197 protein-coding genes, 7 tRNA genes, 1 other RNA gene and 3 pseudogenes (2 of these 208 only partly in view) are annotated in these 230,686 nt (G+C 54.1%); 114 read left to right on the top strand and 94 right to left on the bottom strand.

All coding sequences use genetic code 11. The annotated features are described in order from the left end of the window. The 6 genes in view from ACT3RT_RS04180 to sctW are tightly spaced (at most 48 nt apart) and all read right to left on the bottom strand, a layout consistent with a single transcriptional unit that may run on beyond the window. Positions 1 to 139, bottom strand: the start of a protein-coding gene (locus ACT3RT_RS04180) for a type III secretion system HrpP C-terminal domain-containing protein (RefSeq protein ID WP_496202540.1). 554 nt of this gene lie to the left of the window's left edge; 139 of the gene's 693 nt are visible here — the first part of the coding sequence; it begins with the start codon at positions 137 to 139; the stop codon falls past the left edge of the window. Continuing rightward, the gene (locus ACT3RT_RS04175) at positions 136 to 603 is read right to left on the bottom strand and encodes a type III secretion protein (RefSeq protein WP_485903694.1); all 468 of its coding nucleotides are present in this window, start codon (positions 601 to 603) and stop codon (positions 136 to 138) included. The genes ACT3RT_RS04180 and ACT3RT_RS04175 overlap by 4 nt, the downstream gene beginning before the upstream one ends. Continuing rightward, on the bottom strand, positions 587 to 1,951 hold the full coding sequence (locus ACT3RT_RS04170) for a FliI/YscN family ATPase (RefSeq protein ID WP_396131225.1): 1,365 nt from the start codon (positions 1,949 to 1,951) through the stop codon (positions 587 to 589). The genes ACT3RT_RS04175 and ACT3RT_RS04170 overlap by 17 nt, the downstream gene beginning before the upstream one ends. Beyond that, the gene (locus ACT3RT_RS04165) at positions 1,945 to 2,916 is read right to left on the bottom strand and encodes an FHA domain-containing protein (RefSeq protein ID WP_496200645.1); all 972 of its coding nucleotides are present in this window, start codon (positions 2,914 to 2,916) and stop codon (positions 1,945 to 1,947) included. The genes ACT3RT_RS04170 and ACT3RT_RS04165 overlap by 7 nt, the downstream gene beginning before the upstream one ends. A gap of 10 nt (positions 2,917 to 2,926) precedes the next feature. Further along, positions 2,927 to 5,035, bottom strand: coding sequence for a type III secretion system export apparatus subunit SctV (gene sctV, locus ACT3RT_RS04160; RefSeq protein ID WP_496202539.1), 2,109 nt, complete (start codon positions 5,033 to 5,035; stop codon positions 2,927 to 2,929). A 48-nt stretch (positions 5,036 to 5,083) separates the two neighbouring features. Continuing rightward, a complete protein-coding gene (gene sctW / locus ACT3RT_RS04155; protein WP_496202538.1) occupies positions 5,084 to 6,253 on the bottom strand; it encodes a type III secretion system gatekeeper subunit SctW in 1,170 nt (389 codons plus the stop codon). A gap of 252 nt (positions 6,254 to 6,505) precedes the next feature. Between sctW and ACT3RT_RS04150 the strand changes: the two genes are divergently transcribed. Together ACT3RT_RS04150 and ACT3RT_RS04145 are read left to right on the top strand one after the other, a co-directional pair. Next, on the top strand, positions 6,506 to 7,075 hold the full coding sequence (locus ACT3RT_RS04150) for an RNA polymerase sigma factor (protein ID WP_485903699.1): 570 nt from the start codon (positions 6,506 to 6,508) through the stop codon (positions 7,073 to 7,075). 93 nt (positions 7,076 to 7,168) lie between these two features. Continuing rightward, complete coding sequence (locus ACT3RT_RS04145) at positions 7,169 to 8,605, top strand: PAS domain-containing sensor histidine kinase (RefSeq protein WP_485903701.1); 1,437 nt, start codon at positions 7,169 to 7,171, stop codon at positions 8,603 to 8,605. Here ACT3RT_RS04145 and ACT3RT_RS04140 read toward each other — a convergent pair. The 9 genes from ACT3RT_RS04140 to trhP form a co-directional block, all read right to left on the bottom strand. Further along, positions 8,602 to 9,240 carry a response regulator gene (locus ACT3RT_RS04140; RefSeq protein WP_496202537.1) on the bottom strand — a complete coding sequence of 213 codons (639 nt, stop codon included), beginning with the start codon at positions 9,238 to 9,240 and terminating at the stop codon, positions 8,602 to 8,604. The two genes, ACT3RT_RS04145 and ACT3RT_RS04140, sit on opposite strands and share 4 nt — an antisense overlap. A 157-nt stretch (positions 9,241 to 9,397) precedes the next feature. After that, the gene (locus tag ACT3RT_RS04135) at positions 9,398 to 9,931 is read right to left on the bottom strand and encodes a DUF3455 domain-containing protein (protein ID WP_496202536.1); all 534 of its coding nucleotides are present in this window, start codon (positions 9,929 to 9,931) and stop codon (positions 9,398 to 9,400) included. Beyond that, positions 9,925 to 10,449: a superoxide dismutase [Cu-Zn] SodC gene (gene sodC, locus ACT3RT_RS04130; RefSeq protein WP_437342037.1), complete on the bottom strand. Its 525-nt coding sequence runs from the start codon at positions 10,447 to 10,449 to the stop codon at positions 9,925 to 9,927. The genes ACT3RT_RS04135 and sodC overlap by 7 nt, the downstream gene beginning before the upstream one ends. 262 nt (positions 10,450 to 10,711) lie before the next feature. Further along, positions 10,712 to 12,061, bottom strand: a complete 1,350-nt coding sequence (locus ACT3RT_RS04125; protein ID WP_496200649.1) for an MFS transporter — start codon at positions 12,059 to 12,061, stop codon at positions 10,712 to 10,714. A 76-nt stretch (positions 12,062 to 12,137) separates the two neighbouring features. Beyond that, a complete protein-coding gene (locus ACT3RT_RS04120; protein WP_485903706.1) occupies positions 12,138 to 13,427 on the bottom strand; it encodes an MFS transporter in 1,290 nt (429 codons plus the stop codon). A 112-nt stretch (positions 13,428 to 13,539) separates the two neighbouring features. Continuing rightward, positions 13,540 to 14,574: a Zn-dependent oxidoreductase gene (locus ACT3RT_RS04115; RefSeq protein WP_496200651.1), complete on the bottom strand. Its 1,035-nt coding sequence runs from the start codon at positions 14,572 to 14,574 to the stop codon at positions 13,540 to 13,542. Positions 14,575 to 14,584: 10 nt separating this feature from the next. Next, on the bottom strand, positions 14,585 to 15,799 hold the full coding sequence (gene manD, locus ACT3RT_RS04110) for a D-mannonate dehydratase ManD (RefSeq protein WP_353502927.1): 1,215 nt from the start codon (positions 15,797 to 15,799) through the stop codon (positions 14,585 to 14,587). 200 nt (positions 15,800 to 15,999) lie between these two features. Further along, positions 16,000 to 16,911: a lipid kinase YegS gene (gene yegS, locus ACT3RT_RS04105; RefSeq protein ID WP_485903708.1), complete on the bottom strand. Its 912-nt coding sequence runs from the start codon at positions 16,909 to 16,911 to the stop codon at positions 16,000 to 16,002. A 487-nt stretch (positions 16,912 to 17,398) separates the two neighbouring features. Continuing rightward, positions 17,399 to 18,781: a prephenate-dependent tRNA uridine(34) hydroxylase TrhP gene (trhP, locus tag ACT3RT_RS04100; RefSeq protein ID WP_485903709.1), complete on the bottom strand. Its 1,383-nt coding sequence runs from the start codon at positions 18,779 to 18,781 to the stop codon at positions 17,399 to 17,401. Positions 18,782 to 19,085: 304 nt separating this feature from the next. Between trhP and ACT3RT_RS04095 the strand changes: the two genes are divergently transcribed. From ACT3RT_RS04095 to ACT3RT_RS04080, 4 genes are all read left to right on the top strand, one after another. Then, entirely contained in the window at positions 19,086 to 20,147 is a 1,062-nt protein-coding gene (locus tag ACT3RT_RS04095) for a glycosyltransferase family 2 protein (protein ID WP_496202535.1), read from the top strand. A 75-nt stretch (positions 20,148 to 20,222) separates the two neighbouring features. Then, entirely contained in the window at positions 20,223 to 21,389 is a 1,167-nt protein-coding gene (locus tag ACT3RT_RS04090; RefSeq protein WP_353502923.1) for an ATP-grasp domain-containing protein, read from the top strand. A gap of 10 nt (positions 21,390 to 21,399) precedes the next feature. After that, on the top strand, positions 21,400 to 22,509 hold the full coding sequence (locus ACT3RT_RS04085) for a Gfo/Idh/MocA family protein (RefSeq protein WP_353502922.1): 1,110 nt from the start codon (positions 21,400 to 21,402) through the stop codon (positions 22,507 to 22,509). Positions 22,510 to 22,543: 34 nt separating this feature from the next. Beyond that, positions 22,544 to 23,668, top strand: a complete 1,125-nt coding sequence (locus tag ACT3RT_RS04080) for an FkbM family methyltransferase (RefSeq protein WP_496202534.1) — start codon at positions 22,544 to 22,546, stop codon at positions 23,666 to 23,668. A gap of 4 nt (positions 23,669 to 23,672) precedes the next feature. Here the strand turns inward: ACT3RT_RS04080 and ACT3RT_RS04075 are convergent, their stop codons facing one another. The 8 genes from ACT3RT_RS04075 to ACT3RT_RS04040 all read right to left on the bottom strand — a co-directional run bounded on the left by ACT3RT_RS04075 (position 23,673) and on the right by ACT3RT_RS04040 (position 36,908). Continuing rightward, positions 23,673 to 24,818 carry a DegT/DnrJ/EryC1/StrS family aminotransferase gene (locus ACT3RT_RS04075; protein ID WP_485903771.1) on the bottom strand — a complete coding sequence of 382 codons (1,146 nt, stop codon included), beginning with the start codon at positions 24,816 to 24,818 and terminating at the stop codon, positions 23,673 to 23,675. 525 nt (positions 24,819 to 25,343) lie between these two features. Further along, the gene (locus tag ACT3RT_RS04070) at positions 25,344 to 25,682 is read right to left on the bottom strand and encodes a YegP family protein (RefSeq protein WP_353502920.1); all 339 of its coding nucleotides are present in this window, start codon (positions 25,680 to 25,682) and stop codon (positions 25,344 to 25,346) included. A 160-nt stretch (positions 25,683 to 25,842) separates the two neighbouring features. Continuing rightward, the gene (baeR, locus tag ACT3RT_RS04065) at positions 25,843 to 26,562 is read right to left on the bottom strand and encodes an envelope stress response regulator BaeR (protein ID WP_034792146.1); all 720 of its coding nucleotides are present in this window, start codon (positions 26,560 to 26,562) and stop codon (positions 25,843 to 25,845) included. After that, entirely contained in the window at positions 26,563 to 27,948 is a 1,386-nt protein-coding gene (gene baeS, locus ACT3RT_RS04060; protein WP_353502919.1) for an envelope stress sensor histidine kinase BaeS, read from the bottom strand. Further along, entirely contained in the window at positions 27,945 to 29,420 is a 1,476-nt protein-coding gene (gene mdtD / locus ACT3RT_RS04055) for a multidrug transporter subunit MdtD (RefSeq protein WP_496202533.1), read from the bottom strand. The genes baeS and mdtD overlap by 4 nt, the downstream gene beginning before the upstream one ends. Then, positions 29,417 to 32,530: a multidrug efflux RND transporter permease subunit MdtC gene (mdtC, locus tag ACT3RT_RS04050; RefSeq protein WP_496202532.1), complete on the bottom strand. Its 3,114-nt coding sequence runs from the start codon at positions 32,528 to 32,530 to the stop codon at positions 29,417 to 29,419. Before mdtC ends, mdtD begins: the two co-directional genes overlap by 4 nt. Further along, positions 32,527 to 35,649: an MdtB/MuxB family multidrug efflux RND transporter permease subunit gene (locus ACT3RT_RS04045; RefSeq protein ID WP_496202531.1), complete on the bottom strand. Its 3,123-nt coding sequence runs from the start codon at positions 35,647 to 35,649 to the stop codon at positions 32,527 to 32,529. The genes mdtC and ACT3RT_RS04045 overlap by 4 nt, the downstream gene beginning before the upstream one ends. After that, the gene (locus ACT3RT_RS04040) at positions 35,649 to 36,908 is read right to left on the bottom strand and encodes an MdtA/MuxA family multidrug efflux RND transporter periplasmic adaptor subunit (RefSeq protein ID WP_485903722.1); all 1,260 of its coding nucleotides are present in this window, start codon (positions 36,906 to 36,908) and stop codon (positions 35,649 to 35,651) included. Before ACT3RT_RS04040 ends, ACT3RT_RS04045 begins: the two co-directional genes overlap by 1 nt. A gap of 270 nt (positions 36,909 to 37,178) precedes the next feature. Here ACT3RT_RS04040 and ACT3RT_RS04035 point away from each other — a divergent pair, with 270 nt between their 5' ends. Next, entirely contained in the window at positions 37,179 to 38,135 is a 957-nt protein-coding gene (locus tag ACT3RT_RS04035) for an aldo/keto reductase (protein WP_396131000.1), read from the top strand. Between the two features lie 58 nt (positions 38,136 to 38,193). Here the strand turns inward: ACT3RT_RS04035 and yegD are convergent, their stop codons facing one another. Continuing rightward, the gene (yegD, locus tag ACT3RT_RS04030) at positions 38,194 to 39,546 is read right to left on the bottom strand and encodes a molecular chaperone (RefSeq protein ID WP_485903724.1); all 1,353 of its coding nucleotides are present in this window, start codon (positions 39,544 to 39,546) and stop codon (positions 38,194 to 38,196) included. 221 nt (positions 39,547 to 39,767) lie between these two features. Between yegD and alkA the strand changes: the two genes are divergently transcribed. Then, on the top strand, positions 39,768 to 40,652 hold the full coding sequence (gene alkA, locus ACT3RT_RS04025; protein WP_485903726.1) for a DNA-3-methyladenine glycosylase 2: 885 nt from the start codon (positions 39,768 to 39,770) through the stop codon (positions 40,650 to 40,652). 9 nt (positions 40,653 to 40,661) lie between these two features. Here the strand turns inward: alkA and ACT3RT_RS04020 are convergent, their stop codons facing one another. Beyond that, positions 40,662 to 43,658, bottom strand: a complete 2,997-nt coding sequence (locus tag ACT3RT_RS04020) for a PAS domain S-box protein (protein ID WP_485903727.1) — start codon at positions 43,656 to 43,658, stop codon at positions 40,662 to 40,664. Between the two features lie 209 nt (positions 43,659 to 43,867). Further along, positions 43,868 to 45,307: a magnesium transporter gene (mgtE, locus tag ACT3RT_RS04015; protein WP_353502910.1), complete on the bottom strand. Its 1,440-nt coding sequence runs from the start codon at positions 45,305 to 45,307 to the stop codon at positions 43,868 to 43,870. A 706-nt stretch (positions 45,308 to 46,013) separates the two neighbouring features. On the opposite strand from mgtE, the gene ACT3RT_RS04010 reads away from it, so the two are divergent. Next, a complete protein-coding gene (locus tag ACT3RT_RS04010; protein WP_353502908.1) occupies positions 46,014 to 48,254 on the top strand; it encodes a sensor domain-containing phosphodiesterase in 2,241 nt (746 codons plus the stop codon). Positions 48,255 to 48,317: 63 nt separating this feature from the next. Here the strand turns inward: ACT3RT_RS04010 and ppx are convergent, their stop codons facing one another. From ppx to purM, 5 genes are all read right to left on the bottom strand, one after another. Further along, positions 48,318 to 49,868 (bottom strand): exopolyphosphatase, encoded by a 1,551-nt coding sequence (ppx, locus tag ACT3RT_RS04005; protein WP_353502907.1) that lies wholly within the window; start codon positions 49,866 to 49,868, stop codon positions 48,318 to 48,320. A gap of 27 nt (positions 49,869 to 49,895) precedes the next feature. Further along, positions 49,896 to 51,974, bottom strand: coding sequence for a polyphosphate kinase 1 (gene ppk1 / locus ACT3RT_RS04000; RefSeq protein WP_353502906.1), 2,079 nt, complete (start codon positions 51,972 to 51,974; stop codon positions 49,896 to 49,898). A gap of 316 nt (positions 51,975 to 52,290) precedes the next feature. Beyond that, positions 52,291 to 52,866 (bottom strand): spermidine N1-acetyltransferase, encoded by a 576-nt coding sequence (gene speG, locus ACT3RT_RS03995; RefSeq protein ID WP_353502905.1) that lies wholly within the window; start codon positions 52,864 to 52,866, stop codon positions 52,291 to 52,293. A gap of 211 nt (positions 52,867 to 53,077) precedes the next feature. Beyond that, the gene (gene purN, locus ACT3RT_RS03990; RefSeq protein WP_496202530.1) at positions 53,078 to 53,716 is read right to left on the bottom strand and encodes a phosphoribosylglycinamide formyltransferase; all 639 of its coding nucleotides are present in this window, start codon (positions 53,714 to 53,716) and stop codon (positions 53,078 to 53,080) included. Between the two features lie 24 nt (positions 53,717 to 53,740). Then, complete coding sequence (gene purM / locus ACT3RT_RS03985) at positions 53,741 to 54,778, bottom strand: phosphoribosylformylglycinamidine cyclo-ligase (protein ID WP_185689523.1); 1,038 nt, start codon at positions 54,776 to 54,778, stop codon at positions 53,741 to 53,743. A gap of 222 nt (positions 54,779 to 55,000) precedes the next feature. On the opposite strand from purM, the gene upp reads away from it, so the two are divergent. The 3 genes from upp (at position 55,001) to hda (ending at position 57,978) form a co-directional block, all read left to right on the top strand. Next, positions 55,001 to 55,627, top strand: a complete 627-nt coding sequence (gene upp, locus ACT3RT_RS03980) for a uracil phosphoribosyltransferase (RefSeq protein ID WP_353502903.1) — start codon at positions 55,001 to 55,003, stop codon at positions 55,625 to 55,627. A gap of 132 nt (positions 55,628 to 55,759) precedes the next feature. Further along, entirely contained in the window at positions 55,760 to 57,052 is a 1,293-nt protein-coding gene (gene uraA, locus ACT3RT_RS03975; protein WP_496202529.1) for a uracil permease, read from the top strand. Between the two features lie 218 nt (positions 57,053 to 57,270). Beyond that, positions 57,271 to 57,978 carry a DnaA inactivator Hda gene (gene hda, locus ACT3RT_RS03970; RefSeq protein ID WP_185689525.1) on the top strand — a complete coding sequence of 236 codons (708 nt, stop codon included), beginning with the start codon at positions 57,271 to 57,273 and terminating at the stop codon, positions 57,976 to 57,978. Positions 57,979 to 57,992: 14 nt separating this feature from the next. Here the strand turns inward: hda and arsC are convergent, their stop codons facing one another. Next, positions 57,993 to 58,349: an arsenate reductase (glutaredoxin) gene (gene arsC, locus ACT3RT_RS03965; protein WP_485903735.1), complete on the bottom strand. Its 357-nt coding sequence runs from the start codon at positions 58,347 to 58,349 to the stop codon at positions 57,993 to 57,995. 36 nt (positions 58,350 to 58,385) lie between these two features. After that, positions 58,386 to 59,906: a beta-barrel assembly-enhancing protease gene (locus ACT3RT_RS03960; protein ID WP_496202528.1), complete on the bottom strand. Its 1,521-nt coding sequence runs from the start codon at positions 59,904 to 59,906 to the stop codon at positions 58,386 to 58,388. Positions 59,907 to 60,174: 268 nt separating this feature from the next. Here ACT3RT_RS03960 and ACT3RT_RS03955 point away from each other — a divergent pair, with 268 nt between their 5' ends. Further along, complete coding sequence (locus ACT3RT_RS03955; protein ID WP_353502900.1) at positions 60,175 to 61,239, top strand: AI-2E family transporter; 1,065 nt, start codon at positions 60,175 to 60,177, stop codon at positions 61,237 to 61,239. Between the two features lie 76 nt (positions 61,240 to 61,315). Here the strand turns inward: ACT3RT_RS03955 and bcp are convergent, their stop codons facing one another. Both bcp and ACT3RT_RS03945 read right to left on the bottom strand, forming a co-directional pair. Next, positions 61,316 to 61,783, bottom strand: coding sequence for a thioredoxin-dependent thiol peroxidase (bcp, locus tag ACT3RT_RS03950; RefSeq protein WP_034792107.1), 468 nt, complete (start codon positions 61,781 to 61,783; stop codon positions 61,316 to 61,318). A gap of 12 nt (positions 61,784 to 61,795) precedes the next feature. Continuing rightward, positions 61,796 to 62,374: a glycine cleavage system transcriptional repressor gene (locus ACT3RT_RS03945; protein ID WP_353502899.1), complete on the bottom strand. Its 579-nt coding sequence runs from the start codon at positions 62,372 to 62,374 to the stop codon at positions 61,796 to 61,798. Positions 62,375 to 62,501: 127 nt separating this feature from the next. Here ACT3RT_RS03945 and dapA point away from each other — a divergent pair, with 127 nt between their 5' ends. The 7 genes from dapA to ypfH all read left to right on the top strand — a co-directional run bounded on the left by dapA (position 62,502) and on the right by ypfH (position 69,803). Beyond that, positions 62,502 to 63,383: a 4-hydroxy-tetrahydrodipicolinate synthase gene (dapA, locus tag ACT3RT_RS03940; protein WP_034792103.1), complete on the top strand. Its 882-nt coding sequence runs from the start codon at positions 62,502 to 62,504 to the stop codon at positions 63,381 to 63,383. Between the two features lie 16 nt (positions 63,384 to 63,399). After that, the gene (bamC, locus tag ACT3RT_RS03935) at positions 63,400 to 64,470 is read left to right on the top strand and encodes an outer membrane protein assembly factor BamC (RefSeq protein WP_353502898.1); all 1,071 of its coding nucleotides are present in this window, start codon (positions 63,400 to 63,402) and stop codon (positions 64,468 to 64,470) included. Positions 64,471 to 64,570: 100 nt separating this feature from the next. Beyond that, positions 64,571 to 65,284 carry a phosphoribosylaminoimidazolesuccinocarboxamide synthase gene (gene purC, locus ACT3RT_RS03930; RefSeq protein WP_100937345.1) on the top strand — a complete coding sequence of 238 codons (714 nt, stop codon included), beginning with the start codon at positions 64,571 to 64,573 and terminating at the stop codon, positions 65,282 to 65,284. A gap of 258 nt (positions 65,285 to 65,542) precedes the next feature. Then, positions 65,543 to 66,412: a KPN_02809 family neutral zinc metallopeptidase gene (ypfJ, locus tag ACT3RT_RS03925; protein WP_034792098.1), complete on the top strand. Its 870-nt coding sequence runs from the start codon at positions 65,543 to 65,545 to the stop codon at positions 66,410 to 66,412. A 118-nt stretch (positions 66,413 to 66,530) separates the two neighbouring features. Beyond that, complete coding sequence (locus ACT3RT_RS03920) at positions 66,531 to 66,983, top strand: DUF441 domain-containing protein (protein WP_034792096.1); 453 nt, start codon at positions 66,531 to 66,533, stop codon at positions 66,981 to 66,983. A 1-nt stretch (position 66,984) separates the two neighbouring features. After that, positions 66,985 to 69,048 carry a tRNA(Met) cytidine acetyltransferase TmcA gene (locus ACT3RT_RS03915; RefSeq protein WP_496202527.1) on the top strand — a complete coding sequence of 688 codons (2,064 nt, stop codon included), beginning with the start codon at positions 66,985 to 66,987 and terminating at the stop codon, positions 69,046 to 69,048. Between the two features lie 128 nt (positions 69,049 to 69,176). Then, complete coding sequence (ypfH, locus tag ACT3RT_RS03910) at positions 69,177 to 69,803, top strand: esterase (protein ID WP_496202526.1); 627 nt, start codon at positions 69,177 to 69,179, stop codon at positions 69,801 to 69,803. A 63-nt stretch (positions 69,804 to 69,866) separates the two neighbouring features. Here ypfH and ACT3RT_RS03905 read toward each other — a convergent pair whose 3' ends face one another. From ACT3RT_RS03905 to ACT3RT_RS03885, 5 genes are all read right to left on the bottom strand, one after another. Continuing rightward, complete coding sequence (locus ACT3RT_RS03905; RefSeq protein WP_396130985.1) at positions 69,867 to 70,052, bottom strand: hypothetical protein; 186 nt, start codon at positions 70,050 to 70,052, stop codon at positions 69,867 to 69,869. 10 nt (positions 70,053 to 70,062) lie between these two features. Continuing rightward, a complete protein-coding gene (locus tag ACT3RT_RS03900; protein ID WP_496202525.1) occupies positions 70,063 to 70,737 on the bottom strand; it encodes a M15 family metallopeptidase in 675 nt (224 codons plus the stop codon). Then, entirely contained in the window at positions 70,734 to 71,861 is a 1,128-nt protein-coding gene (gene dapE, locus ACT3RT_RS03895) for a succinyl-diaminopimelate desuccinylase (RefSeq protein WP_496202524.1), read from the bottom strand. The genes ACT3RT_RS03900 and dapE overlap by 4 nt, the downstream gene beginning before the upstream one ends. Position 71,862: 1 nt before the next feature. After that, positions 71,863 to 72,246, bottom strand: a complete 384-nt coding sequence (locus ACT3RT_RS03890) for an ArsC family reductase (RefSeq protein ID WP_496202523.1) — start codon at positions 72,244 to 72,246, stop codon at positions 71,863 to 71,865. Positions 72,247 to 72,426: 180 nt separating this feature from the next. Continuing rightward, a complete protein-coding gene (locus ACT3RT_RS03885) occupies positions 72,427 to 72,900 on the bottom strand; it encodes a tetratricopeptide repeat protein (protein WP_496202522.1) in 474 nt (157 codons plus the stop codon). 132 nt (positions 72,901 to 73,032) lie between these two features. Between ACT3RT_RS03885 and ypfM the strand changes: the two genes are divergently transcribed. Further along, complete coding sequence (gene ypfM, locus ACT3RT_RS03880; RefSeq protein WP_496202521.1) at positions 73,033 to 73,215, top strand: protein YpfM; 183 nt, start codon at positions 73,033 to 73,035, stop codon at positions 73,213 to 73,215. A 192-nt stretch (positions 73,216 to 73,407) separates the two neighbouring features. On the opposite strand, the gene acrD is transcribed toward ypfM, so the two are convergent. Further along, positions 73,408 to 76,590 (bottom strand): multidrug efflux RND transporter permease AcrD, encoded by a 3,183-nt coding sequence (gene acrD / locus ACT3RT_RS03875; RefSeq protein WP_496202520.1) that lies wholly within the window; start codon positions 76,588 to 76,590, stop codon positions 73,408 to 73,410. A 418-nt stretch (positions 76,591 to 77,008) separates the two neighbouring features. Between acrD and ACT3RT_RS03870 the strand changes: the two genes are divergently transcribed. Both ACT3RT_RS03870 and nudK read left to right on the top strand, forming a co-directional pair. Next, positions 77,009 to 77,293 (top strand): winged helix-turn-helix domain-containing protein, encoded by a 285-nt coding sequence (locus ACT3RT_RS03870; RefSeq protein WP_353502888.1) that lies wholly within the window; start codon positions 77,009 to 77,011, stop codon positions 77,291 to 77,293. Positions 77,294 to 77,391: 98 nt separating this feature from the next. After that, entirely contained in the window at positions 77,392 to 77,967 is a 576-nt protein-coding gene (gene nudK, locus ACT3RT_RS03865) for a GDP-mannose pyrophosphatase NudK (protein WP_353502887.1), read from the top strand. 78 nt (positions 77,968 to 78,045) lie between these two features. Here the strand turns inward: nudK and ACT3RT_RS03860 are convergent, their stop codons facing one another. After that, on the bottom strand, positions 78,046 to 79,218 hold the full coding sequence (locus tag ACT3RT_RS03860; RefSeq protein WP_353502886.1) for a hypothetical protein: 1,173 nt from the start codon (positions 79,216 to 79,218) through the stop codon (positions 78,046 to 78,048). A 187-nt stretch (positions 79,219 to 79,405) separates the two neighbouring features. Here ACT3RT_RS03860 and ACT3RT_RS03855 point away from each other — a divergent pair, with 187 nt between their 5' ends. Beyond that, the gene (locus ACT3RT_RS03855) at positions 79,406 to 80,479 is read left to right on the top strand and encodes a DUF1176 domain-containing protein (protein ID WP_496202600.1); all 1,074 of its coding nucleotides are present in this window, start codon (positions 79,406 to 79,408) and stop codon (positions 80,477 to 80,479) included. Between the two features lie 78 nt (positions 80,480 to 80,557). Here the strand turns inward: ACT3RT_RS03855 and tkt are convergent, their stop codons facing one another. Further along, positions 80,558 to 82,552, bottom strand: a complete 1,995-nt coding sequence (tkt, locus tag ACT3RT_RS03850) for a transketolase (RefSeq protein ID WP_496202519.1) — start codon at positions 82,550 to 82,552, stop codon at positions 80,558 to 80,560. 17 nt (positions 82,553 to 82,569) lie between these two features. Next, a complete protein-coding gene (tal, locus tag ACT3RT_RS03845) occupies positions 82,570 to 83,520 on the bottom strand; it encodes a transaldolase (RefSeq protein ID WP_353502884.1) in 951 nt (316 codons plus the stop codon). Positions 83,521 to 83,959: 439 nt separating this feature from the next. Between tal and maeB the strand changes: the two genes are divergently transcribed. Next, complete coding sequence (gene maeB / locus ACT3RT_RS03840) at positions 83,960 to 86,239, top strand: NADP-dependent oxaloacetate-decarboxylating malate dehydrogenase (protein WP_485903751.1); 2,280 nt, start codon at positions 83,960 to 83,962, stop codon at positions 86,237 to 86,239. 91 nt (positions 86,240 to 86,330) lie between these two features. Here the strand turns inward: maeB and uriH are convergent, their stop codons facing one another. From uriH to amiA, 4 genes are all read right to left on the bottom strand, one after another. Next, positions 86,331 to 87,278: a uridine-preferring nucleoside hydrolase UriH gene (uriH, locus tag ACT3RT_RS03835; RefSeq protein WP_353502882.1), complete on the bottom strand. Its 948-nt coding sequence runs from the start codon at positions 87,276 to 87,278 to the stop codon at positions 86,331 to 86,333. A 78-nt stretch (positions 87,279 to 87,356) separates the two neighbouring features. Further along, entirely contained in the window at positions 87,357 to 87,806 is a 450-nt protein-coding gene (locus ACT3RT_RS03830) for a YaiI/YqxD family protein (RefSeq protein WP_034792058.1), read from the bottom strand. After that, a complete protein-coding gene (gene hemF / locus ACT3RT_RS03825; protein WP_496202518.1) occupies positions 87,806 to 88,738 on the bottom strand; it encodes an oxygen-dependent coproporphyrinogen oxidase in 933 nt (310 codons plus the stop codon). Before hemF ends, ACT3RT_RS03830 begins: the two co-directional genes overlap by 1 nt. A 141-nt stretch (positions 88,739 to 88,879) precedes the next feature. Next, positions 88,880 to 89,767, bottom strand: coding sequence for an N-acetylmuramoyl-L-alanine amidase AmiA (gene amiA, locus ACT3RT_RS03820; protein WP_496202517.1), 888 nt, complete (start codon positions 89,765 to 89,767; stop codon positions 88,880 to 88,882). 217 nt (positions 89,768 to 89,984) lie between these two features. On the opposite strand from amiA, the gene ACT3RT_RS03815 reads away from it, so the two are divergent. After that, positions 89,985 to 90,410, top strand: coding sequence for a GNAT family acetyltransferase (locus ACT3RT_RS03815; RefSeq protein ID WP_034792052.1), 426 nt, complete (start codon positions 89,985 to 89,987; stop codon positions 90,408 to 90,410). A gap of 92 nt (positions 90,411 to 90,502) precedes the next feature. Here ACT3RT_RS03815 and ACT3RT_RS03810 read toward each other — a convergent pair whose 3' ends face one another. Beyond that, a complete protein-coding gene (locus ACT3RT_RS03810; RefSeq protein WP_353504006.1) occupies positions 90,503 to 90,904 on the bottom strand; it encodes a YgiW/YdeI family stress tolerance OB fold protein in 402 nt (133 codons plus the stop codon). Positions 90,905 to 91,073: 169 nt separating this feature from the next. Here ACT3RT_RS03810 and ACT3RT_RS03805 point away from each other — a divergent pair, with 169 nt between their 5' ends. The 10 genes from ACT3RT_RS03805 to ACT3RT_RS03760 all read left to right on the top strand — a co-directional run bounded on the left by ACT3RT_RS03805 (position 91,074) and on the right by ACT3RT_RS03760 (position 100,483). After that, entirely contained in the window at positions 91,074 to 91,517 is a 444-nt protein-coding gene (locus tag ACT3RT_RS03805; RefSeq protein ID WP_353502878.1) for a DUF2919 domain-containing protein, read from the top strand. Positions 91,518 to 91,661: 144 nt separating this feature from the next. Further along, the gene (locus ACT3RT_RS03800) at positions 91,662 to 92,285 is read left to right on the top strand and encodes an RpoE-regulated lipoprotein (protein ID WP_353504005.1); all 624 of its coding nucleotides are present in this window, start codon (positions 91,662 to 91,664) and stop codon (positions 92,283 to 92,285) included. 139 nt (positions 92,286 to 92,424) lie between these two features. Next, a complete protein-coding gene (locus tag ACT3RT_RS03795) occupies positions 92,425 to 93,324 on the top strand; it encodes a Dyp-type peroxidase (protein WP_353502877.1) in 900 nt (299 codons plus the stop codon). A gap of 226 nt (positions 93,325 to 93,550) precedes the next feature. Continuing rightward, entirely contained in the window at positions 93,551 to 94,567 is a 1,017-nt protein-coding gene (locus tag ACT3RT_RS03790; protein WP_353502876.1) for a sulfate ABC transporter substrate-binding protein, read from the top strand. Beyond that, entirely contained in the window at positions 94,567 to 95,397 is an 831-nt protein-coding gene (gene cysT, locus ACT3RT_RS03785; protein ID WP_034792042.1) for a sulfate/thiosulfate ABC transporter permease CysT, read from the top strand. Before ACT3RT_RS03790 ends, cysT begins: the two co-directional genes overlap by 1 nt. After that, entirely contained in the window at positions 95,397 to 96,272 is an 876-nt protein-coding gene (gene cysW, locus ACT3RT_RS03780; protein ID WP_486031168.1) for a sulfate/thiosulfate ABC transporter permease CysW, read from the top strand. Before cysT ends, cysW begins: the two co-directional genes overlap by 1 nt. Beyond that, entirely contained in the window at positions 96,262 to 97,356 is a 1,095-nt protein-coding gene (gene cysA, locus ACT3RT_RS03775) for a sulfate/thiosulfate ABC transporter ATP-binding protein CysA (protein ID WP_496202516.1), read from the top strand. Before cysW ends, cysA begins: the two co-directional genes overlap by 11 nt. Before the next feature lie 128 nt (positions 97,357 to 97,484). Further along, positions 97,485 to 98,369 carry a cysteine synthase CysM gene (cysM, locus tag ACT3RT_RS03770; RefSeq protein ID WP_441655940.1) on the top strand — a complete coding sequence of 295 codons (885 nt, stop codon included), beginning with the start codon at positions 97,485 to 97,487 and terminating at the stop codon, positions 98,367 to 98,369. A 100-nt stretch (positions 98,370 to 98,469) separates the two neighbouring features. Continuing rightward, positions 98,470 to 99,153: a response regulator transcription factor gene (locus ACT3RT_RS03765; RefSeq protein ID WP_353504004.1), complete on the top strand. Its 684-nt coding sequence runs from the start codon at positions 98,470 to 98,472 to the stop codon at positions 99,151 to 99,153. Further along, complete coding sequence (locus ACT3RT_RS03760) at positions 99,134 to 100,483, top strand: HAMP domain-containing sensor histidine kinase (protein WP_353502873.1); 1,350 nt, start codon at positions 99,134 to 99,136, stop codon at positions 100,481 to 100,483. Before ACT3RT_RS03765 ends, ACT3RT_RS03760 begins: the two co-directional genes overlap by 20 nt. 95 nt (positions 100,484 to 100,578) lie before the next feature. Here ACT3RT_RS03760 and crr read toward each other — a convergent pair whose 3' ends face one another. The 5 genes from crr to cysZ all read right to left on the bottom strand — a co-directional run bounded on the left by crr (position 100,579) and on the right by cysZ (position 105,532). Further along, positions 100,579 to 101,088 carry a PTS glucose transporter subunit IIA gene (gene crr, locus ACT3RT_RS03755; RefSeq protein WP_353502872.1) on the bottom strand — a complete coding sequence of 170 codons (510 nt, stop codon included), beginning with the start codon at positions 101,086 to 101,088 and terminating at the stop codon, positions 100,579 to 100,581. Between the two features lie 47 nt (positions 101,089 to 101,135). Further along, positions 101,136 to 102,863, bottom strand: a complete 1,728-nt coding sequence (ptsI, locus tag ACT3RT_RS03750; RefSeq protein ID WP_353502871.1) for a phosphoenolpyruvate-protein phosphotransferase PtsI — start codon at positions 102,861 to 102,863, stop codon at positions 101,136 to 101,138. 47 nt (positions 102,864 to 102,910) lie between these two features. Continuing rightward, positions 102,911 to 103,168 (bottom strand): phosphocarrier protein Hpr, encoded by a 258-nt coding sequence (gene ptsH / locus ACT3RT_RS03745; RefSeq protein ID WP_353502870.1) that lies wholly within the window; start codon positions 103,166 to 103,168, stop codon positions 102,911 to 102,913. 402 nt (positions 103,169 to 103,570) lie between these two features. Beyond that, positions 103,571 to 104,536 carry a cysteine synthase A gene (cysK, locus tag ACT3RT_RS03740; protein ID WP_353502869.1) on the bottom strand — a complete coding sequence of 322 codons (966 nt, stop codon included), beginning with the start codon at positions 104,534 to 104,536 and terminating at the stop codon, positions 103,571 to 103,573. Positions 104,537 to 104,743: 207 nt separating this feature from the next. Further along, positions 104,744 to 105,532, bottom strand: a complete 789-nt coding sequence (cysZ, locus tag ACT3RT_RS03735) for a sulfate transporter CysZ (protein WP_396130963.1) — start codon at positions 105,530 to 105,532, stop codon at positions 104,744 to 104,746. Between the two features lie 225 nt (positions 105,533 to 105,757). Here cysZ and zipA point away from each other — a divergent pair, with 225 nt between their 5' ends. From zipA to ACT3RT_RS03720, 3 genes are all read left to right on the top strand, one after another. Then, positions 105,758 to 106,786, top strand: coding sequence for a cell division protein ZipA (gene zipA / locus ACT3RT_RS03730; RefSeq protein ID WP_353502867.1), 1,029 nt, complete (start codon positions 105,758 to 105,760; stop codon positions 106,784 to 106,786). Positions 106,787 to 106,863: 77 nt separating this feature from the next. Continuing rightward, complete coding sequence (gene ligA, locus ACT3RT_RS03725) at positions 106,864 to 108,885, top strand: NAD-dependent DNA ligase LigA (protein ID WP_496199846.1); 2,022 nt, start codon at positions 106,864 to 106,866, stop codon at positions 108,883 to 108,885. Between the two features lie 5 nt (positions 108,886 to 108,890). Then, a complete protein-coding gene (locus tag ACT3RT_RS03720) occupies positions 108,891 to 109,133 on the top strand; it encodes a DUF3820 family protein (protein WP_034792015.1) in 243 nt (80 codons plus the stop codon). 57 nt (positions 109,134 to 109,190) lie between these two features. Here ACT3RT_RS03720 and ACT3RT_RS03715 read toward each other — a convergent pair whose 3' ends face one another. Beyond that, the gene (locus tag ACT3RT_RS03715) at positions 109,191 to 110,195 is read right to left on the bottom strand and encodes a bile acid:sodium symporter family protein (protein WP_353502865.1); all 1,005 of its coding nucleotides are present in this window, start codon (positions 110,193 to 110,195) and stop codon (positions 109,191 to 109,193) included. Positions 110,196 to 110,296: 101 nt separating this feature from the next. On the opposite strand from ACT3RT_RS03715, the gene ACT3RT_RS03710 reads away from it, so the two are divergent. Then, the gene (locus ACT3RT_RS03710) at positions 110,297 to 111,217 is read left to right on the top strand and encodes a LysR family transcriptional regulator (RefSeq protein ID WP_441655939.1); all 921 of its coding nucleotides are present in this window, start codon (positions 110,297 to 110,299) and stop codon (positions 111,215 to 111,217) included. Between the two features lie 10 nt (positions 111,218 to 111,227). Here ACT3RT_RS03710 and ACT3RT_RS03705 read toward each other — a convergent pair whose 3' ends face one another. The 7 genes from ACT3RT_RS03705 to ACT3RT_RS03675 all read right to left on the bottom strand — a co-directional run bounded on the left by ACT3RT_RS03705 (position 111,228) and on the right by ACT3RT_RS03675 (position 112,916). Then, positions 111,228 to 111,566, bottom strand: a complete 339-nt coding sequence (locus ACT3RT_RS03705) for a FlxA-like family protein (protein WP_353502861.1) — start codon at positions 111,564 to 111,566, stop codon at positions 111,228 to 111,230. A 75-nt stretch (positions 111,567 to 111,641) separates the two neighbouring features. After that, positions 111,642 to 112,205 (bottom strand): nucleotidyltransferase family protein, encoded by a 564-nt coding sequence (locus ACT3RT_RS03700; protein ID WP_496202515.1) that lies wholly within the window; start codon positions 112,203 to 112,205, stop codon positions 111,642 to 111,644. 142 nt (positions 112,206 to 112,347) lie between these two features. Continuing rightward, positions 112,348 to 112,472, bottom strand: a non-coding RNA gene (locus ACT3RT_RS03695) — RtT sRNA. Between the two features lie 44 nt (positions 112,473 to 112,516). Then, positions 112,517 to 112,592, bottom strand: a tRNA-Lys gene (locus ACT3RT_RS03690). A 7-nt stretch (positions 112,593 to 112,599) separates the two neighbouring features. Next, positions 112,600 to 112,675: transfer RNA gene (locus tag ACT3RT_RS03685), tRNA-Val, on the bottom strand. A gap of 43 nt (positions 112,676 to 112,718) precedes the next feature. Beyond that, a tRNA-Val gene (locus tag ACT3RT_RS03680) sits at positions 112,719 to 112,794 on the bottom strand. Between the two features lie 46 nt (positions 112,795 to 112,840). Then, positions 112,841 to 112,916: transfer RNA gene (locus ACT3RT_RS03675), tRNA-Val, on the bottom strand. A 264-nt stretch (positions 112,917 to 113,180) separates the two neighbouring features. On the opposite strand from ACT3RT_RS03675, the gene gltX reads away from it, so the two are divergent. After that, positions 113,181 to 114,596: a glutamate--tRNA ligase gene (gltX, locus tag ACT3RT_RS03670; RefSeq protein WP_496202514.1), complete on the top strand. Its 1,416-nt coding sequence runs from the start codon at positions 113,181 to 113,183 to the stop codon at positions 114,594 to 114,596. Between the two features lie 79 nt (positions 114,597 to 114,675). Here gltX and ACT3RT_RS03665 read toward each other — a convergent pair whose 3' ends face one another. After that, positions 114,676 to 115,464, bottom strand: coding sequence for a formate/nitrite transporter family protein (locus ACT3RT_RS03665; RefSeq protein ID WP_353502858.1), 789 nt, complete (start codon positions 115,462 to 115,464; stop codon positions 114,676 to 114,678). A gap of 353 nt (positions 115,465 to 115,817) precedes the next feature. Here ACT3RT_RS03665 and ACT3RT_RS03660 point away from each other — a divergent pair. Both ACT3RT_RS03660 and ACT3RT_RS03655 read left to right on the top strand, forming a co-directional pair. After that, positions 115,818 to 115,893, top strand: a tRNA-Ala gene (locus ACT3RT_RS03660). 81 nt (positions 115,894 to 115,974) lie between these two features. Then, positions 115,975 to 116,050, top strand: a tRNA-Ala gene (locus ACT3RT_RS03655). Between the two features lie 160 nt (positions 116,051 to 116,210). Here ACT3RT_RS03655 and ACT3RT_RS03650 read toward each other — a convergent pair. Continuing rightward, positions 116,211 to 117,398 (bottom strand): NupC/NupG family nucleoside CNT transporter, encoded by a 1,188-nt coding sequence (locus ACT3RT_RS03650; RefSeq protein WP_353502857.1) that lies wholly within the window; start codon positions 117,396 to 117,398, stop codon positions 116,211 to 116,213. A gap of 343 nt (positions 117,399 to 117,741) precedes the next feature. Here ACT3RT_RS03650 and ACT3RT_RS03645 point away from each other — a divergent pair. Beyond that, positions 117,742 to 118,980 (top strand): annotated as a pseudogene (locus ACT3RT_RS03645) (Nramp family divalent metal transporter); the annotation flags it as partial. 70 nt (positions 118,981 to 119,050) lie between these two features. Here the strand turns inward: ACT3RT_RS03645 and ACT3RT_RS03640 are convergent. Both ACT3RT_RS03640 and mgrA read right to left on the bottom strand, forming a co-directional pair. After that, positions 119,051 to 119,431 (bottom strand): DUF2502 domain-containing protein, encoded by a 381-nt coding sequence (locus ACT3RT_RS03640; RefSeq protein WP_485904149.1) that lies wholly within the window; start codon positions 119,429 to 119,431, stop codon positions 119,051 to 119,053. 146 nt (positions 119,432 to 119,577) lie between these two features. Then, positions 119,578 to 120,567, bottom strand: coding sequence for an L-glyceraldehyde 3-phosphate reductase (gene mgrA / locus ACT3RT_RS03635; protein ID WP_496202513.1), 990 nt, complete (start codon positions 120,565 to 120,567; stop codon positions 119,578 to 119,580). Positions 120,568 to 120,846: 279 nt separating this feature from the next. Between mgrA and ACT3RT_RS03630 the strand changes: the two genes are divergently transcribed. Then, positions 120,847 to 122,505 carry an alpha-keto acid decarboxylase family protein gene (locus tag ACT3RT_RS03630; RefSeq protein WP_496202599.1) on the top strand — a complete coding sequence of 553 codons (1,659 nt, stop codon included), beginning with the start codon at positions 120,847 to 120,849 and terminating at the stop codon, positions 122,503 to 122,505. A gap of 13 nt (positions 122,506 to 122,518) precedes the next feature. Here the strand turns inward: ACT3RT_RS03630 and ACT3RT_RS03625 are convergent, their stop codons facing one another. Next, entirely contained in the window at positions 122,519 to 123,394 is an 876-nt protein-coding gene (locus tag ACT3RT_RS03625) for a LysR family transcriptional regulator (protein ID WP_485904176.1), read from the bottom strand. A 141-nt stretch (positions 123,395 to 123,535) separates the two neighbouring features. Here ACT3RT_RS03625 and ACT3RT_RS03620 point away from each other — a divergent pair, with 141 nt between their 5' ends. Together ACT3RT_RS03620 and ACT3RT_RS03615 are read left to right on the top strand one after the other, a co-directional pair. Further along, positions 123,536 to 124,039 carry a multidrug/biocide efflux PACE transporter gene (locus ACT3RT_RS03620; protein ID WP_485904153.1) on the top strand — a complete coding sequence of 168 codons (504 nt, stop codon included), beginning with the start codon at positions 123,536 to 123,538 and terminating at the stop codon, positions 124,037 to 124,039. 95 nt (positions 124,040 to 124,134) lie between these two features. After that, positions 124,135 to 124,833: an aspartate/glutamate racemase family protein gene (locus ACT3RT_RS03615; RefSeq protein WP_485904155.1), complete on the top strand. Its 699-nt coding sequence runs from the start codon at positions 124,135 to 124,137 to the stop codon at positions 124,831 to 124,833. Between the two features lie 4 nt (positions 124,834 to 124,837). On the opposite strand, the gene ACT3RT_RS03610 is transcribed toward ACT3RT_RS03615, so the two are convergent. Continuing rightward, positions 124,838 to 126,103 (bottom strand): ion channel protein, encoded by a 1,266-nt coding sequence (locus ACT3RT_RS03610; RefSeq protein ID WP_496202512.1) that lies wholly within the window; start codon positions 126,101 to 126,103, stop codon positions 124,838 to 124,840. 62 nt (positions 126,104 to 126,165) lie between these two features. Between ACT3RT_RS03610 and ACT3RT_RS03605 the strand changes: the two genes are divergently transcribed. Continuing rightward, positions 126,166 to 126,321 (top strand): hypothetical protein, encoded by a 156-nt coding sequence (locus ACT3RT_RS03605; protein WP_353502852.1) that lies wholly within the window; start codon positions 126,166 to 126,168, stop codon positions 126,319 to 126,321. 92 nt (positions 126,322 to 126,413) lie between these two features. Continuing rightward, the gene (gene glk / locus ACT3RT_RS03600) at positions 126,414 to 127,379 is read left to right on the top strand and encodes a glucokinase (protein ID WP_034791967.1); all 966 of its coding nucleotides are present in this window, start codon (positions 126,414 to 126,416) and stop codon (positions 127,377 to 127,379) included. 45 nt (positions 127,380 to 127,424) lie between these two features. Here the strand turns inward: glk and ACT3RT_RS03595 are convergent, their stop codons facing one another. Together ACT3RT_RS03595 and ACT3RT_RS03590 are read right to left on the bottom strand one after the other, a co-directional pair. After that, positions 127,425 to 128,162, bottom strand: a complete 738-nt coding sequence (locus ACT3RT_RS03595) for a LytR/AlgR family response regulator transcription factor (protein WP_396130952.1) — start codon at positions 128,160 to 128,162, stop codon at positions 127,425 to 127,427. Beyond that, positions 128,143 to 129,846, bottom strand: a complete 1,704-nt coding sequence (locus tag ACT3RT_RS03590) for a LytS/YhcK type 5TM receptor domain-containing protein (RefSeq protein WP_496202511.1) — start codon at positions 129,844 to 129,846, stop codon at positions 128,143 to 128,145. Before ACT3RT_RS03590 ends, ACT3RT_RS03595 begins: the two co-directional genes overlap by 20 nt. Before the next feature lie 138 nt (positions 129,847 to 129,984). On the opposite strand from ACT3RT_RS03590, the gene ACT3RT_RS03585 reads away from it, so the two are divergent. Next, positions 129,985 to 130,539, top strand: coding sequence for a GNAT family N-acetyltransferase (locus tag ACT3RT_RS03585; RefSeq protein ID WP_353502848.1), 555 nt, complete (start codon positions 129,985 to 129,987; stop codon positions 130,537 to 130,539). A gap of 131 nt (positions 130,540 to 130,670) precedes the next feature. After that, positions 130,671 to 131,885, top strand: coding sequence for an alanine transaminase (gene alaC, locus ACT3RT_RS03580; protein WP_353502847.1), 1,215 nt, complete (start codon positions 130,671 to 130,673; stop codon positions 131,883 to 131,885). 115 nt (positions 131,886 to 132,000) lie between these two features. On the opposite strand, the gene ACT3RT_RS03575 is transcribed toward alaC, so the two are convergent. Further along, the gene (locus ACT3RT_RS03575; protein ID WP_353502844.1) at positions 132,001 to 132,249 is read right to left on the bottom strand and encodes a CsbD family protein; all 249 of its coding nucleotides are present in this window, start codon (positions 132,247 to 132,249) and stop codon (positions 132,001 to 132,003) included. Positions 132,250 to 132,473: 224 nt separating this feature from the next. Here ACT3RT_RS03575 and ACT3RT_RS03570 point away from each other — a divergent pair, with 224 nt between their 5' ends. Then, positions 132,474 to 132,911: a nuclear transport factor 2 family protein gene (locus ACT3RT_RS03570; RefSeq protein ID WP_353502843.1), complete on the top strand. Its 438-nt coding sequence runs from the start codon at positions 132,474 to 132,476 to the stop codon at positions 132,909 to 132,911. A 145-nt stretch (positions 132,912 to 133,056) separates the two neighbouring features. Here the strand turns inward: ACT3RT_RS03570 and csgG are convergent, their stop codons facing one another. From csgG to csgD, 4 genes are read right to left on the bottom strand one after another with little or no spacing between them, the layout of a single operon-like run. Then, on the bottom strand, positions 133,057 to 133,890 hold the full coding sequence (gene csgG, locus ACT3RT_RS03565) for a curli production assembly/transport protein CsgG (RefSeq protein WP_496202510.1): 834 nt from the start codon (positions 133,888 to 133,890) through the stop codon (positions 133,057 to 133,059). Positions 133,891 to 133,941: 51 nt separating this feature from the next. After that, a complete protein-coding gene (gene csgF, locus ACT3RT_RS03560) occupies positions 133,942 to 134,346 on the bottom strand; it encodes a curli production assembly/transport protein CsgF (RefSeq protein WP_396130946.1) in 405 nt (134 codons plus the stop codon). A gap of 9 nt (positions 134,347 to 134,355) precedes the next feature. After that, positions 134,356 to 134,742, bottom strand: a complete 387-nt coding sequence (csgE, locus tag ACT3RT_RS03555; protein ID WP_353504002.1) for a curli production assembly/transport protein CsgE — start codon at positions 134,740 to 134,742, stop codon at positions 134,356 to 134,358. 4 nt (positions 134,743 to 134,746) lie between these two features. Next, positions 134,747 to 135,397 carry a biofilm master transcriptional regulator CsgD gene (gene csgD, locus ACT3RT_RS03550; RefSeq protein ID WP_034791950.1) on the bottom strand — a complete coding sequence of 217 codons (651 nt, stop codon included), beginning with the start codon at positions 135,395 to 135,397 and terminating at the stop codon, positions 134,747 to 134,749. A gap of 899 nt (positions 135,398 to 136,296) precedes the next feature. Between csgD and ACT3RT_RS03545 the strand changes: the two genes are divergently transcribed. The 8 genes and pseudogenes from ACT3RT_RS03545 (at position 136,297) to ACT3RT_RS03510 (ending at position 149,796) form a co-directional block, all read left to right on the top strand. Beyond that, positions 136,297 to 136,824 carry a curlin gene (locus ACT3RT_RS03545; RefSeq protein WP_485904168.1) on the top strand — a complete coding sequence of 176 codons (528 nt, stop codon included), beginning with the start codon at positions 136,297 to 136,299 and terminating at the stop codon, positions 136,822 to 136,824. 51 nt (positions 136,825 to 136,875) lie between these two features. Next, positions 136,876 to 137,313, top strand: coding sequence for a curlin (locus ACT3RT_RS03540; protein WP_353502838.1), 438 nt, complete (start codon positions 136,876 to 136,878; stop codon positions 137,311 to 137,313). Positions 137,314 to 137,394: 81 nt separating this feature from the next. Further along, on the top strand, positions 137,395 to 137,724 hold the full coding sequence (gene csgC, locus ACT3RT_RS03535; protein WP_496202509.1) for a curli assembly chaperone CsgC: 330 nt from the start codon (positions 137,395 to 137,397) through the stop codon (positions 137,722 to 137,724). A gap of 530 nt (positions 137,725 to 138,254) precedes the next feature. After that, a pseudogene (locus tag ACT3RT_RS03530) lies at positions 138,255 to 139,882 on the top strand (ShlB/FhaC/HecB family hemolysin secretion/activation protein). A 17-nt stretch (positions 139,883 to 139,899) separates the two neighbouring features. Next, positions 139,900 to 148,434, top strand: a complete 8,535-nt coding sequence (locus tag ACT3RT_RS03525; protein ID WP_496202508.1) for a two-partner secretion domain-containing protein — start codon at positions 139,900 to 139,902, stop codon at positions 148,432 to 148,434. A 19-nt stretch (positions 148,435 to 148,453) separates the two neighbouring features. After that, positions 148,454 to 148,645 (top strand): DUF4926 domain-containing protein, encoded by a 192-nt coding sequence (locus tag ACT3RT_RS03520; protein WP_496202507.1) that lies wholly within the window; start codon positions 148,454 to 148,456, stop codon positions 148,643 to 148,645. A gap of 48 nt (positions 148,646 to 148,693) precedes the next feature. Then, positions 148,694 to 149,446 (top strand): hypothetical protein, encoded by a 753-nt coding sequence (locus ACT3RT_RS03515; RefSeq protein ID WP_496202506.1) that lies wholly within the window; start codon positions 148,694 to 148,696, stop codon positions 149,444 to 149,446. Then, positions 149,446 to 149,796, top strand: coding sequence for a hypothetical protein (locus ACT3RT_RS03510; protein ID WP_496202505.1), 351 nt, complete (start codon positions 149,446 to 149,448; stop codon positions 149,794 to 149,796). Before ACT3RT_RS03515 ends, ACT3RT_RS03510 begins: the two co-directional genes overlap by 1 nt. A 121-nt stretch (positions 149,797 to 149,917) precedes the next feature. Here ACT3RT_RS03510 and ACT3RT_RS03505 read toward each other — a convergent pair whose 3' ends face one another. After that, positions 149,918 to 150,121, bottom strand: coding sequence for a SymE family type I addiction module toxin (locus ACT3RT_RS03505; protein ID WP_496202504.1), 204 nt, complete (start codon positions 150,119 to 150,121; stop codon positions 149,918 to 149,920). A gap of 30 nt (positions 150,122 to 150,151) precedes the next feature. Between ACT3RT_RS03505 and ACT3RT_RS03500 the strand changes: the two are divergent. From ACT3RT_RS03500 to ACT3RT_RS03485, 4 genes and pseudogenes are all read left to right on the top strand, one after another. Then, positions 150,152 to 150,400, top strand: a pseudogene (locus tag ACT3RT_RS03500) (VENN motif pre-toxin domain-containing protein); the annotation flags it as partial. Positions 150,401 to 150,669: 269 nt separating this feature from the next. Then, positions 150,670 to 151,257 (top strand): Ail/Lom family outer membrane beta-barrel protein, encoded by a 588-nt coding sequence (locus tag ACT3RT_RS03495; RefSeq protein ID WP_496199862.1) that lies wholly within the window; start codon positions 150,670 to 150,672, stop codon positions 151,255 to 151,257. Between the two features lie 233 nt (positions 151,258 to 151,490). After that, the gene (locus ACT3RT_RS03490) at positions 151,491 to 152,054 is read left to right on the top strand and encodes a hypothetical protein (protein ID WP_496199863.1); all 564 of its coding nucleotides are present in this window, start codon (positions 151,491 to 151,493) and stop codon (positions 152,052 to 152,054) included. A gap of 139 nt (positions 152,055 to 152,193) precedes the next feature. After that, entirely contained in the window at positions 152,194 to 152,982 is a 789-nt protein-coding gene (locus tag ACT3RT_RS03485) for a hypothetical protein (RefSeq protein ID WP_496202503.1), read from the top strand. 96 nt (positions 152,983 to 153,078) lie between these two features. Here ACT3RT_RS03485 and pbpC read toward each other — a convergent pair whose 3' ends face one another. Then, complete coding sequence (gene pbpC / locus ACT3RT_RS03480; RefSeq protein ID WP_496202502.1) at positions 153,079 to 155,436, bottom strand: penicillin-binding protein 1C; 2,358 nt, start codon at positions 155,434 to 155,436, stop codon at positions 153,079 to 153,081. Positions 155,437 to 155,439: 3 nt separating this feature from the next. Beyond that, on the bottom strand, positions 155,440 to 161,421 hold the full coding sequence (locus ACT3RT_RS03475; protein ID WP_496202501.1) for an alpha-2-macroglobulin family protein: 5,982 nt from the start codon (positions 161,419 to 161,421) through the stop codon (positions 155,440 to 155,442). Between the two features lie 434 nt (positions 161,422 to 161,855). Here ACT3RT_RS03475 and ACT3RT_RS03470 point away from each other — a divergent pair, with 434 nt between their 5' ends. The 3 genes from ACT3RT_RS03470 to ACT3RT_RS03460 all read left to right on the top strand — a co-directional run bounded on the left by ACT3RT_RS03470 (position 161,856) and on the right by ACT3RT_RS03460 (position 169,547). Then, a complete protein-coding gene (locus ACT3RT_RS03470; protein WP_496202500.1) occupies positions 161,856 to 162,584 on the top strand; it encodes a hypothetical protein in 729 nt (242 codons plus the stop codon). Between the two features lie 138 nt (positions 162,585 to 162,722). Next, complete coding sequence (locus tag ACT3RT_RS03465) at positions 162,723 to 168,143, top strand: autotransporter outer membrane beta-barrel domain-containing protein (RefSeq protein WP_496202499.1); 5,421 nt, start codon at positions 162,723 to 162,725, stop codon at positions 168,141 to 168,143. Positions 168,144 to 168,293: 150 nt separating this feature from the next. Then, a complete protein-coding gene (locus ACT3RT_RS03460; RefSeq protein ID WP_496202498.1) occupies positions 168,294 to 169,547 on the top strand; it encodes a glycoside hydrolase family 18 protein in 1,254 nt (417 codons plus the stop codon). A 75-nt stretch (positions 169,548 to 169,622) separates the two neighbouring features. On the opposite strand, the gene ACT3RT_RS03455 is transcribed toward ACT3RT_RS03460, so the two are convergent. The 5 genes from ACT3RT_RS03455 to ACT3RT_RS03435 all read right to left on the bottom strand — a co-directional run bounded on the left by ACT3RT_RS03455 (position 169,623) and on the right by ACT3RT_RS03435 (position 172,024). Beyond that, on the bottom strand, positions 169,623 to 169,751 hold the full coding sequence (locus ACT3RT_RS03455) for a hypothetical protein (RefSeq protein WP_396132376.1): 129 nt from the start codon (positions 169,749 to 169,751) through the stop codon (positions 169,623 to 169,625). 28 nt (positions 169,752 to 169,779) lie between these two features. Next, positions 169,780 to 170,148 carry a VOC family protein gene (locus ACT3RT_RS03450; protein WP_496202497.1) on the bottom strand — a complete coding sequence of 123 codons (369 nt, stop codon included), beginning with the start codon at positions 170,146 to 170,148 and terminating at the stop codon, positions 169,780 to 169,782. A gap of 92 nt (positions 170,149 to 170,240) precedes the next feature. Continuing rightward, entirely contained in the window at positions 170,241 to 170,849 is a 609-nt protein-coding gene (locus ACT3RT_RS03445; RefSeq protein ID WP_496202496.1) for a hypothetical protein, read from the bottom strand. Between the two features lie 89 nt (positions 170,850 to 170,938). Further along, positions 170,939 to 171,013 (bottom strand) — tRNA-Arg (locus ACT3RT_RS03440). A 90-nt stretch (positions 171,014 to 171,103) separates the two neighbouring features. Next, on the bottom strand, positions 171,104 to 172,024 hold the full coding sequence (locus ACT3RT_RS03435) for a formate/nitrite transporter family protein (RefSeq protein WP_496202495.1): 921 nt from the start codon (positions 172,022 to 172,024) through the stop codon (positions 171,104 to 171,106). A 182-nt stretch (positions 172,025 to 172,206) separates the two neighbouring features. On the opposite strand from ACT3RT_RS03435, the gene ccmA reads away from it, so the two are divergent. The 10 genes from ccmA (at position 172,207) to mlaA (ending at position 180,347) form a co-directional block, all read left to right on the top strand. Then, a complete protein-coding gene (ccmA, locus tag ACT3RT_RS03430) occupies positions 172,207 to 172,833 on the top strand; it encodes a cytochrome c biogenesis heme-transporting ATPase CcmA (RefSeq protein ID WP_496202494.1) in 627 nt (208 codons plus the stop codon). Positions 172,834 to 172,855: 22 nt separating this feature from the next. Next, the gene (ccmB, locus tag ACT3RT_RS03425; RefSeq protein WP_353502819.1) at positions 172,856 to 173,515 is read left to right on the top strand and encodes a heme exporter protein CcmB; all 660 of its coding nucleotides are present in this window, start codon (positions 172,856 to 172,858) and stop codon (positions 173,513 to 173,515) included. 284 nt (positions 173,516 to 173,799) lie between these two features. After that, positions 173,800 to 174,534: a heme ABC transporter permease gene (locus ACT3RT_RS03420; RefSeq protein WP_353502818.1), complete on the top strand. Its 735-nt coding sequence runs from the start codon at positions 173,800 to 173,802 to the stop codon at positions 174,532 to 174,534. After that, on the top strand, positions 174,534 to 174,812 hold the full coding sequence (ccmD, locus tag ACT3RT_RS03415; protein ID WP_034791911.1) for a heme exporter protein CcmD: 279 nt from the start codon (positions 174,534 to 174,536) through the stop codon (positions 174,810 to 174,812). The genes ACT3RT_RS03420 and ccmD overlap by 1 nt, the downstream gene beginning before the upstream one ends. After that, on the top strand, positions 174,809 to 175,303 hold the full coding sequence (gene ccmE / locus ACT3RT_RS03410; protein WP_396132383.1) for a cytochrome c maturation protein CcmE: 495 nt from the start codon (positions 174,809 to 174,811) through the stop codon (positions 175,301 to 175,303). The genes ccmD and ccmE overlap by 4 nt, the downstream gene beginning before the upstream one ends. After that, the gene (locus tag ACT3RT_RS03405; RefSeq protein ID WP_396132384.1) at positions 175,300 to 177,273 is read left to right on the top strand and encodes a heme lyase CcmF/NrfE family subunit; all 1,974 of its coding nucleotides are present in this window, start codon (positions 175,300 to 175,302) and stop codon (positions 177,271 to 177,273) included. Before ccmE ends, ACT3RT_RS03405 begins: the two co-directional genes overlap by 4 nt. After that, positions 177,270 to 177,821 (top strand): DsbE family thiol:disulfide interchange protein, encoded by a 552-nt coding sequence (locus tag ACT3RT_RS03400; RefSeq protein WP_034791904.1) that lies wholly within the window; start codon positions 177,270 to 177,272, stop codon positions 177,819 to 177,821. Before ACT3RT_RS03405 ends, ACT3RT_RS03400 begins: the two co-directional genes overlap by 4 nt. Next, positions 177,818 to 178,342, top strand: a complete 525-nt coding sequence (locus tag ACT3RT_RS03395) for a cytochrome c-type biogenesis protein (RefSeq protein WP_496202493.1) — start codon at positions 177,818 to 177,820, stop codon at positions 178,340 to 178,342. The genes ACT3RT_RS03400 and ACT3RT_RS03395 overlap by 4 nt, the downstream gene beginning before the upstream one ends. After that, positions 178,339 to 179,550, top strand: coding sequence for a c-type cytochrome biogenesis protein CcmI (gene ccmI / locus ACT3RT_RS03390; RefSeq protein WP_353502814.1), 1,212 nt, complete (start codon positions 178,339 to 178,341; stop codon positions 179,548 to 179,550). The genes ACT3RT_RS03395 and ccmI overlap by 4 nt, the downstream gene beginning before the upstream one ends. Positions 179,551 to 179,582: 32 nt before the next feature. Further along, a complete protein-coding gene (mlaA, locus tag ACT3RT_RS03385; protein ID WP_353502813.1) occupies positions 179,583 to 180,347 on the top strand; it encodes a phospholipid-binding lipoprotein MlaA in 765 nt (254 codons plus the stop codon). A gap of 90 nt (positions 180,348 to 180,437) precedes the next feature. Here mlaA and fadL read toward each other — a convergent pair whose 3' ends face one another. Beyond that, entirely contained in the window at positions 180,438 to 181,715 is a 1,278-nt protein-coding gene (gene fadL / locus ACT3RT_RS03380; protein ID WP_496202492.1) for a long-chain fatty acid transporter FadL, read from the bottom strand. A gap of 415 nt (positions 181,716 to 182,130) precedes the next feature. Between fadL and ACT3RT_RS03375 the strand changes: the two genes are divergently transcribed. From ACT3RT_RS03375 to sixA, 4 genes are all read left to right on the top strand, one after another. Next, complete coding sequence (locus ACT3RT_RS03375; protein WP_496202491.1) at positions 182,131 to 182,463, top strand: YfcZ/YiiS family protein; 333 nt, start codon at positions 182,131 to 182,133, stop codon at positions 182,461 to 182,463. Between the two features lie 157 nt (positions 182,464 to 182,620). Further along, complete coding sequence (fadI, locus tag ACT3RT_RS03370; protein ID WP_353502810.1) at positions 182,621 to 183,934, top strand: acetyl-CoA C-acyltransferase FadI; 1,314 nt, start codon at positions 182,621 to 182,623, stop codon at positions 183,932 to 183,934. Beyond that, positions 183,931 to 186,081, top strand: a complete 2,151-nt coding sequence (fadJ, locus tag ACT3RT_RS03365) for a fatty acid oxidation complex subunit alpha FadJ (RefSeq protein WP_496202490.1) — start codon at positions 183,931 to 183,933, stop codon at positions 186,079 to 186,081. The genes fadI and fadJ overlap by 4 nt, the downstream gene beginning before the upstream one ends. A gap of 485 nt (positions 186,082 to 186,566) precedes the next feature. Then, positions 186,567 to 187,049 carry a phosphohistidine phosphatase SixA gene (sixA, locus tag ACT3RT_RS03360; RefSeq protein ID WP_034791867.1) on the top strand — a complete coding sequence of 161 codons (483 nt, stop codon included), beginning with the start codon at positions 186,567 to 186,569 and terminating at the stop codon, positions 187,047 to 187,049. Between the two features lie 78 nt (positions 187,050 to 187,127). Here sixA and smrB read toward each other — a convergent pair whose 3' ends face one another. Then, positions 187,128 to 187,673 carry an endonuclease SmrB gene (gene smrB, locus ACT3RT_RS03355; protein ID WP_485901451.1) on the bottom strand — a complete coding sequence of 182 codons (546 nt, stop codon included), beginning with the start codon at positions 187,671 to 187,673 and terminating at the stop codon, positions 187,128 to 187,130. Positions 187,674 to 187,888: 215 nt separating this feature from the next. Between smrB and prmB the strand changes: the two genes are divergently transcribed. From prmB to ACT3RT_RS03325, 6 genes are all read left to right on the top strand, one after another. Beyond that, the gene (gene prmB, locus ACT3RT_RS03350) at positions 187,889 to 188,821 is read left to right on the top strand and encodes a 50S ribosomal protein L3 N(5)-glutamine methyltransferase (protein ID WP_353502806.1); all 933 of its coding nucleotides are present in this window, start codon (positions 187,889 to 187,891) and stop codon (positions 188,819 to 188,821) included. A gap of 71 nt (positions 188,822 to 188,892) precedes the next feature. Beyond that, a complete protein-coding gene (gene aroC, locus ACT3RT_RS03345; RefSeq protein ID WP_353502805.1) occupies positions 188,893 to 189,978 on the top strand; it encodes a chorismate synthase in 1,086 nt (361 codons plus the stop codon). Positions 189,979 to 190,003: 25 nt separating this feature from the next. Then, positions 190,004 to 190,858 carry a penicillin-insensitive murein endopeptidase gene (gene mepA / locus ACT3RT_RS03340; protein WP_496202489.1) on the top strand — a complete coding sequence of 285 codons (855 nt, stop codon included), beginning with the start codon at positions 190,004 to 190,006 and terminating at the stop codon, positions 190,856 to 190,858. 46 nt (positions 190,859 to 190,904) lie between these two features. After that, the gene (locus ACT3RT_RS03335; protein ID WP_154145402.1) at positions 190,905 to 191,705 is read left to right on the top strand and encodes a sulfite exporter TauE/SafE family protein; all 801 of its coding nucleotides are present in this window, start codon (positions 190,905 to 190,907) and stop codon (positions 191,703 to 191,705) included. 107 nt (positions 191,706 to 191,812) lie between these two features. Next, on the top strand, positions 191,813 to 192,370 hold the full coding sequence (locus ACT3RT_RS03330; protein ID WP_353502802.1) for an elongation factor P hydroxylase: 558 nt from the start codon (positions 191,813 to 191,815) through the stop codon (positions 192,368 to 192,370). A 32-nt stretch (positions 192,371 to 192,402) separates the two neighbouring features. Then, positions 192,403 to 192,687: a YfcL family protein gene (locus ACT3RT_RS03325; RefSeq protein WP_353502801.1), complete on the top strand. Its 285-nt coding sequence runs from the start codon at positions 192,403 to 192,405 to the stop codon at positions 192,685 to 192,687. Between the two features lie 51 nt (positions 192,688 to 192,738). Here the strand turns inward: ACT3RT_RS03325 and mnmC are convergent, their stop codons facing one another. Further along, complete coding sequence (mnmC, locus tag ACT3RT_RS03320) at positions 192,739 to 194,775, bottom strand: bifunctional tRNA (5-methylaminomethyl-2-thiouridine)(34)-methyltransferase MnmD/FAD-dependent 5-carboxymethylaminomethyl-2-thiouridine(34) oxidoreductase MnmC (RefSeq protein ID WP_496202488.1); 2,037 nt, start codon at positions 194,773 to 194,775, stop codon at positions 192,739 to 192,741. Positions 194,776 to 194,944: 169 nt separating this feature from the next. Between mnmC and fabB the strand changes: the two genes are divergently transcribed. From fabB to ACT3RT_RS03300, 4 genes are all read left to right on the top strand, one after another. Beyond that, positions 194,945 to 196,165, top strand: coding sequence for a beta-ketoacyl-ACP synthase I (gene fabB / locus ACT3RT_RS03315; protein ID WP_034791854.1), 1,221 nt, complete (start codon positions 194,945 to 194,947; stop codon positions 196,163 to 196,165). A 229-nt stretch (positions 196,166 to 196,394) separates the two neighbouring features. After that, positions 196,395 to 196,820: a DUF2946 domain-containing protein gene (locus tag ACT3RT_RS03310; protein WP_496202487.1), complete on the top strand. Its 426-nt coding sequence runs from the start codon at positions 196,395 to 196,397 to the stop codon at positions 196,818 to 196,820. Positions 196,821 to 196,913: 93 nt separating this feature from the next. Beyond that, positions 196,914 to 198,374, top strand: coding sequence for a PepSY-associated TM helix domain-containing protein (locus tag ACT3RT_RS03305; protein WP_485901441.1), 1,461 nt, complete (start codon positions 196,914 to 196,916; stop codon positions 198,372 to 198,374). Positions 198,375 to 198,576: 202 nt separating this feature from the next. Continuing rightward, positions 198,577 to 199,698 carry an SLC13 family permease gene (locus ACT3RT_RS03300; protein ID WP_485901439.1) on the top strand — a complete coding sequence of 374 codons (1,122 nt, stop codon included), beginning with the start codon at positions 198,577 to 198,579 and terminating at the stop codon, positions 199,696 to 199,698. Here ACT3RT_RS03300 and pdxR read toward each other — a convergent pair. Then, a complete protein-coding gene (gene pdxR / locus ACT3RT_RS03295) occupies positions 199,681 to 201,162 on the bottom strand; it encodes a MocR-like pyridoxine biosynthesis transcription factor PdxR (RefSeq protein WP_496202486.1) in 1,482 nt (493 codons plus the stop codon). The two genes, ACT3RT_RS03300 and pdxR, sit on opposite strands and share 18 nt — an antisense overlap. Before the next feature lie 125 nt (positions 201,163 to 201,287). Here pdxR and ACT3RT_RS03290 point away from each other — a divergent pair, with 125 nt between their 5' ends. Next, positions 201,288 to 201,755 (top strand): rhodanese-like domain-containing protein, encoded by a 468-nt coding sequence (locus ACT3RT_RS03290; protein ID WP_353502795.1) that lies wholly within the window; start codon positions 201,288 to 201,290, stop codon positions 201,753 to 201,755. Between the two features lie 12 nt (positions 201,756 to 201,767). On the opposite strand, the gene flk is transcribed toward ACT3RT_RS03290, so the two are convergent. After that, positions 201,768 to 202,814, bottom strand: a complete 1,047-nt coding sequence (gene flk / locus ACT3RT_RS03285; RefSeq protein WP_485901434.1) for a flagella biosynthesis regulator Flk — start codon at positions 202,812 to 202,814, stop codon at positions 201,768 to 201,770. 208 nt (positions 202,815 to 203,022) lie between these two features. Further along, on the bottom strand, positions 203,023 to 203,931 hold the full coding sequence (locus tag ACT3RT_RS03280; RefSeq protein WP_353502793.1) for a DMT family transporter: 909 nt from the start codon (positions 203,929 to 203,931) through the stop codon (positions 203,023 to 203,025). Positions 203,932 to 204,073: 142 nt separating this feature from the next. Here ACT3RT_RS03280 and ACT3RT_RS03275 point away from each other — a divergent pair, with 142 nt between their 5' ends. From ACT3RT_RS03275 to hisP, 15 genes are all read left to right on the top strand, one after another. Next, the gene (locus ACT3RT_RS03275) at positions 204,074 to 204,850 is read left to right on the top strand and encodes a helix-turn-helix domain-containing protein (RefSeq protein ID WP_353502792.1); all 777 of its coding nucleotides are present in this window, start codon (positions 204,074 to 204,076) and stop codon (positions 204,848 to 204,850) included. Between the two features lie 100 nt (positions 204,851 to 204,950). Then, positions 204,951 to 206,078 carry a 4-phosphoerythronate dehydrogenase PdxB gene (gene pdxB / locus ACT3RT_RS03270; protein ID WP_353502791.1) on the top strand — a complete coding sequence of 376 codons (1,128 nt, stop codon included), beginning with the start codon at positions 204,951 to 204,953 and terminating at the stop codon, positions 206,076 to 206,078. Positions 206,079 to 206,161: 83 nt separating this feature from the next. Beyond that, the gene (locus ACT3RT_RS03265) at positions 206,162 to 207,172 is read left to right on the top strand and encodes an aspartate-semialdehyde dehydrogenase (protein ID WP_353502790.1); all 1,011 of its coding nucleotides are present in this window, start codon (positions 206,162 to 206,164) and stop codon (positions 207,170 to 207,172) included. Continuing rightward, positions 207,172 to 207,987, top strand: a complete 816-nt coding sequence (gene truA, locus ACT3RT_RS03260; protein ID WP_353502789.1) for a tRNA pseudouridine(38-40) synthase TruA — start codon at positions 207,172 to 207,174, stop codon at positions 207,985 to 207,987. The genes ACT3RT_RS03265 and truA overlap by 1 nt, the downstream gene beginning before the upstream one ends. Positions 207,988 to 208,046: 59 nt before the next feature. Beyond that, the gene (locus ACT3RT_RS03255; RefSeq protein WP_034791829.1) at positions 208,047 to 208,715 is read left to right on the top strand and encodes a DedA family protein; all 669 of its coding nucleotides are present in this window, start codon (positions 208,047 to 208,049) and stop codon (positions 208,713 to 208,715) included. Positions 208,716 to 208,969: 254 nt separating this feature from the next. Continuing rightward, positions 208,970 to 209,887 carry an acetyl-CoA carboxylase, carboxyltransferase subunit beta gene (accD, locus tag ACT3RT_RS03250; RefSeq protein WP_034791827.1) on the top strand — a complete coding sequence of 306 codons (918 nt, stop codon included), beginning with the start codon at positions 208,970 to 208,972 and terminating at the stop codon, positions 209,885 to 209,887. Between the two features lie 158 nt (positions 209,888 to 210,045). Then, the gene (folC, locus tag ACT3RT_RS03245) at positions 210,046 to 211,317 is read left to right on the top strand and encodes a bifunctional tetrahydrofolate synthase/dihydrofolate synthase (RefSeq protein WP_496202485.1); all 1,272 of its coding nucleotides are present in this window, start codon (positions 210,046 to 210,048) and stop codon (positions 211,315 to 211,317) included. Next, positions 211,310 to 212,128, top strand: a complete 819-nt coding sequence (gene dedD, locus ACT3RT_RS03240) for a cell division protein DedD (RefSeq protein ID WP_485901422.1) — start codon at positions 211,310 to 211,312, stop codon at positions 212,126 to 212,128. The genes folC and dedD overlap by 8 nt, the downstream gene beginning before the upstream one ends. Before the next feature lie 270 nt (positions 212,129 to 212,398). Beyond that, entirely contained in the window at positions 212,399 to 212,890 is a 492-nt protein-coding gene (cvpA, locus tag ACT3RT_RS03235) for a colicin V production protein (protein ID WP_496202484.1), read from the top strand. 31 nt (positions 212,891 to 212,921) lie between these two features. Continuing rightward, positions 212,922 to 214,439 (top strand): amidophosphoribosyltransferase, encoded by a 1,518-nt coding sequence (gene purF, locus ACT3RT_RS03230; RefSeq protein ID WP_034791819.1) that lies wholly within the window; start codon positions 212,922 to 212,924, stop codon positions 214,437 to 214,439. 139 nt (positions 214,440 to 214,578) lie between these two features. Continuing rightward, the gene (locus ACT3RT_RS03225; protein ID WP_353502786.1) at positions 214,579 to 215,151 is read left to right on the top strand and encodes a UbiX family flavin prenyltransferase; all 573 of its coding nucleotides are present in this window, start codon (positions 214,579 to 214,581) and stop codon (positions 215,149 to 215,151) included. Positions 215,152 to 215,490: 339 nt separating this feature from the next. Continuing rightward, positions 215,491 to 216,273, top strand: coding sequence for a lysine/arginine/ornithine ABC transporter substrate-binding protein ArgT (gene argT, locus ACT3RT_RS03220; protein WP_485901419.1), 783 nt, complete (start codon positions 215,491 to 215,493; stop codon positions 216,271 to 216,273). A 166-nt stretch (positions 216,274 to 216,439) separates the two neighbouring features. Next, positions 216,440 to 217,126: a histidine ABC transporter permease HisQ gene (locus tag ACT3RT_RS03215; RefSeq protein ID WP_034791811.1), complete on the top strand. Its 687-nt coding sequence runs from the start codon at positions 216,440 to 216,442 to the stop codon at positions 217,124 to 217,126. Then, on the top strand, positions 217,123 to 217,836 hold the full coding sequence (locus ACT3RT_RS03210) for an ABC transporter permease (RefSeq protein WP_485901417.1): 714 nt from the start codon (positions 217,123 to 217,125) through the stop codon (positions 217,834 to 217,836). The genes ACT3RT_RS03215 and ACT3RT_RS03210 overlap by 4 nt, the downstream gene beginning before the upstream one ends. A gap of 27 nt (positions 217,837 to 217,863) precedes the next feature. Then, a complete protein-coding gene (hisP, locus tag ACT3RT_RS03205; protein WP_353502784.1) occupies positions 217,864 to 218,637 on the top strand; it encodes a histidine ABC transporter ATP-binding protein HisP in 774 nt (257 codons plus the stop codon). A 69-nt stretch (positions 218,638 to 218,706) separates the two neighbouring features. Here hisP and pepT read toward each other — a convergent pair whose 3' ends face one another. After that, a complete protein-coding gene (gene pepT, locus ACT3RT_RS03200) occupies positions 218,707 to 219,939 on the bottom strand; it encodes a peptidase T (RefSeq protein ID WP_496199886.1) in 1,233 nt (410 codons plus the stop codon). A 137-nt stretch (positions 219,940 to 220,076) separates the two neighbouring features. Here pepT and ACT3RT_RS03195 point away from each other — a divergent pair, with 137 nt between their 5' ends. Further along, positions 220,077 to 221,672, top strand: a complete 1,596-nt coding sequence (locus ACT3RT_RS03195; RefSeq protein WP_485901414.1) for an ABC transporter substrate-binding protein — start codon at positions 220,077 to 220,079, stop codon at positions 221,670 to 221,672. A 689-nt stretch (positions 221,673 to 222,361) separates the two neighbouring features. Here the strand turns inward: ACT3RT_RS03195 and ACT3RT_RS03190 are convergent. Further along, complete coding sequence (locus tag ACT3RT_RS03190) at positions 222,362 to 223,261, bottom strand: TIGR01777 family oxidoreductase (RefSeq protein ID WP_496202483.1); 900 nt, start codon at positions 223,259 to 223,261, stop codon at positions 222,362 to 222,364. A 185-nt stretch (positions 223,262 to 223,446) separates the two neighbouring features. Then, entirely contained in the window at positions 223,447 to 224,076 is a 630-nt protein-coding gene (gene yfcG / locus ACT3RT_RS03185) for a GSH-dependent disulfide bond oxidoreductase (RefSeq protein WP_353502781.1), read from the bottom strand. A gap of 292 nt (positions 224,077 to 224,368) precedes the next feature. On the opposite strand from yfcG, the gene yfcD reads away from it, so the two are divergent. Next, positions 224,369 to 225,010: an NUDIX hydrolase YfcD gene (gene yfcD, locus ACT3RT_RS03180; RefSeq protein ID WP_396132406.1), complete on the top strand. Its 642-nt coding sequence runs from the start codon at positions 224,369 to 224,371 to the stop codon at positions 225,008 to 225,010. Between the two features lie 70 nt (positions 225,011 to 225,080). Here yfcD and ACT3RT_RS03175 read toward each other — a convergent pair whose 3' ends face one another. After that, complete coding sequence (locus tag ACT3RT_RS03175) at positions 225,081 to 226,097, bottom strand: LacI family DNA-binding transcriptional regulator (RefSeq protein WP_353502779.1); 1,017 nt, start codon at positions 226,095 to 226,097, stop codon at positions 225,081 to 225,083. Between the two features lie 395 nt (positions 226,098 to 226,492). Between ACT3RT_RS03175 and ACT3RT_RS03170 the strand changes: the two genes are divergently transcribed. The 5 genes from ACT3RT_RS03170 to ACT3RT_RS03150 all read left to right on the top strand — a co-directional run bounded on the left by ACT3RT_RS03170 (position 226,493) and on the right by ACT3RT_RS03150 (position 230,614). After that, on the top strand, positions 226,493 to 226,936 hold the full coding sequence (locus ACT3RT_RS03170) for a PTS sugar transporter subunit IIA (RefSeq protein WP_353502778.1): 444 nt from the start codon (positions 226,493 to 226,495) through the stop codon (positions 226,934 to 226,936). A gap of 108 nt (positions 226,937 to 227,044) precedes the next feature. Further along, a complete protein-coding gene (locus ACT3RT_RS03165; RefSeq protein WP_353502777.1) occupies positions 227,045 to 227,323 on the top strand; it encodes a PTS sugar transporter subunit IIB in 279 nt (92 codons plus the stop codon). 33 nt (positions 227,324 to 227,356) lie between these two features. Further along, on the top strand, positions 227,357 to 228,733 hold the full coding sequence (locus ACT3RT_RS03160) for a PTS ascorbate transporter subunit IIC (RefSeq protein ID WP_496202482.1): 1,377 nt from the start codon (positions 227,357 to 227,359) through the stop codon (positions 228,731 to 228,733). Positions 228,734 to 228,834: 101 nt separating this feature from the next. Then, positions 228,835 to 229,668, top strand: a complete 834-nt coding sequence (locus ACT3RT_RS03155; RefSeq protein WP_396132407.1) for a transketolase — start codon at positions 228,835 to 228,837, stop codon at positions 229,666 to 229,668. Then, positions 229,661 to 230,614 carry a transketolase family protein gene (locus ACT3RT_RS03150; protein ID WP_496202481.1) on the top strand — a complete coding sequence of 318 codons (954 nt, stop codon included), beginning with the start codon at positions 229,661 to 229,663 and terminating at the stop codon, positions 230,612 to 230,614. Before ACT3RT_RS03155 ends, ACT3RT_RS03150 begins: the two co-directional genes overlap by 8 nt. 64 nt (positions 230,615 to 230,678) lie before the next feature. On the opposite strand, the gene pta is transcribed toward ACT3RT_RS03150, so the two are convergent. Continuing rightward, positions 230,679 to 230,686, bottom strand: partial view of a phosphate acetyltransferase gene (gene pta / locus ACT3RT_RS03145; protein WP_353504000.1) — the end only. The gene runs 2,134 nt beyond the window's last position; only the last 8 of its 2,142 coding nucleotides appear in the window; its start codon lies off the right edge, out of view; its stop codon occupies positions 230,679 to 230,681.

Here is a 230,686-nt window from a genome sequence, read left to right as displayed (position 1 = left end):
CTTTGGGCTTGTTGTCATTCGGCGTCGGGTCAGGGTGGTTTCTGGCCTGAGCCTGAGCCTCGGCCTGCGCATCGCTGTTATGGTGCTGCGGCGGGCGGGCCGCCGAGGCCAATGGGTGAAGCAAAGGGCGATGCATCATGAGTGGTTCCCCTGGTGCTGCTGGAGCAGATACTCCACTTTTTCCACTTCGCGCTGGCGTAGGGTGACATCGCGCTGGGCGCTTTCATTCTGACGCTGCTGCTGTTGGCGGTCGGCGTCTAACTGCGCCAGTTGATGCTGTTGCTGCTGGACCGCGAGACGGCGCGACTGCTCATCATTCAGGGCCTTACGCAGCTTGTTTAAGGCCTCGGTTTGGCCGACGTGCTGGGCATCCACCAGCTCGCTGGCGGTGCTGTAGTGCTCGCGATGCTCGGTGAGCTTCACTTCACCGGCGCTCAGCGCGTGGTCGCAGGCCACCAGTTTGGCGGCCTCGGCGCGTTGCAGGCGCTCGCTGCGGCTCAGGCGCTGTTTGCGGATCGGCAACAGCACTTTGAGAATGCGGTGCAGCTCTTCGGCTTGCAGATCGGGCTCTGGCGGGGTTTCAGCATCAATGTGTCGGCGCATAGCGGCTTACCTCAGCAAGGGCGTAACGAACATCTTCGAAGGCGGTCGGCGAGCGGCCCGCCTGACGCAAATAGGCATTGATGGCGTCCTGCGCTACCACGGCGGCGTCCACCATGGCGTCGTTGCCGGGCTGGTATTCCCCGAGGCGGATCAGCATTTCGACCTGTTGATAGGAGGACATCAGCTGGCGCACCAGCGAGGCGTCCTGCATCTGGGATTTTTCCACCACGCTGGACATGGTGCGGCTCAGGCTGGCTAACACATCAATCGCCGGATAGTGGCCGCGCTCGGCCAGACGGCGGGCCAGCACGATGTGACCGTCAATCAGCGAGCGCACTTCGTCCGCCACCGGGTCATTCATCGAGTCCTGCTCGATAAGCACGGAATAGAGCGCGGTAATCGAGCCTTTAGAGGTTTTCCCCGCGCGCTCCAGCAGGCCGGGCAGCAGGGTGTAAACCGACGGAGGCAGGCCGCCGCGCCCCGGTGGTTCACCCAGCGCCAGACCGATTTCACGCTGGGCGCGGGCGAAACGGGTCAGGGAGTCGATGATTAACAGCACGCTTTTGCCGCTGTCGCGAAAGGCTTCGGCAATCGAGGTGGCGGTAAAGGCAGCGCGGGCTCGCTCCATGCTGCTGCGGTCCGAGGTGGAGCAGACCAGCACGGTGCGGCTACGCAGCTCGGCGTCCAGCTCGTGGTCGAGGAATTCGCGCAGCTCGCGGCCACGCTCGCCAATCAGCCCGAAGACTATGGCGTCGCACGGCGTATTACGCGCCAGCTCGGCCAGCAGGGTCGTTTTGCCGCAACCTGCACCGGCGAACACGCCGACGCGCTGACCGACGCCGATGGTCAACAGGCCGTCAATGGCGCGAATGCCGGTGGTCAGCGCGGTGTCGATGCGCGGGCGGTCGGTCGGGGAGGGGGCGTCGCCCAGCACCGGCGTGGCATTAGGGTGTTCGCTGGATAAGGCAAAAGCTGAAATGCTCTCTTCATCAATGGCGCGGCCAAATCCGTCGAGCACGCTGCCGAGCAGCGCTTCGGACACCGCGATGCTGTGCGGCTGGAACAGCGGCACCACCTTGGCCCCTTGCGCCACGCCGTCCAGCGGACCGAGCGCCGAAAGCAGGGTGTGATGCGGATTGAAGCCCACCACTTCCGCCATCATCTCTTCGTCGCCGCTGCGGCTAACGCGGCAGAGGTCGCCAATGCGCGCCTGCGGCAAACTGCTCTCCAGCAGAATGCCGTTGATGCCGGTAATTTTGCCGCTGGCGGTCACCGCCGAAACGGCACCCAGCGCCTGCGAGCGTTGCTGATACCAGCTGTCCAGTGCGTCGGAGGCGTTCATTACCAGTTCACCGTGATGTCGCTGTTGTCCTGCCCGCTAAACTGCACTTCGCTCGCGCTGATGCGCACTAAGCGGAAGCCGTCGTGCTCGTCGCCCACGAACAAGCGCTGGCCGTCGTCAGTGACGATATTGGCCTTGCTGCCGTCGGTGATTTGCGTAATGCGGAATGGCAGGGTGGTGGCGCGCGCCTCGGTGTCGTTAATCAACGGCACGCCCAACTGATAGTTGTTCTCCACGTTGTCGACCATTCTTTGGACAATGGGTAACTGTTCTTTAGCCAGCGAGCCGCGCAGGATAATGCCTTTTTGCGAAGTATCGATTTTCACCTGATTGTTCAGCTGGCGCTCACGCAGCATGTGATCCACCACGGCGCGCATGGCGGCCTGATCGTCGAGGCGCGGCTTGCTGATTTGCGCGGTGGTGTCGGTGCTTTGTTCCGCCATGCCCGGCTGTAAAATCCAGCTGGTCACGGTGATGGCGAACAGCAGCATCAGCGACACGGCGGTGATCTGCGCCCACGGCGGCAGCAGGCGTTTGATCAGCGATTTTTTCGTCGGAGTTGGCGCAATGCGGCCATCGTTGCTGGCAGCCTGAAATGCCAGCTCGGGCTGGGCCACGGACTGCGCCGCAGGCTGGGTGATGGCCGGGCCGCTGGCCCACGCGGCTTCGGCGGCTTCCAGACAGATCCACACGCCGCTGAGGGTGAAAATCTCTCCCGGCACGATAGTGAACGGCATGGTCTGGCGCTCGCCTTCGCGATTGCACACCACGCCGTCTTCGGCCTGAATCTGCCACTGAGCGGGCTGACCCGAGGGGTCGTCTTGACGCATGAGCTGACAGTGGCGCGCCTTGATGCCATTGTCACAAAGTTGCAGGTCGCTCTCGACCGCGTTGCCTATCCACCACAGGTTGCCGCTGAGGGGGAGTGCGGCACCTTCATGAAGACCATTTAAGACTCTGAGCTCATACATGATGACGTCCTTATGCGTTGAAGGATTCGAGTGAAGTATTCAGCTCAATACGACCCAGCACGTTCACCGGAAGATTGAACTGCAGCTCGGCAAACGACAGGACAGGTACATGGTTGAATTCATCCTGAATCAACATGCGTAGCGGGCTGCGTAAGTCTTGCGCCGTTAACAACACGCCGGATAACGAATCAAAGGGTGAGAAGATCTCTCTTAGGCGTTCTAGTAATTGGGAGTGCTGCTGTTGATCCAGTGCGAAGAAGGTATCGCTCTGGGTCTGACGCAGGCTGTCGCGCAGCACTTCTTCGGTTTCCGGCGTCAACAGCCAGACCGGCATGCCGTCGTCACCGGCATACTGGTGGCAAATGTGCTCTTTCATGTCGATGCGCACCTGATCGACCAGCAGGTTGACGTCGCGCTCGTGCTGGCCGTGCTCAATCAGCGATTCGGTAATGCTGCGCACCGCGCGCAGTGGGATGCGTTCCGCCACCAGACGCTGCAACACGGCGGTCAGGCGCGGCAGAGGGAAGAGGCGCTGGAACTCCTGCGCCAGCTCAGACTGCTCGCTCTCCAGCCAACCCAGAATGGCGCGGGTTTCCTGCAAGCCGAGGAAGCGCGGGCTGTTGGCGAACAGCGCCTGCTCCATGCGGGTGAGCAGCAGCTGGGAGGCGCTCCACACCGGGATCTCTTTCTGTTGCAGCAGACTGTCGTTGTCACTGAGCCACAGGAATTGGCCTTCGTTGCGGCGCTCGTTGCCCGGCGTGCGGCCACTGGCTTCATTGCGCTGCTCTTCGGTCAGCCAGCGCGAATCCACGGCGTAGCGATCGCGGCTAAGGCTGGCGATCACCTGTGGGATTTCATACACGCTGAAACGAAACTCGTCGTCAGGCATGGCGGTGGTGAATTCCACATTGAACGGCGGCAGAGTAAAGCCGTAGCGATAGACAATGCGGTTACGCATGCGGCGGATCTCTTCCGTGATTTGCTCCACTATCGGGTCGCCATTGAGCGCTGCCGGGAAGCTGAGCAGGAAGAAGCGAGACGGATTGAAGGAGCGCAGATCTTCGCTGCCGTTCATGTCAGGTGCGACGGCGTCGCCCCCTTCATGCACCACCTGCGAGGCCTTCTTGCGCGCGCTCCACAGCTGGAAGGAGCCGGTGGTACAGGTGATGGCGGCCAGAATAATAAAGATAACCGTCGGCATCCCCGGCAGCAGGGCGAAGCACAGCATGCCGAACGAGGAGATGATCCAGGCTTTCGGCTGACTGGTGAGCTGCTCGGTGATCTCGCGACCAATGTTATTGTCCTGAATCTCATCGTTGCCCGACACGCGGGTGATGATCATCCCGGCGGTCAGCGAGATCAGCAGGGCGGGGATCTGGGCAATCAGGCCGTCACCGATGGTCAGGATCGAGTAAGTGTGCATCGCGTCGCCCGCCGCCATATCCAGCTGTAAAACGCCGATACAGAAGCCGCCGATCATGTTGATGAACAGGATAACCAAGCCGGAGATGGCGTCGCCTTTAACGAACTTCATCGCGCCGTCCATGGCACCGAACAGCTGACTCTCCTTGGCTAAATCTTCACGGCGCTTTTTCGCCTGCTGCACGTTGATCATGCCGGCGCGCAGATCGCTGTCGATGGACATCTGCTTGCCCGGCATGGCGTCGAGGGTGAAACGCGCCGCCACTTCCGCCACGCGCTCAGACCCCTTGGTGATAACCAGAAAGTTGACCACGGTCAGAATCAAGAACACCACCAGACCCACGGCCAGGTTGCCGCCCACCACGAAGTCGCCGAACGCCTGCACAATGTGCCCGGCGTTCTGTTGCAGCAAGATTTGGCGAGTGGTGGAAATCGACAACGCCATGCGAAACATAGTGGTCAGCAGCAGCACCGCCGGGAAGGTCGAGAAGGCCAGCGGCTTTGGCAGGTACATCGCCAGCACGATAAGCAGCGAGGACAGGCTAATGTTGACGGCAATCAGCACGTCAATCAGGGGCAGCGGCAGCGGAATAATCAGCATGAACACGATCGCCAGTGCGATAGCCGCCCCGACGATTTCTGAGCGCTGCATCGCGCTGATGGCAATTTTATTTAACAGGTTAAATAGGGTATTCATCTACAGCCTCAGGCCATCTCCATGCTCAAAATGGGTAACGAACGGGCATTAGCCGCCGGTGGATGTTTTAGTTTGTCGGGCCATTTTCTGTTCCCAAGTGACGTACTCACCAATCAGCGAGCGCAGCATAGTCAGCGCGCTGCCACGGTTCTTATCGTCGCGCCACAGGGTGGCCGGCAGCTGTTGTAACAGCGGCAAAAGCTGGTTGAAAAACACCGACTGATGCTGCGGCTGCGAGCCAGCCACTTCCTGCCCAAGATTGGTCAGGTCGCGTGCGTAGAAGCCGTTCTGGGTCAGGTTGAGCAGGCGGCGGGTCAGCTGCGAGCCATCGAGAGAGATGTGCGGGTATTTGCTGTTCATGCGCTGCAACAGGGTATCGACCGCCGCCATGGTGTGGGTAATGGAGCGCGTGTCATTCAGGCCGCTCAGCACTTTGCGCAGCGCCACCGGCGTCATCGACGGAGCCAGCGCGGCAATGTCGTCGGCTAGCGCGCGTTGCAAGGTGCGCAGGGCGGGCATAAACCCCTCTTTGCCGAACTTATCGAGCAGGGCGTCGAAAATCGACCCCGAGGATTGCTGACCAATCACCGAGTTGTAATAGATTTGGCGCATCGCCTGTTTCTGCTCAGGCTGGGTAGTAAATAGAGAAATAGCGGCGGCGGTGTTTACGCCAGCGGCAATCTGCTCGCCGAACTTGCTGCCAAGGCTGGCCAGCGCCTGCTGAATACTTTCAATCGCCGCGCTGTCCTGACTCTTCTGCGCCTTCTCCAATGACATGCGCAGCAGCGTATCCGCCACCGCCGGGTCGCCGTCGGCGGCAGACACATACTCTTCCGGCGTGGCGCCGCCGCTGCGTGAGGTCAGCGCCTCAATTGCCCCTTGCTGCCTGCTTTGGGTCGCAGAGGGTTGGTTGTCTAGCAGCTGATACAGCTCGGTCAGGCGCTCGATTTTGTCGATAGCTACCCGCAGCCGTCCCGTCGGGCGGTTATTCGCCGCGCGCTGTTCGTCAATCTTCGAACGGCTTTCGATCGACTCCGCCAGCTGGGTCCCGCCTTTCTCCATGGCTTCGGCAAATTCCACCGCCGGTGATTTCACCTTGCGCAGAGTGGTGATGCTCTTACCGCTGTCGTCGCTATCGCCACCATCAATGTCATTCAGCTCATCGGCCGTCGGCTGAATCTGGTGATGTACTTTCGGAAGGGGGGGATGAATTCGCATAAACACCTCTACAGGTCAATGCAGTTGTGTGGTGCGGAATGCGGCGCGGTTCCGTAAGAATTGAAATTTTTAAAGCCGGGATGGATTTGTGTCAAAAGTTGCACAAGTGGCCAAAAAAGCTGTGTCGCTTCAGACTCAGAATGGTCCTAATTTGCCTTTGTGATTTATATAAATCAATGACTTAAAGTGGTTTTTTATGCTGGCACGGCGCTTGCTACAGGAGTAACTCCACCCCTTATAAGGAGTTCTCAAATGTCAGCATTATTAGATTATGAAATGCACTACGTGGATCAGCCTTTCCCACTGCCGGTTCCGGCCGTTCGTTGGGAGAGCGTGATGAGCCAGCAGGAAAAGCGCCTGATTAACTTCATTCGAAAACGCGTGGCGAACTATGCTGATGTGGAAGATTTAGTGCAGTCTACGTGGCTGGAAGTGTTGAAAAATAAGCATAAGTATTCGGGCGCTTCTCGCCCTGAGACGTGGGTTTTCGGCATTGCGCTGAATCTGGTGCGCAATTATTATAAATCGCGGGCCACCAGTTTCCTGCACGATGAGTTGAGCGATGAACTGCTGAGCCAGCTGCCTTGCCACGACAAGCCAGATGACCTTACTGCCGGGCACCGCACCTTAACCAAAGTGCTCAGCGTTGTGGCGCACCTACCCGAAGAATCCCAGCAAATGTTACAGCTGATCGTCGACGGTGATATTAGCTATCAGGAAGTAGCGCTCGAAATGGCAATCCCGATTGGCACCGTCCGTTCCCGGCTGTCGCGCCTGCGTCAGTCACTGCGAAACGAGCTTGATCCGGATATCGCTTTCTAATTTCACATGAAAAATATGAAAATTGGTCGCCAATAACGTTGCCCTGTTCTGTGAACGCAGGGTGATGTTAATGCGCCACAGGATCAACCGGCAATGCTAGACAACCAACCGCAGCATGAAGAGTTATCTGCCGCTACCAATCTGACCGACGCGGCTTTCGAGAATTTGCGCGAATCGGTTTACATCATTGATGACAACAATCGGATCGCCTACGCCAACCGACATGCAATGAAGCTAATGGGCGAAACCGCCCAGACGCTGTATGGCAAAGACATACTCTCTTTCCTGCATGGGCATCAGGAACAGAATATTTTGGCCCTGCTGTGGCAAGTGGAAACCACCAGCTACGGCGACAAATTTAACGTTTTTTATGCCACCCAGACGCAGGGCATTATTCCCGCTGAAGTCTGTACCAGCCGATTTATCTACCAACAGCGCCAGCACGCGACCGTAGTGATTTGCGACACGCGCCACCGCAACGATTTACACCGCTTTTACTACGAACGCGAAAACAGCCTGCGCGGTATGTTGAAAAACGTGCCCGACGTTATGCTGCGCGTGGATACTCATCTGCGCTGTCTGTACGCCAATGAGGCGGCCCAGCGCTGGCTGGACTATGTCGACGGCCCGCTGGTGGGGCAAACATTACAAAACGTGTTGGAAAACAGCCTGTTGTTCCAACAAATCGCCCTGTCGGTGCGCTCCGTAGTGCAGACCGGCAAGCTGTTCGAGAACGTGTTACGCAAGCTCGATGGCGAAGAGGAGTCGATTCTTCAGCTGCGCTTCATCCCGGAATTTAGCGATCGCCACGTGCTGAAATCAGTGCTGATCACCGGCCAGGACATTACTCGTCAGTTCAAAGATGACCAACTGCTGAAACGCACCCACGAGCAGCTGCGCCAGATGACCCAGCAAATTCAGGTCAGCGTGGAGAACGAGCGCAAGCACATCGCCCGCGAAATTCATGACGAGCTGGGCCAGCGGCTGAGTACGCTGCGGGTGGTAATCTCGCTGATGCATGCCGAAGGGCGTGAGTGCAGCGAGCAGATGCAGGCGCTGAAGGATATTGTCGACGGTACCATTCGCGTTGTGCGCGACCTGTCGACCATTCTGCGTCCGGCGGTACTCAACATGGGCCTTATCCCGGCGCTAAGATGGCTGCGCGATGAGTCGAATAAATATCACCGGGACTGCTGCTGTACGCTGGAGGTGAGCGAGGATGACATTGCGCTTTCCGACGAGCACACCACGGCGATTTTCCGCGTGGTGCAGGAGTCGCTGACCAATGTGTATCGCCACGCGCAGGCCAGCCGGGTGCATATCAAAGTGGTTCAGACCGGGAGTTCGCTGGCTATTGACGTGCGCGACAATGGCCAGGGCTTTGACGTCAACAGCGTGCCTTCTACCGCTTTTGGCCTGCTGGGCATGCGCGAGCGCTGCACCATGCTGGGCTGGGAATTACAGTTTTGTAGCCAGCCGCAGCAGGGAACTCACGTGCGCATCACGGGTGAATTACCAGCATCATATTAAGAAAGGTTATGTTTAATGCCGAAACGGATCATTTCGGCATTACTGCTGAACTGCATCTTTTCCACCATCCGCGCCTTGTGCGTACTCACCGTTTTATTGCTGATTTTCAACGCGTCGGCGATGGCGTTAATGCTGTCGCCGCGGGTCAGCATGGAGAGGATCTGCTTCTCACGCTGGGAAAGGGTGGCGTAGCGATATTGCTCGCTGGTGTCGCCGTTGGAGAAAATGATCGCCTCCGCCAGACTGGGATCGATATAGCGCTGAAGCTGGCTGACGCGATGAATGGCGTTGAGCAGGGTTTGCGGGTCCTGATCCTTGGTGATAAAGCCCTGCGCGCCGCTGTTAAGCACGGTCATTGCCACCTGCGGCTCGTTATACATGCTCAGGACCAGCACCGGCAGGCTCGGCCAATCTTTGGCAATTTTGCGCACCATCTCTGTCCCGCTGATGCCGGGCATGGAGAGATCGAGCAGCAAAATGTCGCATTCAGTCTGCGCCAGCGCGGCTAAAACCTCTTCGCCGTTGCCCGCTTCCGCGACCACGGTCAGTTGTTTATCCAGATTAAAAATCTGTTTTAGCCCTTCGCGCATCAGAACGTGGTCGTCGGCGAGCATTAATCTTATGGTTGTTTGCATGAGGATAACGATTTTTCTTATTGTGGCGACCAACTCGGAATAATCCGGAAATGATCGATTTTTGAGTGAGTGTAAGCGGCGAAAAGAAGGGGAACAAGCTTAAACCTTCGTAATGAAACGGACTGAGTCACTCAGCCCGTTTCTGTTTAACATTTGTTTAGGATGTGAAGAAGCGATAGGTCGCGGTATAAGGCACTTTGAGGGTCGCGCCGTACTGCGCCTTAGCGCAAATCGCTTTGCCGGGGGTACCGCCGTGGGTGTCAACGCGCTGAATAGTCGAGACGTGTGCGAAGATGCCCGGCAGCTGGTGCGACGAGCCGGACAGAATCAACCACGGAATGTCATTGGCATCGGGCGCGGCCTTGGTGGCGCGGACTTTGCCGCTCACCTGACTGCCGTCCAGCGCCTGCCACTGTGGGCCGTCGAAGTGTTTGGCGACTAAATCCGTCATGGCTTTATCGCTAAACAGATCGGCCTCTGGTGCCTGAAACACCCACTTACCGGTCTGGTTGTCGTCGTTGGCGGCGCAGCGATAAATCTGCACCCCGCGCGCATAGAGCTGGGTCTGTAACTTCTCCCAAGAGGCCATTTTCCAGCTGCCCGCCACGGCGTCGCTGTTACCCGCCCATGCGCCGACTGACAGCAGGGCTAACGTGGCTAATGCTAAACGTGGACGCGTGATACTTACCATTTAGTCACACCACACACCATGCGCGCACCGCCACCGCCGAGCATGGCCGGATGGTCAGAATGGTTGTCGCCGCCCGCGTGGATCATCAGCGAGTGGCCATTAACGTCAGAGATTTTCAGGCGAGGAGCCATGACCGGGTAAGTCGCGGTGCCGTCCATGCCGACATACAGCGCGGGCAGGTCGCCCAAGTGGCCGTTGCCCCACGGGCCTTCATGCTTGCCAGTATGGGCCGGGTCGAAATGCCCACCGGCGGCCAGACCGGCCACCATTTTGCCGTCTTGCTTAGCCGGGCCGCAGTCCGGATTGGTGTGGACGTGGAAGCCGTGGATGCCCGGCGGCAGGCCCTTCAGGTTAGGCGTAAACAGCACGCCGTACTGGGTTGCTTCAACCGTGATGGTTCCGGCGGGTTTAGAAGTGCCATCGGCAAAGACTTCATTCATTTGAACAGTTTGAATCGTTGCGCCATGGGCCACACCGGCGAATGCCAACGCGGAAGAGAGTAGGGCAGCGTGCTTGATTGTGCGTAGTAAAGTCATTATTTCCCCTTGGAACAGTCAATGCTGGAAACCAGCCAAGCTTATGGGGCGCCACCGAGGATTATCACCCCGTTGTTTTGCCCTCAGCTAAGTAGTTATAACAACAACAATGGTTCCAACTGGGGCGACTATCGCTTTAATAAGCCAAACCGATTATTTCCAACGCGAGTTAAGACACGGATGACAGTGAACCGTCAGTAAGAGTATAGACAGCGCCTTCTGACTGCGAAGGCGCTGAACGTGTTTAACCTCCCCAGTTGTGATATTCGCCTTTTAACTTGCGCGGGGCGGTTTCTGGGAGCAGGGCCAGCCCGATGATAGACACTACGCCGAGCACCATCATGTAAATCGCCAGCCCGTGGTAATCACCGCCGGTGACCTGCAAAATTTTCACGGCGATCAAGCCCAGCACGCCGCTGCCGATCAGCGAGCCTATTTGCCAGATAAGCGCGATGCCGCTACAACGAATTCGCGTTGGGAAAAGCTCTGGGAAATAAGAGGCTTGCGGTGCGTAACACATGCTGTGGCCGAAGGTCAGCGCCAAAATCATGGCGATTTGCGTCATCCAGAAGCTGTCATGTTTGAGCACCAGGAAGAAGGGAATAATGCCAACCACCAGCAGCAGCGCGCCCGCCATATAGACTGGTTTTCGGCCGATTTTGTCGGACAGGTGCCCCATGATTGGAATGGCGAATATCTCGAGGATCACCGCCACAATCATGGTTTGCAGCAAGATGCTTTCACTCAGATGGTTAGCTTTGCCGAAGGCTAAAATAATCACCGTGAACATGGCAAAGGCGCAGGCTTCAATCAGCTTGGCGCAGACCCCTTTGGCAATGATGCCCGGATAGAGTTTGATCACTTCGACTACCGGACGCGACTCCACCGCCTTGGTTTTGCGGATTTCAGCGAACACCGGCGATTCATCAATGCGTAGGCGAATAAACAGCCCGACTATCACCAGAAGCAGACTGAGCAGGAAGGGAATGCGCCAGCCCCAATCGAGCATCTGGCTTGGACTAAGGGTAGAGGTGAGCAGTGCAAACAGCGCCGAAGGCAGCAAAAAGCCTAATGGCGCGCCAATCTGCACCCAACTGGCGAAGAAGCCGCGCCGCTCGGGGCGGGAATATTCCGCCGTCATCAGCACTGCCCCGGCCTGTTCACCCCCCACGCCAAATCCTTGCAGCACGCGAATGAAGATAAGCAGTGCTGGCGCCCAGAAGCCAATCTTCTCGTAGGTCGGTAGAATCCCAATACAGAATGTCCCCAGACCGACGATAAGAATGGTGATCACTAAAGCCTTTTTGCGCCCAACTTTATCGCCAATGTGCCCAAAGACAATTCCCCCTAACGGACGAGCGAGAAAGCCGACAGCGTAGGTCGCAAAGGCGGCGAGGGTGCTGACCAGCGGATCTGAGCTGGGGAAAAATAGCTGTCCGAAGAACAGAACGGCGGCGGTGCCGTAGGCGAAGAAGTCATAATATTCTGCCGCCGTGCCAATCGCCGATGCTCCCGCGACGCGTCTTAACAGTGCGCGTTCTTCTTGTGGGGTATGGGCGTTTGCGGCTGTACGTGCTGATGAAACCTGAGACATAGGTAGGACTCCGGTTGATAAAAAGCATACTTACCAAGGGAATAACTCCCCGCAAAAGTCTGCGGGGAGGGAAGGTTTACGACTGGGTGACGCCGCTCAGCGGCAGGTGTTTAGGCGGTTTAATGACGAAGAACACCAGAATCGCGCCCAGCGCGGCAACGCCGCCAGCCAGCATAAAGGCACTGTCGAAGCGTCCGGTGTTCTGCACGATATAACCGGTGACTACCGGGCCGATGATGCCCGAGACGCTGCCAATCAGATGGATGAATCCGCTGGTGCCGCCCACACGTGACTTATGCACCACGTCCTGAATGATTGCCCAATAGATAGCGCCGGTGGTGTAGAGGAAGAAGATAGAAATCGACATCAACACCACTGCCGGCACCACGCTGGTCACTACCCCTGCCAGCGCCACGCAAACCGCCGCGGCTAACAGGCTGACCACCAGAATGATTTTGCGCGACAGCAACAGGCGTCCGGTAATGTTGAAAATCTTATCGGAAATGATGCCGCCCAGCGCCAAGCCGACGAAGCCGACAATCCATGGAATAACCGTCGTCAGGCTCATCTCTTTGATATTCAAGCCGTGGGCCTGCACCAGATAAGCCGGGAACCAGCTGAGGAAGAAGAACAGAATGTAGTTGTAGCTGAAGAAGGCGAAAGCGGTGACCAAGATGATTGGTTGACGCAGGTAGTAGCCCAAGCCGTGTGCGGCCTGCGCTAAGTCCTCTTCTTGGGTCAGATTCTCATTTTTCATCTGGTCGATGAGACGCAGTTCATCTTGAGAAACGCGCTTACTTTTCAGCGGGTTGTCCGCCACGACAAAGAACCAGACCAGCATCCAGACGATACCAATCGCGGCAATCACCATAAACGCCGGACGCCAGCCGAAGGAGATCGCCAGATAGCCGACGATCGGACCCGCCACCGCGCCGCCAAGGGGCGAACCGGCACTAAGCAGCCCCATGGCGGTGGCCGCCTGTTTCTTCGGGAACCAGCCGTTAATCATCTTATTGGCCGAAGCGCAGATGGGCCCTTCCGCCATCCCGAACAGCACGCGCAGGATAAGCATGGAGTAGAAGCCGGTGGCGATAGCCGTCATGCCGCAGAAGATTGACCACAGGCCGACGGCGATACCCAGCACCAGCGTCGGGCCGAACTTATCAACCGCCAGCCCGCCGATGAAGTTAAAGATGGCATAGCCGAAGAAGAAACTGCCGAAGATCATCCCGAATTGCTCAGGGTTGATGGTCAGCTCTTTTTCAATCATCGGCACGGTTATCGACAGCGCGACGCGGTCGAGGTAGTTGATCATGTAGACCAAGAACAGCAGGAAGACGATGATCCAGCGTAGGTTTTTAAACATAGGTGCTCCACTGAGTATTGTGTTTTTTTAATTAGTGTTGCGTTCTGTAGGGTGTTGACGACTTAAAAAAGAAGGATGAAAACTCACCCTTCCTGGACTTCAGGTTTCTGCTTTAACCATGCGCGCTTTCCATCGGGAACCGCAGCAAAACCTTGCAACAGGCGCGCTGGTCCTTCTCGAACAGGGTCATGGCCGCTTCAACGTCGCTGGCGGGCATCCAGTGCGTCACCAACTTCTGCGGGCTGATTTTCCCTTCCGCCATCCATTCAATCACCTGCGGGAAGCGATGGCTGTTGAGGCGCGAGGAAAACAGAGAAATTTCTTTGCTAGTAATACTCTGTTGGGTTAACGGGCTGGCTTCGCCGGAGAAGCCCATCATGCCGATGCGCGCTGCCGGCGAGGCCAGCAGGATCGCTTCTTGCAAAATAGCCGGATGGCAGGCGGCATCCACGATAAGCGTCGGTTTCACGCCTTCTGCTGCCAGCGCGTCAGCTACCGACTGGTGATGGTTGTTGATGGTCCAGTCCGCGCCGTTTTCCCGCGCCATGGTCAGGCGTTCATCAATGCGATCGGCGACGATCACCTGTTTCACGCCATAAACCCCTTTCAGCACTTGGATCACCGTCAGGCCCATCGGCCCCGCGCCGTAAATCAGCGCGGTGTCCTGCGGCTGTGGCTTGAGGAAGGCGGTGATGTTGGCGGCGATGGTGAAGGGTTCCACCATGCTGGCTAACTTATCTGGAATGCTGTCCGGCACCACATAGGCATTACTGGCCGGAACGCAGGCCGCATCGCTAAAACCGCCGTCGCGGTGAACGCCTATAACCTGCAACGTGCTGCAAACGTTCGGCCTGCCGATAGAGCAGGGGTAGCAATGGCCGCAGCTCACCACTGGGTCAACCACCACGCGCTGGCCGACACGGCTGCTTTCCACGCCTTCTCCCACGGCGTCAATATGGCCGAAAAACTCATGGCCGATGACGCGCGGGTATTTAGCAAAAGGGTTGTGCCCGTGATAAATGTGCACGTCTGAGCCACAAATTCCGGCATAGGCGACTTTCACCCGTACCTCGCCCGCCGCGGGCTGCGGCAAGGGTTTCTCTGTAATGACCAGTTGGCCAGGCTGTTGGATAACAACGCTTTTCATGATGATTTCCTTACCAGTTCCACAAAGTACCGTCATCCAGACGGGCCACCGGCAGGTGTGCCGGTTCATACGGATATTTCGCGGCCAGCTTCTCGTCAAACTCAATGCCCAGCCCCGGTTTTTCGCCCGGATGCATATAGCCGTCGTCGAAGGTCCAGCTATGTGGGAAGACTTCCAGCATTTGCTCGGAATAACCCATGTACTCCTGCACGCCAAAGTTAGGCACCCACAGGTCGAAGTGCAGGGCGGCGGCCATGCAAATTGGCGATAGGTCAGAAGGCCCGTGCGAGCCTGTGCGCACCTGATACAGCGAGGCAAAATCGGCAATGCGGCGCATGCCGGTGATGCCGCCCGCGTGGGTCAGCGTGGTGCGGATATAGTCGATCAGCTGCTCTTCAATCAGCTGTTTGCAATCCCAGATGCTGTTGAACACTTCGCCTACCGCAATTGGCGTGACGGTGTGCTGGCGGATCAGGCGGAAGCACTCTTGGTTCTCAGCTGGCGTCGGATCCTCCATCCAGAACAGGCGATACTCTTCGATGCTTTTACCAAAGCGCGCGGCTTCGATAGGGGTCAGGCGATGGTGCATGTCGTGCAGCAGGTGCTCGTTGAAACCGAATTTGTTGCGCACCGCCTCGAACAGTTTTGGCGTGAAGTCGAGATACTTTTCGGTATTCCAGAGCTGCTCTTCCGGCCAAACGCCTTTGGTAGCTGGCTCATACGCCAGACCTTTGCCTTTCGCCATGCCGTAAGTGGTTTTCATCCCCGGCACGCCGCACTGTGCACGGATCGCCTTGAAACCAAGCTCTTTATGTTTGGCGTAGTCATCCAGCACTTCATCAATGGAGTGGCCGGTGGTGTGGCAGTAAACCATCACGCCAGTGCGCGAAGCCCCGCCCAGCAGTTGATACAGCGGCATATTGGCAGCTTTGGCTTTGATGTCCCACAGCGCCATGTCCACCGCCGAAATGGCTGACATGGTCACCGGGCCACGACGCCAATAAGCGCCTTTGTAGAAGAACTGCCAGATATCCTCAATCTGATGTGCGTCGCGGCCAATCAGCTGCGGGCAGACGTGATCTTGCAAATAAGAGGCCACCGGCAGCTCGCGCCCGTTTAGCGTGGCGTCGCCAATCCCCGTCAGGCCGCCGTCGGTGGTGATTTTCAGGGTGACGAAGTTACGGCCCGGGCAAGTGACAAATACTTCAGCGTTAACAATTTTCATCAATCAGACCTTTTTCCAAGTAGGAAGAGATAAGTACATTGAGTGAAAAATACGCTTTATGCTGACTACCATACAAGTATCCATATTGGATTTTGCTGGTGGGGATCACAAAGATCTTAGGAGGAGGGAAGATAGAGATGGCCTTCTCCCATGTAAGGAGAAGGCAGAGGGTTTGCTAGCGAAAGTCTGGAAGGACGGTATTAGCCCAGCAGCGCACAGTGCGGCGGTAGGCGGCACTGAATGGCGTTAGGCAGAATCTCAATGTGGAATTCGGTGCCGGTGAGCGGCTCGCCGTCCAGATTAAAGGTCATGTCATGGGGGGCTTTGATTTCCAGCCAAGGCAGAGAGATAGAAATAACGTTTTTATTCTCTTCATTGCTGACCAGGCTACGAATAAACGACGGCAGCAGCTCTTCTGAGGTGAGCAAACGCAGTTGCAGCAGGCCGTCATTGATCAGGGCGTCGGGGCAAATCTGCTGCCCGCCGCCGGCCTGACGCCCATTACCAATGCCAATCACCAGCGCATCGCCAGCCCATGAAAAATCCGGCCCGGTAATTTCGCAGCTGTCGGCTTTAAGGGTGTCCATGCGCAGCAGGCCATGAATAAAGTAAGAGACGCCGCCCAGTGCTGATTTCAGCTTTTCAGGCGTCTCGGTGGTGATCCGCGTGCCAAAACCGCCGGTAGCCATATTGATGAAGTAGCGATCGCCGTTAACACGCGCCAGATCGATATCCACCGCGCGGCCTTTAATCGCCAGGCGCAGCGCCTGATCGAACTCTGGCGGGATACCGCAGCTGGTGGCGAAATCATTGGCGGTGCCCAGCGGCAGCAAGCCTAGCGCCGGACGCTGACCCTCTGGCAATTTGGCGAGCGCGGTGGCAACTTCATTGATGGTGCCGTCGCCGCCACCGGCAATCACCGTTTCACAACCTAAATCAATGGCTTCATGCACATAGCGAGCGGCGTCGCCGTGTTCCCAGGTGACTCGGACTGCAAGGGCAACGCCTTCGCTGCGCAGGGCGTAAATGGCTTCGCGTAACATCTCATTGCCTGCCCCTTTTCCATTTATTATCAGAAGCGCCTCGGGCGTTTCATTTATGCTTTCCTTCATTAATGTCTCCTGTCCGTAACAAGGTTCAGACTCTGCCTCTAAGGATAGATGACAAACAACCACCACGGCTATCGGAATAATCAGGTATTCAAAAGGCAAATCTTAGGGATATTTCCTGCGAATTAATTAAGTGGGAAGATTAATATTGGTGAGCGTTAATTGAACGCATGAATGAATTGCTATTTAATTATCGGAGTTATTAATTCTATTAACCTATTCTGTTAATAGAATGAGTGCCGCCAATAATAAGCTTCTGTAAAAAAGAAAAGCCAGCTCAAGGGAGATTGAGCCGGCCAAGGAGGTGGTTCTTAGTATCGTTGGATAACTTATTTTTCATTCGTCTAAATTGCGAAGAGGATAGTATCTAAAGCCTCTGTTGCTGAATGTGACCGGATTCTTATTTTTAGATTTTTTATTGTTTTTGTTTTATTTCATTCCAATAAAAAAACGCCACGGTTAGTGGCGTAATTAGCGCTAATTATTAAGGTCAGGGTTTAGCGTGAGGGTTACGCGTGTCAGTCTCTACCAGATTGCGCAACAAAATAGCGAATTCTAAATTGATGTCTTCCGGCAGTGAGACGTAAACAATATGACCATTTCCCGGTGCGACATCCACCGGCTGGCCTTTTTTGTTGCGTAAGGCTTCGAGGGTGAACTGCACATTTCCCTTTGGCGTCATCATCTCGATGCTGTCACCGACGCTGAACTTGTTTTTCACGTCAATTTCCGCCCAGCCGTCAATGCGATTGCCGGTAAACTCGCCGACAAACTGCTGGCGATCGCTCACCGAGTGACCATATTCATAGTTCTGCTGGGCGTCATGGGTGTGGCGGCGCAGGAAGCCCTCGGTATAGCCACGGTGCGCCAGGCCTTCCAGCGTGGTCAGCAGGCTTGGGTCGAAAGGCTTGCCCGCGGCGGCATCATCAATTGCGCGGCGATAGACCTGCGCGGTGCGGGCGCAGTAGTAGAAGGATTTAGTGCGACCTTCGATTTTAAGCGAATGCACGCCCATTTGGGTCAGGGTTTCGACGTGCTGAATGGCGCGCAGGTCTTTGGAGTTCATGATATAAGTGCCATGCTCATCCTCAAAGGCGCTCATATATTCGCCCGGACGCATCGCCTCTTCCAGCATATACACTTTATCCGTCGGCTGGCCGACGCCGAGTGTAGGCTCGACCTTTTCAGCCGCAGCCACTTGTTTTACCGGAATCGGCTCGTACTGGTGCACAATATTTCCGAGATCATCCTCTTTGCCTTCCTGCACTTTGTATTCCCAGCGGCAGGCGTTGGTGCAAGTTCCCTGATTAGGGTCGCGCTTATTAATGTAGCCAGACAACAGGCAGCGGCCGGAATAAGCCATACAGAGCGCGCCGTGGACGAAGATTTCTATTTCCATATCCGGCACCTGTGCACGGATCTCGGCAATCTCTTCCAGTGACAGCTCGCGGGACAAAATAACCCGCGTCAGGCCCATCTGTTTCCAGAATTTTACCGTCGCCCAGTTCACCGCATTGGCCTGCACCGACAAGTGAATGTCCATCTGCGGGAAGGCTTCGCGCACCATCATAATCAGGCCGGGGTCGGACATGATCAGCGCGTCCGGGCCCATGTCGATCACCGGCTGTAAGTCGCGCAGGAAGGTTTTCAGCTTGGCGTTGTGAGGCGCGATGTTAACCACCACGTAGAATTTTTTACCCAGCGCGTGGGCTTCGTTAATGCCGATAGCCAGATTCTGGTGGTTAAATTCGTTATTGCGCACCCGCAGGCTGTAGCGCGGCTGACCGGCGTAAACCGCATCTGCACCATAGGCAAAGGCGTAGCGCATGTTCTTCAGCGAACCGGCCGGAGAGAGTAATTCCGGAGTAAACATAAGCAATCTCAGTCTGATATCAAGTCAGGGCCGTCCCAGAGCGGGGCGACGAAAGGTCGAAATTGTAGCCTCTGAAAATGCAAAAAGCAGCCGATCAGTGTGGGTATTTGAGGTTTACTGGGGCTAGATCAATTTTGCGTAAATTACAGGCTTGCCCGGAAAGTTTTCTTCCGTAAGAGAAACGCCTCTTCCGGAAAGAGAGTGTAATGATCACTTTCTTTTTCTAACTAAATGATTATGCGAGGCTTTTAAAATTGGCATAGATATTGCTTTAACAACAGTCATTTGTAAAGGAGGAGCGGTTGTGTCGCCACTCGTGAGTGTTATTGTAACTAGCTACAATCATGCTAAATATATTGTAAGAGCATTAGATAGCGTATTTTCGCAAACTTATAAAAACCTTGAAGTTATCGTGGTGGATGATGCATCTACAGATGGCTCCAAAGAGATTATCAAGGAATACCAACGTAAGCATGATTTGAAATTTATTAACAGGAAAGAAAACTATTTTAGCAATAGCGCATCTCAGGATGAAAATTCTGGGATTGAGGCCATTTTGGGATCTCATGGTAAATATATTGCTGTTGTTGATTCTGATGACTTCATTTATCCGGATAAAATTGCGATGCAAGTCGCCATCATGGAGGGTAATGAATCCGCAGTGCTGTGCTATGGCGGCATAGAGGTTATGAATGAAGATGGAAGTCGACATGAATATAAGGGTAATTATAAAGATAAATTCCTGTCTGGCGATCTTTTTGAGCCACTGTTGACCTATGGAAATCATATCCTTTTTATTGGAACATTAATTCGTAAATCTGCCTTTGTCGAAATCGAAAAGCCTGCTAAAGGTCTGATGCAGGTAGACTGGGATGTTTTTCTCAAACTGGCAAAGAAAGGTCCATTTATAGCTGATAAACGCACTGTTGCCTGTTATTGCCGTCATGGCAGTAATACCTGGTATCGAGCGGATAAAGAAACATTGATGTATAAAAATAGAATGATGATTCTTGATTGCTGGATGGATGAAGATGCATGGCCTACAGCCATGAATATTCGCTGGAAGCGTTGCATGCAAAACCCGTCACTTGATCAAAATGCGATTGATAGCTTGTTAATTGAAAGACCCAAGGATGCGCTTCTGCACTTTTTGAAGTGCAATGCGTGCGTTGACGATAAAAATTATAATGATGCTGAGAAACATCTTTCACTCTCCATTAAATATTGCGACGACCGGCTTGCAGTACTACCGGATTTATACCGGCTAAAAGAAAACTTTATTAAAGACAAACGCGCAAAGCTGTCCCATGCGGAAGAGTTGAGACGACGCTTACAATCGTCTCAAGTCCAGAGGGAACATAAATAATATGCCAGTAATTAAATCGGATGCGGCAATATTTAGTATTACCCACATCGACATAGATATTTTTGGGAATAGGTTATGACTCAAAAAAAAGAAGTGCTTATTCTGGATGCGGGATTTTCCGCAGTGCCATTTATTGAGATAGCAAAAGAACAAGGTTTTTTTGTGACGGTGTGTAGTGGTAAAGAACATGATCCGGGCCATCAATTTGCGGATCGTAGCATCATCGAAAACTACGCTAGTCGCGAAACCGTGCTGGATATTGCTCAACAGCATAGCATTAATGCTTTGCTACCCGGCGTCACCGATATTTCTTATTTAACGGGAGCCTGGGTTGCCCAGCAATTGGGGTTAGCCGGCTTTGATACGTCAGAGGTGAGCGAAATCATCTTTATGAAAGATGCATTTCGCCGTTGGGCCAAAAAACAGGGTTATCCGATACCACAGGCGGTTTATAACCTTGAGGATGCTAAAAGATTGCCATTGCCGCTATTGGTAAAACCGGTAGATGCATATAGCGGGCTTGGCATTATAAAGATAAATAATCTGGCAGAATTAGATGCGGCAGTTAAAACCGCCCGTGAAGTTTCTGCATCGGGCCAGATAGTCATCGAGACTTTCTGCGAAGGGCAATTATATAGCCATTCTGCTTTTATTCGCGATGGAAATATCGCTTGTGAATTTTTTGTCGACGAGTACTGCACGGTTTATCCGTGGCAGGTTAACAGTAGTTGTATTAGCGTCACATTATCGGAAAGCATGCGTAAAAATGTGCACGAATGTATGCAAACTCTGGTCAGAGAACTACAGCTAACCGATGGTTTATTACATACCCAGTTTATCGCCAATGAAACATGTTTTTGGTTGATTGAATTAACGCGTCGTTCTCCGGGGGATCTCTATTCTCGCCTAATTGAACTTTCGACGGGGATTCCCTATTCCCACTATTTTTCTCAGCCATTTCTTGGTTTAAAAAGTGCCTTTGAATTGCAACGGCCCACGCCATGCAGGGCGATTGTGCGCCACACTGTTTCACTCTCACAGACTCAGCAATTTACTTCTTTCGACTTTAGCAAGCTCGATGGAAGGGTCATTGAAACAGTGCCGTTAAAATTACCAGGAGAGAGTGTGAATCCGGCACCCCATGATCGGGCTGGGGTCATATTTGCCGAGCTTGATAATTTTTCAGCACTTAAAACGATAACCCCTGAATTAAAAAACTATATACAAATTAACGAGCAGTAAGGAATGTGAAATGAAAAAACCTTTGGCTTTAGGTTTCATTGGTGGGGGCAAAAACTCCGCTATTGGAGAGGCACATAAAATCGCCTGTCAAATGGATGGCCATTTTAAATTAGTTGCAGGCTGTTTCAGCCGTAATAGCGAAATTAATACACAGACGGCTCTGGATTGGGGGATTAACACTGACCGCGTTTATCGCGATGCCCACGCATTTCTCGAAACGGAACATAAGAAGTTAGATGCGGTGGTTATTCTGACGCCAACTCCCACGCATCGTGAAATCGTGATGGCATGCCTTGAATATGGCTTAACTGTTATTTGTGAAAAAGCACTGGTCAGCAATGTTCAGGGTGCTTTGGATATTCAAAAAAACCTCGGAAATTTGGATGGAAGGCTATATGTAACTTTCAATTATACCGGCTATCCGATGGTACGCGAGCTGCGTCAGCGTATTCAGACGGGCGAGCTGGGGAAAATTCAGCAAGTGATGGTTGAGATGCCGCAGGAGGGTTTTGCCCGAATGAGTATTGAAGGAAACGCTCCCTCTCCGCAGCCATGGCGCTGTGAAGATGCTGATATTCCTACGGTTTACCTTGACCTGGGTGTCCATCTCCATCAGTTAGTCGATTTTCTGACCAATAAGAATGCAAAGGATGTTTATGCCGTAAACAGCCATTTTGCTCTGGTCCCGGGCGTGGTTGATACTGTGAATATTGTTTCACGCTATGAGGATGACATGGTGTGTAACTATTGGTTTGGTAAAGCAGCGTTAGGTTACCGAAATGGATTGAAAATTCGCGTGTTTGGCGAAAAAGGAAGTGCTGAATGGCTGCAAATGGATCCGGAAATTTTGCGATTCAATAATGTGTATGGTGAAAATATACTCATTGACAGAACAGCCGCAAATAATTTAGTCGCATCAGAATCGCGTTATTGCCGATTCAAGGCTGGGCATCCTGCCGGTTTTATTGAAGCATTTGCCAACTATTATGCAGATATCGCGGCAAGTCTTAATAATGAGAAAACACCATTCACTATTGGTGCTGATGCGGCAATAAGAGGGTTACATTTTTTAACTCAGGCTCAACGCAGCGCTACTCATAATAGTAAAGTAGATGTCTGATTTTCCATTATGCATTGAATGAAAAAGGCACGTCATGAATTTTCTTGATTTGATTACAGAAAGAAACAATTACTTTATCGACACAGTTGAAAGAATGAAAAAAAATGGCAAGCCTCTGGTCTTGATTGGCGCAGGCTGCCTTGGGGAAATGACGTGGGATTTTTTACAGCGTCAGCATACTGATATTGATTTGGTCGGGTTAAATGAGAAATACATTACGCCAGGTTTTTCATTTCATCATGTCCCTGTTATTTCTGTTGAGGAACTAATAGAAGGGTCAGCACATTATAACTATATCATCGCACTCCAAATAGTTGATGAAGAGATGCTTAAATTATTAAAGGGAACTGTGAAGGAGATACTGGTATTCGACCCCGCCTTTATTGGTGTGAATACCACAAAATACTATACGGCTGATTTTTGCTTCGCCCATACACAGCCCTTGAGCACTCTGTATGATGAATTATCGGATGATAAATCCCGGGCGACAATGGTAGCATTTATCAATCAGCGTATCTGTGCAGAACGCAGCTACTGCCATACCGTTTATGAAGCGCAACATTATTTTCCTCAGGACGCGGTTCAATTAAGGGATAATGAGATTTTCATCGACTGCGGAGCGTACAATGGTGACAGTATTGAAGCCTTTATGGCTGAAATTACCCGACAGAATAGAATGTTACCCCAGCGTATTATCGCCTTTGAGCCTGATGATAAAAGTTTTTCTCAGCTAGTAGAAAATACACGCTTAATGGATTTTTGCGAGTGTATTAATAAAGGTGTTTGGGATAAAGAGTCTGTTCTTTACTTCCATTCAGGAAAAGAGCTCTCTTCACATATTAATAGTGATACCAGCACAGGAAATTCTATTATCGTGGGTAGCATTGATGCGACTTTACAGGGCAATGCAGCTACTTTCATCAAGATGGATGTCGAAGGTTCTGAACTCAAAGCCCTGCATGGTGCCGCTGATACCATTAAATCGTATCAACCTGTTCTGGCAATCAGCGTCTACCATAAGCCAGAGGATCTGGTTACGATCCCGCAATTTATTAAATCTCTTTCACCAAACTACAGGTTTTATTTACGAGCCCATCATCCAGAGTTGTCCTTTGAATTAGTGCTTTATGCAATTCCTGTTGATCGTGTAGTCGTTTAACTTTTTAAAAAACCCGTTCTGAAGAGGGGGTATGATGGCTAACGCAAGCAGATGATTTCACCAACTCGCTGATCATCACAACATCATCATGGGTTAAATCAGGATAGATGGGCAAGCAAAGAACTTCATCTGCCACTGCGTTGGCAATCGGCAAATTTCTTGCTGTGGCACCCGAGCAATCACTATACATCGGCAAATTCGATATTAATGGATAAAAATAGCGTCTTGTGTGCACTCCCGCCTCTTTCAGTTTGTCGTATAATGCGTCTCGCGTCAGAGGATATTCAGTGCTAACAAAAATAGGGAAATAACTGTAATTATGGGTCGCAGAATCCCATGGTTCAGGATTCCTGATCCCTGAAACTCCATTTAAAAGCTCGCGATATAAGCTATCAATGGATTTACGTTTGGAAATCGCCTCATCAATATAATCCAACTGCAGTAAGCCAAACGCCGCCTGAAGTTCATTCATCTTTCCATTAATACCTGATGCGACAATTTTAGTTTCATTAGCGAAACCAAAATTCTTTAAATAATCAATGCGCTTTTTCATATTAATGTCGTTACAAACGATTGCACCGCCCTCGAATGTATTGAACACTTTAGTTGCATGAAAACTCAGTACAGAAAGATCGCCATGCCTTAAAATTGAACCGCCTTCATCTGTAACCCCAAAGGCGTGAGCAGCGTCATAAATACAGCGCAAACCATAATTATTGGCAATTTCGCCAATTAACGTGGTGTTACAGCTGCGGCCATAAACATGGACTGGCATGATTAAACTGGTTTTAGGTGTAATAGCCTGCTCAATTTTATGGGGGTCCATGCAGCAACTGTTTTTATCGATATCAACAAACACGGGCGTAAGATGATTCCAGATGACACTGTGTGCGGTGGCAACAAATGAGTAGGGCGTCGTGATCACTTCCCCCTGAATTCTTAGCGCTTGCATTGCTACAATAAGCGCTAATGTTGCATTGTTAAATAAGCAGACATAAGGCACGCCTAGATACTCAGCCAGAGCCGTTTCCAGTTTTTGGTGAAACGGGCCTCCATTGGTAAGGTTTTTGGACGCCCATATATCTTTCAAATACTCTAGATATTTATCTAAAGGTGGCATGAAGGGTTTTGTTACGGTTATTGCACTCATCTTTTCTGCGTCAGCTGTCTTCATTTGTTCCGCAATGCCTGTTATATGCTTTCAAAATGGATCAGTCGGAATTACCGCTATTAGCAATAGCCGTAACTCAGGACTTCATTGTTCACAATTCAGTAATAAATAATGATTAAGCAAGTCCCGTGCCATTAAATATGTTGTTTTATTTCAATGGGATAGGTAAGCGGTGGAAGGGCGTAGGAAGAGGAACTTCCGCTTATAGGGGAAAGGAAGTGGGCTTTACAGTCTCGGACTTCAATGAGGTGTTAAATGATATTTCTAAGGTAGTAAGTATTTTAGGGAGTATTCATTATTATTCAATAATGGGTAAATTTCCCATGTGACACTTATGGATACCCCAATGTAAAACCTGAAATTTGGTCATTTATCAATTGGGGTATCACTTAAGTGCCACTGAGGTGGGTATTTAATGTTTATATCACAGAGACTGATTTGACCATTAAATAGTCGTTGTAAAGGATGATTTGCCTTTCCAAGTCGCCCCATTTTCTGGTGAACCTAAGCGGTCAAATCACGGATATCCGTGGTTGGGCCGTTTTTCGTCACCGAGGCAATGCCTTTACGGGCCGAGGCTTCGGCGGTGTACATTTCGCTGACGCCGATAATCTGATGATTTTTCGCCTTGAGGACAAAATAGTGCTGACCGTCTTTTGCCGGTTTCACTTCGTACTGCTTCTCATCCGGGGAGTTAGACTGCACTGAGGCAATGCCATTCTCAGCAGAGGCTTTACTGGCGTACATTTCGCTGGTGAGAATAGTCTCGCCATTGCTCGCCTTTAAATTAAAGTGGAACTGTCCATTCTTGGCTTTCTTGAGTTCGTAGTGACCGGTAGCCATAAAAGTTTCTCCAGTGAGTGATTTCATCCAGAGATAAGTGTAGTTAATGGCTGATTTTTCACAGGCAGCACTCCGCCGCCGGATGTTTTTATAACCAAAACTGTGATCTGTTTAACAGACTCTCAGGTTCTTTACATTTATCAGCCGCCGGTAGCGGCACTCAAATGATCTGGCAGGGTTCGGCTTCCCAGCGATATCCCACGCCGTAAACCGCGCGAATAAAGGCTTTATCGCCGTCGATGGACTCCAGCTTGCGGCGCAGGTTCTTGATATGGCTGTCGATAGTTCTGTCGGTTACCACGCGGTAGTCATCGTATAAATTATTCAACAGCACTTCGCGGGTGAAGACGTAACCCGGTTTGACCGACAGGGTTTTCAGCAGGCGGAATTCTGCTGGAGTGAGATCCAACTCGTGGCCCTGATAGCTGGCCTGGAAGCAGGCTTCGTCAATATGCAGGCCGAAATCTTCGCTGACGCCCTCCACCGGGCGCACGCAGCGGCGCAAAATAACTTTGACCCGCGCCACTACTTCACGCGGGCTGTAAGGCTTGCAGATGTAGTCATCCGCGCCGATCTCCAGCCCCAGCAGGCGATCGATCTCTTCGGTTTTCGCCGTCACCATCATGATAGGAATGTCGGAGAACTGGCGAATGTCGCGGCAGATACTCAGGCCACTGATGCCAGGCAGCATTAAATCCAGCAGGATCATCGCCGGTGGGTTGGCTTTCACCAGCGGCACCACGTCGCTACCGTTGGACAACCACTGAGTGGCGTAACCTGCGGCTTCGAGGTAGTCCACCAGCAGCTGTCCTAGCTTTGGCTCATCTTCAACAATCAAAATTTTCAACGGCGCGTTGGCGGAGAGTGTGGAGTCGTTCATTCAGTTTCTCTGTCCGTGTGGGATCGAAAGCGGCAGGCAAATCGTCATACAGACGCCGCCGGAAGGTGAATGGCTAGCGCTAATCCGCCCGCCATGGGCTTCGACAATGTTCTGGCAAATCGCCAGTCCGAGGCCGGAGCCGCCGCTGGCGCGGTTGCGTGAACCTTCGGTACGGTAAAATCGCTCGAAGATGCGCTGAAGCTGCTCGTCGCTGATGCCCGGCGCGCTGTCCTGAAAGCAAATATGCAGCGATTTGTCTTTTTTGCTGGCGATGATTTCCAGACCGCCACCGGGATCAGTATAGCGCAGGCTGTTTTCCAGCAAATTATTGAACAGTTGGGAAAGGCGCTGCGGATCGCCGAACAGCAGCACTTTTTCCGGCAGTTGGGTAGTCAGGGTCAACTGCTTTTGCTGGAAACGGTCACGGAAACCGGCCTCGGCCAGTTGGATCAGATGAACAATGTCGATCTCTTCTTTGCGATAGGCCAGCGCTCCCGCGTCTGATAGCGACAGCTGATGCAGATCATCCACCAGCTTGGTCAGAATCGACACCTCGGACTGGAGCGAGCCGAGTGAGTCGAGCGACATCTTGCGCACGCCGTCCTGCATCGCCTCCAGCTCGCCGCGCAGCACCGCCAGCGGAGTGCGCAGCTCGTGGGAGATATCGGCCATAAAGGCCCGGCGCATCTGCTCATTCTTCTCGAGGGTGGTCGCCAGCTGATTGAAGTCCTGCGCCAGCTTGCCCAGCTCATCCTGACTGTCCACTTTAACGCGGGTGCTGAAATTGCCCGCCGCCAGCTGGTGCGTACCCTTCACTAAACGTTTTACCGGCGCCAACATGCCGCGTGACAGCAGCCAAGTGACCGCCGCTGCCAGCAGGGCGGTGAAGCCGACGATGATCCAACTGGTGCGATTCTGCTGGCGATCAAAGTTGATGTCGGCATTGCGCGTCAGGCGTTCGGCGGGGGTCGACAGCACGGTGCCGATAGTCACGCCGTTCACCACCATCACGCGGCGCGGGCCGCGCATGTCCGGCGGGATCGGGTAGTCGGAGCCGCCAATGCGCTGGTCATGGCTGTCGAGGATCCAGAACTTGGTGCGCCAGCCCTGTGGCGGCAGGCTGCTGCCGTTGCTCTGCTCAAACGAACGCATAATCTGGTAGATCAGCTTGTCGTTTTTTTGCAAAAACTCCCAGTTGCCGTGCTGCTTGTACTGGTCTTGCAGGGTGTCAGCCAACAGCTCGACGCGCTGCTCATTGCTCTGGCGGATATAGTCGATGAATCCACGTTCGAAGCTCATCCTCACGCCCCAGTTCATGGTGATTAACACCAAGCCGCAGGTGAAGAAGATGGCCATAAACAGCTTGGCGGTGATTCCTGGTCTCATGATTTTCTCATCGGATCGGGTGAGCCTGCTTGCGCGCGGCGACGGTCAATCAGGGCATTTTTTCGGTTATCGTTCGGCACGCGGGAGAAAATCCACGCCGGAATAGCGATAACCAAGGCCATGCATAAATAGCAATAAAGGAAGGCGGTGTGCATATTCTCGCTGCCCGCCTGCACCTGCTGATGGGCGAACAGGCCGAGGAAGATACCGGCGACGCTCACCCCGACGCTCATTGACAGCTGCATAATCATCGATAGCAGGCTGTTGCCGCTGCTGGCAAGGCGCGGCGGCAGGTCTTTCAGCGTCAGCGTGTTCATCGACGAAAAGCGCAGTGAGTTCACCATCCCTTGGAAGAACAGCACGATGGGGATCATCCAGAACGCGCCGTAAATGGCGATCAGCGGGAAGACCAAGGTTATCAAGGCCAGCAGCAGCGTGGCGGTGACCAGCGCCCGGCGATACCCCAGTTTATTCACCAGACGCACCACCACGCGCTTCATCCCCATGCTGCCGAGCACCATCGGCACCATCATCAGACCGGCGTGGAAAGGCGTGAAACCGAGGCCGAGCTGCAAGAAGACCGGCGTCATAAAGGGCAGCATACCGCTGCCGATGCGGCCAAAGAAGCTGCCAATCAGGCCAATTTTAAAGGTAGCGGTGTGGAACAGGCGCAGGGAGAACAGGGCGGAGAGGTTGCCGCGCGCGTGCAGCCAGTAAATGCCGAGCGATGCCAAACCGACCGTCACCAGCAGCGCCAGTTGCCAGCCCGAAAGCCCCAGCCCGCGGCTACCGTCCAGCGCCAGCGTTAGCGTCGCCATGCCAATCGCCAGCATCACAAAGCCGCTGATGTCGAAGCGCCGGGTCTGCATCTGGTAATTGGGGATAATCATGATGGTGGCGATACAACCGGCGATGCCCACTGGCAGGTTAATCAGGAAGATCCAGTGCCAGCTGGCGTACTCCACCAAAAAGCCGCCGAGCGCCGGGCCAAGTAGCGGGCCGACCTGTCCGGGCAGCGTCACCATGGTCATCGCCGCCATATATTCACTGCGCGGCACGATTTTCAGCACCGTCAGCCGCCCGACCGGCACCATCATCGCGCCCCCCACGCCTTGCACCACGCGGGACATCACCAGCTCCTGTAAGCTGGAGGACTGCGCGCAGAGCAGCGAGCCGAGCGTAAATAAAACAATCGCCGAGAAGAACACCCATTTGACGCCGATACGGTCGGCCAGCCAGCCGCTGGCGGGCAGCATCACCGCTACGGTCAGCACGTAGGCCACCACCACGCTGTGCATATGCAGCGGGTTTTCACCCAGACTTACCGCCATCGACGGCAGGGCGGTATTGACGATGGTGGTGTCGAGCGCCTGCATAAAGAAGCCGAAGGCGACAATCCACAGCTGCCAGCGAACCGAGGGCGGCAAAGGTGCGGGTGGGGGTGTTTCTGTTATCTCTGTCGGTGAAGTCATAAATCCGTATCCGCCAATGGCGCAATTTTGGTTGTTGTTGAGTTAGGACTAAAGCGGCTGCGCAATCGGTCAAAGAACAGGTAAACCACCGGCGTGGTGTAAAGCGTCAGTAGCTGGCTCATCGCCAGACCGCCGACAATGGTGATACCGAGTGGCTGGCGGAGTTCTGCACCATCGCCCGAGGTGAGAACCAGCGGCAGCGCGCCAAACAGCGCCGCCAGCGTAGTCATCATGATTGGCCTAAAACGCAGCAGGCAGGCCTGAAAGATAGCTTCGCGGGCGGTGAGTTGGCCCCGCCTTTGTGCATCGAGCGCGAAATCCACCATCATAATCGCGTTTTTTTTCACGATACCAATCAATAACATAATGCCAATCAAAGCTATCAGACTAAAGGGCGCGCCAAACAGCTCCAGCGCCAGCAGCGCACCCACTCCGGCTGACGGCAGGGTAGACAATATAGTCAGCGGGTGAATGTAACTCTCATATAATATGCCCAACACAATATACACCGTCGCAATGGCGGCGATAATCAGCAATAGCTGGGAACGCAGCGTTTCCTGAAACACTTGCGCCGTCCCGGCGAACTGGCCGTGAATGGTCGCAGGCACGCCGAGCTGGGTCATGGTGCGCTCAATGGCCGCCGAGGCGTCGGACAAACTGCCACCCTCCGGTAGGTTAAACGACACCGTCCCCGCCGCCGACATCCCCTGATGGTTGACCTGCAACGGCGCGCTGGCCGGCTGCCACTTGGCAAAATCAGACAGAGGGATCGATTTCCCCTCGCTGTTGATAATAAACATTTTGCTCAGCGAACTGACATCCTGGGTGTACTGGGGTGCGACTTCCATCACCACTTTGTACTGATTGAGCGGCTGGTAGATGGTGGAAATCTGCCGCTGGCCGAAGGCGTTATTGAGCAAGGCGTTGGCCGCCGAAATGGAGATCCCCAGCCGGGCCATGGTGGCACGGTCATAGGTCAGCTGCATCTCTGCGCCTTTATCCTGCTGGTCGGAACTGACGTCGGCCAGCTCCGGCAGGTTGGTCAGCGCGTCGGTGACTTTCGGCACCCACTGGCGTAAATCCTGCAAATTGTCCGACAGCAGCGTGTATTGGTAGCTGGCGTTGCCCTGCCGTCCGCCGACCCGCACGTCCTGCACCGCCGACAGGTACAGCCCCGCGCCCGGCTCTTGGGCGGCGGCCACGCGAATGCGGGCAATCACCTCTTGGGCATTGCTTTTACGCTCGGACAGCGGCTTGAGCGAAATAAACATCATGCCGCTGTTGGTGCGCGATCCGCCGGTGTAGCCGGTGACGTTGGCGACGTCTTGGTCCTGACTGACGATACGAATAAAGTCCGACATTTTGCCGCGCATCGCCTGAAACGAAATGCTCTGGTCGGCCTGAATAAAGCCCATTAGTCGCCCGGTGTCCTGCTCGGGGAAGAAGGTTTTGGGAATCGAAATATAGAGCCAAACGTTGAGGGCGATGGTCGCCAGCAGCACCACGCCTACCCAGCGGGCGTGGTTGAGCACCCAGTTCAGCGAGCGCCCGTAGCCCTGCTGCATGCGCAGCAACAGGCTAGTCAGCCCGCGCTTTTTCGGCTGTTTTGGCACAGAGGAGGCGCGTAGCGTCCAGGCGCACATCATCGGCGTTAAGGTCAGCGATACCACCAGCGAAATGCCGATGGCGACCGACAGCGTCACCGCAAATTCGCGGAACAAGCGCCCCGGCAGGCCACTCATTAAAAGCAGCGGGATAAACACCGCCACCAGCGAAACGCTCATCGACAGCACGGTAAAGCCCACTTCCTTCACCCCTTGCAGGGCGGCGTTCATCGGTTTCATTCCCGCTTCGATATGGCGCGAAATATTCTCCAGCACCACGATAGCGTCATCCACCACAAAGCCGGTGGCGATGGTCAGCGCCATTAATGACAGGTTATTGAGGCTAAAGCCGCACAGGTACATGGCGGCGAAGGTGCCGATGAGTGAAACCGGCACCGCCACGGCGGGGATCAATGTGGCGCGGCCCGAGCGTAGGAACAGGAACACCACCAGAATCACCAGTCCGACGGCGATGGTCAGCGAGGTTTCGACCTCTTCCAGCGAGGCGCGAATGGTGGGCGAGCGATCCTGCGCCACCTGCATGTCGATAGAGGCGGGCATGGATTCGCGCAGGGCGGGAAGCTCGGCGCGGATCCTATCAATGGTGGCGATGATATTGGCGTCGGCACTGCGGCGGATCACCAGCAAAATTGCCGGGCGCACGCTGCCGTCGGCCAGACTGGTTTGCCCGGCGTTGCGCTGATCCTGCACACCATCGGTGACAGTGGCGACATCGCTCAGGCGCACGGTGTTGCCATTGCTGACGTGGATCACCAGCGGCGCATACTCTTTGGCGGTTTTTAGCGCGTCGTTGGTGCGGATTTGCCAGTGCGAGTTGCCATCTTCCAGCGCGCCCTGCGGCTTGCGCACGTTGGCGGCGGCGATGGTTTGACGCACGGCATCAAGGGAGACGCCCTGATTAAACAGCGCTTCCGGGTTGAGGTCGACCCTCACCGCCGGTAAAGAACTGCCGCCGACCGTGACGTCGCCCACGCCGTCCATCTGCGAAATGGTCTGCGCCAACTGGGTAGAGGCGTAGTCGTAAAGCTGGCCCTGACTGTAGGTATCGGAGGTCAGGGTAATTATCATGATGGGCGCGTCGGACGGGTTGGCTTTGCGATAGGTCGGGCGGCTCGGCATGCCCGAAGGCAGCAGGCTCTGCGCGGCATTGATCGCCGCCTGCACGTCGCGCGCCGCGCCGTTGATGTCGCGGTCAAAGTCGAATTCGAGAGTGATGCGGGTGCTGCCGAGCGTGCTGGTGGAGGTCATTTCATTCACCCCGGCAATGGTGCCCAAGGTGCTCTCCAGCGGCGTGGCTACCGAGGCGGCCATGGTTTCCGGGTCAGCCCCCGGCAGTGACGCGGTGACCGAAATCACCGGGTAATCCACCTGCGGCAGCGGCGCGACCGACAGCAGGCGGAAGCCCAAAATGCCCGCCAGCAGGATAGCCAGCGTCAGCAGGGTGGTGGCCACTGGCCGGTGGATGAACAGCGCGAAAACCTTCATCCGTCAGTCCGTGGGTGGCTGGTGCGAGGGCGAACGCGGCGCGCCAGTTTATCAAACAGCAGGTAAATCACCGGCGTGGTGAACAGGGTCAGCACCTGACTGACAATCAGCCCGCCGACCATGCAGATCCCCAGCGGGCGGCGCAGTTCGGCGCCCACGCCGGTGCTGAGCATCAGCGGCAGCGCGCCTAGCAGCGCTGCTAGCGTGGTCATTAAAATTGGCCTAAAGCGCAGCAGGCAGGCTTGGTAAATGGCCTCGTACGGCGTCATGCCCTGATCGCGCTCGGCGGCCAGTGCGAAGTCGATCATCATGATGGCGTTCTTCTTCACGATACCAATCAGCAAAATGATGCCGATGATGGCAATCACGTCCAGCTCGCTGCCCGCCAGCATCAGGGCCAGCAGTGCCCCGACCCCCGCCGTCGGCAGAGTCGAAAGGATGGTGACGGGGTGAATAAAGCTCTCATAAAGCACCCCGAGCACGATGTACATCGCCACTACCGCCGCCAAAATCAGCCACAGCGTGCTGCCGAGTGCGGCTTCAAACGCCAGCGTCGCCCCCTGGAACTGCACGCTGATATCCGCAGGCATCGCCAGATTTTGCTGGGTGTGCTTAATCGCCCCAACCGCCTCGCCGAGTGAGTAACCCGGCGCGACGTTAAACGACACGCTGGCCGACAGGAACTGGTCGAGGTGATTGACCGAAAGCGCGGTTTTTCGCTGCTCGAACTGAGCGATGGCGCTGAGCGGAATGCTGTTGCCGTTGCTGCCATTGAGGCGAATATCCTGCAACGCGCTAAAGCCCGGCGTTTGCGCCGTGTCGTGCACCAGCACCACGCGGTACTGGTTGGCTTGGGTATAAATAGTGGAAATCAACCGCTGGCCGAAGGCGTTATACAGCGCGTTATCGACGTCAGTCAGGCTGATGCCCAAACGGCTGGCGCTGTCGCGATCCACCTTGATATAGGCTTCTAGCCCCTGATCCTGCCAGTCGCTGCTGACATCCTGAAGCTGCGGCAGGGTGCGTAATTGCTCCAACAGTTGCGGCACCCAGCGGCCGAGCGAATCCGTGGTCAGGGTTTGCAAGGTGAACTGGTACTGCGTGCGGGCGACCTGCGTGTCGATGGTCAAATCCTGCACCGGCTGGAGATAAAGATCGACACCCGGCACCTTGGCGACCTCGTCGCGCAGGCGCGGAATAATGGTATCAACGCGATCGCTGCGATCGCTCAACGGCTTCAAAGCTATCTGCAAACGGCCGGTATTCAGCGTCGGGTTGGCGCCGTCCACGCCGATAAACGAGGTCAGGCTTTCGACATCCGGGTCTTGTAGCAAAATCGCCGCCACCTGCTGCTGGCGCTCTGCCATATTGCTAAAGGAAACCGACTGCGGCGCTACCAGCGTGCCTTGAATCAGGCCATTATCCTGCACCGGGAAGAACCCCTTGGGGATGAGTAAATAGAGCAGGGCGGTGAGCGCCAGCGTGCCCAGCGCCACTCCGAGCGTCAGCCACTGGTGGCGTAGCACCACGGTCAGCCCGCGACCGTAAGTAGCAATCACCCGGTCAAACATGCGTTCGGAAGCGCGGGAGAAACGGTTCTGTTTGCGCAGCGATTCGTGACTGAGCATGCGGGCGCACATCATCGGCGTTAGGGTCAACGACACCACGGCGGAGATCAGAATGGCTATCGCCAGCGTGACGGCGAACTCGCGGAACAGCCGTCCGACGATATCGCCCATAAACAGCAGCGGGATCAGCACCGCAATCAGCGAGAAGGTCAGGGAGATGATGGTGAAGCCGATTTCGCCAGCCCCTTTTAGCGCGGCATTGAGCGGCGTTTCGCCCTTTTCGATATAGCGCGAAATGTTTTCGATCACCACGATGGCGTCATCCACCACAAAGCCGGTGGCGATGGTCAGGGCCATCAAAGTCAGGTTATTAACTGAAAAACCGAGGAAATACATTGCGGCAAAGGTGCCAATTAGCGACAGCGGCACGGCCACGCTGGGGATAAGCGTCGCCGCCATATTGCGCAAAAACAGGTACATCACCATCACCACCAGCGCGACGGAGAGCAGCAGTTCGAACTGCACGTCGCTCACCGAGTGGCGAATGGTCACGGTGCGGTCAGTCACCAGCTCGACCTTGACCGATTTCGGCAAGTTCTCTTGCAGAATCGGCAGGATGTTGCGAATGCTGTCCGCCGTGGTGATCACGTTGGCCCCCGGCTGGCGCTGAATATTGAGCACGATGGCGGGCTTTTTATCGGCCCAGGCCGCCAGTTTGTCGTTTTGCGCCCCTTGTTCAATCTCCGCGATGTCCTGTAATCTGACCGGCGCGCCGTTTTGGTAGCTGACCACCAGCGCGCGGTAGTCGGCGGCGCTTTTCATCTGATCATTGGCTGATAGCGTCACCGAGCGCTCCGGCCCGTCGAAGCTGCCTTTGGCCGAATTGACGTTGGCTGCCGCAATCGCCGTGCGCACCTCTTCGCTGGTTAAACCCAGTGCCGCCATTGCGGGCGCATTGAGTTTGACGCGCACCGCCGGGCGCTGACCGCCGGAAATACTCACCCGGCCGACGCCGCTGACCTGCGCCAGCTTTTGCAGCACGCGGGTTTCCACCAAGTCTTCTACTTCCGTCATTGCCATCGCGCTAGAGGTCACCGCCAGCGTCATGATGGGTGGGTCAGCCGGGTTAACTTTGCTATAAACCGGCGGGTTCGGCAGGTCGGTCGGCAGTAGGTTGGTGGCAGAGTTGATGGCTGCCTGCACTTCCTGTTCGGCGACGTCCAGCGACAGGTCGAGGCCAAACTGCAAGGTGATAACCGACGCGCCGCCGGAGCTTTGCGACTGCATCTGTTTCAGGCCGGACATCTGCCCAAACTGGCGCTCCAGCGGGGCGGTAATGGCGGACGTAGTGACGTCGGGGCTGGCGCCGGGATAGAGCGTCACCACCTGAATGGTCGGGTAATCCACCTCCGGCAGCGCGGCGACCGGCAGGGCGCGATAGCCAATAATGCCCGCCAACAGAATAGCGATCATCAGCAGCGTGGTGGCGACCGGGCGGAGGATAAACAGGCGGGAAGGGCCGCCCTGTGGTCTGTCTGGCATCACCTGCATTAGGAAGAAGACCTCTGGCGATGGTGTTTGCCCGCGTGTTTCTCAGCGTTTTTCTCCGCCTCGGCAGCCTGCGCGGCGGTTTGCGGCGCAATCACTTCCACGGTCGCGCCTTCCGTCAGACGGTCAATGCCGTCAGTGACCACGTTTTCCCCGGCACTCAGTCCGCCGGTTATCACGGTTTGTTGGCTGTCTTGTGTGCCGGTGGTAACAATGTGTTTGCTGACTTTCTTCTCATTGTCCACCACCCAGACGAAGTGGCCTTCGTTGCCCATCTGCACGGCGGCGGTCGGCACCACTACGGCGTTTTGCAGGGTGCCGATTTTCAACCGCGCGTTGACGAATTGGTTAGGAAACAGCGCGTTATCCTGATTATCAAACCGCGCTTTCAGCTTGATGGTGCCGGTGGTCGGGTCGATTTGGTTATCCAGCGTCAGCAGCTGGCCCTGAGTTAAGAGGTGCTGATTGGTTCTGTCCCAAGCTTCCACCACCAGGGGTTGACCTGCGCGCTGCGCCTCAACAATGGTGCTGATGTTGGCTTCCGGCAGAGTGAAAACGGCGTCAATCGGCTGTGTTTGGGTGAGAATAACAATGCCAGTGGTGTCGCCGCTGGAGATAATATTGCCGATATCCACCTGTTTAAGCCCGACGCGGCCATTGATTGGCGAGGTGATTTTGCTGTAGGTCAGTTGCAGCTTGGCGCTGTCCACCGCGCCTTTGTCCACGGCTACCGCGCCTTCGCTCTGGCGAACCAGCGACTGCTGGGTGTCCAGCTCCTGGCGCGAAACCAGATTGGTTTTCACCAGTTGCTGATAACGGGCCAAATCGCGGCGGGCGTTGTCCAGCGTGGCCTGATCTTTGTCGAGCTGGCCCTGCGCCTGCGTCAGTTGAACCTGAAACGGTCGCGGGTCGATTTCCGCTAGCAGGTCACCGGCTTTCACCTGCTGCCCTTCGGTAAAGTGCAGCGCCATCAGCTGGCCGTCCACCCGGCTGCGCACCGTCACGGTGTTGGACGCCGTTACCGTGCCTAGCCCACTGAGATATTGCGGTACCGATTTTTCCACCGCCAGCGCGGCCTGCACCGGCGGCATCGGCATATTGCGGCGACCCCCGCCGGAGCCTGAGGCGCGTTTCTGCTGGGTTGCGCCCGGCGTATTGTTGCCCGACGCTGAAGATTTATCGACATAGAAATACCATACCGCCAGCGCGGCAATGACCAATACCAGCAAAGTAATAAACAGTCTCAGAGGGCTTTTTCGCACAGTATGGGTCTTCCCTTGGTAGATAAATCTTATTAATTAAAGGGTAGCAATAATTTCCGCCGATCTACGGGCGTTTTTCGGTTCTTTTAGGGGTGATATTGTAGCCAGCAGGGGGCAATGAAAAATGGAGGAAATAAGGAGAGATTTTCATAATTTGTGTAAATAAGGCCTTATCCTGCCTGACTTTTTTCGAACCAATGCTACTGTTATTGTTCACCTTAAAATAGTTAATAAGCGAAGCATTATTCACGTCAGAAAAAGGGAAACGTTATGAGTAAAAGAGAATTAGGTCGTTCAGGAATTCAGGTGCCGGTGCTCACTTTTGGTGGCAACGTATTTGGCTGGACGGCGGACGAATCCACATCTTTTAGCCTTCTCGACGCCTTACTTGACCATAAGCTTAATTTTATTGATACCGCCGATGTCTATTCCAGCTGGGTTGAAGGCCACAGCGGCGGCGAATCAGAAACTATTATCGGCAAATGGCTGAAAAAAACCGGCAAGCGCGACCAGATTATTTTGGCGACCAAGGTCGGCAAGCCGATGGGCGAGGGCAAAGTAGGCTTATCGCCGCGCTACATTAAACAGGCGGTTGAAGCTTCTTTGAAGCGCCTGCAAACCGACCATATTGACCTCTACCAGTCGCACGATGACGACGCCGACACGCCATTAGCCGAGTCGATGGCGGCCTTCGACGCCCTGATTAAAGAGGGTAAAGTGCGCGCCATTGGTGCTTCGAACTACAGCGCGCCGCGCTTGGCAGAAGCCTTAAAGGTGAGTAAAGAGAACGGCTTGGCGCGCTATGAAACCCTGCAACCGCTCTACAACCCTTATGACCGCAAAGTCTACGAAGAAGCGTTAGAGAAGGTGGTGACGGACAACGGCCTGGGCGTGATCAACTTCTATGGCCTTGCCGCTGGCTTCCTGACCGGGAAGTACCGCACCAAGGCAGATGCCAGCAAAAGTAAGCGCGGCGAGTCGGTGGTTGAGCGCTACCTGAATGAGCGCGGACTGAAGGTACTGGCAGCACTCGACAGCGTGGCGGAGAAACACGGCGTTAAGCCGGGGCAGGTGGCGCTGGCGTGGCAAATCGCCCGCCCGAGCATCACCTCGCCAATTGTCAGCGCGACCTCCCTCGAGCAGCTAGACGAGCTGGCAACGGCCGCCACCTTGAAACTCGATGATGCCGATATTGCGTTGATCAATGAAGGCAGCCGCTGGGAATAAGTCAGCCAGCGAGAAACAAAAAAACCGCCCTCGGGCGGTTTTTTATTGCGGCTAAATCTTAGCGGAACAGCGTTTGTGCCCAGCGCGCCAAACCGGCGGTGACAGAGCCAAAGTCGTTGCCACCGACCAGTGGAATGCCAGGCAGCTGGGCCTGTAACGCGGCGCGCAGCAGCGGCGAACGGGCGCTGCCGCCGGTCAGGTAGATCACGTCAGGCTTAATGTCGCTGGTGGAAAGCGCCAGATTCACCTGCTCCTGAATACGCTCCAGCGGCTGGGCGATTGCCTCGCTCAACTGCTGCTGGCTGATGCTTTCCGCCAGACCGGCTTCGATAAACTCCAACCCGGCGATCACGCTTTCACGCTCCGACAGCGCAATTTTGCTCTCCTCTGCGGCACGAACCAGACGGTAGCTCAGGCGCTGCTGGTGGACTTTCAGCAGGCGCTTCACTTGGTCAGGCTGCGCGGCGTCGCGAATCAAATCGCGCAGCATGCGGCCATTGGCGACGCTGTAGAAATCGGCCTGCGCCGGCACGTCATTGGTCGCCACGGCGTTCCAATAAGGCAGCGCGGGAATGGCGATCCCCTTGGTCATTTCAGTGCCCATGCCCAGTTGCGGAGTCAACTGCTTGAAGGCGGTCATGATGTCGAGGTCGTTACCGCCAACGCGGCAGCCGCTGTGCCCCAGCAAACTCTGCTGGCGTTCGGCTTTATCACGCCACTTTGGACCCATCAGCAGTACCGAGCAGTCGGTAGTACCACCGCCGATATCCACCACCAGCACGGTTTTCTCTTCTGTCAGCGTGGCTTCGAAATCCAGCCCCGCCGCGACGGGTTCAAACTGGAAGGCGATATCACGGAAGCCCGCGCGTTCGGCAGCGCGTTGCAAAATGCCCTGCGCCTGACGGTTCGCCTCTTCGCCACCCATCCCCTGGAAGTTGATCGGGCGACCAATCACCGTCTGCTCGATACTCTGCTGCAAAGCAGATTCAGCCTGACGCTTGATGTGGAACATCATGGCGCAGACCAAGTCTTCGAACAGGGCAATTTGTTGCGGTTTCAAGCCATTAGCGCCCAAGAAGGATTTCGGCGAGCGCACGAAATAGACTTCTTCCGGGTCTTCCATATAAGTAGAAAGCGCGTGCAAACCGAAGTTAACGCTGTTGGCATTGACCGGAATATCTTCTTCCCGGTTAAAACTGATACTGCGGCGCAGCAGAGCTAAATTCTCATCGCTGCCCGTCGGAACCTGCCCATGACGGTTCAGCCATTCGCTGACCGCTTCACGCGTAGGCGCACAGAGCATGGAGGGTAAATAAGGATCGTTGTTTTCCAACGCCAATAAGTGGGCGTCATTGCCGCGCATCACTGCTACCGAGCAATTCGCTGTGCCGTAGTCAAATCCAATAAACATCACGGTTCCCCATGCCAAAGAAGGGGGGGGACTTTATGTGGTTTTGGTTTTAATTTCAAATTTAAGTGTGGGGTTGGAGCTTACAGTGGATGTTGCTTTGCTCCCTCCCCTTGCCTGAGGAGGAGTAACATCAGACTGGGAGTTTAAAAGCAAAAGACGCATTTGAAACTCCCGCTTTTTTCCTGTTACCTTTAATTTCCAAAAATAAATAGGCCCGCCCCGTGACTAAACCCCGCTACCTCCCTTATACGCCGCCTTACGACTGGGACTGGATGACCTCCTTCCTTGGCGCTCGCGCCTTAACGGGCGTTGAACAGATGCTGGATGGCTTCTACCAGCGCACGCTGCTAGTGCAGTCTGAAACCGGCACTATTGCGGGGTGGCTGCGTTTACGGCCATTGCCGGAAAGAAATTGCGTGGAGCTGTTTATCTCGCCGTCGCTCGAGCCGGTTGCTGAACGCGTCGAGCGGCAGGTTAGTTTACTGTTGGATTTAGAGGCTGACCCGCACCTGATTGCCGCGGGACTGGGGAAGCTGGCGCAAAACAACGTTGGGCTGCGGCTGCCGGGGTGTATCAATCGGTTTGAACTCACGGTGCGGGCGATCCTCGGCCAGCTGGTGAGTGTCAAAATGGCGGCGACGCTGGCGACGCGGCTGACGCAGAACTGGGGCGAAGCCATCGACACGCCTTTTGCCGGATTAACGCACCTGTTCCCGACGCCGGAACGCATTGCTCAACTGAGCGTGGATGACCTGCGCGGTATTGGCGTGCAGGCCAAACGGGCGGCCTGTTTGATTGGCGTGGCGCGGGCGGTGGCGGAGGGCAGCCTGCCGTTGGATAACATGCCGGATGTGCAACAGGGCGTGAAACAGCTGCTGGCGATGCCGGGGATTGGCGGCTGGACCGCCAGCTATATCGCCATGCGGGCCTGGTCAGCGCCGGACGTTTTTCTCGGCAGCGACTACCTGATCAAGCAGCGTTTTCCTGACACGACGCCGGGCAAAATCGCCCGCTACGCCCAGCGTTGGCAGCCGTGGCGCACTTACGCCACCTTGCATCTGTGGGCCAATAATGACTTTCTACCCGACGATGAGCCGCAGACGTAAACTGCCTGCTTAATGAATGCCAAAATAGCCGGTGTTGAGCAGCGTATTGAGCGACGTCAGCGGCGCGATGGTATCGCCTTCCACCAAATCAATGCCAATGCTGGTCAGCTTTTCCAAGGTTTCGTTTAAATCTGCCGGGCCAGCCAGCGTCTGCGCCGCCAGCCGATGAGTGTTGCCATGGAGAATCGTCACCAGCACTTCATCCATCTGGTTATAGTGTAGTTGGCTCATAAAGGTCGGGTCGATTTGCACGTAATCCACACTGCCTTCCGGCAAGGCATTAAATTCATTCAGATTTTTTCCAACGTTGCGCAGTACGATTTTACAACCACGCTGCCTCAGTTCGGCAACGTACCGCCGCAGATGCTCATATTTGAGCAACACATCGGGTTCAATCATCAGATTCACCGAGCCCATCGGCATCAGGGTGTTATCCAGCAGGCGATTTAACTCTTGCCGCAAACTCTCTTGCAGCAGGCTTTCCGTGGCGAGCGGGATAGCCACGCAAATTCCCTTATTATTGATACCCTTAGCATGAACCTCGAGGACCTGACGCAGCATCCACAGGTCGATTTCGGGCATCATGTCGTAAAATCGTGCGGCTTCCAACAGCAATTCGGCGTGCTGAATGCCATTCACCGGCTGCACGAATTGCAGCGAAAGTTGATAGAAGCAGACGGAAAGCGGCGTTTTCGGTGGTGACGCGGCGCGGCAGTTGAGCGACAGCTGATTTTCATTCAGCACGCGGCGAATATCCTCGGGGCGGAACAGCACGGCGTGGGAGGCCAATAAGCGTTTTTGCTGCTCTTCATAGGCAAATACCTGCCCCCGGCCGCGATTTTTGGCGGTGTAGCAGGCAACATCGGCTTGGGCCATGTATTCGCTGCTGCTGAGGGAAGCGTCCGTGATGCGCGTAATGCCCGCGCTGGCGCCAATGCGGTAAATTTGATTTTCCCACATGAATTGGAATTCATTGATTTTATTGACTAATGACTTCACCACTTGCAAACCCTGCTCGTGCTGACAGTCTAACAGCAATAGGGCAAACTCATCGCCGCCGAGGCGAGCCAGCCGGTCGCTATTGCGAATATGATCCTGCATGAGATGGCTTAATTGGCGCAGCAACTCGTCTCCCGCCGCGTGCCCGGCGGTGTCATTGACCGCCTTGAAATGGTCGAGATCGATAAAGGCCAGACTGTGATGTTGCTGCTGCTCGGCAGTCAGTTTTAGCGCTTCTTTCAGGCTATCTTCAAAGCTGCCGCGATTGGCTAAATCGGTAAGCAAATCGTGGGAGGCGCTGTAGCTGAGTTGGCGCATCAGCTCACGCGATTTACTTACGTCCTGTAGCACCAAGACTAAGCCGATTGGCTCGGCATTTAGTTTACGCATTGGCGAAATCGCCAGCTGCACGTCGAACTGCCCGGTGTGATAGCCGTGCAAAATCAGCGATTGCTCGAGGGAGGAGTGCAGATACTGGCTGCTGTACATGGCCATTAGGTCGTTAATCAGCTCGCCGTCTGGCCCAATGGTCAAGTGCACCACATCGCTGACCGGCTTGCCCTGCGCCTTCTGCTGACTCCAGCCGGTCATCTTCTCCGCCACCGGATTCATAAAGGTGATGTTCATCTGCTGATCGGTGGAGATCACGGCATCATTGATGGCATTCAGCGTGATGTGCAGTAGCTCTTTCTCTTCATGCAGAGCTTCGCTCAGCCGGTTATTGGTGATTTCGGTGTGTTTTAGCTCATTGATATCTTCAATCTGAGCGATGAGGTAGACCGGATTTTGCTCATCATCGCGCACCAGTGAAACCGCCAGCAGTGCCCAAACAATCTCGCCATCACGGCGCAGATAGCGTTTTTCCATCTGGTAATTCTGAATCTCGCCGTCGAGCAGTTGCTGGAGTAGCGTCAGGTCTTTGCTCAGGTCCTCGGCGTAAGTAATTTCCTGAAATGTCAGCGTTTTCAGGTAGCCTGCCTCATAACCCAGCAGATTGCACAGGGCTTTATTCACCTGAAGCCATTTGCCCTGTGGCGACACCAGTGCCATGCCGATGGCGGAATATTCCATCGCATTGCGAAAACGGTTTTCGCTCTGAGTAATGTGTGACTTCTCGACGCGCAGGGCGTGCATCGCCATCGCCATGGCATTGGCGGGTAGCAGAATCAGCAGCAGCGGCGTGAAAAGCAGGCCCGGCGGCACCACGGTAATGTGCGGAACGATGTCGATAATGCCGGTGGTTTGCAGCAGCGCAATCATCAGGGTCAGGCAGAGGAAAATGAAAAATGCCTCAACGCGCGGCAAGCGTATCGCCGCCCACAGCAGAGGAATGGTGATAAAGGCAAAGGGGTAAGGCAGCCATTTTAGCGCCAGAAAAGCCGCCACCATGTTGATAATTAGGGTCGCCATCAGCTCAAGCAGGCGGCCTGAGTTGTGGAAAAGTTGCTGTAGATAGCCTCTCTGGTAAATCAAACCCAGCGGAGTGAGTGCCAAAATGGCGACCGCCTCGGACATAAACCAGGTCGCGAACCTTTGCTCTGACGCCTGTGGCGCAAGGGTGTGCTGGACAAAGATCGTCATGATAATGGCGCTGAGCAGCGGACTGAACACCACGGCCACCAGCAGGAATTTTGCCCAATTCGCCAGACCAGAGAGCGGGTCCTTGGTGGGCAGAAAGCGTCGCAGCAGCAGCGCGCAGGTGCCCGCCTCTAACAAGTTAATAAATAGGTAGGGCAGGTAGCTCGTAGACCACGAGTACGCCAAAAAGTGGGAGGCGGCGATGCCCAAGCCCGCGGCGCAAAACAGCGGCAACCAGTCGCGGTAGCGATGGTGGAATAAAACCGGGATGAGCAGTGCCGTCGGCAACCATACCGACGCCAGACTTGAGGATTGCTGGATGACCTTCATGCAGGCGAGTGCCAGCAGGCAGATGCTCACGGCCAGAACCAACAGGATTTTCCAACTGATGGGCGACTGTGAATCCAGACGGGATATGTTCTTTTCCACGGCAAAACCCTTTCTTAAACCCGTCCGGCCACGAACGATAAGCTTGCTGAATTCTACAACAGTAATGAATTGATAACGAACCTTGAGTGAGAAGAAGGTCAGGTTTTTATGGGTTTAATGAGCTGAAGGAGTCAGCTGTGGCCTTGTCAGGGAAAACGAAGAGTAAAACCTTTGCTGCGCCTTGAGAATAAGGCGCAGCAAAGGGGGAGTTAAAGCAGGAAAATTGTCGCCAATCCAAGGAAGATGAAGAAACCGCCCGTATCGGTGATGGCGGTGATCATCACGCTGGCGCCCACCGCCGGGTCGCGGCCAAGCCTTACCATGGTCAATGGAATAATCACCCCCATGCTGGCGGCAACTAATAGATTGAGTACCATCGCCAATGTCATGACCGCGCCCATCTCCCAGTCGCCATACAGCAGCCAGGTAATGATGCCCATCAGGCCACCCCACACCAGACCGTTGATCAGTGCGACGCCCAACTCCCTGAATATCAGGAATTTAAGATTGCCGAGCTGCACCTGATGCAGCGCCAGAGCACGCACAATCATCGTGATTGTCTGATTACCCGTATTACCGCCAATACCGGCAACAATCGGCATTAATGCCGCCAGCGCCACCAGTTGCGAAATCGTACCTTCAAACAGGCCGATCACCCGCGACGCGACAAACGCGGTGCAAAGATTAATGGCCAGCCACGCCCAGCGGTTTTTCACTGCCTTGCCTACAGGCGAGAACACGTCCTCTTCCGGGCTTAAGCCCCCCATGCGGCGCAGATTGGTGTCGGTATCGTTATTAACGAAATCGACAATTTCCTCGACCGTCAGGCGACCCATCAGTTTGCCCTTTTTGTCGATGACGGGCGCGGTGATTAAGTCATAACGTTCGAAGGCACTGGCCGCGTCTTCGGCTTTGTCTTCGGGTTCGAAGCAGGTTGGGTCATCGTTCATCACCTGGAAAACCTGGCGATGCGGCGAGTTAAGCAAAATGGTGGTGAGCGGCAGCTCGCCAAGTAGCATGTTGTTTCGGTCAGTGACGAACAGCTTGTCACTGGCTTCGGGAATGTCTTTACGGTAGCGCAAATAGCGCTGCACGGTGCCCAGCGTGACATCCGCGCGCACGGACAGCAGCTCGAAATCCATGATTCGCCCGACGGTATCCTTGCCGAACTTAACCACTTCGCGCACTTTTTCGCGCTGGCGCGGATCCAGCGAGGTCAGCACGCGGCCCATCAGGTCACGTGGCAGATATTCCGCCAGATAAACCTGATCATCCACGTCCAGCAGCGACATGGTTTTCAGCAGGTCTTTGTCGCTCATTTCCTCAATCAGACTGTCCCAGACGGTTTCTGAGACTTCTACTAAGGCTTTACCGCGATCTGCGGGATCGACTAAACGCCACAGCGCCAGACGTTCGCGCTCCGGCAAGGCTTCTAAAATATCGGCAAGGTCAGCCGGATGCAGCCCGTCAATCAGATTGCTGAGCTCGGCAGTCTGGTCCATTAGCAGGGACTGCGTGGCAGGGTCGATATCTTTGGATTCGCCGAGAATGCTGTCGGCAAGGTCGTCGCTGTCTAGCAGCAGGTTGAGGATGCGGGTACGTGTTTCCGCCAGCTTTTGTACGTGATAGCGATGCTTATTGGCAGACATGCTGCGTCCTTATCCTTTGAATTCCAGAACTAAAATATCAGGGTGCCGGTGTCGTCGATTGTTCTACCTGAGTCTGTTTTTGAGTTTGATGATGTGACCAGGCCCCGACGGCGGAGTAGACCAAGCGGCCGAATAAAATAATAAAGCTGATCGCTAATACGATCTTAGTCATCTTGATGTTGGCTTTTTTAGACATAGTAATTTCAGCTTATTAAACCGTAGCTCCATCAGGGTGAAATAATGATTTAAAACAGACTCATTCGCATAATCAATATATAGCACAACGCCTAACCCAGCCAGAAAAGTCTCATTGTGTAGGAGTGTTCCGTCAGGATATTCAGAATAATCTCGCACTCTGGGCGCTGGATTGAATTGTGAATAAAAATATCCGGCAGAGAATCATACGTGTATGAAATTTATAGGGTATTTTTTCACTCTTGAGTGAATGCATTTGAGGCAATTTTTACGCTAATTAGCAAAGTCTAGGTTTATTGATCCCCATCAAATAGTTTAATATGAGCCAACTTAGAATCTGGTTTTATTTTAGTGATGCTGCGAAATCTGTTTTTACCGCTTTTTGTGGCCAGTCTTTTGACGTTTCCTTAAACCCGTTGTTTCTTTGGCGTTGTTGACCGTTCATCTGGCCTCTCAATGATTCCAGCACGCGACCTGCGTGGATCGCCTGCGGAAAAACATGGCATATCCTATGAGTAAATTTTTATCTTGGCGTGAATACAGCCGCCACTGGTGGGGCCTGCCCCTGCTGTGCGCACTGGTGTTTATCAATATCTCGTCTTACTTCTCGCCCATTATCTTCTTGCCGGAAGGTCGTACTTATTTGATGTACATGCCGCTGGCGGTGTGTGTAGCGCTAATGATGGTCTTTGATTGGCGCGCCTTGCCGGGTATCGCGATAGGTATGTTCATCCGCTATGACCTGCGTATCGGCGCCGAAATGGCATCGCTACTGACGCTTATCTATCTGTTCTGCCTGAGCGTTTCTTGGGCCGGTTATCGCTGGCATGCCGGTAAACGCTGGTCTGCGACCTTTGGGTTACTGCGTCTGCCGCTCCCGCGCGTCTTCTGGCTGGTGATTTTCCTCTCCTGCCTCTACATCTTTATTTTGCAAATCGTAGTGGAGTTGGGACTGCTGCCGGGCTATCTGGGCATGGTGACCCGTGAATTTATGACGCTGCGGACCCTGATCAATCTTCAGGCGATGATGCTGGGTATCTTGCTGAGTGGGCATCTGTGGTACCTGACGTTTCGCGTTTTGCGTAAACCTCGCTATCTGCGCGTGCTGCGCCAAATCATGCTTAATCAGCGCTCGCCGGGCGTGAAGTCTGTCGAGATTGTACTGTGGTTTGCGTTGCTGAGCGTGATGGTGATTTTGCTGAGCATGGAGGGGATCAGTGAGCCGATTGCCAAAATTCTGCTCAGCGATTACACCTTAACCCTGCTGCTGCCGGTGCTGCTGTTTGGTGCGATGCGCTACGGCTATCACTTCATTACGCTCGTCTGGACGGGGGCGCTGATTGTGCTGTTTAGCAATTATCGCGGCTTCATCAACGAGAAGGACTTTGTCCATAATCTGGTATTTGTTTCAGCGCTGATGCTGGTGTTTACCCTCTGCCTGCTGCTGATGGCCTCTATCTCGTCAATGCAACGCCAGCTGATGAAAAAGACCCGACAGGCCGCCCTGCTGGACCCGGTTTTTGGTTTGCCTAACCTGCGGGCCTTCAATCGTGACTTATCGCGCTATCCGCGCTCTTTACTCTGCTTTGTTCGCGTGTCGGAAATGGACGTGCTCAGCCGCAACTACGGCATGCAGTTACGCATTCAGTTCAAACAGCAACTGGCCACTGGCCTGCGGCCTTTCTTGCAGGAAGGGGAGAGGGTGTATCACCTGCCGGGGTACGATTTGGTGTTGCGTCTCAACTGTGATGAAACGCTGGAGAAGTTGGACCGCTTGCAGCAATACGTCGATGATTTTCGCCTGATTTGGAACGGCCTGCCGCTGCATCCGAATATCGGTTTGTCCTACTGCACCGTCTTCCCGCCGGTTGAGCATCTGCACATGCTGCTGGGGGAATTGAGCGGTATTGCCGAGGTGTCGTTGACCACCGGCAAGCCGGAGTCCAACAAAAGCGACCACAGTCAGGTGCAGAAAGAGATCAAATCCAAAGTGGCGATGCTGCATAAAATCCAGCGCGCGCTGGATGAAGATCGCTTCGTGCTGATGGCGCAGCCTATCGCCGGTATTCGCGGCGACAGCTACCATGAGATCCTGCTGCGCATGCAGGATGACGAGGGCGGCTTGATGACGCCGGAAAAATTCCTGCCGGTGGTGCATGAATTTGGTCTGGCTTATCAGTTGGATATCTGGGTGCTGAAGCACACCCTCATGTTTATCAACGATAACCGTGAGAAGCTGCCGAGCGTGCGCTTCGCGGTGAACTTCTCGCCGTCGACCTTCTGTCGCCCCTCTTTTAGTAGCCAATTCAAGGCGTTGATGGCGCAGTATCAGGTCGAGCCGTTCCAAATCGTGCTGGAAGTGACGGAATCTCACCTACTGCATAATGTGAAATATGCTGATTTCTCCATGCGCGATTTACGCCACTACGGCTGCCGCATTGCGATTGATGATTTCGGCACGGGTTATGCCAGTTATGACCGCTTGAAGTTTATTCAGGCGGACATCCTGAAGATTGACGGCAGCTTCGTGCGCAACATGATGACGGACCCACTGGATGCCTATATCGTGCAGTCAATTTGTCAGGTTGCGCGGATGAAACACTTGGCGATAGTCGCTGAGTTTGTGGAAACCGAACAGCAGCGCGAAGCACTGCGGGCGCAGGGCGTGGACTATATGCAGGGATATTTGATTGGAATGCCTGAGCCACTCAGCCAGCTGGTTCAGGAGCCGATAAACTCGGCAATAAACTAAAAGCGTTACCGCGATCCTCCCCTTGTGAAAGGGCAGGATCGCGGCTAACCAAAGGCTGGCGGGTTATTTAGCAGGATCTTCCTGCTCGCCGTCCTCTTCTTCCAGAATCAGCTTCCAGCCCGTCACGTCGTCCCAGTAACTCTGTTCCCGTTCAAAATCCAACTGCACCAGGTTGTTCTGCGCCAAATAACCGGCGGGGAAGCGCAGCGTCCAATGATTATCATCCGTGAGCAGTCGCAGCGTCTCTGGCGTGGTGGTGGATTGACGCTGATTGTTCAGCAGTGCGCCGAGGCGCAAAAGCTGCACCAGCGGCAGGTAATGCTTTTTCTTGAACAGGTTAAGGCGTGGCAGCTCTTCCAGTTTCACCCCTTTACGGTGGAAACGCACCAGCGTAGCCAGTAGGGTTTGCTGCTCCTGATTGAAGCCCGGCAGGTTGGTATTCTGCAAGATATAGGCCGAATGGCGATGCATGCCGCTGTGGTTAATGCTTAACCCCACTTCATGCAGCATGGCAGCGAATTTCAGCAGAGATTCGAGCTGTGGTTGCACCAGTTTTGAGTTTTGCGCCAGCCACTGGGCATAGAGTAATTCGGTGGTTTCCAGCACGCGGCGCGCCTGCTCGCGGTCAATGTTGTAGTGCTCGGCCAGGCTTTTTGCAGTGCGAGTGCGGATATCCTGATGGCGGAAGCGACCTTCCATCTCATACAGCACGCCTTCGCGCAGCGCGCCGTCCGACAGTCGTAACTCTTTGATTGCCAACGCATCGAACACGCCGCACAAGATAGCCAGACCCGGCACAAATACCGACTGGCGATCTTCGGACAGGCCCGGCAGGCTCAGCGAGGAGAAGTTTTTGTAATTCATCACTTCTTCAGTGAGCATTTTCAGGCGTTCAGGGGTAATAAGGCCGTCTTTTTCGCCCATTTCCACCAGCACTTCATAAGTGGCTTTAATGGTGCCCGACGCGCCTAGCGCGTACTGCCAGCCTTGCAGACGATACTGCCAGGCCATGGTTTCCAGCTTTTGCGCGGCGGCCAGCTGGGCGCGTTTAAAGTTAGCGCGGCTGATTTCGCCGTCGGGGAAGAAATATTGCCCAAAGCTGACGCAGCCCATGCGGCGGCTCTCTGCCAGCAGTGGCTCGAAATCTTCGCCGATCACCAGCTCCGTCGACCCGCCACCGATATCAATCACCAGCTTGCGGCCTTTTTCGGGCTGAGTGTGCTCGACGCCCATGAAAATCAGGCGCGCCTCTTCCTGCCCGGAAATGATTTCAATCGGATAGGGGATAACCTCGGCGGCGCGCTGGAGAAACTCTTCAGCATTCACCGCCTGACGCAGCGAGTGGGTGCCGACAATGGTCACGTTCTGTTCGGGAAAGCCTTGTAAACGTTCGGCAAACAGCGCCAGGCAGTCAAGACCGCGCTGGATAGCTTCTTCGCTCAATACGTTGTTGCTGTCCAGACCGTCAGCCAGATGCACGCGCTGCTTCAGGCGGCCCAACACCTGTAGCGCGCCATTCACGACGCGCGCTATCACCATATGGAAGCTGTTTGACCCAAGGTCGATAGCCGCAATCTCTTGCGGTTTGGCGTTTATGGTGTTGTTCAGGGGCATAATATGTGGTGCTCCAAAGTGTCAGGCCTAATCGTGTTGCTGTTTATTATGTTCAAGCTCGAAGGCTTTGAGGTAGTCGTAGATAGCCAGCTGCGCGCGCACCTTACGACGATTTCCGCGTGGAACATAACGATTACTGAGATCTTTATCAATATATCTGGCTTTCACCGTGTCGCTGAACAGCAGGTCGAGGATGTCGAGCACGCGCTGTTTTAGCGTCGGATCCAGCAGGGCGACGGCCACTTCAATACGGTAGTCGATATTGCGCGTCATCCAGTCCGCAGAGGACAGGAACACTTTGGTGTCGCCATTATTTTCAAACACATACACCCGGTCGTGCTCGAGATAACGGTCAACAATACTGGTCACCTGAATGTTTTCACTGACGCCCGGCAGTTCCGGTACCAGCGAGCACATGCCGCGGATCAACAGGCGGATTTTCACTCCAACGTTGGAAGCGGCGTAGAGGCGATCAATCAGGCCCTTATCCACCAGGTTGTTGATTTTCAGCGTGATCCCGCCGTTACCGCCAGCCTGCACGTTGGCAATCTCCTGATCGATCAGCTTATACAGCATATCGCGGGAGTTTTGTGGCGATACCATCAGGTGCTCGAAAGTCACCGGCCGGTATGGATTCTCAATAAAGTTAAACACCCGGCGCACTTCATTGGTGATGCGGCTGTCCGCCGTCAGCAAGGAGTAGTCGGTATAAAGACGGGCCGTTTTCTCGTTAAAGTTGCCGGTCCCAATATGAGCATAGCGGACGATTTCATCGCCTTCCCGGCGTGAGATAAGAAATAGTTTGGCGTGAATTTTCAGGCCCGGCGCGGAGAAGATAACGTGCACCCCAGCTTCCGTCAGGCGCTTGGCCCAGTGGATGTTGGCTTCTTCGTCAAAGCGCGCCTGTAGCTCCACCACCACCGTGACTTTTTTGCCGTTATGCGCCGCGTGGATCATCGATTCGATAATGCGCGAGTCTTTGGCTACGCGGTAAATATTGATCTTGATTGACAGCACGTTGGGGTCGAAAGAGGCCTGACGCAGCAGCTCCAGCACGTGCTCAAAGGTGTAGTACGGGTAGTAAAGCAACACGTCTTGTTGGCGAATCGCTTCAAAGCCGTTGCGGAATTTATCGAAGAACAGATGGCGCAGTCTCGGCAGCGGGCGGTTGACCAGGTTGGCTTTGCCGACATTTGGGAAGCCGATGAAGTCTTTAAAATTGTGGTAGCGGCCGCCGGGAATGACGGAATCATAGTTAGAGATCCCCAGTTTACCGCGCAGCAGCTCGACCATGTCATCGGGCATATCGCGCTGATAAACAAAGCGCACCGGCTCGGCGGTCAGGCGCTGTTTCAGGCTCGAAGACATTAATTCCAGCAGGCTCGATTCCATCTCCGTCACCAAGTCGTACTCGGCATCACGGGTCATTTTCATCGAATAGGCGTTGAGCTGGTCGTAATCAAAGAAGCCTTTAAAGATGTCATCAAGGCAGTAGCGCAGGATGTTATCCAGCAAGATCATCGGCTTGCGGCGGCGCGGCGTTTCTGGCGGTAAGTTAACGAAACGCGGCACTTTGTCTGATGGAATTTCCAGCAGCGCGTAATGGATCTCTTCACCGCGAATAATTTCGACTGCCAGATAGGTGTAATCGTCTTTGAGGAACTGAACCAGATTGGTGTCGTGATTGATCAGAATAGGCGTGATGAACTGGCGCAGATGCTGTTTGAAATACTGACGCAGCCAATTTTGCTGATTTTCAGACACCTGGCGTTCGTTGATCAAGAAAATCTGGTTGCGCGCCATCTCTAGCAGCAGGTCGTTGTAAAGACTGTCAAACTCTTGGTCTATGCGCAGAACCTTGGCCTGAATCTTTTTCAGCAAATGGCGAGACGCGCCGATAAAACCTTGTTCTTCGCTGATTAAAATTCGGCGTTTTAAATCGGCAAAACGAACTTTATAGAATTCGTCCAGATTGTTGGAGTAGATGCCCAAAAAACGCATGCGTTCGATCAGAGGATTGCTTTTGTCTGCCGCTTCCTGCAAAACACGTTCATTGAAGGACAGCCAGCTCAGTTCTTTTTCTATATAAAGCTTTTCCTGACCCATTTTAACTCCATTCTTTATGGCCCAACATTCAGCGTTATCACGATGAATCACCAGGGAAAATCTCGCTATTTCCAGCTCACATCCTGTGGATGTTCGACATATCTCTAATGGAAAATATTGAGAGAGAGGGGCCTAGTGTCTACTACCAATATTGCGAAAGATTGACAGGAAAGTCCAATACAAAGCGGAGGTTAAATCAGAGGGTGGAAAGTGAGCATTAAATGGCGCAACGAGAGAGGAAAAAGCTTAGCGGTGAACAAGATATCTCATGAAGATACGCTTTAGAAAAGCAGCTTGTTCACCGCTAATAGGGCGGTTAAACCACGCCTGCGCCGATAGGATCAACGCGTTTGGATTCCGCCGGCTTGGTTTTGTACTTCGCCAAGAATTGCGGTTGGAAAATACACATACGGATGGCGCTGCGGTATTCCCCGTTAACGAAGAATTCCTGTTTCAGTTCGCCTTCTACTTCAAAGCCCAACTTGTTGTAGATATGAATCGCCTTTTTGTTCTCTTTATCGACGATTAAATACAGCTTGTAGAGGTTAAGAACGGAAAACGCATAGTCCATCGCTAACTTGACGGCATCACCGGCAAACCCTTTGCCTTGATGAGCGGGGTCGATAATGATTTGAAACTCAGCACGACGGTGTATGTGATTAATCTCGACTAACTCCACCAGACCAACAGGCCCGCTTTCATATTCAATGATAAAACGGCGTTCGCTTTGGTCATGAATATGTTTGTTGTAGAGGTCGGTCAGTTCGACAAAAGCTTCATAAGGCTCTTCGAACCAGTAACGCATGATGCTTGCGTTGTTATCGAGACGGTGAACGAACGCCAAATCGTCTTTTTCCAGTGGACGTAATCTGACGTGGGTCTTGCTAAACATAAAATTTCCCGAAATGTCGTTTATTCGGATACTTTTTAGAAACTAGGCTCTTTAAACAGTCCTGTTTTAAGAAAAGGTGAGCACACAAACGACTTTAAACGTGCACTCACGCAGTCATTATAGCGGTCAATATGTAAACGAACGTAAACAGATATAAAACAAAAAACCGGCACGTGGCCGGTTTATAGTGAAATCATCGCCTGCGGGCAGTTTAATCTGCGGCGTAACCCTGCTCTGGTAGCGGATTACCGTCGAGGTAGGCCACGCCATCTTTTAGCGATAAACGACCATCGACAAACCAACTTACCACCAGCGGATAGATGCTGTGTTCCTGCGTCTGCACGCGTTCAACCAGCTCATCTTCGCTGTCATCACTGAAAACCGGCACCTTGGCTTGCAGAATAACCGGACCGCCGTCGAGCTGTTCAGACACGAAGTGCACGGAAGTGCCGTGAACTTCATCTTGATTTTCAATTGCTTGACGATGAGTGTGCAGGCCGGGATATTTTGGCAGCAGGGAAGGGTGAATATTGAGCATGCGGCCAGCGAAACGCTGAACGAACTCAGCCGTGAGAATGCGCATGTAGCCCGCAAGCACGATCAAGTCGGGATTATAAGCCTCGATGGCATCGGCCAGCGCGACGTCAAACGCCGCGCGGTCGGCAAAGGATTTTACATCTAATGCATGGGCGGGAATACCGGCCGACTGCGCCCGTTCCAGCCCGAATGCCGAGGCTTTATTACTGAAGACGGCGCTGAGCGTCGCATAAATACGTCCTTGCTGGCAGGCATCAATCAGCGCCTGGAGGTTACTCCCTTCGCCTGATACCAGCACCACGATCCTTTTCATCTCAACACCTGTCTGTAGTCGAATTTACTTGATGATAACGCGTTCTTCGGAATTAGAGGCTTTTACGCTACCAATTTTCCACGCTTTTTCGCCATTATCATTCAGTAAGGCCACGGCTTCATCGGCCAGCTCAGCAGGCAGAGCAACCAACATACCCACACCACAGTTGAAGGTGCGGTACATTTCGTGGCGGCTGACGTTACCGGCAGTTTGCAGCCAGTTGAACACGTCCGGCCACTGCCAGCTTGCTTCGTCAATCACCACTTGGGTGTTATCCGGCAGCACGCGTGGGATATTTTCCCAGAAGCCGCCACCGGTGAGATGCACGATGCCGTGAACTTCAACTTGCTCAATCAATTTCAGAATCGATTTCACATAGATTTTGGTCGGTGCCAGCAGATGATCTGCCAGAGACTTACCGGCCAAATCCGTGGTTTCTGGATTGGTTTTGCTCACTTCGAGGATTTTGCGCACCAGCGAGTAGCCGTTGGAGTGCGGGCCGCTGGCTGCCAGAGCAATCACTGCATCGCCGTCAGCCACTTTGCTGCCATCGATGATTTCTGACTTTTCTACCACGCCCACGCAGAAGCCTGCCACGTCGTAATCTTCGCCGTGATACATGCCCGGCATCTCAGCGGTTTCGCCGCCGACTAATGCACAACCAGACTGCTTACAGCCTTCGGCAATCCCGGTGATCACGCTGGCGGCGGTGTCGACGTCCAACTTACCGGTGGCGTAATAATCGAGGAAGAACAGGGGTTCAGCACCCTGAACAATCAAATCGTTAACGCACATGGCGACTAAATCAATGCCGATAGTGTCGTGGCGTTTCAAGTCCATTGCCAGACGCAGCTTGGTGCCAACGCCGTCGGTACCCGAAACCAGCACAGGTTCACGATATTTTTGCGGCAGCGCGCACAGGGCACCAAAACCACCCAATCCGCCCATCACTTCCGGACGACGAGTCTGTTTTACTACACCTTTGATGCGGTCTACTAATGCGTTACCTGCATCGATATCCACACCTGCGTCTTTATAGCTGAGAGAGGTCTTGTCGGTCACTGCGTAATCCCCAAGGCGGTTGGTAAAATAAAACGCGGCAATTCTAACAGCCAAGGCAAACGTTTGCGAGGGGCTTGTGAGGTTGAGAGTCATTCTGCTGTCTATACTGTTGATCGACATTCTATTGACCGCGATCAGGCTATTGGCAGTGGCGTTCAAAAAAAAAGGCGTTATAATCTCGCGATTTTTTTTTGCAGCACAACCACCTTAGGAGAAATAAAAATGAAGATCGTTGAGGTGAAACACCCGCTGGTGCGACATAAGCTGGGCCTGATGCGTGAGAATGACATCAGCACGAAACGTTTTCGCGAACTGGCTTCTGAGGTGGGGAGTCTGCTGACCTATGAAGCAACTTCTGATTTAGAAACTGAGAAAGTAACTATCGAAGGCTGGTGCGGCCCGGTAGAAATCGATCAGATCAAAGGTAAGAAAATCACTGTAGTGCCAATTCTGCGTGCCGGCCTGGGCATGATGGAAGGCGTACTGGAGCACGTTCCAAGCGCGCGTATCAGCGTGGTGGGCGTCTACCGTGACGAACAAACTATGCAACCTGTGCCTTATTTCCAGAAGCTGGTTTCTAATATTGAAGAGCGTCTGGCGCTGGTGGTTGACCCAATGCTGGCGACCGGCGGCTCGATGATTGCCACGATCGACTTGCTGAAAAAAGCCGGCTGCCAGAGCATTAAAGTGCTGGTACTGGTTGCTGCTCCAGAAGGGATTGCCGCGTTAGAGAAAGCGCACCCGGACATTGAGCTGTACACCGCCTCCATTGACCAGGGGTTAAATGAGCATGGTTACATCGTGCCGGGCCTCGGCGATGCGGGCGACAAGATATTTGGTACTAAATAAGCATTCGTTACAAAGCAGCCGACTGAGAAGTCGGCTTTTTTTTGATTTTTTATCAGGGTTTTACCTTTTCATCAGGCCGCCACGGCTGAAACATGACACCTATAATCGCCAACTCTTTGAGAGGATCTATTCATGACACGTCGCGTCATTGGGGTAAGTGAGCGCCCGCCGCTGTTGCAGACCATTCCCCTAAGTTTCCAGCATCTGTTCGCTATGTTCGGTGCCACGGTGCTGGTACCGATCCTGTTTAAAATTAATCCGGCCACGGTGCTGCTGTTCAACGGCATCGGCACTTTGCTGTATCTGTTTGTCTGTAAGGGCAAAATTCCCGCTTATCTCGGCTCCAGCTTTGCGTTTATTTCGCCGGTGCTGCTGTTATTACCGATGGGCTATGAGGCGGCGCTGGGTGGGTTTATCGTCTGCGGCCTGCTGTTCTGCTTAGTCGCGCTGATTGTGAAAAAGGCCGGGATTGGCTGGATAAACGTCATGTTCCCTCCTGCGGCGATGGGCGCAATCGTTGCCGTCATCGGGTTAGAGCTGGCGGGGGTTGCCGCCAACATGGCCGGATTGCTGCCTGCCGAGGGCGCGTCGGCTGATTCCACCACCATTACCATTTCCATGGTAACGCTGGCCGTGACGGTGCTCGGCTCAGTGCTATTCCGCGGCTTCCTGGCGATTATCCCGATTCTGATTGGCGTGCTGGTGGGCTATGCGCTGTCATTCTTTATGGGCGTGGTTGACGTTTCTACCATTGAGTCCGCTCATTGGTTCGCGCTGCCAACCTTCTACACTCCGCGCTTTGAGTGGGTGGCGATTCTGACCATTCTGCCCGCCGCGCTGGTGGTGATTGCCGAGCACGTGGGGCATCTGGTGGTGACGGCGAATATTGTCAAAAAGGATCTGCTGCGCGACCCGGGCCTGCATCGCTCGATGCTGGCGAATGGTTTATCCACCGTGCTGTCGGGCTTTTTTGGTTCTACGCCAAATACCACCTATGGCGAAAACATCGGCGTAATGGCGATCACCAAGGTCTACAGCACTTGGGTTATCGGCGGCGCGGCGATTCTGGCGATTATGTTGTCCTGCGTTGGCAAGCTGGCGGCGGCGATTCAGGCCGTGCCGGTTCCGGTCATGGGCGGCGTTTCTCTGCTGCTTTACGGCGTGATTGGTGCCTCGGGTATCCGCGTGCTGATTGAGTCCAAAGTGGATTACAACAAAGCGCAGAACCTGATCCTCACCGCGGTCATTCTGATCATCGGCGTCAGCGGCGCGAAGATCCACATTGGCGCTGCGGAGCTGAAAGGCATGGCGCTGGCGACCATCGTCGGTATCTTCCTCAGCCTGCTGTTCAAAGTGATTGAACTGGTGCGCGGCGAAGAAGAGATCATTGATATCGAAGATGAACGCGAGGATCGCGCGGCGTAAATCTTCCCGCTAATCGCCGGTTGCGGGATCCTCCACCCGGCGATTAGCTCGGTTAGCAAGCGGTTGTGCGGGGCACAGTTCAACTCCGGCAGGATCCTATGCTAGAATTCTGCCGTTGCCCGCTTTCTGTTTATGGCGGCAACAACCCGAAAAATAACCATGAGATACGACTTTTTGTTGATAACAACATTTGCGGTTTATAAGCCGTATTGGTTGAGGTGCTTCTGAATACGCCGGCACAGCTTTCCCTGCCACTTTATCTTCCTGATGATGAAACCTTTGCCAGTTTTTATCCGGGGGAGAACCCCTCTCTGCTTTCTGCCATTCAAACGGCGCTGCATCAAGAGCACGGCACTTACATCTATTTCTGGTCGCGCGAGGGCGGTGGCCGCAGCCATTTGCTGCACGCAGCCTGTGCTGAACTCTCCCAGCGTGGCGAAGCGGTAGGCTATGTGCCTTTGGATAAACGCGCCTATTTCGTGCCGGAAGTGCTTGATGGCATGGAACATTTGGCGCTGGTTTGTATCGACAATATTGAAGGGATTGCGGGGGATGACGAGTGGGAAGCCGCCGTGTTCCATCTGTATAACCGTATTCTGGAAACCGGCCGCACCCGACTGTTTATTACCGGGGATCGCCCGCCGCGCCAGCTTAATCTCAGCTTGCCTGATCTCGCTTCGCGTTTGGATTGGGGGCAAATCTACAAGTTGCAGCCGCTGTCTGACGAAGAGAAGCTGCAAGCGCTGCAATTGCGCTCGAAACTGCGTGGGTTTGAACTGCCGGAGGACGTCGGTCGCTTCCTGCTGAAGAGGTTGGATCGCGAGATGCGCACGCTGTTTATGACGCTTGATCAGCTCGACAGAGCTTCCATCACGGCACAGCGCAAACTCACGATCCCCTTTGTGAAAGATATTCTTAACCTGTAATTCGGTTCGCCGATTTACAGGATCTCCAGCACCTGCTCAGGCGGGCGTCCCAGCCGCGCTTTGCCTTTCGACAGCACGATCGGGCGCTCAATCAAACGTGGATGATCGGCCAAGGCTTGCAACAGCTGCTGCTCATTCAGCGCCGGATCGGCCAGATTCTCCTCTTTATAAATCTCTTCCCCTTTACGCATTAAATCGCGCGCAGAATCAAATCCCAGCTTCTTCACTAGCTCTTTCAGCGTATCCACCGACGGCGGGATTTCGAGATATAGAATCACTTCCGGCTTAATGCCTTTATCTTCGAGTAACTTCAGCGTTTCTCGACTCTTACTACAGCGCGGATTGTGATAAATCGCGACATCATGTTGCATAAGGTTCTCCCTCTCTGTTTATTGCTCAGCGTCCAATCAGCCCTTTTGATATTGGCGGAAGCGCTTCTGTAGCTGGCGCAACTGGTCAATACGGGCGTCATAGCGCGACTGTTCAAGACTGCCCAGCTTCTGCAATGCACTGGCGTTACTCAGAAGTTCGATGGCCTGATCAAGCTGGCCCATTAGCGCCATGCTCTCTGCTCTGGCCGCTAACTCTTGAGCGCGTAAACCCTGCGCACCACTGGCTTGTGACAGTAAATCCCAACCATTTGGATCATTCGGGTAATTGAAAGTATAGCGGTTGAGGATGCGACTTGCGTTTGCAGGCTGGCCGCCTTCGAGATAAGCATTGGCTAAGTTGAGCAGCAACACCGGGTTTTTACTGGTTTCCGCATTGGCCTTTTCCAGCCGCGCAATGGCCTGTGGCGCGTGTTTCTGCTCGACATCGACGTCAGTGGCTAAGTCGAGGAACCAGTCATTGCCCGGGTTTTTCTCCAGCAAAGATTCCAAAATACTGCGCGCCTGATCGTATTTTTTCGCTTTGTAGAACTGCAATGCCTGACCATATTTCGCCGCCATCTGGTCGCGGATATTGCCGTTGCTCAGTTGAGTTAAGTAGTCATCGGTCAGCGGATTTCTTTCCGTGCCGTACATGCCGAGCATACGCACTTTAGCCAATAAATAACTCTGCGAAGACTGAACGTTAAGGTGCGGCATCTGGTTAGCGCGGTTGCGGATGTCGGCCAGACGGCTGTCCGGCAAGGGGTGGGTCAGCAGCATTTCCGGCGGCTTGCTGGAGTAGCTCGACAGGTCCGCCAGCTTTTGTAAGAACGCGGGCATCGCCTGCGGGTCGAAGCCTGCACGTTGCAGAACCTGAATGCCGATACGGTCGGCTTCCTGCTCGTTACCCTGCGTAAAGCTGATCATGCCCTGCTGGGTTCCAGCCAAGGTGCCGGTCAGGGCGGCCATACCGGCCTGCGGGCTGGCCATCGCCAACAAGATAGAGCCGAGGGCGCCGACCCAGGTGAGCGGGGCGTTTTTGCGCTGATCTTCCATCGCGCGGGCCAGATGGCGCTGGGTCACGTGGGAGATTTCGTGCGCCATCACCGAGGCCAGCTGGCTTTCATTATCCGTATAGCGGAACAGGGCAGAGTGCAGCACCACGTTGCCGCCAAAGAAGGCAAAGGCATTTAATTCATCATTATTGACGATATAGAAGTGGAACGGCGTGCGCACCGAGTAGGCGCTGGCCACCAGCCGCTGCCCCAGCTCGTTAATGTAACGGTTGAGCAGCGGGTCATTAATCAGCGGGGTACTGGCGCGCATCTGGCGGACATAAAAATCGCCCATTTGCAGCTCCTGATTGATACTCAGGGTGCCGCCAGCCGTGGTGCCCATGTCGGGAAGCTGGTCAGTAATCGACGGTTTATTCGGATTGGAGGACGCAATCGGCGTGGTCCAATAGCTGCTGTCATCGGCCAGTGCCGGCGTCAGGCTGCCGACCGTTAAGCTTCCCACTAATAGGGCTGTGAGCGTTTTTTTAAACCGCATCGCCATAATTAAATCATTCCTAATGAATTCATCAACACTCTGACATAAACCGCTTTAAGAGTTATCCTTCCATGAACGCACTCCGGTACACTCCGGTAGTGACATATTCTTGGCTATTTATCTGATACTTAACAATAGCGATTTCTGGAATATTTGCAGTGTCTCCCCCTGCACTCACTGTGACAACACATTCAACTAAAAGTTAGTTGCAGGCCGGGAGCTGACCATGAGTGTACGGGCTTGTCACATCAGGATCTAACAGGAGCGATATCCTATGCTTGAGATGTTATTACAATGGTACCGCCGACGTTTCACCGATCCTCAAGCCATTGCTTTGCTGGCCATTTTGGTCGCCGGTTTTTGCATTCTCTACTTCTTACACGGCATCCTCGCCCCTCTGCTGGTGGCAATTGTTCTGGCCTACCTGCTGGAATGGCCGGTGGTGCGTTTGCAGCATTTCGGGCTCTCCAGAACGCTGGCGACCAGCGTGGTGCTGCTGATTTTCGCCGGTATTGTGATGCTGGGGGTGTTTGTTATCGCGCCCGTCACTTGGCAGCAGGGCATTAATTTGATGGCCGACCTGCCGAATATGCTCAACCGTTTCTATGATTTCGCCGCCACCTTGCCGAAACGCTACCCCGCGCTGGTAGATGCCGGGATCATCGACATGATGGCTGAAAACCTGCGCAGTAAGCTCTCCGGCGTGGGTGATAATCTGGTGAAGTTCTCTCTGGCGTCGCTGGTCGGGCTGCTGACGCTGGCTATCTACCTGATTTTAGTGCCGATGATGGTGTTCTTCTTGCTCAAAGATAAAGAGCAGATGCTGTGCGCGGTGCGCCGGGTGTTGCCGCGTGACAGTGGTTTAGCCGGGCAGGTGTGGCAGGAGATGAACCAGCAAATCACCAACTATATTCGTGGCAAAGTCCTGGAGATGATTATCGTCGGCGTGGCGACCTATCTGGTGTTCTTCGTCATGGGGATGCGTTATTCGCTGCTGCTGTCCGTGCTGGTGGGGCTGTCAGTGCTCATTCCTTATATCGGCGCGATGCTGGTGACTATTCCGGTAGTGGTGGTGGCGCTATTCCAGTGGGGGATGGGGGCTGACTTCTGGACGCTGTTTGTCGCCTATCTGGTGGTGCAGGGGCTGGATGGCAACGTGATTGTGCCGCTGCTGTTCTCTGAAGCCGTGAACTTGCACCCTCTGGTGATCATCCTGTCAGTAGTGATTTTTGGCGGGCTGTGGGGCTTCTGGGGGGTGTTCTTCGCTATCCCGCTCGCCACGCTGGTGAAAGCCGTGGTGCACGTCTGGCCTGACGAACTGCTTAACGAAACTACCTAAGCTGTAAACCGGCTGATTGAAGACATAAAAAAAGCGCGTCTGCGCTTTTTTTTATAAATCAGTATCAGTACAACGCTTATTGGCCGTTGATGTAGGCCAAAACGATGTCGTGGTGATCGCTGGTTTTGAAGTTGTCGAATACTTTCTCAACCTTGCCATTGCCATCCAGCAGGAAACTGATGCGATGGATACCGTCATAGGTTTTGCCCATAAAGGTCTTCTCGCCCCAGATGCCAAATGCCTGACAGACCTGATGATCTTCATCTGACAGCAGCGTGAAGTTCAGCAGCTCTTTTTCAGCAAATTTCGACAGTTTTTCTGGTTTATCAGTGCTGATCCCCAGCACTTCTACTCCGGCCTTTTTCAACTGATCCATGTTGTCACGCAGGCCACAGGCCTGAACGGTACAACCTGGGGTCATGGCCTTAGGGTAGAAATAAACCAGGACCTTCTGTCCCTGGAAGTCGGCCAGGTTAATTTGTTCGCCGTCTTGGTCAGGCAAACTAAATTGCGGCGCAGGATCACCGGCTTTCAGTGGGTTCATTACAAATCTCCGTCAATTGTCATCATGCTGAGTGTTGCTCACGACGTTAATACTGCCTTGCGCTTTCAGTTCTGTACATAGCTGATGAAAGGCTTGTTCAATTATTGTGGCGTCAGTGTTAGCTGGGCTGTGGGCGGTTATCTGTATAGACAACTGCGCCGGATTTTCACTGTCCGCAGGGCGGGTTTTAGACGCCAGCTCAGCAATGTTCATTTGATGAGTATCGAATAAATCGGTGAATCGCTCAATCAGGTGCGGGGAGTCTTTTACGTCGACTTTCACCCAAACGGTGGCAGGCATGGGTGGCCGGTCATGGGCGCTGGTGCGTTTCATCACAATCAGTAACTCAAGCTCTGCGCCTTTTTGCGGCAGCGTGGACTCAATGAGCGTGATGGCGTTCCAGCTACCTGAGAGGAACATGATAAACGTGAACTCGTCACCGAGCATTGCCAGACGGCTGTCTTCAATGTTGCAACCGCAACTGCTGACCTGACGGGTAATGGTGTTGACAATACCCGGACGGTCGGCACCCAGTGCGGTGATAACAAGATAGTGTTGTTGTTGCTGCGGCAAAATTGCTCTTCCTGTCATGCTTGGGAGTATTCCCAAGGTAAACATAAAAAAAACCGCCGGACAAGCGCTTACAACACGTTGATTGCTTGCTTTTGCAGTGGTGTCAAAAGTACCATGGATGACCTGTTTGTGGAGGGGAAGGTCAATGTTTACGGGAAGTATTGTTGCACTGGTTACGCCGATGGACGACAAAGGTGTTGTCGATCGCGCGAGTTTAAAAAAACTGATTGATTATCATGTGTCCAGTGGTACTGCGGCGATCGTTTCCGTAGGCACAACCGGTGAATCAGCCACCTTAACGCATGATGAGCACGGGGACGTGGTCATGCAGACGCTTGAGTTGGCTGACGGGCGCATTCCGGTTATCGCGGGGACGGGAGCTAATTCGACCGCGGAAGCGATTTCTCTCACCCAACGTTTCGAAGGCACTGGCGTAGTAGGCTGTCTCACCGTGACACCTTATTACAACCGCCCAACGCAGGAAGGCCTGTTCCAGCACTTTAAAGCCATTGCTGAACACACGGCGCTGCCGCAAATTCTCTACAACGTGCCTTCGCGAACTGGCTGCGACATGCTGCCAGCCACCGTGGCGCGTTTAGCAAAAATTAAGAATATTGTTGCTTTGAAAGAAGCGACAGGGAACTTAAGTCGTGTTAGCCAGATCCAAGTGCTGGTTGATGATGAAGACTTCATCTTGCTGAGCGGCGATGACGCCAGCGGGCTGGACTTCATGCAACTTGGCGGCAAAGGTGTTATTTCGGTCACTGCCAACGTGGCAGCGCGCGAAATGGCGCAACTTTGTGAGCTGGCGGCGCAGGGCAATTTTGCCGAAGCGCGCCGTTTAAATCAGCGCTTGATGCCGTTGCATCAGGATTTGTTTGTAGAAGCAAACCCAATTCCAGTGAAATGGGCCTGTAAGGCACTGGGGTTGATGGCAACCGATACTCTGCGTCTGCCTATGACGCCGTTAACAGATGCTGCCCGTCCGGTAGTGGAAAAAGCTCTTAAAAGCGCCGGTTTGCTGTAACTCTTAGGGAGATTTGATGGCCTGTTCATTAGTTCAAAAGACCAGATTGCAAAAGTCGATGGTAGCGAAAGTGGTGGGCGTGTCCCTCATTATGTTGCTGGCGGCATGTTCCAGCGATCAGCGCTACAAGCGTCAGGTAAGCGGCGATGAAGCTTATCTGGATGCCCCACCTGTCAGCGAATTAAAAACGCCAGCAGGGATGATTTTGCCACTGCAAAACGGCACTTACGAAATTCCTTCCGGCTCGCTGAAAGGCAACGTCGGTAAGCAATTGGATATCCGTCCACCGCAGCAACCACTGGCTCTGCTCAATGGTTCCCGCACTCAGTTCAGCGGCGACAGCGGCACGGTATTGCTGGAAAACACCCCGCAAAACCGCGACCTGTGGAACAACGTGGTGAAAGCCGTTCAGCAAAACAATTTCAAAATTGCTAACCGTGACGATGCTAACCAGACGCTGACCACGGATATGGTTGATTGGAACCGTGCTGATGAAGATTTCCAATATCAGGGCCGTTACCAAATCACCGTGCAGCAGCAGGGTTACCAGCTGGCGCTGATTGCCAAAACGCTTGAATTGAAACAGCAGGACAAGGCGGTGACCTCACCGGCTGAGATCCAGCGTTACAACAGCCAGATGCTGAACTCCATTACGGCTAGCCTCGATAAAGTCCAACAGGACGAGCAGGCGCGTCTCGAAAACCGTAAAGTGGGCGAGATTGACGTCCAGAGCGGCGCAGATGATACCGGCCTGGCCGTGTTGATCGTGCGTTCAAGCTACGGCGTGGTTTGGGATCGCTTGCCGAATGCCTTGGCGAAAGCTGGCATGAAAGTGACCGACAGCAGCCGCCCGCAGGGTACGCTTTCTGTGACTTACAAACCGTTGAATGACGACGCGTGGGACACTCTGGGTGCCAAAGACCCGGGCCTTGCTTCCGGCGACTACAAAATTCAGGTCGGCGACCTTGATAACCGTAGTAGCTTGCAGTTCCTTGATCCTAAAGGACATGCACTCAGCCAGTCGCAGAACGATGCGATGGTTGCGGTCATGCAGGCTGCGTTTAACCAGAGCAGCGCGGCGAAGTAAGAATGAACTAAAAGGGGCTTCGGCCCCTTTTTACATCTCTCTTTTCATCGGTTATTTTTAAAGAATCACCATTAATTGTTTACTACTGGAGTAAGTAAAGATGCAAAAGTTAGCTGAGTTGTATCGCGGAAAGGCGAAAACCGTCTATACCACCGAAAACCCAGACCTGCTGGTTTTGGAGTTCCGTAATGATACATCAGCACTCGATGGCGAGCGTATTGAGCAGTTCGACCGTAAAGGCATGGTTAACAACAAGTTTAACCATTTCATCATGAGCAAATTGGAAGAAGCTGGCATTCCTACCCAAATGGAACGTCTGCTGTCGGATACCGAAGTGCTGGTGAAGAAGCTGGATATGGTTCCGGTTGAATGCGTTATCCGTAACCGCGCTGCTGGGTCGCTGGTAAAACGTCTGGGCATTGAAGAAGGTCTGGAATTGAACCCACCGCTGTTCGATTTATTCCTGAAAAACGATGCAATGCATGACCCAATGGTCAACGAGTCTTACTGCAAAACCTTCGGTTGGGTTAACGAAGAGAACTTAGCGCGCATGAAAGAGCTGAGCTACAAAGCTAACGACGTGCTGAGCAAGCTGTTCGACGACGCGGGCCTGATCCTGGTCGACTTCAAATTAGAGTTCGGTCTGTTCAAAGGCGAAGTGGTTCTCGGTGACGAGTTCTCTCCAGACGGTAGCCGCCTGTGGGACAAGCAAACGCTGAACAAGATGGACAAAGATCGCTATCGCCAGAGTCTCGGCGGCCTGATTGAAGCCTATGAAGAAGTGGCTCACCGTATTGGTGTGAAACTGGACTGATCGGCAACGATTTTTTCAGGCTAGCGACGCAATCGTTTACGCGGTGGCGTTTGATGCAATCTAGCCTGAATGCGCAGCAAACGGGTGGCCTATCTGGGCTACCCGTTTTTCTTTTGGCCCCTGACTTATCTCAATTCCACTAAACCTATCTCAAATTCCATTCATTTCTGGAATAACTCCCGTAAAATTGCCCGCTTGGGGAAATGGTATTTCCCGCACTCATTATCTAGTCTTAAAAAAACAGCTGGGAGGTGGACTATGCGTTGGCAAGGGCGTCGCGAGAGCGACAATGTGGAAGACAGGCGCGGGCAGAGTTCGGGACCCGGTTTGGGCGGCGGCGGCATGCGCCTGCCAATCCGCGGTAAAAGCGGCATAGTGATTATTATTGTGGTGCTGGTGGCGGGTTATTACGGCGTGGATCTCACTCCGTTAATTGACGGCGGCCAGTCCGGCGGGGTGCAGCAAACCCAGTCTCAGTCCATCAGCCCGAAAGATGATGAACAGGCTAAGTTCACCTCAGTGGTGCTGGCTTCCACTGAAGATACCTGGAAAGAGATTTTCCAGCGTCAGGGCCAAACCTATGTCGACCCTAAACTGGTGATGTATCGCGGCCAAACCCGTACCGGCTGCGGCACCGGCCAGTCGGTCATGGGGCCATTCTACTGCCCGGCGGACAGCACGGTTTATATCGATCTGTCCTTCTATCAAGAATTGAAAAACAAGCTCGGCGCGGGCGGAGACTTTGCTCAGGCCTACGTGGTGGCGCACGAGGTGGGACACCACGTGCAGCACCTGATGGGCATCGAGCGCAAAGTTCGCCAGATGCAGCAAGGGGCGTCGCAAACCACAGTCAATCAGCTTTCAGTGAAAATGGAGCTACAGGCCGACTGCTTCGCCGGCGTCTGGGGCCACAGCGTGCAGCAACAAAACATGCTGGAAGAGGGCGATCTGAAAGAGGCGCTGGACGCCGCGCAGGCGATTGGCGATGACCGTCTGCAACAGCAGAGTCAGGGCCGCGTGGTACCAGACAGCTTTACCCACGGCACGTCGCAGCAGCGCTATACCTGGTTCAAACGCGGTTTCGACAGTGGTGATCCTAACCAGTGCAACACCTTTGCCAGCCGCTAATCGCCTGATATTTCAAGGCTGAATCGCTGGTTTGCGTGGCAAAACTGTTCAATAATTGACGTCCGACTCTGAGAGGCTTTCGAGCCTCTCTTTCTTCTTTTGAACCGCTGGAATCGTTATGGCCTTTCTGGATCCAACCTTGCTCATTCTGCTGGTGTTCGCGGGTTTAGGCATCATCAGCAATAACAGCTCGGTCACTATTGCGATGTTCTTCCTGCTTACCGTGCGCATCACGCCGCTGAACCAATTTTTCCCCTGGATTGAGCGCTATGGCTTAACCATCGGCATTATCGTGCTGACCATCGGGGTGATGGCGCCTATCGCCAGTGGGAAAATCAGTGCCAGCACGGTGGTTCACTCCTTTATGCACTGGAAGTCCATTCTGGCGATTTTGGTCGGCGTATTGGTGTCATGGCTGGGGGGCCGGGGCCTGACGCTGATGGGCTCGCAGCCTCATCTGGTTGCAGGGCTGTTAGTGGGAACTGTGCTTGGCGTCGCCTTCTTTAAAGGCGTGCCGGTGGGGCCGCTGATTGCCGCCGGGCTGCTCTCACTGATGGTCGGGAAGACCTGACGTGACGTCGCCATGGCCGCAGAAAATCACCTTGCAGCAGCAAATACAGCGGCAGGGTATTCGCCATCTGCTGGTGATCAGCGGAGAAGCCGGCTGGTGCGCCGAGCAGGCCGCCGACTTTATTGAAGGCCAGCCCGGCGACTGGCCGTGGATGTCCGATATTCCGCCTCTATGGGTTGCTGAACCCCTGCCGTTTTCTGCTGCGCATACCCTGCTTGGGCAGGAGAGGCTCCACGGCGTGTTTGACGCCCGGCTGGGGCTGAACGTAGAAGCGCTGGCCGCCTTTGCCGGGACTTTGCAGGCGGGAAGCTGGCTGCTGCTCTTAGTGCCTGAGTGGCAGCTGTGGGCTGAAAAGCCGGACACTGACAGCCTGCGCTGGAGCGAGCAGCCCCGGCCCATCGCCACGCCGAACTTTATCCAGCGTTTCCAGTCTTTGATTTTGCAGGACGTGGCTTGCACGCTGCACCGCCAGCATCAGCCTTGCCAGCTTACCGCTTTGCCAATGGCCGCCGACTGGGCGCCGCCGGACGGCCAGCCGACGCCGGAGCAGCAGCAGATTTTGCAGCAATTAAACGCGGCGCAGAGCGGTATTTATGTGCTGACGGCGCCGCGCGGTCGCGGGAAGTCGACGCTGGCCGGGATGTTAGTCGCCGACTGGCCCGGCGAGTGCTGGGTCACGGCTCCGGCCAAATCTGCCGCAGACAGGCTGGCCGAGGAGAGTGCGGGCAGGGTGCGTTTCTGGTCGCCAGATGCTTTGTTGGAGCAGCTCGAGCAGCATCCGGTGGAGAATGTTGACTGGCTGCTGATTGACGAAGCGGCGGCCATTCCTGCGCCGCAGCTTTCACGGCTAATTGCCGCTTTCCCCCGCGTTTTGCTCACCACCACGGTTCAAGGCTATGAGGGAACCGGGCGCGGTTTTATCCTTAAGTTCTGCGCCTCCCTGCCGCAGTGGCATGATTTACGCCTCGACGCGCCGATCCGCTGGTCGAAAGCGGACCCGCTGGAGCCTTTCCTTAATCAGCTTTTGCTGTTCAACGATGCGCCCGCCGAAGTGCCACTGGAAGTGCTCCCCAGTGAGCAATCACTTCAGCTAACAACCATTCAGCGCGGGGCGTGGCTAGCCGAGCCGGGCCTGCTGGCCGATTTCTACGGCTTGCTGACCAGCGCGCACTATCGCACTTCACCCCTGGATTTGCGTCGCCTGATGGACGCCCCCGGTCAGTCGTTTGCCGCCGCTATGGCGGGTGACCGCGTCGCTGGAGCCATCTGGCTGGTGGAAGAGGGCGGGCTTGCTCCAGCGCTGGCCCATGAGGTGTGGGCAGGCAGACGCCGCCCGCGCGGCAATTTGGTGGCGCAATCACTGGCCGCCCACGGCGGGCAGATTGACGCCGCGATGTTGCGCTCCCGCCGGGTTAGCCGCATTGCCGTGCAGCCAGATGTGCGGCGTCAGGGCATTGCGCGGTCTTTATTGGCGCAACAGGCTGAGATGGCCGCCAACGAGGGGTTGGATTTTCTGTCCGTCAGCTTCGGCTATACCGCCGAGCTCAGTGCTTTGTGGCAGCAGGCCGGTTATCGCCTGTTGCGCGTGGGAAGCCAGTTGGAGGCCAGCAGCGGCTGTTACGCCGCCATGGCCGCGCTGCCTCTCAGTGACGCGGGCTGGCGCATGGTTGCACAGGCCGAGCGGCAGCTGGCGCGCGACTGGCCTTGGCTGCGGCAGCTGATCGCCCTCGATCTGCATGTGGAACAGGACCAGAATCAGGCCCTCAATGAAACTGACTGGCGCGAACTGGCCGGTTTTGCTTTCACCCATCGCGCCGTGGAGAGCAGCTATGCCGCCTTGCAGCGACTGCTGCTGGCGAGTGAACTGCCGCTGGCCGCGCTGCGGGCTCATCTGCAAGATAAGTTATCCGCTACGCAATGTGTCGAACAGCTGAAATTGAGTGGTCGTAAAGCCCTGCTCCAGCGCTGGCGGCAAGAGGCAGCGCAGGCGCTAACGCAGCTCGACGCCGTGCGCTGCGAGACGTGGCGCAGCTTCGCCCAGACCCAAGATGACGGCGATAAATAGCCTGATTTCATTGCAATAAATGGAACGACTCGTTCAACAAAACCCAATTTACCCGGTTGTGAACCTAGGTATAGTGGCGGGAGAAACGCGCCGCTGTGCGCAGTAATGAGGATTGAAAGGAAAAGGTCATGGCGAGTCAAAATGTGATTGTCCAACAGCCGGAAGGTACCGCGAACAAACTGATCTTGCTGTTTCACGGCGTAGGGGATAACCCGGTGTCGATGGGCGAGGTGGGGAAGTTCTTCGCCAAGGCTTTCCCTCAGGCGCAGGTGGTCAGCGTGGGTAGCCCGGATCCCTGTGATTTTGGCCGGGGTTTCCAGTGGTTCTCCGTGCAAGGCGTGACCGAGAAAAACCGCCAGTCGCGCATTGACGAGGCGATGCCGCTGTTTGTTCGCACCGTGCGTGAATGGCAGGCCAGCAGCGGCGTGGCGGCGCAAGACACGGTGATTATCGGTTTCTCGCAGGGCACCATTATGGCGCTGGAATCCACAAAAGTTGAGCAGGGATTGGCGGGGCAAATCATTGCTTACAGCGGGCGTTTCGCCACCTTACCCGAGCAGCCGATTGCGGCGGAGACCCGAGTGCATTTGATTCACGGCGAGCAGGACCCGATCATCAATCCGTATCAGTCGAAAACCGCCTTTGAGCGTTTGCAGACTCTGGGATGTGACGCGACCTTAGATTTGCTGCCGCACATGGCGCACGGGCTGGATGAAGAGATGATCGCGCTGGCGCTGGGGTATTTGCGAGGTTAGGTGATTGTTTTGCACCCTCTCATTTCTAAGGGGAGGGCGCAAAACCAGAGTCAAATCAAAAACCTACTTCTTCTTCGGCCAATCGTCTTCTTCGTCCCACTGGGCATTGTTATCACGATGCGGTGGGATTTCAGGTTTATCATTGAGGTATTTTTTCACATCTACGCGGTTTAACTCTTTGATCCCGCTGATGATGATGCCCGCCAGTATGATCAAAATAATCCACCAGTAATCTTTAATCCACTCCATGGCTGACTCCTTATTGTTTTGGTATTGCGATAAAACGCGGGAAAATCGTTGCCAGATGATGCGTCACCCAGTCACAGCCCGCAACCTCTTGTCCTCGCCATGCTTCAATCAGCACCTCTGGCGTCAGCCGTGCTTCACACTGCGCTGCCAAAGGTCGATAACTCAAATGCCAGGGTTCGACGGCGACGCCGCCACGGTCGATATCATAAGGGCGATAAAAACCAAAGCTCGCCATATTCTCTGAAAGCCACTGATTCAGGTCGGCGAAATAGCCGCCCGTCTCATACTCCCACGGTTCCAGCTGCAGCTTGCTCCCTTCTGGCAGTAGGTCGGGATCGTAAATATCCAGATCACTGCCCCAGTGATGGCGGCTGGCACCCGGCAGGGCAGACCAGCGTAAAATCAGCTCGCAGCGTTCGGCATCACTCAGCGAAGCCACCTCAACCGGGCGGCTCTCCTTATCTAATACTGGGCGCTCGCCGCGAAATTTGCCATTCCAAATCGCTAATTGCCGCTCAAAATCACGAAAGGTGCTCGCCGGTTGCAAGTTAAAACCAGCCAGACGAGCCGCGTCTTGCATGCGGGTGAAAGCTTCTACGGCCTCGTGCTGTAGCCGATGTGGACCCTCACTGATGGGCGCAAGGTGGGCCGCCGATCGGCCGGTCAACATCAGATTATCTATCATGCGACCAGTTGCTCCATGATCCGCTGGTACATGCGGCTCAACAGTTGCAGGTCGGCGGCATGGACACATTCATTGATTTTATGGATGGTGGCGTTCACCGGACCCAGCTCAACCACCTGCGCCCCCATCAGCGCGATGAAACGCCCGTCGGACGTGCCGCCGGTGGTTTGCAGCTCTGGGGTGATTTCGCTGTAATGGCGAACCGCGTTCACTACCGCGTCAACCAATTCGCCACGGGAAGTGAGGAACGGCTGGCCGGAAACCACCCAGTTTAGCGTGTATTGCAGATTGTGCCGGTCGAGCAGCTCTGCCACGCGCTGCTTGATGATGGCGTCGGTCAGTTCGGTGCTAAAGCGGAAGTTGAACTGCACGTACAGCTCGCCGGGGATGACGTTGTTACTGCCGGTTCCGGCATTGATATTGGCGATCTGCATGCTGGTCGGCGGGAAGAATTCATTGCCCTTATCCCACTCGGTGGCGACCAGTTCATTCAGCGCGGGCATGGCGCGGTGCACCGGATTATCCGCCAGATGCGGGTAAGCCACGTGGCCCTGTACGCCGTGAACGTGCAGGTTGGCAGTCATGGAGCCGCGACGGCCATTTTTGACAATATCGCCCACGCGGGTGGTGCTGGACGGTTCGCCCACCAGACAGAAATCTAAACGCTCGCGGCGCTCCATCAGCGCATTAACCACTTTTACCGTGCCATTGACCGCGCTGGCCTCTTCGTCGGAGGTGATCAGGAAGGCCAGACGACCTTTGTGGTTCGGATTGCTGGCGACGAAACGCTCGGCGGCAACCACCATGGCGGCCAGCGAGCCTTTCATATCTGCCGCGCCGCGGCCATAGAGCATGCCGTCGCGCAGGGCGGGCTCAAATGGGCCTGTGACCCACAGGCTTGGGTCGCCGGTCGGCACCACGTCAGTGTGGCCCGCGAAAGCTAAGGTTTTACCTTCGCCACGGGTGGCCCAGAAATTCAGGGTGTCACCAAAGTTCATCGGCTCAATTTTAAAGCCGATGGCTTTGAGGCGCGCAATCATAATTTCCTGACAGCCCGCGTCGTCCGGGCTGAGAGAGGGGCGGCGAATTAACTGTTGTGCTAAATCGAGAACGGGGCAGCTCATGTTATTTCACCTGTGCAATAAATTGCTGATAGCTTTCTGGCTTGAAGCCAAGCAAGGATTCGCCGCTGGCGGCCAATAAAAATGGGCGCTTAATCATGGCGGGATGCTCCAGCATCAAGGCTTTGGCGGCATCCTGATTGTCACAGGCGGCGCGGGTGGCTTCATCCAGCTTGCGCCAGGTGGTTCCCTTGGTATTGAGCAGCGCTTCCCAACTCTGTTTGTCAATCAACTGCTGTAACAGCTCGGCATCAAGCCCGTCTACGCGATAATCATGAAAGCGATAATCGCTGCCGTTATCTTCTAACCAGCGACGCGCTTTTTTAACGGTGTCGCAATTTTTAATACCGTAGAGGATGAAAGGAGTCTTTGAGGATGTTTCTGCCATGGGAAAACGTTACCTGTTATTAGCTGAAAGTGCCTGTCAACCAGCCTCGGGCTGATGTAATAAGATGAGGCACATAATGCGTGAAAATCCCTTAGGGGTCTACCTGAGGCACGGACTGAAAGATTAAATTCAAAGAGTGTAAGAATTATTAAAAATATTAATGAATATTTACAGTGACTATTATTCGATACGATCCAAGTCATCACTATAAAAGGTGATGGCTTTCTTATAGCGAATAATCTCTTCGCTGGAATTACTGCTGATCAGCAGCATTAATAATTGCGCCACGGCCTCTTTGGCATGGCCGAGATTATATAAGGTCATGGCGCGGAACATCCTGATTTCGCTGGCGTTCGGAAACTTCTTCAGCCCGATGTCAAAGGTTTCCAGAGACTCGTGATAGCGGCCCAAAGCGCGGTAAGTGCTGCCTAAACCGAGATAAGCGTCGCGTAAATCCTGACCACTCAACTGGTGGTTTATGGCGGCCTGATAAAACGGAATGGCCTGCTGCTCGAGTCCAAGACAGTCATAAAGCGACGCCACGGTATAAAGCAGTTGCGGGTTTTGTGGCAAAGAGGCGAGCAACCCCAGTGCGTTTTGCAGTGCATCTTCATAGCGCCCCTGAGCGCTTAAATCTTCAATAGTCTGCAGCATTACTCTGACCTTATGGGTTCTTTTTGTTGGATATTGAACAGTTGCGACATGCTTGTCAGCGACTTAAGCCAAATAAAATAACCTTTCGGCACGCGAAGGGCAAATAACTGAGGGATTTTTAGCCATATTGCTATGCGTATGATTAGTTTGATTACCGGTTTTACTACTGTGATCCTGATTAAAATATCGTTAATTAGAATTTGTGAGGTTAATTTTTCGCCGTATAATCCCTTTCGTCAATTCAAGGGGAGTACCATGGTCGAGCAAGAGTTAGTTAACTGGAAAGACTTTATCGACGCCATGCTGCGCGGTTAATCGCCAGTCTGAGATAAGATAAAGTAAAAAATAAGAGTGTATGAAGTCCTTCTTAACGTTTTAAATGCTTTAAATTAAAAGCACCAACGGGACCAGAATTAGTACCTAATTAGAAAACGTCTATTAGAGTACTCTAAATAAAAAGGCGCTAATTTGATTAGCGCCTTTTTCTATGGGGTATTTTCACCGTGGTTATTTATGCGGATCGCCATGCGGGCCGGAATGAGGCTCTGGCGCGGCTTCAACAATATCGCCAATCAGCGGCGCGACGGTTGGCTTCGCCGGGAAGCGGCGGCGCACTAGCATAAAGAACAGAGGCACGAAGAAGATAGCCAGCACGGTGGCTGAAATCATCCCGCCAATTACGCCGGTGCCCACCGCGTGCTGGCTGGCAGAGCCTGCGCCTTGGCTGGTCGCCATTGGCAGCACGCCGAAGACGAAGGCCAGCGAGGTCATCAGAATCGGGCGCAAACGCATGCGGGAGGCTTCAAGCGTCGCTTCCAACAGCGCCTTGCCTTTGAGGTTCAGGTCGTTGGCAAATTCGACAATCAGAATGGCGTTCTTCGCCGAAAGCCCGATGATGGTCAACATCCCCACCTGGAAATAGACGTCGTTTTCCAACCCGCGTAGCCAGGTGGCAATCACCGCACCAATTACGCCCAGTGGCACAACCAGCATCACCGAGAACGGAATGGACCAGCTTTCATACAGCGCCGCCAGGCACAGGAAGACTACCAATAGTGAAATGGCATACAGCGCCGGGGCCTGTGCCCCTGACAGACGCTCCTGATAAGAAAGACCGGTCCACTCAAGGCCAAAGCCGCTTGGCAGTTTGGCGACCAGTTTCTCCATGGTGTCCATAGCCGCGCCGCTGCTGACGCCCTGCGCCGCTTCACCCACAATTTCTACTGCGGAATAGCCGTTATAGCGTTCGAGACGCGGCGAGCCGGTTTCCCAATGGGAAGTGGCAAAGGCGGAGAACGGCACCATGCCGCCGCTGCTGTTGCGCACATACCATTTATTCACGTCGTCCGGCAGCATGCGGTAAGGCGCGTCGGCCTGCACGTATACCTTCTTCACGCGGCCGCGATCGACGAAGTCATTGACGTAGGTCGAGCCCCACGCGGTACTCAGCGTGCTGTTGATATCAGCAATCGCCACGCCCAGCGCCTGCGCTTTGGCTTGGTCAATTTCGATTTGTAGCTGTGGACTGTCATCCAAACCGTTGTGACGCACGCGGCTCAGACTTGGGTCTTTGCTGGTCATATCCAATAGCTGGTCGCGCGCATTCATTAATGCGTCGTGGCCTAAGCCGGCGTGATCCTGCAATTCCATATCGAAGCCTGCCGAGGTGCCTAAGCCGTTGATTGACGGCGGGGCGCTGGCAATAACGCGGGCTTCTTTAATGTGTCGGAACTCTTTGGTGGCGCGCTCGATGATGTCCTGCGCCGAGTTGCCACTGGCAGTTCGGTCATCCCAGTCTGTTAAACGCACGAACATACGGGCGACGTTCTGCCCGTTACCGCCGGGGCCTGCGCCCAAGGTTGCGAACACCGACACCACGTCTTTAGTCTCTTTGGTCAGCAGGTAGTGCTCAATTTTCTCCACCACTTTCTGCGTCTGTTGCAGGGTCGAACCGGGCGGCAGCTGGACCTGAATGGTGAATACCCCTTGGTCTTCCTGCGGCAGGAAGGAGGTTGGCAATTTGACGAACAGGAACGCCAGCAGGCCGACAATCAGCAGGTAGCCCAGCATGAAGCGCACGCTGTGTTTCAGTACGCTGCCGACGCCATTTTCATAGCGATTGGCGTTGCGATCGAACATCCGGTTGAACCAGCCGAAGAAGCCGGTTTTGCCATGATGATGCCCTTTGGCAATAGGTTTCAGGATGGTAGAACACAGGGCAGGGGTGAGGGTCAGCGCAACAAACACCGACAGCACCATGGCGGCGACAATGGTGATGGAAAACTGGCGGTAAATCGCGCCGGTGGTGCCGCCAAAGAAGGCCATCGGGATAAACACCGCTGACAGCACCATGGTGATACCGACCAGCGCACTTTGAATCTGCCCCATGGATTTTCGCGTGGCTTCTCTGGGGCTTAGCCCCTCCTCGCTCATCACGCGCTCGACGTTTTCCACCACCACGATGGCGTCATCCACCAATAGGCCGATGGCCAGCACCATGGCGAACATGGTGAGGGTGTTGATGGTGTATCCAAACTGATGCAGCACAACGAAGGTGCCTAGCAGTACCACCGGCACGGCGATGGTTGGGATAAGCGTAGCGCGGAAGTTCTGCAAAAACAGATACATGACTAAGAATACCAGCACGATCGCTTCGAACAGCGTTTTCACCACGTCGGTGATCGCGGCTTTAACGAACGGCGTGGTTTCATAGGCGATGCGGGTTTCGAGGCCGTGCGGGAAGTACTTTTCCAGCTCAGTAAGGCGGGCGCGAACCAGCGTGTCGGTTTGCAGTTCGTTGGCACCGGAGGCCAGCTGAACACCCATACCGGAAGCCGCCTGACCGTTATAGCGGCTCAGAATGCTGTAATCTTCCGCGCCTAAACCGATGGTGGAAACATCGCCGAGCTTCACCTGCGAGCCGTCTGCATTGACTCGCAGCGTGATGTCGCGGAACTGCTGCGGCGTTTGCAGCTGTGACTGGGCGTTGACCGTGGCGTTCAGCGCCTGGAAATCAACCGACGGCGCGCCGCCGAGCTGGCCTACCGCCACTTGGCTGTTCTGCGCTTTGATCGCATTCACCACGTCGGTGGTGGTCAGTGAATAGTTATTGAGTTTATTCGGGTTGAGCCAGATACGCATGGCGTACTGTGAACCGTAGGCGGTGATGCTGCCCACGCCATCAATACGGCTCAGCGGGTCCTGAATGTTGGACGCCACGTAGTCGGCGATATCCTGTTTATCCATGCTGCCGTCGGTGGAGACGAAAGCCACGGTCATCAGGTTGGTATCACCGGTTTTGGAGACGGTAACCCCTTGCGTTTGCACATCCTGTGGCAAGCGCTTCAGGGCCTGTTGCAGCTGGTTTTGCACCTGCTGCAAAGCCTCGTTGGGGTCCGTACCGGCAACAAAGCTGAGGGTGATTTGCGATCTACCGTTGCTGCTGCTTTGCGACGACATGTACATCAGGTTGTCCAACCCGGTCATGTTCTGCTCGATAATCTGCGTAACGGTATTTTCTAATGTTTGTGCTGACGCGCCCGGATAGGTCGCGGTAATACGCACATTTGGCGGTGCTAAGTCTGGATATTGCTCAATGGGTAAAGAGTGAATGGCCAGTGCGCCGGATAAAGAGATAATGATCGCTAAAACCCAAGCAAAAATTGGGCGATCGATAAAAAAGTTGGCCATGCGTCAAAAACCTCATTATCACCAGAACAGCGTGAAGAACATCAGCAAATAAACAGAATGTCGGTCACCTGGGGTGAAGTTATATTCTGACAAATAGTGCAGCGCTAAAGATCCCAGCGCGTCGATGCTGTGCATCGAAATTATTATCCATTCCCAATAAGGATGCCGCAATGCGACGTGTAAGCACTTTACCCGCAACTCGCTAAGAAAACGTGGAGAAATAAAGGAGATAATGTAAAAAATAATAGCCCTGACACATTATCAAACCGGTAATTTTCCTACGTTCAGACTACTATTTGATGACAGAAACAAGATGTGCACTATTTGCGATTCGGACGAATGCGCGCTGGAGATAGTCAGAATAAAGTGCCGTTAAACGTCAATGCAAACAAAAAACGAAGCAGATCAGGAGTTATTCATGGAATTGAATTCAGTCTTTGCTCGCCGATTATATCTCTGTTGGTTGTTGAAAAATGAACCACGCCTAAACGTACCCAAATTAATGGCGCATACCGGCTGGCCGCGCCGGACATTACAGGATGTTTTGAAAGCACTGCCGGGCATGGGCATCGAACTCGAATTTGTACAGCAGGGGATCAGAAATAACGACGGCTATTACCAGATAAAAGAGTGGGGGCCGATTGATGCCGCGTGGATTGACCGTCACCCGGATCTGCTGCTCGAAGCCATCGCCAGAGGATAAACGCCAGTGCGCGGCATATATTTCCTTTGTCATCCCCTCCCTAAGACGCCTATGATGGCTGGCTTCTCTCACTGACTTTTATTGGGCGGGGACGCGGTATGTCATCAAAGATTGAAAATGTGCAAAAGCAGTTACTTTCTGATAACTGGTACGTTTTACACAAATACACCTACGACCTCATTAAGAACAACGGTGAGCGCCAACCTCAGGTTCGTGAAGTTTATGACCGGGGCAACGGGGCCACCATTCTGCTCTACAATCGCCACAAAAAAACCGTCCTGCTAATTAACCAATTTCGCATGCCGACTTACGTCAATGGCAATGCCACGGGCATGTTGCTGGAAACCTGCGCAGGCCTGCTGGACGACGACTCGCCGGAAGATTGCGTGCGCAAAGAGGCGATTGAAGAGACGGGCTATGTGGTGGGGCCGGTGCAAAAGCTGTTCGAAGCCTACATGTCGCCGGGCAGCGTGACGGAAGTCGTACACTTCTTTGCCGCCGAATATGATGACTCGCAGCGCGCCTATTCCGGCGGCGGCGTGGACGATGAAGATATTGAAGTGGTAGAGCTGCCCTTTACTCAGGCGCTGGAGATGATCAAAGACGGGCGCATCAAGGACGGCAAAACCATTATGCTGCTGCAATATGCCCAGACGCAGGGTTGGATGGCGTAATCTTATCCGCTGAATCACCACGCAAAAGGCTGAGAAAAGCCCTTTGCGTGGTCAGCGTGAGGTCTGAAAGTAGCAAAGCTACTGCGGCAAGTGCAGCTTCACGTTACCTGTATGGCCATCAATGGCGCTCCACGGCAATATCGACCAGTCTGGTCCTTCGCAAGAACGCATCACGCGGGCAAAGGATGGACCAAAATAGATCCCCTTAGCTGTCAAATACCACGCAGGGAAATGCCAAACCTGTGCATCCGAATAGTCGCAATCATCATCGCTATCCTCGGTGGGCTTAACCATCTCTGTGGGATGAGCAAGGGCCATCTCTTTGACCAACCAAGGTGCAAATTTTTTCTCGCGATAGGCCGAAAAGGTGTCGAAGTCCACGTCGCTGGCACCCGGCGCGGCGCGGTCTTCTGCTTCGCTATAGTGGAAAGGTTTACCTTCACCTACCCACAGCACGTCTTCCAACGTCAGCGGCTCGGCGGTTTTCGCATTGAGGTTAATAGGGGACTCGCCGAAATCAGGGTGCGCGCCGCCACAGTCATAGTTGGTGAACAGGCTAACGCTTACCACGTCTGCTGACATATAGGTCGGCGTCACCGTCTGGCTATAATCACCCTCGCCAAAGCGCGTGGCGCCCAGCATGCAGGCGTGCCAACTGATCACTTCTTGCCACAGGCGGGCGCGAAGCCGGGTATTGATGGCTTCCATCTGCTTTTGCGGGTAGCCAGAAACCACTTCGAACAGGCTGATATTTGACTGCGGCTCGCTCCACCACTGCAGGGTGAATCCCATGAAATCCTGCTGCTTGCCCTCCACCAGATTGATGCCAGAAAGGCGCAAATACTCATAAGGGTCACTGTGCAGCAGAGAACCCGGATAGCTGTCATCACTCTTATCTGGCAGGGCTGCGGGCTTGAAGCTTACAGGCAGCGATTTGCCTTTCGGATCGGTCCAGGTACCTTGCCAGTTGCCCTGTGGATCATGCTCCAGAGTGAGGGAAGGGTGTGGAGTATCATCAAAATCGTCAGCGCCTTCAGTCAGGCTCAACTCATTATTTTTCAGCGTGCCGCTCAAAGGCAGGTCCAGCCGATATTTCTGATAGAAATAGCGCCCGGTTACCTCTTGCGGCTTATTCAGGTCTAACTCGACGACTATGTTGGCCTTACCTAACGTGCCGGTGAATACTGAAAGAGGTTCTTCAGCAAAGGCCGACATCGAGAAAAGCGCCACCCAAACTATCCAAAACTTCATCCGTTTCTCCTGAAAAGACGATGATGCTTTTTGCATCTTTTTTATCTATTTTTCGGCCCCAGACAACCGCGCTACAGAATATCAGTCTGATGAGACAGTGAAAGTTTTGTCGCAAAATTAATTTTAATGGCTCGGCATCCTCTTAAGCTATTATCAGGTCGATGAATTCAAAAAAGAGCAGAAAGTGATGAACGCCAACTGGATAACCGCTCCCCTTTTTGTGCTGGCAGGCCTCTTCGCCTCTGGTGCTTTTGCCGATCCTCTACAAACTATCTACAACGACTGGCAGCTCAGTTGCGACAACCTCAACCACTGTTCCGCCAGAAATTCGCAGGACGGGCAGGAACTGATTCTCAATATTTCTCGCGATGCCGGGCCAGAAGGGCGGGCCGCGATTAAAATTGATTACCAGCGCAGTGGCGATGATTTAGGCAGCGAGCAGCCTATCGCCAATCGTTTACAGCTTGATGGCAGAACTTTACCCTTTAATCACCGCGAATGGGATGTCAGTAAAAACAGCCTGACGACCAGCAATCGTCTGGTGGTAAATGAGTTTATCGCCGCGATCCGCGAAGGCAATACCATTCAGTTAACCGGCAAGCTGGATCCACAGCAGGCCGTTAAACCTGCTATCTCTTTGAAAGGCTTGAAGGCCGCGCTGCTGGCAATTGACGCCCAGCAGGGACGCGTCGGCACGAAAACGGCCTGGGCAAACCGAGGTAATAAACCAGCCAACACGGTTCCGCCAGCACCAGCGGCCCCTTTGCAGCCGCGCTTTAGTGAACCTCATCCTTTAACTGACACCGAAATCTCGGCCATTACCCAGAATGCCGCCGCCACTATTGATAACAACGATTGCAGCCTTGAGCCGTCCGAGCGGGAAGTCCACCTTTTTGCCTTGAGTAATGATAAGGCGCTGATGACGGTCAACTGCGATATGGGGGCCTATAACCTGTTTGTCCTTGGTTTTAGCGTGTCGCGTCAGGCTCCTTATAAAACGGAAGATTTGGCTCTCAATATGCCGTTCAAACTGGGGGATGAAGAGGAGTCGCCGGAGCTTATCAACGCCGACTTTGACCCCAAAACCGGCGAGCTGTCTACCTTTGACAAAGGCCGAGGGATTGGTGATTGCGGCGTGGCTTCTCGCTGGGTTTTCGACGGTAAAGCTTTCCAGCTGACCTCGTTCTCCTCCGAGCCAAGCTGTGATGGTTACAGCAGTGGCGGCGAGTGGCCGGTATTGTGGGTGACGCAAAAACGCTGACTGCCAACGGGTTAACGTTTCTCCGCAGACAAAAAAGGCATCCCTCGGGATGCCTTTTGCTTTTGGCTGTTTAGCTCATTACTTGAGTAATGACTGAGCCTGAGCCACCACGTTATCCACGGTAAAGCCGAACTCTTTGAACAGCAGGTCAGCCGGAGCAGACTCGCCGAAGCTGTGCATGCCCACTACCGCGCCGTTTAGCCCGACGTATTTGTACCAGTAGTCGGCAATCCCAGCTTCTATCGCGACGCGCGCGGTGACGGCTTTTGGCAGCACGGATTCACGGTAAGCCGCGTCCTGTTTGTCGAAGGCGTCGGTCGATGGCATAGAAACCACGCGTACTTTAGTGCCAGATGCTGCCAGCTTATCAGCCGCTTCCACGGTGATGCCCACTTCTGAACCCGTGGCGATCAGGATAATGTCCGGCGTACCTTCACTGTCTTTCAGCACATAGCCACCACGAGCAATATTGGCGACTTGCTCCTTGGTACGCGGCTGCTGGGTCAGGTTTTGGCGAGAGAAAATCAGCGCCGCCGGGCCATCGTTGCGCTCAATGGCATATTTCCAGGCTACGGCAGACTCCACCTGATCCGCCGGACGCCAGGTGCTCATGTTTGGCGTAACGCGCAGGCTGGCCATTTGCTCGACCGGCTGGTGGGTTGGGCCATCTTCGCCCAGACCGATGGAGTCATGGGTATAGACGAAGATATTGCGGATCTTCATCAATGCCGCCATACGCACCGCGTTACGGGCGTATTCAACGAACATCAGGAAGGTGGCAGAGTACGGCAGGAAGCCACCGTGCAGCGCGATACCGTTACTGATGGCGGTCATACCGAATTCGCGCACGCCGTAGTGAATGTAATTACCGGCAAGGTCATCGCCCAGCGATTTCGAGCCAGACCACATGGTCAGGTTGCTTGGCGCGAGGTCAGCGGAGCCGCCGAGGAACTCTGGCAGCACTTTGCCGAAAGCTTCCAGCGTGTTCTGTGAGGCCTTACGGCTGGCGATGTTGGCAGGTTTGGCCTGCAACTCTTCGATAAATTTCTGCGACTCAGTGGCCCAATTGGCTGGCAGTTCGCCTTGCACGCGGCGTTTAAACTCTTTTGCCAATTCAGGATGCGCTTGGGCGTAGGCGTCAAACTTGGCGTTCCACGCGGCTTCTTTGGCTTTACCGGCTTCTTTCGCGTCCCAACCGGCATAAATATCCTGTGGGATCTCAAACGGCGCGTGGGTCCAGCCGATGTTTTTACGTGTTGCCGCCACTTCATCGTTACCCAGAGCCGCGCCGTGCGCCTCGTGAGTCCCGGCTTTGTTCGGCGAGCCGAAGGCAATCACGGTTTTACACAGCAGCAGTGAGGGCTTGTCGGTGACTTTGTGAGCTTCATCAATGGCTTTCTTGATGGCTTCGGAGTCATGGCCGTCAACACCGCGGATCACGTGCCAGCCGTAGGCTTCAAAACGCTTAGCGGTGTCATCGGTAAACCAGCCTTCGACGTGACCGTCAATGGAAATGCCGTTGTCATCATAAAACGCGGTTAGTTTGCCGAGCTTCATGGTACCGGCCAGTGATGAGGCTTCGTGCGAGATACCTTCCATCATGCAGCCGTCGCCCAAGAAGGCGTAGGTGTGGTGGTCAACGATGTCGTGACCCGGCTTGTTGAACTGCGCCGCCAACGTGCGCTCGGCAATCGCAAAACCTACGGCGTTGGCAATGCCCTGACCCAGCGGGCCGGTGGTGGTTTCCACGCCCGGCGTGTAGCCATATTCTGGGTGGCCCGGCGTTTTGGAGTGCAGTTGGCGGAAGTCAGCCAATTCGCTGATTGGCAGGTCGTAGCCAGTAAGATGCAGCAGGCTGTAAATCAGCATTGAGCCGTGGCCGTTAGACAGTACAAAACGGTCGCGATCGGCCCAGTTTGGGTTGGTCGGGTTATGATTCATATAGTCACGCCATAGGACTTCGGCAATATCTGCCATGCCCATCGGGGCGCCCGGGTGACCAGAATTGGCTTTCTGTACGGCGTCCATACTCAATGCGCGGATAGCGTTCGCAAGCTCTTTACGAGAAGGCATTATTCGACTCCAGTTAATTAAAGTTCAGCGGCCAGCATGTCTTCCAGCTTCTGCTGGTCAACGGCGAAAGTACGGATACCTTCGGACAGTTTTTCAACCGCCATTGGATCCTGATTGTGCAACCAGCGGAACTCGCTCTCAGTCAGTGGCTCAGGCTGAGGGGAACCTTTCGTTGAAGGTTCAAGTTTGCGTTCTACCGGCGCGGTGCTGGCTTTCAGCTCTTCTAACAAATTCGGGGAGATAGTCAGGCGGTCACAACCGGCCAGGGCCAGAATTTGTTCCACTTTGCGGAAGCTGGCCCCCATGATCACGGTCTGATATTTATGGGATTTGTAGTATTCGTAGATATCACGGACGGATTTCACACCCGGATCTTTTTCGACATCATAGGTCGCATTTGGCTCTTTGGCTTTATACCAATCATAGATACGGCCGACGAATGGGGAGATCAGGTATACGCCAGCTTCGGCACAAGCGCGGGCCTGAGCGAAGGAGAACAACAGAGTCAGGTTACAGTTGATACCTTCGCGTTCTAACTCTTCGGCGGCTTTGATGCCTTCCCAGGTTGACGCCAGCTTTATGAGAATGCGTGATTTATCAACGCCTTTCTCTTCATACATCGCAATCAGCTTACGCGCTTTGGCCAGACACTGTTCACGGTCGAAAGAGAGGCGAGCATCGACCTCTGTCGAAATGCGACCCGGTACGCTTTTCAGGATTTCTAACCCGATGTTAACGGCGAGCCTGTCGCTGGCATTGACGATTTGAGTCTCTTTGCTGCCACCTTTTTTGCGAGCGTAATCCAGCGCGTCTTTGATAAGCCCTTGATACTGCGGTAAATCGGCGGCTTTGAGGATTAAGGATGGGTTGGTGGTGGCATCCTGCGGTTCGAAATGACGGATAGATTCAATGTCGCCACTGTCGGCGACCACCGTGGTCAATTTTTTCAGTGCGTCTAACTGGTTCATCTCTACTCCTTTAAATGCTTTTCGTCTTGCAAGCATTGTTATCAAAAATCTTGCGCGCCGTTGCGCAACTCGTGGCGCAACTTTTTACGTGGGGCTCATACCCTGCATCAATTTGTTAACAATTTGAATGTGCTTTTTCTGATTGTTGTGATGGGCCAGAGCAATGGAAAACACAAAAGCTAACGCAAGGCTGAACGTTCAACCTGAGTTGCGCAAGGGGGAACTTTAAGCGTAGTTCATTTTTGCGAGATGTCTTCCGTGAACGAAAAGTAAGCGATGTAACGGCTCGATTTTGGTCGTGCTTCATAGTTTGTCGTGGCAAGTTACCTATACTAGATTTCGTGAAAGGCCGAACTCAAAGCCTTCCAGACCTCTACAGATGACCCTACAAAAACGACGAATAACTACCTCACCTACAACAAGAAAAGAGGCCCCGACGATGGATGAACAGCTGAAACAAAGTGCGCTCGATTTTCATGAGTTTCCTGTACCGGGAAAGATTCAGGTTTCTCCGACCAAACCCCTCGCCACTCAGCGTGATTTAGCGCTGGCTTACTCTCCGGGCGTGGCGGCTCCTTGCCTTGAAATTCAAAAAGACCCGCTGGCAGCCTACAAATACACCGCCAGAGGCAATTTGGTTGCCGTGATTTCAAACGGCACGGCGGTGCTTGGGTTGGGTAACATCGGGGCACTGGCGGGCAAACCGGTGATGGAAGGTAAAGGCGTATTGTTTAAGAAATTCGCCGGCATTGATGTGTTTGATATCGAAGTCGACGAGTTAGATCCGGACAAACTGATAGACGTGATCGCCGCCCTGGAGCCGACCTTTGGCGGCATCAATCTGGAAGATATCAAAGCGCCGGAATGCTTTTACATTGAGCAAAAGCTGCGTGAACGCATGAAAATTCCTGTGTTCCATGATGACCAGCACGGCACCGCCATTATCTGTACCGCCGCCGTGCTCAACGGTCTGCGAGTAGTGGGTAAAAACATTTCTGATGTCCGTCTGGTGGTATCAGGGGCCGGTGCCTCAGCTATTGCCTGCCTGAACCTGTTGGTCGCACTGGGCCTGAAGCGCCATAACATCACCGCCTGTGATTCGCGCGGGGTTATCTACAAAGGCCGCGAAGAGAACATGGCGGAAACCAAAGCCGCCTATGCGATAGATGACAACGGGCAGCGCACGCTGGCCGATGCTATCCCTAATGCAGACATTTTCCTCGGTTGTTCTGGCCCCGGCGTGTTGACACAGGATATGGTCAAAACTATGGGTAAAGATCCGCTGATTTTAGCTTTGGCGAATCCCGAGCCGGAGATCCTGCCGCCGCTGGCCAAGGCCGTGCGCCCTGATGCCATTATCTGTACCGGTCGCTCTGATTTCCCTAATCAGGTCAATAACGTGCTGTGCTTCCCGTTTATCTTCCGTGGCGCGCTGGACGTCGGCGCAACCACCATAAATGAAGAGATGAAACTGGCCTGTGTCCATGCCATTGCCGATCTGGCGATGGCCGAGCAGAGCGACGTTGTGGCCTCGGCCTACGGCGAAGAAGAGCTCTCTTTTGGCCCGGATTACATCATTCCTAAGCCCTTCGATCCGCGCCTGATTGTCAAAATCGCTCCCGCTGTGGCGAAAGCGGCAATGGAGTCCGGCGTGGCGACCCGGCCGATTGAGGATTTCGACGCCTATGTCGAGAAACTCTCTGAGTTCGTCTACAAAACCAACCTGTTTATGAAGCCGATTTTCTCCCAAGCCAAAACCGACGCTAAACGCGTGGTGATGGCAGAGGGGGAGGAGGAGCGCGTGCTGCATGCGACTCAAGAACTGGTAACGCTGGGGCTGGCGAAACCCATTCTGGTTGGCCGGCCAAGCGTCATCGACATGCGGCTTAAAAAGCTCGGATTGCAAATTGAGGCAGGCAAGGATTTCGATGTCGTAAACAATGAGTCCGACCCGCGTTTCAACGAATACTGGAGCGAGTACTACCAGTTGATGAAGCGTCGCGGTGTGTCTCAGGAGCAGGCGCGTCGCGAAGTGATCGGCAATCCAACCCTGATCGCCGCCATTATGCTGCTGCGCGGCGAAGCCGACGCGATGATTTGCGGCACCATTGGCACCTATCACGAGCATTATGACGTGGTGGAGAAGGTGTTTGGTTTCCGCGAAGGGGCGAGCGTAGCCGGGGCGATGAACGCGCTGCTGCTGCCGAGCGGCAACACCTTTATTGCCGACACCTATGTCAATGACGATCCAACCCCTGAGCAGCTTGCTGAAATCACCCTGATGGCGGCGGAAACCGTGCGGCGTTTTGGTATCGAACCTAAAGTCGCACTGCTTTCTCACTCAAGTTTCGGCACCTCGGATGGCGCGTCGGCGGTGAAGATGCGCAAAACGCTGGCGTTAATTAACCAGCGGGCGCCTGAGCTGGAAATTGATGGCGAAATGCATGGCGATGCTGCCTTGGTGGAGAGCATTCGTCAGGACATCATGCCGGACAGCCCGTTAAAAGGCGCGGCGAATATCCTCATTATGCCCAACATGGAAGCAGCGCGTATCAGCTATAACTTGCTGCGCGTCTCTAGCTCGGAAGGTGTAACCGTGGGGCCGGTGCTAATGGGCGTTTCTAAGCCAGTGCATATTCTCACCCCGATTGCCTCGGTGCGGCGCATCGTCAATATGGTGGCTTTAGCCGTAGTGGAGGCACAAACCGAGCCGCTGTGATGGGGCTGGGTAAGCTGAAAAGAGATAAAAGAAGAGGGGAGACGAGGCGCTGAGTCAGCGCCTCTGTTTAACGCTTAGATTGTGCCAACGCTTAAAACTCAACTTCACCAATGCGCTCAAGGGCATCGACAATCAAGTCCCAGAAACGCTGGTTGTCCAATTTAACCGCCACCTGTGTATGGCAGTCAGGTGGGGGAGGAGAGCGGAAGTCAGCCACGGTCATGCCCAGCGTGAGAGTGCCGGTAAGCTCGATATCAACCGGCGCTTTGCGCACCGTCATCACTTTCGGGTCGATGACATAAGCCACGGCGCATGGATCATGAACCGGCGGCGCGTCGAAACCCTGACGGTCTTTGTAACTCTGGCTGAAGAAATCGAGCAGTTCGGTCACGAATTTGGCCGGGCGAGTGCCTACGGCAGCAATGCGGTTGTAAACCTCCGGGGTTGCCAGTGCCTGATGCGTGAGGTCTAGCCCGACCATGGTCAGTGGCCACTTTTCGTTAAAAACGATATGCGCGGCTTCGGGGTCGATTTTGATATTAAACTCCGCCACCGCGCTCCAGTTACCCTCGTGGTAACCGCCGCCCATCAGCACCACTTCTTTAACGCGCTCAGCAATGCGCGGCTCTTTGCGCACGGCTAAGGCGATATTGGTTAATCCGCCTGTTGGTACCAAAGTAATGGTTTTTGGCGGATGGGACATGACAAGGTCGATGATCAGATCAATGGCGTGGATCGGCTCAATCTTAATGGCGGGTTCTGGCAGCACAGGGCCATCAAGTCCAGAGTCACCGTGGATTTCCTCTGCCACCTCAACCTGACGCACCAGTGGGCGAGTGGCCCCTGCGGCGAAGGGGACGCCGGTGATGTTCGCCACCCGAGCTACCGCCAACGCGTTACGAGTGACTTTCTCCAGCGTCTGGTTGCCGACGACGGTGGTGACGGCGAGCAGTTCAATCTCAGGGTTGCCGTGTGCTAAAAGCATGGCGATTGCATCGTCATGCCCCGGGTCGCAATCAAGAATGATTTTTTTAGCCATTATTATCTTCTCTTTGTAGGGGGGCCTTCATACAGGTAAGTGGATAAAAATTAAGACATTGTTTTTATTATGGCCGGATTATTTTTTGGCTTGTTGCAGCCACTTATCCAGCTCATTGGCGAACTGTTGGCGGTCACGCTGGTTGAGTGCCGGTGGCCCGCCGGTCTGCACGCCGCTGGCGCGCATGGTGTCCATGAAATCGCGCATGTTCAAACGCTCTTTGATGGTTTCAGTGGTGTAGCGCTCGCCGCGCGGGTTAAGCGCCACGCCGCCTTTTTCGATTACTTCGGCAGCCAGCGGGATATCAGCCGTGATGACCAAATCCCCCGGCTCGGTGCGTTTGACGATTTCGTTATCCGCCACGTCGAAGCCCGCCTCAACGCGCAGGGTGCGGATAAACTTCGACGGCGGGGTGCGGATAATCTGGTTGGCGACCAGCGTCACCATCATGCCGGTACGTTCGGCAGCGCGAAACAGCACCTCTTTGATGACGTTCGGGCAGGCGTCGGCATCGACCCAAATTTGCATTAATTGGACTCCTTGTCGGCCAGCCAGTCGCGAACCGGCAGGAAGTCGCGGTACAGCGCGGCTTCCGGGCTGTCGGTTTCTGGCTGGAAGTTATATTCCCAACGCACCAGAGGGGGCATAGACATCAAGATAGATTCCGTTCTGCCGCCGGTTTGCAGGCCGAATAGCGTGCCGCGATCCCAAACCAGATTGAATTCGACGTAGCGGCCACGGCGGTAGAGCTGGAACTGGCGCTCGCGCTCGCCCCACGCCATGGATTTGCGCTTCTCAACGATAGGCAGATAGGCCTCGGTAAAGCCATTCCCCACCGCCTGCATGAAGGCAAAGCAGTGGTTGAAATCAGGGGTGTTCAAGTCATCGAAGAACAGGCCGCCGATACCTCGGGCCTCCTTGCGGTGCTTGATAAAGAAGTAGTCGTCACACCACTTTTTATATTTCGGATAGACGTCGCTGCCGAAGGGCTGGCAAAGCTGCTGCGCGGTTAAATGCCAATGACGAGCATCTTCTTCAAAACCGTAGAAAGGCGTCAGGTCGAAGCCGCCGCCAAACCACCAAACCGGTGCTTCACCCGGCTTTTCCGCGATAAAGAAACGCACGTTGGCATGGCTGGTAGGAATGTAAGGGCTGAGTGGGTGGATCACTAAAGAGACGCCCATGGCCTGAAAGCTGCGCCCTGCTAACTCGGGTCGATGCGCCGTGGCTGAGGCCGGTAAGGTGGCGCCATGCACGTGGGAGAAGTTGACGCCCGCTTGTTCAAAAACCGCGCCTTGGGTTAATACGCGGCTGCGTCCGCCACCGCCTTCTTCGCGCACCCACTCATCTTCTGCAAACTGCGCCTTGCCATCGGCGGCGGCTAACTGTTGGCAGATAGTTTCCTGTAGGGAGAGCAGGAAGGCTTTTACTTGGGCGATGTCGGGGATCGGTTGACTCATGAGTTAACTCACAGACGTTGGCTTAAAAGACATTCAGCGCCCGAATAGGCGCTGAATCAAAAATGGGCCTCAGTATATACCCAAAATCGCCTGATATGCAGGAAGGCTGCAATAGGCAGAGCGCATTACTGGCGCGAAGCTTTAGCGCGGCTTGCGTTCAGTGGCGTCGAAATAGCTAAAGAAATTAACGATGCCCTGAGAAATCGCCTGAGCAATCTCTTTGCGGAAGACCGTCGTGCTGAGCAACTGCTCTTCGTGGTGATTGGTGATAAACGAGGTTTCCACCAGAATCGACGGAATTGATGGCGACTTCAGTACCGCAAAGGCCGCCTGCTCGGTCTGCTGGCTGTGCAGATGGTGAATAGGGCGAATTCTCTCCAGCACGTGGTGGCCGAGGGTCAGGCTGTTTTTGATGGTGTCGGTCTGCACTAAGTCGAATAACACTTGTTGCAGATAGTTGGTGTCTTCCTTCGCCACTTTGGCACCGGCTACTAAGTCGGCGTCATTCTCTTTTTTCGACATATAGCGCGCCATCGCGCTGCTGGCACCGCGATTGGACAAGGCAAACACCGAGGCTCCCGAGGCGCTAGGGCTGGTGTAGCCATCGGCGTGAATCGACACAAACAGGTCGGCCTGATGCTGGTGGGCGATTTCAACGCGCTGATAAAGCGGAATAAAGTGGTCGGAATCGCGGGTAAGCTTCACCTCGATGTTGCTATGGGAGCCAAGGATCTCGCGCACATAGTTGGCGATTTCCAGCACCACGTGTTTCTCTTCCGAGCCTTCATGGCCTACTGCGCCGGAGTCGATGCCGCCGTGGCCGGGATCAATCATCACCAGTTTTTTAGCATTCGCCGGTTTCGGGGCTGGTGCAGTTTTGGTGATATGCAGTTGTTGTTGCGCCGCAACGGCGGAGCGAGTGCCCAGTACGCCAAAAGCCAGCCCGAGGCCGGAGAGCAACAGTTGGCGGCGGGTTGCAGAAGCAGGTAAAGGTTGGAAATGGAGAAACTTATTTAAAGGGTTAAGCATGGCGCATACCGTCAACATCAAACAGAATGGTTATGTTATAGAGTATCCTTCCCGCGGGTTCGATCTGAGAACTATTACTTTTTATGAATTTTGTGTCGTAAATGAATAAATTAGAAGCGAATGTGAGTAACTGTCTATTTTGATATTGCGTATCAAGCAGATCACGCGATAATTAACCAATACCTATTAACTCTTTAACAAACAGCGGCGAACAGTGATGGACATTCGCATATACCGGCAAGATGATTTCGACGAAGTGCTGACCTTATGGGAGCGCTGCGATCTGCTGCGCCCGTGGAATGATCCTGAAATGGACATTGAGCGTAAACAGAACCACAGTCCTGAACTGTTTCTGGTCGCCGAAGTTGGCGGTGAAGTCGTGGGTTCCGTGATGGGCGGCTATGATGGTCATCGCGGGTCAGCATATTACCTTGGCGTGCATCCTGATTATCGCGGGCGAGGCATTGCTAATGCACTAATTAATCGTCTGGAAAAGAAGTTAATTGCCCGAGGCTGCCCGAAAATTAATTTAATGGTGCGTGCCGAAAATGACGCGGTAGTGAGCATGTATGAAAAGCTGGATTATGAAATTCAGGATGCGCTGACTCTCGGCAAACGGCTGATTGAAGACCAAGAATATTAAAGCTCACTGCTTATTGAGCCGATAAAAAGCCCCGATGCACTGCTCGGGGCTTTTTTATTTACAGGCAATAACTGCTGACAAGGGGCGGAAACTTACTTGATGATTTTGATCGATTTCACATCAATCTCAACTGAGTTCCAGTCTTTATCGACTTCACCTTCGATCCGCACTTTATCTTTTGGCGACACGTTCTGTCCCTGCCAGCGGTCGTGGTCGATATCCACATTAATGGTGCCGCTGTTATCGCGGAAAATATATTTGTCGCTGCCAACGCGCTGATCGATATAGCCTTCCAGCTGAACCCATTGGTCATCGTTCATGGTTTGCGCATCTTTCACCGTGCTGAGCGCGGTGGTGTTTCCCGTAAAACCACCTTTATTGCTCGGCTGGGTTTGGGCCTGTGGCGCGTTCGGGTCTTGGAAGCCACCAGTCTGCTGAGCCAACGCCGGAAGGGTGCAAAGTGCAATGAGGGTTGCCAGAGTGATCTTCTTCATCATAATAGGTCGTCCTTAATTAACTGGGTCTGGTGAGTGTAGCAATTCATCCTTTAATTGGATGTCTTGCCGCGTTGAGAAACATTAAAGCAGACTGTTCTTAACGGTTTCTTAAGCTGGGTTAGTTACTTTTCAGTCACGACAATTCGAAGGAAATATTTCTGAGGCTATGAACCCAGACGATTACAACAATCACGGCATGCTGCGTTTACCGCTGTGGTTTTGGACCATTTTGATTTTGCAGGCGCGCACGTGGTTGCTGTTTGTGATGGCAGGGGCGTCAAGCCAACAGGGCACGGATTTACTCAAGCTGTTCTATCCTGATACGCAAAGTTTTTGGCACGGAATGCTACTCGGCCTGCCTCCGGCGCTGGTCTTTATGCTCAGCGGGCGTCGCCATCTGTGGCCGCGATTGTGGCAAAGTGGCTACTGGCTGTTGCTGGCGGGAATGTTTATCACCTTTGTGCTGCAAGGGTTGGGGCTGTGGCAGGGGGCTGACACGCCGTCGCTGGTTGATTTGGCTCTCGCGCTGCTCGACGCCGCCGCGCTGGCCTATTGGCTATTGAGCCGCCGCCTGCGGGCCTGTTTTGACGCATCTCAGCAGGTAACATAAAGCTTGTTGCCTCGTGGCTGAACTTTTTGAGCCAATTAGCACTCGAACTGCCGCTGACCGATAAACTCCATTTTGTTATGAATGGGCTAGACGGAGTCCCGGCAGACTTAAATGGACATGAAAGGAGTGAACCGAATGACGACTATGTCGCACAGGGCAAAACAACAGCCAAGCGTGAAGCATCCGCTGAAGGCTCTCAGCCCACTTTTACTGGCATTACCCCTGTTATTAACAGGCTGTTCGACGGTTTCTAACATGTCCTGGTCGAGCATGAACCCGATGAACTGGTTTAGCAGCAGCCTGAAAGTCACCGATCAGGGCGTGGGCAAAGTCACCGCCAGCACTCCTCTGACCGAAGACGCGATTAAAGATGCCTTAGACGGCGACTATCGCCTGCGCAGCGGCATGTCGATGAATGACGGCAAAATGCTGGCGTTCTATCAGGCGATGGACGGCAAAGAGGTCAAAATTACCCTCAGCGGCGAGCCGAAGGGCCGCGTGCAGCGCATTGATGTCACTGACCCTAAAGTGGAAAGCGAGTGGGGCGTCAAAGTGGGAACGCCATTTAGCGACCTCTACACTAAAGCTTTCGAAAGCTGTGTGAAAGGCACCGGCGACGACGCGCAGAGCGTGGTGTGTAAAGCGCCGCAGAGCCAGCGCGTCAGCTACGTCTTTAGCGGTATATGGCACGGGCCGGAAGAGCTAATGCCGTCTGATGACGCGCTGAAAGACTGGAAAGTCAGCAAAATTGTTTGGCGAGCTAACTAAGCGCCATTCTCTCAACAAGTCTTTAAAACAAGCCTTTAAAATTAGTGCTGAAAAACTCTGCAATGCCTTGCGTCCGCGCAAGGCATTTTTATTGACTTCGGTTATGATAGCCGCCGTCAAATTTACGAGGATAAAAAACGTGACTCAGGTACAGAGTGGCATTCTGCTCGAACATTGCCGTTTCGGCATTTTCATTGAAGCGAAAGTTCAAGGCGAGCTGGATAGTCTGCGGCAGGGTTGCCGTGTGTTTGCTGCCGCATTAAGTGAAATGCAGCAGAAATTCCCCCAAGAAAAACTCGGCGCGGTGCTGGCTTTCGGCCATGACGTCTGGCGCGATCTTTCAGGCGGCCAGGGCGCTGATGAATTAAAACCTTTCGAGCCGCTAGGCAAAGGTCTGGCTCCGGCCACCCAGCGCGACGTGCTACTGCATATCCAATCTTTGCGCCATGACGTTAACTTCGCCGTGGCACAGGCGGCGCTGGCGGCCTTTGGCAAATCGATTCTGGTGGAAGAAGAGACTCACGGCTTCCGTGGTATCGAAGATCGCGATTTAAGCGGCTTTGTCGATGGCACCGAAAACCCGAAAGACGCAGCACGTGCGCAGGTCGCTATCATTCCAGAAGGGCATCAGGACGCGGGCGGCAGCTACGTGATGGTCCAGCGCTGGAAGCACAATTTAACCCAGTGGAATCGCTTCTCCGTCAGCCAGCAAGAAGAGGTCATCGGCCGCACTAAGCTGACTGACGAAGAGCTGGACTCAGAAACGCGCCCGGACACTTCGCACGTCAGCCGCGTGGATCTGAAAGAAGAGGGCAAAGGCCTGAAAATTCTGCGGCAGAGCCTGCCTTACGGCACCGCCAGCGGCGAACACGGCCTTTATTTCATCTCTTATTGCTCGCGCCTGTGGAACATTGAGAAGCAGCTATTGAGCATGTTTGGTGACTTAGACGGCAAGCGCGACGCCATGCTGCGCTTCACCCGCCCGGTGACCGGAAGCTACTATTTCGCGCCGTCCCTGACTCGCCTGCTGGCGCTCTAATTTCCCCCTTGGCGCGCCTGTGTCGGGCGCGCCACGTCTCGCCTCACTACTGTTAATCCCCACCTAGGCCAGCCTTTTTCGGCTTATAGCTTTTCATGCTTGAAAATCACTAAACGGTATATAAAACCGTTACAGCCTGACCCTGAGTTATAAATACACTGTGGACTACTAAAGTGGCTAAGTTTTGCCATCTCGGATGTCCATACACTCAAGGCGGCGCATGAAAATGAACGGATTTAGACGCGGATTACTCAAGAGTTCTCTTGCCGCCATGCTGCTGGCCAGCGGCGCGGCCTCTGCCACGGAATTACTCAATAGCTCCTATGATGTGGCGCGCGAACTGTTCGCTGCGCTCAATCCGCCATTTCAAAAGCAGTGGGCAGAGCAAAACGGTGGCGACAAGCTGGAAATTAAACAGTCTCACGCTGGCTCCTCCAAGCAGGCTTTGGCCATTCTGCAAGGCCTGAAGGCCGATGTCGTCACTTACAATCAGGTGACTGACGTACAAATTCTGCATGACCGCGGTGACCTGATCCCCGCCAACTGGCAAAGCCGCTTGCCTAACAACAGTTCGCCGTTCTATTCGACCATGGCGTTCTTGGTGCGCAAGGGCAACCCGAAAAACATTCACAGCTGGGACGACTTAACCCGTGCCGACGTCAAACTGATCTTCCCGAATCCGAAAACGTCAGGCAACGGCCGCTATACCTATCTGGCGGCGTGGGGCGCGTTCAATCTGGAAGACGGTAAAAACCAGGAACAGACCCGCGCGAAAATGACCCAGTTCCTGAAAAACGTTCAGGTGTTTGATACCGGCGGCCGTGGCGCCACCACCACCTTCGTCGAGCGCGGGCTGGGCGATGTGCTGATCAGCTTCGAGTCCGAAGTGAACAATATTCGCAAGCAATACGGCGACGACAACTATGAAGTGATTGTCCCGCCGGTAGATATCCTGGCGGAGTTCCCGGTGGCATGGGTCGACAAAAACGTCGAGAAAAACGGCACTGAGAAAGCGGCCAAAGATTACCTGAATTACCTCTGGAGCCCGCAGGCGCAGAAAATCATCACCAGCTTCAACTACCGCGTATATGACAAAACGGCCATGGCGGCGGCGAAAGGGCAGTTCCCTGATACCAAGCTATTCAAAGTTGAAGATCAGTTCGGCAGCTGGCCGCAGGTGATGAAAACGCATTTCGATACCGGCGGCGAGCTGGATAAATTGTTAGAGCAGGGTCACAAGTAATGTTGTTGTCGAGCAAACGCGTACTTCCCGGATTCACCCTCAGCCTCGGCAGCAGCTTGCTGTTCGTGTGTCTGGTGCTGTTATTGCCGCTGAGCGCATTGGTGATGCAGTTGTCACAAATGACGCTGGCGCAGTATTGGTCGGTCATTACCAATGATCAGGTGATCGCGGCTTATAAGGTCACCCTGCTGTCGGCGGGCGTGGCCAGTATTTTTAACTGCTTCTTCGGCATGCTGATGGCGTGGATCCTCACGCGCTATGAGTTTCCGGGCAAGAGCTTGCTCGACGGCTTAATGGATTTGCCCTTTGCATTGCCAACGGCGGTGGCGGGCCTGACGCTGGCCGGGCTGTTTTCGGTCAACGGCTTTTATGGTCAGTGGCTGGCGCATTTTGATATCAAAGTGGCCTACACCTGGCTGGGTATTGCAGTCGCCATGGCCTTCACCAGCATTCCGTTTGTGGTGCGCACGGTGCAGCCGGTGCTGGAAGAGCTAGGGCCGGAGTATGAAGAAGCTGCCGAAACCTTGGGTGCTTCGCGCTGGCAGAGCTTCCGCCGCGTGGTGTTGCCAGAGGTGATGCCGTCGCTGATGGCGGGCACCGCGCTGTCATTCACCCGCAGCCTTGGCGAGTTCGGCGCGGTGATTTTCATCGCCGGTAACATCGCGTGGAAAACGGAAGTGACCTCGCTGATGATTTTCATTCGCTTGCAGGAGTTTGACTACCCGGCGGCCAGCGCGATTGCTTCGGTGATTTTGGCGGCGTCCCTGCTGTTGCTGTTTGCGATTAACACTTTACAAAGCCGTTATGGCCGTCGTCTTGGAGGTCATTAATGTCTGATATTCCGGCTTACTCAGGGGAAGCGCGTCGGCCAATCGACTGGACCAAATGGCTGTTGATTGGCACCGGTATGCTGATTTGCCTGCTGCTGCTGGTCATCCCGATGATCAGTATTTTCGTGCTGGCGTTTTCGGACGGCATTGCGGCGGTTTGGAAGAACCTGTCTGACTCCGACATGCTGCACTCTATCTGGCTGACGGTGTTAATGGCGCTGATCACCGTGCCGGTGAATCTGGTGTTCGGTACGTTGCTGGCGTGGCTGGTGGCGCGATTTAATTTCCCAGGGCGTCAGCTGCTGCTGACCCTGATCGACATTCCTTTTGCCGTGTCGCCGGTGGTCGCTGGCCTGCTGTATCTGCTGTTTTACGGCACCAATGGCCCGCTGGGGCCGTGGCTGGATGCCCATAATCTGCAATTTATGTTCGCCTGGCCGGGCATGGTGATGGTGACTATTTTCGTCACCTGTCCGTTTGTTATTCGCGAGCTGGTGCCGGTGATGCTCAGTCAGGGCAGCCATGAAGATGAAGCCGCCGTGCTGCTCGGCGCGTCGGGCTGGCAGATGTTCCGCCGCGTGACCTTACCCAATATTCGCTGGGCGCTGCTGTACGGCGTGGTGTTGACCAACGCCCGCGCCATTGGTGAGTTCGGCGCCGTGTCGGTGGTTTCCGGTTCTATCCGTGGCGAAACCTACACGTTGCCATTACAAGTTGAATTACTGCATCAGGACTACAACACCGCAGGCGCATTTACCGCCGCCGCGTTGTTAACCCTGATGGCGATAGTCACCCTATTTCTGAAAAGCGGCCTGCAATGGCGTTTGAAGCGTCACAACGACCGTCTTGAGCGGGAGGATAGCAATGAGCATTGAAATTAACGGTATCAACAAATACTTCGGCCGCACCAAGGTGCTGAACGATATCTCGCTCGATATTCCTTCCGGCCAAATGGTGGCGCTGCTCGGGCCGTCCGGCTCCGGCAAAACCACACTATTGCGCATTATCGCCGGTCTGGAAAATCAGAGCGCCGGTAAGCTGAGTTTCCACGGCAAAGACGTCAGTCAGGTTCACGCCCGCGATCGTCAGGTCGGTTTTGTGTTCCAGCACTACGCACTGTTCCGCCACATGACTGTGTTCGACAACATCGCCTTTGGCCTGACCGTTCTGCCGCGCCGCGAGCGCCCGAATACGGAAGCGATTAAAAAGAAAGTCACTCAGCTGCTGGAAATGGTGCAGCTAAGCCACTTGGCGAATCGCTATCCGTCCCAGCTGTCCGGCGGGCAGAAGCAGCGCGTGGCGCTGGCCCGCGCTCTGGCGGTCGAGCCGCAAATCTTGCTGTTGGATGAGCCTTTCGGCGCGCTGGATGCTCAGGTACGTAAAGAGCTGCGCCGCTGGCTGCGTCAGCTGCACGAAGAGTTGAAATTCACCAGCGTATTCGTCACCCACGACCAGGAAGAGGCAATGGAAGTCGCGGATCGCGTAGTGGTGATGAGCCAAGGCAATATCGAACAAGTGGGCACGCCGCCGGAAATCTGGCGCGACCCGGCAACGCGCTTTGTGCTGGAGTTTATGGGCGAAGTGAATAAAATCAGCGGCGACATTCGCGGCTCCCAGCTCTACGTCGGCCCATATCACTGGCCGCTGGAAAACCCGCCGTTGCATCAGGGCGCGGTTGATCTATTCCTGCGCCCGTGGGAAATGGAAATTACTGCGCAGCCAACCCAGCGCTGCCCGCTACCGGTGAAAGTGTTGGAAGTCAGCCCGCGTGGTCATTTCTGGCAGTTAATCGTCCATGCCGAAGGTTGGCACGACGAGCCAATGTCAGTGGTACTGTCTGATTTTGCAGGACAATCTACCCCGCAGCGCGGCGATCGCTTCTACGTGGGTGGCCTAAACGGCCGGCTGTACGCCGGGGACGAAGCACTGCAACCCGTTGCATTGGCGAAAAGTGCCTGATACTTTTTAGACAATTCAGGTTAAATTTCTTTAAAAAGGGCGGTCTGCGAGCTGCCCTTTTTATCGTCTAATTCTTATTTATTCGTTTTTACATGGTGTTTATAACCCATAGCGATAAGGCAAGCACAGTGAGCACGCTCGAACAGTACATCGGCAATACGCCTCTGGTGAAATTACAGCGACTGACCCAGGATCTGGACAGTGAGATTTGGGTCAAACTGGAAGGCAATAACCCCGCTGGCTCGGTTAAAGATCGCGCCGCGCTTTTTATGATCGAGCAGGCTGAAAAGCGCGGGGAGATCCGCCCTGGCGATACGCTGATTGAAGCCACCAGTGGTAACACCGGTATCGCCCTGGCGATGATTGCCGCGCTCAAGGGTTATAAACTCAAGCTATTAATGCCGGAAAATATGAGCCTGGAGCGTCAGGCCTCTATGCGCGCCTATGGGGCAGAATTGCTGCTGATTAGCCGTGCGCAGGGGATGGAAGGGGCGCGAGACTTGGCGTTGGAGATGCAGAGACAGGGGCAGGGCAAGGTGCTGGATCAGTTTAATAATGCTGATAATCCGCTGGCACATTTCACGACCACCGGCCCGGAAATTTGGCAGCAAACGGCGGGACGCATAACCCATTTTGTTTCCAGTATGGGCACCACCGGCACCATTACCGGCGTCAGCCGCTTCCTGCGCACTCAGAGCAGTGAGGTGAAAATCATTGGTTTGCAGCCCGAAGAGGGCAGCAGCATTCCGGGCATTCGCCGCTGGCCGCAGGCTTATATGCCGGGTATCTTCAAGGCAGAACTGGTGGATGAAACCATCGACATGGCGCAGCAAGAGGCTGAAGACACCATGCGCGAGCTGGCTCGCCAAGAGGGGATTTTCTGCGGCGTTAGCTCCGGCGGCGCGGTAGCTGGCGCTCTGCGCGTTGCTCGTGCCAACCCCGGCAGCCTGGTGGTGGCGATCATTTGCGACCGTGGCGATCGCTATCTTTCGACCGGTGTGTTCGATCTCTAAGCCCAAATTTGACTTACAAGTGTAAAATTAGAGTAAAAGCGGCTGCGCGTGGTCGGGTTAGGGATAAAAATAACCAGAACTCAGTTAGGTGGAAATGATGATGAAAATTTTATTGGTCGATGACGATCTCGAACTGGGTACCATGCTCAGCGAATATTTGATTGCTGAAGGTTTCAACGCATCGCTGGTGCTGACCGGCAAGGCGGGCATTGACGGCGCGATGTCCGGCGATTATTCCGCGATGATCCTCGATATTATGCTGCCTGATATGAGCGGCATCGACGTGCTGCGCCAAGTGCGTAAAAACAGCCGTCTGCCGATCATCATGCTGACCGCCAAAGGCGACAACATCGATCGCGTTATCGGGCTGGAGATGGGCGCTGACGACTATATGCCGAAGCCCTGCTATCCGCGCGAGCTGGTGGCGCGCCTGCGTGCCGTGCTGCGTCGTGTTGAAGAGCAGCAGGAAGCCCCTTCTGACTCGTCCGTCATCCATTATGGTGACCTGACATTGAATCCCGCGACGCGCAGCAGCCAGTGGCGTGGTGCGCTGTTTGACTTGACCGCCTCTGAATTCAATCTGCTGGAGCTGTTGCTGCGCGCGCCAGAGCGCGTGGTGTCCAAGGATGAGCTGTCCGAGAAAGGCTTGGGGCGTCCGCGCGAGGCCTACGACCGCAGCATTGATGTGCATATCAGCAACATTCGCCAGAAACTGGCGTCCCTTGCTGGCGGTGATATCCTGACTATTGAGACGGTAAGAAGTATTGGCTATCGCATCAGGTAAACGCCTTCGCGGAAGGCTATTTTGGAAAATCCTGTTTGGATTTTGGTTCACCTTCATCGCCATCACTCAGGTTCTCTGGGTGACTTTTGCTTTCTATAACCACCACGAGCCGCCGGAAAGCGGCATCGCGCGACGGTTTGTGAAGCTGCAAATCACCTCAGCCGTCTCCACATTGCGCTCAGGCGGCATGCCCGCCCTCGACGCCATGATGGCCGACTGGCCGGATGATGACCGCCAGTTCTTCTCCGTCACCCCCTCGATGGTGCCCGCCGAAGGCGAAACGCTGCAGTCGCTGGCGCCGGGTAACGCGCCGAAAGAGATTGTCGAGTTCGTGCAGGGGCCGAAAGGGCAGGGCTATCGGCTGCGTTATAACGTTGAAGGGCTGATGAGCGAATACCGGCCGAAGCATCGCGAGCATATGCTACACATCCCGACGCCGCTGCTATGGATAGGCGGCCTCGGCGGCCTGCTGTTCAGCGCGGTGCTGGCGTGGAACCTAACTCGGCCAATGCTGCAAATGCGTCAGGCCTTTGGCCGCGTGGCTCAGGGGGACCTGTCGGTGCGCCTGTTTGCCAAAATGGGCAAACGCCACGACGAGCTGTCCGACGTGGCGCGGGACTTCGACTCCATGGCCGAACGCCTACAGGTGCTGGTTAAAGCGCGCGAGGAGCTGCTCCACGACGTTTCCCATGAACTACGCTCACCCTTGGCCCGATTACAGCTAGCGATTGGCCTGGCGCGGCAGAACCCCCTTAACGTCGAAACCTCATTACAGCGTATCGAACATGAGGCGGGGCGGCTGGATAAGATGATTGGCGAACTGCTGGCGCTCTCACGAACTGAAAACGACCAGATGCCGCACGAAGAGTATTTTGATCTGTATGGGCTGGTGGAGGCGGTGGTCAACGATGCGCGCTACGAAGCACAGCTTCCCGGCGTAGAGATTGAGCTGAGGCCAGACACTCCTGATCAGAATGACTACACGGTGAAGGGCAATGCCGAGCTGATGCGACGGGCAATTGATAACGTGGTGCGCAACGCGCTGCGTTTTTCCGCTCGTGAGCAAAAAGTGGTGGTGTCGCTGATTCAGTCGGAAGGTTGGTTGACGATTGAAGTGGAAGATCAGGGGCCGGGCGTCGAGGAAGACAAGCTCTCTAGCATCTTCGACCCCTTTGTCCGTGTGATGTCGCCGCTATCGGGCAAAGGCTACGGGCTTGGCTTAGCTATTACGCGCAAAGTGATGGTGGCGCACGATGGCAAAGTCGAGGCGCGCAACGCCACGCCGCACGGCCTGATCATCAGCCTGCAAGTGCCGCACTGGAAGATTTAAACCGGCAGGCAATCTAGCCAATCAGCACGTTTTCAAGAATACCAGGCAATAAAAAAGGCGCTTAGATTAAGCGCCTTTTCACATCATTGAGAGACTTACTTTTTGATACGGATGATTGGCGTTTCGCCAACGGTCACAGTACCAGTCAGTTTAATCAGCTCTTTGATCTCATCCATGTTAGAGATAACAACCGGAGTCAGGGTAGACTTGGCTTTCTCTTCCAGCAGAGGCAGATCAAACTCGATAATCAAATCACCTTTCTTAACGCGTTGACCTTCTTCAGCGATGCGTTTGAAGCCTTCGCCTTTCAGTTCAACGGTATCAATACCGAAGTGGACAAACAGCTCAATGCCGCTGTCGGATTCGATAGAGAAAGCATGGTTAGTTTCGAAGATTTTACCGATAGTACCGTCAACCGGTGCAACCATTTTGTTGCCAGCTGGTTTGATGGCAATACCGTCGCCGACGATTTTCTCAGCGAAAACAACGTCTGGCACATCTTCAATGTTGACAATTTCACCAGAGATCGGCGCTACGATTTCAATAGTGCCAACTTCTTTTTTATCATCAGAAACTAGTGATTTCAGTTTATCGAACAAACCCATGATCTTCTCCTAAGCATTAATTTGGGCAGCTTTCCAGCATCGCGCAATTAGCAGAGTGTTTTTTCTTCAATGAACTTGTTAACCAGGTTCATTAACTCTTGCGCCGTAGGTTGGGCCAGGGCCTGGTCTGCCAGCGCTTTCACATCTTCGAAGTTCGTATTACGAATAATTTTCTTGATGCGCGGGATAGAGATAGCACTCATGCTGAACTCATCTAAACCCATGCCCAATAGAAGAAGTGTAGCACGTTCGTCACCTGCTAGCTCGCCACACATGCCTGTCCATTTGCCAGCAGCATGAGATGCGTCAATGACTTGCTTAATTAAAGCCAGTACAGAAGGTGACATTGGGTTGTAAAGATGAGAAATCAGCTCATTACCGCGATCTACTGCCAGAGTATACTGGGTAAGATCGTTAGTACCAATACTGAAGAAATCGACTTCTTTTGCCAGATGATGAGCAATCACTGCCGCCGCTGGTGTTTCCACCATCACGCCAACTTCAATGCTTTCATCAAAGGCTTTGCCTTCTTCGCGCAGTTGCGCTTTCAGCAAGTCCAGCTCTGCTTTCAGTTCACGCACTTCCTCAACGGAAATGATCATTGGGAACATGATACGCAGTTTACCGAACGCGGAAGCACGCAGAATGGCACGCAGCTGGTCGTGAAGAATTTCTTTACGGTCCAAACAGATGCGGATTGCGCGCCAGCCCAGGAATGGGTTCTCTTCTTTCGGCAAGTTCATGTATGGCAGGTCTTTGTCACCGCCAATGTCCATGGTACGCACGATAACTGCCTGTGAGCCCATCGCTTCAGCAACGGCTTTATATGCCTGGAATTGCTCTTCTTCGGTAGGCAGGCTTTCACGGTCCATGAACAGGAATTCGGTACGATATAGGCCAACACCTTCAGCGCCATTGCGCTCTGCACCGGCGACGTCGCGCACGGTACCGATATTGGCACAAACTTCCACCTGGTGACCGTCCAGCGTAATTGCCGGCAAGTCTTTCAGCTTGGTCAGTTCGTCTTTTTCTGAGATGTACTGGTTCTGAACGGCTTTCAGCTCGTCAATAATATCTGCCGTCGGGTTGACGTAGATTTTATTGTTCACGGCATCAAGGATCAGATAGTCATCATTTTTCACCTGCTTGGTCACATCGCTGGTGCCGACGATTGCCGGTAATTCCAGAGAACGTGCCATGATGGAGGTGTGGGAAGTACGGCCACCCAGATCAGTGATGAAGCCCAGCACCTTGTTCAGGTTCAGCTGTGCAGTCTCTGATGGCGTCAGATCGGTCGCGACCAGAATAACTTCATCCTGAATGGAGCTCAGATCGACAATCGCCAGTCCCAAAATGTTGCGCAGAAGGCGTTTACCGATGTCACGCACGTCAGCCGCGCGCTCTTTCAGGTATTCATCATCCAGCTCTTCCAAAGCCTTGGCTTGCCCTTCAATAACAGAAAAGGCAGCGGCGTCAGCGGAAGCGTGCTCATCTTTGATAAGGGCTATGATTTCCTGCTCAAGCTCTTCGTCTTCCAACAACATAATGTGGCCTTCGAAGATGGCTTCTTTCTCTTCACCGAAGGTCTCGCCTGCTTTGGTCTTGATCGTCTCTAACTGTGCTGAAGCTTTAGCACGGCCTGACAGGAAACGTTTTACTTCCTGATCAACTTCTTCAGGAGAGATTTTTTTCCGGTTGATGACAATCTCATCTTCTTTCAACAGAAGCGCTTTGCCGAAAGCGATACCGGGAGATACTAAAATGCCTGAAATCATAACCCTACCTTTCTCTTGACTGGTTTAAACTATTAAGACCGGGCTTGTTACTCGAGCTCTGCCATCAGTTTTACCAAGTGTTCAACGGCTTTCTGCTCGTCTTCACCTTCTGCAGAGAGGGTTACCACTGTGCCCTGAGTCAGACCCAGAGTTTGCAGTTTGAAAAGGCTCTTTGCGCTAGCGCTTTTACCGTTAGAAGTCACGGTGATGTCAGCAGTAAAACCTTTAGCTTCTTTCACGAACTGTGCGGCAGGGCGGGTGTGCAGACCGTTAGGTGCGGTAATAGTAACTTCTTGCTGGAACATTGTTGTTTCCCCAACTTATTAAAGTAATGTTGTGGAGCTAAAGTCTAGCTCAATAGGCCGACTTTAGCCTGATAAGATTCGCGCCTGACTATGGTTCAGGGGCAAGGTGAGATGCAACAGAAAAAGGCGAAAATAAGCACATTGTGACAAAAAGAATGTCAGGCGCTTCCCAATTCCTAGCAACTTCCCATTATGCCGTGTTTCACCATCTTGTAACAAATCAGTAAATCGATTCAGCTGCAGACATTCAGGAAGCTGATTAATTTCGCGCATCGAAATAATTGAAGGGTTAAATACTAAACCTGGCTGATAAAATCAATCATAGACTGCTATAAACTTTGATGTAGGCCACAAAAAAGCACCCATTTGGGTGCTTTTTTAATCGATTTAAATAATGTGGCATTATTGTTGCAATTCTTTTTCCGTAAACAAATCTGCAAACAATGCGGTACTCAAATAGCGCTCGCCGGAAGATGGCAGGATGACGACGATAGTCTTATCGGCGAACTCTGGCTCTTCAGAAAGTTTCACCGCTGCGGCGACGGCCGCGCCGGAGGAGATACCCGCCAGAATACCTTCTTCTTCCATCAAACGACGCGCCATGCTGATGGATTCGTCATTGGTGATCAGAGACACGCGGTCGATTAGGTCTAAATCAAGGTTGCCCGGAATGAACCCTGCGCCAATGCCCTGAATCTTGTGTGGGCCGGGCTTCACTTCTTCGCCATTCAGCGTCTGAGTGATGACAGGAGAGTCGGTTGGCTCAACGGCAATCAGTTTTACGCTGCTTTTCTTGCCTTTCAGATAGCGACCTACGCCGGTGATAGTACCGCCGGTACCCACGCCTGCGATGAACACGTCAACCGCGCCGTCGGTATCTTCCCAAATCTCAGGGCCGGTAGTTTGTTCGTGAATTGCTGGGTTAGCCGGGTTGCTGAACTGCTGCAGAATCAAGTAGCGGTTTGGATCGCTGGCCTGAATCTCTTCAGCTTTAGCAATCGCGCCTTTCATACCCTTAGCGCCTTCGGTCAGCACCAGATTGGCCCCTAGCGCCTTAAGCAGCTTACGGCGCTCAACGCTCATGGTTTCAGGCATGGTCAGGGTTAATTTATAGCCACGAGCAGCCGCAACGTAAGCCAGCGCGATGCCGGTGTTGCCGCTGGTGGGTTCTACCAGCTCGATATCTTTGTTCAGAATGCCGCGTTTTTCAGCATCCCAAATCATGTTCGCGCCGATACGACATTTGACGCTGAAGCTCGGGTTACGTGACTCGACCTTAGCCAGAATACGCCCATTGCCAATACGGTTCAGGCGAACCAGCGGCGTGTGGCCGATTGTTAATGAATTGTCTTCATAGATCTTGCTCATAACCCGTCCTTTAACTGGTTGGAATTCCGCAGTGTGTGGTTTCAACACTATGAAAATAGTGGGAATCACGAAAGCATACGCGATCGGTTTTCCCAGTGAAGTAAGGAATTGGTATATCTATATGTTATTAAGAAATATGTTTCCGACACAAGGATCAAGATGAAAAAACGGCCACTGGGTTGCAGTGGCCGTTGAGAAAATGGGGGCTTAGCGGCGACGAGTTTGACTTATGTCCTGCCCGTCGACCACGTGTAGATCGCGGTAGCGATCGACCCACATTGCCGTTGCGCCACAAACGGCGACCGGCAGGATGACCAGATTCAGCACCGGGATCATGGTGAACAGGCTGACCAGCGCGCCGAACTGTAAATTGTCGACTTTATGGCGACCGAGCGAGCGACGCATATCAAGGAAGCTGACTTTGTGGTTATCGAAAGGGTAGTCGCAATATTGAATAGAGAGCATCCACGCGCTGAACAAGAACCACAGCACGGGCGCGACGGTTTGACCGATGCCGGGAATAAAATAGAGCACCAGCAGTACGATGGCGCGCGGGATGTAATAAGCCAATTTCTGCCATTCGCGCTTCATGATGCGCGGCAGATCTTTCATTATTCCCCAAATACCGGTGTCGGGCTGGACCTTACCCGTCAGTCGGGCTTCAAGCTGTTCCGCCAGCAGGCCGCTGAACGGCGCGGCTATCAGGTTAGCGATGGTACTAAATAAGTAGCTGAACACCAGCAGCACGGAGAGCACGGCTATCGGCCAAAGCAGGTAATCCAGCCAGCTCAGCCAGGCTGGTATCTTGCTCATCATGGCCGGGATCCAGTCACCCAATTTGGCGAATAACCACCAAAATGCGCCACCCATCAGAATAATGTTCACCAACAGTGGCAAAACCACAAAGCGACGAATACCAGGCAAGGAAATCAGTGACCACCCCTTGCTGAAATAGTGAACTCCGTTTACCGCGTTAGCGCCTTGCGAAGATGTCATAAAAGAAATTTTCTCTCTGAGTTGAAGGACGTGAACTATCATATCGATATGATTTTCCACTGGCTAGCAGCGTATTGGCTGAAAAAGCGACAAAAAAAGGTGCCCTAATCATGTTTATTACTAGAAAGTAGTGTCCAGACTTGCACTTATCAACTCAGGCAAATAGAGTTAGAAATGTGAATGTTTGCCGTGGTGGCAATGAATTAGAACAACCTAGAGATAGCAATGATGCAGGATTTGCGTCTGATATTAATCGTTGTTGGCGCGATCGCCATAATAGCGTTGTTATTGCACGGTTTGTGGACCAGCCGTAAAGAACGCTCTTCGCTTTTTCGCGATCGTCCAACTAAACGTGTGAAAAAAGAACGAGAGCAATCTCCGGCCGACGATTTCGTCGACGGGGTGGGTGAAGTGCGCGTACGTCCATCCTATCCTCAGGATGAACCTTCTTTTGGCGAGTATGATGAACCTGAGCAAGTTGCTCCTGTTCGCACTCAGCCACAGCGCCCACCGCAGGCTCCTCCCGTCCAACAGCCTACTGCGCCGCGTCAGCCGGCTCCTCAGCCCGTTGCGGCTCAGGATGATCCGTTGTTGAGTGGTTACTCAGCGGCTGATCCTGCTGATGCTCCGCGTCGTGAAACCAGTTTTGCGCCGCAGCATGCCGCTCCTCAGCGTGAGGCTGCACCTCAGCCAGCGCGCGAAATCGAGAAGCCACAGGCCCCGGTTCCACCGGAAGAGATCCATCCTGATGCTGCACCAGCGGCCAAAGCTGAGCCGCACAATGATTCACCTTTCTCTCTGGCAGAAGAAGCGCCGGTGAAAGAGAAGCTGAAAGAGACCGTTCTGGTGCTGCATGTTGCCGCACATCAGGGTGGCGTAATTGGCGGTGAAGTGTTGCTCAATAGCGTATTGCAGGCTGGCTTCCAGTTTGGCGCGATGAACATTTTCCACCGCCATGTTAGCCCGGCGGGCAGTGGCCCCGTGCTGTTTAGTTTGGCGAATATGGTGAAACCTGGCTCCTTTGACCCAGATACCATGTCAGACTTCTCAACTCCTGGGATCACGCTGTTCATGATGGTGCCTTGCTATGGCGATGCGCATCAGAACTTCAAACTGTTGTTACAGTCGGCTCAGCGTATTGCTGACGACGTGGGTGGCATGGTTCTCGATGACGAGCGACGCATGATCACACCACAAAAACTGGAAACCTATAAAGCGCGTATTCGCGAGGTTCTTGACGCGACGGCCAAATAAAGCGCCGGGCGTATCCAGATATTCAGTCCTTCCAATGACCCCCGCTTGTCGGGGGTTTTTTATCTTCATGGTGACTCATGGCCACAATCGAAAATCAAATCAATCAATTACGCACCCAGTTACGCCATCATGAATACCAGTATCACGTGCTGGACGCCCCTGAAATACCCGATGCCGAATATGACCGCCTGATGCGCGAACTGCGCGCATTAGAAGAGGCCAATCCGCAGCTGATCACCGCCGATTCCCCGACTCAGCGCGTCGGCGCGGCACCCATTTCAGCTTTCGAGCAGGTCAAGCATCAGGTGCCGATGCTGTCGCTGGATAACGTGTTTGATGAAGAGAGCTATCTGGCTTTCTATAAACGCGTTCAGGACCGTCTGAAAACCACCGAGCCGTTGACCTTCTGCTGCGAGCTAAAGCTCGATGGTCTGGCGGTCAGCCTGCTGTATGAAAACGGTGAGCTAGTGCAGGCCGCCACCCGCGGCGACGGCACCACCGGCGAGAACATTACCGCCAACGTGCGCACCATCCGCGCCATTCCTCTGCGCTTGCAGGGAGAGAATATCCCCGCCCGGCTCGAAGTGCGAGGCGAAGTCTTTATGCCCCAGCCCGGTTTTGAAGCCTTAAATGAAGAGGCGCGCCGGACAGGCGGGAAAGTGTTCGCTAACCCGCGTAACGCCGCCGCTGGTTCTTTGCGCCAGCTTGATCCGCGCATCACGGCAAAGCGCCCGCTGACCTTCTTCTGCTACGGCGTGGGCCTGCTGGAAGGCGGCGGGCTGCCGCGCAGCCATATCGCCCGATTGCAGCAGTTCAAAGCCTGGGGCCTGCCGGTTAGCGATCGCACCCAGCTGTGTACCGGTCGAGATGAGGTTCTGGCCTTCTATCGCCAAGTAGAGGCAGACCGCGCTACGCTCGGTTTTGATATCGACGGCGTGGTGGTCAAGATTGATTCCTTAGATATCCAAGAGACTCTGGGCTTTGTGGCGCGCGCGCCGCGCTGGGCCACCGCTTTTAAATTCCCGGCCCAAGAGCAGATCACTTTGGTGAAGGATGTTGAGTTTCAAGTCGGGCGCACCGGGGCGATTACCCCCGTTGCGCGCCTTGAGCCGGTTCAGGTTGCTGGGGTGATGGTGAGTAACGCCACGCTGCACAATGCGGATGAAATCGAGCGTCTGGGCCTGCGCATTGGCGACACGGTGATCATTCGCCGCGCCGGTGACGTTATCCCGCAGGTCGTCGGCGTGGTGCTGGCCGAGCGCCCTGAAAACGCCCGCGAAGTGGTCTTCCCAACCCACTGCCCGGTGTGTAATTCCGACGTCGAACGCGTGGAAGGCGAGGCCGTGGCGCGCTGTACCGGCGGACTGATTTGCGGGGCGCAGCGTAAAGAAGCCTTGAAGCATTTCGTCTCGCGCCGCGCCTTGGACGTCGACGGCATGGGCGACAAGATAATCGACCAACTGGTGGAAAAAGAGTATGTCAAAAACCCGGCAGACCTGTTCCGCCTGAGCGCGGGCAAGCTCACCGGTTTGGACCGAATGGGGCCGAAATCAGCGCAAAACGTGGTGAACGCGCTGGAAAAAGCCAAAGAAACTACGCTGGCTCGCTTCCTCTATGCGCTGGGTATTCGCGAGGTGGGCGAGGCGACGGCGGCGAATCTGGCGGCGCACTATGGCTCTATCGAGGCACTGCGCGCGGCCGACGTGGAATCGCTGAAAGGCGTGCAGGACGTCGGCGACGTGGTGGCCAAGCACGTGGTCAACTTCCTCTCCGAAGAGCACAACCAGCAGGTGATTGAGGAGCTACTCAGCCCGGAAATCAACATTCACTGGCCTGCTCCGGTAGTGGTGATTGCCGAAGAGATTGATAGCCCGTTCGCCGGGAAAACCGTGGTGCTGACCGGCTCGCTGTCGATTCTCTCCCGAGACGAAGCCAAAGATCGCCTCACCGCGCTGGGCGCTAAAGTGTCTGGCAGCGTGTCGAAGAAGACCGATTTAGTGATTGCGGGCGAAGCGGCTGGCTCGAAACTAGCCAAGGCGCAGGAGCTGGGCATCGAGGTTATCGACGAAGCGGAAATGATCCGCCTGCTGGGTGATTAATGGCCATGGAAAAGGAAGATTTAATCGAAATCGCCAACATGAAAATGCCCTTCGGCAAGTACGCCGGGCGCGTACTGATTGATTTACCCGAAGAGTATTTGCTGTGGTTTGCGCGCAAAGATGAATTCCCGGCGGGCAAGCTTGGTGAGCTGATGCAGCTTACGCTGGCGATCAAAAGTGAAGGCTTGCAGAGCCTGATTAACCCACTGCGCCGAGGCGGGCCGGGGCTTTCCGGCACTGACGAGTAAAATAAAAGAAGGCGCTGATTTCAGCGCCTTCTGCTTTCTGTTCCAAGCTAAATCAACTCAGTTCATTCTTGCCTGAACCTGTGCTTCTGGCTCTGACTGCTGCTTCGCCAGCTGTTTACGCTGGTAGCGTTTCGCCAGCACGGCGCAGGTCATCAGCTGCACCTGATGGAAAATCATTAGCGGCAGCACCATCATGCCAATTGCGCTGACCGGGAACAGAATATTCGCCATCGGAATGCCGTTCGCCAGACTCTTCTTCGAACCACAAAATACGATGGTTATCTCGTCAGCCTTGCTAAAGCCCATCCAGCGCGCCATATAGGTATTGATAACCAGAATAAAGGCCAGCAATACCAGGCTGAAGACCACGATAAACAGCAGCGAACCCAGCCCCACCTGATGCCAAATCCCCTGAGTTACCGCCTCGCTAAACGCGGTGTAGACCACCAGCAGGATGGAAGTCTGGTCCGTCTTACCAATCATTTTACGGTGACGCTCGACAAAGCCGCCAATCAGCGGGCGCAGCAGGTGCCCGGCCACAAACGGCACCAGCAGTTGCAGCATAATGTGCCACACCTGCTGCAAGCTGTCGCCGGTAGTGCCCTGCACGTGCATCAACAGACCAACCAGCAGCGGCGAGACAAAAATACCCAACAGGCTGGATGCAGAAGCGCTACACACCGCCGCCGCCACGTTGCCCCCGGCCATGGAAGTAAAGGCAATCGCCGACTGCACGGTGGCGGGCAGAATGCACAGATAGACAAAGCCACTGTAGATTTGCGGGCTGACATCAATCGGGTGCCACCACTGGAACAGCAGCCCGAGCACCGGGAAGATGATAAAGGTGCTGCACATCACCCACAGGTGCAGCCGCCAGTTATTACTGCCGGCGAAGATGGCTTCGCGCGACAGCTTCGCGCCGTGCATAAAGAACAGCAGGCCGATGGCGAAGATAGTCAGGTTATTGAAGAAGGCGACAAACACGCCGCTGGCGGGTAGGAAGGTTGCCAGCAGCACGGTGCCAATCAGCGTTTGAGTAAAGCGGTCGGGTAAAAAGCGCATGAGTTTCTCTGCATGAAAAGGAATAAAGCCATGCCGCTATTTTGAATCGCTGATATACAATTAAAAAATTGATTTATTTAATGCATTGATGAAATTTATTCATGAACTACTCTCTCAAGCAGTTGCGGGTGTTTGTCGCCGTGGCGCGCTACCAAAGTTTCAGCCGGGCAGGGGACGCCATTGGGCTGAGTCAGTCTGCCATAAGCCACAGTATGAAAGAGCTGGAGGCCGAGGTGGGCGTGCGTTTGCTGGACAGAACCACGCGCGAGGTGATTCTCACCAATGCCGGCCAGCGGCTGGCAAGTCGCGTTGAGCCACTGCTCGATGAGCTGCACGCGATGCTGCTCGATACCCGCAGCTTTGGCACGCAGCACAATGGTCGCGTGCGCATAGCCGCCAGCCAAACTATTTCCGCCCAGCTTATGCCGAGCTGCATCGCCCGTAGCCAAAAGAATTACCCCGATATCACCATCTTGTTGCGCGACCAGGCACAGCGGCTGGTGTTGAACAGCGTGCGCAATGCCGAAGTGGATTTTGGCATTGTGATCGAACCGGGGATTAGCCCAGACCTTGAGGGCGAGATTATTTTGCACGAGCCGTTCTTATTGCTGTGCCATCAAGACCATGCTTTCGCTCATCAAAGCGCGGTGAAGTGGCAGCAGCTCGGGGAGCAGCCGCTGGTTCTGCAAGATTATGAGTCGGGAAGCCGCATATTGATCGACAACGCGCTGGCGAAGCAGGGGATTGCCGCCAATGTGGTGCAGGAGGTGGGGCATCCGGCGACGCTCTATCCGATGGTCGAAGCCGGGCTGGGCGTCAGCGTGCTTCCCGCGCTGGCGCTGCCTTTGCCGCAGGGCAGCCAACTGGTGGTAAGAACGCTGGAGCCGGAAATAAACCGCGCCTTGATGCTGGTGCGGCGTAAAAATCGTTCGCTGTCACCCGCCGCGCAGGCCATTTGGCAAGAGGTGAAATGGCAGGCGGCGCAATTGACCAAAAAACGCAGCCTGCGGGGTTTGCTATAAAGCTAAAGGGTTAGACGTAAATATCGACCTGACCCGCAGCCTTTTTATCGTCATCTTTTTTAGGATTGGCTTTTTCAGCGTCGAGCATGGCTTTCTCAGCTTGTTGTTCAGCTTTCTGCGCCTGTTGGTGCTGAATTTGTTGGATCTGCTGCTGCAACATGATGATTTGTTGGCGAATTGATGCGATTTGCTTCTGCACTTCTTCCTGAGACTGGTCGCTTTTTTTCGATAGATTTTTCAGCTGCTGCGTAAGTTTATCAATCTGCTTATTCAATTGGGCAATTTGCCCACCGCCGCCGCCAGATGCCGATCCCATAGAGATATTGGTTGTGGTACTGATCGTACTCATTACTGCCTCGCTTATTTATTGCCTGTTATTGCATACGCGGGTACTTAACAGGTATCGGCAAGGCAGCGGGGATCTTTAAGATTGCGGTAATTGCAGGCGCAGCTTAGGCCAGCGTGATAGCCAGCCTTTGCTTTGCACGCGTTCCAGCAGCACTAAGGTATTCCCATGGCGCGGATTGGGCGTGATGCTGAACTCAAACAGCTCGGCGGTGCCGACCGGCGCGACCAGCTCCGCCTTATTCAGATCATTTAGCTTTGCGCCAATCACCGTTTCCGTCTCCACCCAGTAACTCATGGCTTCGCTGCTGGACGAGTAGGGGGCATGGTCATGCAGAAGGTGCATACGCGCCTGATTCTTTACCGACCAAGGCAAGTCAGCAATATCTCCAAGCTGCCGCTCATACTCTTTTTCGACGTCGAACGATGTATTTTGGGGATTGAAGTAAATCACGTCGATATCGTTGAGCGGCGTGCTTTGGCCGAAGTCGTGCAGACGGTCCCACACCAAATTGCGAACAAATCCCGCCGCCAAGCACCAATCATTCAGCGCCAGCTGTTTCGCAGCACGCAGGGCCAGCATGCGCATCTCATCTTGTTCAATCCACTGGATTATTTGTTGCTGTCGCTGTTGTTCAGTCATTATCTTTTCCCGTATCGAAATGATGGACAGTATAGATAAATGTAGGAATGGCAGAGGGATGTTTTAGATTGAAATTTTTGAGCAGGTCTAGAAACGAAAAAAGCGCCTAAAGGCGCTTTTCTCTACTCCCTGTAATAAGGAGTGGTGGGCCGTGCTGGATTGATTCGGCCTTCGGCCTCACCCTGCGGGCAACGCGTTGCGTTGTCGTCTCGCTTCGCTCGGCTCGAACCAGCAGCTGGTTCGCCTCCATCACGGTTAAATCATGGTGCTATAGAAACGAAAAAAGCGCCTAAAGGCGCTTTTCTCTAAATTGGTGGGCCGTGCTGGATTCGAACCAGCGACCAATTGATTAAAAGTCAACTGCTCTACCAACTGAGCTAACGGCCCGCAGAAGTGGTGGGCGATGACGGGCTCGAACCGCCGGCCCCCTCCGTGTAAAGGAGATGCTCTACCAACTGAGCTAATCGCCCACTTCTGGGTACTCCACAATGTAAGAAGAAGCTTGTTGAGAAATGGTGGGCGATGACGGGCTCGAACCGCCGACCCCCTCCGTGTAAAGGAGATGCTCTACCAACTGAGCTAATCGCCCATTTCTCATTTCTTCTTACTTATCACAACGCGGTCACTCTAATGAGTGGTGGGCGATGACGGGCTCGAACCGCCGACCCCCTCCGTGTAAAGGAGATGCTCTACCAACTGAGCTAATCGCCCCCGTCGTGATGGAGTCGCATTATAGGGATACTTAAACTTACGTCAACGGTTTTTAAAAACAAAAAACACCGTTCGCCCGAAAAGTAGACAAGATGACGGATTTCTCGCCCGCGTAGTTGATTCTTTACGCATTCATAGTGTGAATAGCCCTTGTGAACTCCCTATCGGCGTTGAGGATTCAGGGCAGAGTGGTAGAATGACGCCCACTTTTTGTTAATTGATAGCAACGTTTTTTGGCGTTGCGCTATTAAGGCTGCATTCCAGATGAAAATCAAAACCCGTTTTGCTCCGAGCCCAACCGGCTATTTGCACGTCGGTGGCGCCCGTACCGCGCTTTACTCCTGGCTTTTTGCCCGTAATTTGGGCGGTGAGTTTGTGTTGCGTATAGAAGACACCGATCTTGAGCGCTCCACTCAGGCTGCCATTGACGCGATTATGGACGGCATGAACTGGTTGAATCTGCAATGGGATGAAGGTCCATACTTCCAGACCAAACGCTTTGACCGTTATAACGCGGTGATTGACCAGATGTTGGAAAATGGCACGGCATATAAGTGCTACTGCTCCAAAGAGCGTCTGGAAGCGCTGCGCGAAGAGCAAATGGCAAATAATGAGAAGCCTCGTTATGACGGTCGTTGCCGCGACAGCCATGAGCATCACAGTGCTGATGAGCCTTGTGTGGTGCGTTTCTGCAACCCGCAGGAAGGTTCTGTTATCTTTGATGACCAGATCCGTGGCCCGATCGAATTTAGCAATGACGAGCTGGATGACTTAATCATTCGACGCACCGATGGTTCACCAACCTATAACTTCTGCGTGGTGGTGGATGACTGGGATATGGAAATCACTCACGTCATCCGTGGCGAAGACCATATCAACAACACTCCGCGCCAGATTAACATTCTGAAAGCGCTGGGCGCGCCAGTGCCGGTTTACGCACACGTGTCCATGATTTTGGGTGACGACGGCAAAAAACTGTCCAAACGCCACGGCGCGGTCGGCGTGATGCAGTATCGCGATGATGGCTACCTGCCAGAAGCGCTGCTCAACTATTTGGTGCGTCTGGGCTGGTCCCACGGCGACCAAGAGATCTTCAGCATTGATGAAATGAAAGCGCTGTTCTCTCTGGAGAATGTCAGCAAATCTGCCAGCGCCTTCAACACTGAAAAGCTGCAATGGCTGAACCATCATTACATCACCACCATGGATCCACATTATGTGGCGACTCACCTGTTGTGGCACGTTGAGCAACTGGGTATCGAGACGCGCAATGGTCCGCAGCTGTTCGAAATCGTCCAATTGTTGGGTGAGCGTTGTAAGACTTTGAAAGAGATGGCTGAATCCTGCCGTTACTTCTATGAAGATTTCAGCGAGTTTGATGCTGACGCGGCGAAAAAACACCTGCGCCCGGTTGCTCGTCAGCCATTAGAAGCCGTGCGTGCCAAGCTGGCTGCAATCACTGAATGGACTGCCGAGAACGTTCACAACGCGATTCAGGGTACTGCTGATGAGCTGGGCGTCGGTATGGGTAAAGTCGGTATGCCATTACGCGTTGCTGTGACGGGTGCTGGTATGTCTCCGGGTATGGACGTCACGGTTCACGCGATTGGTCAAAACCGCACTCTGGCGCGTATCGATCAGGCTCTGGCCTTTATTGCTGAGCGCGAAGCTCAACAGTAATCGTCTGCGTTGAGATAAAGAAAAAGCCAGCGGGTTTCCCTCGCTGGCTTTTTTTATGCGACTAGCAAATCAGAACGTATTAACGTTGTTCCGCGATAGATTCTGCATTCGGGCGGTAAGCCAGGAAGTACATCAAACCTACGAAACCAGCACCGCCCACTGCGTTACCCAAGAATACGGCAACGAAGTTTGGCAGGTACTGTGACCAGCTCAGCGCACCGGCAAAGATAGCCGCCGGGATGATGAACATGTTGGCAACCACGTGCTGGAAGCCGATAGCCACGAACGCCATGACCGGGAACCACATGCCAATCACTTTCCCGCCAACTTCTTTACTGGCGAATGCCAGCCAGATAGCCAGACAAACCAGCCAGTTACAGCCGATGCCTGAAATAAATGCCTGAGTGAAATCAGCATTTACTTTTGCAGTAGCGGTAGCCACGGTTTTAGCCAAGAACGCGCCTTCGGTCAGACCAAGTACGTGACCAAAGAAGTAAGCAACGGCCAGACTGCCCAGCAGGTTTGCCAGCGTCACCCAGAACCAGTTACGCAAAACGGCGTACAGGCTGATTTGACGAGCGAACCAGGCGATTGGCAGCGTCATCATGTTGCCGGTTAGCAGCTCACCGCCTGCCAGCACCGTCAAAATGATCCCCACTGGGAAAACAGCCGCGCCTAGCAAGTTACTGAAAGAACCCCAGGATGCAGGCAACGTCCCTATTACATGCAAATCCAGGAGAAAACCTGTTGCGATGAAAGCACCGGCCAGGAATCCTAAAATTAACAAATTCAACACGGTTGCACGGCTTTTATTTGTTCCCGCCGTTACAGCGATTGATGCAATTTCTTTTGGTGAATACAAGGACATAAGAGGACTCGACGATAGTTGGTTATGATTATTGCGCGGGCAGTCTAGACGCAGATTTATCCGAAAACAAGACGATTATCATAGCCTGCTAACAAACCATTAATCATTGAGTCACACATGTTAATAAAATGCTTAATAAGATCATAAGGCTGGATAAATAAAGCCAAAATAGGGCGAAGCAATTTAGACGTATTTAGCTACAAAATTGTATCTGGACGGCGGAAAAACTTGATAGTTATGGCCGGGTTGGCGGCTTTTTCAGCGCTTGATTCCATATTCAGATTTAGCCGTTGACAGGGTTGGCTCGGTTTCATATGATGCGCCCCGTTCACTCGTTTTTACGAGTCGGAAATGGGGGTATAGCTCAGCTGGGAGAGCGCTTGCATGGCATGCAAGAGGTCAGCGGTTCGATCCCGCTTATCTCCACCAACTTCCTTCTCAGAGTAAGTTGGTACTTGATTCCTCTGAGCGGAATTGAGTAGAAGACTTAAAACGTGAACAACCTCGTGTGGGGGTATAGCTCAGCTGGGAGAGCGCTTGCATGGCATGCAAGAGGTCAGCGGTTCGATCCCGCTTATCTCCACCAAAATTTAAGAAACCGGCCTCTGGCCGGTTTTTTGCTTTCTGCCATTTGGCATTCCCTGTCCCGACTTCAATCCAGCTCTTCCAGCTAGTTCCTTCGTCAAATAGCAGACACAAAAAAAGGCGCCGAAGCGCCTTTAGAAACTGTTTAGCAGGTTTGTCGTTTACGCCAGTACCAGACCGGCGATAGATGCAGACAGCACGCTCACCAGCGTTGAGCCGTACAGCAGTTTCAGGCCAAAGCGTGAAACCACATTACCTTGCTTCTCGTTCAGGCCTTTGATTGCACCTGCAACGATACCAATTGAAGAGAAGTTGGCGAAAGAAACCAGGAATACAGACAGGATGCCTACGCCGCGTGGGGAGAGCTCGCCTGCGACTTTCTGCAGGTCCAGCATGGCCACGAATTCGTTAGAAACCAGCTTGGTTGCCATGATACTGCCCACTTGCAGCGCTTCGTGGCTCGGTACGCCCATGATCCATGCGAATGGGTAGAAGACATAACCCAGCACGCCTTGGAAGGTGATACCGAAAACAACGTCGAACAGCGCGTTCAAGCAGGAAATCAGAGCGATGAAGCCAATCAACATAGCTGCAACGATGATCGCCACTTTGAAGCCCGCCAGGATGTATTCACCCAGCATTTCAAAGAAGCTCTGACCCTGATGGGTGTTGCCGATTTGCAGGTCTTCTTCTGAATCAACTTTATATGGGTTGATCAGTGACAGTACGATAAAGGTACTGAACATGTTGAGAACCAGCGCAGCAACCACATAACGCGGCTCAAGCATGGTCATGTAAGCACCCACGATTGACATAGAAACCGTCGACATCGCGGTAGCAGCCATGGTGTACATACGTTTTTCTGACATTTTGCCCAGAATGTCTTTATACGCGATAAAGTTTTCAGACTGACCAAGGATCAGGGAGCTAACGGCGTTGAAGGATTCCAGTTTCCCCATACCGTTGACTTTTGACAATACCGTACCGATCGCGCGAATAATAATTGGCAGGATACGGATGTATTGCAAAATACCAATCAGTGCAGAAATGAACACGATTGGGCACAAGACTTTCAGGAAGAAGAACGCTAATCCTTTATCGCTCATGCCTCCAAATACGAAGCCGGTCCCTTCTGCGGCAAAGGCTAACAATTTCTCAAACAGATCAGAGAAGCCTTTTACGAAACCTAATCCAAACTCTGAGTTGAGGAAGAAATAGGCTAATAAAACTTCAAGGACCAACAGCTGTGCGATGAAACGTAAACGGATATTTTTACGATCACGACTTACCAGCAAGGCCAGTACAGCGACAACGGCCAACGCTAATACAAAGTGCAGTATTCGGGACATGGGTGCTCCAAATTAGAGGCAGGCTATATTTCGACGGACATTCTATGTAACGCGTACATTTAAAACGTGAAGTGGCTTGCAAATATAGAAATTGCGGACACTGATTGCAACATTTCTGAACAGACCACACAAAAAATCAAGATGTTAATAAAATCAGTCATAAGTTGAATTGTTGTGCTAGCTTTATTATTAGCCGTAATAGTTTTCTAAATATGGTCGACCGTCTCTATTTCGCCCCTGAGTCTCTGGTGCCTATCGGAGAAATCAGCTGGATCAATCTAAATGCACTTGATAATCATTATCAATTAGATATGATTGATGTAAGCGCAACAATAGTAAGGTTAATACGACTATGTTTAACAGCCGTGCCGAATCCTCCGGCCGCGCCTCCCGCAAATTAAAGCTTTCCCTAATGGGGCCAGCGTTTATCGCCGCGATTGGCTATATCGATCCGGGTAACTTCGCCACCAATATTCAGGCCGGTGCTTCCTATGGCTATCAACTGCTGTGGGTGGTGGTGTGGGCCAATATTATGGCGATGCTTATCCAGCTGCTCTCCGCCAAACTGGGTATCGCCACCGGCAAAAATCTGGCCGAGCATATCCGCGATCGCTTCCCGCGTCCGGCGGTCTGGGCCTATTGGGTTCAGGCTGAAATTATTGCCATGGCGACCGATCTGGCCGAGTTTATCGGCGCGGCCATTGGTTTTAAATTGCTGCTCGGCGTCTCACTGCTGCAAGGCGCGGTGCTGACCGGGATCGCCACCTTTATTATCCTCGCCTTGCAAAAGCGCGGGCAGAAACCACTCGAACTGGTGATTGCCGGCCTACTGCTGTTCGTGGCGGCGGCCTATATCGTCGAACTGTTCTTCTCTCAGCCAAGCATGGCGGCGCTGGGCAAGGGGATGTTGATCCCTAACTTACCGTCGAGCGACGCCGTGTATCTGGCTGCTGGCGTGCTGGGCGCGACCATTATGCCGCACGTGATTTACCTGCACTCGTCCTTAACCCAGCGCGCGGGCGACGCGTCAAAGGCGCAGCGCTATTCAGCGACCAAGTTGGATGTCGGCATTGCCATGACCATCGCCGGTTTTGTGAATCTGGCGATGATGGCCACCGCCGCGGCGGCTTTCCACTTTAGCGGGCATCAGGGCATTAGCGAGTTGGATCAGGCTTATCTCACGCTAGAACCCTTGCTGGGGCAGGCGGCGGCCATCACCTTTGGCCTGAGTCTGGTTGCGGCTGGCCTCTCCTCTACCGTGGTCGGAACCTTGGCCGGGCAGGTGGTGATGCAAGGCTTTGTGAAATTCTATATTCCGCTGTGGGTGCGCCGCACGGTGACCATGGCGCCATCTTTTATTGTCATCATGATGGGGCTGGACGCCACGCGGATTCTGGTGATGAGTCAGGTACTGCTGAGTTTCGGCATTGCGCTGGCGCTGCTGCCTCTGCTGGCATTTACCGGCAACCGCGAGCTGATGGGCGAAATGGTCAATTCGAAAGGGATACAGTGGGCGGGGCGAGTGATCGTGCTGCTGGTGGTCAGCCTTAACCTCTATTTGCTGATTGGCATGCTTAAGTAAAACGGGAATAGATAAAAGGATAAAAAACGGGACAGCCTAAACTGTCCCGTTTTCGTTGGTCGCGAGAAAATTAGTGATGATGCCCGCCATGCCCACCGTGATCGCCATGCCCATGTTTTCCATGATGCCCGCGATCGTGACCATAAGCGTGACCGTGAGGCGGGCGGTGCCGCGACTGATGGTTGTTCCACCAGCCGCGATCTCGCCAGCGTCCGCCGTCCCAGTAGTAGCCGCGATGGCTGCGCTCGCCGTAATAACGCCCGCGGTGGCTGTTCCACCAACGGCTATCACGCCAATCATAACCATCCCAGTAGTAACCGCGACGGTCGCGGTCACCGATATTGATTGAAAGGCCAGGGGTATTCAGGCTAAAGCTGCTGGCCTGCGCGGCGGGGGCCGCGGCAGGCAGCAGGGCAAACAATAAACTTCCGAATAATAAAGGCTTAATCATGTCGCCTCCTCTCTCTTATAATTTCTGCTAACAGTTATAAGAGGAAGGCAACACCTATTCTATTGCTTACAATCCTGTTTTGATTGTTTTACGCCGCTTAACACAAAGCTAACGTTTTCTCCTTTATTCGCCTTGTGGGAAAGCGTTTACACCAAAATCCCTTCGATTTCAGCCAGCTCCTGCTCACTAAACTGGCGGTTGCCGAGCATGCCGATGGCATCATCAATCTGGCTGGTTTTACTGGCACCAATCAGCACCGAGGTCACTCTGTCGCCGCGCAGCACCCAGGCTAACGCCATTTGCGACAGCTTCTGGCCGCGCGCTTCGGCAATGGCATTCAGCTTACGCACTTTTTCCAGCTTCTCGGCGGTGAGTTGGTCGGTGGTGAGGAACTGGCTGCTGCTCGCCGCGCGCGAATCCTGCGGAATGCCCGCCAGATAGCGATCGGTCAGCACGCCACCGGCCAGAGGGGAGAAGGCAATCGACCCAACCCCGTTTTGCGCCAGCGTGTCGAGCAAATCAGCCTCTACCCAGCGTTCGAACATCGAGTATTTCGGCTGATGGATCAGGCACGGCGTGCCGAGGCGTTGCAGAATGGCGAAAGCCTGTTTGGCGCGCTCGGCCGGATAGTTGGACAAACCGACGTACAGCGCTTTCCCCTGGCGGACGATGAGATCCAGCGCCGCCATGGTTTCTTCCAATGGCGTGTCGGGATCCGGGCGGTGGTGGTAGAAAATATCCACATACTCCAGACCCATGCGTTTTAGGCTCTGATTGAGGCTGGCGACCAGATATTTCTTCGAGCCCCAATCGCCATAAGGGCCGTCCCACATGGTGTAACCGGCCTTGGAGGAGATAATCAGCTCATCGCGATAGGGCTGTAAATCTTCCTGCAAAATGCGGCCAAAGTGCGTTTCAGCCGAGCCGGGCGGCGGGCCGTAGTTATTGGCTAAATCAAAATGGGTGATGCCATTATCGAAGGCGTGACGAATCAAATGGCGCGCGTTATCAAAGTGCGCGTTGTCGCCAAAGTTGTGCCACAGGCCAAGGGAGATGGCGGGCAGCTTCAGCCCGCTGTGGCCGCAGCGTCGGTACTGCATCTGTTCATATCGCGTAGGTTTCGCCTGATAAGCCATAGAGTTAACCTTATTATTTTTAGTCGTAGGAAAGATAAAAAGCCGTTTTAGTGTATGCGTTTCCACAGATTTTTCCAGCGAGCGGGTTAACAACCTTGGGATGTTACTCATCGGCCTATCAGTCATTGTGATGAATAACGGAACCTGCGCCTAAATCGGGCAGGGGTGTAAGGCAAAATTTCCAACCCTAATTTTTGGCGCACGTTTCCTAATCGGCGATCTGCGTCAATACTTTCTAGAGTTATCAACTATAGAAGCTAAAAATATTAGGGGATCATGATGAGTAATGCTTATACCGTAGGTGACTATCTCCTCGACCGACTATCACTTAGCAATATTTCCCACCTGTTTGGCGTGCCAGGCGACTACAACCTGCAATTCCTCGACCACGTAATTAGCCACCAGCAAATAACCTGGGTGGGCTGTACCAATGAATTGAATGCCGCCTATGGTGCCGACGGCTATGCGCGACGCAAGGGGGCGGCGGCTCTGCTGACCACCTTCGGCGTGGGAGAACTCAGCGCGCTCAATGGGGTAGCGGGAAGTTATGCCGAATACTTGCCGGTGATTCATATTGTCGGCGCGCCTCCGCTTTCCTCGCAGAAAAAAGGCGAATTGCTGCATCACTCCATGGGCGATGGCAACTTTGCTCGCTTTGCCGAGATGTCGCGGCAGGTCAGCGTGGCGCAGGGGTTGCTAACCCCGGAAAACGCGCTGGCGGAAATTGACCGCGTGGTGGCCGAGGCGATTTACCACTCGCGGCCCGGCTACCTTCTCTTACCAAGCGACGTCGCCAAGCTCCCTGTCACCAGCCGTGCCACCAAACAGCCTCTTCTCCAATCCGCCTTTTCCCAAGATTCCCTTAGCGCCTTCACTGATACCGCCCGCGAGCTGCTGCGCGACAAGCGCCGGGTGACGGTATTGGGGGATTTTCTGGCCGACCGTTTTAAAGCCAAACAGGCACTTCAGCAGTGGGTTGATGATATTCCGTTGGCACACTCGACGCTGTTGATGGGCAAGGGGCTGTTCAACGAGCAGAATCCGCATTTTGCCGGCACTTACTCCGGCGCGGCGAGCTGCCCGGTGGTGAAGAAGGTGGTGGAGCAGGCCGAGGTGGTCATTAATATCGGGGTGCGTTTTGGCGATACCATTACCGCCGGATTCACCCAAAAGCTGCCTGAAGAGGGTTGTATCGAACTCGAACCTTTCAGCGCGCGCATTGGTAAACAGGTGTTCCATCAGCTCCCTATGGTGAAAGCCGTGGAAGCCCTGCACCGGCTGACGGCTGAACTTCGCGACCAGTGGGAAAAGCCTGACTTTAGCCGCACGCCGCTGCCATCGTCGGATAACAGCGAGCTGGATCAGCAGGTCTTCTGGCAATTAATGCAGGAATTCTTGCAACCCAACGATCTGCTGGTGGTGGAGCAGGGGACCTCCAGCTTCGGCGCGGCGGCGCTCACGTTGCCCGAGGGGTGTGATGTTATCGTCCAACCACTTTGGGGTTCGATTGGCTTTACCCTGCCAGCCGCCTTTGGCGCGCAAACTGCCGAGCCTGAGCGTCGGGTGGTGCTGATTATTGGCGACGGCTCGGCGCAGCTCACCCTGCAAGGGCTGGGCGCGGCGATCCGTTACGGCTTAAAAACCCACATTTTCCTCATCAACAATGACGGCTATACGGTGGAAAGAGCTATCCATGGCGAGACGCAGCGCTACAACGATATTGCGCGCTGGAATTGGACCCTATTCCCCGCCGCCTTTGGCGGGCCGGACGTGCTCAGCCAGCGAGTCGAAAGCCGCGACCAGCTAAGTCAGGTGATGTCCACCCTGCGCGATAAACCGCAAATGGCCTGGGTGGAAGTGGTGGTGCCGAAAATGGATATCCCCGAGCTATTGGACGCTGTCAGTAAGTCTATCTCGAAGAGAAACTCGGGGGATTAACCCGACTGACTGCTCAGGGTTCATCGGCCAGCAAAGGATCGATTAGCTGGTCGATGAACCAACTTCCCGCCGGGCCGGGCTGATTGTTTTTACTCCACACCGCGTCCACTGAAATCAGCTTCGGCCAGCCGCGCATCGGTAACGTCACCAGCTTGTTATGCCCAAACTGGCGCACCAGCCAGTGCGGCAGTACCGACCAGCCAAAGCCCTGCTCGGCCATTTCCAGCAGCATCAAATAGCTCGGTGCGGACCAGGTTTGCCCCTGCGCCCGGGTCTCGGTGCGGCGATAGGGCTGGAGGCTTAACTGGCGGAAAGTATGCAAATGCTCAGGCTGAATGTTGGAAAGCTGAGCCAGCGGATGGTCGCGACTGACAAAAATGTCCATGTCAGTTTGCTCCGGCAGGCGCGCCACGCCGATGTCCGGCGGGTAGGAGTCCTGCACTTCCAGCATGCCAATGTGCGCCCGCCCAGCCTGTAGCAGATCAATCACATCCTGATCCTCAGCAATCAGGCATTCAAACTCAATATCGGGATAGCGCCGCTCAAAGCGTTTAAGCAGATTCTCATGGTGAGTCGGCTGGTAAGTGTCTGAAAGTACGAAGGTCAGTCGGGTTTCCACCTGCGTGGAGAGGCGAATTGCCAGCTCATCAAGGCGCTCACTGGCGGCCAAAATCGCCTGAACGTGATTGAGCACCCTTTTGCCCTGTGGCGTTAACACCGGCTGGCGGCTGTTGCGGTCAAACAGCGTCAGGCCCAAATCCACTTCAAGATTGGCGATGGCGGTGCTGACCGTGGACTGGCTTTTGCGCAGTTTGCGTGCGGCGGCGGAAAAAGAGCCGGTATCCGCAGCTTCCACAAAGGCGACTAAGGCTTCTGGCGAGTAACGCATGGCAATCTCCAGATTGGCGGTTAAGGGTTTATCCATCTATTTTATCGATATTAACTATCTTTAACCTATCTTATTTAGCGATGATAATGCCGACCTGTGACCCAAGTCACTCACCCTATTGAGGAATAACGGCAGGTCTTTATGTCAAAGTTAAAAACAAATACTCAACTCGCGAGTAAAAAATCTTTAGGCGAGCGCATCCTGCATGCGGTCGGTTTTGAAGCCTTAGCGGTAATGATTTCCGCGCCGATTGCAGCATGGCTGTTGAACAAGTCGATGTTTGAAATGGGCACCCTGGCGATTTTGCTCTCTACCACGGCGATGCTGTGGAACATCGTTTACAACTCGATTTTCGATCGTCTCTGGCCAGTCAGCCGCGTGGCGCGAACCCTGAAAGTACGCGTCTGCCACGCACTGGGCTTCGAGGGCGGATTTATATTGATGGGGCTGCCGATTGCCGCAGGCTGGTTGGGCATTTCACTGCTTAACGCCTTTATGCTGGAAATTGGCTTCTTCCTGTTCTTCCTGCCATACACCATGTTCTACAACTGGCTGTATGACACCTTGCGCCAGCGCATTGTCGAGCGCCGCGCTGCGCGTCTGGCCGATGAGTCGACTCAGAAAGCCTGTTCAGCAAAACAGTAATTTTCTGCTCGCCGGGCGCGTCACTGTTTGTCAGCAGGGGCGCGCTCGGTTATGTTTTACCCTCACGCAAAATAGAGTCGGCAGGGTGACAGCAGATGAAAACCTTAGGATTAATTGGCGGCATGAGTTGGGAATCCACCGTGCCTTACTACCGCACCATCAATGAACACGTCAAACGGCAGCTCGGCGGATTGCACTCCGCGCGGCTGTTCCTGCACAGCGTCGACTTCTACGATATTGAAAAACTTCAGGCCCAAGGGGATTGGCAGCAGGCTGGGCAAATTCTCGGTGATGCCGCACAGGCACTGGCGCGCGCCGGGGCTGAGATGATTGTGGTCTGTACCAACACCATGCATAAAGTGGCGGATGACATCGAACGCATTGGCGGCCTGCCGCTGCTGCACATTGCCGACGCGACGGCGGAAAAGATCAAAGCTCAGGGGCTGAAGCGCATTGGGCTGCTCGGCACCAAATTCACCATGGAGCAGGATTTCTATCGCGGCCGCTTGCAGGATAAACACCAGATTGAGGTGCTGACCCCGAACGAGGCCGACCGCAACATTGTGCATCGCATCATCTATGAAGAGCTTTGCCTGGGGGAAATCAGTGACGCCTCTCGCGAAGAGTATCGCCGCATCATGGGCGAGCTAGAGCAGCAGGGGGCGGAGGGAATTATTCTCGGTTGTACGGAAATTACGCTGCTGGTCGGCCAGCAGGATGCCGGCGTGCCGGTGTTTGATACCACCGCCATCCATGCACTGGCGGCGGCGGAGTTCGCCCTTTCTGACCGTTAATCTTTTACTCGGCTTCTTTATTCTCTTGGCGGGCAGGCAGATATTTGCTGACCAGCATCAGCGGTTTGCCTGCCAGCAGCAGCCAGGCTGGCAGCATCACAATACACAGCAGCGGCAGCAGTTTCAGGCCCGGCACCACGGCTGCGGCCATAAACAGGCTCAGCCAACCGTCGCGGGTGACCACCAGTACCATGCCCATTACGGCGCAAGAAACGGTGACGGCAGCAGGCACGTCCGGCGCGTATTGATGCAGCATCAGCCCAAGGGAAACGCCGACAAACACCGCCGGGAAGATGCGCCCGCCCCTAAAGCCACAGGCGGCGGCCACCACTAGCGCGGCGAGCTTGGTCAGGGTTATCGCCAGCATCGAACTAATTTCAAATAGCTGGTTAGATTCCGCCAGCTGTTTCATCTCATCCAGCCCTTTAAACAGGGTGATTTCCCCGCCAATCAATGCCAGCAGTCCTAACACAAAGCCGCCAACCCCCAGCATAAGAATGGGATTTTTGATGCTGTGGAACAGCCGGTGGACGTGCGGGAACAGCCAGACGGCAACCATGCCAATCGCAATCGCAATCAGCACCACCACCGAGCCACTGAACACATCCACCAGGCGCGAAGCGTCATAAGGGTCGATATTCAAAGAGAAATCAGGCTCGAAGAACTGATCGGTGGTCAGCGCCCCCGCGCCTGCGGCGACCAGCGGCGCAAAAAGCCGGTCCCATAGCGGAATATCTTTATCTCCGCCGAGCATTTGCGAAAAAATCAGCGCGGCGGCGATAGGCGTGCCGAACAGCGCGCCGATGGTGCCCGCGGCGGCTAAAATCACCCAGTCCATAGTCGGGACTTTAGGCAGCAAAAAGCGGCCCACGGCGGCGGCGAGGGCAATGTTAATCACGGTAATGGGGTATTCCGGCCCGAGACTCACCCCTCCGGCCAGGCCCAGCATCAAGGCTAATGCCAAACCGGGAAGGGCATTGAGCGCGACGGGCGGGCCAATCAGCGATTCGGTGGCGGGGTCTGGCCCAGCGTGGCCCGGCATATACTTAATTAGCGCGCCGACGCCCAAACCGGTTAGCGTCAACATGAATAAGGTCCAACTGGCCGAGCTGGTATCAATATGCAGGGCAGAAGGAATGTGCTGCCAGAGCAGGGTTTGCAGCGCGCCCGCCAGCAGCATAATGGCGACCAGAATCAGGCTGGATAAGATGCCGATGACCAACGCGGGCAAAGTAAAGACCAACATCGTTTTCGCACGGGGATGCAGCATGCACATATCCTTTTATGATGAACTGCACTCGCTCGAGGCTTCAGCACAGGCTTTGTATCGCAATGATGGCTAAGAAATTGGGCATTAGCGACATTATTTTGGATGCCGCGCCGCATAAATACGCGTTGCCTCAAATGGGCGTTGCAGGCTATAGCAATTACCGCTATTTTGCCCACAATTATTCTGTAAACTTTTATAGTCCTGCAAGCGGGTTTTAACCAGCCTCAACGATTGATAATAACGGTCTTTATCGTTTTTACCCGGCCTCCAGACCAGACAGGATTAGGAATCTACTTTTTCGGAGAAGAAAATGACCAAATACTCCTTGGTGGGGGACGTCGGCGGTACTAACTGTCGTCTTGCACTGTGCGCGCTCGACAGCGGAGCCATCTCGGCTTCTAAAACCTTTTCTGGCTTGGATTACCCAAGTTTAGAAGACGTGGTGCGCGTTTACCTTGAGCAGCAAGAGCACGAAGTTAAAGACGCCTGTATCGCCATTGCCTGCCCGATCACCGGCGACTGGGTAGCGATGACCAACCATACGTGGGCATTTTCAATTGCCGAGATGAAAGCCAATCTGAAGTTGGATCATCTGGAAGTGATCAATGACTTCACCGCCGTCTCCATGGCTATCCCGATGTTGCAGGAGCAAGACCTGTTGCAGTTCGGCGGCAAAAAACCGTTAGACGGCAAGCCGGCGGTGATTTTTGGCGCGGGCACCGGCTTGGGCGTCGCCCACCTGATCCACGCTGACAAACGCTGGCTGAGCCTGCCGGGCGAGGGCGGGCATGTTGATTTCGCGCCAAACAGCGAAGAGGAGGATATCATCCTCGAGCAGCTGCGTGCCGAGATGGGCCACGTCTCCGCGGAGCGTATTCTGTCTGGTCCAGGACTGGTGAATTTGTACCGCGCGATTGTCAAAGCCGATGGCCGCGTGCCGGAGAATTTCGCCCCGAAAGATGTGACCGAGCTGGCGCTGAGTGATGAAAATCTCGACTGCCGCCGCGCACTCTCCCTATTTTGCGTAATTATGGGGCGCTTTGGCGGCAATCTGGCGCTGAATATGGGCACCTTCGGCGGCGTGTATATCGCCGGTGGCATCGTGCCGCGCTTCCTCGAGTTCTTTAAGGCCTCGGGTTTCCGTGCCGCCTTTGAAGACAAAGGCCGTTTCAAAGACTACCTGCATGACATTCCGGTCTATCTGATCACTCACGATCAGCCGGGGCTGTTGGGATCGGGTGCTTACCTGCGCCAGTCGATGGGTATGACGCTGTAATCTTGCCTCTCTTTTCTCCCCCGGCTGCGGGGGAGAATATTCTCGCTAAAACCGCATTAAACTTCTGAATTCCTTCACTTTGCTGCGACTGACCGGCACTTCGAAGTCCAAATCGCTTAAGCGCAAAATATAGGTGTTGTTAAACCACGGCACGATTTCGCGGATTTTCGACAAATTCACACAGTAGGAGCGATGGCAGCGGAAGAAATGCTCTTCCGGCAGGCGATTGCACAGCTCGGTGATATTCATCGGCATGGTGAATTCTTCTTTGCGGGTATAGACCTGTGTCACTTTCTCCTGCGCCGCGGCGTAATAGATATCATTGATATCAGTAACAATAATCCGCTCATCTTTAATCAAATTGATGCTGTGGCTAGCGCGGTTGCTACTGGGTGCAGGCTGGGTTAGCGCCTGTTTGTCGCGTTTAAAATGCATCTCCAGCTTTTGCAGCATGGTGACAATGCGCGACTCGTGATAAGGCTTGAGAATGTAGTCGAATGCCTCGATTTCATAAGCCTCGGCGGCATGCTCTTTATAGGCAGTGATAAAGATAATGTAGGGCTTGTGCGCGAACTTGCTGATGTTCTGCGCCAGCAATACGCCGTCGAGCGACGGAATGTTGATATCGAGGAAAATTGCATCCACCTCATGGGTTTGCAGATACTTCAGCACGTCCAGTCCGTCGTCAAAGCTGGCTTCGATTTTGATTTCGCTATGCGCATTAATCAGATAACTCAGCTCCTCCTGTGCGAGGACTTCGTCTTCAACGATGATGGCTTTCATTGATATTTTCCGAGGTGATCAAAAATGAAATTTCCGTGCCTGGCTCAAGGCGGCGGATAGTTAACCCATGGCCATACAGCAGTGAAACGCGATGGTGCACGTTGAGCAGGCCGATTTTATTGCCGGGCATTTCATTTCTCGCCACCCGGTCAATGGTTTCCTGATTTATGCCGTGTCCGGTGTCTTTAATCGACACTCTCACGTTACTGTCCTGACGCTTCACCGCAATCACGACCACCCCTTTACCGCTGCACGGCTGAATGCCGTGGACGATGGCGTTTTCAACCAGAGGTTGAATCAACAGACTGGGGATCTGCACCGAGATATCGTCATCAATATCATAGATAACCGTCAGCTTGCTGCCAAAGCGTGCCTGCTCAATGGCGATGTAATCCTGCACCTGATGCAGCTCTTTACGCAGGTCAATCAGCTCGTCATTCAGCTCCAGATTGTAACGCAGATAGCGCGACAGATTGATGATTAGCTGGCGCGCAGTGTCAGGCCGGGCGCGGATAGACGATGAAATAGCATTTAGCGCGTTAAACAGAAAGTGTGGGTTGATTTTACTTTGCAGGGCGCGCATTTCGGCTTTATTGGCCATTTCGCGCAGTTGCTCTGCTCGCGACACTTCCATCTGGGTGGAGATAATTTGCGACAGGCCGACCGCCATCACTTTCAGCGAATAGGTGATGCGGTGGGCGTGGCAGTAATAGATTTTCAGCGAGCCGGTTACTACTCCGCTCTCCCATAAAGGGATAATGATCAGCGAGTGTATCTCCGGCGTGCGGTCCACTTCATCATTGTTTTTAATGGTGATTTGACCGGACTCCAGCGTCGCCTTGGTGATATCACTGATTATCTCGTGGCCGATGTTGTACTGCTCGGCGCCCACGCCAACGTAGGCCAAGATGTTTTTGGTATCGGTAATGGCCACGGCGTCGGCGTTGATATCTTCGCGGATAATACTGCAAATCTTTTCCAGCGACCGGGCGTTAATATTCGGCCCTTCAATGTGACGGAAATAGGGCAGGGTTTTATTGGCGATGTCCAAGGCGAGTCGCGCCTGGCGGGCGGCAATCACCTCTTTTTCGTCGGCCACGCTTTGCACCAGCAGGATAATCAGGCCAATTGAGCTGGCCCCGAGGATCAGCGGCGCGGCGATGCTCATGACGATATCCACCCCCAGCGAAAACGGCTTCGCCATCAGCAAAATCAGCACCATAGTCAGGGCTTCGCACAGCATTCCGGCGGCAATCCCCACTTTCCAATGGTTAGCTTTCTTCACTTTCAGGTTGATATAGCCCGAGGTAAAACCGGCCACGATGCTGGTTATCAGGCAGGGCAGCGAGGTGACACCATGGATATCAATAAGATAACGGTGCGAGCCGGAAATCAGGCCAGTAATAATCCCCACCCAAGGGCCAAACAGTATTCCGCCGGACATAATGGCGATGGTGCGCACATTGATTAGCGAGCCTTCGACGTTAATCCCCGATAGGGTGCCGAAAATGGCAAACAGCGAAAAAATCGCGGTAGCGGCGGCGAGTTCCAGCGCCGTGTGGTTATGGCTCTCTTTCTGTAGCAGCTTGCGAAACAGGCGGGTACGAGTGAGGAAGAATAGGCAGATTAACATCAGCGCTGCGCGGTCAAAGACCGCCAGCAACATTTCAAACACTTGCGGCACGGCAGGCTCCCTGTTTTCGGCTTAGGCCCATTATAACAGGGAATTGTCTTAGGGAATGAAATGCACTAAAGCCATAAAACGCATGAATAACCAATGATTCAATTGTAAGCTGACGCGATACCTACCCAGAGGAAAATAATGATGAAAACTCTGACACCTTTGCAACTCACCACTCCACGGCTGGTGATGCAACCCATTGAAAATGAAGACTGGTGGTTGTTCCAGAAGCTGTACCAAACGCCAGAGGTGATGCGCTTTATTGGTGATATCGACTCGCCCGCGCAAATTCGCAATCGCTTCGAACAGCGCCTTGGGCACTGGGATCGCTATGCTGATTTTTGGCTCTGTCTGGTGATCCGCGAACGCGAAACCGGCGCGGCGGTGGGCCTGACCGGCTTCTTCCCCGACTGGCGGCCTTATCAGCAGGGTGAGGTGGGTTTTATCATTTCTCCCGAGCATCAGGGGAAAGGGTATGCCGTTGAATCACTGAAAGCCGTGCTGGATTTTGCTTTTGATACCTGCGGTTTTCATCGCCTGCAGGCCAACGTGCTGGAGGGCAATTTCCCCTCGCGCAGGGTGCTGGAGAAGTGTGGATTCCAGCTCGAAGGCTGCCTGCGCGACAGCTACCGCATTGGCGAGGTGTGGCATAACGACTGGCTGCTGGGGATCCTTGCCGATGATCCGCGAGGTTAATCTCTCGTTGGTTAAAAATAGGTCGTCTGGGGTATCGACAGTTTTTTCTGCCTGAGATATGTTCTTGGAAGGCCGCATCGCGGCCAGCGTCGCTCGGACGGTCCGGGCGCTCACGTATCCTTGAGGAATTTATGGCTGACTCCAGTTCTCCACGTCGTTTTACGCGTATCGATCGTCTTCCCCCTTATGTTTTTAACATTACCGCTGAATTGAAAATGGCTGCGCGACGTCGCGGCGAAGACATTATTGATTTCAGTATGGGGAACCCTGATGGCGCAACCCCGCCGCACATTGTTGAGAAAATGGTGCAGGTGGCTCAGCGCGAAGACACCCACGGTTATTCCACGTCACGCGGTATTCCACGCCTGCGCCGTGCGATTTCCCGCTGGTATGCCGATCGCTATCAGGTTGAAATCGATCCAGAAAGCGAAGCCATTGTCACCATTGGTTCGAAAGAGGGGCTGGCGCACCTGATGCTGGCAACCTTGGATCACGGTGATACTGTGTTGGTGCCAAACCCAAGTTATCCGATTCATATCTACGGCGCGGTGATTGCCGGTGCGCAGGTGCGCTCGGTGCCATTAACCGACGGCGTGGATTTCTTTGCTGAACTGGAACGCGCAATTCGCGAAACCATTCCGCGTCCAAAAATGATGATCCTTGGCTTCCCGTCTAACCCAACGGCGCAGTGCGTTGAGCTGGATTTCTTCGAGCGCGTGGTCGCACTGGCTAAGCAGTACAATGTGCTGGTTATCCATGATTTGGCCTATGCCGATATTGTGTATGACGGCTGGAAAGCGCCTTCTATCATGCAGGTGCCGGGCGCGAAGGACATCGCGGTCGAGTTCTTCACGCTGTCGAAAAGCTACAATATGGCGGGCTGGCGAATCGGCTTTATGGTCGGTAATCCAGAGCTGGTCAGCGCGCTGGCGCGTATCAAAAGCTATCATGACTACGGCACCTTTACCCCGCTACAGGTGGCAGCCATCGCCGCGCTGGAAGGGGATCAGCAGTGCGTCAAAGATATCGCCGAGCAGTATCGCCAGCGCCGCAACGTGCTGGTTCGCGGTCTGCACGAGGCGGGCTGGATGGTCGATAACCCGAAAGCCTCAATGTACGTTTGGGCCAAGATACCACCGGCTTACGAGCACTTAGGTTCGCTGGAATTCGCCAAGCGCCTGCTGGCCGACGCCAAGGTTTGCGTCTCGCCAGGTATCGGCTTCGGTGATTATGGCGATACCCACGTGCGTTTCGCCCTGATTGAAAACCAGGACCGTATCCGCCAGGCCGTGCGCGGCATTAAAGCCATGTTCCGCGCAGATGGCGTGCTCCCGGCTAAAGCTTAAGCCTCATCAAACCCAGCAATTAGCCCCAAAACAACAACAAAAAACCCGGCATTGGCCGGGTTTTTTTATGGCATAAATTCATGCCTTGCTCATGCTTATCGAGCAAACAGGCTGATTATTTACGGCCTGTCAGTTTCGCCAGCAGGAAACCTACACCGGCGGCAATAAGCAGGGCCGGTACTGGGTTGTCTGAGGTTTGGCGCTTCACGGTATCCACGGCGTCGTTCACCGCATAGGATGCCTGAGAAAGATTTTTGCGGACTACGCCTTCTGCTTGCAGACCATGATCTTCCGTTGCGCGACCAAACTGTTCCTGACCTTTGCCAACCAGCTCTTCAGCTTTATCTTTCGCTTTATCAAACATAAGCAGTTCCTTTTGTCTGGAGGGCGAGCAACATGCCAGCCCAACGCACTTCAATGAATAAAAGTGTCATACCTCATTAACTGTAGACCATGAATTGAAGGCAGCAGGGGCCGATTTGCTGAGAGTTATCTTAAATCTTAGGGGAAAGCAGCAAAATTGAAGCGTTTCACTAGTCTTAGTCAGGTGGTCTTAGATTTCACTCATTGAGTGATAAGAGGGGAAAAATGACACAGGACGCGCTAAAAAAAAGTCGTATAGAGATTGTGAAACAGTTTTATAGCAAGCTGGATCAGGCAGATGCGACACTGTTGGATCTGTTTACCGAGGACACTGAGGTGTTTTTCCCAAAATTTGGTACAGCAAAGGGAAAGTCATCGCTGGGCGAACTGGGCAAATGCTTCGCGTTGGAAATCGATAAAATTCAGCACATGCAGGATAAATTTCGCTTTATCACCGATGGCGATACGCTGGTGGTTGAGGGACAAATGCGCGGCGTGATGCAAAGCGGCGAACGCTGGCCCACGGCCGAGGCGGGAAGTCACCACTTCTGCGCGGTATTTGAATTTCATGAGCTGTTGATTCAGCGCCTGAGTATTTATCTCGATCCGGATTTCAATCTGGAAGATAAAAAACGGGTCAATAATTACCAGCAGTCTGAATAACATTTCGAACCAATACTGAGCAAAAAAATGAAAGGAAACCCGCCTCAATCGTTGGGTTTCCTTTCGCCAACTACTGCCAAAACCCGGCGTCATCACGCTACAGGGGATCCGATTTTCTGGGATAACGTGAATCAATTTCTCCAGATTAAGAGGCAATAGGGACAATCAGGTTCTTATACTTTTCGAGCACCGGTGCCTTGGCGTCCTGCGGATTTTGTAGCTGCCACAGGTTGCGGCTGATACCGTCATTCACCAGATAAATCACGCCGGTTTCAATCGCCGACATCAGGCAAAGCATCACAGGTTCATTGGTGGTGTAGCCTAATTCTCCTTCCAGTAATCGTTGATAATCGACAAATCGGAAGACACCGGCCTGCACCTCATAAGACAAAATGGTTTTGCTGGTATTTACCGATGACAGAACTTCCCCGGTATTGACGTCGACGGCGCGCAGGTTCACGGCTATCTGGTCTAACTGGTACTGCGTGCTGGCCCCGATACCGAAATATCTGGCACCAACCCCGCCGGATTTCACATTACTTTCGTAGCCAATGATTGATCCTTCAATCAAAATATTCGCCGCCACCAGTGAGGAGAGGGCGCGGGCATTATTCTCTGCCACGCTGCCGTTTTCCTGCGCGGCGCGGATAATTTTGCGTTCATTCAACAGGTTCTGTAGCCCCTGACGTTCAAGGGGGATAAACCATTTTGAATCCTTAAGTGCCGACACCAGCATGGCGGTGGCACTTTGCGGCACGGCGGTGGAGAAGTTACTCGCCGGGTAAGGTTTAAACTGTCCCGTTTCATCCTGAATGTTGTAAATCGAGACAAAAATCTTGCCGCGCGCCGGTGGCAAGTTAGTCAGGTCCTGATAGCTCTGGGCTCGCGGCAGCAAGGTGGGTTTTGCTGCTTGATCTGGTGGTGCAGTCAAACACCCTGTGAGGGCAAAAATCATCAGAAATAGAAACAAACTGCGCATAGTGGCCTTCCCGCTGCTGTGATTGGCGATGTTTAGGTGAATTTTTTGGTTTTAATTAGAGCCACTGATGCCCTGAACCTGAATGGTCGAAATCTTTCCTGTTTTACGATCGGTGACGTTCATCACCAGCTGACCGTCGGTGTTTTGCACATCGACAATAAAATCTTGAGTCACCATTCGCCCCGGCTTGCCCTGATTCACATTGCCCATCAGGGTTCCCAGCAGCTGCGACTGTAAGGCAGAGGTGAAGTTGTCCAGCGCCGACGGGTTATAAGCATCGAAGTTATAGCCGTTGGGATCTTTGTATGAGTTCTGCGCATTGGCCGAATTCAGCAAAAAAGCACCATTGTTCGGGTTGCCGCCAAAGTTGGGATTCACAAACTGATGCACCATATTTCCCGCCCATGAGAGAGGGGAGAAAAGGAACAGCGATAAAAGCGCGACAGATATTTTCACGGTAAGCTCCTAGAATTCATCGCCGGTGAGATCACCGGTGCCCAATAAGGCTTTGTCGATTTGGCGGCGTGACAGGGCTTCATGCACACTGGCCACGGCGGTATCGACCTCTTTGCTAAAATTGCGGCGGTTGGGAAACAGCAATATTTGATACAGCGTGTCTTGCCCAACCTTGATGCTTATCCAGCTTCCCCAGCGGGCGCTTGGCCGTTCGCTGATGGTGATTGTCTCGGCATAATTAATATCCCAGCGATCAGCAAAACCGCGGTAGAAGTCGTGACCCACGGAGGTCACCGTGTGGTCAGTTACCAAGCCAGGGTCTTTAATTTCTGCCGCATTGGCAGTCTGGCCTAACACTAATGTCAGGCCGAAAAGCAGACAGATGACGGATTTCATCATGTCAGCGCTTTAAATTGTCGTTAGCCCAAGAGACGGCCTGAGTCCGGTTTTTGACGGAAAGCTTGCGGAACAAATTGTATAAATGCGTTTTGACCGTGTTCTCACTAATAAAGAGCAGCCGGGCAATTTCAGTATTTGAAGCGCCCACGCGCAGCTTATTTAAGATCTCTTGTTCCCTATGGGTTAGGCCGGTTTCACTATGATTGAGATAGCGATATTGCCCTGACTGACTAATGAGGTAGCTGGCAAAGCCTTGAGTGAAATAACATTCTCCATTGAGTACGTTGTTAATACCTTCAACCAGTTTATTTTCCTCGGTAGAGTTATAGAATACGGCGCTAATGCGCGGCCAGGCTTCTATTTCTCTAAACTGATAATCACTCGGAGTATTAAATAATAAAAGCTTCACATTATCGTCATAGCGACGAATGACGGATTGCCATAAGACAACCTGTCGCTGGTCTGCTTCCATCATGTCAAACAATATGAGTGCCTGGTTTAATGAATCATCTTCTAGTGTCTTATTAATGTTATGCAGTTTAGTGTTTACACTTAACTGATGTTTTAACTGCTGCAATAAAGCACTGGCCTGAAGTGACGGCTTAGTAATTAACAATAAAAGGTTGTTATTTAATATTGCTTCATTAGTCATAATGAAACCCCACCTAATTTTTTTGACAGCCTACAGATGCCTTATAAATGAAGGCATTAAATAGGTTGCTTTGCTGCTGGATGTAGCATGTGCAAGCCCGTGGCGTATTAACCAAAAAAGTAAATAAAACCGGAAAAGTTAAATAACCACTACACACGCAAGTTTGTCATTATTAGAAATAGGATTTTTCCTACATCATCAATCTATCCATTGGACACTCTAAATCAAGGCTTATTTGTGTTTCAAAATGTAACTTAAAATGTGCAAATTTTACTTCACACTATTGTGATTAGAAGCAGCCAATCTGTTAAACACCTTTAACCTATCCTCCTGCGCGTTTACCTTAAACTGGCAACTAACTACTGCTAATTCATTCGCCTAGCGGGCAGTTTGATGTACTATTTAAGCTGATGAGGTGAGTTTTTCTTCTGCTTTATCTCAAATATTGGTCTTGGTTTAGTATTTCCATAACTAGTTTGACCTCGCGATCTGACGCTACTTCGCAGTCTTCACCCTCTAAAAAAAGGTGACAGTATATTCAATATCAGCTGTAACCCTCATAGGCAGAGAGAAATTTTTCGTCTTCGCAGGCTAAGTATTTGATCCAGGTAATGACAGATTTAATAAATTGTATGACAAATTAGGTTGGGCGGATTCTAGGTTAGTTACGCACCTTTATTAATTATTTTCGAAATTTCAGGTTGATGGAATTACGGGGTTTTTTACTCTTTACCTCATGCTTTCTGATGAGTCTTAAATGAAAAATACGACTTACAGGTGAGTTTTTTATTTTTACGACTATCCATACTCAATTCGTCCAGTAAACAACTCTGGCTTTCTCGATGTGTTTGTCGATTGTCATTTTCATAATGCAGAAGAAAGTCAATCAGGGCTGAAATATGAAAAAAATGATTTTTATCGTTGCGCTGATTTCATTACCTCTAATTACCATGGCGCAACCGAAAGATCTCGCCCACAGTGAATTGGGCTTTAGCGCCAACACCAGTGATATTTACTATTACAGTAATTCGTTTGATAACGCCGTAGTGGGGGGCTATTCATCCTCGGGCAATGCCGCTTTTATTTTGCAAAAAGGCAATGGCAATACGGCTATTACCCAACAAAATGGGAACAGCAATCGGGCGAATATTACGCAATTTAACAATGATAATAATGCGATTGTTAATCAGCGAGGTAATGGCAATGCGGCCGATATTATGCAAAGCGGCAGTGAAAATACTGCCGTGATTGCCCAGCTTGGAAATAACAGTTCTGCATCTATTGAACAAAAAGATTTTGGCAATACCGCCGTTATTCTCCAGCGAGGTAGCCGGAGCGTGACGCAAATTAGCCAAAGTGGTACGGACCGGTCAGCCGGTGTCGTACAAAATTCGTCAGGAATGGCGATCAGAGTCACACAGCGTTAATCACTTTGTCTCAAATGAAGATCATCCAACTTTAACCAATGGGGTAGCATCATGAATCTTTTGAAAATTGTGGCAGTATCTGCGTTAGTGATCAGTGGCAGTGCATTGGCAACAACGCCTCCAACCTCTTCTCTGCCAGTATTCCAGACCACCAACTGGAACGCTGAAATTCAAATTTATCAGGCTGGTACGGCTAACCGTGCTCAGGCTAACCAAAGCGGCGTCTCTAAATCGCTGACGTCGATTGACCAGCGCGGCTCACAAAACAAAGTTGGCAGCAACCAAACGGGCAACAACAGTCTGGTAAAAGTCTCCCAGGCCGGTGACTGGAACAACGCCAACGTGTTGCAGGCCGCCAGCAGCAGCATTACCCAAATCAGCCAAAACGGTACGGGTAACTACGCGCAGTCCAATCAATACGCCAACGGCAGTCTGGCGAATATCCAACAGTACGGTACCGGCAATCAGGCTTACGCTAGCCAGCACTGATTCCCCTGACGTTATTGTCATGCAGTTTGTTCGTCGCAAAACAGGGCCTATGCCCTGTTTTGCTTTATATAAGGAGGAACGATGCAGCTATTGTTGATTGCCGCCGTCATGTCGAACCAACTGTGGTTCGACACCCAAACTGAAGCCGATGTCTATATTGTCCGGCCCATGGCGACCCTGAGCCAAAACTGCACCTGTCAGGTTTCCATTGCCGTCTCACATAGCGCCGAGCAGGGGCAGAGCACCAGCCGCCAGCAGGGCAGTATCAACCTCGCCGCGAACAAAACCCTCTCTCTCGGGCAGATGCGCATCGCGATGCAAAAAGGGGATTGGACCCAGGTGACGGTCACGTTAACCGATGGTCAAGGCTTAAGGCTGGAGAGGCAAATCATTGTGCCAAATAATAGTTAATCCCCGACTAATAATAGGCGCGCCCAGAGCAGAAATTCTTTTCATTCACACATTCATCGAATGATTTCACTGCAAAATATTATTTAACCTTATATATCTCTAAGGGTAAATGAAGATTTACCGTGAGGAACTTGTGACGAAAACAGTTGTTTTTTTCTAATTGGATTTTGGCCTTTTGCCGACCAGATGGCCCGTTCTGCAAGGGTTTGTAGCACAAAAGGCTGGTTTATAAGAATAATCCTAATTCATAAGTTGTTAATTTTACTTAGGTAGGTTATTTCGCTTCGTAAAGAAAAGGAAATTTATTGTAAACCAAATTTACATTGGCATAATGCGATGGATTAAGGACGCTTGACCTTTGGATTAATAATAATAAGGATATTTCCGTGCGCCGCCCCGCTATTAATATTGCCTGCCAGTCACTGGTTATTTCTCTCAGCCTGTTTATTAGCAACAGCCATGCTGCACCTATTACCGGGCCTTCTCCTTTTCGCGATCAGCCTTTAACAGACGCGGCCAGCCAACAGGCGATGGCGCCTCCGGGCAATTTACGCGCGGCGGGGGACCAGCAGTTTATTCACCAACAGGAACAGCAGCGTGCATTGCAGCAGCGCCTGGCACCTGATGCGCCGGACGTGCGCCTTTCTCCCCCTGCCAGCAGTTTTGGCCGCATCAATTTTCCGCAGGAAACCCCGTGTTTTACCCTCTCCCAAGTCCGGCTGAGTGGTACCGAGGCCTTGCCGCATTGGCTGCCGCTACAGCACATCAGCAATCAAGCCGTAGGCAAATGCTTAGGGGGAAAGGCATCAACCTGTTGATGAGCACTTTGCAGAACAGGTTAGTGGATCACGGGTATATCACTACCCGAGTGTTGGCTCCGTCGCAGGATCTGAAAAGCGGCGTGCTGCAGCTGGTGGTGGTGCCCGGCAAGACCCGTCAGGTGAAATTAACGCCAGACAGCGACCATTACGTCACGCTCTACAGCGCATTTCCTGCCCATGAAGATCAGCTATTAGATTTACGCGATATCGAGCAGGGTTTAGAGAATCTGCAGCGCCTGCCGACGGTGCAGGCCGACATGGAAATCGTGCCCGGCGAGCAGCCAGGAGAAAGTGATATTGCGCTGCGCTGGAAGCAGGAAAAAATGTGGCGCGTCGCTGCGGGCCTTGATGACTCAGGCACGCGCAGCACCGGCCGCTATCAGGGCACCGCGACCTTATCGCTGGATAACCCATTCTCACTCAGCGACCTGTTTTACATTTCCGGTACCAGCAGCCTGCCTCACAAAAGTGGCAAGAGCACGGGTAACGTCACCGGGCACTATTCAGTGCCTTTCGGCTACTGGATGTTTGGCCTGACGGCCAACAGTTACGAATACAACCAGACCACCGCCGGGCTTAATGGCGATTACCGGTATCGCGGTAAAAGTAAAAATCTCGATTTTCAGGTTAGCCGCATATTGCATCGCAACGGTAGCCAGAAGACCACGCTGACCTATGACGTGCTGGCGCGCGAGTCCAGAAACTACGTCAATGATACTGAAATCGAAGTGCAGCGCAGGCAAACGGCGGCGTGGCGCTTGGGCTTACAGCATCGTCACTATATTTCGCAAGCCACCCTCGACACGGGCATTAGCTATCAGCGCGGTACCCGATGGTTTGGCGCTACGCCTGCGCCAGAAGAGTATGGCGGCTACGCCACGGCGCTAAGCAAAATCGTCCAGCTTTCCGCCCAGCTTGATGTGCCTTTTGCCATCGCCAATCAGAAATTTCGCTACAACGTGCAGTATCAGCGCCAGTACACCGACACTCACCTGACGCCTCAGGATCAATTTGCTATCGGTAACCGCTGGACGGTACGCGGCTTCGACGGTGAACTCACCCTGAATGCCGATCGCGGCTGGTTTGTGCGTAATGACCTGGCATGGGCGACGCCGCTGCCTTCCCAGGAGCTTTATCTTGGGGTGGACTATGGCGAAGTGGGCGGCAACGGCACGCAATATTTGGTGGGCAATCACTTAGCGGGCGGCGCAGTTGGGGTGCGTGGCCGAGCTTTCAGGGTCGGTTATGACCTGTTCGCCTCGGTGCCTTTCTCCAAACCTGACGGTTTCTCAACGGATCCCGTCTCGCTGGGCTTCAACCTCAACTGGTCGTATTAGGGTAAGGACACTCTGCCATGAACAAACATCTCTATCGCATCATTTTTAATAAAGCCCGTGGCCTGTTAATGGTGGTGGCGGAAATTGCTTCGGCAGGCCGAGAGGGTGGACGCCGCGTGCGCCGCAGCAAGACGGCTATACGCCAATGTCGCTTGAGCAGCCTGTCCTGCGCCATGCTGGTGCTCTTTGGATCGGTGGTGCTGGTCAACAGTGCTCAGGCGGGGATCGTGGCCGACGGTCAGGCGCCGAGTAACCAGCAGCCGAATATCGTCAGCACCGCCAACGGCACCCCGCAGGTCAATATTCAAACTCCAAGCGAAGGGGGCGTTTCCCGCAACACCTACAGCCAGTTCGACGTCGATCAAAAAGGGGTGATCCTTAATAACTCGCGAAATAACGTGGCGACGCAGCAGGGCGGAATGGTGCAGGGGAACCCTTGGCTGGCGCGCGGCGAGGCGAAAGTGATCCTCAATGAGGTCAACTCGCGCGACCCGAGCCAGCTTAACGGCTATGTCGAAGTCGCAGGCCGTCAGGCACAGGTCGTGATCGCCAACCCGGCGGGGATCACCTGTAACGGCTGCGGCTTCATCAATGCTAATCGCGCCACCATGACCACCGGGCAGGCGCAGCTCAACAATGGCCAGCTCACCGGGTTTGATGTTGAACGGGGCGAAATCGTGATCCAGGGCGCGGGAATGGACAGCAGCCGTCAGGATTACACGGACATCATCGCCCGCTCGGTGAAAATTAACGCCAACTTAGTGGCAAAAGATCTCAAGGTGACGGCAGGCCGCAATAAGGTGGATGTTGATCATCAGCAAATCGATAAAAAAGCCGCGGACGGTTCACCACGTCCGATGATGGCGGTAGACGTCGCCCAGCTCGGCGGCATGTACGCCAATAAAATTCGCCTGATCGGCACCGAAGACGGCGTCGGGGTGCATAACGCCGGTAATATCGGCGCGCAGGCGGGCACTCTGGTGGTCACCGCCGATGGCCGTATTGAAAATAGCGGGCAGATGAGCGGTCAGGCGGGCGTCGCTATTGCTGCTAACGGCGTGATGGAAAACAGCGGCGCGGTGCGTTCCGGCGCCGATGCCAACCTGATTGCGACGGGCGACCTGCACAATAGCGGCGCAATCACCGCCAATAACCATCTGCAAACAAAAAGCGCGACGTTAAATAGCGAGCAGGGAAGCGTGCTGGCGGCGGGTGTTAACCAGAACGGTAAGCTGGCAGGAAGTAGCAATCTCACCCTCGATGCCTCGGGGCAGTTACGAGCTCAGGGGCAAAACTTGGCCTCCGGCGATCTGACGGCTCGCGGGCAGGGCGTCGATGTGCGCCATAGCTCGACCAGCGGCAATAACGTCACTCTGGACGCCGGGCAGGACGATCTGCAGACCGGCAGCGCGCAGGTCGCGGCGCAACAGCAGTTGACCGCACGCAGTGGCAAAATGCTCAATAACGACGGCGGAAAGCTGCTCGGTGATAAGCTAAATATCAGCGCGGGCTCCCTTTCTAACCAGCAAGGCGCTATTGCGCAATTGGGCAGTGATTCCCTGCAACTCTCCCATCAAGGCTCCCTTAACAACCGTGGCGGCAGCATTGCCAGCAACGGCAAAGATCTCAAAATCAAAGCCTCGCAGATCAACAATCAGGGCGGCAAAATCTTGCACGCCGCCGACGGCGACCTGTCACTGGAAAGCGCCAGTCTGCAAGGGGAGCAGGGCCAGATGCTCTCCAACGGTCATTTGACCATTAACAGCGGCGATGTCCTGCTGGATGGCGGCACCACCTCTGCCGATCAATTCACTCTGACGGCTAATCGACTCTCTAACCGCGAAGGCAAAATCTTGCAGACCGGCAGCGGCGCGATGACGCTCAAGGTATTTGACGGCGTGGATAATCAGGCTGGGCAAATTGCGGGCAATGGCAATCTCGACCTGAAAGCCGCCAGCCTGAATAACCAGCAAGGGCAGCTCGGCGCGGGGCAAACGCTTACCCTCAATACTGGCACGCTGAGTAACCAGCAGGGGAACATTGCAGCACTTGGCGATATGCAGTTGACCAGCGTCGGGCTAAACAATGACGGCGGGCTGGTGCAGTCGGGCGGCGGTATGGCTCTTGAGCTTCAGGGTGGAGCCTTAAGTAACCGCAATAGTGGCGATAATCGCGGGATTGTCAGCCGTGGGCCGATGTCGATCAACAGCGGTTCACTCGACAACCAGCAAGGGTTTATCGCAGCAACGGGCGATTTACGGCTGACCTCCGCTGATTTCAACAATCTCAACGGCACGCTGGCAAGCGACGGTGAACTGAACCTGACGACCGGGCAATTCACTAACCAGCAGGGGCTGGTGCAGGCCGCCCATAACTTAAGTTTCAATAGCCGGAATCAGGCAGTTGATAACACCAACGGCGTCCTGAGCGCCGGTAAAAACCTGAATTTATTGACCGGCGCGTTGCTTAATCAGGCCGGACAGATCCGCACCGGCGGTGATGCCAGCATCAATACGCAGGGGCAGGCGCTGAATAACGCGCAGGGTAATATTGCCGCAGGCGGAAATGCTCAACTTGATATTGCCGGGCTGAACAACCGGGGCGGGAAACTTCAGGCGGCGGGCAATGCCTTGATCAATGCCTTTAACGGCCTGGTGGATAATACCGCCGGTTTGATTCGCAGCGGCGCGACGGCTACCGTAAACGCCGCGCAGATCGCCAACCGTGATACCAAAGCTCAGGACACCGGGCTTGAAGGCCAATCGGTTCGCCTGAGCAGCGACTCCCTCGACAACACCCAAGGCGCGCTGCGCGCCAATGACCTGCTGGATATCAATACCGGCTCGCTAAACAATGCCCAAGGCCTACTCTCTTCCGCCGATACCTTAACGCTGGCTGGCAATGGGCTGGCGCTGAGCAACACCGGCGGCACGCTGATTGCCGGTAAAAACCTGCAATTATCGGCCTCGTCAGTAACCGGCGACGGCAGCCTGCTGTCGCAAGGGGCGATGACGCTGAATCTGGCTCAGGGGTTCAACAACCAAGGCGACGTGATTGCCAACGGCGACCTGAATTTCAATATCGGCCAGGGGCTGGAAAACAGCGCGCTGATCAAAGCCGGTGGCACGCTCAACCTCAACGCCGCCAGTGTAAACAATGGCGCAACCGGGGAGATCAGTGCCGCGCAGAACCATATTCTGACCTCGGGCGACGTCACTAACCGTGGGCTTATCGACGGCAACCTGACCCATATTCAGTCGGCGACGCTGAACAATATCGGCAGCGGGCGCATCTATGGCGACCATATCGCCTTGCAGGCCGGCACCCTCAATAATTTGGCGGAAAACGGCACCGCGGCGACGATTGCCGCCCGCGATCGTCTGGATATCGGCGCGCAGACCATCAACAACCGCGACCATGGCCTGATTTTCAGCGCTGGCGACGTGGCCGTGGGCGGCCAGCTAAACGACCAGTGGCGGGCAACCGGTCAGGCGTCAGTGTTCAACAACAACAGTTCGACGCTGGAGTCGGTGGGCAACATGGTGTTGAACATCGGCGAAATAAACAATCTCAACGATCACTTCGAAACGGAAGTGGTGGTAACAGAGGATTCGCCACATCACGAGGCGGTGTTAAAAGGTTCGACTCAACGCTATGACTGGAGTGACGTTGATACATCATGGAAAAACAAGTACGGCGTTCATGATGCGATCATGCCCGATGGCTCGCGCAGCAATGAGTTTTATGAATACCAGTACCAGCGCACCATCAAGGAAACACAGGTAAAAGAGAGCGATCCGGGGCAAATCATCGCCGGGGGTGATCTGACTATCTACAGCAACCAGCTTAATAACATTAATAGCCGGGTGATGGCTGGTGGCACCTTGGGTGGACAAATCGACGTTCCCAATAACGTCAGCACGCCAGGTGAGCGCACCATTACGGATGTCGGAACCCAGACCCGCTGGTACGCGAAAAAAACCAAACGCCGTTTTGGTGGCACCAAGACCTCACAAGGCAAGGACAGCAATAACTACAGCCCTGATGTCATCATTCAAGCTGTTGATTTAAAAGCAATGGTCTATGCCGAGCATACCCAGATAACGGGCAGCGGTACCACCATTGCCGGGCGGGATACATCGACGCTTAATCAGCAGGCGGGCAGCGCGGGCGCGGTGCAAAATGGGTCGACGCTTCAGCCCATCAACCCTCCCGCCGGGCAGATATTTGAGATCCAGCCGAAGAATAATCTGGACACAGTTGTGCGCATCACCAGCCCGAACCTCACGCTGCCGGACAACAGCCTGTTCCAGCTGCACGGCGACGTGACCAGCCATTACCTGATCGAGACTGACCCGCGCTTCACTAACCAGAAGCAGTGGCTCGCCAGTGACTATATGCAGAATGCCCTTGGCCAAGATCCCGATCATATGTTGAAGCGTTTGGGTGACGGCTTCTACGAGCAGCGGCTGATCCGCCAGCAAATTGCCGACCTTACCGGCCAGCGTTATCTGGCGGGATACAACAACGATACGGATCAGTACAAAGCCTTGATGGACGCGGGTATCGCTTTTGGGAAGCAGTACAACCTGACGCTAGGCGTGGCGCTCACTCCGGCACAGATGGCCTTACTGACCAGCGATATGGTGTGGCTGGTCAAGCAGGATGTGACGCTGCCGAACGGCTCCGTGCAAAGCGTGCTGGTACCGCAGGTTTATGCGCGAGTGAAAAAAGGCGATCTTGATGGCAGCGGGGCGCTGCTCTCAGGCAACAATCTAGTGCTAAATAGCCAGAATGACTTAACCAACAGCGGCAAAATTCTTGGCCGGGAAGTGACGCAGATTAATGCCGATACGCTCAACAACGGTGGTTTCATCGGCGGGAATCAGGTCAATATCAATGCTCGCACCGATATCAACAACCTCGGCGGCACCCTGCAAGGTGGCGACAGTCTGGTGGCGATTGCCGGGCGCGACATTAATGTCAGCAGCACCCTCGCGGGCAACGACGCGAATCGATATCTCGACCGCGCGGCGGGTATCTATGTGCAGAACGACGGAGGTAAACTTGGCCTGCAGGCCTTGAATAATATCAACCTGACGGCGGCGCAAATCAGCAACACCGGCGCGGACAGTCAGACCAAGATCATTGCGGGCAATGACCTCAACCTTGCGACTCTCAATACGACGCATACTGAGAACAGCGAATGGGGCAAAGATAACTATCGTCACCTGACTCAGAACCAAGACGTGGGTACGCAGATCAACGTCGGCGGTAGCCTTGGCCTGAGCGCGGGGCATGACCTGAATGCCAAAGCCGCGTCGGTGACCGCCAAAGACAGCATCACGGCGGTGGCGGGTAACGACATCAACCTGACCGCCGGTAATGACTCATATCATCTGACCGAGCATAGCAAGCAGAGCAGCAAAGGCATGCTTTCCAGCATGTCGCTGGAGACGCACGACGAAGTGCGTAACCAGAGTGCGCTGGGTAGCAATATCAGTGGCGACAGCGTCACCCTGCAGGCGGGGAATAACCTGCTGGTGCAGGGCAGCAAACTGGCGGGTACTCGCGACGTGAACCTGCTGGCGGGCAACGACCTCAACATCACCGCCGCCGACCAGTCGCGTCAGGAAACGCACCTGCGCGAAGAGAAGAAAACCGGCCTGTCCGGCACGGGCGGCGTTGGGGTGAGCTATGGCAAGCAGAGCACCAAAATTACCGATGACGGCAGAACCCAGACCAGCGCGGGCAGCACCGTCGGCAGTACGCATGGCAACGTCAACCTCAGCGCGGGCAAAGGCCTGACGGTAAAAGGCTCGGATGTCTTGGGGGGCAAAGACCTCAATCTGACGGGCAAAGAGGTCAACATTCTGGCGGCGGATAACCAGAGCGTGCAGACCCACACCGTTGAGCAAAAACAGAGCGGGCTGACGCTGGCACTGTCCGGCGCGGTAGGCAGCGCTATCAACAGCGCGGTGTCCAGCGCCAACGATGCCAGCACCGCCAGCAGCGGGCGTCTGGCCGCGCTGGATGGCATCAAGTCAGCCCTCGGTGGCGTGCAGGCGTATCAGGCCTCGCAGCTCGGCGAGGCGCAGGGCCAGGACCAGCAGAGCCTGTTTGGCGTCAACCTCTCCTATGGCAGCCAGTCGTCCAAGTCGGAGCAGACCCAGACCAACAGTCAGAGTCAGGGCAGCACCCTGACGGCGGGGAACAACCTCAACATCCGCGCCACGGATACCGACATTAACGTGCAGGGCAGCCAGTTGCAGGCGGGCAAAGATATGGGCCTGATGGCTAACCGCGACGTGAACCTGATTTCGGCTACCAACACCTCGGAGCTTGACGGCAGCAACGAGAGCCACGGCGGCTCGGTAGGCGTCGGCTTAAACTTCGGCGGCAGTAACAGCGGCTTTACGGTGAACGCCAGCGCCAATAAGGGCAAAGGCTCGGAGAGCGGCAACGGCGTGACCCACACCGAGACCACCCTCAATGCCGGTAACAATCTGAACATCGTCAGCGGCCGCGACACCACGCTGACCGGCGCGCAGCTCACCGGCGACAAAGTCACGATGGACGTCGGCCGCAACCTGACGCTGACCAGCGAGCAGGACAGCGATAACTACGACTCTAAGCAGCAGAACGTCAGCGGCGGCGTTAGCGGCGGGCTGGGCTCGTTCAGCGCCTCGGCCAACCTCAGCCGCGACAAAATGCACAGCACCTACGACTCGGTGAAAGAGCAGACCGGCATCTTCGCAGGCAAGGGCGGCTTCGACATCACCGTCGGCGAGCACACCCAGCTCAACGGCTCGGTCATTGGCTCCACCGCCGATGCCGGCAAAAACCGGCTCGATACTGGCACGCTGGGCTTCGGCGACATTGAAAACCGCGCGGATTACCGCGTCGAGCACCAGAGCGTGGGGATGAGCACCGGCGGCAACACCGGCGGCCAGTTCGTCGGCAACATGGCGAACAGCCTGCTGGTGGGGGTGAATGGTAAAGGCAGCGACAGCTCGACCACCCAATCGGCAGTCAGCGATGGCAGCATTGTCATCCGCGATAAGGACAAACAGACGCAAAATGTCGCCGACCTGAGCCGAGACGTCGAGCACGCCAACCAGACCCTCTCGCCAATCTTCGACAAAGAGAAAGAGCAGCGCCGCCTGCAGGAGGCGCAGAAGATTGGGGAGATAGGGAGTCAGGTTAGTGATATCGCGCGGACGCAGGGTAAAATAGCGGAAGAAAAAGCGCTGAAAGATCCGAACGCTATCCAGGCGGCGAAAGAGGCGCTGGCGGCAAAAGGTAACCTAACGCCGACAGACAAGCAGGTCACCGATCAGGTACGCAATACCGCATCAGCCAGTTACGGCACCGGCAGCGCGTTGCAGCAGGGACTACAGGCGGCCACGGCGGCGATACAGGGGCTGGCGGGCGGAGACATGGCGAAAGCTATCGCGGGCGGGAGTGCGCCATATCTGGCGGAAGTTATCCATAAGATGACCACCGACCCGGTGACCGGCAATGTAGACCGCACGGCAAACCTGATGGCGCACGCGGTAGTCAACGCGGCGCTGGCCGCGGCGCAGGGCAACAACGCGGCGGCGAGTGCAGCGAGCGCAGTCAGCGGCGAAATGGTTGGGATGATCGCGCAGCAGATGTATGGTAAAAAAGCCGACGAGCTGAGCGAAACGGAGAAACAGACCGTATCGACTCTGGCGACCTTGGCGGCGGGACTAGCAGGCGGCTTGACGGGTGATAGCTCAGCGGATGCCGTGGCGGGGGCGCAGGCAGGGAAGAATGCGGTTGAGAATAACTTGCTGGGCGGTAATGAAGAAACCCAGACCAAGTTCGTGCAGGAGCACGGTAAAAATATTGCGTCTTGCAGCACAGACCCTGGCTCAGCGTCCTGCCAAAAAGGGCTAGCGATGAACGATGCGCTGATGGTGGCGCTTCCGGCGGGTCTTGGTGGTGGTCTACTGGCGGCAGCCACTCCTGAAATAGCAGCGGCAGCGAAAGCAGCGATACAGGCGTGTGCGGGTAATGTGGTGCTGTGCCTGAATAATGCCGGTATCCAGATGTCGGAAGCCATCGTACCGGGCGGTGTTGGGGCCGGTGGTGCGGTAGGTATCGGTAAGACAGCAGCAGAGGCGACGGCAGCGAAAGCTGAAGCTGCGGCGGCTAATGCGGTGAAGAATGTTGGAAATGGCAGTGCCATAAATTCGATTAAAAATACAGTAGAAACACAAGTTAGTGTTGATCAAAAATTAGCTAACTATCTGTTGGATAAACAACATCCTGTCGGAGGAAGTAAGGCGGAATGGTTCGATAGTGCTCTTGGTTTTAACAAAACAAACTCAAACGAGCTTGCGAAACAAATCGTTTTTGACTCCGGTAAGGCTGTTAAAACAGCAGAAACGCAGTTTGGTACTAAATATGATCAGGTGATACCAATAACTGGTACGAATGGTAGAACGATTAACGTTAAATTTGGTTGGATCGAGAATAATGATGGTGTGGTTAGGCTCGTAACAGCTATTCCAGCTAAAAAATAAAGATATTGGTATTTACTTTATGATCAAAGAATACGATGTAGTTAAAGCAACAAAAGACTTGTCTGACACTGTGCTAAAAGGATGTAGCGGAGCAGTTGTTATGATATATCAAGAACCTACTTTAGGTTATGAAGTTGAGTTCGTTGATAGTGAAGGCGGTACATTAGATGTTTTGACTGTTTACCCTGACGACATTGAATCATCAAGGTAACAATATGTTGAGAATAACTCGCTGAGTGGAGATCAGGCCCGCGAAACGGTGAAGCAGGCTACCGAATCCCTGAAGGATCAGATCAGGGATAAGCTGGGCAAAGGAACCACGTCTTCCATTGCAAACGGCATTATCAATGCCTTTGCGGAGACTGGCGACTCGGCGTTAGGTGGAGTGAATTACGCGGCAGATGCGGCGATGGCACTGGCCGCGTGTGCCACAGGCGATAGCTACTGTAGTAAGGCGATGAGCGATCTGTCCGGTAAGAATCAGGCGGTGGCAGACAGCGTTGCTGCGCTGATGAAGAGTGAAACCTGGTCGGCGGTGAAAGATACGGTAGTCCTGGCATCTACTGGAAATCAGGCAGCACTGGAAGCTACCGGTGGGATGCTGGCGGGGATAATATTGCCGGGTAAGAAAGTTTCGGGGATTACCGCAGCGCAGACGATAGCCAATTCTGTAGTTGATACGAAAAAATTTGATTATCTTTTTGGCAAGGCAACAGGCAATAGTCATACGCTAGATCGTACAAATCAACTTGCACTTGAAATGAAACGATTAGGTGTGGCGGATCATATTAACGGTCATGCAGTTCTTGCTGAGCATTTTACTCAGGCGACAAAAAATCCAAATAACATTGTGAAAAAATATACAGATCAATATGGTAGTTTTGAGGTCAGAGAATCTTTCTTCATTGGTCCTTCAGGAAAGGCTACGATGTTTGAAAGTACATTTGAAACTATGAAAGATGGCACTCATCGGTTCATTACAACCATACCGAAAAATGGAGTAACTAAATAATGTTCATAGAAAATAAGCCTGATGAAATTGAGTTGCTTTCTTTTTTTGAAAGTGAGCCTGTCTCGTTTGAGCGAGATAACGTCAGTTTTTTATATACTGCAAAAAATCAATGTGGGCTTAGTGCTGATTTTTCGTTTAGCGTTGTTGAAGGTTGGGTTCAATACGTAATGAGGTTACATGATAAAGAAATCTCACATGGTTCTATCGATGGTGTTACCTCAATTAGTATAAGAAATGATAATTTAGGTGATTATATTTATGTCGAAGCTATTACGGATAAATCAATAAATAAGGCTGAAATACGTATAAGGCCGGATATAAAAATAAAGAATAGTTCTCTTATTAAATAATGAAAATCCCGCCCTTAACCGGCGGGATTTTTTACTTTATAGCCAGCACGTTATCTTCTTTGTGGCAGCTCTTCCCACACCACAGTCCCCGGCGGTAGCGGCCGCTTATGCGGTGTGGTGATCATCGTAATGAACTCCACAACCTGTAGCTGCTTACGGGGCGAAGCTTACAGGCCTGCTTCAGCGTCTTCATAATCTCCGGCTCTTCCGGCGGCAGTTCCTGCGCGGTCAGCACCAGACAACCGGCCATCATACGCACCTCAAGCAGCGTTCCCGTCTCAAACCCTGCATAGGCCAGCCAGTCACTCTTAAAGGTGATGTTCATACGGCTCCCTCCATGGTGGGCACGATGTGAATTACCAACAGCCTGCTGGTGGGGGTGAATGGTAAAGGCAGCGACAGCTCGACCACCCAATCGGCGGTGTCCTACGGCAGCATAGTCATCCGCGATAAGGACAAACAGACGCAAAACGTCGCCGACCTGAGCCGCGACGTCGAGCACGCCAACCAGACCCTCTCGCCAATCTTCGACAAAGAGAAAGAGCAGCGCCGCCTGCAGGAGGCGCAGAAGATTGGGGAGATAGGGAATCAGGTGGCGGATATTGATTGATGGCATTCATACATCAAATTGATAATAAGCCGTTCGTCTGCGGCTAGGATAATTCTATCCATGCTTAAATTATTTCTTATAATTAGCCTTAATTAGTTGAATCGGTGTTTTAATTAAAAAGTTCATCCGGTACTATTCACACCGATTGTATATCCAATTATGCAATTTTATTTATAATTCCGACTAACTACCAATCTATGTTGCTAATCCATGTCGGGTATGAATCATTACTTTTTTATAATATTTTTAGTTAAGGATAACACATGAAGTATGGCATATTATCTCTGGTAGTTTTAGCCGCTGTCGGCGTATCAAACGTTGCAAAGGCCGACTCACATACTATCAGTCTGGGCTATGCGCAAAGTAAGGTGCAAGACTTCAAGAATATTCGCGGTGTGAATGCTAAATATCGCTATGAGTGGGACTCGCGGGTAAGTATTCTCGGTTCATTTACTTATATGAGTGGCTCGAAGGATACATACGAGCGTTTAGGTCGAGATGTGACTGATAATTATGCTGCAATTAAATATTATTCTTTAGGTGTCGGACCTGTTTATCGTATTAATAAGTACGTAAGCGTCTATGGGCTTGCCGGACTGAATTATAGTAAGGTTGATTATCGCAATAGCTGGGGAGCTTATCAGGGCGCGTACCCTGGTGATAAATACGAGCATCAATATGATGGTAGTGGCAGTAAAAAAGTTGCTAACTTTATGTATGGAGCTGGTATTCAGATTAACCCATTATCTAATATCTCGGTAGATGTTGGATATGAAGGTTCAAGAGTAAATGATGGTTATAATAATTATTCGGTAAATGGGTTTAATGTGGGTGTGGGTTATCGTTTCTAATCTTTAGTATGGAGAAGTAACAAAGAAGTGAAATATTTCACTTCTTTATTTATTTCTTAATATAATAATGTTTTATTAAAAAATAGCAAAAAGCAGATGGGGAGTTGTGAGTGGGAGCGATATAGAACCACAATGTAAAAAAAGCTATGCCCCTAAAGGAATTTAACCTGACTCCGATAACCATATAAATGTAGTAGTGGGAAATGTTTTTATTTAAATAACAGGATGAAGTCATGACTTTTAGATTTTTTTATGCATGTCCCTTGGCTATTTTTCTTTTGTCTGGGTGTCAACTCGATACTCGCCATGCTTTTGTGGATTATACAGGGAATGATGCAGCCAAAATTAGAGTATTGGATAAAGGAACGATTGGGCTGAAAGTCTATGAGAAATCGGGAGATTGCTATAAAGAGGTTGACGCAAGAAAGCTTACTTCAACTTTCCATTTATCCTTACTGACTCAGGCAGATTACAGCGTGGGAACGACCAAAACAGTTGGAATGACCCCTTCTCAAAAATTTAAGGGTAAGTCTGTAAAGGAATATATTATAAAATCAGGCCAATACTTAAAAATTATCAACTCTCTTCAAGAGACAAAATATAACGGCACTACCGAAATGCATCATCACTCTACCTACTTTGTTCCTGAAAGTAATCATCAGTATGAAATTCATGCTGAGTTGAGCGAATATAATTATAGCCCGGTTGCTGTAACAATTGAGGATTTAACAAGTAAAGATCCAATTAAAGGTTGGACTGGCACGATTTGTAAGAAAAGTGGTTTTTTCTCATTCTAGAATGAGTTTAAAAAGGTGATGTTTAAAAATTTTTTTTCTGACTGATTTGGTTGAACAATGTTTTTCGGAGTGTAAAATTACCCCGTCTAACACTCTTAAAACACACAGATTCTTGCACGAAAAATCACAGGCCAAAACAATGACTGATACAGCAAAGATTGAAAAGGACATTAATCGTTTTGTTAAAAATGCCTGGGGGGCGGCGATACTGTCAGCGGCTATTAACCTGGGATTTACGCTTTACTTTTGGTCGGGGCTTGGGCATGGGTTGTTAGCCAATATTTATAGTATTGGTTACACCCTTGCTGCTGTTGCTTTGGCTTATGGGATTTATCGTAGAAGCCGTATTTGCGCGGTGGCTATGCTCTTGCTTTTCCTTTTAGTGAAAGCCTTAAATATATCGGCTAATAACACGGGTAGCACAATTATTGTGACGATGTTTATTCTTATGTTTTGTGGCGGGGTGGTGGGGACTTTCTTCCATCATCAGAACGTAAAGTCTAAGAACATAGTTAGTAAACACATGACTCTTGCTACCGTAGTTTGTGTTTTAGTCTCTCTTGGAGTGATGTTTGGAATGGGGGCTTTATTAACCAAAAGTGCCGATCAGGCTTGGGCGACGTTTGAGGCGCAGAGTCAGGCTGAAATCTCTAAATTATCACTGCCAGTCAGAATGGATTATTACACGGTTTTAAAAAGTGTTGAGATTAATAATAAGAAACTCATTTATACCCGCGGCGTCGAAAATATAGATTTCAATGAGGTAGGTTTTTCAGCGCTGGATAAAAATAACAGAGCCATTTTTATTAAAGGTTTTTGCGCTACGCCGATGGTGCAACAATATGGTTTGACGGTTGACTATGTTTATAACCAAGGCTTGAGTGAGAAGACCTTATCTTATGACAAAACGGACTGTCCGACTGAATAACCGGAATGTCTAAACAGTCTGCGCCTCTCTCGGAAATACATTTTCATTCAAACCTCCCTAAAAAGGGGAGGAATAACCCAGTGGCTTCCTCGCCCACTAATTCACAATCTCAATTTTTATCAACCTTGAATCCCCGCGCCCGTGATCATCCACGGCCCTTATTCGATATTGGCCGTTATTCTCTGGCCGCCACTGCAGCGAGGTTTTACTGGCGCTGCTGCCGAGATAAATATCATCCACAAACCAATATATCGTTTTGCTATCCGCGTCCGTGGTGGCGTTGAAGACAATCGCATCGCGGCCTTGCTGCGACTGGCGCAGGGTGTAAGTGGTGTTACGCAGTGGAGAAGTGATTCGCGGCGGCGAGCCGCTGACCGTATTGGTGTCACTCTTGCAGCGGCTATTATTCGGCGGCGTGCGTTTGGGTAAACCGGCCTGTGCGAAAACGTTCGCCAAGTCCGACGGCCAGAACTCAAACACCTCGGTGCGCGTCTGCTCTGGGTCATATGGCGGGCAGGCGACTTCCCCAGTTTGAATATCCAGCACTACCGGGCGGTAAATGGTATCGACCTTAATCGGCGATTTGCCCGGAATAAACCAGGTTTTGCCCTGCTGCTGGCACCACGGCGTCGGCAGGTCGCCGCTGGCGAGGCAGATATCCACCCGTTTTAGCTGTTTCGGCCACGGATGTTTTGGCTCGCGTAGGGTCGGGTAGTTGGCTTGAACGCTGTCGATAATATTGAAGAAAAGGGGTGCTGCGGCATCCGCGCCGATAAAGGCTCCGTTACCTTTACTGTCGAAATTCCCCTCCCACACCACCAGCACATAGGGGCCGAAAATCCCCGCCGTCCACGCATCGCGAAATCCCCACGAGGTGCCGGTTTTCCAGTACACCGGCAGAGAGGTCGGCCTTTGCGCCAGCGTGTCGCCCGGCCTGCGGTGCTGGCGCAGCATATCCAGCGTAATAAAACTGGCTTCATTGCTCAGCAGGCGAATCGGGGCAGGGGAGGCGTCCTGCTTTTGCAGCCGCAGCGGTTTGAGTTCCCCACGGTTAGCCAGCAGCGCGTAAAGCCGCGCCAGCTCTTGCACCGTGACTTCGCCGCCGCCGAGCACCAACGACAAACCATAGTGGCTTTCACTCGCCATATTAGCGACGCCGGACAGCCGCAGAAACTGATACAGCGTCGGGTTTTTGAGCTGGGAGGCGATGTACACCGCCGGAATATTGCGGCTGAAGTTTAAGGCATCGGTGGCGGTAACCGGACCGAGAAAGCGTCGGTCGAAGTTCTCCGGCGCATAAGCACCGAAGGAGGAGGGCACGTCTTTGAGAATGGTCATCGGGTGCAGCACGCCCTGCTCCAGCCCCAGCGCGTAGATAAAGGGTTTGAGTGTCGAGCCGGGCGAGCGTTTGGCCTTGGTGCCGTTAACCTGCCCCTGAATATCCCGATTGTAGTAGTCGGCGGAGCCAACCAGCGCCCGCACGCCCATATCGCGCGTATCGACCAGCAGCGCGGCGGCGTTGTGGATCCCACGGCTGGCGTTGCGGGTGATGAAGGCGTCCACCTGCCGCTCGACCAGCTTTTGCAGCCCGGCGTCCAGCTCGGTATCAACCCGGCTTTGGGTGCCTTGCAGTGGCGGATGCTCTTGGCGAATCTGCTCGATGAAGTGCGGCGCGATATAAGGCATCTGCTCCGGCTGGCGCAGGCTTAGCGGCAGTTGAAACAGCGCGCTCTGGCTGCTGTCAGTGTCATAACGCCGCTGCCAGCGGGCAAACAGGCGATTACGCGCCTGATTCAGCGCCTCGCCGAGCACGCCGGTTTTGGTATCAATGCGATAACTCGGCGACTGCGGCAAAACCGCCAGCGTCATGGCTTCCGGCAGGTTAAGATCGGCCGCCGGCTTGTTGAAGTAAATCAGGCTGGCCGCGCCAATACTCTCAATGTTCCGCCCATAAGGCGCGTAGTTGAGATAAGCCTCGAGAATGTCGTGTTTGGAATAACTCAGCTCGAGCTGCACCGCGCGGACAATTTGCCAAAGCTTGCCGGACGGCGTGCGGGTGTTGAGATGCCAGCGCATGCGCGCCAACTGCATGGTCAGCGTCGAGCCGCCTTGCTGCTTGCCGCCAAGAATATAACTACGCCAGAAGCCGCGCAGCAGGCTGGCAGGGTTGAAGCCGGGATGAAAGTAGAACCAACGGTCTTCATGCAATTGAATGCCCTGAATCACGCGCGGGGAAATCTGCTCCAGCGGCGTCCAAGTGCGATATCGCTCGTCATTGGCGAGGGTGATGCGCAGCAGGGTGCCGTTGCGGTCGTAGTAAGTGCTGGAAAAAGGCAAGCCGTGGGACAGCGGCGGATGAGGCCACAGGCGGCAGCCGATGAAGAAGATAGCCAGCAAAAAAACGGCCATAAGGCCGTTTTGTAGGAGACGTTTTAGGCTAAAAGTCTGAGTCATGCGTTACTTTTTAGCATCCGCCGGAACCACCACGATATTCCCCGAACCTACCGACAGCGCCTGAACTTCGCGGTCGTACATGGCTTCGCCGAAGGCGGGAGGAATGACGAAGCTACCGGTATTGGTCGACTTAATCTGATAGACAAACTCCTGCACCTCGGTGCTGGCGCTGCCATAGATAATCACCCGATCATCGCGCACGTCGCTGTAGTCCGGCTGCCAGGTTGAGCCGTCGGCGGCGATTGGCGAGCGCCAAACGTTGTCGGCCTGCGCCTCGCCGTCGCCATTCTCGGCTTCGTTTTCCGGCTCTGGCGCGGCTTGCTGCACCACTTCAAAGCCGCCCGGCAGCAAATCGACAATCGCCAGATTACTTTGGCCTTCTTTAGCATTGGCGCGGATTTTCAGATGAACATTAATCTTTTCGCCCAACGTCACCTGAGTCACCGGCTTGCCGTGCTCGTCGGTGTAGTCACGGGTGATTTCTAGCCCGCGAGAGATGGCTTTCTGCGGCGCGGCCACGTCGTAGCCCGACTGCGTCACCACGTACCAGGCCGGTGCGTCGTTCTGGTTGCTGAACTCAATCGAGCGCGCCGAGGCGTTAAAATCACCTTTGGCGAACAGCCCTTGCAAGGTTGAAATCACCTCCGGCTGCGCCTGTTTCTCTTTACTGATGGCGCTGATGCTCAGGCCATCGACGCTAGACTGCTGGGCGATTTGGCTTGAGTAACTGTCCAGCGCCAAAATGCTCATGGCGGAGGAGTAAGTGGTGTAACGCTCCTCTTTCAGCGCTTTCACCATATTCTCCAGCACCTGCGGCGGAATCGACGCGGCCTTTTCCGGGAAGTGGCGAGTGATCAGGTACAGGCGAGTGGCATCCTGCACCAGTGGGTCGAAGTAGTTCTGCGACCACCAGGCGCTGTTATACGCCTTGCCCAGCTCATTCCAGCTCGGCTGCAACAGCTTATTGGCTTCGTCATCCATTTTCAGCAGACGGTAAGAAGAGGCCAAATAGAGCGCGCTCAGGTCAGTTTGCCAGCTGGTGGCGTAACCTTTTTGCAGGCTGTCCTGTACCGATGCCAGCGAGTTGGTAGTGACTTCACCTTGCAGCGTCAGCAGGTAAACCGCAAAGGCGCGCAGGCGCAGATGGTACAAGTCTTCATAGCCGCTGGCGGCCTGCTGGCGCAGTGCGCTGTTGGCCTCTTCCAGCATGCCGGCAGGGATGGCGTAGCCGGACGATTTTGCCAGCAGCATATACTGCACGACATATGGCGTGATAAACGGATCGGCGACCGGCGAGGCCTGCCATAGACCAATCGCGCCGCTGTTGTTCTGCCGCGAACGCAGGGTGCGCAGCATGTTGTTCAACTGGCTGTTCACCTCGGCCTGACTCAGCTTGCCCTTGAGCTGCGGGTACTTGCTTTGCAGCACCAATGGGATCGAACGACTGACAATCTGCTCAGAGCAGTAATAAGGATAATCCGCCAGATACTGCGCCAGCCCGCTGGTCAGCACCAACGGCGAGTTCGACACTACCGCCTCGCGCTGGGCATAGGCATCGAACATGCTGCGCAGATTGTCGACACTCTGGGTTTTGCCACTCATGCGGCCCATCACCGACTGGGTGCGGAACGGCATCGCCGGACGCACGGAGGTGCTGATGGTGCGGCGGCTGCTCTTGTCGGCGTAATGAGCGTCGAAGACCAGTGGCGCATCCCCCAGCTCGGCCTTGGCGCGCAGGCGGAAGGTCAGATTGCCTTCGCGCTTGGCGGCCAGCGACAGCGACTGCTGGGCATCGCCCACCACCTCGAGCTGTGGCGGCGGGGTCAGCTTAACGGCGATATCCACCGGCTGGTCGCCCGCGCCTTCAAGGTTATTGCTCACCCCGACGCTGACGTCAAACTCATCGCCCGGTGCCACCATAGAAGGCACATTTGGCGTCATGATGAAGTTATCGCGCACCGTGGCGTTGGTCTGCGCCATCCCGATTTTGTCCGGTGTGACCGAAATCGCCATCACGCGGATTTTGCCGTTAAAGTAGTCCGGCACCGGGTAGTCAAAGCGCGCCTGACCATTGACCGGCACGATGCCAGACCAGTAGGCCACCGGCTTATCACGTTTGCGTTTGAACGGGTTGAGGTGCAGATCCAGCCCTTCACCGGCGTCGCCGCCCGGCGCGGAGGTCAGCGACATAATTTTGCTGAACTCCGGCAGGATCAGGTCGAGGATCTGCGCGCTGTCGACGCTCAGCTCGCGCTTGCGGAAGAAGAACTCCAGCGGGTCTTTCAGCTTGTAGCGCGCGACCTGCAAAATCCCTTCATCCACCGCGAACACCACCACGTTTTGCGGCGAGTCGGTGTTGACGGTGATCGGCAGTTTTTCTCCCGGTTTAATCACTTCAGGCGTGCTGAGTTGTAAACCGGCTTTGCGGGCGCTGGTGCTGATTTTGAATGGCATCACGCCGTAGCTCAGCGGGCTAATAAAGATTTCATCGGAATTCACATCGCGCACGAACTGCACGTTGATGTAGCCATTCCCTTCCATGCCTGCCGGAACGCGAATCTTCTGTACTGAACTGGTGGTGGAGCTTTTAAACCACTGCCAGCTATAGACTTTATCTTTTTCGATGGTGATTAGGCCACTGCCGGTGTAAGGCGCGTTGATGGCGATTTCAATCTCTTCGCCCGGCTGGTATTCGGCTTGATTAAGCTTCAGCTTCAGCTCGGCATTGCGGTCCAGCGAGCGGCTAAGGTTGGCATTGCCCGCCACGCTGTAAGAAACGCGGTTAAGCACCTGACCCTGCGCGGTTTTCACCACCAGCACGAAGTCGCCGGGCTGCTGGGTTGGCAGGCGGAAATCGCTGCCTTCGGCGGCAATCGCCAGCGGCTGCTCGGAGAGCTGCACTTCGCGCATTTTCGACTGATATTTATAGACGCCCGAATCCTGCTTGGTCAGCACTGACACGGTTTTTTGCTCAATCAGCGACAGGCTGAGGTCCGGCAGGGCAATCTTCGCCAGCGACGGATTAATCGCAATCAGATTGAGATGGCGCTCGGCGTCCTTGTTGATGTAACCCAAGTCGCCGTCGGCCTTCACGCCGACTAAATAATCATAAGGCGACACCAGCACGCGGGCGGTGGCGGCCACCGAGCGACCACTGCCGGCGGTGAAAGCTTCGGACAGCAGTTGCAGCTGATAGGTAGCATCAGCATAGGCTTTGAGATCCAGCGGGATCGCGGCCTTACCCTCGAGATCGGTGGTTTGCTCCTGCAACTCGGTGTCGAAACCGTCGTTGTTAGTGCGATTCTCGTAGAACAGGTAGTCCGGGTATTGGTCAAAGCTCGGATACATAGGGCGCAGAGTCAGTTTGGAGGTCACACGGCGGTTCTGCGCCGGGGTGCCAAACAGGTTTTGCACATCAATATTGGCTTGCAGCTCCGACGGCTTGACCCAGCCCTGTTTGCGGTCCGGCGTCAATTGCAGTTTGACCTTCAGCTGGTCCGGCTCGAACTCTTTGACATTGACCGCCACGTGGCCGAGTAGGGTGGTGGCGTCGTTATTTTTGCCAATCAGGTAGAGATAGACATTCCACTCGCCGGTTGGCGAACTTTCGCTGGTGGTGTAGCTCAGCTCGTTGAAGCCGCTGGCGGTGAGTTTGAGCGGCTGAGTGCTCATCAGCGTGTCGCGCGGGTCGCGGATTTCGGCACGAACCGGCACCCCCGCCAGATTATTGCCCCACTGGGCGGTGCGGGTGATCAGGCCAATGTTGAAGGTGTCGCCGGGGCGATACACGCCACGGTCAGAGAACAGATAGCTGCTCAGCGTGCGCGGGTCAGACGGCGTTTGCTCGCCGCTGACGTCAAAGCGCGACAGGTCTAAACCGCGATCGTTGTAGTCGCTGGTCGGCAGGAAGGAGACGTCTCCCTGCTTCTCGACCAGGAACATTACCGGCTGGCGCTCATTTTTGTAGACATCCAGCGCCGGGAAGCGAGCGTGGCCTTCTGCGTCAGTGGTTTGGGTGAGCAGTGCCACGCCGTTCTTACCAATGACCGACACCTTGGCGTCGCTGACCGGCAGGCCGGATTGCACTGACTGCACAAACACGTCGCGGGTTTTGTCCTGCGAGCGTTTGCTGATGATGCCCAAATCGGTGATCACCATGAAGCGGGAGTCGCCCACCTGCGCGTCGCTACTCTCGCCGTCTTCGCTGTACTCTTCTTCCGGCTGGCCTTCTTCTGGCTGCTCGGCCTTTTTCGCCGGATCCCACGGGGTGAGGGTCAGCAAGAACACGCCGCGACGGGCGTTCGGGTTGTCTGACAGATAGCGCGACAGGTCGATGCCTTGATAGCTCACTTCGCCCGGCTTCTGGTTGTCCACCGCGTGGGTGTATTCAAAGTGCTCGGTAAAGTATTCATCGCCCAGACGGTTGAACTCCGCCGAGGAGTATTGACTGCTTTTGAAGGAGACGATGTGCTGCAACTGGCTTGGAATAACCCGTTTGATATCCAGCTTGAGGCCCGGCACGTTGCGCGCCGCCACGCTGATTTGCTTCTCGCCGTTCATCGACAGCAGCGAGCCTTGCGACATAAAACTCAGCGAGGTCGGGTAGTCCGGCACCGCCACCACGCGATACTGCTTCTCCGGCATCTTGTAGCCGCCGAATGAGGTCAGCGCGTTATTGATTTCCACCAGCAAGTAGCGATGGGCCGGGGCGTCAAAAGTGAAGCTGAACTGCGGCTGATACTCCTGCTCGGCGTCGTTTAACGCCAGCTTGACCGGCGCAGATTGGTTGATGATGCCAGTATCGATGTCGGACATCGACCACGGGTAGATAGCATCCTGGTCATCATCGCCGTATTTCGGGTTCTTTTGCGGCAGCAGCCAGGCTTTGACCGCGGCACCGATCTCTTTGTCTTTAACGCCATCGCTGAGAGCGACCACCAGCGCGCGGCTGCCTTGGTTGTCGTCGGAGTTCACCACGGTGGCGGCCACGTCGGCCACGCTGAGGCTATACAGGCTCGGCACAGTAACCCAGTCATCCTTCTTGCCCGCCGTCGGCTGCGAGGCCACGCTGGCCTTCACGCCGCTATCAATGGCCACGTGCACCGATCCGCCGTGCTCTAAGGCTTTCAACGGTTCAGAGTGGACCCAGGCATTGAGCTTTTTCTCGTCATACACCAGTGAGAAGTTGAGCTTTTTCTCCGGCGTCCCTTTGCCTTCAATCAAACCCAATGAGATGCGTTTTTCGAAACTCGCCACGTCCACCGGCGCGTTGAACTGCACGCGGAAAATCGCGCTGCGCTTCTGGGCATCCTGCGGATCTTGGTAGTACTCGGCCTGACCTAGCTGATAGTCGAATGAGGGCGCGTTGGCGCTGTACTCGGTCTGTTTAATTTTGATTTGCGGCGCCAGCAGCTTGTCGGCGTCGAGCTTGATTTTATACGCCGAACCCATAGGCAGCGCGGCTTTCGGGGTGAAGACCAGCGTTGCGGCATTGCGCCATACCCATTGGCCTGCAACGGCTGGCGACAGGCTTACGCCTTGCTCGACGGCTTTCCCCACCAATGTGATAGGCGCAGCGGCATGGCTGAAATAGAGAATGATCTCCTGCGGCGGACGGTTCTGCGCGTTGTAGTTCACCCGCTCCGGCCCGGCGACGCGCACCGTGGTTTGTTGATAAACCATAGGGGCAGGTTCAATGGGTTGAGGGCGGTTGAGCCAGGCGTGATAGCCGTAAAAACCTCCGACAGCCAGCAACACCAGCAGCAAAACTCCGGCGGCGACTGATTTTGGATGGCTATCCACCCCCTTTTCCGTAGCGAGGAAACCTTTCTTCACGCCCGCCACCCATGCAGGGGAGCGCCACTGAATATTGCCAATCAGCGGGCGCAGCACCAGCCCCACCAGCCAAACAATTTTGGCCAATAGCCAGCAAACACCTTTAAGTAAAGTGAAGGGCAGACGGAGTAAAAACCGTAATAAATCCATTATTTGAACCTTTTTTCCACAAGCTAAGGATCGGTATCACTGCGCGCGGCGACAGGCCAAGGCGATTAAAAAACTCAGGCTATCGGGCTGGCAGGAGGGCACACCACATTTGTAAGGAATGGTAAGTAAAAGCAAGGGAAATAGCGAATAAAACTCTCTCGAAATGACAGGTCAATATCGAACATTTTTTCTCGTCTTTGACTTTGAAACCCTACCTACCTCTCGAATTAACACCATTTTCAATGGCATTTTTTGCACATTTTTCTTACCTAATCTATACGTTTCTTTAACTTAAATTTATCAATAAAAATCCTTCCAAATACCTTTGGTGAGTTGTTGTGCAAATAATTTGGCTAACCAAAGGTAAATTTTTAGTGCTTATAGCTAGCCTCACGGATGAGTTACCACCTTTTAATACACCTCTGGGAGCCCTTATGAATCGTAGACCGCCGTTGTCGAAAGTGGCGCTTGCTGTCCTTTCTGTTCTGTCTTTCCCGTCTGCTTTACTTTTTCCGCATCCCGCTACGGCCGTGGCGTTAGAGCCTTATACCCCCGTCGACAATGACCAACTGGCGGGGCGGGTGATCGCCAGCGGCACGACGCTCGATCTCACGGGAAACCAGCGTTTTCAGACCGGCGATGATGGCGCGGTTAGCACGACGCTTGGTGCTCTGTTAAATAAAAATCTAGTGGTTAACGGCAATACCTTTATTAATGCCGACCGGCTGGATATAGGGCCGCAAAATTTCGGCATCACCATTCCTGACCCTACCACCGGTGGCAATACCACTTTTCAGGTCTACAATCCGGCGAGTCTGGCGGCTTTACCTAAGATTGATAACAACACTGCCATTTCCGATATTGTGAATGTCGGCGACAACCAGTACATCAATGCTCGCGTTGCTGACGTCAATGATGGCGGCACCTTAAATGTGAATATCGGGCAGGCGGCTTCCTCTTCGACCGCCAGTTCGAACGGCTGGAGCATGGCGGCCAAGCAGAGCACGCTGTTTAACGTCGACGGCACCAACGGCGGTGATTCCACCCTGAATTGGAACTCCAACAACCGCATCACCTTTACCGGCTCGGCGGCGGACCCCACCGTGCCGCGCCAGTTTGCCGTCACTAACCTGATCACCTATAACGGCGCGTTCAACGTGTAGACGCTGGATGGCAAAAGTAACAGTTTTAACGTCACCTCGGCGGCAGGGCTTAAAACCTATAACGACTGGCTGATCACCCAGCTGGAGTCTGGCAATCTGGACAAAAGCGCCTACCTGACGGAATTCAACAAGGCCTTCGTGCGCAGCAGCGGTACCATCGGGTACAAGATTTCTGCCGATGACCCGAATGACGACGTCGCTCAGGCGATTGGCAATCGAATTGTCATTAACGCCAACGGGGCAGGCGCCAAAGTCAACGTGGCGGCGGGTAAATCGCTGGAAGTGATTGGGGCCAACGGCGGGGCGATCCGTGGCTCGAACGGCGCCGAAGTCACGGTTAACGGCAAGGTCAGCAGCTCGGGTTCAATAGGCTCTGAGGGCGCGGCGGTCTATCTCACCGACACCAGTAAAGGCACCAACAGCCAGACCGGGGTGATTAACGGCGGTTTTGTAAATCGCAACGACGGTACCGGCGTGACCTCAACCGGCTATGGCTCGAGCGCCGTTCAGGTGCAAAACAGCAGCACCTTCGACAACCAAGGCATTATCAACTTAGCCACCACTGGCGGCACCACCTCGGGCATCAATCTTGGCGGCGGTTCGATGGCTTCTAACAGCGGCAATATTAACGTCGGTGTCAACGGGTCGAGCGCCACCGGCAGCACTACCGGCGTGCTGGTGGGCGACGCCGCTTCATCCTTCATCAACAACGCGGACGGGGTGATCTACCTTGGACGCGGGCCGCAAAACAGTAAGTCAGACACACCGGCCGATACCGCGCTAAACCAGAGTGATTTGGCTGCGGGGGTGCAGGTTAACAGCGGCGGAAGCGCCACCAATAATGGCAATATCGTGCTGGGATCGAGAGTCCAGAACGGCGCGGGGATGTTCGCCAACGGCGGCGCAACCACCACCATGGTCAACAACGGCACTATCGACGTGAATGGCCGGGCGACCACGGTTCCGCGTGAAAATATTGGCATGTCGGTAGTGAACGCGGGCAGCGGCGGCAATATCAATAATGCCGGAACCATCAATCTGAACGGCGTTAACGGCACCGGGATAAAAGTGATTGCCACGGCGGGCAATGCGGCGTCGGCGAAATCCACTGGCACCATTAACGTGGCGGGCGGCGCGGACGCAGCCAGCTCCACCCGTAACTTCGGCGTTTGGGTTGAAGGGCAGGGAACTGGCACGGCCACCGCGCAGGTCGACGGCCCCATCAACCTGTCAGGCAATGGCGCGATTGGGGTCCATGCGCGCGGCAACGCCACGGTTGACGTCTCCTCCACCGCAGTGCCCACATTCAGCCAGGGCAGCAACCAAATCGCCTTCTTCGCCTATGGCCCGAATGCCAAAATTAACACCATCGGTAATAACGCTTTTGACGTCACCACTACCGGCTCGACGCTTTTCCGCCTCGAACAAGGGGCTGATTTTGATGGCACTGACCTGACCTTAACCACCTCGGGAGCGAACTCGGTTGGCGTGATGGGAACCGGCTCCGGCGGCACCAATATCGCCACGCAGAACGCCACCTTTAACGTCTCGGGCAATGGCGCAACCGGCGTGATTGTCGAGGGCGGCGCGGTGGGCGTGATTGACGCAGCGACCACCATTAACCTCACCGGCACTAACTCGGTGGGCGCCATTGCCGACGGCCAGAAGCACACGTTGACTGGCGCGAACAGCGGCTCGGCTTCGCCTAATACCAACCTGACCTCAGCGGCGGCGCTCAACTCGTCGCAAAACGGCCTGACGGGCTATATTGCCCGCAACCGCGCCTCGCTAACTAACTCCGGCGACATCAATTTCACCGGCGCGGGCGCGACCGGCATCCGCGTTGAAAGCGGCGCTACCGGCACCAACACCGGCAACATCGCCATTGGCGACGGCGGCACGGGTATCGTGGTTAACAGCGGCACCGGCACTCTGAATACCACCGCCAGCACCAGCGGCACCATTGACGTCAACGGCGGCAGCACCGCCAACCGTACTCGCGGTGCCAGCGCGAGCGGCAATCGCGCCACCGCCACTCTTAGCAATGGCTCCTTAATCAACCTCAACGGCGTCGGGGCGATTGGCGCGGAAGCTATTAACGGCGGCAAGGTCAACGTGTCCGGCAGCGCCACGCCAGCCTTCAACAATACCGACCAGATTGCTTACCGCGCCGTGGGCGCGGGCGCGGCGATCAACAGTGCGACTTCCACTCTGAATGCCAGCACAGACCGTTCAACGCTCTATCGCATTGAAGATGGCGCGGCGCTGGCCTTGGCGAGCGGCTCGACCCTGACAGCATCCGGGGCCGACAGTCAGTCACTGGTCGGTTCCGGGCTGAATACCCAAATCAACACCACCGGCTCACGCCTGATTGCCAGCGGCAACGGCGCGCGCGGGGTAGTGGTAGAGGGCGGCGCGACGGGTAATCTCGACGCGGGCAGCTCCCTCTCACTGACCGGCGTGAACAGCATTGGTGGCGTGGCCGATGGCCAGAAGCATGATTTAAGTGGTGCTAACAGCGGCGCACCGCAGGCGGGAACCACCCTAACCAGCGCCGCGACGCTGGTGGGCAACGCGGCGGGCGCGATAGGCTTCGCCGCACGCAATTTGGGGCAAATCGTCAATAACGGATTGCTGACGCTCAATGGCGCGGGCAGCACCGGCCTGTTGGCTGAGCAGGGCGGTGTTCTCACCAATAACGGCAATATTAACGTCTCGGGCAGCAATGGCACCGGTGTGCGAGTCGCGTCCGGCAGCAGCGTGACCAACAATGGCGCGATTCAGGTGGCGAACGGCACGGGTATCGATGCCAGCGGCAGTGGCACCTCAATCGCCGTCGCTGGGAAAATTAATGTTGATGACGGCGTGGCGGGCATTCGCATCGCCGATGGCACCCAGCTGGTGTTAAACGGCGGCAGCGACGCCGTTAACGTCGGCGGAACGGCGCACGGCGTGCTGCTGGATAGCGGCGCGGCGGGGTTGTCGACCAATAATATCAACTTGAATATCAACGGCACTGGCAACGGGGTTGAGAACCGCGCCGAGACCGGCAACGTCCTGCTGCAAAACAGCGTTATCAACGTGGCTAACGGCAGCGGCGTGCGCACCGCCACCTCTTTCGACCCGGCTTCTACATTGCGAGTGAATGTCACCGGCAGCGGCACGGGTTTTAACTTCACTCAGGCCGACCTTTCGACCACCTCCGGCAATTTGGTGCTGGGCAATAATTATCATTTTGAAGTCAGTGGCGCAGGCGGGACGGGGATCAATGCCAATACCACCGGCAACGTAGTCACCTCGGCGACAGTCAATGTGACGAATAGCGCGGGCGGCGCGGCGCTGGTGGCGGGTAAAGCGGGAACCGTGTTGAACACCGGTGTCTTGACCTCGGCCAGCCTGGTCGCGCCAGTGGTTGATCTCAGCAATGGCAGCACGGCGGTGTTTGAGAACCAAGGCACCATCACGCCATCCTCGGCCAGTGCAGTGGCGGTGCAGGGCGGCACGGGGAATGACAACGTTCTCCTGACCTCCGGCAGCGTGTTCGGCGACATCAACACCGGCGAGGGGGATGACACCATCACCTGGAACGGCGGCACTCTCGACGGCAGCCTGTCACTCGGCGCGGGTAATGCCAATCGCGCCTTCATCAACAATGTCGACCTCTCCACCACGCGCCACATCACCAGCGGCATCGGTGAGGATAACCAGCTTAACTTCTCGCAAATCGCGGCGCGCGGCGGCAGCTTCGCCAGCGATGACCCGTCGCGCGGGGTCAATCTGGGCAATGGCTGGAACGTGATTAACTTCAGCAATGGCACTGAATGGGAGCTGACTGGGGACCTGTCGCTGGCGCACAGCAACGTCAACATTGATAGCAGTTCCACCCTGTATGCTGGGAATGGCGTTAAGCCGACTATCTCGGGCGGCGAACTTAACTCGGCGATTGTCACTAACAGCGGCACCATCGACTTAACCAACGGGGCTGCCTCGCCGGGCAACCGCCTGTCGATTGATGGCGATTTAGTCTCTAACGGCGGGGTGGTGAAGATGATCACTGACCTCAACGAAGGCGGTGTGGTGAGCAACCAGTTCACCGACTCGCTGCGTATCGCAGGGAATGCCGACAGCGGCGTCACCACCCTGATTGTGACCCCGGCGGACATCAGCACCGGCAAGCTCACCGACCTCAACCACACCTCATCCATGGATGCCTACGAAGGTATCTCCGTGGCGCAGGTGGCGGGCAATGCCAACGCCAACAGCTTCGTGCTACAGGGCGGCTATCTGGCGCTCGGGCCGTGGAGCTACAAACTTTACAGCTTCGCCCCGGGCAGCAGCGATGCTAACCAACGGCAGGTCGCCGGAGGAACCGATAACACCTTCTGGGATTACCGCATCGGTAACGTTTATGTCTGTGAAGGGGATGACTGTAACAAGGCCGCGCAGCCGGTGGCGGTCACCCCGACCAACCCCAGCACGCCTGAACAGCCGTCAGTGCCGGTCGACCCTAATGCCCAGCCGTTGGTTAACCCAACGGACGATGGCTGCGTGGTTGACGGGGTCGACAACTGTGCGCCGGGACGTCAGGCCGTTACGCCGCAGGTGCCTTCTTATATCTCCGCGCCGGTGGCTCTGGCTTACTACAATGTGGCAATTATGGATAACTTGCATAAGCGCCTTGGCGAGTTGCGCCACGAGGAGAGCCGCCCTGACGGTAACGGCGGCGAGATGTTCCTGCGCTATATCGGCTCCAACATGACCTATAAATCCAATGTTGGCTTCAAGCAGTTTGGTTATGACTTCGACATGGATTACAGCGCGGTACAGCTGGGTGGCAACCTGCTGCGCCTCGACGGTGACAAAGACAGCCTGCGCGGCGGTCTGGCTTATACCCACGGTAATAACCGCCTGCGTCCAAAAGCCGCTGATGGCTTTAGCAGCACCACCTTCAACTCAGACAGCATCGCGCTCTACCTGTCATGGCAGCGTCAAAACGGCTTCTATATGGACGGTGCGCTGTCGCTGGATAGACATCGCGGCGAGACTGATATTCCACGTCAAAAAGAGGTAGGATCGCCAAAAGGTAAAAGCTGGAGCGCCTCGCTGGAGTCGGGCTATCCCTACCTGTTCGACAATGGCCTGAAACTCGAACCTCAGGCGCAATTGATGTACACCCGCATCAATATGGATAACTTTATCGACGAAGATCGCACCACGGTGGATTACCAAAATTACAGCCAGACCATTGGCCGTTTGGGGCTGCGCGCCGACCGCACTTGGGTCGATGACGCAGGGCGCCAGTACACGCCTTACGTGCGCGCGAACTACTATCGCGGCTGGGGCGGCGAGGCGAAAACCACCATTGGCGCGGAAGGTTTCGACGTCAGCCACACCTTCACCAGCGGCAAGTTCGGCCAAATTGGCGAGTTAGGCGTGGGCGGCACGGCGACCTTCAAAAAAGACGTGTCGCTCTATGCAGAAGTAGATTATCGCAAAGAGATAAACAGCAATGGTGCCAAGGGCTGGGGCTACACCGGCGGGGTGCGCTGGACGTTCTAACCATGACTTATTAAGTCCATAATATCGGTCACAATTCTGTCATGAATATCTGCTTTGACAGGCCAGCGATGCTAAGGTTAGGTGGTTGTTTATTCGCCACCTCACTTTAGGTCGCGGTATTTGTTTTTAAAATGTCAAAGAGGCTTATTTATGAAACTTTTACCCCTTCTCGCGGTATTACCCTTGCTGTGCGCGTCAGTTGCCTCAGCCAACTCTCTCATGTCAGTGGGCTATTTCAACGGCGGCGGTGACGTCACTGCCGGCCCGGGGGGCGACATCGATAAACTCGACGTTCGCCTGATAACCCATCTCAACTACTCATTTGGTTTGGTTTACAACAATGAGGCGGGCGAAACCAACGCCGCGCTGAAAGACCCTGCCAAGTTGCACCAGATTTGGCTGTCACCCAAAGTTGAAGCCGATCTGGCAAAAATCCCCGCTTTGCGTAAACAGAACCCGAACCTGAAAGTGCTGCTTTCCGTCGGCGGCTGGGGCGCGCGCGGTTTCTCTTCCGCTGCGGCTACCCCGGAAACGCGCAAAATCTTCATCGATTCCGCAGAACAGATCGTAAAAAAATATGGCCTTGATGGCATCGACCTCGACTGGGAATACCCGGTCAACGGCGCGTGGGGACTGGTGGACAGCACACCTGCCGACAAAGATAACTTCACCGCCATCTTGAAAGAGCTGCGTGAAAGATTTGGCAAACAAAAGCTGGTGACCATCGCCGTCGCCGCCAGCGCTGAAAGCCCGAAAAGCTGGATTGACGTCAAAGCTATAGCCCCGTCGCTGGATTACATCAACCTGATGACCTACGATATGGCCTACGGCACGCAATACTTCAACTCCAACCTGTATGACTCCAAAGAGTGGCCAACCGTCGCGGCGGCGGATAAATACATCGCAGATTTCGTAGTGAATAACTACCTCGCGGCGGGGCTGAAGGCCAGCCAGATGAACCTCGGCATAGGTTTCTACGGGCGGGTACCAAAACGCACCATGGAGCCGGGCATTGACTGGACCAAGCCAGACGCGCAGAAAAATCCGGTTACCCAGCCGTCGTTTAGCCCGACCGAGGTCGCCTTGTTTAAATCACTGGGCTATGACCTGACCAAAGATACCTATGTGAAGTACAACGACATCGTCAGCAAACTGCTCAACGACCCGCAAAAACGCTTCACCCAGCACTGGGATGACGAAGCGAAAGTGCCGTGGTTGTCGATTAAGTCCGCTAAGGGCGATCCGCTGTTTGCTATCTCTTACGAGAACCCGCGCTCGGTGGCTATCAAAGGGGAATACATCAAAAGCAAAGGGTTGGCCGGGGCCATGTTCTGGGAGTTTGGTGCCGATGATAACAACCAGTTAGCCAGAACGCTGGCCGATACGCTGGGCGTTAAACACTAAGATAGATACGCCTTAAGTCATCAACATAATCAGCCACTTACTGGGTAAGTGGCTTTTTTGTGGCTTACGCAAAGGTCAGAATAGTGAATCAAGATAGGTCATGAATTCGCTGAGTTTTACCGACATCCCGCCGACGTTAAACAGCAGCGCAATCCACAGCAGTAACAGTAAAAACACCAAAATCTCTAAAAACCGGTAAAACACGCGCTTCCCTCGCTAAGTGTCTAGATTATCAGCCCAAGTCTTCACCAATCGCCATCCGATGCCCGTCCGGCGTCGCAATAGTGAACTCACGCATGCCGTGTGGCGTGTCGGCAATAGGCTGAATAATGATCGCGCCCGCGGCGGTAAATTCATCATAAAGGGCAGTTGCATCATCAACATGCCAATACCCAAAGTAACTATGGTCGCCCAATGCCGAAGGCGCAATCGCGTCCGGGCAATCCCCTAGCATAATCCGCACTTCCCCCCGCACCGCCAGCTGCCAGCCACCTCCCTCCGGCCAGGCAAGGTTAAACCCCAACGCATCTCGAAAATAAGCCGAAGTTTTGGTGAGATTGGGTACGGCAAGGACGTAGGAGAAGGGGGTTAGGTTGGGCATGTTGGGACCTTAATTATTTTGGGGGAGGATTCGTTTTAAAATTTCTTAAATCAATATAGCACGATTTTTTTACTCTAATGAGACGGATTTTTTTACTCTTTTTCCATATTAATATATCCCTTGGAGTAAATTACTTTGCCATTTGATAAGCTTATTCTCATTGCTATTTTTTTATAGTTAAATCTATAGTTCTTAGCCGTTTCCCTTTCATTTTTCACCCATTCTCTTTCAGTACCTTTGAAAATAATAATTAGACTATCATATGGTGCTATTGCTACAGGTTTATCAGGAGTTATATTCGGAAGGTAGTTGGCTGTGCGGTAAAGCACCTTCAGATCTCGGCGAAGAAATTTATTAGGTTTTATTGTGCCAGAGCCATGATCGTGCATTGCACCCATGAATAGTCGTGAGAGCATTTTGCTTCGCTGTATGAATCCACCTGTTACTATTTGAACCCTCTCAACATAGATTTTTGAAAGTGAACGGTTACTTATAATTAAATGGATTTTAAATTTATCTTCATCTAAGGCTATTTCATTTTCAATGTCGCCCATATATCTTGTGCAATGCTTGGCTTGCACTTTTATTCTATAAGGTTTAAATCCAAGATAGAGTGCAATAAAGGCGGCTAAAAATGTCGCGAAAGCAGAAACCCAAGAGCCAATTGCCGAGAATAAAGCAATTTTATCCTGAACTGACATTGTATTTCTCCTGCAGCATTAAAATGCTTATTGGTAAGTAAAATCTGGAAATTTTGTGATAAGAGAGTGGAAATTACAACAGGAAAAAATGGTGTCCCCTACAGGAATCGAACCTGTAACTAGCCCTTAGGAGGGGCTTGTTATATCCGTTTAACTAAGGAGACACGGGCGGCTTGGGAAAGCGCCCGCGTAGTATACTCGTTTTTGCCACAATAATAAGGCGTTAGGCGGTCGTTTGGTTGTTTCGTCGCCAGTTATTGGGCTTTCTGTTGATTTTCCTGCTTGTTCTTGGCTCTCTTCTGCTGCTTGGCCTTGTTCTGGTTGCTCATGTCATTGCGGATTTGGGCATGGCTGATGAGCGCGAAGATAAAGGTGCCGCCGATGATATTCCCGGCGAGGGTCGGCAGGGCGAAGGGCCAGATGAACTGCTGCCAGGGGATTGCGCCGGTGAACACCAGATAGAGGATTTCTACCGAGCCGACCACAATGTGCGTTAGGTCGGCGATGGCCACCAGATAGGTCATCAGCATGATCACCCACACTTTTGCCGCACCCGCCGATGGCAGCATCCATACCATGGTGGCAATCAGCCAGCCGGAAATAATGCCGCTGACAAACATCGCCGTCGGGTCTTTCTTCATGATCTCCAGACTGATGCTGCGAAAGGCCGCGTCGGTGTCGGCGTCGAAAAACGGCACCAGGTGAAAGGCCAGCGCGGCGCAGGCGCAGCCAATCAGGTTGCCACCGAGCACCCAGCTCCACAGGCGCAGCAGCAGGGCGCTGTTTTTCAGCGTCAGCTTATGCATCACCGGCAGCACGGCGGTGACGGTATTTTCGGTGAACAGCTGCTGGCGAGCCATGATGACAATAATGAAGCCCGCGGTGTAACCGATATTCTCGATGAAAAAGCGTTCTGGCGACTCCGGCAGGCGGGCGTGCAAAATGCCTTTGGCCATCATGGAGGCGCTAATCGACAGCCCGGCGGCCACCGCCGACCAGAACAGCGCCAGTCCGTCTCGCTCCAGCTCTTTCTCCCCCTCTTGGCGAATCTGCTCGTGAACCGCCGCCGCGCGCGAGGGCAGGTTCTCTTCATCAACTTCAATCTCAGTGCCTTGCGCGTGCTCCTCGCTGTCGACATCGTTCTCTATATTCTGCTCTTTAGTGGCTTGATTCATGGTGTTTCCCCAGAAGTTTTGCGAGGCATCGCGGAAAAATAAAACCGTTTTAAGCATAGGACAGGGATGGTAGTTATGCTGCAAGACAGACGGGTAGTGGCAGGAACCACTGCAACCTCTGGCTGCGACGCATAGGATGCTTATGATATGATGTACCCTTGTGAATTTTACGGGATAATCCGATGTTTGAAGCCGTTAACCTGAGCTGCGTGCGCGACGAGCGCCCCCTGTTTAGCGACCTAAGTTTCACCATCGAGCCCGGTGATATGGTGCAAATTGAAGGTCAGAACGGCGCCGGGAAAACCAGCCTGCTGCGGATTTTGGCCGGGCTTTCTTCACCGGACTCAGGCGAAGTGCGCTGGAAGGGTGAGAATACTCGCCGCCAGCGTGACCTGTTCCATCAGGATTTACTGTTTCTCGGCCATCAGCCGGGGATAAAGTCAGTACTCACTGCGTATGAAAATCTGGCTTTTTATCAGTCGGTTGACGGCAAAGTTGATGGCGATGCTCTGTATCAGGCATTAGAAAATGTCGGCCTGCTGGGCTATGAAGATGTCACCGTGGCGCAGATGTCCGCCGGGCAACAGCGCCGCGTTGCATTGGCGAGACTATGGCTGACGCGCGCGCCGCTGTGGATCCTTGATGAACCTCTGACGGCTATCGACAAGCAGGGCGTGGCGACACTTATCGACCTGTTCGAAATGCACGCCGGGCGGGGCGGTATGGTAGTGCTTACTACCCACCAAGACTTACAGGGAATGAACCGCGACGTGCGTAAGCTCCGTTTAACTAGCGCAGAACTGCTATGACTCGATTAGGGAAGTTGGTCTAATGTTTATTAAAGTCCTGCGCCGCGAACTGAAAATCGCTTTTCGTAAAAGTGCGGAAATCATCAACCCGCTGTGGTTCTTTATAATTGTGATCACCCTGTTTCCACTGGGGCTGGGACCGGAACCACAACTGCTGGCGCGCATTGCGCCGGGCATCGTCTGGGTCGCGGCACTGCTCGCCTCGCTGCTGTCACTGGAGAGGTTGTTCCGTGATGACTTCCTCGACGGCACGCTGGAGCAGCTACTATTGTTACCATCCCCGCTAGCGCTAACGGTTCTAGGCAAAGTATGTGCTCACTGGGTGGTCACCGGGCTGCCGTTATTGATTTTATCTCCGGTGATTGCATTGCTGCTGTCGCTGGATTTCAACACGTGGAAAGCCGTCGCGCTGACCATTTTGCTAGGAACGCCGACCCTGAGTTTTATTGGTGCCATTGGCGTGGCGCTGACCGTGGGCCTGCGTAAAGGCGGGGTGCTGCTTAGTTTGCTGGTATTGCCGCTGTATATTCCGGTGCTGATTTTTGCCACTGGTGCCATCGACGCCGCCTCTATGGGCATGCCGCTCGGCGGATATCTGGCAATTCTTGGCGCGATGCTGGCGGGAAGTGCGACACTCGCGCCGTTCGCTACGGCGGCAGCTTTGCGAGTCAGCATTCACTGACCCGTCATACTTCGAGTTGCAGCCAACGCCGCTGCAGCTCGAAGTATGACGGGGCAATATTATTCCGATCAATTTGGCTAAATTTACCTGTAGTTACAAATTGGCAGAAAAAGCGCAACCTTTGACTAACATCACACTTCTCTATAGGGAACAATATAGGGAAGGGGTATTCAGTGCGAATAAATAAGTGCGGATAGAAACCGGTTCCATCTCTTACCGCGCAATAGACCAATAACGGTCCACGCGCCCCAGTGAAAGTCTTTTTAGAGTGAGCAACGATAACAATGTGGAAATGGTTACATCAACTCGCGCGACCCGAGCGTCTTTACTCGGTCTGCGGCAGGTTTATTCCGTGGCTCGGCATTCTGGGATTAGCCTGTTTGCTAATTGGCTGGGTCTGGGGCTTTGGCTACGCGCCGCCTGATTACCAGCAGGGTAACAGCTATCGCATCATGTACATTCACGTTCCTGCGGCTATCTGGTCGATGGGGATTTACAGTGCGATGGCGATTGCTGCCTTTATCGGGCTGGTGTGGCAGATGAAAATGTCGGACTTAGCTCTGGCCGCCATGGCACCCGTCGGGGCAGTCTTCACCTTTATTGCGCTGGTTACCGGCTCCGCCTGGGGTAAACCTATGTGGGGAACCTGGTGGGTGTGGGACGCACGTCTGACCTCCGAGTTGGTGCTGCTGTTCCTCTATCTGGGGGCTATTGCCTTATATCACTCCTTTGAAGATCGTCGCCTTGCCGGGCGCGCTGCGGGCATTTTGGTGCTGGTCGGTGTGGTCAATATCCCCATCATTCACTACTCGGTGGAGTGGTGGAACACCCTGCATCAAGGCTCGACCAACATGCAGCAAACCATCGACCCAAGCATGCGTTACCCGCTGCGCTGGGCCATCTTCGGCTATCTGTTCTTCTTTATTACGCTGACGCTAATGCGCCTGCGTAACCTTATTCTTATTCAGGAACGCCTGCGCCCGTGGGTGGCGGAACTCGTTAATAAGGAGCGCCGCTGATGAACGCCGCATTCTCAAGCTGGCAGGCATTCTTCGACATGGGCGGCTACGCCTTTTATGTCTGGCTCTCTGTCGCAGCCACGCTGATTTCTCTGATTGCCTTAGTGGCGCACACCATGGTGCAGCGTCGGCAAATTCTGGCTGACGTTCGCCGTCGTCAGGCGCGGGAAAAGCGCATTGTGCAATCCAAACGAAACCCTACTAATGAATCGCCAGCCGCGACGAAGCCGGCTGTACCTCGGTTGAAACCGGACGCGTCCGGGGAGAAGTTATTGTGAATCCACGTCGTAAAAAGCGCCTTTCGCTGGCGCTGGTGGTGCTGGTCGGCCTTGGCCTGAGCATCTCTCTGGTGATGTACGCCCTGAGATCCAACATTGACCTGTTCTATACGCCGACCGAGATTCTGCAAGGTAAAGGTGAAAACCACGAGATGCCGTTTGTCGGCCAGCGCCTGCGCATTGGCGGCATGGTGATGCCCGGCTCGGTGAAGCGCGATGCCAAGAGTTTGCAGGTCAGTTTTAAAATTTATGACGCCCGTGGCGCGATTAGCGTGACCTACAACGGCATCCTGCCGGACCTGTTCCGCGAAGGGCAGGGCGTCGTGGCGCAGGGTGTGATGGAAGCCGGTAACGTGGTCAATGCTCAGCAAGTGTTGGCGAAGCATGATGAGAAATACGTTCCGCCAGAAGTGGAAGATGCAATGAAAGATGATAACAAAGCCCCGGCTGCGGCCTACGCGGGTAACGATAAAGGAAGTGTTCGCTCATGATGCCGGAAATAGGAACGTTTTCCCTCTGTCTGGCTTTAGGTCTGGCGATACTCCTGAGTATTTACCCGCAATGGGGCGCGGCGCGGCAAGATAACCGCATGATGGCGATGGCGCGCCCGCTCTCTTACGGCATGTTCGCCGCCATTACGCTGGCCTTTATCATTCTGGTTCACGCCTTTGTGGTGAACGACTTTACCGTCGCCTATGTGGCGAATAACTCTAACACCCGCCTGCCGGTCTATTACCGCATGGCCGCCACCTGGGGCGCGCACGAAGGCTCGCTGCTGCTGTGGGTGCTGCTGCTGAGTTGCTGGACGCTGGCGGTGGCGCTGTTTAGCCGCCGCATGCCGCAAGACGCCGTGGCCCGCGTGCTGGCCGTCATGGGGATGATCACCGCCGGCTTCCTGGTGTTTATCCTGCTGACTTCTAACCCGTTTATTCGCACTTTGCCGGGCTTCCCGGTTGACGGCAGCGACCTTAACCCCGTGCTGCAAGATATTGGGCTGATTTTCCACCCGCCATTGCTGTATATGGGATATGTCGGCTTCTCCGTGGCCTTCGCGTTTGCCATTGCCTCGCTGATAGCGGGCCGACTGGATACCGCGTGGGCGCGCTGGTCGCGACCTTGGACGACGGCGGCATGGGTGTTCCTGACCATGGGCATCGTGCTGGGCTCGGCATGGGCTTATTACGAATTAGGCTGGGGCGGCTGGTGGTTCTGGGATCCGGTAGAAAACGCCTCGTTTATGCCTTGGCTGGCAGGCACGGCGCTGATCCACTCGCTGGCGGTGACTGAAAAACGCGGCACCTTCAAAGCCTGGACCGTGCTGCTGGCCATTACCTGTTTCTCACTCTGCCTGCTGGGGACCTTCCTGGTGCGCTCGGGCGTGCTGGTGTCGGTTCACTCCTTCGCCTCAGACCCAGCGCGCGGCATGTTTATTCTGGCCTATCTGGTGATCATCATCGGCGGCTCGCTGCTGCTGTATGCCATCAAAGGGAACTCGGTGCGTGCGCCAAGTCGCCACGAATTGCACTCGCGCGAAAGCTATCTGTTGGGCAACAACGTGCTGCTGGTGGCCGCCATGCTGGTGGTGCTGCTTGGCACGCTGCTGCCGCTGATCCACAAACAGCTCGGCATGGGCAGTATTTCCATCGGTGAACCTTTCTTTAATACCATGTTTACTTGGTTGATGGCCCCGCTGGCCCTGCTGTTGGGCATCGGCCCACTGGTGCGCTGGCGTCGCGACGAGCCAAGCAAGCTGTGGCGTCGCCTTGGCGTGGCGCTCGTGGTGACTTTACTGTTGTCGATTCTTCTGCCTTGGCTACTGCAGGACAAAATTGTCGGTATGACGGTGGTCGGCCTGCTGATGTCGGTATGGGTGATTGTCCTCACCTTGATGGAGCTGCACGAGCGCGCCACTCATCGTCACACCTTCTGGCGCGGCTTGACCCATCTTTCCCGTAGTCATTGGGGTATGGTGCTGGGGCATCTCGGCGTCGCCGTCACGGTGATTGGTATCGCCTTTAGCCAGAATTACAGCGTCGAGCGCGATGTGCGAATGAAGGCAGGCGACAGCGTGGATATCCACGATTATCACTTTGTTTTCCGCGACATGCGCGATATCCAAGGCTCCAACTATTCCGGCGGCGAAGCCAATATCGACGTCACCCGCAATGGCAAGCCTGTCACCACCTTGCATGCTGAAAAACGCTATTACAGCGTGGCGCACACCATGATGACCGAGGCGGCAATTCACGGGAATCTGGCGCGAGACCTCTATGCCGCGCTGGGTGAAGAGATGGACGACGGCTCTTGGGCCGTGCGCCTGTACTACAAACCTTTTGTGCGCTGGATCTGGCTCGGCGGCATCTTTATGGCCTTTGGCGGCGTGCTCTGTATTCTCGACCCGCGTTATCGCATGAGCAAAAAACTCAAGCGTCAGGGCAAAGCGGAGGCTGAAGAGGCATGAATCGCAAACTGCTATTTATTCCCCTGGTGCTGTTTTTGGCGCTGGCCGCGGCCTTTATGGTGCAGCTGACTCGTAACGCCAACGGCGATGACCCGACCCTGCTGGAGTCGGCGTTGATCGGCAAACCGGTGCCGGTATTTAAGCTGGAATCGCTGTCGCAGCCGGGCAAAACCTACGACCAGTCGGTGCTGCGCGACGGCAAGCCGATCCTGCTGAATGTCTGGGCGACCTGGTGCCCAACCTGCCGCGCCGAGCATGAATATCTCAATACGCTGGCGGTGAAAGGCATTCGCGTGGTGGGGCTGAACTATAAAGATGACCGGCAGAAAGCGGTTAACTGGCTGAATACGCTGGGTAATCCCTACGCGCTGAGCCTGTACGACGGCGACGGCATGCTGGGCCTTGATCTCGGCGTGTACGGCGCGCCGGAGACTTTCCTGATCGACGGTCAGGGCATCATCCGCTACCGCCATGCTGGTGATATGAATGCTAAAGTGTGGCAAAACGAAGTCCTGCCGCTGTACAAAAAATATGGCGGTGACGCATGAGAGCCGTCACTTCACTTTGCGCACTGATCCTCGGTCTGACTTTGAGCTGGGCGGCCTTTGCCGCCATTGATACTTACCAGTTCAAGTCGGAAGCGCAGGAGCAGCAGTATCGGCAAATCACCGAGCAACTTCGCTGCCCGAAGTGCCAGAACACCAGCATCGCGGCCTCGGATTCGATCATAGCGGCCGATATGCGTACCAAGGTTTATCAATTACTTAATGAAGGCCAAACGCGCGAGCAGATTGTGCAGTATATGGTGGCGCGATACGGTAACTTTGTGACCTACGAACCGCCAGTTACGCCTTCCACGCTTATTTTATGGCTGGGTCCTCTGCTGTTTGTACTGATCGGCGTGTCGGTGATTGTCATGCGCGCGCGTCGCCAGAATGGACAAACAGGGTCAGAAACATCGGTGAAACAGGGCGTGTCAGCGTCAGAGCTTTCAATAAAAGAACAACAGCGGCTGGCGCAGTTACTGACTGATGTCACGAAGACAGAGAGCGACGGGAAAGGATCATGAGTATTTTTTGGCTGACTATTGTAGTGATGCTTATTATCGCGCTGGCACTGTTTTTGGTGCCGGTGATGCGTCGCGACAGGGCAGAACACACGTCGCGCGATGCGCTGAACAAAGCTTTTTACCAACATCGTCTGAGCGAGCTTGAGCAAGACGAAGAGCAGGGCGTGGTTGACGAGCGCCCGCAGCATATTCGCGAATTGCAGGAAAACCTGCTGAGTGATATTCCCGAAGAACAGCAGCGCGCCGCGCAGCCAATTGGCCGCTGGACGCTGGTGCCGGGCGCACTGTTACTCGTGCTGGTCACGCTGGGATTTTACCTCTATTCCGGCGGTTTAACCCAGGTCAGCGCGTGGAATAATGTCATGCAGCGCATGCCAGATTTACGCCACCGCGTGGCCGATGACAATGCGCCAGCCTTAACCATGAATGACGTGCAGGATCTCGGCTTAGGGCTGCGTACCGAATTGCAGCGCGACCCGAACAATGCGCAAGACTGGATGATGCTCGGCCGCGTGGGTATGGCGCTGGATAATGCCAATACCGCGACGCAGGCTTTTGCCCATGCTTACCAGCTTTCGCCGAACAATATGGACATCAAGCTCGGATATGCGGAAGTGTTAACTCGCTCCGGCGATCCGCAAGATAACATTAGCGGCGGCAAACTGTTGCGCAGTATGCTGGAACAAAATCAGGGCAACCTACGCGTCCTGAGTTTGCTAGCCTACAATGAATTTGAGCAGGGGCATTATCCGCAGGCCATTGGTGCCTGGGAGCTAATGCTGAAGATTCTGCCGGCCGGGGATAAACGCGCTGAAATGGTTCGCGCCAGTATTGAGCAGGCGAAGGCCAAATCGGGGCAGAACTCCGCTAAATTGGCGGTTAACGTGACGCTGTCTGATAACGCCGCGAAGAGTATTCCGCAGCAAGGCACGGTATTTATTTCGGTCACCGATGGCAGTAGCCCGGTGCCGATTGCCGTGAAGAAACTGCCTCTGAGCCGCTTCCCGCTTGCCATGACAATGGATGATTCCAATGCCATGATGCCGGAAAGATTGCTTTCTTCGCTGCATCAGTTAAAAGTACGCGTTCGAATTTCACAAAACGGACTGGCGAAGCCAGCCGCAGGTGACTGGTACGGCGACAGTCCGCTGACTGATTTTTCCGGCAATGGACAGGTCAGCATTGAGATTAATCAGCAGGTTCCCTGACAGCGGAACTGAAGAAAAATAGGGAGATATCCATGAACTTACGCCTGACTGGGCTGGCGTTTGCGACCGCGCTGCTGGTGGGTTGTGCCGGTACATCATCGGACAGCGAACCGCAGGGACGTTCTGATCCGCTTGAAGGTTTCAACCGGACAATGTTCGACTTCAACTACAACATCATGGACCCTTATGTGCTTCGTCCTGTTGCTGTGGCGTGGAGAAACTATGTCCCGATGCCAGCGCGTAACGGGATGACCAACTTCTTCGATAACCTCGATGAGCCAGCCAGCATGGTGAACGCCTTCGCACAGGGTGATCCTTACCGTGCGATGATCCACTTTAACCGTTTCTTCCTTAACACCCTGCTGGGGATGGGCGGCCTGATTGACGTAGCGTCAATGGCTAACCCGAAACTGGCGAAAGAAGAGAAGCGCGGCTTCGGCACGACTTTGGCACACTATGGCGTAGGTTATGGCCCTTACGTGCAGCTTCCGGCTTACGGCAGCTTCACTCTGCGTGACGAAGGCGGCGACACCGTCGATTACCTCTACCCGATGCTCAGCTACCTGACCTTCTGGATGTCGGCCGGTAAGTTCGTGCTTGAAGGTGTTGAAACCCGCGCCGAATTGCTCGACTCCGATGCTATCTTGCGTAACTCGTCTGACCCTTACCTGATGGTGCGTGAAGCTTACTTCCAGCGTCACGACTTCCTGGCAAGCGGCGGCAAGTTAACGCCGCAGAACAACCCGAACGCCGCGGCGATTCAGGATGATCTGCAAAGCATCGACTCAGCTAACTGATTCAGATGCTGCCCATAAAAAAAGCGCCTTTCGGCGCTTTTTTTGTGTCTGGCAATCAACAATCTACGCCAGATATTGCAAGCTGTAGCATTAGAAACTGTAGTTAAAGTTAGCACCGTACAGCATCGCGGTACCTTTGGCCTGGAACTCATAGTTCGGCACGCCATTCGCCACTTTCTCGCTGATGTTAACCGTCTGGCCGTGCATGTAAGACACACCCAGGTCAACAGACGCATCTTTGTTAAACGCATAAGTGGTACCGGCGCTTATCCAGAAACGGTCTTGGTCAGGAATAGAGATGGTGCGGTTGTCTGCTGGAACCGGGCTATCATCGAAGGCGATACCGGTACGGAAAGTCCAGTTATCGTCATAGTAATAGGTGGTACCCAGCGCGATGCGGTAAGCATCGTGATAGTTTTCTTCTTTTTGGAACAGCGTCTGACCGTTGTTGCCAGTGGCTTTCAGCTCCTGGAATTCGCTCCAGCTGGTGTAAGCCAGGCTATAGTGAATCGCCCATTTCGGTGCCACTTTGTTATAACCTGAGATTTCCCACATTTCTGGCAAGTTCAGTGTCAAAGAGCCAGGAATAGTGCTGCCGCCGGTTCCGCCCGCCTGAACTGGGACGCTGTTGCGGTAATCGCCTTTAAAGTCGATATCCACTTTGGAACGGTAAGTGAAACCGTAGCGGTTATTTTCATCCACTTCATACAGGATACCGGCATTCCAGCCGAAGCCCCATTCGTCACCTTTCAGGTGAGCAATCTCGGTCTTCGCAGGCAATTGGCCGCGCGATTGGATTGGGCCTAGCTCACCCGCCGTACGGCTGATTTTCGCTTTGGCCCACACGGCGTCGAAGCCTAAACCTAAGCTGAAGTGCTCGTTAACACGGTACGCGGCGCTTAAGTTGTTGTTGATGGTGATCAGGTCGGTTTTACCGCCTAAAGGACCTGCCGCGTAGTTGTCATTGAACTCGGTCGCCAGACCGTAGTTGGAGGTGGAAGATGCTCCCAACGCCCACTTGTCGTTCAACGGCAGAATGAAGTGCAGGTTCGGCACCCACTGGTTTGGCGCGATGTTATCGGCGTCAGTGCTGTTGCCGGTGATTGGCGAGCGACCCGTAATATTGACGTCAGGCGCGACGTAAATCGCACCGCCGGAGAAAGAAGGGCGATCAAACATGGTCATGGTTGCCGGGTTTCGGCTGCCAGATGCTGCGGTATCAGCAATGGCCCCTTCACCTGAAAACGAACGGCCAAGACCGGCTGCGGTGTATTCATTTAACTGAAAACCGGCCGCATACACGTTTGAGGAAACAATTGCCACTGCAGCTGCCAGAGCTGATCTTTTCAACAGGTTTTTCTGGTTCATGACCAAAACCTCAATTTTATGTTTTTATCAAACAATGTTACATCAAGTAACAATGAGCGCGGGATTGTAGGGTTCGTTCTCAGTCTGACAAATCAGACCAGTGAGCGAAGTATAGGTCCGACCTGTATACATGTTGCAATGATGTTTCATGGATATTTCCAATTTGATGCCAGAAATTAGATCCGCTTAACAAAAAACATACAGCTCCGGCGGAACTTAATAACTTGGAAGATAAAAATTGGTGACATTTATAACCTTTTGAATTTATTTCTGTGATATTAGTCACTTAAAAGACACACAAAAAGTAAGTGCTAGGCGTAGCGGCTGAGCAGGCGTAAAATAGTGGATGAAAATACACCTTTGAATGACCAACAGGGCCGACCGCCAAGGCGTAAATTTGGCCCAGGAGAAGATTATGTCCGAAGCAACTTTGTCATCGAAATCCACCCAGCCTCTGCACTCCATTAACAAATGCGGCGCGGAAGAAACGGCGGCCTGCTGTTGCGTTGACGTCGGTACTATCATGGACAACACCGACTGCACCGCCTCCTACAGTCACGTTTTTGCCAACCAAGCCCAGGCCAATGAGATGTTAAATAGCCTGACCGCCAAAGCGCGCGCGGTGGAATCTGAGCCTTGCGTCATTGATAGCCGAATTGAAAAGGTTGAAGGCGGCGTTGAGCTGAATATCGACTTCACATTCTCTTGCCAAGCCGAAACCATGATCTTCCAGCTGGGATTGCGCTAATCCCCTTCACAAAAATGAGCCAGTTCTTCAAGCCGCGACCCCTGTGTCGCGGTTTTTTTTTGCAGTCGCTCGCAGTTCCCTCCTTTAGGCATTTGCTAAATGTAAACATATGGTTAAAACTGACTTATCAGGTCTGACCTCTTAATTTGGAGTCCGTATGAATAAGGTTATCCCGCTGGTGACGCGTGAAGGCGATCGCATTGCGATTGTCGATGGTTTACGCACGCCATTCGCTAAGCAGGCCACGGCGTACCACGGCATTCCGGCGGTGGATTTAGGTAAGATGGTGGTCAGTGAGCTGCTGGCGAAAAGCGGCATTGACCCCCAAATCATTGATCAGCTGGTGTTTGGGCAGGTGGTGCAAATGCCCGAAGCACCGAATATTGCGCGCGAAATCGTGCTCGGCACCGGCATGAGCGTCTCGACCGACGCCTATAGCGTCTCCCGCGCCTGCGCCACCAGTTTTCAGGCCGTGGCCAATGTGGCGGAAAGCATCATTAGCGGCTCGGTCAGTATCGGCATCGCCGGGGGCGCGGACTCCTCTTCGGTCTTGCCGATTGGGGTCAGCAAACGGCTGGCTCGCACTTTAGTCGATGTGAATAAAGCCCGCACGCTGTCACAGCGCCTGGCGCTGTTTAGCAAATTGAAATTCCGCGACTTGCTGCCGGTGCCGCCCGCCGTGGCCGAGTACTCCACCGGCCTGCGCATGGGTGACACCGCCGAACAGATGGCGAAAACCCACGGTATTTCCCGCCAGCAGCAGGACGAACTGGCGCACCGTTCCCACACTTTAGCGACTCAGGCGTGGGAAAATGGCTATCTTGATTCGCAGGTGATGGCCGCCCAAGTGCCGCCGTACCGCGACGTTTTGCAAAAAGACAACAACATCCGCACCCAGTCTGAACTGAGCCAATACACCAAGCTGCGTCCGGCGTTTGACCGCCGCCACGGTACGGTCACTGCGGCGACCAGCACGCCATTAACCGACGGCGCTGCGGCGGTGCTGATGATGAGTGAATCCCGCGCGCGCGAACTTGGCCTAAAACCTCTGGGTTATCTGAAAAGTTTTGCCTTCGCCGCCATCGACGTTTGGGAAGACATGCTTCTTGGGCCAGCCTATGCCACGCCGATTGCCCTGGACAGGGCAGGGCTGACGCTCGGCGATTTAGACTTAATTGAGATGCACGAGGCTTTCGCCGCGCAAACGCTGGCAAACATCAAAATGTTTGCCAGTGAGACGTTCGCCCGTGAGAAGCTGGGCCGTGAACAATCCATCGGCGAAATAGACTGGGAGAGATTCAACGTGCTCGGCGGTTCACTGGCCTATGGCCATCCTTTTGCCGCCACCGGGGCGCGCATGATCACCCAAACATTACACGAGCTTCGCCGTCGCGGCGGGCGTTACGGGCTGACCACTGCCTGTGCGGCGGGTGGTTTAGGTGCCGCAATGATTCTGGAGGCAGCCGAATGACCGACGATCTGTTCTTACTGGAGAACCAGCCCGATTCTGCATTCAAACTGACCTTTACCAACCAGCACGTTGGCATCATCACCATCGACGTGCCGAATGAAAAGGTGAATACCTTAAAGGCTGAATTTGTTGAACAAATCGGCACGATTTTGCAGAAAGCCCAGCAATATTCACAGTTGAAAGGGCTGGTACTGATTTCCGGCAAAACCGACTCTTTTATTGCCGGGGCTGATATCAGCATGATCAGCGGCTGCAAAACGGCCCGCGAGGCCAGTGAGTTAGCCACCAAAGGCCAGACGGTGATGTCGCACATTTCGGCATTCCCTGTGCCGGTGGTGGCCGCCATTCACGGAGCCTGCCTCGGCGGCGGGCTAGAGTTGGCGCTGGCCTGCCACGCGCGAATCTGCTCACTGGACGATAAAACCCAGCTTGGCCTGCCTGAAGTGCAGCTTGGCCTGTTGCCGGGTTCCGGCGGCACGCAGCGACTGCCAAGGCTGATTGGCGCGCCGAAAGCGCTGGATATGATGCTCACCGGGCGCAGCATTCGCGCCAAGCAGGCTCAGCGAATGGGGCTGGTGGACGACGCCGTGCCGCAATCCATTTTGCTGCAAACCGCCATCGATCGCGTGCTGCAAGGGCGCAAAACCCGTGCACCTCTGCCCTGGCAGGCGCGTTTGGCGGGCGGTCCCTTGGGCAAGGCACTCCTATTCTCGGTAGTTCGCAAGAAGACCCGGGCTAAAACCCACGGTAACTATCCCGCCACCGAAAAGATCATCGACGTGGTGAAACAGGGGCTGGATAGCGGGCGTACCAGTGGTTATCAGGCCGAGGCCGAAGCCTTTGGCGAGCTGGTGATGACGCCACAGTCGGCGGCGCTGCGCGGCTTGTTCTTTGCCTCCACGGCGCTGAAAAAAGAGCGTGGGGCAGACGCCGACCCGCTGCCACTGCGCAGAGTGGGCATTCTCGGCGGCGGGCTAATGGGCGGCGGTATCGCCAATGTCACTGCGACGCGGGCCGGGCTGCCGGTGAGAATTAAAGACATCAATCAGGAAGGGATCCGCCACGCGCTGAAATACAGCTGGGACCTGCTGGAGAAGCGCGTGCGCCGCGGGCGACTGAAAAAGGCCGAGCAGCAGCGGCAGATGATGCTGATTTCCGGCACCACGGATTACAGCGGCTTTGAGCGCGTCGATCTGGTGGTCGAAGCCGTGTTTGAGGATTTAGCGCTGAAGCAAAAAATGGTCGCCGAGATAGAACAAAACGCCTCTGAGCATACGGTTTTTGCTTCAAACACCTCTTCTTTGCCGATTCACGACATTGCGGCCACCGCCAGTAGGCCGCAGAACGTGATTGGTCTGCACTATTTCAGCCCGGTGGACAAAATGCCGTTGGTGGAAGTTATTCCACATGCAGGCACCAGTGAGCAGACTATTTCGACCACAGTCGCGCTGGCGAAGAAACAGGGAAAAACGGCGATTGTGGTGGGGGACAGCGCCGGGTTCTATGTAAACCGTATTCTTGCTCCTTATATTAATGAAGCGGCGCGCTGCTTATTAGAAGGGGAGCCGATTGAACATATTGATAAAGCACTGGTTGATTTCGGTTTCCCGGTCGGGCCACTGCAATTGCTGGACGAGGTAGGGATCGACGTCGGCACCAAAATCATTCCGATTCTGGTCAATGCCTTGGGTCCGCGCTTTGCCGCGCCGCGTGCGCTGGATGCCGTGCTGCAAGACGACCGTAAAGGGCGCAAAAATGGCAAAGGCTTCTATCTCTACGCCGATAAAGGCCGCGCGTCGAAGAAGAAACAGGCTGACCCGGCGATTTACCGTTTGCTCAACCTGTCGCCAAAACAGCAGCAGGGCGGGGAGCTGATTGCTCGTCGCTGCGTGATGCTGATGCTCAACGAGGCGGTGCGCTGTCTGGACGAAAATGTCATTCGCAGCGCACGAGATGGCGATATTGGCGCAGTGTTTGGCATCGGCTTCCCGCCGTTCCTCGGAGGGCCGTTCCGCTACATCGACCAACTCGGCGCAGCAGAGGTGCTGAAAACCTTGCAGGGCCTCCAGCAGCATTATGGCGAGCACTTCGCGCCATGCTCTGGCTTGATACGCCGGGCGCAGGAGGGCAGCCGTTTCTATCCATGATGCTATTGGTCATGATGCAGTTGGCTTGAAAAAGCGGAGGATGATGAAAAGCTTTCATGCCGAGATTATTGCAGCGCGCATGAAAGCTCATCATCCTGTGACAACGATCACGGCTAAGGCAGCGTTTTCGCGGGAATCTGGCAGGGTCTGTTTCTGGATACTGTAATGAGTCAGGTAATGCATTTGTGCGAAAGAAATATTGTGAGCTGCTTAGGCAGTGATGAGCTTTACAGCAAGCGTTTGAAATACATCCAATATGATTAATAAGTAGGCAAACTAGTTTACAAGTGGAATCAGTTGATGTAAAAAACAGCGTTTTCTTTACGTGAAGTTTCAGGCAAAATGCCCGGCCGCCATAGAGAGACGGCGCGTTAGGTGGCTGTGGTTTGCCCTTCAGGCTTTCAACGAAAGCATCGGGCAAAGGGTGATACAGCACGCAAGGCGTTTCTGTATAGCGCTATTTTTGTTAACAAAAGCGGTGCAATATGCAAGTTGTGATTATGCGTCACGGTGAGGCAGCTCTTGAAGCAGCCAGTGATTCGGCAAGACCTCTTACCGAGTGCGGATGTGACGAATCAGTACATATGGCGGCGTGGCTGAAAGGTCGCGCAATCAATATTCAGCGTGTTTTGGTTAGCCCGTATCTACGTGCGCAGCAGACGCTGGAAAAAGTGAAACAGGCCATCGGCCTGCCCGATGAGGTGGAAGTTCTGAAAGAACTGACTCCGGGTGGGGATCCGGCCATCGTCGCGCAAGAACTTCATGCGCTGGCGCTGGAAGGTGTAAGCAGCGTGCTGGTGGTTTCACACCTGCCGCTGGTGGGGTATCTGGTCGCCGAGTTGTGCCCGGGCGTTTGCCCGCCGATGTTCGCCACATCTGCGATGGCCAGCGTAGAGTTAGACGCTGAAACCGGCAAAGGCACCTTTGACTGGCAGTTCAGCCCTTGTCAGGTGATGGCGAAAGTCTAAAACGTTGCTCCGCTAAAAATGAAAAAGCACAGCTCAGGCTGTGCTTTTTTGCTTTCTGCTTTTGCGAATCAGTGGCGGTTACAGCTCTTGCTGCTTATCGTCCAGTTCAATTAGCACTAACAGCGCGGCGGTTCCGCCCAGCTCTTTGGGTGCCTGATGAAAGGCTAACACGTTAGGGTGCTGCGCCAGCCACAGCGGCGTCTGTTGCTTGAGGATGTGCTTGCCGTGACCGTGCATCACGCAGGCGCAATGTACGTGCTCGCGGCGGCAGGCGGCAATCAGCGCGCCCAGCTCCTGCTTGGCTTCGCGCTGGGTCAGGCCGTGTAAATCGAGAAACAGCTCCGGCGAGTAGTCGCCGCGGCGCAGCTTCTTTAATTCGAAATGGCTGACATCAGGGCGCAGGTGGCGCACCGGGCCTTCTTCCTGCAACATCGGCTGGAATTCATCGGAGAAGTAGTAAGTCGCGTCAACCTGTTCTTGCAACAGCTTTTTTGGGGATACTTCGGTCACTTTTTTACGCACCGGACGATGAGTAATAGTGTCATTTTGCAGGCGTTTAATCCCCGGCACGGCTTCACGGAAAAGCAGCTTTTCCTCCGGGCTTAGCGCATGTTTTTTCTTCATGGATTCGTCATCATTCTTAGCACATTTTCACAGTGTACCTGCGCATTAGTCGAGGGTTAACAAAAACTCAGACTTAAATTCCCATCACTTCTCGCAACAACTTCCTATAGCTGCTGATTTGTCCCCGGCTTCGTGGCAAACTATGCGGCAAATTAGGTACTGTAAACCCACGGTTAAAGGGCTGTTAAAAGCCAGCCTGCCGTCAGGAGAGAAAATTGGACAAAATATTCGTAGATGAAGCCGTAGGCGAGCTTCACACCATTCAGGACATGCTGCGTTGGACAGTAAGCCGCCTGAACGCCGCTAATGTTTATTATGGCCATGGTACCGATAACCCGTGGGATGAAGCCGTGCAGCTGGTGCTGCCAAGCGTGTTCCTGCCGCTCGACATTCCAGAAGATATGCACACCGCGCGCCTGACCTCCAGTGAGCGCCATCGCATCGTTGAGCGCGTGATCCGCCGCGTTAACGAGCGCGTTCCTGTCGCCTATCTGACTAACAAAGCCTGGTTCTGCGGCATGGAGTTCTACGTTGACGAACGCGTGCTGGTGCCGCGCTCACCGATTGGCGAGCTGATCGACAATCGCTTCTCCGGCATTCTGCGCGACAAGCCGCAGCATATCCTCGATATGTGTACCGGCAGCGGCTGTATTGCTATCGCCTGTGCCTATGCCTTCCCGGAAACGGAAGTCGACGCGGTAGATATCTCTGCCGACGCGCTGGCGGTGGCCGAACGCAATATCGAAGCCCACGGCGTGGAGAACTGGGTGACGCCAATTCGCTCCGACCTGTTCCGTGAACTGGTGTCATTGCAGTACGACCTCATCGTCACCAACCCGCCATACGTTGACGAAGAAGATATGTCAGACCTGCCGCAGGAATATCGCCACGAGCCCGAGCTGGGCCTGGCTTCCGGCACTGACGGTCTGAAGCTGACTCGCCGCATTCTGGCCTGCGCGCCAGACTACCTGACAGAGCAGGGCGTGCTGATTTGTGAAGTGGGTAACAGCATGGTACATCTGATGGAACAGTACCCAGATATTCCATTTACCTGGCTGGAATTCGAAAACGGCGGCGACGGCGTATTTATGCTGACCAAGCAGCAGTTGCTGGATTGCGCTGAGTATTTCACTGCTTACCGCGACTAAAAAATTTTGGGTGACGGGCCTCGCAGCCGGTCACCTCATCAAATAAACAACATAATGGTTAAGGAGCCGTGATGGCAGGGAACAGTATTGGGCAGTTTTTCCGCGTCACCACTTTTGGCGAATCCCACGGCGTGGCCTTGGGTTGCATCATCGACGGCGTGCCACCGGGCATTCCGCTGACCGAAGCAGATTTGCAGCACGATCTCGATCGCCGCCGTCCGGGCACGTCGCGTTACACCACTCAGCGCCGCGAACCGGATCAGGTGAAGATCCTCTCCGGCGTGTTCGAAGGGGTGACTACTGGCACCAGCATCGGCCTGATCATCGAGAATACTGACCAGCGCTCTCAGGATTACAGCGCAATTAAAGACGTTTTCCGTCCGGGACACGCTGACTACACCTATGAGCAGAAATATGGCGTGCGCGACTACCGCGGCGGCGGTCGTTCTTCTGCCCGTGAAACCGCGATGCGCGTTGCCGCCGGTGCCGTCGCCAAGAAATATTTGGCGCAAAAATTTGGCGTTAAAGTCCGTGGCTATCTGGCACAGATTGGCGACGTCAGCTGTGAGCTGAAAGATTGGGACTTAGTAGAAACCAACCCCTTCTTCTGCCCGGATGAGTCCAAGCTGGAGGCGCTGGATGAACTGATGCGCGAGTTGAAAAAGGCCGGTGACTCTATCGGCGCGAAAATTACCGTGATGGCTGAAAACCTGCCAGCGGGCCTCGGTGAGCCGGTCTTCGACCGTCTTGACGCTGATTTGGCTCACGCGCTGATGAGCATCAACGCAGTGAAAGGTGTTGAAATCGGCGACGGTTTTGCCGTGGTGACTAAGCGCGGTAGCGAAAACCGTGACGAAATCACGCCAAATGGGTTTGAAAGCAACCACGCAGGCGGCATTCTCGGCGGTATCAGCAGCGGCCAGCCGGTTATCGCGCATATCGCGCTGAAACCGACCTCCAGCATTACCGTGCCTGGGCGCACCATTAACCGCCAAGGGGAGCAGGTGGAGATGATCACCAAAGGTCGCCATGACCCTTGTGTTGGCATCCGCGCCGTGCCAATCGCTGAAGCGATGATGGCTATCGTGCTGATGGACCACTTGCTGCGCCAACGTGCGCAAAACGGTGACGTGAACTCAAGCGTTCCGCGCTGGTGATTAGCGAATCGAAGGTGGTAAACCGATGAAACCTGCTTTCATGACGGCAAATTTGTTTAAAACGGCCTGCGCGGGTCTGCTGGCGCTGGCGTTTTGCGCGCCCGCTCTGGCGGTAACGCCTTGGCAGAAAATCACCCATCCGGTGGCTGGATCGCCGCAGGCCATCGGGGGGTTCGCCAACGGCTGCCAGATTGGCGCCCAGCCTCTGCCACTAAACTCGCCTAATTACCAGGTGATGCGCACTGACCAGCACCGCTATTTCGGCCAGCCTGATCTGCTGGCTTTTATCAAACGTCTGGGACTTCAGGCGACGGATAAAGGCCTTGGCACCATGCTGATTGGCGATATGGCGATGCCAGCCGGTGGTCGTTTCAGCAGCGGACATGCCAGCCACCAGTCGGGTTTGGATGTTGATATCTGGCTGCAATTGCCGCGTCAGCGCTGGAGCGAGCAGATGCTGCTCAAGCCGCAGCCTATTGATTTGGTCAATGCTGACGGTAAAACCGTCAATCAGCGACAGTGGCAACCACGCATTGAAACGCTGATCAAGCTGGCCGCGCAGGACAGCGACGTGACGCGCATCTTCGTCAACCCGGCCATCAAACAGCAGCTGTGTGCCGATGCGGGAACGGATCGCGCGTGGCTGCATAAAGTTCGTCCGTGGTTTGGCCATCGTGCGCACATGCATGTCCGTCTGCGTTGCCCTGCGGGCAGCCTGGAATGTGAAGATCAGGCGCCACCTCCGCCGGGAGATGGTTGCGGCGCGGAACTGCAAAGTTGGTTCCTGCCACCGAAACCGGGCACCGGTACACCAGTGAAAAAAGAGCCACCTCCGTTGCCGCCGTCTTGTCAGGCGCTGCTGGATAAACACGTGCTCTAATCGCTATTGAACATTCCCCGCTTTATAGAGCGAGACAAAAAGAAAAATGGATTGGTTGATTGTTGCCCCTTGGGTAGTAGGCGTTCTGTTTTTAGTGGCTGTTTTAGCGGGGTTTATTGATTCAATAGCCGGTGGCGGTGGGCTACTCAGCTTGCCGGCACTGCTGGCGGCGGGTGTGTCTCCCGCTCAGGCGATTGCCACCAATAAGCTGTCGGCGGTAGGGGGATCTTTCTCCGCTAGCCTGTACTTTGTGCGCCGTGGGGTGGTGAACCTTAACGACCAAAAGCTCAATATTGCCTGCACCTTTGTTGGCTCGGTATTGGGCGCGATTTTGATTCAGCACCTGCGCGCAGACATGCTCCGGCAGATCCTGCCGCTGCTGATCATCTGCATTGGTCTCTATTTTCTGCTGACGCCAAGATTGGGCGAAAGCGATCGTCAGCGCCGCTTATCCGCGCTGCCTTATGCATTAGTCGGTGGCGGCTGCGTTGGTTTTTATGACGGCTTCTTCGGGCCGGGGGCGGGCTCTTTCTACGCGCTGGGCTTTGTGACGCTGTGCGGCTTTAATCTTGCCAAAGCCACGGCACACGCCAAAGTGCTGAACTTCACCTCTAACTTTGGTGGCCTGCTGTTTTTCATCATGGGCCACAAAGTGATTTGGAGTATTGGCTTGGTGATGCTGGCCGGGCAGTTTATCGGCGCGCGCCTCGGCGCTCGCATGGTGTTATCTAAAGGGCAGAAGATGATCCGCCCGATGGTGGTCTGTGTGTCAACGGTAATGAGCTGTAAGCTGATTTATGACAGCCACGGGGCGGAGATCTACCAGTGGCTCAGTTTGCACCTATAGCAACAGGCGAGTCACTGAGGCAAATCACTGATCAACATCAGTAAAAACAATATTCAAATAGGGGAGTATTTGCCCCTAATTTCACTTGATAGAGTTTCGCAGCAACTATGTCCGATTCAACAGAAACCCATAATTATCATCAATTAATCCAGATTTTTGATTCCTGCTTCTATGAGGAATTCAACACCCGGCTGATTAAAGGTGATGACGAGCCAATTTACCTGCCCGCCGATGAACAGGAAGATTTCAATCGCATCGTTTTTGCTCACGGCTACTACGCCAGCGGGCTGCATGAAATCTCCCACTGGTGCGTGGCGGGGGCCGAGCGCCGCAAGCTGGTGGATTTCGGTTACTGGTATTGCCCGGATGGCCGTGATGCGCAAACGCAAAGTGAATTCGAGAAGGTGGAAATTAAGCCCCAGTCCTATGAGTGGTTATTTTGCGCCGCCGCCGGGTTCCGCTTTAACGTCAGTTGTGACAATCTGAGCGGCGATTGTGAGCCGGACCGCGTGGCTTTCCACAATAAGGTCCGCGAAGAAGTGCTGCGGATCTTGCAACAAGGCGTCCCAGAAAGACCGGCGCGCTTTATAAAAGCGTTACAATCGTTTTACAATACGGCACCTTTGACGGCGGCAGATTTCCCTGCGCTGCAACCGCTAGAATGAATTTCTGAATATTGAATAATTGAGGATGATTGATGATCGCAGAATTTGAAGCGCGTATTTTGACGCTGATTGACGACATGGTTGAAAGCGCCAGCGATGATGAGCTGTTCGCCAGTGGCTATCTGCGAGGCCATCTGACCGTGGCGGTTGCCGACGCGGAAGAAAACGGCGAACACACTGCCGAAGCATTGAAAATTCGTGTCCGACACAGTCTGGATAAGGCTATTCAGGCCGGAGAGCTCTCCCCGCGCGATCAGGTTCTGGTGCTCGGCATGTGGGAAAATCTCTATCAGGCGTCTCTGCCAGAAGCCAAATAATCAGTCATACCTTGTAAAAACAAAGGGCCGCCAGGCCCTTTGTCAACGCTGTCAGTTCTCTTCACTCACCACCGGTTTGCCTTTCAGCAGCTTTCTTACCCACATGCGATGTGGATTAAGCGCCGCCAGCGTTTCGCTATCGAGCGGCATCGGCTCCCCTGAAATTTGCGCCGCCAGCACTTCCGCCACCAGCGGGGCCGAGCTTAGCCCACGCGAACCGAGCGCCCCAAGCAGGAATAGATTGCGATGGTATGGCGCATCAGCCACCGGCTGGCCGCGTTTCACGGCGATATCCAGCTTGCTATAAGCCTCAAGCATGGCGTCATAATCGGCAACTGCGCCCACCATCGGGAGATGGTCGCGTGTCGCGCAACGCACGCCGTTTCGCGCCTCGCCGCTGCTCACGTCGACTGCTCGTGCCCAGCCGGCTTGCGGCAAGCAGTCAATCAGCCGCTGGCGGTTCTGCTGCTGATCGTCTTCGCGATAAGCCGTCGACCTGTCAGCGCGGTGATAGCTCGCGCCGATACAGTGATGCTGATTCGCCGGGTTAACCGGGGTGAGGTAGCCGTCATAGCACAGCACCTGTTTAAGCTTTTGCAGCTCAGGCGTGGTGGGAATATGTGAAACCTGACCGCCGACGGCGTAGACCGGCAGCTTCTCGGTTTGCTGGAAATCAGTAATATTCGCCCCGTTTGCCAGCAACAGGCTGTCATGCACTAGGGTTTCGCCATTGGCGAAGGTCAGCGCCCAGCGGCTGTCCTCGGTCTGTCGTAACGCCGTGACCGGCTGGTTGAAATATGCCTTTAGCCCGCGCGTCTCTGCCAGTCGGATTAACTCCGTGGTGAGTTGAGCGGGGCAGAGCCAGCCCCCCAGCCCATAGCTGATCCCGCCGTGATGACACGCTAAGCCGCAAGCTTCGGTCAGCTGCTGCTGAGTGAGGGCGGTGGCTAGCTCGGCGGGCAGTTCGCCTGCGAGGATCTTATCAATTTTCCCCTGACTCTTGGCGTCATAGCCAATCTGGCTTACGCCGCACCACTGATGGTCGAAGGCCACGCCACTTGCTGCTAAAGCCTGATACTGGCGACGGGCGAAGGTGAATGCGTGGGAGAAAAATCGCTCCAGCGCGTCGCCTTTACCATTAAGTAAGGGGTAAACCGCGCCCTGACGATTCCCCGAAGCTCCCTGAGCCGGTTGGTCATCGGCACAATAAAGAGTGACGTTAAAATCACGCCGCAGCAGCGCCAGTGCCAGCACGGCACTGGCGACGCCACCGCCGATTATGGCAATGTTTTGGGTGTTTTCCGCCGCCGGTCTCTGATACCACGGAGCCGAATGTGGCAGATTTAGCGGATTATTCATCACGCCGCTAAGCATATGTTTCTTTTGACCGAACCCTTTCACTTTCTCGACGTCAAAGCCTGCATCGAGTAAACCGCGACGGACAAAACCGGCCACGGTAAAGGTTGCCAGCGTACCTTGCGAGCGTGAAAGCCGCGCCATATTGGCGAACAGCTCGGGAGTCCACATATCGGGGTTTTTAGAAGGGGCAAAACCGTCTAAAAACCAGGCGTCAACCTGTTGATTCATACTGCTGTCACAAGCCGGAAGCAGGGTAGTAACATCGCCGAACCATAGGTCGAGAGTGATGCGCCCGTCGTCCAGCAGCAGGCGATGGCAGCCGGAAAAAGGCAGCGGCCATTGGGCAACAAGTTGTCTGGCATAGTCGGCAAGTTCAGGCCACTGGTTTAAGGCGGCAGTCAGGTCATTTACGGACAGTGGAAATTTCTCGAAGCTAATGAAATGCAGGCGTTTTAGACGAGCTTCGGGCTGCTGCTGGGTAAAGTCATCAAAGGCTTGCCACAGAGTGAGAAAGTTCAGGCCGGTGCCAAATCCGGTTTCTGCAATAACGCAGACCGAGCGCGGATGTTCGGCAAAGCGTTGTGGGAATCCATTACCGTTTAGAAAGACGTGGCGTGTTTCCAGCAGGCCGTTTTGGTTGGAAAAATAGACGTCATCAAAATGTCGGGAAACAGGTGTACCCTGTTCGTTCCAACTTAATTCGGCGGGCTGGATTGGGGTGTGGCTCACATGAAACTCCCTCAGTTCAAGGCGATGCCGAAGTTTAACGGCCAGTTTGACCTCGCGCAAATTTACTGCGATTTACACAAGGAATTGCTGATCGGACTTGTTCGGCGTACAACTGTACGCTAGAGTGCGTCACGAAATCCCGAATAGTTAATAGTACAAGAGGTATTAAATGAAACGTGCAGTCATTACTGGCCTGGGTATCATCTCGAGCATCGGTAACAACAAGCAGGAAGTACTTAACTCCCTGCAAGAAGGGCGCTCAGGGATCACCTTCTCGCAAGAGTTGAAAGATGCCGGAATGCGTAGCCATGTCTGGGGTGATGTTAAGTTAGACACCGCAGGGCTTATCGATCGTAAGGTCGTGCGTTTCATGAGTGATGCTTCTATCTACGCTTATCTGTCCATGCAGCAGGCTATCGAAGATTCTGGCCTGACGCCTGAGATGGTTTCTAACGAGCGTACCGGCCTGATCGCAGGTTCCGGTGGTGGTTCACCACGTAACCAGGTTGCGGGTTCTGACGGCATGCGTGCTAAAGGTCTGCGCGGCGTAGGTCCATACATGGTGACTAAGGCGATGGCGTCTGGCGTTTCTGCTTGCCTCGCGACTCCGTTCAAAATTCGTGGCGTTAACTATTCCATCAGCTCTGCTTGTGCGACCTCTGCTCACTGCATCGGTAACGCGGTAGAGATGATTCAGCTCGGTAAGCAAGACGTGGTGTTCGCTGGTGGCGGTGAAGAGCTTTGCTGGGAAATGGCCTGTGAGTTCGACGCTATGGGCGCACTCTCTACCAGCTACAATGACACTCCAGATAAAGCTTCCCGTACTTACGATAAAGCCCGTGACGGTTTCGTCATCGCTGGCGGCGGCGGTATGGTTGTTGTGGAAGAGCTGGAACACGCTCTGGCACGTGGCGCGCACATCTACGCAGAAATCGTGGGCTACGGCGCAACATCTGACGGCGCAGACATGGTTGCTCCATCAGGCGAAGGCGCAGTGCGCTGTATGAAGATGGCAATGCAGGGTGTGGACACCCCGATTGACTACGTCAACGTACACGGTACTTCTACTCCAGTAGGCGATGTGAAAGAACTCGGCGCAATCCGCGAAGTGTTCGGCGCTACAACACCAGCACTGTCTTCTACTAAAGCCATGACCGGCCACTCACTGGGTGCTGCGGGCGTGCAGGAAGCCATCTACACCCTGCTGATGGCTGAAAATAACTTCATCGCGCCAAGCATCAACATCGAAAACCTCGATGAGCAGGCTGAAGGTATGGACATCATCACTAAGCCAACTCAGCGCGAGCTGACTACCGTGATGTCTAACAGCTTCGGCTTCGGCGGTACTAACGCCACGCTGGTTATGCGTAAGCTGAAAAACGACAAGTAATCTCGTCGTTCTCTTTGAAAAACCCGCCATCGTGCGGGTTTTTTTATGCCCGCCGTTATACTCCCCAATGCCTCAACAGCTACAAACGACTTAACTAATCAGGTACAATTCCGCCGCTTTCTTTTCACTCAATAGATACTTTTATAACTAAGATGCAATGCTCTCACTTAGCCAGATAAAGCACAGGCACACTCTTTTTCCTGCCTGGCTTGGGATTCTGGCCATCCTGATGTTATTTATCGCGCCGGTGGTGTCAAAATCACTGGTGGCTGCTGGCATGTCGCATTCGATGATGCCTGGCATGGCGATGACAGAGATGTCGATGGCATCGATGGATATGTCAGAGATGTCAGAGTCCGACATGCCGATGTCGCATGACGAGATGGCTGAACAGGCTGATACTGCGGCTCATCAAAACTCTATGCCCATGCACGATATGGGGCTGGGAGTGATGATGCCCGGCGACATGAGTGACGCAGCCTGTGGTTACTGCGTACTTTTAGTCCACCTGCCGCTGTTGCATATGTTAGCGCTGCCGATGCTGTGGGTGTCTAACACCTCCAGCCGCGCACCGCCGCGCCTCGCAGCCGTTCGTCCTGTTCCCACTGCTTTCTACCCTGACTCTCAGCCTCGCGCCCCTCCTGCTTTTAAATAGCTTTTTGTTTCTTCTATTAAACATCGTCTGAACAGTGCCGACCTGGCTTTGCTGTTCTGCACCTGCTATTTAAACACTCAGGAAACATTCTTGATGAGCCATCCTGCAAGCTCTACCAAAATGACGGCCAAAGCCGCGTCCATTGCGTTACTCAAGCGTATCCATTTCTATATCGGTTTGTTCGTCGGGCCTTTTATCTTTGTCGCCGCGCTGACCGGCACGCTGTATGTACTTACCCCTCAGCTAGAAAACCACTTGTACGCCAACGAGCTTTTCACTTCCGCGAAAGGCGACGTGCAGCCGATCTCTCGGCAAATTGAAGCTGCGCTGGCCATTGCTGGCGATCAGGCGAAGATCGCTGCGATTCGTCCAGCCCCTGCGCTGGGGGAAACCACGCGGGTTATGCTGTCCGACCCAAGCCTCGGTGCGTCCAAAACCAAGGCAATATTTGTTGACCCCGTGACGCTGGATATCAAGGGTGAAGAGACCGTCTATGGCACCAGCGGCATCCTGCCTTTACGCACCTGGCTCGATGAGCTTCACCGCGAGTTGCTGCTAGGCGATATTGGCCGTAATTACAGCGAACTCGCCGCTTCATGGCTGTGGGTTGCGGCACTGGGCGGCATTCTTCTATGGGCAACCAGCCGACAGAAAACCCGTGGCAACCGTAAGCTTACCGGCACGGCTGCCAAGCAGCACATTAGCCGCCGCTGGCATACCTGGCTTGGCATCACGCTGCTGGTTGGCATGCTGTTTCTGTCGGTAACGGGCCTGACATGGTCACAGTGGGCCGGGAGCAATATCAGCATCCTGCGTGAACATATGGGCTGGATGACCCCTTCGGTCGCGACCACTCTGGCAGGCGAAAAATCGGCTCCTGCGGGTGAACATGCCGAGCACCAGATGAGTGATATGAGCATGGCAGATATGCCTGACATGCCCGATATGGCAGCTCATCACATGCCAGCAAAAGTTGAGCCTGTTAATGTTTTGCCGATCACTTTCGATCAGGTCATCGCCGCCGCGCGTCATGCAGGGATCACGGCTAACAAAATAGAAATTCGCCCGGCTTATGCGGCGGATAAGGCCTGGACGGTGACGGAAGTGGACCGAAGCTGGCCGACGCAGGTTGATGCCGTATCGGTTAACCCTCAGACAATGGCGATTATTGACCATACCGAGTTTGCCCATTTCCCGCTGCTGGCGAAGCTCACTCGCTGGGGCGTTGATGCCCATATGGGTATTCTGTTTGGCTTCTGGAATCAGGCTATTCTGGTGCTGTTCGGCATTGGGCTGTGCGTGATGATTGGCTGGGGCTACCGCATGTGGTGGCTGCGCCGTCCGGCGATGAACAGCGGCCCGCATCCGGTGGTAACCCTGATTCAAACGTGGCGCCAACTTCCTGCCAGCCTGCAATGGCCAATTGGGCTGATAGCACTGGCTCTCTCCATCAGCCTGCCAGTGATGGGGGTAAGCCTGCTTATCTTCTTGCTGATTGATGTGCTCCGTTGGCTGCGACATAGAAACCGGCTCCAAGCTGTTGCGGTGAATTAATGAGCGCCGACTTTAGCTCGCAGCGTGCAAATAACAAGCTGAAATAAGGGATTGCGAGCCTTCTCGCAAATTATTGACGAGGCCCTCAGCGGCCTCGTTTTTTATTACGAGGTTTGCTGGAAAACTCATTTTTGCAGTAGCGGGCCGCAACGTCTTCGGGTAACGTCAGCGCAATCGACAGGGTCACTCATTGCGGAAAACTATGCTGGCAACTTTCTTCACAACATTACTCAAGCCCTTCTTACGTGACCGTTTTTTGCACGTCTTATTGCTACTGGGTGTGGTACTGACTCTTTTCCAGCCGGAGAAAATCCACCAATTTGCACAATTTGTAGATTGGTCAACTATCGTCACGCTGATTGGGTTGCTGATGCTGACCAAGGGCGTTGAGGTGAGCGGCTACTTTGATTTTGTTGGCCGTAAGATGATCAACAGCATCAACAATGAGCGCTATTTGGCGCTGTTTTTGGTTTGTGCCGCCGCGCTGCTTTCTACCTTTATGACCAATGACGTGGCGCTGTTTATCGTCATTCCACTCACGATCACCCTAAAAAAGCTCTCTACGCTGCCCGTCACGCGACTGATCATCTTTGAGGCGTTGGCGGTGAACGCGGGCTCCTTACTTACGCCTATCGGTAATCCGCAAAATATCTTGTTGTGGAACAAATCCGGCCTGTCATTTTTGGGGTTTATAGCCCAAATGAGCCCGCTGGCATTCGTCAGTTTTGCGGCATTATTGATAGTGACTTGGCTGAGTTTCCCAGCGATAAAGCTGAAAAGGCTGGAGAATAATCAGGGCTATCCATACCAGAAAAAACTGCTTTTTAGCTGTCTGGTGATGTATGTGGTGTTCATTGGCTGTGTGGATTTCGGCTTGGCGCTATATGGCCTGATTGCCGTGCTGCTGTGCTTTCTTTTGCTGGCGCGGCAGGTGCTGTTGCGCATCGACTGGCCGTTGATTCTGGTGTTTATCGCCATGTTTATCGACGTGCGGTTGATTGTCGGTTTAGACGCCGTGCGTGACGCGGTGAACCAGATTGCACACCTAAGCCCGGCGGGCGTTTACGCCCTTGGTATCGGGCTGTCGCAGGTCATTAGCAACGTGCCAGCTACCATTTTGATGATTAACTACGTGCCACCTAACGCCTTGCTGGCTTACGCCGTTAACGCTGGCGGTTTCGGCCTTGCGATTGGTTCACTGGCTAACCTCATTGCCCTGCGCATGGCCAACGATCGCAAGATCTGGCTCAAGTTCCACTATTTCTCCTTCCCATTCCTTATTTTAAGTGGCCTGAGCGGCTGGCTATTACTGGCTTGGATCTAAGGGCAGCTTGGCTAATCGATTAACCGCTGAGGTTATGTCTCCCGGCGTTAATGCCGAGAAGCCGAGCAGCCAGCCATCAGGTATTTGCTCCTGCGCGCCAGCTTCGGGCAGCCACAGCGGCGAAAGGCGTGGCGTGACGACACCCTGTTGCAAGGCCAGCTGAGTCAGCCTCTTTTCGGAGCCAGCGGGCAGGCGAGCCGCCAGCTGTAAGCCTCCGGCGGCGGGTTGCGGAATCAGCCAGTTTGCGAGCTTTTGCTGGATCTCCTCCAGCAAATGATTGCGGCGGCTATGGTAAAGCTGGCGTGAAAAACGCAAGTGCGCGGCGAAATGGCCAGACTGAATAAAATCAGCCGTCACCGCCTGCATCAACTGAGACGAATGGCCGTCATATACCGTGCGCAGCGTGGTCATAGGCTCTACCAGCGCCTCGGGCAGCACAGCGTAGGCCAGACGTAAGGAAGGAAAGAGCACTTTGGAAAAGGTGCCGAGATAAATCACCTGCTGTTGTTTATCGAGTCCCTGCATGGCGGGCAAAGGGCGGCCATCATAATGTAGCTCGCTGTCGTAATCATCCTCGATGATCCACGACTGATATTTCCGCGCCAGCCCCAGTAGCGCCAGTCGGCGTGGCAGGCTAAGACTAACGCCGGAAGGGTAGTGGTGGGAAGGCGTGAGATAGATAACTTTAGGCTGAACGGTTTGGCCGACTGGGTTCATGCCTTCTTCATCCACTCCCACCGGGTATATCTTGCCGCCCGCGCTGGTAAAGGCATTTCTTGCGCCGAGATAGCCCGGCTGTTCTAGCCAGACGCTATCACCCCGATCGAGCAGCAGAGTTGCCAAGAGCTGCAAAGCCTGCTGCGAGCTGGTGGTGATCATGATTTGCTGCGGGCTGCACTGCACGCCGCGAGATTGCTGGAGGTAAGCACAAATGGCTTCGCGCAGGGGAGCAAAACCCTGCGGATCGCCATAGCCGAGCAGCGTTGTGCCCCCGATGCGTAGATGCTTGTTGATCAACTGCTGCCAAATTTTCAGCGGGAAGACGCGTAAGTCCGGGCTACCCGCGGCGAAGGGCAGAGGTGACTGAGGGTCTTGGCAGCCGCCGGTCGCGACAATTTGCTGGCCGCGAGCTGAAAGAGTCGCCAGCCTTGGTGTCAGTCTGTGGCTCTTTTTAAAGGTCGTTTCCGGCGGCATGGCGATACTGACAAAGGTGCCTTTGCCTATCTCGCGGCGCAAATAGCCCTCGGCTTCGATTTGCGCGTAGGCGGCCTCAACCGTGATGCGCGAAATACGCAAGTCGGCGGCGAGTTGGCGTGAAGAAGGCAGTCGCAGTCCATTGCTTAAAGCGCCACTGTTAATCGCCTTTCGCAGCGTAACGCAAAGCCTCTCGCGTAAATTGAGTCCTGGTTCGAGGCTATTCTCAAACAGGGTAAGTAAGGTCGAGGAGCCAGTGTAAGTGCGCATATGGGTCTTATAGAAATTGGGGAATTGGCATTATGAATAAGACCAAAATAGCGGATGATACAACCGTTGTCATGCTGCGCCTTATGCGCTGCGTTCCTATTACCTGATTGAAAGAGAGAGGCAAAATGAGTCAAAAACAGCAAAGCCAGACGTCAGCCGTATTACAGTTTGCGCCACCGGCTCAGGCGGTGAGCGAAGCCTATCTCTTCAATAAATTGAGTTTTTACACCGATGCCGCTGATGTCGCCGAAGATTTGAAAAACCGTATTTCAGGCATTGTGGTGGTGGATACTCGTGCTGAGTCGCACTATCAGCGCGGACATATTCCGGGCGCAATCAGCTTTCCGCATCGTTTGATGACCGAAGAGTCAACGCGGCATCTTAATAGAGAGCAAGTGTATGTAACTTATTGCGATGGCATTGGCTGCAACGGCTCGACCAATGGGGCCTATAAGCTGGCGAAACTGGGTTTTCGCGTCAAAGAGTTGATAGGGGGCCTAGATTTCTGGACTCGCGATCGCCATCCGTTGGCGACCGGTGCTGAGTGCGGCGAGTATCCTGCCGATTTTAGCGTGGAAGAGTGCGGTTGCTAGTAAATGTGCGGCTTAAAACAGCAGCCAGAGCAGAATAACCACCACCACAAAGGCGATGAAAGCCAGCGGCTTGCCGCCCATGGATTGCATCGACTGCGGCAGCATGGCGACGAACGGATTGATGATTGGCTGAGGCTCGGTACGGGTCACCACCGTAAAGTTATCATCCACTTTCTCCGGTCGCGGTGAGCGATCAACGCGCTGGCTGAACAGCACGCCGACAAGATCGTTAAGCTGCGCGACGTTCAGCGGCGTGTTGGGCGTGGCGTTGAACCGGCTTTCGACATATTCCGTCAGCTGCTGGACTTCTTGCAGCGTCGCTGGCTGTTTCAACACGCTGAGCAAGGTGGTTAGCGTCGGTGGCGCTGTCGGTTGGCTCAGCGCCGCTTTGACCTGCATAAACTGGCTTAACAGCTGAAAATGGCGCGCCGGGATAGGTTCGCCCACTTTCACGCCGACTAAGTTAAACAGTTGCTGCCACAGTTTGGCCGGTGCTTCGCCCGTGGCGGCGCTGAGACGCGTCACCAGCTGCTGCAAACTGTTATGTTCGGCAGGCAGCAGGGCGCGATCGGTGATCGGCGTTTGCTGCGGTTTCGGAATGGTCATTTCGCCAGTCTGGACCAGCAAAAACACCTGCTGTAGTTGCTCGTGGCTCAGCTGGCTGAGCACGGTATGGCCGAAATTTTGGCGAATGAAGTCGCTCACCGCCTGACGGTTATTGCCCTGTGGCAATAATTCGGTGAGTTGCTGGAACAGCTGGCGCGTGGCGTGGCTGTCCTGTGCCTGCGTCAATTTGCCTTGCAGGATGCCTTCCGCGCGTGGGTAGATTGCGGCGGTCAGTTCAGCATCATGAGGGAGAGACAGCTCGTGGCGTAAGCCAGCCCAAATTTCAGCGGACTTCATGGGGGTCAGCGCCATCAATTTGACGATGAGTTTTTCGAGGGTAGTGCGCTGCGCAGGGGTAAGCTGCTGATTATCACCAGAGCCCGCGGGAACTGAGTTATTCGGTTGCATCCTGTTGTCGCCAATTGGCGCGCCCGGGCCACTTAAAGGTTGCATATCACCAGTCCTTCGCTGCGAGTTAAAACGGCGCAAAGCGCGCAAGCGCAACATCATACCTGCAAACGAAATCAATCAACACTGTGAATGGGTATGGAAATAATATTCTTACGCTTATTTTTTGCAGAAAACGACGAGTGGGGCGCGAAAGCGATAAAAGGCAGGATAAATAATGCCGCCTGTGGAGTTACAGGCGGCGATAACATCATTAAACGGCGGGTTTATCTTCCTTCACTTCTGGCTTAGTGCCAAAGAGCGGACGGCGCAGGCGTTGGGCCAGAATTACCCCGAGCAGGGTGATACCACCCCCAATCAAGTGGTAACTGTGCAACTGCTCGCGCAGGAAAATCACGGCAATCACGGCGGTGAAGATGGGGGCCAAATTCATGAAAATAGAGGTTTTGTTTGCACCCAGCCGAATAACCCCCTGAATCCAGAGGAAAGGCGCAATGATTGACGCCGCAATGCCTGCAAAGGCCACCAAGGGAATGTTGTGCGCGTTTAGCTGCACATTTTCCGTCATCAGGAAATTTGGCAGCAGGAGCAGCACCCCAAACAAGATCTGCATGTAAAGCGATTGCCAATTAGGCAGCGGGATCGCCCAGCGTTTGGTCAACACGCCATACAGGGCGTAGGAGATGGAGGCGACAAACATCATGATTTCGCCGCTACCAATGCCGTGCTCTAGCAGCTGGCCCGGGTTGCCCGCGCTGACCAGCCACACCAGCCCGATCAAAGAGAGCACGCCGCCCAGCGCCAGACCCACGGTTGGCACCACGCTCAACACAAACAGGCTGATCAGCACCGTCAGCAACGGAATAAAGGAGGTGATGATGCCGATATACAGCGCGCTCACGGTGTGGGCGGCGTAATAGGCCAGGCTTTGGAATAGCACCATTCCCAGTAGGCCGAGGATCAGCAATTTCCACCAATACTGCTTAATCTCTTTGAAATTGCGCACTACGCCCGGCAAGACAAAGGGTGTGAGCGTGATAAGCGCTAGAAACCAGCGGTAGAAGGAGATCGCCGCAGGATCGATGGCGGTCGCTGAGGCCTTGCTGACCACGGCGTTAATCGACCAGATCAACACCGCCAGTAATGGGAAGAGAGCATTCATGAAAAAATACGTCCGTAGTTAAATCGTTGCGCTAGTGTACGTTTGTCGTGTTTGTTATATATAACGATAACCAGACAACGCTTTGCGTAATTCGGACAACTTGATCCCGAATTTGTGATGACCACAATTGACAAGGGGTTTTATGCCACAGCCTCGTTTCTATCCTCCGCTTCCTGAACAGATCCCCAATACGCTGCTCTTTCGCGGAGAAACCATTCTGGCTAACTCGGAATATGTTTGCCATTCGCACCCGTGGAGCCAGATTATTACCATCAAATCAGGCGTGATGGCGATGAAGGTTGAAGGTGAGCGCTACCTTGCGCCGCGCGAGTTTGCTATCTGGATACCCGCCGGAGTGAAGCACTCTAGCTATAACCGCCGGACGACCCGTTTTTGCGCCATCGACATCGCGCCCGAGTGGGATGACGGCCTGCCTGAAAAGCCCTGCCTGCTCACTCTGACACCGATTTTTAACGCCATCGCCAACGACTTCGCGCTGCGTGATCTTTCAGAGCCAGAGACCGATCGCGATATGCGTATGGCATTGGTGCTATTGGACCAAATCTGTCAGGCCCCGCGGCAAAACACCTATTTACCCACGTCCGACAATAAGCTGTTGTCGCAGGTGTTAAACGCGCTGGAGAAGAACCCGGCGGATAACACCTCGCTGGCGGAGTGGGCGGCGCGGGTTTACACCACCGAACGCACGCTTTCACGCCGCTGCCAACAGGATTTGGGCATGGGCTTTGCCGAATGGCGTCAGCGTCTGCGCTTCCTCCATTCGATTTCTCTGCTCGAGCAGGGCAAAACGGTGCAAGACGTGGCGCTGGAAGTTGGCTACAGTTCATCATCAGCGTTTATTGCCATGTTCCAGCAAATATCTGGGACCACGCCTCAACGTTTTCGTAATGAACGGTAAGCCGTGACAAGCTGGCATTGGGATCTGCCGCAGTTCGTGGCAAAATCTTCCTCCTCTTTATAGTCTGTTTTTTCTATGGCACTGCCTGCCGGAGACACACGTGAAAATCCTGGTTGATGAAAATATGCCTTATGCCGTCGAGCTATTTAGCCGACTGGGCAATGTGCAGGCCGTTCCGGGCCGGCCGATTCCGCAAGATGCACTCAATGACGCCGATGCCCTGATGGTGCGCTCGGTGACCAAGGTGAATGAGGCACTGCTGGCAGGAAAGCCGGTGAAATTCGTGGGTACCGCGACGGCGGGGACTGACCACGTGGATGACGCCTGGCTGCAACAGCAGGGGATTGGTTTCTCCGCCGCGCCGGGCTGTAACGCCATTGCGGTAGTGGAATATGTGTTCTCCTCGCTGCTGATTTTGGCCCAGCGCGATGGCTTCCAGCTGCGCGACAAAACGGTCGGCATTGTTGGGGTAGGCAATGTGGGATCGCGTCTGAATGCGCGCCTGCGCGCCTTGGGCATCCGCACTCTGCTGTGCGACCCGCCGCGTGCCGATCGTGGTGATGAAGAGACTTTCTCTTCGCTGGACCAACTGGTGGCCGAAGCCGATATCTTGACCTTCCATACGCCGTTGAACATGTCCGGGCCTTATAGCACGCACCATCTGGTGGATGCCGACCTGTTGGCACGCCTGCCTGCTGACCGTATTTTGATTAACGCCTGTCGTGGCGAAGTGGTGGATAACGCCGCGCTGCTCGACGCGCTCAACGGCGCGAAAAAACTCACCGCCGTGCTGGACGTGTGGGAGCCGGAGCCGGATCTCTCTCTGGCATTGCTGGATAAAGTGGCGATTGGCACGGCGCACATTGCCGGATACAGCCTTGAAGGCAAGGCGCGCGGCACCACTCAGGTGTTCGAAGCATTCAGCCAGTTTATCGGCCAGCCGCAAAAAGTACCGTTGGAAGAGCTGCTGCCTGCGCCAGAGTTCCCGGTTGTCTCATTCTCAGGGGAACTGAACGAAGCCAGACTGCTGCGACTTATTCACTTAGTGTATGATGTGCGCCGCGATGACGCGCCGTTACGCCGCGTGGCGGGCAAAGCCGGGGAGTTCGACAAACTGCGCAAATTCTATGAAGAGCGCCGCGAGTGGTCATCGCTGAAAGTAATTTGCGATAATCCGGCGACCGTCGAGTTGCTCAATAAACTCGGTTTTACTGCCGTTCAGGGCTAAGGCCCGGCGCAATTTTCGACTTGAGGGCGGTGAACTACCGCCCCTTTGTATTTTTGTACGATTCATTTTTGGAGAAGACCAACATGTCTGATGGCTGGAATATTGCGCTGCTTGGCGCCACGGGCGCAGTCGGTGATGCGTTACTGGAGCTGCTGGCCGATCGCCAGTTCCCGGTTGGTGAACTCTTTCCGTTAGCCAGCGAACGCAGCGCGGGTCAAACCGTGCGCTTCAATGGCAAAAGCCTGCGCGTGCAAAACGTCGCCGAGTTCGACTGGTCGCAGGTGCAACTGGCCTTCTTTGTGGCAGGCCACGAGGCCTCGGCGCAGTTTGCCGAAGAAGCTGCCAATCAGGGCTGTCTGGTTATCGACAGCAGCGGCCTGTTTGCTATGGAACACGACATTCCGCTGGTGGTGCCGGGGGTTAACCCTGACGCGCTGGCGCACTATCGCAACCGTAACATCGTGGCGGTCGCCGATAGCCTGACCAGCCAGTTGTTAACGGCCATCAAGCCTTTAACCGATCAGGCTGGTTTGGCGCGTCTGCACGTGACTTCTCTGCTCTCCGTTTCTGCCTTGGGCAAAGCGGCAGTAGACGATTTGGCCGGACAGAGCGCGCGCCTGCTCAACGGCATTCCTGCCGAAGAGGGCATTTTCAGCAAGCAGTTGGCTTTCAACCTGTTGCCGCTGTTGAATGACGAAGAGGGCAGCGTGCGCGAAGAGCGCCGTCTGGTTGACCAAGTGCGCAAAGTGCTGCAAAACGACGGCTTACCGATTTCTGTCAGCTGCGTGCAGTCGCCGGTGTTTTACGGCCACGCGCAGGTGGTGCATATGGAAGGCTTGCGCCCGCTGTCTGCCGAAGAAGCTCGCACCGAGCTTGAACGCATTGATGATATTAATCTGAGCGAAGAAGATGATTTCCCGACACAGGTCAGCGACGCCTCGGGCAACGCCAACCTGAGCATCGGCTGTCTGCGCAATGATTACGGTATTCCTGAAGTGGTGCAGTTCTGGTCTGTGGCTGACAACGTGCGCTTCGGCGGCGCGCTGATGGCGGTAGAAACTGCCGAGAAGCTGATTGGGGAGTATTGGTATTAATGTCTGAATTGCCTGCTGCGCCCGTTGCCGGACGCATTGCATTAGGAATTGAGTACGACGGTAGCGCCTATTATGGCTGGCAGCGCCAGCAAGAGGCGGCCAGCGTTCAGGCCTGTCTGGAAAAGGCCTTGAGCCGCGTGGCGGATGCGCCGATTGTGGTGTTTTGCGCGGGGCGTACCGACGCGGGCGTCAGCGCCACCGGGCAGGTAGTGCATTTCGAGACGCCGGTAATGCGTAAAGAGGCGGCGTGGACCATGGGGGTGAATACCCATTTGCCGAAAAACATCGCCGTGCGCTGGATGCACGAGGTGCCGGAGGATTTCCACGCGCGCTTTAGCGCCACCGCGCGCCGTTATCGTTACGTTATCTATAATCATCGCTACCGTTCGGCCATTCTGCACAGTGGAATCACCCATGTGCATATGCCGCTGGACGTCGACAAAATGCAGCGTGCCGGTCAGGCACTGTTGGGTGAGAATGACTTCACGTCGTTTCGCGCCTCCCAGTGTCAGTCGCGCACGCCGTGGCGTTACATGATGCACCTGAACGTCGCGCGCCACGGTAACTATGTGGTGGTGGATGTCAAAGCCAACGCCTTTGTTCACCACATGGTGCGCAATATCGTCGGCAGCTTGATTGATATCGGTGCCGGGATCCAGCCGGAAAGCTGGATGGGCGAGCTGTTAGCAGCCAAAGACCGCAATTTGGCGGCTGCCACCGCGCGTGCTGAGGGGTTGTACTTAGTCTCAGTGGATTACCCGGAGAAGTTTGGCTTACCCAAAATGAATATGGGGCCGCTGTTCTTAGAAGACTGAAGACGGTTTTCTATTGATTAACATTGCGCATCGGGCGCTTAAAAAAGGCGATAAATCAAATGGATTTCATCCACCTTGTTATTGATTTCATTTTACATATCGATGTGCACTTGGCCGAGCTGGTTGCTCAGTATGGTGTTTGGGTCTACGGTATCCTGTTCCTGATCTTATTCTGTGAGACGGGGCTGGTGGTCACGCCGTTCCTGCCGGGCGATTCTTTACTGTTCGTGGCTGGCGCGCTGGCGGCCTTGCCGGGCAATGATCTGAATGTCCATCTGATGGTGTTCCTGATGGTGGTGGCGGCGATTCTGGGTGATGCGATTAACTATACGATTGGCCGCCTGTTTGGTGAACGTTTGTTCAGCAACCCGAATTCGAAGATTTTCCGTCGCAGTTATTTGGATCAAACACACAAGTTTTACGAGAAACATGGCGGCAAAACGATTATTCTTGCGCGCTTTGTCCCAATCGTACGAACTTTTGCACCCTTCGTTGCGGGTATGGGGCGCATGTCGTATCGCCACTTTGCGGCCTATAACGTGATTGGTGCGCTAGTTTGGGTGCTGTTATTTACCTATGCTGGCTACCTTTTCGGCAACGTGCCGGTGGTTCAGGAAAATCTGAAATTATTGATCGTGGCGATCATTGTGCTTTCGATTTTGCCGGGCGTGATCGAAATTTGGCGGCACAAACGTGCGGCAGCCAAGGAAAAGCGTCAGCAAGGCTAGCCTTAAGGCAGCAAAGCTGGGAAATATAAAGAGATTAAACCAGAGGGTTCGACCAGTTTTTTATCCACAGCGTCGGGCCGTTATGGTTTAATGAGCGACATTTATGGTCTGTTCCTGCGAACAACCCTTCCGTTTTGCATGGTGAATGCCACTGGGCATCAGTGCTGGCGGGTGATTTTGGGTAGGTTTCAGGGGACTTGTTACAGCATGAACAGCGGACTGGCTTCGGCCGGGTTCAAACAGAAAGGTTATCGATGAGCTGGATTGAACGAATTCTTAATAAGAGCAACGTCTCGCAAACCCGTAAGGCAAGCATTCCTGAGGGTGTCTGGACTAAGTGTGACAGCTGCGGTCAGGTACTTTACCGCGCCGAGTTGGAACGCAATCTCATGGTTTGCCCAAAGTGCGACCATCACATGCGCATGTCTGCGCGTATGCGCCTCTTCACCTTTATGGATGAAGGCAGCGAGGTTGAATTAGGCAGCGAGCTTGAGCCTAAAGATGTTCTGAAGTTTAAAGATTCCAAAAAATATAAAGACCGTCTGGTTGCAGCGCAGAAAGAAACTGACGAAAAAGATGCCATGGTTGTCATGAAAGGCACCCTGTACGGCATGCCAATCGTCGTTGCTGCTTTTGAATTTGCCTTCATGGGCGGTTCAATGGCTTCTGTTGTTGGCGCGCGTTTCGTTCGTGCGGTAGAGCAGGCGTTGGAAGACAATTGTCCGCTGGTCTGTTTCTCAGCCAGTGGCGGTGCGCGTATGCAAGAAGCGCTGATGTCCCTGATGCAGATGGCGAAAACCAGTGCTGCTCTGGCAAAATTACAGGAACGCGGCCTGCCGTACATTTCTGTAATGACTGACCCAACCATGGGCGGCGTGTCGGCGAGTCTGGCAATGCTGGGTGATATCAACGTGGCTGAGCCAAAAGCGCTGATCGGCTTTGCTGGCCCACGCGTTATCGAACAAACCGTTCGTGAAAAACTGCCGCCGGGCTTCCAGCGCAGTGAGTTCCTGATTGAGAAGGGCGCTATCGACATGATCGTTCGCCGTCCTGATCTGCGACCTAAATTGGGCAGCGTGCTGGCCAAATTAACCGGTCAACCTGAGCCTAAAGTGGACGTGGTTCAGGCGGCAGTCAGCGGCAACGCGGCTGACAACCATCAGGATGCCTGATTAGTCTGAGATGAAACCGGTCAGTCATCTCGAGCGTGCGGGAGCTCTCGCACGCTTTGGTCAACGGGCCGTGTTTCATCTGGTTTGTAGTCTTGCTGCAACTTCAATGACTTTGGGTATAGTGTCGAAGTGGACCTAACATTGGCTGAACGAGACTCATGCAGAATCTACCTATTCCCCAAGCCACGTCGCCTTTGGCCGCGTGGCTTTATTATCTCGAAAACCTCCATTCTCAAGCGATAGAGCTGGGTCTCAAGCGTGTTAAAGCGGTTGCCGCCAAGCTCGACTTGCTGCAACCCGCGCCTTTTGTCATCACCGTCGCTGGCACCAATGGCAAGGGCACCACCTGCCGCACGCTGGAAGCTATCTTAATGGCTGCGGGGTTGCGCGTTGGGGTCTACAGCTCTCCTCATTTGGTTCGCTACACCGAGCGGGTCAGAATTCAGGGCGAAGAGCTGCCAGAACAAGCACATTGCCAATCTTTTGCTACGCTTGAAGCCGGTCGAGGTGATATTCCTCTGACCTATTTCGAGTACGGCACCGTCTCTGCTTTGCAGCTGTTTAAGAACGCCAAACTGGACGTGGTTATTCTCGAAGTGGGTCTTGGCGGCCGCCTTGACGCCACCAATATCGTGGATGCCAATGTTGCTGTCGTAACCAGTATCGCGTTGGATCACACTGACTGGTTGGGGTCAGACCGCGAAAGTATTGGCCGCGAAAAAGCCGGCGTGTTCCGTGGTCAAACCCCCGCCGTGGTTGGCGAGCCGGATATGCCGCAGTCCATTGCTGACGTGGCCGCAGAGAAGGGTTCCCAGCTGTATCGCGTGGGTGAGAACTGGCGTTACGCCGTGCAAGGTGATAGCTGGAGCTGGCAGGCCACAGAGGGCAAGACGCTGGCGAATTTGCCAATTCCTAATGTTCCGCTCGCCAATGCCGCGACGGCGCTGGCGGCTTTGCATTTTAGTGCGTTAGAGATTGCCGAAGAGGCGATTCGCCGTGGTTTGCAGCAGGCGCAGTTGCCGGGGCGCTTTCAGACGGTGAGCGAGTCGCCGCGTCTGATTTTGGATGTCGCCCATAACCCGCACGCCGCTGCTTATCTGGCCGGGCGTTTGTCCGAATTGCCACGCAACGGCGGGAAAGTGCGCGCGGTAGTCGGTATGCTGCATGATAAAGATATTGCGGGTACCCTGGCTTGCCTCTCGCCACAAATTGATTTTTGGTACTGCGCGCCGCTCGAAGGGCCGCGCGGTGCCAGTGTAGAAGAACTCTCTGTGCATCTGACGCAAGCGTATCAGTTCACGGATGTGGTTTCCGCCTGGCAGCAGGCGATGCAGGATGCTGATAGTCAGGATATTGTGATTGTCTGCGGATCATTTCATACCGTAGCGCACGTGATGGCTGCTTTAGACGCGGGGAAAACCAGTGGCTAGTAAGTTTCAAAATCGTCTGGTCGGAACGGTTATTTTGGTGGCGCTCGGCGTGATCATTTTGCCCGGCCTGCTCGATGGCAAGAAAAAGCATTATGAAGATGAATTTGCGTCCATTCCGCTGGTACCAAAGCCGGGTGACGCGCCGGAACAGGGGGACGTGCCGCCGCCGGTGACGCAATCTCTGCCAGCCCAGCCGCCGGAAGGCGCGAGCGAAGCGGTGAAGGGGCAGGGGAATATCGCCTCGCAGCCTGCCAATAGCGGCCAGGAATTGCCTGATGACACTGATGCCCAGCCGGACGAGCCGGTAGTCGCGCCAGTCACCAAGCGCCCTGAGCAGCCGAAAGTGACGCAGCCGACGCATCAGACCCAAACCAAGCCGAAGGCCATTGAGCCGAAGCCAATGGTGGAAGCGAAACCGGTTGAGAAACCAAAGCCGGTCGAAAAGCCGAAACCAAAACCGGTTGAAACCAAACCGGTAGAGCAGCCGAAGGCGGTTGAGCAGCCAAAAGCGGCGGAAGCGCCGAAAGCTGAAAGCAAGCCGCAGGCGGAAGAGAAAGCGCCAAGCGGTCAGGCTTATATTGTCCAGCTCGGTGCGTTGAAGAATGCCGCCAAGGCCAGCGAGATTGTCGCTAACCTGCGCCTGTCGGGCTACCGCGCTTACACTGTGCCAAGCACGCCGGTGCAGGGGCAGATCACGCGCGTCTTCGTCGGGCCAGATGCTTCGAAGCAAAAACTCGAGGCTTCTCTGCCGCAGCTAAACCAGATCAGTGGGTTAAGCGGGCAGGTGCGCTCTTATAGCGCAGGCAAATAAACCTGCATTTTTGCCGCTCTGGTTGCGCCAATAACTGGTTTTAAATCTCAAGAAATAATCGGAAAGGGCACGCGTTTTGTGCCCTTTTTCTATAAGATTCTGAGGTCGGAATTTTATAGGTTTCTGCGATGATTGAGGTTTTTTTCATCGCTGTTAATAATTTTCCTAACCCGCAGATTTCCCCTACGCAAACGTTTTCTTTTTCTGTTAGAATTCGCCGCGAAATGGATAGGAGACGGGTTTTACTGGTCTACACATTGGAATACGTTAATGGTCTGGATTGATTACGTCATTATTGCGGTAATTGGGTTTTCTGCTTTAGTTAGCCTGATCCGGGGTTTTGTTCGCGAGGCCTTATCACTGGTAACCTGGGCTTGCGCCTTCTTCGTTGCCAGCCATTATTACCCCTATCTCGCCATCTATTTCACACGTTTCGAAGATGAATTAGTTCGAAACGGGATCGCAATTGCCATCTTGTTCATCGCGACGTTGATCGTAGGTGCAATTGTCAACTATGTGATTGGCTCACTGGTTGAGCGAACCGGGTTATCCGGCACAGACAGAGTGCTAGGCGTGTGTTTCGGCGCACTGCGTGGCGTACTGATTGTTTCCGCGATGCTGTTCTTCCTGGATACCTTTACCGGCTTTTCACAAAGTGAGGACTGGAAACAGTCTCAGTTGATCCCACAGTTCAGTTATGTCATCAGGTGGTTCTTTGACTACCTGCAGAGCACGTCGAGTTTCTTGCCAAAACATCTCTAGTTTTTGGCAGCGCTGATGAGGAAAAGACAACATGTGCGGTATTGTCGGTATCGCCGGTTTTGCGCCGGTAAACCAGTCGATTTATGATGCGTTAACGGTGTTACAACACCGTGGGCAAGATGCTGCGGGCATCGTCACCATTGATGCTAATAACAACTTCCGTTTACGGAAAGCCAATGGTCTGGTGAGAGATGTATTCGAAGCACGCCATATGCAACGCTTGCAGGGCAACATGGGTATTGGGCATGTTCGCTACCCTACGGCTGGCAGTTCCAGCGCTTCAGAAGCTCAACCTTTCTACGTCAACTCACCGTTCGGCATCACTTTGGCCCACAATGGTAACCTGACCAACGCTCACGAATTGAGAAGTAACCTGTTCGAAGGCCAACGCCGCCACGTTAACACCACTTCTGATTCTGAAATTCTGCTCAATATTCTGGCCAGTGAACTCGACCGTTTCCAGCACTACCCGCTGGAAGCTGACAACGTGTTCGCTGCCGTCTCTGCCATGAACCTAAAAATCCGCGGTGCTTATGCATGCGTCGCGATGATTATCGGTCACGGCATGCTGGCGTTCCGCGACCCGCACGGGATCCGCCCGCTGGTTATCGGTAAACGCACTCTGGAAGATGGCCGCAATGAGTACATGGTGGCATCGGAGAGCGTGGCGCTCGACACCTTAGGTTTTGAGTTCCTGCGCGACGTCGCGCCAGGCGAAGCGGTGTACATCACCGAGAAAGGCCAGCTGTTCACCCGCCTGTGTGCTGAAAACCCTCAGTACAACCCATGCCTGTTCGAATACGTCTATTTCGCGCGTCCGGACTCCTTCATCGACAAGATTTCCGTTTACAGCGCACGTGTTCGCATGGGCGAGAAGCTGGGCGCGAAAATTGCTCGTGAGTGGGAAGACTTGGATATCGACGTGGTCATTCCTATCCCGGAAACCTCTTGCGATATCGCGCTGGAAATCGCCCGTATCCTCGACAAGCCTTATCGTCAGGGCTTTGTGAAGAACCGTTACGTCGGCCGTACCTTTATCATGCCGGGCCAGCAGGAGCGCCGTAAGTCGGTGCGCCGCAAGCTCAACGCCAACCGCGCTGAGTTCCGCGATAAAAACGTGCTGCTGGTGGATGACTCCATCGTGCGTGGTACTACTTCTCAGCAAATCGTTGAGATGGCGCGCGAAGCCGGGGCGAAACGCGTTTATCTGGCCTCTGCGGCACCTGAGATTCGTTTCCCGAACGTTTACGGTATCGACATGCCAAGTGCCAACGAGCTGATTGCTCACGGTCGCGAAGTCAGTGAAATCAACCAGATGATTGGCGCCGACGCGTTAATCTTCCAGGACCTGAGCGACCTGATTGCGGCAGTGAAAGAAGATAACGTGGATATCGAGCAGTTCGAATGTTCCGTGTTTGACGGCGTTTACGTTACCAAAGACGTGGATCAGAACTACCTCGAATATCTCGAAGCCCTGCGCAACGACGACGCCCAGGCGTTACGCGGCCAGCAGGAAGCTGAAAATCTGGAAATGCACAACGAAGGCTAAGTTTCGCCAAGGTAAGCGCTTACTGAGCCACGCCAAGTTGTCGCCGCTATCACGCACCCGTCCAATTCATCTTGGGCGGGTGCGTTTTTTTATGTCAGTATTGGCGCTGAATTCAGTGCAACTTTTCAGAGGCAGTCTCATGAAACGACTTATTGTCGGCATTTCCGGCGCGAGTGGCGCAATTTTTGGTGTTCGACTTCTTCAGGTGCTGCAAAGCGTGCCGGAGATCGAAACCCATCTGGTGATGAGCAATGCCGCCCGCCAGACTTTAACGCTGGAAACCGATTTGACGCTGCGCGACGTGCAGCAACTGGCCGACGTCGTCCATGATTCCCGTGATATTGCCGCCAGCATCTCTTCTGGCTCATTTCGCACCGGGGGGATGGTTATCCTGCCGTGCTCGATTAAAACCCTGTCTGGCATCGTCAATGGCTACACCGACGGCCTGCTGACCCGCGCCGCCGACGTGGTGCTCAAAGAGAGCCGCCGTCTGGTGCTCTGCGTGCGAGAAACCCCGCTGCACCTTGGGCATTTACGCTTGATGACTCAAGCCGCCGAGCTTGGCGCGGTGATCATGCCGCCGGTGCCGGCGTTTTATCATCGGCCAACCAGCGTTGATGACATCATCAATCAGACGGTGAACCGGGTGATTGATCAATTTGACATAGAGCTGCCGGAAGATCTTTTTGTTCGATGGCAGGGCAGCCGCTAGTCGTTCTTCACCATTTACGCCCACCTTTTGCACAAATTGATAACATTGCACCAAAATCAAACATTGCCTGTTTCATTTTGGTGCATTTTTATTGCAATCTGTTCCTGTGCTTTATTCATCTTGCTGATTTCCAGAACTATCTTGATGCATTTTTAATCGCATCGGGCGAGCAATGACCGGTTAACCCATCCGGAACACAATCGGCATGAAAACTGCATAGTAAAATCAGGGGGATTCATATTCCCCGCCTGATAAATAAGCTGCAAACATAATAAAAAGACGTTCAATCACAACAGAAACGACCAACCACAACAGACGATTAATGACTGAGGGTAATGTATGAAAAAGTTGTTCAAAGTTCTTCCTCTGGTTTTGGTTTTAGCCAGCGCAAGTAGCGCTTTCGCAGCTGCTCCGACAGCAATTAAGATCGGCACAGACCCGACTTATGCCCCGTTTGAATCCAAAGACTCTAGCGGCAAACTGGTTGGCTTCGACATCGATTTAGCCAATGAGATGTGTAAACGCGCACAAATCAAATGTACTTACGTAGAAAGCGATTTTGATGCGCTGATCCCGTCGCTGAAAGCGAAGAAAATCGACGCCATCATCTCTTCTCTGTCGATTACCGAAAAACGCCAACTGGAGATCGACTTCACCGAGAAACTCTACGCGGCTAACGCCCGTCTGATCGCGCCAAAAGGCACCAAGCTGGTTCCTACTCTGGACGCGCTGAAAGGCAAAAACGTCGGCGTGCTGCAAGGCTCAACGCAGGAAGCCTATGCTAACGCCGAGTGGCAGCCAAAAGGTGTGAACGTGGTGGCTTACCAGAACCAAGACCTGATCTATGCAGACTTGGCTTCAGGCCGTCTTGACGCCGCATTCCAGGACGAAGTGGCGGGCAGCGAAGGCTTCCTGAAACAGGCTCCGGGCAAAAATTACGTGTTCGCTGGCCCATCAGTGAAAGATGACAAATTCTTTGGCGTGGGTACCGGTATGGGCCTGCGTAAAGACGACGGCGACCTGAAAGCCGCGCTGAACAAAGCCTTTGACTCAATGCGTAAAGACGGGACTTACGACAAACTGGCGAAGAAATACTTCGACTTCAACGTCTATGGTGACTAACTCTTAGCCTGATGACGCTCGCGGCCTGCCGTCACGGTGGGCCGCATTTAGTCATCACATTGAACTCTTGGTCTGTATCAACGTTGTCTGTATAACAGTTGTCTGCGTAACAGTGTCAGCATAACGATAACCTGCGACAGATGTCGGTCAAAGACAGGAAAAAAGCATGCTATATGGGTATTCCCAAGTCATCATTCAGGGCACTTTAGTTACGCTTGAGCTGGCGATCTCCTCAGTTCTGCTGGCGGTGGTTATCGGCCTTATCGGTGCCGGTGGCAAGCTCTCAAAAAGTCGTCTGATTTCCGGGATCTTCGGCTGCTATACCACGCTCATCCGCGGTGTGCCGGACTTGGTTCTGATGTTATTAATTTTCTACGGGTTACAAATCGTCCTCAACAGCCTGACGGAATCACTGGGCATGGCGCAGATTGATATCGATCCGCTCAGCGCCGGTATCATCACGCTCGGCTTTATCTATGGCGCTTACTTCACCGAAACCTTCCGTGGCGCCTTTATGGCCGTGCCGCGCGGGCAAATCGAAGCAGCCACCGCCTTTGGCTTCAGCGGTGGGCAGATTTTTCGCCGGATCCTGTTCCCCGCCATGATGCGCTTTGCCTTACCGGGCATTGGCAACAACTGGCAGGTTATCCTCAAGGCTACCGCGCTGGTCTCCCTGCTTGGCCTGAATGACGTGGTGAAAGCCACGGTGCTGGCGGGCAAGGGCACCTATCAACCTTTCTATTTCGCCATCGTTGCCGGGGTGATTTATCTGGTGTTTACCACGGTTTCTAACGGTGTGCTGCTCTGGCTTGAACGCCGCTATTCGCTGGGTGTGAAGAGGGCGGACCTATGATTGAGATCCTGCAACAATATGGCATGTCGCTGCTCTATAGCGATGGCTACCGTTTTACCGGGCTGGCGGTGACGCTGTGGCTGCTGATTAGCTCAGTGGTAATGGGCGGGCTGCTGGCGGTGCCAATGGCCGTCGGGCGCGTGTCGTCGAATAAATTTATTCGTTTGCCTATCTGGCTCTACACCTATATGTTTCGCGGCACGCCGCTCTATGTGCAGCTGCTGGTGTTTTACTCCGGCATGTACAGTCTGGAGATCGTGCGCGGCACGGACTTCCTCAACGCCTTCTTCCGCAGCGGCTTGAACTGTACGATTTTGGCGCTGACCCTCAACACCTGCGCCTACACCACCGAGATTTTCGCCGGTGCTATCCGCGCTGTGCCGCACGGCGAGATTGAAGCTGCCAATGCTTATGGCTTCTCGCGCTTCAAGCTCTACACCTGCATCATTTTGCCTTCGGCGCTGCGCACGGCTCTGCCAGCCTACAGCAACGAAGTGATTTTGATGCTGCACTCCACGGCGCTGGCGTTTACCGCCACCGTCCCGGATGTCTTGAAGATTGCCCGCGACATTAACTCGGCAACCTATCAGCCGTTTTACGCCTTCGGCATCGCGGCGGTGATTTACCTGTGCATCTCCTTTGTATTGATTGGTCTGTTCCGTTTGGCGGAAAGACGCTGGCTGGCGCACGTTAAGCCTCAAGCTCATTAATAAGTATTATTTTGCGGATATAACACTATGCCAGACAACAAATTAGCGGTTATCGACCTGCACAAACGTTACGGCGAACATGAAGTTTTGAAAGGCGTGTCGCTCTCCGCCAACGCCGGTGATGTGATCAGCATTATTGGATCTTCCGGTTCCGGTAAAAGTACTTTCCTGCGCTGCATTAACTTCCTTGAGAAGCCGAGCGAAGGCTCGATCAGCGTTAATAATCAGGATATCCGGATGGTGCGCGACACCGACGGGCAGCTGAAAGTCTTCGACAAGAAGCAGCTTCAGCTGCTGCGCACCAAGCTGACCATGGTGTTTCAGCACTTCAACCTGTGGAGCCACATGACGGTGCTGGAAAACGTCATGGAGGCGCCGATTCAGGTGCTGGGGCTGAGCAAGGCCGAAGCACGCGAGCGCGCGGTGAAGTATCTCGACAAAGTGGGTATCGACGCCCGCGCTCAGGGTAAATACCCGGTTAACCTTTCGGGCGGCCAGCAGCAGCGCGTGTCTATCGCCCGCGCGCTGGCGATGGAACCTGAAGTGTTGCTGTTTGATGAGCCGACCTCGGCGCTGGACCCCGAGTTGGTGGGCGAAGTCTTGCGCATCATGCAGAAGCTGGCGGAAGAGGGCAAAACTATGGTGGTGGTGACGCACGAGATGGAGTTTGCTCGTCACGTTTCCAGCCATGTGATCTTCCTGCATCAGGGTGTGATTGAAGAGCAGGGCAATCCGGCAGAAGTGTTCGGCAGCCCGAAATCAGCGCGTTTGCAGCAGTTCTTGTCAGGTGCTCTGAAGTAATAAATTGGAAGTAAGAAAACCGAAGAACCAAAAGCGTCCTCCCCGGCTAAAGGGGAGGACCTTACTGCATTAGCCCTTGGCGGCCAGCAAGCAGAGTTGCACGGTCAGTTCATAAGACTTCACGAAGGAGCTGACGGGCAGGAACTCATACTTGGAGTGGAAGTTGTGCGCGCCGGTGAAGTAGTTTGGCGTCAGCAAGCCTTTCGCCGACAGCGCCGCACCGTCGGTGCCGCCGCGCATTGGGATCACCTTCGGCTCCACGCCAATCTGCTGTAAACCCGCGAAAATCAGGTCAATCGCCCGACGGTCTTCACCAATGGCGCTGCTGATATTGCTGTAGGTATCGCTAATTTCTACTGAGACTTTGGCCGTTGGGTACTTGGCCTGAATCTCTTTCGCCACTTGGTGAATTTTGACTTTGCGCGCTGCAAAGCTGTCACTATCGAAGTCGCGAATAGAGGCTTTAAGCTCTGCGCCTTGCTGGGTGGCGCTCATGCCGTTGAACCAGACATAGCCTTCGCGGCCTTCGGTGTTTTCCGGCGTTTCGGCGCGGTCAAACTGGCTGATGAAGTCGTGGGCCATTAGCAGCGGGTTGACCAGTACGCCTTTGGCGGACATGGGGTGGGCGGTCACGCCGGTGAAGCTGATATCTACCGCCGCCGCGTTGAAGTTCTCATACACAACTTCGCCCAATTCGCAGCAGTCGATGGTGTAGGCGAAATCCACGTCGAAACGCGCCAGATCCAGCGCCTTCGCGCCGCGTAGGCCAATCTCCTCATCGGGCACGAAGGCCACGACGATATCGCCATACTGCTGGTCGTCACGCAGATTTTCCAGCAGGGTCATTACCACGGTGACGGCGGCTTTGTTGTCCGCGCCGAGCACGCTGGTGCCGTCGCTAAAAATAATCTCCTGACCTTTGTACGGCAAAATCTCCGGGCGCTCAGACGGGCGCAGCCAGATATCTTTTTCTTTATTCAGGCAGACGTCATCGCCAGTGAAGGTCAGGGTTTGCGGGTGAATGTCAGGGCTGAGGCCGACGTCCACGGTATCAATATGGGTGATGAAGCCAATGCGCGGTCCGCCTTGCTTGGTACCTGGCTTCACGGCGGTGACGGTGGCGTGTTCATCAATTTGAATGTTTTGCAGGCCCAGCGTTTTGAGTTCGTCGGCGAGTAGTTTCGCCAGTGTGTGCTGGCCCGGCGTGCTTGGAAGGGTAGTAGCGTGGGCATCACTTTGCGTGCTCACTGACAGGTAACGAAAGAAACGTTCGGTAAGCTGTTTTTCGATTGTTGTCGACATTATGACCCCTAAGTTTGCTTACATACAAGATTTTCATATATAACAGAGTATTACTAACTGTTGCTTGAATGTTAATCTGTTTTTAAAAGATGCACCACGAAGAATAAGCGTTATTAAACACAACGACAGGGAAAACCATGAAACACAACATCCTCAAAATAAGTGCCGGTTTACTGGCCTTGGCGGTGACGGGCGGCGCGTCCGCCAAGACCTTAGTCTATTGCTCAGAAGGCTCGCCAGAGCAGTTCAACCCACAGCTCTACACCTCGGGAACCTCGGTAGACGCCAGCGCGGTGCCTATCTATAACCGTCTGGTCGATTTCAAAGCCGGTACCACCGACTTAGTGCCAAGCCTCGCCGAAAGCTGGGACATCAGCCCGGACGGCAAAACCTACACTTTTCATCTGCGCAAAGGGGTGAAATTCCAGAGCAGCAAGATTTTCACGCCAACCCGTGACTTCAACGCTGACGACGTGATTTTCTCCTTCATGCGCCAAAAAGACGAAAACAACCCCTACCACAAGGTGTCGGGCGGGACTTATCTCAACTTCGATAGCCTGAAGATGGGGGACCTGATTGGCAGCATCGACAAGGTGGATGATTACACGGTTCGCTTCAATCTGACGCGCCCTGAAGCCCCGTTTGTGGCTGATTTGGCATGGTATTTCGCCTCAATCCTCTCGGCGGAATATGCCGACCAGATGCTGAAAGCCGGTACGCCAGAAAAAGTGGATATGAATCCTATCGGCACCGGCCCCTTCGAGCTGGTGCAGTACCAGAAAGACACCCGTCTGCTGTACAAAGCTTTCCCGGAATACTGGCAGGGCAAGTCGAAAATCGACCGTCTGGTGTACACCATCACGCCTGATGCCTCGATGCGCCTCGCCAAGCTGGAGAAGAACGAGTGTCAGGTGATGCCATTCCCGAATCCGGCTGACTTGGACCGTATGCGCGCCAATAAAGACATTAATTTGATGAGCAAGTCCGGGTTGAATACCGGCTTCCTGTCCTTCAATACTCAAAAACCGCCGTTGGATAATGTGAAAGTGCGCCAGGCGCTGAGCATGGCGATCAACAAGCCGCAAATCATCGAAGCCGTGTTTCAGGGCACCGGGACAGTAGCCAAAACGCTGCTGCCGACCGGCGTCTGGGGCTATAACGATAAAGTGGTGGATTACGATTTCTCACCAGAAAAAGCCAAAGCGCTATTAGCCGAAGCCGGTTTCCCGAATGGTTTTGATATCGATCTGTGGGCGATGCCGGTTCAGCGTCCGTACAACCCAAATGCCCGCCGCATGGCCGAGATGATTCAGTCCGACTGGGCGAAAATTGGCGTGAAGGCGCACATTGTGAGCTATGAGTGGGGCGAGTATCAGACCCGCATTCGCAACGGCGAGCACATGGCCGCGCTGATGGGCTGGACCACCGCCAACGGCGACCCGGACAACTTCTTCGGCCCGCTCTACACCTGTAACGCAGCCAAAGGCGGTTCTAACTCGGCCAAGTGGTGCTATCCGCCATTCGATAAGTTAATCACCGAAGCTAAAGAAACCACCGATCACGACAAACGCGTCGCGCTGTACGAAGAGGCGCAGCAAGTGATGCACGATCAGGCTCCGGCAGTGTTTATCGCCCACTCGACGATTTTCGAACCCGTTCGCAAAGAAGTGACCGGGTATGAAGTCGACCCGTTTGGGAAACATATTTTCTACCAGACGGACATTAAGGAGTAGGAAAGAGGGCAGCTTTCGGGGCGCTAACTTTTGGGCTGCTGCCCTGACCTGCTTTTTAAATCTTTAAATTCAAATTCAAATTCAACTTCAAAACCGTGGGCGTCGGCCCACACCGACCAAGGGAGGCGTAAACGCGCCTCCCTTGGAACCCTGCGTTTTTTCTGTTGTGAGATCGAGGCTGCGCAGGGTCGGAATGGACGTGTTTCAGCGGCCACGGTGTTCGCCGCGAAGTGCCGCCGCTTAGGCGGTTCCCTCAGTTCGGGCTTCGAGCCTTGGGTCTCGAACCACTCCTTCGGCGTCACTTCTGAACGCGGCCTACTGGCATTTACACCGAACCTTTTCAGTGGTTTGGGGTTGGTTTGCTCCCCCCTGATAAGAGGGAGGCTGGGAGGGAGTAAGTCAAACTCCTGAAACGGCACGGTTGAGAAGCCCCAAAACCGCAGTCAAAAATGGCGCTGAGCAAGAGGTTCAAGACCTAAGGCTTGAATCCCGCAGCGAAGGCACCGCCTAAGCGGCGACATTTTGCGGTGGATAGCTGAAGTACCTGAAACACGTCCGCCCAAAGAGCGGAGCGCGCAGTAAAGAGCCGGGGAGTCTTGAGGGGCGCGGCGATAGGCGCCCCTCAAGGCCGGTGTGGCGGCAGCGCACGACCTTGACCTTAAAAGGCTCGCTTGGGAAGCCCATCCCAATCACCCCTTCAGAACGTTCTCCAGCGCCTCCTTCAACTCCTGATGCCCAAACGTAAACCCTGCATCCTCGAGCCTTCTCGGTACGGCTCGCTGGCCGCCTAGCACCAGAACGGCAGACTCACCCATCAACAGGCGCACAACGCCCGCCGGCACGCGCATAAAGGCCGGGCGGTGGAGCACTTCACCCAGCAACGCGCTGAACTGTTCGTTGCGGGCGGGGTAAGGGGAAACCATGTTGAAAGGGCCACTCAGGGTTTCGTGCATTAGCAGGAAAATGATGCCATTGACCATGTCGTCGATATGGATCCACGGCATATATTGCTGGCCGTCGCCGAACGGGCCGCCGAGACCGGCGCGGAAGGGCAGCACCATTTTCGCCAGCGCGCCCCCTTTACGGGCTAAGACTACGCCGGTGCGCAGCAGGCAGACTCTGGTGTGGTCGCTCTCTGCGGCTAAAGCCAGGGCTTCCCAACGGGCGCAGAGCTGCCAGGTGAACTGCTTATTTGGCGGCTCATCTTCGGGCACTAACGCCTGACCTTGGTCGCCGTAATAGCCCACGGCGGAACCGGAAATGAAGACTGACGGCGGCTTCTGGCTGGCGTTAATCAGGGTGGCGAGTCGCTCGGTGACCTGCCAGCGGCTATCGCATAACTTCTGTTTCTGATCTTTGGTCCAGCGCTTATCGGCGATTGGCTCTCCGGCAAGATTGATCACCGCGTCGAAGCCGTCTAAAGAGGTTTTATCTTCCAGCGACTCCCACAGCAGCACCTGCGGGCCAAGCACCTTGGCGGCGCGGGAGGGGGAGCGAGTCAGCGCCGTGATATGGTGCGACTGGCCGAGCAGACGTTCTGTGAGTCGGCGTCCGATAAGGCCGGTGGCTCCGGTTATCAAGATTTTCATAGGCTGGCTCCTTAACTTATTGAATGCCCATTGGAAGGCTTCTTTTTAGCATAGGTTACTCCTCGCACTAAACACGCGATATGGAGCACATCCTGAGTGAAATATTTTTATCCCCAATGCGTCGATAACCCGCGCGGGTATCGGCAAAACTCACCGCATTGGGGATAAGAACGGCTGAGCGTGAACTACTTGTTGTCGGCCACGGCGTAGGCTTTTTGCGTCGCAGGGCGGTTCTTGATGCGTTCAAACCAGTTGCGCACGGCAGGGTAGTCCGCCAGATCAATCCGTTGCCGCTCGTGTGAAACTGCCCACGGGTAGGTTGCGATATCGGCAATGCTGTAGTTTTCGCCCGCAATATAGGCGTTTTTCTCCAGCTGGGTATTGAGCACGTTGTACAGGCGTTGGGTTTCTTGCAAATAACGCTCGATGGCGTAAGGGACGGGCTGCGGGGCGAAGTGGGTGAAATGGTGGTTTTGCCCCAGCATCGGGCCGAATCCGCCGACTTGCCAGTAGAGCCACTGGAGGGTCAGGGTACGTTCGCGTAGCTCTTGGCTGAGCAGTTTGCCGGTTTTGTCGGCGAGATACTGCAAGATGGCGCCGGATTCGAACACGCTAATCGGCGCGCCGTTATCAACTGGCTGGTCATCAACAATGGCAGGAATTTTATTATTGGGCGAGATGGCGAGAAACTCGGGTTTGAACTGGTCGCCGGAACTGATGTTAATGCGTTGAATTCGGTAGGGTATTTCGGCTTCTTCCAGAAAGAGCGTGATTTTGTGTCCGTTGGGTGTTGGCGCGTAATATAAATCAATCATAATGCCTCCTGCGTTATTAGATTTTGTGGCCGACATGCGGCAGAGCGGGATTCTGATAATCAAAGAATAGCGTTGAATTCTTACTGTCTCGGGTGCAACATCCGCAAACTATCAACTTTAGGTTAACATATCAGTTAAGCTTGGTTGGCACTGTGAGACTAGTCTGATGGTTTCCGGCCCGGACTGTCTTAGCTTTAAGCGTGGAACAATGCCACTCTGGCTATTGAAGCGCCCCCGCAGAGACAGATAGAATCAGCGGATACTCAATTTTACCCTTAGAAGGTTTCATAGGATGGCGGAACAAGAGCAGAACACCGGCACCGGCGAATGGGTTGATATCGTCAACGAAGAGAACGAAGTTATAGCCCAGGCTAGCCGTCAACAGATGCGAGCTCAGTGCCTGCGCCATCGTGCCAGCTACATCGTGGTTCACGACGGCATGGGTAAAATCCTGGTGCAAAGACGCACCGAGACCAAAGATTTCTTCCCTGGTTGGTTAGATGCCACCGCCGGCGGCGTGGTGCAGAGTGGGGAGATTGTGCTGGATTCCGCCCGTCGCGAAGCAGAAGAGGAGCTGGGTATTGCCGGCGTGCCTTTTGCTGAGCACGGCATGTTCTACTTCGAAGAGCCAAACAAGTGCCGCGTGTGGGGCGCGTTGTTTAGCTGTGTTTCCCACGGTCCTTTTGCCTTGCAGGAAGAAGAGATCGACGAAGTCAGTTGGATGACGCCAGAAGAGATCACCGCCCGTTGTGACGAATTCACCCCAGATTCGCTGAAAGCGCTGTCACTGTGGATGACCCGCAATAATGAGAAAGAACACGGTAAGCCGTTGGTTCGTGAAGAGAAAATCTTACCAGGCGATCCGCTGCCGGTTGAAACCTCTTCCTTCTCGCTGGGTGATGTTCAGGAAAGCAAAAACGCTGACGGAGCTTAATGGCTTCTGAGTAAAATGCACCAAGGGGCGGCTTAGGCCGCCCTCTGCATTTCTGCGGATAAATCATGTTTTAACAGCTATCGCGACGGCAAAGTGATGAGGCAATCGCGACCTCTTCCCACTCTTCATCGTTAATGCGCGCCAGCAGGGCCTGCGCCGCGCGGATGCCAATCTCTTTGTGCGGAATGGCAATGGTGGTCAAGGGCGGCTGGCACACCTTGCTCACGTCACTGTTACCAAAACCCACCACCGCTAAATCATCCGGTACTTTCACTCTCCGACGCTGGCATTCGTACAGCACGCCGCAGGCCAGCTCGTCGGAAACGCACACCAGCGCGTCGATTTCAGGCCACGCCAGCAAGAACTCCGGCAGCTGGTGCGCGCCAGTGGTGAAGCTGGCCGGTTCGGCTGAATTGATCACCCGATGCACCGACATGTGGGCCTTAAGCATGGCTTTATGCCAGCCTTGCAGATGCTGCTGGAAAATCCACTGCTCCTGATTGGCGCACAGCATGCCAATGTTTTTATAGCCGCGGTCGATCACCGTTTTGGTCAGTTGATACATGGCTTCGACATTGTCGATGCCAATATTCATATCAATGGGCGACTCGGTCAGCGCGCCAATCTCCAGCACCGGGATCGAGGTATTATCCAGCCAATTGCGCACATTCGGCGAGTGCTCGACGCTGAGCAAAATGGCGGCGGCGAGGTTGTAAGACAGGAGGGTTTCGAGCAGCTTCTCTTCGCGATCGAGACGATGCTGCGACTCCGCCAGCATGATTTGGTAGCCGGCGGGTTGCAGGATTTTTTGCAACCCGGCGAACATCTCGGCACAACCCGGCTCTGACAGGCTTGGGACAATCATCGCAATAGTGTAGGAAGAGGCGGAAGCGAGCGAGCTGGCGGCCTGATTGGGTAAATAGCCGAGCTGGCTGACGGCTTCTTCAATTTTTTCACGCAGTTTATCCGAAACCTGCTCCGGCGTTCTTAGCGCCCGGGACACGGTCATACTCCCGACACCCGCGAGTTGCGCGACATCGGCCAGCGTCACTCTTCCGGTACTGCGTCGTTTTTTGTTAATCGACATTCACTATCCTGACTCTCAACTGCGCGTCTCGCGCAGGGCATCGCAATCTAAAATGGGCCGCAAACCGGAGGGTTCCCGCAAGAACGGCAGGGGTAACAGCGGCAGATGTGATGAATTATCGGCAAATCGTGGACAAAGTATATCCTTATTTCTCATCTCCAATGTTGTCTGATACCCGAGGGTGATTATTTTTGATAGCGCTATCACAGAATCAAATCATAGAAGTTTGGTAGCGCTACCTTTGTGAGTTGCATCACAGATGTTAACGCTATCGCTGAGTAGAGTCTGGATCGTTAATGGGATCGGGGGAGGTTGTTAATGCTTTTAACTATGGCGACCTTTAGGCCCACTGACACACCAAGTAAGAATTCCAAAAATAAGAGTCAGGAGTTGCAATGCTTAATGATTGGCTGACACCAGATACGATTCACATTAGACACGACATCACTGACTGGCGCGACGCCGTGAAAGCCAGTGCTGAACCTTTACTGGCGAATGGCACCATCACCGCTGATTACGTTGAGGCGATTTTTGCCCAGCATGAGAAGTTGGGTCCGTACTACGTTTTGGCACCGGGTATTGCCATGCCGCATGCCCGTCCTGAAGAGGGTGCCAAGGGGCTAGGATTATCTTTGCTGACACTGCCTCACGGCGTGAAATTCAATTCAGAAGATAATGATCCGGTTTATAGCGTAGTGATGTTAGCGGCACCGGATAAACACAGCCATATCGAATTAATTTCTGAGCTGGCTGAGTTATTTTCCAGCGAAGATGAAATGCAAAAAATATTTGCAGCGAAAGACATTAAAACTATTCAGGACATTATCTCTAAATTCTAATTCCTGAACCAATGGAATAACGTCAGTTCATCATGGATGCGTAATACGGTATACATCAGGCTAATACTGGTGAATTACCCTACAAACTTTAAAACACAGGTAAATAACATGAAAATTATGGCGATTTGTGGTTCAGGTTTAGGCAGCAGCTTTATGGTGGAAATGAACATCAAGAAAGTGCTGAAAAAGTTGAATATTCAGGCCGACGTTGAACACTCCGATCTCTCCTCTGCCACACCGGGCGCAGCGGACCTGTTCGTGATGGCGAAAGATATCGCCGCCAGCGCAGGCGTTCCAGAGAATCAGTTAGTGGTCATTACTAACATTGTGGATATTAATGAGCTGGAAACCAAGTTAGTCGCCCACTTCGAAAAATATCCTGTGTGATAAGACGATTATTCTAAAAATAAAGAGGTGTATATGTTTATCCAGGAAACGCTCAAGTTTGTGGTTGATATATTAAAAGTGCCTTCTATTTTGGTCGGTCTTATTGCGTTGATCGGTCTGGTCGCACAAAAGAAAAACTTTTCCGATGTGGTGAAAGGCACGGTAAAAACAATATTAGGCTTTCTGGTATTGGCGGGCGGTGCCACGGTATTAGTCGGGGCATTAAATCCTTTAGGCGGCATGTTTGAACATGCTTTCAGCATTCAGGGGATCATTCCAAATAACGAAGCGATTGTCTCTATCGCTTTGGAGAAATTCGGTGCGCCTACTGCCTTGATCATGGCGTTCGGCATGGTGGCTAACTTGATCGTCGCGCGTTTCACTCGCCTGAAATACGTGTTCCTGACTGGTCACCACACCTTCTACATGGCCTGTATGATCAGCGTTATCCTCACCGTTGCTGGTTTTGAAGGCGTGGGTCTGGTGTTCACCGGTTCCCTGACGCTGGGTCTTATCATGGCGTTCTTCCCGGCACTGGCGCAGCGCTATATGCGTCGCATCACCGGCAATGACGACGTGGCATTCGGCCATTTCGGCACTATCGGTTATGTGCTGTCCGGCTGGATTGGTAGCAAGGTCGGTAAAGGTTCGCGCTCAACCGAAGAGATGAACCTGCCGAAGAACCTCAGCTTCCTGCGCGATAGCTCGATTTCTATCTCGCTGACCATGATCATCATCTACCTGATCCTCGCGGTGTTCGCGGGCCAACTATTCGTTGAGCAGACTTACAGCGCGGGCCAGAACTACTTGGTGTACTCCATCATCATGGCTATCACCTTTGCGGCGGGCGTGTTCATCATCCTGCAAGGCGTGCGTCTGATTCTGGCGGAAATAGTTCCGGCATTCGTCGGCTTTTCTGAGAAGCTGGTGCCAAATGCTCGCCCGGCGCTGGACTGCCCGGTGGTGTACCCTTACGCGCCAAATGCCGTGCTGATTGGCTTTCTGTTCAGCTTCCTCGGCGGTCTGGTTGGCCTGTTCCTGCTGGGTCAGTTCAATCTGGTGTTAATTCTGCCGGGCGTAGTTCCGCACTTCTTCACCGGTGCTACCGCTGGCGTGTTCGGTAACGCCACTGGTGGGCGTCGCGGCGCAATGGTTGGCGCATTTGCCAACGGCGTGCTGATCACCTTCCTGCCAGTTCTGCTACTGCCGGTACTGGGTGCGCTGGGCTTCGCCAACGCCACCTTCTCCGATGCTGACTTCGGCGTCATTGGTATCCTGCTCGGCAACCTGGCTCGCTTTATGTCGAAAGAAGCCATTATGGCGCTGATCGTGGCTATCTTCGCCGCGCTGGTGGCCTACAACTATCTGGCGAAAAAGCCAGCCGCAGAAAAAGCAGTAAGCGAAAAGTAATTCTTCCTAAGTACCACTAACCATCCGGGAAAGCACAAGGTAAGGCCTGTTAGTCATTAACAGGCCGAGCCAAGTGCTAACTAAAATAAGGACCAATAAACATGAAAGATGTCCAAGAGGTTCGTGAGTTTGCTCGTCAAATCCGTATTGAGACCCTAAAAATGCTCACCGGATTAGGCTTTGGTCACTACGGCGGCAGCATGTCGGTGGTCGAAACGCTGGCGGTGCTGTATAGCGACGTGATGCGTATCGACCCGACCAAGCCAGACTGGCAAGAGCGTGATTATTTTGTTCTGTCGAAAGGCCACGCTGGCCCGGCGCTGTATGCCACGCTGGCGCTGAAAGGCTACTTCCCGCAGGACGATTTGAAAACGCTAAACCAGAATGGCACCAAGTTGCCGAGCCATCCTGATCGCCTGCGCACCGTTGGCGTGGATGCAACGACCGGATCTCTGGGACAGGGCGTGTCCATTGCCACCGGCATGGCGCTGTCGCACAAACTGGCGAAACGCGATAATCGCGTGTTCTGCGTGGTGGGCGACGGTGAGTTGAATGAGGGCCAGTGCTGGGAGGCTTTCCAGTTTATTGCTCACCACAACCTCAACAACCTGACGGTGTTTATTGACTACAACAAGCAGCAGCTCGACGGTTTGCTGGATGAAGTGATTAAGCCGTTTGATTTAGCCGGTAAGTTCAGCGCCTTTGGCTTCGACGTGTTGACCATCAAAGGCGATGACATTGTGGCCTTGCAAAACGCGCTGACGCCGGTACGTCAGGGCGAGCAGCGCCCGCTGGCCATCGTGCTCGACAGCGTGAAAGGACAGGGCGTGAAGTATCTGGAATCACTGGCTAACTCGCACCACCTGCGATTAACCCCGGATGTGAAACTGGAAATCGAAAACGCCATTGCTGAACTGGAGGCCGCCCATGTTTGAAGTCACGCTGGAACTGAAACCCGACAACATTGAAATGCGTAAAGTCTACGGCAACGTGGTGCGGGAAAAAATCGTTGAGAACACGCCAATTATTGCTCTCGAAGCTGACTTGATGAGCGCCATGGCGATGGACGGCGTCCATCGTGACCATCCGCAGCACGTGATTAACTGCGGCATCATGGAAGCCAACGTGATTGGCGTCGCCGCTGGCCTGTCTCTGACCGGGCGCGTGCCCTTCGTGCACACTTTCACCGCCTTCGCCAGCCGTCGCTGCTTCGACCAGCTGTTTATGTCTTTGGATTACCAGAAGAATAACGTCAAGGTGATCGCCTCTGACGCCGGAGTCACCGCCTGCCACAATGGCGGCACGCACATGTCTTTCGAGGATATGGGCATTGTGCGGGGCTTAGCGAACTCGATTGTGTTGGAAGTCACCGACGCCGTGATGTTCCGCGATATCTTACAGCAGCTGGTGGATCTGAAAGGCTTCTACTGGGTGCGCACCATCCGCAAACAGGCGACTCAGGTGTATAAAGAGGGTTCCACCTTCACCATCGGTAAAGCCAACCTGCTGCGCGATGGTAATGATATCACCCTGATTGCCAACGGTATTATGGTAGCTGAGGCCTTAAAAGCGGCGGAGATGCTGGCTCGTGACGGCATCAGCGCGGCGGTTATCGACATGTTCACCCTGAAACCTATCGACAAAGAGATCATTCAGCAGTACGCCGCCAAAACCGGCAAAATCGTTACCTGTGAGAACCACAGTATCCATAACGGGCTGGGTTCGGCGGTGGCCGAAGTGCTGGTCGAGCATACGCCGGTGCCGATGCGCCGCGTGGGCGTGAAGGAGCGCTATGGACAGGTCGGCACGCAGGACTTCTTGCAGCAGGAGTACGGCCTGACCGCCGAGCACATTCTCGAAGCAGCGAAACAGCTGCTGTAACGGAATTGAGCCAAAAAAAACGCCGACATAATGTCGGCGTTTTGCATTCTGAGCAGGCAGGAAATTAAGCTT

Origin of the sequence: Ewingella sp. AOP9-I1-14 (assembly GCF_052375995.1) — a bacterium.
In the GTDB taxonomy this organism is placed as follows: Bacteria; Pseudomonadota; Gammaproteobacteria; order Enterobacterales; family Enterobacteriaceae; genus Ewingella; species Ewingella allii.
The sequence above is the reverse complement of the archived record's forward strand: the minus strand, read 5'-3'. Positions and strand labels throughout refer to the sequence as shown.

Excerpts from the sequence above, each read along its gene's own strand:
- ACT3RT_RS04035 (WP_396131000.1), top strand. The coding sequence starts at position 37,179 with ATGAGTAAAAGAGAATTAGGTCGTTCAGGAATTCAGGTGCCGGTGCTC.
- smrB (WP_485901451.1), bottom strand. The coding sequence starts at position 187,673 with ATGAAGAAAAAACATGCGCTAAGCCCGGAGGAAAAGCTGCTTTTCCGT.
- ACT3RT_RS03575 (WP_353502844.1), bottom strand. The coding sequence starts at position 132,249 with ATGTTTGATAAAGCGAAAGATAAAGCTGAAGAGCTGGTTGGCAAAGGT.
- ACT3RT_RS03570 (WP_353502843.1), top strand. The coding sequence starts at position 132,474 with ATGACACAGGACGCGCTAAAAAAAAGTCGTATAGAGATTGTGAAACAG.
- gltX (WP_496202514.1), top strand. The coding sequence starts at position 113,181 with ATGAAAATCAAAACCCGTTTTGCTCCGAGCCCAACCGGCTATTTGCAC.
- ACT3RT_RS03150 (WP_496202481.1), top strand. The coding sequence starts at position 229,661 with ATGTTTGAAGTCACGCTGGAACTGAAACCCGACAACATTGAAATGCGT.
- ACT3RT_RS03255 (WP_034791829.1), top strand. The coding sequence starts at position 208,047 with ATGGATTTCATCCACCTTGTTATTGATTTCATTTTACATATCGATGTG.
- ACT3RT_RS04150 (WP_485903699.1), top strand. The coding sequence starts at position 6,506 with ATGTCAGCATTATTAGATTATGAAATGCACTACGTGGATCAGCCTTTC.
- truA (WP_353502789.1), top strand. The coding sequence starts at position 207,172 with ATGTCTGAATTGCCTGCTGCGCCCGTTGCCGGACGCATTGCATTAGGA.
- ACT3RT_RS03830 (WP_034792058.1), bottom strand. The coding sequence starts at position 87,806 with ATGCAAATTTGGGTCGATGCCGACGCCTGCCCGAACGTCATCAAAGAG.
- ACT3RT_RS03890 (WP_496202523.1), bottom strand. The coding sequence starts at position 72,246 with ATGGCAGAAACATCCTCAAAGACTCCTTTCATCCTCTACGGTATTAAA.
- ACT3RT_RS03325 (WP_353502801.1), top strand. The coding sequence starts at position 192,403 with ATGATCGCAGAATTTGAAGCGCGTATTTTGACGCTGATTGACGACATG.
- uriH (WP_353502882.1), bottom strand. The coding sequence starts at position 87,278 with ATGGCTAAAAAAATCATTCTTGATTGCGACCCGGGGCATGACGATGCA.
- ACT3RT_RS03485 (WP_496202503.1), top strand. The coding sequence starts at position 152,194 with ATGACTGATACAGCAAAGATTGAAAAGGACATTAATCGTTTTGTTAAA.
- zipA (WP_353502867.1), top strand. The coding sequence starts at position 105,758 with ATGATGCAGGATTTGCGTCTGATATTAATCGTTGTTGGCGCGATCGCC.
- ACT3RT_RS04175 (WP_485903694.1), bottom strand. The coding sequence starts at position 603 with ATGCGCCGACACATTGATGCTGAAACCCCGCCAGAGCCCGATCTGCAA.
- ACT3RT_RS03955 (WP_353502900.1), top strand. The coding sequence starts at position 60,175 with ATGCTTGAGATGTTATTACAATGGTACCGCCGACGTTTCACCGATCCT.
- folC (WP_496202485.1), top strand. The coding sequence starts at position 210,046 with ATGCAGAATCTACCTATTCCCCAAGCCACGTCGCCTTTGGCCGCGTGG.
- fabB (WP_034791854.1), top strand. The coding sequence starts at position 194,945 with ATGAAACGTGCAGTCATTACTGGCCTGGGTATCATCTCGAGCATCGGT.
- ACT3RT_RS03815 (WP_034792052.1), top strand. The coding sequence starts at position 89,985 with ATGGACATTCGCATATACCGGCAAGATGATTTCGACGAAGTGCTGACC.
- manD (WP_353502927.1), bottom strand. The coding sequence starts at position 15,799 with ATGAAAATTGTTAACGCTGAAGTATTTGTCACTTGCCCGGGCCGTAAC.
- ACT3RT_RS04145 (WP_485903701.1), top strand. The coding sequence starts at position 7,169 with ATGCTAGACAACCAACCGCAGCATGAAGAGTTATCTGCCGCTACCAAT.
- crr (WP_353502872.1), bottom strand. The coding sequence starts at position 101,088 with ATGGGTTTGTTCGATAAACTGAAATCACTAGTTTCTGATGATAAAAAA.
- ACT3RT_RS03310 (WP_496202487.1), top strand. The coding sequence starts at position 196,395 with ATGTTATTTATCGCGCCGGTGGTGTCAAAATCACTGGTGGCTGCTGGC.
- fadL (WP_496202492.1), bottom strand. The coding sequence starts at position 181,715 with ATGAACCAGAAAAACCTGTTGAAAAGATCAGCTCTGGCAGCTGCAGTG.
- ACT3RT_RS03195 (WP_485901414.1), top strand. The coding sequence starts at position 220,077 with ATGAAACACAACATCCTCAAAATAAGTGCCGGTTTACTGGCCTTGGCG.
- ACT3RT_RS03615 (WP_485904155.1), top strand. The coding sequence starts at position 124,135 with ATGAAAACCTTAGGATTAATTGGCGGCATGAGTTGGGAATCCACCGTG.
- ACT3RT_RS03215 (WP_034791811.1), top strand. The coding sequence starts at position 216,440 with ATGCTATATGGGTATTCCCAAGTCATCATTCAGGGCACTTTAGTTACG.
- ACT3RT_RS03905 (WP_396130985.1), bottom strand. The coding sequence starts at position 70,052 with ATGGAGTGGATTAAAGATTACTGGTGGATTATTTTGATCATACTGGCG.
- ccmI (WP_353502814.1), top strand. The coding sequence starts at position 178,339 with ATGAGTATTTTTTGGCTGACTATTGTAGTGATGCTTATTATCGCGCTG.
- argT (WP_485901419.1), top strand. The coding sequence starts at position 215,491 with ATGAAAAAGTTGTTCAAAGTTCTTCCTCTGGTTTTGGTTTTAGCCAGC.
- csgD (WP_034791950.1), bottom strand. The coding sequence starts at position 135,397 with ATGACTAATGAAGCAATATTAAATAACAACCTTTTATTGTTAATTACT.
- ACT3RT_RS03460 (WP_496202498.1), top strand. The coding sequence starts at position 168,294 with ATGAAACTTTTACCCCTTCTCGCGGTATTACCCTTGCTGTGCGCGTCA.
- ACT3RT_RS03470 (WP_496202500.1), top strand. The coding sequence starts at position 161,856 with ATGAATCGTAGACCGCCGTTGTCGAAAGTGGCGCTTGCTGTCCTTTCT.
- ACT3RT_RS04045 (WP_496202531.1), bottom strand. The coding sequence starts at position 35,649 with ATGCAGGTGATGCCAGACAGACCACAGGGCGGCCCTTCCCGCCTGTTT.
- csgE (WP_353504002.1), bottom strand. The coding sequence starts at position 134,742 with ATGAAATCCGTCATCTGTCTGCTTTTCGGCCTGACATTAGTGTTAGGC.
- glk (WP_034791967.1), top strand. The coding sequence starts at position 126,414 with ATGACCAAATACTCCTTGGTGGGGGACGTCGGCGGTACTAACTGTCGT.
- fadJ (WP_496202490.1), top strand. The coding sequence starts at position 183,931 with ATGACCGACGATCTGTTCTTACTGGAGAACCAGCCCGATTCTGCATTC.
- ACT3RT_RS03540 (WP_353502838.1), top strand. The coding sequence starts at position 136,876 with ATGAATCTTTTGAAAATTGTGGCAGTATCTGCGTTAGTGATCAGTGGC.
- ACT3RT_RS03705 (WP_353502861.1), bottom strand. The coding sequence starts at position 111,566 with ATGAGTACGATCAGTACCACAACCAATATCTCTATGGGATCGGCATCT.
- ACT3RT_RS03900 (WP_496202525.1), bottom strand. The coding sequence starts at position 70,737 with ATGATAGATAATCTGATGTTGACCGGCCGATCGGCGGCCCACCTTGCG.
- ACT3RT_RS03630 (WP_496202599.1), top strand. The coding sequence starts at position 120,847 with ATGAGTAATGCTTATACCGTAGGTGACTATCTCCTCGACCGACTATCA.
- yegD (WP_485903724.1), bottom strand. The coding sequence starts at position 39,546 with ATGTTTATTGGATTTGACTACGGCACAGCGAATTGCTCGGTAGCAGTG.
- ACT3RT_RS04165 (WP_496200645.1), bottom strand. The coding sequence starts at position 2,916 with ATGTATGAGCTCAGAGTCTTAAATGGTCTTCATGAAGGTGCCGCACTC.
- mgtE (WP_353502910.1), bottom strand. The coding sequence starts at position 45,307 with ATGTCTGCCAATAAGCATCGCTATCACGTACAAAAGCTGGCGGAAACA.
- ACT3RT_RS03790 (WP_353502876.1), top strand. The coding sequence starts at position 93,551 with ATGAACGGATTTAGACGCGGATTACTCAAGAGTTCTCTTGCCGCCATG.
- purF (WP_034791819.1), top strand. The coding sequence starts at position 212,922 with ATGTGCGGTATTGTCGGTATCGCCGGTTTTGCGCCGGTAAACCAGTCG.
- ACT3RT_RS03375 (WP_496202491.1), top strand. The coding sequence starts at position 182,131 with ATGTCCGAAGCAACTTTGTCATCGAAATCCACCCAGCCTCTGCACTCC.
- ACT3RT_RS03395 (WP_496202493.1), top strand. The coding sequence starts at position 177,818 with ATGAGAGCCGTCACTTCACTTTGCGCACTGATCCTCGGTCTGACTTTG.
- cysK (WP_353502869.1), bottom strand. The coding sequence starts at position 104,536 with ATGAGCAAGATCTATGAAGACAATTCATTAACAATCGGCCACACGCCG.
- yegS (WP_485903708.1), bottom strand. The coding sequence starts at position 16,911 with ATGAAGGAAAGCATAAATGAAACGCCCGAGGCGCTTCTGATAATAAAT.
- ypfM (WP_496202521.1), top strand. The coding sequence starts at position 73,033 with ATGCGTATGATTAGTTTGATTACCGGTTTTACTACTGTGATCCTGATT.
- yfcD (WP_396132406.1), top strand. The coding sequence starts at position 224,369 with ATGGCGGAACAAGAGCAGAACACCGGCACCGGCGAATGGGTTGATATC.
- bcp (WP_034792107.1), bottom strand. The coding sequence starts at position 61,783 with ATGAACCCACTGAAAGCCGGTGATCCTGCGCCGCAATTTAGTTTGCCT.
- nudK (WP_353502887.1), top strand. The coding sequence starts at position 77,392 with ATGTCATCAAAGATTGAAAATGTGCAAAAGCAGTTACTTTCTGATAAC.
- ACT3RT_RS03870 (WP_353502888.1), top strand. The coding sequence starts at position 77,009 with ATGGAATTGAATTCAGTCTTTGCTCGCCGATTATATCTCTGTTGGTTG.
- ACT3RT_RS04135 (WP_496202536.1), bottom strand. The coding sequence starts at position 9,931 with ATGGTAAGTATCACGCGTCCACGTTTAGCATTAGCCACGTTAGCCCTG.
- ACT3RT_RS03450 (WP_496202497.1), bottom strand. The coding sequence starts at position 170,148 with ATGCCCAACCTAACCCCCTTCTCCTACGTCCTTGCCGTACCCAATCTC.
- ACT3RT_RS04090 (WP_353502923.1), top strand. The coding sequence starts at position 20,223 with ATGACTCAAAAAAAAGAAGTGCTTATTCTGGATGCGGGATTTTCCGCA.
- tkt (WP_496202519.1), bottom strand. The coding sequence starts at position 82,552 with ATGCCTTCTCGTAAAGAGCTTGCGAACGCTATCCGCGCATTGAGTATG.
- ACT3RT_RS03290 (WP_353502795.1), top strand. The coding sequence starts at position 201,288 with ATGAGTCAAAAACAGCAAAGCCAGACGTCAGCCGTATTACAGTTTGCG.
- sixA (WP_034791867.1), top strand. The coding sequence starts at position 186,567 with ATGCAAGTTGTGATTATGCGTCACGGTGAGGCAGCTCTTGAAGCAGCC.
- ccmD (WP_034791911.1), top strand. The coding sequence starts at position 174,534 with ATGAACGCCGCATTCTCAAGCTGGCAGGCATTCTTCGACATGGGCGGC.
- ACT3RT_RS03945 (WP_353502899.1), bottom strand. The coding sequence starts at position 62,374 with ATGACAGGAAGAGCAATTTTGCCGCAGCAACAACAACACTATCTTGTT.
- ACT3RT_RS03435 (WP_496202495.1), bottom strand. The coding sequence starts at position 172,024 with ATGAATCAAGCCACTAAAGAGCAGAATATAGAGAACGATGTCGACAGC.
- ACT3RT_RS03665 (WP_353502858.1), bottom strand. The coding sequence starts at position 115,464 with ATGTCCTTGTATTCACCAAAAGAAATTGCATCAATCGCTGTAACGGCG.
- alaC (WP_353502847.1), top strand. The coding sequence starts at position 130,671 with ATGGCTGACTCCAGTTCTCCACGTCGTTTTACGCGTATCGATCGTCTT.
- ACT3RT_RS03545 (WP_485904168.1), top strand. The coding sequence starts at position 136,297 with ATGAAAAAAATGATTTTTATCGTTGCGCTGATTTCATTACCTCTAATT.
- ACT3RT_RS03335 (WP_154145402.1), top strand. The coding sequence starts at position 190,905 with ATGGATTGGTTGATTGTTGCCCCTTGGGTAGTAGGCGTTCTGTTTTTA.
- ACT3RT_RS03405 (WP_396132384.1), top strand. The coding sequence starts at position 175,300 with ATGATGCCGGAAATAGGAACGTTTTCCCTCTGTCTGGCTTTAGGTCTG.
- ACT3RT_RS03190 (WP_496202483.1), bottom strand. The coding sequence starts at position 223,261 with ATGAAAATCTTGATAACCGGAGCCACCGGCCTTATCGGACGCCGACTC.
- ACT3RT_RS03300 (WP_485901439.1), top strand. The coding sequence starts at position 198,577 with ATGCTGGCAACTTTCTTCACAACATTACTCAAGCCCTTCTTACGTGAC.
- cysW (WP_486031168.1), top strand. The coding sequence starts at position 95,397 with ATGTCTGATATTCCGGCTTACTCAGGGGAAGCGCGTCGGCCAATCGAC.
- mepA (WP_496202489.1), top strand. The coding sequence starts at position 190,004 with ATGAAACCTGCTTTCATGACGGCAAATTTGTTTAAAACGGCCTGCGCG.
- flk (WP_485901434.1), bottom strand. The coding sequence starts at position 202,814 with ATGCAACCTTTAAGTGGCCCGGGCGCGCCAATTGGCGACAACAGGATG.
- sctV (WP_496202539.1), bottom strand. The coding sequence starts at position 5,035 with ATGAATACCCTATTTAACCTGTTAAATAAAATTGCCATCAGCGCGATG.
- ACT3RT_RS03805 (WP_353502878.1), top strand. The coding sequence starts at position 91,074 with ATGAACCCAGACGATTACAACAATCACGGCATGCTGCGTTTACCGCTG.
- ACT3RT_RS03170 (WP_353502778.1), top strand. The coding sequence starts at position 226,493 with ATGCTTAATGATTGGCTGACACCAGATACGATTCACATTAGACACGAC.
- ACT3RT_RS03445 (WP_496202496.1), bottom strand. The coding sequence starts at position 170,849 with ATGTCAGTTCAGGATAAAATTGCTTTATTCTCGGCAATTGGCTCTTGG.
- ACT3RT_RS04120 (WP_485903706.1), bottom strand. The coding sequence starts at position 13,427 with ATGTTTAAAAACCTACGCTGGATCATCGTCTTCCTGCTGTTCTTGGTC.
- ACT3RT_RS04010 (WP_353502908.1), top strand. The coding sequence starts at position 46,014 with ATGAGTAAATTTTTATCTTGGCGTGAATACAGCCGCCACTGGTGGGGC.
- purN (WP_496202530.1), bottom strand. The coding sequence starts at position 53,716 with ATGAAAAGGATCGTGGTGCTGGTATCAGGCGAAGGGAGTAACCTCCAG.
- ACT3RT_RS03720 (WP_034792015.1), top strand. The coding sequence starts at position 108,891 with ATGGAAAAGGAAGATTTAATCGAAATCGCCAACATGAAAATGCCCTTC.
- ACT3RT_RS04125 (WP_496200649.1), bottom strand. The coding sequence starts at position 12,061 with ATGTCTCAGGTTTCATCAGCACGTACAGCCGCAAACGCCCATACCCCA.
- ACT3RT_RS03265 (WP_353502790.1), top strand. The coding sequence starts at position 206,162 with ATGTCTGATGGCTGGAATATTGCGCTGCTTGGCGCCACGGGCGCAGTC.
- maeB (WP_485903751.1), top strand. The coding sequence starts at position 83,960 with ATGGATGAACAGCTGAAACAAAGTGCGCTCGATTTTCATGAGTTTCCT.
- ACT3RT_RS03475 (WP_496202501.1), bottom strand. The coding sequence starts at position 161,421 with ATGGATTTATTACGGTTTTTACTCCGTCTGCCCTTCACTTTACTTAAA.
- accD (WP_034791827.1), top strand. The coding sequence starts at position 208,970 with ATGAGCTGGATTGAACGAATTCTTAATAAGAGCAACGTCTCGCAAACC.
- ACT3RT_RS03595 (WP_396130952.1), bottom strand. The coding sequence starts at position 128,162 with ATGAAAGCCATCATCGTTGAAGACGAAGTCCTCGCACAGGAGGAGCTG.
- csgC (WP_496202509.1), top strand. The coding sequence starts at position 137,395 with ATGCAGCTATTGTTGATTGCCGCCGTCATGTCGAACCAACTGTGGTTC.
- ACT3RT_RS03610 (WP_496202512.1), bottom strand. The coding sequence starts at position 126,103 with ATGCTGCATCCCCGTGCGAAAACGATGTTGGTCTTTACTTTGCCCGCG.
- ptsH (WP_353502870.1), bottom strand. The coding sequence starts at position 103,168 with ATGTTCCAGCAAGAAGTTACTATTACCGCACCTAACGGTCTGCACACC.
- ACT3RT_RS03640 (WP_485904149.1), bottom strand. The coding sequence starts at position 119,431 with ATGATTAAGCCTTTATTATTCGGAAGTTTATTGTTTGCCCTGCTGCCT.
- ACT3RT_RS03855 (WP_496202600.1), top strand. The coding sequence starts at position 79,406 with ATGAACGCCAACTGGATAACCGCTCCCCTTTTTGTGCTGGCAGGCCTC.
- upp (WP_353502903.1), top strand. The coding sequence starts at position 55,001 with ATGAAGATCGTTGAGGTGAAACACCCGCTGGTGCGACATAAGCTGGGC.
- ACT3RT_RS03495 (WP_496199862.1), top strand. The coding sequence starts at position 150,670 with ATGAAGTATGGCATATTATCTCTGGTAGTTTTAGCCGCTGTCGGCGTA.
- ypfJ (WP_034792098.1), top strand. The coding sequence starts at position 65,543 with ATGCGTTGGCAAGGGCGTCGCGAGAGCGACAATGTGGAAGACAGGCGC.
- ACT3RT_RS03155 (WP_396132407.1), top strand. The coding sequence starts at position 228,835 with ATGAAAGATGTCCAAGAGGTTCGTGAGTTTGCTCGTCAAATCCGTATT.
- speG (WP_353502905.1), bottom strand. The coding sequence starts at position 52,866 with ATGTTTAGCAAGACCCACGTCAGATTACGTCCACTGGAAAAAGACGAT.
- ACT3RT_RS03225 (WP_353502786.1), top strand. The coding sequence starts at position 214,579 with ATGAAACGACTTATTGTCGGCATTTCCGGCGCGAGTGGCGCAATTTTT.
- ccmB (WP_353502819.1), top strand. The coding sequence starts at position 172,856 with ATGTTTATTAAAGTCCTGCGCCGCGAACTGAAAATCGCTTTTCGTAAA.
- purC (WP_100937345.1), top strand. The coding sequence starts at position 64,571 with ATGCAAAAGTTAGCTGAGTTGTATCGCGGAAAGGCGAAAACCGTCTAT.
- ptsI (WP_353502871.1), bottom strand. The coding sequence starts at position 102,863 with ATGATTTCAGGCATTTTAGTATCTCCCGGTATCGCTTTCGGCAAAGCG.
- ACT3RT_RS04075 (WP_485903771.1), bottom strand. The coding sequence starts at position 24,818 with ATGAGTGCAATAACCGTAACAAAACCCTTCATGCCACCTTTAGATAAA.
- ACT3RT_RS03650 (WP_353502857.1), bottom strand. The coding sequence starts at position 117,398 with ATGTCCCGAATACTGCACTTTGTATTAGCGTTGGCCGTTGTCGCTGTA.
- baeR (WP_034792146.1), bottom strand. The coding sequence starts at position 26,562 with ATGAACGACTCCACACTCTCCGCCAACGCGCCGTTGAAAATTTTGATT.
- amiA (WP_496202517.1), bottom strand. The coding sequence starts at position 89,767 with ATGCTTAACCCTTTAAATAAGTTTCTCCATTTCCAACCTTTACCTGCT.
- ACT3RT_RS03885 (WP_496202522.1), bottom strand. The coding sequence starts at position 72,900 with ATGCTGCAGACTATTGAAGATTTAAGCGCTCAGGGGCGCTATGAAGAT.
- ACT3RT_RS03710 (WP_441655939.1), top strand. The coding sequence starts at position 110,297 with ATGAACTACTCTCTCAAGCAGTTGCGGGTGTTTGTCGCCGTGGCGCGC.
- pdxR (WP_496202486.1), bottom strand. The coding sequence starts at position 201,162 with ATGCGCACTTACACTGGCTCCTCGACCTTACTTACCCTGTTTGAGAAT.
- acrD (WP_496202520.1), bottom strand. The coding sequence starts at position 76,590 with ATGGCCAACTTTTTTATCGATCGCCCAATTTTTGCTTGGGTTTTAGCG.
- ACT3RT_RS04070 (WP_353502920.1), bottom strand. The coding sequence starts at position 25,682 with ATGGCTACCGGTCACTACGAACTCAAGAAAGCCAAGAATGGACAGTTC.
- fadI (WP_353502810.1), top strand. The coding sequence starts at position 182,621 with ATGAATAAGGTTATCCCGCTGGTGACGCGTGAAGGCGATCGCATTGCG.
- cysZ (WP_396130963.1), bottom strand. The coding sequence starts at position 105,532 with ATGACATCTTCGCAAGGCGCTAACGCGGTAAACGGAGTTCACTATTTC.
- hisP (WP_353502784.1), top strand. The coding sequence starts at position 217,864 with ATGCCAGACAACAAATTAGCGGTTATCGACCTGCACAAACGTTACGGC.
- mdtD (WP_496202533.1), bottom strand. The coding sequence starts at position 29,420 with ATGACTTCACCGACAGAGATAACAGAAACACCCCCACCCGCACCTTTG.
- ACT3RT_RS03620 (WP_485904153.1), top strand. The coding sequence starts at position 123,536 with ATGTCAAAGTTAAAAACAAATACTCAACTCGCGAGTAAAAAATCTTTA.
- ligA (WP_496199846.1), top strand. The coding sequence starts at position 106,864 with ATGGCCACAATCGAAAATCAAATCAATCAATTACGCACCCAGTTACGC.
- cysT (WP_034792042.1), top strand. The coding sequence starts at position 94,567 with ATGTTGTTGTCGAGCAAACGCGTACTTCCCGGATTCACCCTCAGCCTC.
- yfcG (WP_353502781.1), bottom strand. The coding sequence starts at position 224,076 with ATGATTGATTTATATTACGCGCCAACACCCAACGGACACAAAATCACG.
- ACT3RT_RS03700 (WP_496202515.1), bottom strand. The coding sequence starts at position 112,205 with ATGACTGAACAACAGCGACAGCAACAAATAATCCAGTGGATTGAACAA.
- ACT3RT_RS04140 (WP_496202537.1), bottom strand. The coding sequence starts at position 9,240 with ATGCAAACAACCATAAGATTAATGCTCGCCGACGACCACGTTCTGATG.
- cvpA (WP_496202484.1), top strand. The coding sequence starts at position 212,399 with ATGGTCTGGATTGATTACGTCATTATTGCGGTAATTGGGTTTTCTGCT.
- ACT3RT_RS03920 (WP_034792096.1), top strand. The coding sequence starts at position 66,531 with ATGGCCTTTCTGGATCCAACCTTGCTCATTCTGCTGGTGTTCGCGGGT.
- ACT3RT_RS03765 (WP_353504004.1), top strand. The coding sequence starts at position 98,470 with ATGAAAATTTTATTGGTCGATGACGATCTCGAACTGGGTACCATGCTC.
- ACT3RT_RS03280 (WP_353502793.1), bottom strand. The coding sequence starts at position 203,931 with ATGAATGCTCTCTTCCCATTACTGGCGGTGTTGATCTGGTCGATTAAC.
- ACT3RT_RS03400 (WP_034791904.1), top strand. The coding sequence starts at position 177,270 with ATGAATCGCAAACTGCTATTTATTCCCCTGGTGCTGTTTTTGGCGCTG.
- ACT3RT_RS03800 (WP_353504005.1), top strand. The coding sequence starts at position 91,662 with ATGTCGCACAGGGCAAAACAACAGCCAAGCGTGAAGCATCCGCTGAAG.
- cysA (WP_496202516.1), top strand. The coding sequence starts at position 96,262 with ATGAGCATTGAAATTAACGGTATCAACAAATACTTCGGCCGCACCAAG.
- ACT3RT_RS03525 (WP_496202508.1), top strand. The coding sequence starts at position 139,900 with ATGAACAAACATCTCTATCGCATCATTTTTAATAAAGCCCGTGGCCTG.
- ACT3RT_RS03160 (WP_496202482.1), top strand. The coding sequence starts at position 227,357 with ATGTTTATCCAGGAAACGCTCAAGTTTGTGGTTGATATATTAAAAGTG.
- ACT3RT_RS03505 (WP_496202504.1), bottom strand. The coding sequence starts at position 150,121 with ATGAACATCACCTTTAAGAGTGACTGGCTGGCCTATGCAGGGTTTGAG.
- ACT3RT_RS03520 (WP_496202507.1), top strand. The coding sequence starts at position 148,454 with ATGATCAAAGAATACGATGTAGTTAAAGCAACAAAAGACTTGTCTGAC.
- trhP (WP_485903709.1), bottom strand. The coding sequence starts at position 18,781 with ATGTTTACTCCGGAATTACTCTCTCCGGCCGGTTCGCTGAAGAACATG.
- pepT (WP_496199886.1), bottom strand. The coding sequence starts at position 219,939 with ATGTCGACAACAATCGAAAAACAGCTTACCGAACGTTTCTTTCGTTAC.
- mdtC (WP_496202532.1), bottom strand. The coding sequence starts at position 32,530 with ATGAAGGTTTTCGCGCTGTTCATCCACCGGCCAGTGGCCACCACCCTG.
- ACT3RT_RS04085 (WP_353502922.1), top strand. The coding sequence starts at position 21,400 with ATGAAAAAACCTTTGGCTTTAGGTTTCATTGGTGGGGGCAAAAACTCC.
- arsC (WP_485903735.1), bottom strand. The coding sequence starts at position 58,349 with ATGCAACATGATGTCGCGATTTATCACAATCCGCGCTGTAGTAAGAGT.
- aroC (WP_353502805.1), top strand. The coding sequence starts at position 188,893 with ATGGCAGGGAACAGTATTGGGCAGTTTTTCCGCGTCACCACTTTTGGC.
- ACT3RT_RS03165 (WP_353502777.1), top strand. The coding sequence starts at position 227,045 with ATGAAAATTATGGCGATTTGTGGTTCAGGTTTAGGCAGCAGCTTTATG.
- baeS (WP_353502919.1), bottom strand. The coding sequence starts at position 27,948 with ATGAGACCAGGAATCACCGCCAAGCTGTTTATGGCCATCTTCTTCACC.
- ACT3RT_RS03210 (WP_485901417.1), top strand. The coding sequence starts at position 217,123 with ATGATTGAGATCCTGCAACAATATGGCATGTCGCTGCTCTATAGCGAT.
- csgG (WP_496202510.1), bottom strand. The coding sequence starts at position 133,890 with ATGCGCAGTTTGTTTCTATTTCTGATGATTTTTGCCCTCACAGGGTGT.
- ACT3RT_RS03585 (WP_353502848.1), top strand. The coding sequence starts at position 129,985 with ATGATGAAAACTCTGACACCTTTGCAACTCACCACTCCACGGCTGGTG.
- ACT3RT_RS03305 (WP_485901441.1), top strand. The coding sequence starts at position 196,914 with ATGAGCCATCCTGCAAGCTCTACCAAAATGACGGCCAAAGCCGCGTCC.
- ACT3RT_RS03330 (WP_353502802.1), top strand. The coding sequence starts at position 191,813 with ATGTCCGATTCAACAGAAACCCATAATTATCATCAATTAATCCAGATT.
- ACT3RT_RS03715 (WP_353502865.1), bottom strand. The coding sequence starts at position 110,195 with ATGCGCTTTTTACCCGACCGCTTTACTCAAACGCTGATTGGCACCGTG.
- mgrA (WP_496202513.1), bottom strand. The coding sequence starts at position 120,567 with ATGGCTTATCAGGCGAAACCTACGCGATATGAACAGATGCAGTACCGA.
- ACT3RT_RS03420 (WP_353502818.1), top strand. The coding sequence starts at position 173,800 with ATGTGGAAATGGTTACATCAACTCGCGCGACCCGAGCGTCTTTACTCG.
- ACT3RT_RS03510 (WP_496202505.1), top strand. The coding sequence starts at position 149,446 with ATGTTCATAGAAAATAAGCCTGATGAAATTGAGTTGCTTTCTTTTTTT.
- sctW (WP_496202538.1), bottom strand. The coding sequence starts at position 6,253 with ATGCGAATTCATCCCCCCCTTCCGAAAGTACATCACCAGATTCAGCCG.
- dapA (WP_034792103.1), top strand. The coding sequence starts at position 62,502 with ATGTTTACGGGAAGTATTGTTGCACTGGTTACGCCGATGGACGACAAA.
- ACT3RT_RS04115 (WP_496200651.1), bottom strand. The coding sequence starts at position 14,574 with ATGAAAAGCGTTGTTATCCAACAGCCTGGCCAACTGGTCATTACAGAG.
- ppk1 (WP_353502906.1), bottom strand. The coding sequence starts at position 51,974 with ATGGGTCAGGAAAAGCTTTATATAGAAAAAGAACTGAGCTGGCTGTCC.
- ACT3RT_RS04080 (WP_496202534.1), top strand. The coding sequence starts at position 22,544 with ATGAATTTTCTTGATTTGATTACAGAAAGAAACAATTACTTTATCGAC.
- ACT3RT_RS03810 (WP_353504006.1), bottom strand. The coding sequence starts at position 90,904 with ATGAAGAAGATCACTCTGGCAACCCTCATTGCACTTTGCACCCTTCCG.
- ACT3RT_RS03625 (WP_485904176.1), bottom strand. The coding sequence starts at position 123,394 with ATGCGTTACTCGCCAGAAGCCTTAGTCGCCTTTGTGGAAGCTGCGGAT.
- uraA (WP_496202529.1), top strand. The coding sequence starts at position 55,760 with ATGACACGTCGCGTCATTGGGGTAAGTGAGCGCCCGCCGCTGTTGCAG.
- ACT3RT_RS03605 (WP_353502852.1), top strand. The coding sequence starts at position 126,166 with ATGATGGCTAAGAAATTGGGCATTAGCGACATTATTTTGGATGCCGCG.
- pbpC (WP_496202502.1), bottom strand. The coding sequence starts at position 155,436 with ATGACTCAGACTTTTAGCCTAAAACGTCTCCTACAAAACGGCCTTATG.
- ACT3RT_RS03960 (WP_496202528.1), bottom strand. The coding sequence starts at position 59,906 with ATGGCGATGCGGTTTAAAAAAACGCTCACAGCCCTATTAGTGGGAAGC.
- ACT3RT_RS03275 (WP_353502792.1), top strand. The coding sequence starts at position 204,074 with ATGCCACAGCCTCGTTTCTATCCTCCGCTTCCTGAACAGATCCCCAAT.
- dapE (WP_496202524.1), bottom strand. The coding sequence starts at position 71,861 with ATGAGCTGCCCCGTTCTCGATTTAGCACAACAGTTAATTCGCCGCCCC.
- bamC (WP_353502898.1), top strand. The coding sequence starts at position 63,400 with ATGGCCTGTTCATTAGTTCAAAAGACCAGATTGCAAAAGTCGATGGTA.
- ACT3RT_RS03860 (WP_353502886.1), bottom strand. The coding sequence starts at position 79,218 with ATGAAGTTTTGGATAGTTTGGGTGGCGCTTTTCTCGATGTCGGCCTTT.
- tal (WP_353502884.1), bottom strand. The coding sequence starts at position 83,520 with ATGAACCAGTTAGACGCACTGAAAAAATTGACCACGGTGGTCGCCGAC.
- mlaA (WP_353502813.1), top strand. The coding sequence starts at position 179,583 with ATGAACTTACGCCTGACTGGGCTGGCGTTTGCGACCGCGCTGCTGGTG.
- hemF (WP_496202518.1), bottom strand. The coding sequence starts at position 88,738 with ATGAGTCAACCGATCCCCGACATCGCCCAAGTAAAAGCCTTCCTGCTC.
- ACT3RT_RS03175 (WP_353502779.1), bottom strand. The coding sequence starts at position 226,097 with ATGTCGATTAACAAAAAACGACGCAGTACCGGAAGAGTGACGCTGGCC.
- ypfH (WP_496202526.1), top strand. The coding sequence starts at position 69,177 with ATGGCGAGTCAAAATGTGATTGTCCAACAGCCGGAAGGTACCGCGAAC.
- ppx (WP_353502907.1), bottom strand. The coding sequence starts at position 49,868 with ATGCCCCTGAACAACACCATAAACGCCAAACCGCAAGAGATTGCGGCT.
- ccmA (WP_496202494.1), top strand. The coding sequence starts at position 172,207 with ATGTTTGAAGCCGTTAACCTGAGCTGCGTGCGCGACGAGCGCCCCCTG.
- ACT3RT_RS03490 (WP_496199863.1), top strand. The coding sequence starts at position 151,491 with ATGACTTTTAGATTTTTTTATGCATGTCCCTTGGCTATTTTTCTTTTG.